Origin of the sequence: Enterococcus sp. DIV0561 (genome assembly GCF_050539875.1) — a bacterium.
In the GTDB taxonomy this organism is placed as follows: domain Bacteria; phylum Bacillota; class Bacilli; order Lactobacillales; family Enterococcaceae; genus Enterococcus; species Enterococcus faecalis.
The window spans coordinates 962,501-1,193,186 of sequence record NZ_CP172927.1; the positions used below are offsets into that span (position 1 = coordinate 962,501).

The 230,686-nt window shown below is 37.1% G+C and carries 217 protein-coding genes, 2 other RNA genes, 4 pseudogenes, 2 riboswitches and 1 other annotated feature (1 of these 226 only partly in view); of the genes and pseudogenes, 171 read left to right on the plus strand and 52 right to left on the minus strand.

Annotation, left to right across the window (positions count from 1 at the left end; genetic code table 11):
- The 3 genes from IGM13_RS04720 to IGM13_RS04730 form a co-directional block, all read right to left on the minus strand.
- A protein-coding gene (locus IGM13_RS04720; protein WP_002382058.1) for a hypothetical protein crosses the window boundary here: on the minus strand, positions 1–135 show its 5' portion. It extends 126 nt beyond the left edge of the window; only the first 135 of its 261 coding nucleotides appear in the window; it begins with the start codon at positions 133–135; its stop codon lies off the left edge, out of view.
- A 64-nt stretch (positions 136–199) separates the two neighbouring features.
- Positions 200–367: riboswitch (M-box (ykoK) riboswitch) on the minus strand.
- Between the two features lie 62 nt (positions 368–429).
- Positions 430–1,209, minus strand: a complete 780-nt coding sequence (locus IGM13_RS04725; RefSeq protein WP_002360638.1) for an ABC transporter ATP-binding protein — start codon at positions 1,207–1,209, stop codon at positions 430–432.
- Positions 1,210–1,297: 88 nt separating this feature from the next.
- Positions 1,298–3,070 carry an ABC transporter permease subunit gene (locus tag IGM13_RS04730; protein ID WP_002384764.1) on the minus strand — a complete coding sequence of 591 codons (1,773 nt, stop codon included), beginning with the start codon at positions 3,068–3,070 and terminating at the stop codon, positions 1,298–1,300.
- Positions 3,071–3,114: 44 nt separating this feature from the next.
- Positions 3,115–3,282: riboswitch (M-box (ykoK) riboswitch) on the minus strand.
- 314 nt (positions 3,283–3,596) lie between these two features.
- Between IGM13_RS04730 and IGM13_RS04735 the strand changes: the two genes are divergently transcribed.
- The 3 genes from IGM13_RS04735 (at position 3,597) to IGM13_RS04745 (ending at position 6,404) form a co-directional block, all read left to right on the plus strand.
- Positions 3,597–4,112, plus strand: coding sequence for an AAA family ATPase (locus IGM13_RS04735; protein WP_002382060.1), 516 nt, complete (start codon positions 3,597–3,599; stop codon positions 4,110–4,112).
- A 268-nt stretch (positions 4,113–4,380) separates the two neighbouring features.
- Positions 4,381–5,979, plus strand: a complete 1,599-nt coding sequence (locus IGM13_RS04740) for an Nramp family divalent metal transporter (RefSeq protein WP_002420064.1) — start codon at positions 4,381–4,383, stop codon at positions 5,977–5,979.
- Positions 5,979–6,404 (plus strand): universal stress protein, encoded by a 426-nt coding sequence (locus IGM13_RS04745; RefSeq protein WP_002358161.1) that lies wholly within the window; start codon positions 5,979–5,981, stop codon positions 6,402–6,404. The genes IGM13_RS04740 and IGM13_RS04745 overlap by 1 nt, the downstream gene beginning before the upstream one ends.
- Positions 6,405–6,458: 54 nt before the next feature.
- On the opposite strand, the gene IGM13_RS04750 is transcribed toward IGM13_RS04745, so the two are convergent.
- Positions 6,459–8,129 (minus strand): PucR family transcriptional regulator, encoded by a 1,671-nt coding sequence (locus IGM13_RS04750; RefSeq protein WP_002358159.1) that lies wholly within the window; start codon positions 8,127–8,129, stop codon positions 6,459–6,461.
- 380 nt (positions 8,130–8,509) lie between these two features.
- On the opposite strand from IGM13_RS04750, the gene IGM13_RS04755 reads away from it, so the two are divergent.
- The 5 genes from IGM13_RS04755 to IGM13_RS04775 all read left to right on the plus strand — a co-directional run bounded on the left by IGM13_RS04755 (position 8,510) and on the right by IGM13_RS04775 (position 13,848).
- Positions 8,510–10,171, plus strand: coding sequence for a peptide ABC transporter substrate-binding protein (locus tag IGM13_RS04755; protein ID WP_002363656.1), 1,662 nt, complete (start codon positions 8,510–8,512; stop codon positions 10,169–10,171).
- A complete protein-coding gene (locus tag IGM13_RS04760; protein ID WP_002420065.1) occupies positions 10,172–11,422 on the plus strand; it encodes an amidohydrolase family protein in 1,251 nt (416 codons plus the stop codon).
- Positions 11,419–12,636: an amidohydrolase gene (locus IGM13_RS04765; RefSeq protein WP_002420066.1), complete on the plus strand. Its 1,218-nt coding sequence runs from the start codon at positions 11,419–11,421 to the stop codon at positions 12,634–12,636. The genes IGM13_RS04760 and IGM13_RS04765 overlap by 4 nt, the downstream gene beginning before the upstream one ends.
- 234 nt (positions 12,637–12,870) lie before the next feature.
- Complete coding sequence (locus tag IGM13_RS04770) at positions 12,871–13,350, plus strand: GAF domain-containing protein (RefSeq protein ID WP_002360627.1); 480 nt, start codon at positions 12,871–12,873, stop codon at positions 13,348–13,350.
- A 66-nt stretch (positions 13,351–13,416) separates the two neighbouring features.
- A complete protein-coding gene (locus IGM13_RS04775; RefSeq protein ID WP_002382065.1) occupies positions 13,417–13,848 on the plus strand; it encodes a VOC family protein in 432 nt (143 codons plus the stop codon).
- Between the two features lie 45 nt (positions 13,849–13,893).
- On the opposite strand, the gene IGM13_RS04780 is transcribed toward IGM13_RS04775, so the two are convergent.
- From IGM13_RS04780 to galM, 3 genes are all read right to left on the minus strand, one after another.
- Complete coding sequence (locus IGM13_RS04780) at positions 13,894–14,532, minus strand: sugar O-acetyltransferase (RefSeq protein ID WP_002379300.1); 639 nt, start codon at positions 14,530–14,532, stop codon at positions 13,894–13,896.
- Positions 14,533–14,653: 121 nt separating this feature from the next.
- The gene (locus IGM13_RS04785) at positions 14,654–14,800 is read right to left on the minus strand and encodes a hypothetical protein (protein WP_002384758.1); all 147 of its coding nucleotides are present in this window, start codon (positions 14,798–14,800) and stop codon (positions 14,654–14,656) included.
- Positions 14,801–14,930: 130 nt separating this feature from the next.
- Positions 14,931–15,989, minus strand: a complete 1,059-nt coding sequence (gene galM, locus IGM13_RS04790; RefSeq protein ID WP_002420067.1) for a galactose-1-epimerase — start codon at positions 15,987–15,989, stop codon at positions 14,931–14,933.
- Between the two features lie 198 nt (positions 15,990–16,187).
- Here galM and IGM13_RS04795 point away from each other — a divergent pair, with 198 nt between their 5' ends.
- From IGM13_RS04795 to IGM13_RS04885, 19 genes and pseudogenes are all read left to right on the plus strand, one after another.
- Complete coding sequence (locus IGM13_RS04795; RefSeq protein ID WP_002420068.1) at positions 16,188–17,351, plus strand: galactokinase; 1,164 nt, start codon at positions 16,188–16,190, stop codon at positions 17,349–17,351.
- Between the two features lie 15 nt (positions 17,352–17,366).
- A complete protein-coding gene (galE, locus tag IGM13_RS04800) occupies positions 17,367–18,356 on the plus strand; it encodes a UDP-glucose 4-epimerase GalE (RefSeq protein WP_086269726.1) in 990 nt (329 codons plus the stop codon).
- 14 nt (positions 18,357–18,370) lie between these two features.
- Entirely contained in the window at positions 18,371–19,861 is a 1,491-nt protein-coding gene (gene galT / locus IGM13_RS04805; RefSeq protein ID WP_002419834.1) for a UDP-glucose--hexose-1-phosphate uridylyltransferase, read from the plus strand.
- 6 nt (positions 19,862–19,867) lie between these two features.
- Positions 19,868–20,872, plus strand: coding sequence for a LacI family DNA-binding transcriptional regulator (locus IGM13_RS04810; protein ID WP_002419835.1), 1,005 nt, complete (start codon positions 19,868–19,870; stop codon positions 20,870–20,872).
- Positions 20,873–20,881: 9 nt separating this feature from the next.
- Positions 20,882–21,107 (plus strand): annotated as a pseudogene (locus IGM13_RS04815) (AAA family ATPase); the annotation flags it as partial.
- Positions 21,108–21,267: 160 nt separating this feature from the next.
- Positions 21,268–21,585 (plus strand): annotated as a pseudogene (locus IGM13_RS04820) (hypothetical protein); the annotation flags it as partial.
- Between the two features lie 27 nt (positions 21,586–21,612).
- Positions 21,613–21,921, plus strand: a complete 309-nt coding sequence (locus IGM13_RS04825) for a hypothetical protein (protein WP_002382077.1) — start codon at positions 21,613–21,615, stop codon at positions 21,919–21,921.
- A 56-nt stretch (positions 21,922–21,977) separates the two neighbouring features.
- Positions 21,978–22,490, plus strand: coding sequence for a GNAT family N-acetyltransferase (locus tag IGM13_RS04830; RefSeq protein WP_179188572.1), 513 nt, complete (start codon positions 21,978–21,980; stop codon positions 22,488–22,490).
- Positions 22,491–22,538: 48 nt separating this feature from the next.
- A complete protein-coding gene (locus tag IGM13_RS04835; RefSeq protein ID WP_010715093.1) occupies positions 22,539–22,979 on the plus strand; it encodes a GNAT family N-acetyltransferase in 441 nt (146 codons plus the stop codon).
- A gap of 192 nt (positions 22,980–23,171) precedes the next feature.
- A complete protein-coding gene (gene emeA / locus IGM13_RS04840) occupies positions 23,172–24,326 on the plus strand; it encodes a multidrug efflux MFS transporter EmeA (RefSeq protein WP_010715094.1) in 1,155 nt (384 codons plus the stop codon).
- A 764-nt stretch (positions 24,327–25,090) separates the two neighbouring features.
- Positions 25,091–26,413: a Y-family DNA polymerase gene (locus IGM13_RS04845; protein ID WP_002382081.1), complete on the plus strand. Its 1,323-nt coding sequence runs from the start codon at positions 25,091–25,093 to the stop codon at positions 26,411–26,413.
- Positions 26,414–26,417: 4 nt separating this feature from the next.
- Positions 26,418–26,807, plus strand: a complete 390-nt coding sequence (locus tag IGM13_RS04850; protein WP_002382082.1) for a hypothetical protein — start codon at positions 26,418–26,420, stop codon at positions 26,805–26,807.
- Between the two features lie 71 nt (positions 26,808–26,878).
- The gene (locus IGM13_RS04855) at positions 26,879–27,076 is read left to right on the plus strand and encodes a hypothetical protein (protein ID WP_002360617.1); all 198 of its coding nucleotides are present in this window, start codon (positions 26,879–26,881) and stop codon (positions 27,074–27,076) included.
- A 17-nt stretch (positions 27,077–27,093) separates the two neighbouring features.
- The gene (locus tag IGM13_RS04860; protein ID WP_002375233.1) at positions 27,094–27,399 is read left to right on the plus strand and encodes a hypothetical protein; all 306 of its coding nucleotides are present in this window, start codon (positions 27,094–27,096) and stop codon (positions 27,397–27,399) included.
- 52 nt (positions 27,400–27,451) lie between these two features.
- Positions 27,452–27,883 (plus strand): universal stress protein, encoded by a 432-nt coding sequence (locus IGM13_RS04865; RefSeq protein ID WP_010715095.1) that lies wholly within the window; start codon positions 27,452–27,454, stop codon positions 27,881–27,883.
- A 70-nt stretch (positions 27,884–27,953) separates the two neighbouring features.
- A complete protein-coding gene (locus IGM13_RS04870) occupies positions 27,954–28,196 on the plus strand; it encodes a hypothetical protein (RefSeq protein ID WP_002358134.1) in 243 nt (80 codons plus the stop codon).
- 369 nt (positions 28,197–28,565) lie between these two features.
- The gene (locus tag IGM13_RS04875; RefSeq protein ID WP_002419838.1) at positions 28,566–29,012 is read left to right on the plus strand and encodes a GNAT family N-acetyltransferase; all 447 of its coding nucleotides are present in this window, start codon (positions 28,566–28,568) and stop codon (positions 29,010–29,012) included.
- Positions 29,013–29,151: 139 nt separating this feature from the next.
- Positions 29,152–29,865: a DsbA family oxidoreductase gene (locus tag IGM13_RS04880; RefSeq protein WP_002369662.1), complete on the plus strand. Its 714-nt coding sequence runs from the start codon at positions 29,152–29,154 to the stop codon at positions 29,863–29,865.
- Positions 29,866–29,935: 70 nt separating this feature from the next.
- The gene (locus IGM13_RS04885) at positions 29,936–30,331 is read left to right on the plus strand and encodes a DUF805 domain-containing protein (RefSeq protein ID WP_002358131.1); all 396 of its coding nucleotides are present in this window, start codon (positions 29,936–29,938) and stop codon (positions 30,329–30,331) included.
- Between the two features lie 185 nt (positions 30,332–30,516).
- On the opposite strand, the gene IGM13_RS04890 is transcribed toward IGM13_RS04885, so the two are convergent.
- The gene (locus IGM13_RS04890) at positions 30,517–31,938 is read right to left on the minus strand and encodes a helix-turn-helix domain-containing protein (protein ID WP_002382000.1); all 1,422 of its coding nucleotides are present in this window, start codon (positions 31,936–31,938) and stop codon (positions 30,517–30,519) included.
- A 174-nt stretch (positions 31,939–32,112) separates the two neighbouring features.
- Between IGM13_RS04890 and ebpA the strand changes: the two genes are divergently transcribed.
- From ebpA to srtC, 4 genes are all read left to right on the plus strand, one after another.
- The gene (gene ebpA, locus IGM13_RS04895; protein ID WP_152680634.1) at positions 32,113–35,577 is read left to right on the plus strand and encodes an endocarditis and biofilm-associated pilus tip protein EbpA; all 3,465 of its coding nucleotides are present in this window, start codon (positions 32,113–32,115) and stop codon (positions 35,575–35,577) included.
- A 3-nt stretch (positions 35,578–35,580) separates the two neighbouring features.
- On the plus strand, positions 35,581–37,011 hold the full coding sequence (ebpB, locus tag IGM13_RS04900) for an endocarditis and biofilm-associated pilus minor subunit EbpB (RefSeq protein ID WP_002382089.1): 1,431 nt from the start codon (positions 35,581–35,583) through the stop codon (positions 37,009–37,011).
- Positions 37,008–38,891, plus strand: coding sequence for an endocarditis and biofilm-associated pilus major subunit EbpC (gene ebpC, locus IGM13_RS04905; protein ID WP_002419841.1), 1,884 nt, complete (start codon positions 37,008–37,010; stop codon positions 38,889–38,891). Before ebpB ends, ebpC begins: the two co-directional genes overlap by 4 nt.
- Positions 38,892–39,125: 234 nt before the next feature.
- The gene (gene srtC, locus IGM13_RS04910; RefSeq protein ID WP_002419842.1) at positions 39,126–39,983 is read left to right on the plus strand and encodes an Ebp pilus assembly class C sortase; all 858 of its coding nucleotides are present in this window, start codon (positions 39,126–39,128) and stop codon (positions 39,981–39,983) included.
- Positions 39,984–40,004: 21 nt separating this feature from the next.
- Here srtC and IGM13_RS04915 read toward each other — a convergent pair whose 3' ends face one another.
- Positions 40,005–40,283, minus strand: coding sequence for a hypothetical protein (locus IGM13_RS04915; RefSeq protein WP_002363681.1), 279 nt, complete (start codon positions 40,281–40,283; stop codon positions 40,005–40,007).
- Positions 40,284–40,783: 500 nt separating this feature from the next.
- Between IGM13_RS04915 and IGM13_RS04920 the strand changes: the two genes are divergently transcribed.
- From IGM13_RS04920 to IGM13_RS04935, 4 genes are all read left to right on the plus strand, one after another.
- Positions 40,784–40,987, plus strand: a complete 204-nt coding sequence (locus IGM13_RS04920; protein WP_002381996.1) for a DUF378 domain-containing protein — start codon at positions 40,784–40,786, stop codon at positions 40,985–40,987.
- A 358-nt stretch (positions 40,988–41,345) separates the two neighbouring features.
- Positions 41,346–41,858, plus strand: coding sequence for an enterococcin EntV (gene entV, locus IGM13_RS04925; protein ID WP_002382093.1), 513 nt, complete (start codon positions 41,346–41,348; stop codon positions 41,856–41,858).
- Positions 41,843–42,028, plus strand: a complete 186-nt coding sequence (locus IGM13_RS04930) for a hypothetical protein (RefSeq protein WP_002382094.1) — start codon at positions 41,843–41,845, stop codon at positions 42,026–42,028. The genes entV and IGM13_RS04930 overlap by 16 nt, the downstream gene beginning before the upstream one ends.
- A gap of 262 nt (positions 42,029–42,290) precedes the next feature.
- The gene (locus tag IGM13_RS04935; RefSeq protein WP_002419845.1) at positions 42,291–43,202 is read left to right on the plus strand and encodes a CatB-related O-acetyltransferase; all 912 of its coding nucleotides are present in this window, start codon (positions 42,291–42,293) and stop codon (positions 43,200–43,202) included.
- Positions 43,203–43,383: 181 nt separating this feature from the next.
- Here the strand turns inward: IGM13_RS04935 and IGM13_RS04940 are convergent, their stop codons facing one another.
- The 3 genes from IGM13_RS04940 to IGM13_RS04950 form a co-directional block, all read right to left on the minus strand.
- On the minus strand, positions 43,384–43,674 hold the full coding sequence (locus IGM13_RS04940; RefSeq protein ID WP_002396421.1) for a hypothetical protein: 291 nt from the start codon (positions 43,672–43,674) through the stop codon (positions 43,384–43,386).
- A 180-nt stretch (positions 43,675–43,854) separates the two neighbouring features.
- Positions 43,855–44,221, minus strand: a transfer-messenger RNA (tmRNA) gene (gene ssrA / locus IGM13_RS04945).
- Positions 44,222–44,360: 139 nt separating this feature from the next.
- Complete coding sequence (locus IGM13_RS04950) at positions 44,361–44,666, minus strand: DUF898 family protein (protein ID WP_002360604.1); 306 nt, start codon at positions 44,664–44,666, stop codon at positions 44,361–44,363.
- A 334-nt stretch (positions 44,667–45,000) separates the two neighbouring features.
- Here IGM13_RS04950 and IGM13_RS04955 point away from each other — a divergent pair, with 334 nt between their 5' ends.
- The 3 genes from IGM13_RS04955 to IGM13_RS04965 all read left to right on the plus strand — a co-directional run bounded on the left by IGM13_RS04955 (position 45,001) and on the right by IGM13_RS04965 (position 49,408).
- A complete protein-coding gene (locus IGM13_RS04955) occupies positions 45,001–46,884 on the plus strand; it encodes a collagen binding domain-containing protein (protein ID WP_126264347.1) in 1,884 nt (627 codons plus the stop codon).
- Positions 46,885–47,008: 124 nt separating this feature from the next.
- Positions 47,009–48,604 (plus strand): ATP-binding cassette domain-containing protein, encoded by a 1,596-nt coding sequence (locus tag IGM13_RS04960; RefSeq protein WP_002382097.1) that lies wholly within the window; start codon positions 47,009–47,011, stop codon positions 48,602–48,604.
- 69 nt (positions 48,605–48,673) lie between these two features.
- Positions 48,674–49,408, plus strand: a complete 735-nt coding sequence (locus IGM13_RS04965) for a class I SAM-dependent methyltransferase (protein WP_002419847.1) — start codon at positions 48,674–48,676, stop codon at positions 49,406–49,408.
- Here IGM13_RS04965 and IGM13_RS04970 read toward each other — a convergent pair.
- The 4 genes from IGM13_RS04970 to IGM13_RS04985 all read right to left on the minus strand — a co-directional run bounded on the left by IGM13_RS04970 (position 49,405) and on the right by IGM13_RS04985 (position 52,092).
- On the minus strand, positions 49,405–49,806 hold the full coding sequence (locus IGM13_RS04970; RefSeq protein WP_002358048.1) for a YxeA family protein: 402 nt from the start codon (positions 49,804–49,806) through the stop codon (positions 49,405–49,407). The genes IGM13_RS04965 and IGM13_RS04970 overlap by 4 nt on opposite strands.
- Before the next feature lie 109 nt (positions 49,807–49,915).
- Entirely contained in the window at positions 49,916–51,268 is a 1,353-nt protein-coding gene (locus IGM13_RS04975) for an amino acid permease (RefSeq protein WP_002419848.1), read from the minus strand.
- 170 nt (positions 51,269–51,438) lie between these two features.
- The gene (locus tag IGM13_RS04980; RefSeq protein ID WP_002358046.1) at positions 51,439–51,624 is read right to left on the minus strand and encodes a hypothetical protein; all 186 of its coding nucleotides are present in this window, start codon (positions 51,622–51,624) and stop codon (positions 51,439–51,441) included.
- Between the two features lie 180 nt (positions 51,625–51,804).
- Positions 51,805–52,092 carry a hypothetical protein gene (locus IGM13_RS04985; RefSeq protein WP_002416112.1) on the minus strand — a complete coding sequence of 96 codons (288 nt, stop codon included), beginning with the start codon at positions 52,090–52,092 and terminating at the stop codon, positions 51,805–51,807.
- Between the two features lie 369 nt (positions 52,093–52,461).
- Here IGM13_RS04985 and IGM13_RS04990 point away from each other — a divergent pair, with 369 nt between their 5' ends.
- The 9 genes from IGM13_RS04990 (at position 52,462) to pheT (ending at position 67,887) form a co-directional block, all read left to right on the plus strand.
- Positions 52,462–53,223 carry a (Fe-S)-binding protein gene (locus IGM13_RS04990; RefSeq protein WP_002360596.1) on the plus strand — a complete coding sequence of 254 codons (762 nt, stop codon included), beginning with the start codon at positions 52,462–52,464 and terminating at the stop codon, positions 53,221–53,223.
- A 12-nt stretch (positions 53,224–53,235) separates the two neighbouring features.
- Complete coding sequence (locus IGM13_RS04995) at positions 53,236–54,708, plus strand: LutB/LldF family L-lactate oxidation iron-sulfur protein (RefSeq protein ID WP_002419849.1); 1,473 nt, start codon at positions 53,236–53,238, stop codon at positions 54,706–54,708.
- Positions 54,701–55,420, plus strand: a complete 720-nt coding sequence (locus IGM13_RS05000; protein ID WP_002361597.1) for a LutC/YkgG family protein — start codon at positions 54,701–54,703, stop codon at positions 55,418–55,420. The genes IGM13_RS04995 and IGM13_RS05000 overlap by 8 nt, the downstream gene beginning before the upstream one ends.
- A gap of 220 nt (positions 55,421–55,640) precedes the next feature.
- Positions 55,641–56,189 carry a signal peptidase I gene (gene lepB / locus IGM13_RS05005; RefSeq protein ID WP_002358039.1) on the plus strand — a complete coding sequence of 183 codons (549 nt, stop codon included), beginning with the start codon at positions 55,641–55,643 and terminating at the stop codon, positions 56,187–56,189.
- 110 nt (positions 56,190–56,299) lie between these two features.
- A complete protein-coding gene (locus IGM13_RS05010) occupies positions 56,300–59,890 on the plus strand; it encodes a PD-(D/E)XK nuclease family protein (RefSeq protein ID WP_002419850.1) in 3,591 nt (1,196 codons plus the stop codon).
- Positions 59,883–63,677, plus strand: coding sequence for a helicase-exonuclease AddAB subunit AddA (gene addA / locus IGM13_RS05015; RefSeq protein WP_002419851.1), 3,795 nt, complete (start codon positions 59,883–59,885; stop codon positions 63,675–63,677). The genes IGM13_RS05010 and addA overlap by 8 nt, the downstream gene beginning before the upstream one ends.
- A gap of 69 nt (positions 63,678–63,746) precedes the next feature.
- Positions 63,747–64,091 (plus strand): winged helix-turn-helix transcriptional regulator, encoded by a 345-nt coding sequence (locus IGM13_RS05020; protein ID WP_002358035.1) that lies wholly within the window; start codon positions 63,747–63,749, stop codon positions 64,089–64,091.
- Between the two features lie 43 nt (positions 64,092–64,134).
- Positions 64,135–64,353 (plus strand) — a binding site (T-box leader).
- A 56-nt stretch (positions 64,354–64,409) separates the two neighbouring features.
- Complete coding sequence (pheS, locus tag IGM13_RS05025; RefSeq protein ID WP_002358034.1) at positions 64,410–65,456, plus strand: phenylalanine--tRNA ligase subunit alpha; 1,047 nt, start codon at positions 64,410–64,412, stop codon at positions 65,454–65,456.
- A 7-nt stretch (positions 65,457–65,463) separates the two neighbouring features.
- The gene (pheT, locus tag IGM13_RS05030; RefSeq protein WP_002366454.1) at positions 65,464–67,887 is read left to right on the plus strand and encodes a phenylalanine--tRNA ligase subunit beta; all 2,424 of its coding nucleotides are present in this window, start codon (positions 65,464–65,466) and stop codon (positions 67,885–67,887) included.
- Positions 67,888–67,939: 52 nt separating this feature from the next.
- Here the strand turns inward: pheT and IGM13_RS05035 are convergent, their stop codons facing one another.
- The 4 genes from IGM13_RS05035 to IGM13_RS05050 are packed head-to-tail and all read right to left on the minus strand — an operon-like array spanning position 67,940 to position 70,969.
- Positions 67,940–68,605, minus strand: coding sequence for an amino acid ABC transporter permease (locus IGM13_RS05035; protein WP_002384721.1), 666 nt, complete (start codon positions 68,603–68,605; stop codon positions 67,940–67,942).
- Positions 68,606–68,616: 11 nt separating this feature from the next.
- Positions 68,617–69,330 carry an amino acid ABC transporter permease gene (locus IGM13_RS05040; protein ID WP_002366455.1) on the minus strand — a complete coding sequence of 238 codons (714 nt, stop codon included), beginning with the start codon at positions 69,328–69,330 and terminating at the stop codon, positions 68,617–68,619.
- Positions 69,331–69,375: 45 nt separating this feature from the next.
- On the minus strand, positions 69,376–70,203 hold the full coding sequence (locus tag IGM13_RS05045) for a transporter substrate-binding domain-containing protein (protein WP_002360586.1): 828 nt from the start codon (positions 70,201–70,203) through the stop codon (positions 69,376–69,378).
- Positions 70,204–70,237: 34 nt separating this feature from the next.
- Positions 70,238–70,969, minus strand: coding sequence for an amino acid ABC transporter ATP-binding protein (locus IGM13_RS05050; protein WP_002377841.1), 732 nt, complete (start codon positions 70,967–70,969; stop codon positions 70,238–70,240).
- 264 nt (positions 70,970–71,233) lie between these two features.
- Between IGM13_RS05050 and racE the strand changes: the two genes are divergently transcribed.
- The 3 genes from racE to IGM13_RS05065 are packed head-to-tail and all read left to right on the plus strand — an operon-like array spanning position 71,234 to position 73,934.
- The gene (racE, locus tag IGM13_RS05055; protein ID WP_002358027.1) at positions 71,234–72,061 is read left to right on the plus strand and encodes a glutamate racemase; all 828 of its coding nucleotides are present in this window, start codon (positions 71,234–71,236) and stop codon (positions 72,059–72,061) included.
- A complete protein-coding gene (rph, locus tag IGM13_RS05060; protein ID WP_086269723.1) occupies positions 72,054–73,409 on the plus strand; it encodes a ribonuclease PH in 1,356 nt (451 codons plus the stop codon). The genes racE and rph overlap by 8 nt, the downstream gene beginning before the upstream one ends.
- Before the next feature lie 12 nt (positions 73,410–73,421).
- Positions 73,422–73,934, plus strand: a complete 513-nt coding sequence (locus tag IGM13_RS05065; RefSeq protein WP_002381991.1) for a metallophosphoesterase — start codon at positions 73,422–73,424, stop codon at positions 73,932–73,934.
- A 94-nt stretch (positions 73,935–74,028) separates the two neighbouring features.
- Here IGM13_RS05065 and IGM13_RS05070 read toward each other — a convergent pair whose 3' ends face one another.
- Positions 74,029–74,793, minus strand: a complete 765-nt coding sequence (locus IGM13_RS05070; RefSeq protein ID WP_002382117.1) for a DeoR/GlpR family DNA-binding transcription regulator — start codon at positions 74,791–74,793, stop codon at positions 74,029–74,031.
- A 193-nt stretch (positions 74,794–74,986) separates the two neighbouring features.
- Between IGM13_RS05070 and ulaG the strand changes: the two genes are divergently transcribed.
- The 10 genes from ulaG (at position 74,987) to IGM13_RS05120 (ending at position 83,295) form a co-directional block, all read left to right on the plus strand.
- On the plus strand, positions 74,987–76,054 hold the full coding sequence (gene ulaG, locus IGM13_RS05075; RefSeq protein ID WP_002419853.1) for an L-ascorbate 6-phosphate lactonase: 1,068 nt from the start codon (positions 74,987–74,989) through the stop codon (positions 76,052–76,054).
- A gap of 17 nt (positions 76,055–76,071) precedes the next feature.
- Positions 76,072–76,530 (plus strand): PTS sugar transporter subunit IIA, encoded by a 459-nt coding sequence (locus IGM13_RS05080; RefSeq protein WP_002419854.1) that lies wholly within the window; start codon positions 76,072–76,074, stop codon positions 76,528–76,530.
- A gap of 12 nt (positions 76,531–76,542) precedes the next feature.
- Positions 76,543–78,030, plus strand: a complete 1,488-nt coding sequence (locus IGM13_RS05085) for a PTS ascorbate transporter subunit IIC (RefSeq protein WP_002366460.1) — start codon at positions 76,543–76,545, stop codon at positions 78,028–78,030.
- A 14-nt stretch (positions 78,031–78,044) separates the two neighbouring features.
- Positions 78,045–78,344, plus strand: coding sequence for a PTS sugar transporter subunit IIB (locus IGM13_RS05090; RefSeq protein ID WP_002419855.1), 300 nt, complete (start codon positions 78,045–78,047; stop codon positions 78,342–78,344).
- 13 nt (positions 78,345–78,357) lie between these two features.
- Complete coding sequence (locus tag IGM13_RS05095) at positions 78,358–78,996, plus strand: 3-keto-L-gulonate-6-phosphate decarboxylase UlaD (RefSeq protein ID WP_002381985.1); 639 nt, start codon at positions 78,358–78,360, stop codon at positions 78,994–78,996.
- A gap of 4 nt (positions 78,997–79,000) precedes the next feature.
- On the plus strand, positions 79,001–79,861 hold the full coding sequence (locus IGM13_RS05100; RefSeq protein WP_002382124.1) for an L-ribulose-5-phosphate 3-epimerase: 861 nt from the start codon (positions 79,001–79,003) through the stop codon (positions 79,859–79,861).
- Positions 79,851–80,561, plus strand: a complete 711-nt coding sequence (locus tag IGM13_RS05105) for an L-ribulose-5-phosphate 4-epimerase (protein ID WP_002382125.1) — start codon at positions 79,851–79,853, stop codon at positions 80,559–80,561. The genes IGM13_RS05100 and IGM13_RS05105 overlap by 11 nt, the downstream gene beginning before the upstream one ends.
- Before the next feature lie 257 nt (positions 80,562–80,818).
- Positions 80,819–81,307, plus strand: a complete 489-nt coding sequence (gene cbpB / locus IGM13_RS05110; RefSeq protein WP_002382126.1) for a cyclic-di-AMP-binding protein CbpB — start codon at positions 80,819–80,821, stop codon at positions 81,305–81,307.
- An 80-nt stretch (positions 81,308–81,387) separates the two neighbouring features.
- Positions 81,388–82,089 (plus strand): 2,3,4,5-tetrahydropyridine-2,6-dicarboxylate N-acetyltransferase, encoded by a 702-nt coding sequence (dapD, locus tag IGM13_RS05115; RefSeq protein WP_002358012.1) that lies wholly within the window; start codon positions 81,388–81,390, stop codon positions 82,087–82,089.
- Between the two features lie 36 nt (positions 82,090–82,125).
- Positions 82,126–83,295, plus strand: a complete 1,170-nt coding sequence (locus tag IGM13_RS05120) for an N-acetyldiaminopimelate deacetylase (protein WP_002419856.1) — start codon at positions 82,126–82,128, stop codon at positions 83,293–83,295.
- A 44-nt stretch (positions 83,296–83,339) separates the two neighbouring features.
- On the opposite strand, the gene IGM13_RS05125 is transcribed toward IGM13_RS05120, so the two are convergent.
- Positions 83,340–84,260: a mechanosensitive ion channel family protein gene (locus IGM13_RS05125; RefSeq protein WP_002382128.1), complete on the minus strand. Its 921-nt coding sequence runs from the start codon at positions 84,258–84,260 to the stop codon at positions 83,340–83,342.
- 169 nt (positions 84,261–84,429) lie between these two features.
- Between IGM13_RS05125 and IGM13_RS05130 the strand changes: the two genes are divergently transcribed.
- Both IGM13_RS05130 and IGM13_RS05135 read left to right on the plus strand, forming a co-directional pair.
- Entirely contained in the window at positions 84,430–84,792 is a 363-nt protein-coding gene (locus IGM13_RS05130; protein WP_002358008.1) for a hypothetical protein, read from the plus strand.
- A gap of 28 nt (positions 84,793–84,820) precedes the next feature.
- The gene (locus IGM13_RS05135) at positions 84,821–85,693 is read left to right on the plus strand and encodes an aldo/keto reductase (protein ID WP_002393437.1); all 873 of its coding nucleotides are present in this window, start codon (positions 84,821–84,823) and stop codon (positions 85,691–85,693) included.
- A gap of 50 nt (positions 85,694–85,743) precedes the next feature.
- On the opposite strand, the gene IGM13_RS05140 is transcribed toward IGM13_RS05135, so the two are convergent.
- Both IGM13_RS05140 and gloA read right to left on the minus strand, forming a co-directional pair.
- Complete coding sequence (locus IGM13_RS05140; RefSeq protein WP_002358005.1) at positions 85,744–86,466, minus strand: gamma-glutamyl-gamma-aminobutyrate hydrolase family protein; 723 nt, start codon at positions 86,464–86,466, stop codon at positions 85,744–85,746.
- 142 nt (positions 86,467–86,608) lie between these two features.
- The gene (gene gloA / locus IGM13_RS05145) at positions 86,609–86,983 is read right to left on the minus strand and encodes a lactoylglutathione lyase (RefSeq protein ID WP_002358003.1); all 375 of its coding nucleotides are present in this window, start codon (positions 86,981–86,983) and stop codon (positions 86,609–86,611) included.
- A gap of 148 nt (positions 86,984–87,131) precedes the next feature.
- Here gloA and IGM13_RS05150 point away from each other — a divergent pair, with 148 nt between their 5' ends.
- Positions 87,132–87,578, plus strand: coding sequence for an NUDIX hydrolase (locus IGM13_RS05150; RefSeq protein ID WP_002363716.1), 447 nt, complete (start codon positions 87,132–87,134; stop codon positions 87,576–87,578).
- A gap of 63 nt (positions 87,579–87,641) precedes the next feature.
- Here the strand turns inward: IGM13_RS05150 and yidA are convergent, their stop codons facing one another.
- Genes yidA through IGM13_RS05165 form a run of 3 tightly spaced genes read right to left on the minus strand, consistent with a single transcriptional unit; the run spans position 87,642 to position 90,655 of the window.
- Entirely contained in the window at positions 87,642–88,454 is an 813-nt protein-coding gene (yidA, locus tag IGM13_RS05155) for a sugar-phosphatase (RefSeq protein WP_048945300.1), read from the minus strand.
- An 18-nt stretch (positions 88,455–88,472) separates the two neighbouring features.
- Positions 88,473–89,843, minus strand: a complete 1,371-nt coding sequence (locus IGM13_RS05160; protein ID WP_002419857.1) for a dNTPase — start codon at positions 89,841–89,843, stop codon at positions 88,473–88,475.
- Positions 89,840–90,655 carry a lipoate--protein ligase family protein gene (locus tag IGM13_RS05165; protein ID WP_002390086.1) on the minus strand — a complete coding sequence of 272 codons (816 nt, stop codon included), beginning with the start codon at positions 90,653–90,655 and terminating at the stop codon, positions 89,840–89,842. The genes IGM13_RS05160 and IGM13_RS05165 overlap by 4 nt, the downstream gene beginning before the upstream one ends.
- A gap of 331 nt (positions 90,656–90,986) precedes the next feature.
- On the opposite strand from IGM13_RS05165, the gene IGM13_RS05170 reads away from it, so the two are divergent.
- The 3 genes from IGM13_RS05170 to IGM13_RS05180 all read left to right on the plus strand — a co-directional run bounded on the left by IGM13_RS05170 (position 90,987) and on the right by IGM13_RS05180 (position 94,036).
- Positions 90,987–91,424, plus strand: a complete 438-nt coding sequence (locus IGM13_RS05170) for a DUF1934 domain-containing protein (protein ID WP_002382132.1) — start codon at positions 90,987–90,989, stop codon at positions 91,422–91,424.
- 76 nt (positions 91,425–91,500) lie between these two features.
- Positions 91,501–92,118, plus strand: a complete 618-nt coding sequence (gene rpoE / locus IGM13_RS05175; protein WP_002357996.1) for a DNA-directed RNA polymerase subunit delta — start codon at positions 91,501–91,503, stop codon at positions 92,116–92,118.
- 307 nt (positions 92,119–92,425) lie between these two features.
- Positions 92,426–94,036: a CTP synthase gene (locus IGM13_RS05180; protein ID WP_002357995.1), complete on the plus strand. Its 1,611-nt coding sequence runs from the start codon at positions 92,426–92,428 to the stop codon at positions 94,034–94,036.
- 83 nt (positions 94,037–94,119) lie between these two features.
- Here the strand turns inward: IGM13_RS05180 and IGM13_RS05185 are convergent, their stop codons facing one another.
- Both IGM13_RS05185 and recU read right to left on the minus strand, forming a co-directional pair.
- The gene (locus IGM13_RS05185) at positions 94,120–96,456 is read right to left on the minus strand and encodes a PBP1A family penicillin-binding protein (protein WP_002419858.1); all 2,337 of its coding nucleotides are present in this window, start codon (positions 96,454–96,456) and stop codon (positions 94,120–94,122) included.
- Between the two features lie 41 nt (positions 96,457–96,497).
- Positions 96,498–97,115, minus strand: coding sequence for a Holliday junction resolvase RecU (gene recU, locus IGM13_RS05190; RefSeq protein WP_010816424.1), 618 nt, complete (start codon positions 97,113–97,115; stop codon positions 96,498–96,500).
- A gap of 62 nt (positions 97,116–97,177) precedes the next feature.
- Here recU and IGM13_RS05195 point away from each other — a divergent pair, with 62 nt between their 5' ends.
- The 16 genes from IGM13_RS05195 to IGM13_RS05270 all read left to right on the plus strand — a co-directional run bounded on the left by IGM13_RS05195 (position 97,178) and on the right by IGM13_RS05270 (position 112,809).
- Complete coding sequence (locus IGM13_RS05195) at positions 97,178–97,720, plus strand: DUF1273 domain-containing protein (protein ID WP_002360568.1); 543 nt, start codon at positions 97,178–97,180, stop codon at positions 97,718–97,720.
- Positions 97,721–97,813: 93 nt separating this feature from the next.
- On the plus strand, positions 97,814–98,224 hold the full coding sequence (gene gpsB / locus IGM13_RS05200; protein WP_002357990.1) for a cell division regulator GpsB: 411 nt from the start codon (positions 97,814–97,816) through the stop codon (positions 98,222–98,224).
- A 107-nt stretch (positions 98,225–98,331) separates the two neighbouring features.
- An RNA gene (gene rnpB, locus IGM13_RS05205) (RNase P RNA component class B) lies at positions 98,332–98,700 on the plus strand.
- 237 nt (positions 98,701–98,937) lie between these two features.
- A complete protein-coding gene (locus IGM13_RS05210) occupies positions 98,938–100,101 on the plus strand; it encodes a THUMP domain-containing class I SAM-dependent RNA methyltransferase (protein WP_002419860.1) in 1,164 nt (387 codons plus the stop codon).
- Between the two features lie 17 nt (positions 100,102–100,118).
- Entirely contained in the window at positions 100,119–101,615 is a 1,497-nt protein-coding gene (locus IGM13_RS05215; RefSeq protein WP_002419861.1) for a carboxypeptidase M32, read from the plus strand.
- 32 nt (positions 101,616–101,647) lie between these two features.
- Entirely contained in the window at positions 101,648–102,364 is a 717-nt protein-coding gene (locus IGM13_RS05220; protein WP_002382137.1) for a DnaD domain protein, read from the plus strand.
- 14 nt (positions 102,365–102,378) lie between these two features.
- Positions 102,379–103,026, plus strand: coding sequence for an endonuclease III (nth, locus tag IGM13_RS05225; protein WP_002384704.1), 648 nt, complete (start codon positions 102,379–102,381; stop codon positions 103,024–103,026).
- 173 nt (positions 103,027–103,199) lie between these two features.
- Positions 103,200–103,964, plus strand: a complete 765-nt coding sequence (locus IGM13_RS05230) for a GntR family transcriptional regulator, LSA1692 subfamily (protein WP_002357984.1) — start codon at positions 103,200–103,202, stop codon at positions 103,962–103,964.
- A complete protein-coding gene (locus IGM13_RS05235) occupies positions 103,961–105,259 on the plus strand; it encodes a Sapep family Mn(2+)-dependent dipeptidase (RefSeq protein ID WP_002419191.1) in 1,299 nt (432 codons plus the stop codon). The genes IGM13_RS05230 and IGM13_RS05235 overlap by 4 nt, the downstream gene beginning before the upstream one ends.
- A gap of 169 nt (positions 105,260–105,428) precedes the next feature.
- Complete coding sequence (locus tag IGM13_RS05240; RefSeq protein ID WP_002380170.1) at positions 105,429–106,382, plus strand: N(4)-(beta-N-acetylglucosaminyl)-L-asparaginase; 954 nt, start codon at positions 105,429–105,431, stop codon at positions 106,380–106,382.
- A gap of 19 nt (positions 106,383–106,401) precedes the next feature.
- On the plus strand, positions 106,402–106,731 hold the full coding sequence (locus IGM13_RS05245; protein ID WP_002357981.1) for a PTS sugar transporter subunit IIB: 330 nt from the start codon (positions 106,402–106,404) through the stop codon (positions 106,729–106,731).
- Between the two features lie 18 nt (positions 106,732–106,749).
- Entirely contained in the window at positions 106,750–108,105 is a 1,356-nt protein-coding gene (gene celB / locus IGM13_RS05250; RefSeq protein WP_002419190.1) for a PTS cellobiose transporter subunit IIC, read from the plus strand.
- Positions 108,106–108,122: 17 nt separating this feature from the next.
- Positions 108,123–108,641 (plus strand): GrdB-related putative oxidoreductase, encoded by a 519-nt coding sequence (locus tag IGM13_RS05255; RefSeq protein ID WP_002361637.1) that lies wholly within the window; start codon positions 108,123–108,125, stop codon positions 108,639–108,641.
- 36 nt (positions 108,642–108,677) lie between these two features.
- Positions 108,678–111,140: an ATP-dependent DNA helicase gene (locus IGM13_RS05260; RefSeq protein WP_002419189.1), complete on the plus strand. Its 2,463-nt coding sequence runs from the start codon at positions 108,678–108,680 to the stop codon at positions 111,138–111,140.
- The gene (locus IGM13_RS05265) at positions 111,137–112,102 is read left to right on the plus strand and encodes an asparaginase (protein ID WP_002419187.1); all 966 of its coding nucleotides are present in this window, start codon (positions 111,137–111,139) and stop codon (positions 112,100–112,102) included. The genes IGM13_RS05260 and IGM13_RS05265 overlap by 4 nt, the downstream gene beginning before the upstream one ends.
- A gap of 23 nt (positions 112,103–112,125) precedes the next feature.
- Complete coding sequence (locus IGM13_RS05270; RefSeq protein ID WP_002419186.1) at positions 112,126–112,809, plus strand: HD domain-containing protein; 684 nt, start codon at positions 112,126–112,128, stop codon at positions 112,807–112,809.
- A gap of 16 nt (positions 112,810–112,825) precedes the next feature.
- Here the strand turns inward: IGM13_RS05270 and IGM13_RS05275 are convergent, their stop codons facing one another.
- Entirely contained in the window at positions 112,826–113,320 is a 495-nt protein-coding gene (locus IGM13_RS05275; protein ID WP_002357974.1) for a YajQ family cyclic di-GMP-binding protein, read from the minus strand.
- Between the two features lie 232 nt (positions 113,321–113,552).
- Between IGM13_RS05275 and IGM13_RS05280 the strand changes: the two genes are divergently transcribed.
- The 13 genes and pseudogenes from IGM13_RS05280 to IGM13_RS05340 all read left to right on the plus strand — a co-directional run bounded on the left by IGM13_RS05280 (position 113,553) and on the right by IGM13_RS05340 (position 124,778).
- Entirely contained in the window at positions 113,553–114,509 is a 957-nt protein-coding gene (locus tag IGM13_RS05280; protein ID WP_002381974.1) for a YitT family protein, read from the plus strand.
- Positions 114,510–114,711: 202 nt separating this feature from the next.
- Positions 114,712–115,581, plus strand: a complete 870-nt coding sequence (locus IGM13_RS05285; RefSeq protein WP_002357972.1) for a class II fructose-bisphosphate aldolase — start codon at positions 114,712–114,714, stop codon at positions 115,579–115,581.
- 173 nt (positions 115,582–115,754) lie between these two features.
- Complete coding sequence (locus IGM13_RS05290) at positions 115,755–117,047, plus strand: UDP-N-acetylglucosamine 1-carboxyvinyltransferase (RefSeq protein ID WP_002357969.1); 1,293 nt, start codon at positions 115,755–115,757, stop codon at positions 117,045–117,047.
- The gene (gene rho, locus IGM13_RS05295; protein ID WP_002357968.1) at positions 117,044–118,336 is read left to right on the plus strand and encodes a transcription termination factor Rho; all 1,293 of its coding nucleotides are present in this window, start codon (positions 117,044–117,046) and stop codon (positions 118,334–118,336) included. Before IGM13_RS05290 ends, rho begins: the two co-directional genes overlap by 4 nt.
- A gap of 99 nt (positions 118,337–118,435) precedes the next feature.
- Positions 118,436–118,705, plus strand: a complete 270-nt coding sequence (locus IGM13_RS05300) for a type B 50S ribosomal protein L31 (protein WP_002357967.1) — start codon at positions 118,436–118,438, stop codon at positions 118,703–118,705.
- Between the two features lie 315 nt (positions 118,706–119,020).
- A pseudogene (tagB, locus tag IGM13_RS05305) lies at positions 119,021–120,134 on the plus strand (teichoic acid biosynthesis protein TagB).
- On the plus strand, positions 120,124–120,870 hold the full coding sequence (locus tag IGM13_RS05310) for a WecB/TagA/CpsF family glycosyltransferase (RefSeq protein ID WP_002382151.1): 747 nt from the start codon (positions 120,124–120,126) through the stop codon (positions 120,868–120,870). The pseudogene tagB and the gene IGM13_RS05310 overlap by 11 nt, the downstream one beginning before the upstream one ends.
- The gene (locus IGM13_RS05315; protein ID WP_002419184.1) at positions 120,871–121,464 is read left to right on the plus strand and encodes a hypothetical protein; all 594 of its coding nucleotides are present in this window, start codon (positions 120,871–120,873) and stop codon (positions 121,462–121,464) included.
- A gap of 52 nt (positions 121,465–121,516) precedes the next feature.
- Entirely contained in the window at positions 121,517–121,927 is a 411-nt protein-coding gene (gene tagD / locus IGM13_RS05320; RefSeq protein ID WP_002382153.1) for a glycerol-3-phosphate cytidylyltransferase, read from the plus strand.
- A gap of 140 nt (positions 121,928–122,067) precedes the next feature.
- A complete protein-coding gene (locus tag IGM13_RS05325; protein WP_002419183.1) occupies positions 122,068–123,129 on the plus strand; it encodes a DUF916 and DUF3324 domain-containing protein in 1,062 nt (353 codons plus the stop codon).
- Positions 123,122–123,334, plus strand: coding sequence for a hypothetical protein (locus tag IGM13_RS05330; protein ID WP_002382156.1), 213 nt, complete (start codon positions 123,122–123,124; stop codon positions 123,332–123,334). The genes IGM13_RS05325 and IGM13_RS05330 overlap by 8 nt, the downstream gene beginning before the upstream one ends.
- Positions 123,335–123,560: 226 nt before the next feature.
- A complete protein-coding gene (gene scrK, locus IGM13_RS05335; RefSeq protein ID WP_002361643.1) occupies positions 123,561–124,439 on the plus strand; it encodes a fructokinase ScrK in 879 nt (292 codons plus the stop codon).
- A 90-nt stretch (positions 124,440–124,529) separates the two neighbouring features.
- A complete protein-coding gene (locus tag IGM13_RS05340; RefSeq protein ID WP_002357962.1) occupies positions 124,530–124,778 on the plus strand; it encodes a YtxH domain-containing protein in 249 nt (82 codons plus the stop codon).
- 57 nt (positions 124,779–124,835) lie between these two features.
- On the opposite strand, the gene nfsA is transcribed toward IGM13_RS05340, so the two are convergent.
- Both nfsA and IGM13_RS05350 read right to left on the minus strand, forming a co-directional pair.
- On the minus strand, positions 124,836–125,570 hold the full coding sequence (nfsA, locus tag IGM13_RS05345; RefSeq protein ID WP_002419182.1) for an oxygen-insensitive NADPH nitroreductase: 735 nt from the start codon (positions 125,568–125,570) through the stop codon (positions 124,836–124,838).
- Between the two features lie 83 nt (positions 125,571–125,653).
- On the minus strand, positions 125,654–126,112 hold the full coding sequence (locus tag IGM13_RS05350) for an S-ribosylhomocysteine lyase (RefSeq protein WP_002357960.1): 459 nt from the start codon (positions 126,110–126,112) through the stop codon (positions 125,654–125,656).
- A 206-nt stretch (positions 126,113–126,318) separates the two neighbouring features.
- Here IGM13_RS05350 and IGM13_RS05355 point away from each other — a divergent pair, with 206 nt between their 5' ends.
- From IGM13_RS05355 to IGM13_RS05435, 17 genes are all read left to right on the plus strand, one after another.
- Positions 126,319–127,386: an aspartate-semialdehyde dehydrogenase gene (locus IGM13_RS05355; RefSeq protein ID WP_002382160.1), complete on the plus strand. Its 1,068-nt coding sequence runs from the start codon at positions 126,319–126,321 to the stop codon at positions 127,384–127,386.
- Positions 127,387–127,419: 33 nt separating this feature from the next.
- The gene (gene dapA / locus IGM13_RS05360) at positions 127,420–128,292 is read left to right on the plus strand and encodes a 4-hydroxy-tetrahydrodipicolinate synthase (RefSeq protein ID WP_048945302.1); all 873 of its coding nucleotides are present in this window, start codon (positions 127,420–127,422) and stop codon (positions 128,290–128,292) included.
- Positions 128,293–128,322: 30 nt separating this feature from the next.
- On the plus strand, positions 128,323–130,011 hold the full coding sequence (locus tag IGM13_RS05365; protein ID WP_002375145.1) for a ribonuclease J: 1,689 nt from the start codon (positions 128,323–128,325) through the stop codon (positions 130,009–130,011).
- 124 nt (positions 130,012–130,135) lie between these two features.
- Entirely contained in the window at positions 130,136–131,518 is a 1,383-nt protein-coding gene (locus IGM13_RS05370) for a bifunctional metallophosphatase/5'-nucleotidase (RefSeq protein WP_002382165.1), read from the plus strand.
- 34 nt (positions 131,519–131,552) lie between these two features.
- Positions 131,553–132,182: a YutD family protein gene (locus IGM13_RS05375; protein ID WP_002357954.1), complete on the plus strand. Its 630-nt coding sequence runs from the start codon at positions 131,553–131,555 to the stop codon at positions 132,180–132,182.
- A 5-nt stretch (positions 132,183–132,187) separates the two neighbouring features.
- A complete protein-coding gene (locus tag IGM13_RS05380; RefSeq protein WP_002366490.1) occupies positions 132,188–132,958 on the plus strand; it encodes a TIGR01457 family HAD-type hydrolase in 771 nt (256 codons plus the stop codon).
- Entirely contained in the window at positions 132,946–133,599 is a 654-nt protein-coding gene (locus IGM13_RS05385; protein WP_002382167.1) for a TIGR01906 family membrane protein, read from the plus strand. Before IGM13_RS05380 ends, IGM13_RS05385 begins: the two co-directional genes overlap by 13 nt.
- 126 nt (positions 133,600–133,725) lie before the next feature.
- Complete coding sequence (locus IGM13_RS05390) at positions 133,726–134,295, plus strand: DUF1836 domain-containing protein (RefSeq protein ID WP_002366491.1); 570 nt, start codon at positions 133,726–133,728, stop codon at positions 134,293–134,295.
- Positions 134,288–135,148 (plus strand): DegV family protein, encoded by an 861-nt coding sequence (locus IGM13_RS05395; RefSeq protein WP_002357950.1) that lies wholly within the window; start codon positions 134,288–134,290, stop codon positions 135,146–135,148. The genes IGM13_RS05390 and IGM13_RS05395 overlap by 8 nt, the downstream gene beginning before the upstream one ends.
- Positions 135,149–135,265: 117 nt before the next feature.
- Positions 135,266–135,967 carry an MIP/aquaporin family protein gene (locus IGM13_RS05400; protein ID WP_002382168.1) on the plus strand — a complete coding sequence of 234 codons (702 nt, stop codon included), beginning with the start codon at positions 135,266–135,268 and terminating at the stop codon, positions 135,965–135,967.
- A 173-nt stretch (positions 135,968–136,140) separates the two neighbouring features.
- A complete protein-coding gene (gene yycF / locus IGM13_RS05405) occupies positions 136,141–136,845 on the plus strand; it encodes a response regulator YycF (protein WP_002357947.1) in 705 nt (234 codons plus the stop codon).
- A 6-nt stretch (positions 136,846–136,851) separates the two neighbouring features.
- On the plus strand, positions 136,852–138,681 hold the full coding sequence (gene walK, locus IGM13_RS05410) for a cell wall metabolism sensor histidine kinase WalK (RefSeq protein ID WP_002419179.1): 1,830 nt from the start codon (positions 136,852–136,854) through the stop codon (positions 138,679–138,681).
- On the plus strand, positions 138,678–139,988 hold the full coding sequence (locus IGM13_RS05415) for a YycH family regulatory protein (protein ID WP_002382169.1): 1,311 nt from the start codon (positions 138,678–138,680) through the stop codon (positions 139,986–139,988). Before walK ends, IGM13_RS05415 begins: the two co-directional genes overlap by 4 nt.
- Positions 139,988–140,842: a two-component system regulatory protein YycI gene (locus tag IGM13_RS05420; protein WP_002365516.1), complete on the plus strand. Its 855-nt coding sequence runs from the start codon at positions 139,988–139,990 to the stop codon at positions 140,840–140,842. The genes IGM13_RS05415 and IGM13_RS05420 overlap by 1 nt, the downstream gene beginning before the upstream one ends.
- Positions 140,843–140,898: 56 nt before the next feature.
- Positions 140,899–141,705 carry an MBL fold metallo-hydrolase gene (locus IGM13_RS05425; protein WP_002357943.1) on the plus strand — a complete coding sequence of 269 codons (807 nt, stop codon included), beginning with the start codon at positions 140,899–140,901 and terminating at the stop codon, positions 141,703–141,705.
- Positions 141,706–141,915: 210 nt separating this feature from the next.
- The gene (locus IGM13_RS05430) at positions 141,916–142,830 is read left to right on the plus strand and encodes a permease (RefSeq protein WP_002357942.1); all 915 of its coding nucleotides are present in this window, start codon (positions 141,916–141,918) and stop codon (positions 142,828–142,830) included.
- A gap of 18 nt (positions 142,831–142,848) precedes the next feature.
- The gene (locus tag IGM13_RS05435; protein WP_002419178.1) at positions 142,849–143,715 is read left to right on the plus strand and encodes a TIGR03943 family putative permease subunit; all 867 of its coding nucleotides are present in this window, start codon (positions 142,849–142,851) and stop codon (positions 143,713–143,715) included.
- Positions 143,716–143,766: 51 nt separating this feature from the next.
- Here the strand turns inward: IGM13_RS05435 and IGM13_RS05440 are convergent, their stop codons facing one another.
- Complete coding sequence (locus IGM13_RS05440) at positions 143,767–144,258, minus strand: threonine/serine exporter family protein (protein ID WP_002363747.1); 492 nt, start codon at positions 144,256–144,258, stop codon at positions 143,767–143,769.
- A 14-nt stretch (positions 144,259–144,272) separates the two neighbouring features.
- The gene (locus IGM13_RS05445; RefSeq protein ID WP_002357938.1) at positions 144,273–145,025 is read right to left on the minus strand and encodes a threonine/serine exporter family protein; all 753 of its coding nucleotides are present in this window, start codon (positions 145,023–145,025) and stop codon (positions 144,273–144,275) included.
- 435 nt (positions 145,026–145,460) lie between these two features.
- On the opposite strand from IGM13_RS05445, the gene ireB reads away from it, so the two are divergent.
- From ireB to IGM13_RS05465, 4 genes are all read left to right on the plus strand, one after another.
- On the plus strand, positions 145,461–145,730 hold the full coding sequence (ireB, locus tag IGM13_RS05450) for a regulatory phosphoprotein IreB (RefSeq protein WP_002357937.1): 270 nt from the start codon (positions 145,461–145,463) through the stop codon (positions 145,728–145,730).
- Positions 145,727–146,149: a Holliday junction resolvase RuvX gene (gene ruvX, locus IGM13_RS05455; RefSeq protein ID WP_002357936.1), complete on the plus strand. Its 423-nt coding sequence runs from the start codon at positions 145,727–145,729 to the stop codon at positions 146,147–146,149. Before ireB ends, ruvX begins: the two co-directional genes overlap by 4 nt.
- Before the next feature lie 37 nt (positions 146,150–146,186).
- Entirely contained in the window at positions 146,187–146,492 is a 306-nt protein-coding gene (locus IGM13_RS05460) for a DUF1292 domain-containing protein (RefSeq protein WP_002419177.1), read from the plus strand.
- A gap of 500 nt (positions 146,493–146,992) precedes the next feature.
- Positions 146,993–147,841 carry a helix-turn-helix domain-containing protein gene (locus tag IGM13_RS05465; protein WP_002382173.1) on the plus strand — a complete coding sequence of 283 codons (849 nt, stop codon included), beginning with the start codon at positions 146,993–146,995 and terminating at the stop codon, positions 147,839–147,841.
- A 73-nt stretch (positions 147,842–147,914) separates the two neighbouring features.
- Here IGM13_RS05465 and IGM13_RS05470 read toward each other — a convergent pair whose 3' ends face one another.
- Positions 147,915–149,084 carry an NAD(P)-dependent malic enzyme gene (locus tag IGM13_RS05470; protein WP_002419176.1) on the minus strand — a complete coding sequence of 390 codons (1,170 nt, stop codon included), beginning with the start codon at positions 149,082–149,084 and terminating at the stop codon, positions 147,915–147,917.
- A gap of 31 nt (positions 149,085–149,115) precedes the next feature.
- Entirely contained in the window at positions 149,116–150,441 is a 1,326-nt protein-coding gene (locus IGM13_RS05475; protein WP_002419175.1) for a 2-hydroxycarboxylate transporter family protein, read from the minus strand.
- A gap of 147 nt (positions 150,442–150,588) precedes the next feature.
- Here IGM13_RS05475 and IGM13_RS05480 point away from each other — a divergent pair, with 147 nt between their 5' ends.
- The 10 genes and pseudogenes from IGM13_RS05480 to IGM13_RS05525 all read left to right on the plus strand — a co-directional run bounded on the left by IGM13_RS05480 (position 150,589) and on the right by IGM13_RS05525 (position 162,211).
- Entirely contained in the window at positions 150,589–152,139 is a 1,551-nt protein-coding gene (locus tag IGM13_RS05480; protein WP_002419174.1) for a Spo0B domain-containing protein, read from the plus strand.
- Entirely contained in the window at positions 152,120–152,812 is a 693-nt protein-coding gene (locus tag IGM13_RS05485) for a response regulator (RefSeq protein WP_002419173.1), read from the plus strand. Before IGM13_RS05480 ends, IGM13_RS05485 begins: the two co-directional genes overlap by 20 nt.
- Before the next feature lie 184 nt (positions 152,813–152,996).
- Positions 152,997–154,340: an NADH peroxidase gene (locus IGM13_RS05490; RefSeq protein WP_002357926.1), complete on the plus strand. Its 1,344-nt coding sequence runs from the start codon at positions 152,997–152,999 to the stop codon at positions 154,338–154,340.
- Between the two features lie 184 nt (positions 154,341–154,524).
- Positions 154,525–155,190 carry a WxL domain-containing protein gene (locus tag IGM13_RS05495; protein WP_002419172.1) on the plus strand — a complete coding sequence of 222 codons (666 nt, stop codon included), beginning with the start codon at positions 154,525–154,527 and terminating at the stop codon, positions 155,188–155,190.
- Entirely contained in the window at positions 155,177–156,205 is a 1,029-nt protein-coding gene (locus IGM13_RS05500) for a DUF916 and DUF3324 domain-containing protein (RefSeq protein WP_002419171.1), read from the plus strand. The genes IGM13_RS05495 and IGM13_RS05500 overlap by 14 nt, the downstream gene beginning before the upstream one ends.
- 16 nt (positions 156,206–156,221) lie before the next feature.
- On the plus strand, positions 156,222–156,566 hold the full coding sequence (locus tag IGM13_RS05505; RefSeq protein WP_002366500.1) for an LPXTG cell wall anchor domain-containing protein: 345 nt from the start codon (positions 156,222–156,224) through the stop codon (positions 156,564–156,566).
- Entirely contained in the window at positions 156,559–158,670 is a 2,112-nt protein-coding gene (locus tag IGM13_RS05510) for a MucBP domain-containing protein (RefSeq protein ID WP_002419170.1), read from the plus strand. The genes IGM13_RS05505 and IGM13_RS05510 overlap by 8 nt, the downstream gene beginning before the upstream one ends.
- Before the next feature lie 187 nt (positions 158,671–158,857).
- Positions 158,858–160,321, plus strand: a pseudogene (locus IGM13_RS05515) (helix-turn-helix domain-containing protein).
- A gap of 351 nt (positions 160,322–160,672) precedes the next feature.
- Entirely contained in the window at positions 160,673–161,506 is an 834-nt protein-coding gene (locus tag IGM13_RS05520) for an ABC transporter ATP-binding protein (protein WP_002419167.1), read from the plus strand.
- Positions 161,507–161,509: 3 nt separating this feature from the next.
- Positions 161,510–162,211, plus strand: a complete 702-nt coding sequence (locus IGM13_RS05525) for a hypothetical protein (RefSeq protein ID WP_002419166.1) — start codon at positions 161,510–161,512, stop codon at positions 162,209–162,211.
- Between the two features lie 72 nt (positions 162,212–162,283).
- Here the strand turns inward: IGM13_RS05525 and IGM13_RS05530 are convergent, their stop codons facing one another.
- Positions 162,284–163,192: an LCP family protein gene (locus IGM13_RS05530; protein WP_002382185.1), complete on the minus strand. Its 909-nt coding sequence runs from the start codon at positions 163,190–163,192 to the stop codon at positions 162,284–162,286.
- Between the two features lie 277 nt (positions 163,193–163,469).
- Between IGM13_RS05530 and alsS the strand changes: the two genes are divergently transcribed.
- The 3 genes from alsS to IGM13_RS05545 all read left to right on the plus strand — a co-directional run bounded on the left by alsS (position 163,470) and on the right by IGM13_RS05545 (position 167,078).
- Positions 163,470–165,122, plus strand: a complete 1,653-nt coding sequence (gene alsS, locus IGM13_RS05535) for an acetolactate synthase AlsS (RefSeq protein ID WP_002357923.1) — start codon at positions 163,470–163,472, stop codon at positions 165,120–165,122.
- A gap of 11 nt (positions 165,123–165,133) precedes the next feature.
- Positions 165,134–165,838, plus strand: a complete 705-nt coding sequence (gene budA, locus IGM13_RS05540; RefSeq protein ID WP_002366507.1) for an acetolactate decarboxylase — start codon at positions 165,134–165,136, stop codon at positions 165,836–165,838.
- Positions 165,839–165,995: 157 nt separating this feature from the next.
- Entirely contained in the window at positions 165,996–167,078 is a 1,083-nt protein-coding gene (locus IGM13_RS05545; protein WP_002419165.1) for a PA2928 family protein, read from the plus strand.
- Between the two features lie 113 nt (positions 167,079–167,191).
- Here the strand turns inward: IGM13_RS05545 and IGM13_RS05550 are convergent, their stop codons facing one another.
- Entirely contained in the window at positions 167,192–167,953 is a 762-nt protein-coding gene (locus tag IGM13_RS05550) for a WxL domain-containing protein (RefSeq protein ID WP_025187497.1), read from the minus strand.
- 230 nt (positions 167,954–168,183) lie between these two features.
- On the opposite strand from IGM13_RS05550, the gene IGM13_RS05555 reads away from it, so the two are divergent.
- From IGM13_RS05555 to IGM13_RS05665, 23 genes are all read left to right on the plus strand, one after another.
- Positions 168,184–168,564: a hypothetical protein gene (locus IGM13_RS05555; protein WP_002382188.1), complete on the plus strand. Its 381-nt coding sequence runs from the start codon at positions 168,184–168,186 to the stop codon at positions 168,562–168,564.
- 207 nt (positions 168,565–168,771) lie between these two features.
- Positions 168,772–169,608, plus strand: a complete 837-nt coding sequence (locus tag IGM13_RS05560) for an ABC transporter permease (protein ID WP_002382189.1) — start codon at positions 168,772–168,774, stop codon at positions 169,606–169,608.
- On the plus strand, positions 169,601–170,380 hold the full coding sequence (locus IGM13_RS05565) for an ABC transporter permease (protein WP_002357916.1): 780 nt from the start codon (positions 169,601–169,603) through the stop codon (positions 170,378–170,380). The genes IGM13_RS05560 and IGM13_RS05565 overlap by 8 nt, the downstream gene beginning before the upstream one ends.
- Before the next feature lie 38 nt (positions 170,381–170,418).
- Positions 170,419–171,459 (plus strand): ABC transporter ATP-binding protein, encoded by a 1,041-nt coding sequence (locus IGM13_RS05570; RefSeq protein ID WP_002419164.1) that lies wholly within the window; start codon positions 170,419–170,421, stop codon positions 171,457–171,459.
- A gap of 26 nt (positions 171,460–171,485) precedes the next feature.
- Positions 171,486–172,550, plus strand: coding sequence for an ABC transporter substrate-binding protein (locus IGM13_RS05575; RefSeq protein WP_002357914.1), 1,065 nt, complete (start codon positions 171,486–171,488; stop codon positions 172,548–172,550).
- On the plus strand, positions 172,526–174,310 hold the full coding sequence (locus tag IGM13_RS05580) for an adenine deaminase (RefSeq protein ID WP_002419163.1): 1,785 nt from the start codon (positions 172,526–172,528) through the stop codon (positions 174,308–174,310). The genes IGM13_RS05575 and IGM13_RS05580 overlap by 25 nt, the downstream gene beginning before the upstream one ends.
- Positions 174,294–175,622 (plus strand): amidohydrolase, encoded by a 1,329-nt coding sequence (locus IGM13_RS05585; RefSeq protein WP_002419162.1) that lies wholly within the window; start codon positions 174,294–174,296, stop codon positions 175,620–175,622. The genes IGM13_RS05580 and IGM13_RS05585 overlap by 17 nt, the downstream gene beginning before the upstream one ends.
- Positions 175,623–175,806: 184 nt before the next feature.
- Complete coding sequence (locus IGM13_RS05590; protein WP_002399965.1) at positions 175,807–176,697, plus strand: helix-turn-helix domain-containing protein; 891 nt, start codon at positions 175,807–175,809, stop codon at positions 176,695–176,697.
- A gap of 219 nt (positions 176,698–176,916) precedes the next feature.
- Complete coding sequence (locus IGM13_RS05595) at positions 176,917–177,852, plus strand: FAD:protein FMN transferase (protein WP_033591563.1); 936 nt, start codon at positions 176,917–176,919, stop codon at positions 177,850–177,852.
- Between the two features lie 26 nt (positions 177,853–177,878).
- Positions 177,879–178,487, plus strand: coding sequence for an NADPH-dependent FMN reductase (locus IGM13_RS05600; protein ID WP_002357907.1), 609 nt, complete (start codon positions 177,879–177,881; stop codon positions 178,485–178,487).
- Positions 178,488–178,505: 18 nt separating this feature from the next.
- Positions 178,506–179,762 carry an NADPH-dependent oxidoreductase gene (locus IGM13_RS05605; protein ID WP_002360528.1) on the plus strand — a complete coding sequence of 419 codons (1,257 nt, stop codon included), beginning with the start codon at positions 178,506–178,508 and terminating at the stop codon, positions 179,760–179,762.
- 411 nt (positions 179,763–180,173) lie between these two features.
- Complete coding sequence (locus IGM13_RS05610) at positions 180,174–181,664, plus strand: helix-turn-helix domain-containing protein (RefSeq protein ID WP_002419160.1); 1,491 nt, start codon at positions 180,174–180,176, stop codon at positions 181,662–181,664.
- Positions 181,615–182,289 (plus strand): AP2 domain-containing protein, encoded by a 675-nt coding sequence (locus IGM13_RS05615; protein WP_002419159.1) that lies wholly within the window; start codon positions 181,615–181,617, stop codon positions 182,287–182,289. The genes IGM13_RS05610 and IGM13_RS05615 overlap by 50 nt, the downstream gene beginning before the upstream one ends.
- A gap of 257 nt (positions 182,290–182,546) precedes the next feature.
- Positions 182,547–183,437 (plus strand): metallophosphoesterase, encoded by an 891-nt coding sequence (locus tag IGM13_RS05620; RefSeq protein WP_002382198.1) that lies wholly within the window; start codon positions 182,547–182,549, stop codon positions 183,435–183,437.
- A gap of 290 nt (positions 183,438–183,727) precedes the next feature.
- Positions 183,728–184,639 carry an ABC transporter permease gene (locus IGM13_RS05625; protein ID WP_002382199.1) on the plus strand — a complete coding sequence of 304 codons (912 nt, stop codon included), beginning with the start codon at positions 183,728–183,730 and terminating at the stop codon, positions 184,637–184,639.
- Between the two features lie 14 nt (positions 184,640–184,653).
- Positions 184,654–185,535: a carbohydrate ABC transporter permease gene (locus IGM13_RS05630; RefSeq protein WP_002357901.1), complete on the plus strand. Its 882-nt coding sequence runs from the start codon at positions 184,654–184,656 to the stop codon at positions 185,533–185,535.
- A gap of 17 nt (positions 185,536–185,552) precedes the next feature.
- On the plus strand, positions 185,553–187,151 hold the full coding sequence (locus tag IGM13_RS05635) for an ABC transporter substrate-binding protein (RefSeq protein ID WP_002357899.1): 1,599 nt from the start codon (positions 185,553–185,555) through the stop codon (positions 187,149–187,151).
- A 56-nt stretch (positions 187,152–187,207) separates the two neighbouring features.
- Positions 187,208–187,801 (plus strand): DUF624 domain-containing protein, encoded by a 594-nt coding sequence (locus IGM13_RS05640; RefSeq protein WP_002371283.1) that lies wholly within the window; start codon positions 187,208–187,210, stop codon positions 187,799–187,801.
- Positions 187,794–188,711, plus strand: coding sequence for an acetylxylan esterase (locus IGM13_RS05645; protein WP_002419158.1), 918 nt, complete (start codon positions 187,794–187,796; stop codon positions 188,709–188,711). The genes IGM13_RS05640 and IGM13_RS05645 overlap by 8 nt, the downstream gene beginning before the upstream one ends.
- Positions 188,692–189,456: an endonuclease/exonuclease/phosphatase family protein gene (locus IGM13_RS05650; RefSeq protein ID WP_002365532.1), complete on the plus strand. Its 765-nt coding sequence runs from the start codon at positions 188,692–188,694 to the stop codon at positions 189,454–189,456. The genes IGM13_RS05645 and IGM13_RS05650 overlap by 20 nt, the downstream gene beginning before the upstream one ends.
- 4 nt (positions 189,457–189,460) lie before the next feature.
- Positions 189,461–191,611, plus strand: coding sequence for a glycoside hydrolase family 3 N-terminal domain-containing protein (locus tag IGM13_RS05655; RefSeq protein WP_010715114.1), 2,151 nt, complete (start codon positions 189,461–189,463; stop codon positions 191,609–191,611).
- 17 nt (positions 191,612–191,628) lie between these two features.
- Positions 191,629–194,904 carry a GH36-type glycosyl hydrolase domain-containing protein gene (locus tag IGM13_RS05660; RefSeq protein WP_002419157.1) on the plus strand — a complete coding sequence of 1,092 codons (3,276 nt, stop codon included), beginning with the start codon at positions 191,629–191,631 and terminating at the stop codon, positions 194,902–194,904.
- Between the two features lie 15 nt (positions 194,905–194,919).
- Positions 194,920–195,885 (plus strand): LacI family DNA-binding transcriptional regulator, encoded by a 966-nt coding sequence (locus IGM13_RS05665; RefSeq protein WP_002419156.1) that lies wholly within the window; start codon positions 194,920–194,922, stop codon positions 195,883–195,885.
- A 32-nt stretch (positions 195,886–195,917) separates the two neighbouring features.
- On the opposite strand, the gene IGM13_RS05670 is transcribed toward IGM13_RS05665, so the two are convergent.
- Positions 195,918–196,448 (minus strand): DUF5067 domain-containing protein, encoded by a 531-nt coding sequence (locus IGM13_RS05670; protein ID WP_002419155.1) that lies wholly within the window; start codon positions 196,446–196,448, stop codon positions 195,918–195,920.
- Between the two features lie 270 nt (positions 196,449–196,718).
- Entirely contained in the window at positions 196,719–197,432 is a 714-nt protein-coding gene (locus IGM13_RS05675) for a GntR family transcriptional regulator (protein ID WP_002366529.1), read from the minus strand.
- 242 nt (positions 197,433–197,674) lie between these two features.
- Between IGM13_RS05675 and IGM13_RS05680 the strand changes: the two genes are divergently transcribed.
- The 3 genes from IGM13_RS05680 (at position 197,675) to IGM13_RS05690 (ending at position 201,114) form a co-directional block, all read left to right on the plus strand.
- Positions 197,675–199,108: a glycoside hydrolase family 1 protein gene (locus IGM13_RS05680; protein ID WP_025188629.1), complete on the plus strand. Its 1,434-nt coding sequence runs from the start codon at positions 197,675–197,677 to the stop codon at positions 199,106–199,108.
- Positions 199,109–199,132: 24 nt separating this feature from the next.
- Positions 199,133–200,182: an oxidoreductase gene (locus tag IGM13_RS05685; protein WP_002419153.1), complete on the plus strand. Its 1,050-nt coding sequence runs from the start codon at positions 199,133–199,135 to the stop codon at positions 200,180–200,182.
- Between the two features lie 473 nt (positions 200,183–200,655).
- A complete protein-coding gene (locus IGM13_RS05690) occupies positions 200,656–201,114 on the plus strand; it encodes a DUF441 domain-containing protein (protein ID WP_002357887.1) in 459 nt (152 codons plus the stop codon).
- Between the two features lie 38 nt (positions 201,115–201,152).
- On the opposite strand, the gene IGM13_RS05695 is transcribed toward IGM13_RS05690, so the two are convergent.
- The 3 genes from IGM13_RS05695 to efbA all read right to left on the minus strand — a co-directional run bounded on the left by IGM13_RS05695 (position 201,153) and on the right by efbA (position 203,699).
- Positions 201,153–201,494 (minus strand): iron-sulfur cluster biosynthesis family protein, encoded by a 342-nt coding sequence (locus tag IGM13_RS05695; protein ID WP_002391631.1) that lies wholly within the window; start codon positions 201,492–201,494, stop codon positions 201,153–201,155.
- A 73-nt stretch (positions 201,495–201,567) separates the two neighbouring features.
- Positions 201,568–201,831 (minus strand): hypothetical protein, encoded by a 264-nt coding sequence (locus tag IGM13_RS05700; protein ID WP_002382208.1) that lies wholly within the window; start codon positions 201,829–201,831, stop codon positions 201,568–201,570.
- Between the two features lie 155 nt (positions 201,832–201,986).
- The gene (gene efbA, locus IGM13_RS05705; RefSeq protein ID WP_002416118.1) at positions 201,987–203,699 is read right to left on the minus strand and encodes a fibronectin-binding protein EfbA; all 1,713 of its coding nucleotides are present in this window, start codon (positions 203,697–203,699) and stop codon (positions 201,987–201,989) included.
- 219 nt (positions 203,700–203,918) lie between these two features.
- Here efbA and IGM13_RS05710 point away from each other — a divergent pair, with 219 nt between their 5' ends.
- The 4 genes from IGM13_RS05710 (at position 203,919) to IGM13_RS05725 (ending at position 208,323) form a co-directional block, all read left to right on the plus strand.
- On the plus strand, positions 203,919–204,578 hold the full coding sequence (locus tag IGM13_RS05710) for a hypothetical protein (RefSeq protein WP_002419831.1): 660 nt from the start codon (positions 203,919–203,921) through the stop codon (positions 204,576–204,578).
- A 1,079-nt stretch (positions 204,579–205,657) separates the two neighbouring features.
- Positions 205,658–206,647: a tryptophan ABC transporter substrate-binding protein gene (gene trpX, locus IGM13_RS05715; RefSeq protein ID WP_010715117.1), complete on the plus strand. Its 990-nt coding sequence runs from the start codon at positions 205,658–205,660 to the stop codon at positions 206,645–206,647.
- Between the two features lie 24 nt (positions 206,648–206,671).
- Positions 206,672–207,559, plus strand: a complete 888-nt coding sequence (locus IGM13_RS05720; protein ID WP_002419830.1) for an ABC transporter permease — start codon at positions 206,672–206,674, stop codon at positions 207,557–207,559.
- Positions 207,556–208,323: an ABC transporter ATP-binding protein gene (locus tag IGM13_RS05725; protein WP_002357878.1), complete on the plus strand. Its 768-nt coding sequence runs from the start codon at positions 207,556–207,558 to the stop codon at positions 208,321–208,323. The genes IGM13_RS05720 and IGM13_RS05725 overlap by 4 nt, the downstream gene beginning before the upstream one ends.
- A 32-nt stretch (positions 208,324–208,355) precedes the next feature.
- Here IGM13_RS05725 and IGM13_RS05730 read toward each other — a convergent pair whose 3' ends face one another.
- Both IGM13_RS05730 and IGM13_RS05735 read right to left on the minus strand, forming a co-directional pair.
- Entirely contained in the window at positions 208,356–208,817 is a 462-nt protein-coding gene (locus IGM13_RS05730) for a threonine/serine exporter family protein (RefSeq protein WP_002357877.1), read from the minus strand.
- An 11-nt stretch (positions 208,818–208,828) separates the two neighbouring features.
- Complete coding sequence (locus IGM13_RS05735) at positions 208,829–209,605, minus strand: threonine/serine exporter family protein (protein WP_002378231.1); 777 nt, start codon at positions 209,603–209,605, stop codon at positions 208,829–208,831.
- 230 nt (positions 209,606–209,835) lie between these two features.
- Here IGM13_RS05735 and IGM13_RS05740 point away from each other — a divergent pair, with 230 nt between their 5' ends.
- Positions 209,836–210,042 (plus strand): hypothetical protein, encoded by a 207-nt coding sequence (locus tag IGM13_RS05740; protein WP_002357875.1) that lies wholly within the window; start codon positions 209,836–209,838, stop codon positions 210,040–210,042.
- 17 nt (positions 210,043–210,059) lie between these two features.
- Here the strand turns inward: IGM13_RS05740 and IGM13_RS05745 are convergent, their stop codons facing one another.
- Positions 210,060–210,839, minus strand: a complete 780-nt coding sequence (locus tag IGM13_RS05745) for a Cof-type HAD-IIB family hydrolase (protein ID WP_002363786.1) — start codon at positions 210,837–210,839, stop codon at positions 210,060–210,062.
- Positions 210,840–211,053: 214 nt separating this feature from the next.
- On the opposite strand from IGM13_RS05745, the gene IGM13_RS05750 reads away from it, so the two are divergent.
- Together IGM13_RS05750 and IGM13_RS05755 are read left to right on the plus strand one after the other, a co-directional pair.
- Positions 211,054–211,773, plus strand: a complete 720-nt coding sequence (locus IGM13_RS05750; RefSeq protein WP_002381953.1) for a response regulator transcription factor — start codon at positions 211,054–211,056, stop codon at positions 211,771–211,773.
- Positions 211,773–213,230 (plus strand): sensor histidine kinase, encoded by a 1,458-nt coding sequence (locus IGM13_RS05755; RefSeq protein WP_002407008.1) that lies wholly within the window; start codon positions 211,773–211,775, stop codon positions 213,228–213,230. Before IGM13_RS05750 ends, IGM13_RS05755 begins: the two co-directional genes overlap by 1 nt.
- Positions 213,231–213,267: 37 nt before the next feature.
- On the opposite strand, the gene IGM13_RS05760 is transcribed toward IGM13_RS05755, so the two are convergent.
- From IGM13_RS05760 to IGM13_RS05770, 3 genes are all read right to left on the minus strand, one after another.
- Positions 213,268–213,819 carry a hypothetical protein gene (locus tag IGM13_RS05760; RefSeq protein WP_002360506.1) on the minus strand — a complete coding sequence of 184 codons (552 nt, stop codon included), beginning with the start codon at positions 213,817–213,819 and terminating at the stop codon, positions 213,268–213,270.
- A 14-nt stretch (positions 213,820–213,833) separates the two neighbouring features.
- The gene (locus IGM13_RS05765; protein ID WP_002357870.1) at positions 213,834–214,535 is read right to left on the minus strand and encodes a hypothetical protein; all 702 of its coding nucleotides are present in this window, start codon (positions 214,533–214,535) and stop codon (positions 213,834–213,836) included.
- Between the two features lie 105 nt (positions 214,536–214,640).
- Positions 214,641–216,749, minus strand: coding sequence for an LTA synthase family protein (locus IGM13_RS05770; protein ID WP_002357869.1), 2,109 nt, complete (start codon positions 216,747–216,749; stop codon positions 214,641–214,643).
- A gap of 257 nt (positions 216,750–217,006) precedes the next feature.
- Between IGM13_RS05770 and IGM13_RS05775 the strand changes: the two genes are divergently transcribed.
- Positions 217,007–218,179: a class I SAM-dependent rRNA methyltransferase gene (locus tag IGM13_RS05775; protein ID WP_002419828.1), complete on the plus strand. Its 1,173-nt coding sequence runs from the start codon at positions 217,007–217,009 to the stop codon at positions 218,177–218,179.
- 66 nt (positions 218,180–218,245) lie between these two features.
- On the opposite strand, the gene rnhC is transcribed toward IGM13_RS05775, so the two are convergent.
- A complete protein-coding gene (gene rnhC / locus IGM13_RS05780) occupies positions 218,246–219,163 on the minus strand; it encodes a ribonuclease HIII (RefSeq protein ID WP_002419827.1) in 918 nt (305 codons plus the stop codon).
- A 218-nt stretch (positions 219,164–219,381) separates the two neighbouring features.
- Between rnhC and IGM13_RS05785 the strand changes: the two genes are divergently transcribed.
- From IGM13_RS05785 to rbfA, 8 genes are all read left to right on the plus strand, one after another.
- Positions 219,382–221,802 carry a cation-translocating P-type ATPase gene (locus IGM13_RS05785; RefSeq protein ID WP_002419826.1) on the plus strand — a complete coding sequence of 807 codons (2,421 nt, stop codon included), beginning with the start codon at positions 219,382–219,384 and terminating at the stop codon, positions 221,800–221,802.
- 141 nt (positions 221,803–221,943) lie between these two features.
- Positions 221,944–223,830 (plus strand): Ig-like domain-containing protein, encoded by a 1,887-nt coding sequence (locus IGM13_RS05790; protein ID WP_002419825.1) that lies wholly within the window; start codon positions 221,944–221,946, stop codon positions 223,828–223,830.
- A gap of 205 nt (positions 223,831–224,035) precedes the next feature.
- On the plus strand, positions 224,036–224,509 hold the full coding sequence (rimP, locus tag IGM13_RS05795) for a ribosome maturation factor RimP (protein ID WP_002357863.1): 474 nt from the start codon (positions 224,036–224,038) through the stop codon (positions 224,507–224,509).
- A gap of 143 nt (positions 224,510–224,652) precedes the next feature.
- Entirely contained in the window at positions 224,653–225,852 is a 1,200-nt protein-coding gene (nusA, locus tag IGM13_RS05800; RefSeq protein WP_002360499.1) for a transcription termination factor NusA, read from the plus strand.
- A gap of 20 nt (positions 225,853–225,872) precedes the next feature.
- Entirely contained in the window at positions 225,873–226,172 is a 300-nt protein-coding gene (gene rnpM, locus IGM13_RS05805; RefSeq protein WP_002363794.1) for an RNase P modulator RnpM, read from the plus strand.
- Positions 226,162–226,467 carry a YlxQ-related RNA-binding protein gene (locus IGM13_RS05810; protein WP_002357860.1) on the plus strand — a complete coding sequence of 102 codons (306 nt, stop codon included), beginning with the start codon at positions 226,162–226,164 and terminating at the stop codon, positions 226,465–226,467. The genes rnpM and IGM13_RS05810 overlap by 11 nt, the downstream gene beginning before the upstream one ends.
- Before the next feature lie 12 nt (positions 226,468–226,479).
- A complete protein-coding gene (gene infB / locus IGM13_RS05815; RefSeq protein WP_002419823.1) occupies positions 226,480–228,876 on the plus strand; it encodes a translation initiation factor IF-2 in 2,397 nt (798 codons plus the stop codon).
- A 24-nt stretch (positions 228,877–228,900) separates the two neighbouring features.
- A complete protein-coding gene (gene rbfA, locus IGM13_RS05820; protein ID WP_002360497.1) occupies positions 228,901–229,251 on the plus strand; it encodes a 30S ribosome-binding factor RbfA in 351 nt (116 codons plus the stop codon).
- A 372-nt stretch (positions 229,252–229,623) separates the two neighbouring features.
- On the opposite strand, the gene IGM13_RS05825 is transcribed toward rbfA, so the two are convergent.
- Both IGM13_RS05825 and IGM13_RS05830 read right to left on the minus strand, forming a co-directional pair.
- Complete coding sequence (locus IGM13_RS05825; RefSeq protein WP_002382232.1) at positions 229,624–230,109, minus strand: toxin; 486 nt, start codon at positions 230,107–230,109, stop codon at positions 229,624–229,626.
- Positions 230,110–230,143: 34 nt separating this feature from the next.
- Positions 230,144–230,626 (minus strand): helix-turn-helix domain-containing protein, encoded by a 483-nt coding sequence (locus IGM13_RS05830; protein ID WP_002371257.1) that lies wholly within the window; start codon positions 230,624–230,626, stop codon positions 230,144–230,146.
- Positions 230,627–230,686: the final 60 nt, after the last annotated feature.

A 230,686-nucleotide genomic window follows, 5' to 3' on the forward strand; every position in this document is an offset into this window, starting at 1 on the left:
AGAAGAATGTGGGGGTTCTGCATCATCGTCATTAAATGTTCCTGCAGTGGGAATATGAATTTCTGTCATATTATATTCAATAACTTGAACTGTGATGATTACAACAGTTCCAATGATTGCTAACATAGTAGTCATACTTTCACTCCTCTCTTAATTTTAAATAAAAGTACTTAACTGATTGACTAGAGACTAAAAATATACATCAACATGAACGTTGAGCTTTAGCACTATACAACGTAAAGATCACTCTTAGCTATTTTGAGAAAAGCCTTCTCCTCGACCAGTCTTGTTCTACTCATTGGTGTCTCTCGACATTTCTGAGCAATAGCCTATGTTTGTATAGGAGCCTCACCTAACTTATTACAAAGAAATAATAGTCTTTTAAGTAACTCTTTGTCAAGACATAAGCAGAAGTCAAAACAGTTCTATTTACAAATGAATGCGACGAACCATTTCTTCTGTTATTTGTTCTACAATATCAATGGTTGTTTTTGGCGAACGTTGATTTCTGGGGATATCGATTGAGTAAATTTTGGCAATACGACCAGGATTTGCATCCATTAATACAACCCGATCAGAAAGTTGGACTGCTTGTTGAACGTCATGCGTGATCATTACAATTGATTTAGTCGCAATTTGATTGTTTAGCCAAATTTCTAATAAATCGTTAGATAATTGGCTGGCTGTAATGATATCTAAAGCTGAAAAAGGTTCGTCTAAGAGCAATAAGCTAGGTTCGATGGCTAAAGCACGAGCAAAGCCTACACGCTGTTTCATTCCACCAGATAACTCTCTGGGATAAGCTTTTTCAAAACCAGTTAAACCAATCATTTCAATGAGATTACTGACTCTTTTATTTATTTGTTCACGGGAAATTTCTTTACGGTTTTCTAAGCCAAAGCTGATATTTTTTTCAACTGTCAACCAAGGAAAAAGGGCAAAATGTTGAAAAACCATGCCGATATTGGCATCAGGCTCATTAATGATTTTATCTTCAAAAGTAATTTCACCTCTAGTTGTACGAAGAAGTCCAGCAATACTTCTGAGCAACGTTGATTTTCCTGTTCCTGATTGTCCGATAATACTTAAAAATTCATTCGTTTTAACTGTTAAATCAATATTTTCAAGGACTTTTAAATGTTCTGAATGTCCTTCAATTTCAAATTCTTTATATACTGATTTTATGCTTAATAATTCTTTATTTTCCATCGTCTTATTAGATAGGTAAAGGGAAATCACCTATCGTTCTCCTCTCTAGTTTATCTTAAAAATTTAGTCGAGTTGAGTCGTCCAGCTATTAATAGTGAAATTTTTGTTTTGCTGCTCGATATAAAGGTTGCCAAACAAAGGCAATACATAAACCAACAACGAAACACATCGCTAAGGTTCCTAAGGCAGATTTATCTTTTACGCCATCGTTTGCCGCAATATATTGTCCTAGGCCAGTAACATCTATTGATTTTTTGCCCCATTGAATGCTTTCTGCTGCGATATCAGCGTTCCAAGCAGCACCAGCAGCGTTAATAATTGCTGTAATGAGGTAAGGTAAAATAGAAGGGATCAAAAATTTTGTCCACCATTGCCATTTAGATAATTTAAAAAGTTTGGTTACGTCACGAATATCATCAGGGATGGCTAAGTAGCCAGCAATTACATTAAAGAAAAAATACCATTGGCAACCAACCATGATGAGTGGTAAAATCCACCATTCTAATTTGTTGAAGCCCATACTAATAATCAACACAATGAATGGAGTATAAACATTTGACGGAATGGAGCCTAAAATTTGTCCAATCGGTTGAACGATACTTAAGCGCCGATTATCATTCGCAACCCAGATTGCTAAGGGAGTAAAGATAATGCCAGCAACGACCATAGCCAAGGTAACCCGTAGTGTAGTATAAAGGGTTAATCTAGGAATCATGCTGAAATCTTGATGGGGCAAGAAATGATAGAGCTTAATAGAACAATAAACCCCAATAATGGTTAAGCTGACATACCATAATGTTTTGAAAAAATGGCGTAATTTTGCTAGTAATCGATAGAGATAGTCTAGCTTGAAAAAGTACCAAACTTTTGGTAAATCGTAAATCCAAAAGTGACTGAATTTCACAAAAGCTTTTGAAAAGTATTTCGTTAAAGTTGCTTTTTTTAATAAATGATAAATGATGGATTTAGGTGGCGTCGTACTTTCGACATCTGTTTCATATTTAAAATAATAAGTGGCTCGAACTAAAGGTTGAAAAACTAAAAAGTTTAAAATCACCACATTGATTAATAAGGCAAAAACAGCCCATAAACAGGATTTAAAGTCGGCTCGATTTAATGCTACTTGGATATAAGAACCAATTCCTGGTAAATAAAGGTTGGTTTCTTTAGGAAAGGCAACAGAAGCTTGCTCGCTGGCCACCAAGGCAAACCAAGCCGCAGTTTGAGAAATAATAACGTTCCAAAGTAAGCCAGGAATTGAGTAAACAAATTCAAGACGCCAAAATTTTTCCCAAGCATTGTACTTGAACTGATCGGTCACATTGACTAGATCTGAAGGAATAACTTCCATTATTTGATAAAGAGTCAACATGATGTTCCAAGCTTGACCTGTGAAGATGGCAAAAATAGCAACCGCTTCTGCGCCCATCACATTTCCTGGAAATAAACCAAGTAACCAAGCAGTTGTAAAGGTCAAAAAACCTAGCAATGGAACAGATTCAAGGAAATTAACTAATGGTAAAATGACTCTTCGTGCCGTTTTATATTTTACGGCTAAAATACCAAAAACAAAGGAAAACAGGAAGGACCAAGCCATCCCCACAATCATTCGAAACATGGTTCGAATTGAAAAGTAAAAAAGATTTGATGGAGATAAGAAATCATCTGTTTTACTTGGTGTTGCGAGGAATTCTTCTGAGGGAAGGGTGTGGAGAGGGCGATTCATTTTTAGCCAAGAGAAGACGATGATAAAAATGAAAATGCCTAAAATGATGAGCAAGGTAAGATTCCCGATACTTTTAGCAAGTAGGGTATTTTTCTTAGATGATGCAGTGACAGCTTTCAATTTAAAAACCTCCAATTAATCATATTAAAGAGGTCGCCGAATAAAAGAAGAAGATTATAGGGTAATCACAATAATTGAGCTTTGGCTTTCTGAGACGTAAGAAAAAAATTCTAGTTATCTTAGGAAAGCCTTAATTCGACAATCCCTGCTTTACTCGTTACTGTCTCTCGACATTTCCGAGCGATAACCTGTGTTCTTCAGAGTAACCTCACCTAATATGATTCTATTTGATTTACATGCTTATCATACTCGTGACTAAAAATAAAACAATTTCTAGCTAGTTATACCTGAATTACTGTTTGTTGTTATTCTATTCAATGATTCTTAAAAAGATTGCCCACATTCTGTTTTTTTAGGGAGAAATTATCAGATGAGTATGTTATGTAACGCAAGGTGAATAGCATAGGATGTTGTATTTTTAGTTTGTTTCGTTTACTGTTAAAGATGTAAGTAGTAACTATACGTGAATGGATAAAAAAATTAAAAGTAATCTAGCACCTAAATTAAACAACAAAGAAATTTGTTCAGAAGAAAGGAAATTATGATGATTATTTGGTTAAACGGTGCGTTTGGAGCCGGAAAAACGACCATTGCACATGAGTTACAACAAAAACTTCCCAATGCAATCATTTATGATCCAGAAATTATTGGTAGTGCATTGATGGAGCTAGTTCCCGAAGAAATGAAAGAAAATGATTTTCAAGAGTATCAGGAATGGCGTTGCTGGAATGCTCATTTATTAAAACGAATGTCCAAAGAGTCTGGACGGCCGATTATTGTTCCAATGACCCTTTATAAAAAAGAATATGAAGAAGAGCTGATTGGATATTTGAGACGAGCAGGCATTGACGTTTATCATTTTTTGTTAGCGGTCGAGAAAGAAGAAATTTTACAAAGATTATTGAAAAGAAATGATGGAACTTTTGAATGGGGGAAAAATAAGTTGCCCGAAGTACTTGAAGGTTTTCGTCAGATTCAGTTTACCGAGATTTTTAGAAATCATTCAGCTGACACGACAGAAATTGTAGCATCCATTCTTAATAGAATAACCGAATAAAAATAAAATAAGGGACCTAAGCCGAAATGACTTAGGTCCCTTATTTTCTACTTCTTAAGATAATCAACTACCAGCTACCCTAATTTCTTCAAACTTTAAGACCGCACATTTACGACAATCTATTTTTACACTGTCAAAATTTTCTTTCAAGTCTTGCATTTTGTTATTTTTAGCAGTATATTTTAGGTGTACCTAAAATATATTAGAGGTTAACCTTCTGACGGGAAGGGCCTTTTAAAATTATTGCAAAACGAAAGAAGGAATTGAATTGAAAAATTCAGAAGAACATGAACCAAAGCAAAGACATCATTTGATTGAATATGCAAATGGTCCTTCGCTTGAAGAAATTAATGGCACCATTGACGTGCCTAAAAATATGAGTTTTTGGAAAACGTTATTTGCTTACTCAGGTCCAGGAGCATTGGTAGCAGTGGGGTATATGGATCCAGGAAACTGGTCTACTTCAATTACTGGGGGACAAAATTTTCAATATTTATTGATGTCGATTATTTTAATTTCCAGTTTGATTGCAATGTTGCTCCAATATATGGCGGCTAAATTAGGCATTGTTTCACAGATGGATTTAGCACAAGCGATTCGTGCTAGAACTAGTAAGACGTTAGGTATTATATTATGGATTTTAACAGAGTTAGCAATTATGGCTACAGATATCGCTGAAGTTATCGGGGGCGCAATTGCCTTATATTTATTATTTCATATTCCTTTAGGTCTGGCTGTCTTCATTACGGTATTTGATGTTTTACTTTTGTTGTTATTGACAAAAATTGGTTTTAGAAAAATTGAAGCTATTGTTGTTGCTTTAATTGTTGTTATTTTTGTGATTTTTGCTTATCAAGTGGCATTGTCAAATCCAGTATGGGGAGATGTAATTAAAGGGCTGGTTCCTAGCGCAGAAGCTTTTTCTACATCACATGCGGTGAATGGGCAAACGCCACTGACAGGTGCATTGGGGATTATTGGTGCAACAGTGATGCCTCATAATTTGTATTTGCATTCTTCTGTTGTACAAAGTCGTAAAATTGATCGTAAAGATAAAGCCGATATTCAACGCGCTTTACGCTTTTCAACTTGGGATTCTAATATTCAATTAACGATGGCATTTTTTGTTAACTCTTTGTTATTGATTATGGGTGTGGCCGTTTTTAAATCCGGCAGTGTCAAAGATCCTTCATTCTTTGGTTTGTTTGATGCTTTATCAAATCCAGCGGTTATGAGTAATTCTATTTTAGCGCATATTGCAGGTTCTGGAATTTTATCGATTTTATTTGCGGTAGCCTTGTTGGCATCAGGACAAAATTCAACAATTACAGGAACGTTAACTGGTCAAATCATTATGGAAGGCTTTATTCATATGCGCGTGCCAATTTGGTTACGTCGGATGGTCACACGTTTGTTATCTGTTATTCCTGTCTTAATCTGTGTTTTAATGACCAGCGGGAAAAGTACAGTGGAAGAGCATATCGCGATTAATAATTTAATGAACAATTCACAAGTTTTTCTAGCATTTGCTTTGCCATTTTCGATGTTGCCTTTACTGATGTTTACAGATAGCCGTGTTGAAATGGGTAAACATTTTAAAAACTCGTGGTTAATTAAATTGTTAGGCTGGGTTTCTGTCATTGGCTTAATTTACCTCAATATGAAAGGCTTACCTGATCAAATTGAAGGATTTTTCGGTGATAATCCGACAGCGAGTCAAATTACGTTAGCCGATAATATTGCTTATGTCATCATAGCACTCGTCATCCTCTTGTTAGTTTGGACGGTTGTGGAATTATATAAAGGCGATAAACGATACGCACAGCAGCTTGCAGCTATGGAGCAACAAGTAGAGGAGGTTAAATAATGAAATTTTCAAAAATTATGGTTGGTGTTGAAGAGTCGCCAGATGCGTTAAAAGCATTTCATTATGCTATCCAAAAAGCAAAAGAAGAACAAGCTGAATTGGTTATTGTTTCGATTTTAGAAGAGAAGGAGATTAATGTTTACCAATCGTTAGATAAAAATTATTGGCAAGAACAGTTGGCGAAATTAGAGAAACAAACGGAAAAATATCAACAAGAAGCGTTAGCGAATGGCATCGATAAAGTAAGTGTAATTGTCAATGAAGGAAACCCAGGGGAATTAATTATTAATAAGCTTATTCCTTTGAATAAACCAGATTTGTTAATTATTGGCTCCAAGTCAACTAGCAAATTAAAAAGCTTTTTTGGTAGCCAAGCAGCTTATATGGCTCGATATGCCCCAATTTCTGTAATGATTATTCGCTAACAAAATTGAAACAGTTAAAAAAGCCGCCACGATTTACTATTCGTGGCGGCTTTTTTATAGTAATTTTTGTTTATATAAATACACAGCCAAACTTAGTTGTAGCGAACTATCAGGAAATTCTAGAGTTAAGTGAAGAATCTCTTCTATTTTTTTTAAGCGGTAAATAATTGTATTACGATGTACATACATATTTGTGGCAGTCAACGAAATATTTTTATTCGATTGAAAGTAGGTGTTGATGGTTTCTAGTAGGGAACTTTCATGTTTTTGATCTTCTTTTTCTAATGGTTCAATCAATCGTTGATATATTTTTTGTTTGGCTTGTTTGGTCAGGGTTTCGATCATTAAACGATAAAAAAAGAGGTCGTCATAATTCAAAATAGTTCGTTGTTGTAATTCTTGACTTGCTTGTGCTAAGTGGAATGTTTCTTGTGCTAATTTATAAGAATCACACAGATTGGTGATTTTTTTGACAGTTGGACCAATCGCTAATTTAAATGATAATTTTGGATTCAGTTTCATTAGTTGCTCTAGTAAATTCTTGGCAAGATGAGTGGTTTGTGCAAGATAGGTGGCTTCCTCTTGTGCTGGATTTTCTAGTAATAAAATAAAGCCAGTTTGTGTAGGAAAGGCAGTAATTTTTTGTCGATATCCTTCTAAAATATGATTCAATTGATGGCCAATGCTATTCATTTGAATAGTCGGATTAAACAGTTGTTCCAATTGTTCAATGGCTACAAGCAAGAGACTAAATGTATCTTTTTCATTTAATTGCAGATAATTACTAAATTCTTGCCAAGCTTGAGGATTGGTATTTTTTTCTTGGATAAGGTCTTGAAACAGCGCCCCGATCTTTTGCCTCGTTGTTAAATTTTCCGAAGATTCTAATTGAAGTTGTGGTAAAAGGTAGTGAGCACAGACCTCCACAGATAATAAATCAATCGTCTGTAATTTTTTGGTAGTTTGCCAAATCACTAAGTAAGATAAGCTGAGATTTTTCTTTTTGATGGGTAAAATTCGCAAAGATAACTGATGGTTCGCTAAGGAAAATTCAACAGTCAATGGTTCTTTATAAAATAATAGGAGCTCATTGTTCTGGGCTTTTAAAGCTGTCTCAAACTGTTTTTTGAGAGTCGCGTTGTTTAAAATACTGGTTATTCTTGTTGGCGCATCAGGTAAATCAAAATGATTCATAATCTGAAAACGCTCGTCTAAAAGCATTACAGGCGCTTGAATCGCGGCACTTAATACTTCTAGTAATTGGGTACTTTTTCCGCCAGCTTTGATAATTGTATAAAATTTATTATGCATATGAACAGAATGTTGGCTAATCGTTTCGTCAGGTTGATTGACTCGGCGATTGACCAATGAAATAATTTGAGAAAAGTTGTAATTATAAGGGATTGAGAGAATTGGTAATCCGACGTCATTTGCTAATTGGATCATCTCTTGTGGAACTTCATTGAAATAGCGTTGGACTTTAAAGCCTAGGGCAGCGCAGTTCATATTTGCTAGTTCTTGAATAAGACGTTTTTGCAAGCAAGGCTGATCTTTGAAAATATATCCGGTAGTTAATAAAATTTCTCCTGGCGTTAACCAGTCAAAAGCATCAGGATTTTCTAAAATATTTGCTTGTAGAATTGGCGCATCTAAATTGGTCTCGTGTGTCAATAAGGTTAAACCAGGTAGTTCTTCTGCATGGAGTAGATCATTGACCGTCATCATTAGCAAGGCCTCCTTTTGTATGAATTATCTAAAAATTAAGTGTATTTATTGTAAGATGTTACAAAACTATTTTAGGGAAAATAAGGTATCCTTATACTAATAGAAAAAAGTTCCAAGTCATCACGTGATTGGTAGTCACAAGTGACCAAATAAGAACAATCAGCGCTTACAACCTATAGAAACGCATCGTTTAAAGATATAGCAATAGTATACTTAATTTTTAATGCTTTTACTATTGTTTCAGCTACTTTAAATGTCTCAAGTATTTCTATAATCTGTAAGTTTTTTGAGACTCTTATCAGATATGCTTCTTTTTCTATATTTTATCAGAAAATTCTGGTAACTTTGAAGGTTATAGTTTGTAAAATGGAGGGATCGGTATGAAGAAATTAAAAATGTTAGGATGCGTCGGTTTGCTTTTAGCTTTAACGGCTTGTCAGGCGGGAACGGGAAACTCGGCTGATAGTAATAAAGCAGCGGAACAAAAAATTGCAATTAGTTCTGAAGCGGCTATTTCGACAATGGAACCACACACAGCGGGGGATACGACCTCGACTTTAGTCATGAATCAAGTTTATGAGGGACTCTATGTTTTAGGTAAAGAAGATGAATTAGAGTTGGGGGTCGCTGCCGAAGAACCAGCGATTTCTGAAGATGAAACCGTTTATACATTTAAGATTAGAGAAGATGCCAAATGGTCGAATGATGATCCAGTAACAGCAAACGACTTTGTTTATGCATGGCAACAAGTTGCTTCCCCTAAATCAGGGTCGATTCATCAAGCGTTATTTTTTGATGTCATTAAAAATGCTAAGGAAATTGCTTTAGAAGGCGCAGATGTGAATACTCTTGGGGTTAAGGCGCTAGATGATAAAACGTTAGAAATAACTTTAGAGCGGCCCACCCCTTATTTGAAATCTTTGCTTTCGTTTCCTGTTTTGTTTCCACAAAATGAAAAATATATCAAAGAACAAGGGGATAAATATGCCACTGATGCAGAACATTTGATTTATAATGGTCCTTTTAAATTGAAAGAATGGGATAATGCCTCTTCCGATGACTGGACCTACGAAAAAAATGATACGTATTGGGATGCTGAAAAAGTTAAATTAACAGAAGCAAAAGTTTCAGTAATTAAGAGCCCAACGACAGCGGTGAATTTGTTTGACTCGAATGAATTGGATGTAGTGAATAAGCTAAGTGGTGAATTTATTCCTGGTTATGTTGATAATCCAGCCTTTCTTTCAATTCCTCAATTCGTCACATACTTTTTAAAAATGAACAGTGTTCGTGATGGAAAAGAAAATCCGGCTTTAGCGAACAACAATATTCGTAAAGCGTTGGCACAAGCTTTTGATAAAGAAAGTTTTGTAAAAGAAGTCTTGCAAGATCAATCAACGGCTACAGATCAAGTAATTCCACCGGGACAAACGATTGCGCCAGATGGAACAGATTTCACAAAACTAGCTGCTAAGAAAAATAACTACTTAACCTACGATACAGCGAAAGCAAAAGAATTCTGGGAAAAAGGGAAAAAAGAAATTGGGCTGGATAAAATCAAATTAGAATTTTTAACAGATGATACAGACAGCGCCAAAAAAGCTGCTGAGTTTTTCCAATTTCAATTGGAAGAAAATCTAGACGGATTAGAAGTGAATGTTACTCAAGTTCCTTTTACTATTCGTGTTGATCGTGATCAAACGAGAGACTATGATTTAGAATTATCTGGTTGGGGAACCGATTATCGTGATCCATTAACAGTTATGCGCATCTTTACTTCGGATAGTACCTTGGGCGGCGTAACGTTCAAGAGTGATACGTATGATCAATTAATCCAAGAGACTAGAACAACACATGCGGCTGATCAAGAGGCTCGTTTAAATGACTTTGCTCAAGCACAAGATATTTTGGTGAATCAGGAAACGGTTTTAGCACCAATCTACAATCGAAGCATTTCTGTATTAGCTAATCAAAAAATCAAGGATCTGTATTGGCATTCATTTGGACCTACGTACAGTTTAAAATGGGCCTATGTTAACTAATTGAATGAAGGTAGGAAGGGGTTTGTCATGCTTTTAAAAAACTGTAAATTAGAAACAGGATTCTCTACTGTGAATCAGCGAATTGTTGCGACAGAAACAGCTAGCTATGATATTCGAATTGAAAACGAGGTCTGTACTGCGGTCGCACCGCAGTTAAGGCCTTTAGAGAGCGAAACAGTTATCGATGTGAATCAGCAACTCGTTTTACCTGCTCTAAGAGAAATGCATATTCATATTGATAAAACGTATTTTGGGGGACCTTGGAAGGCCTGTCGTCCACTAACGAAAGGAATTTTAACACGTATTGAAGAAGAAACTTGGCTGTTACCTGAACAATTACCAACTAGTTTAGAACGTGCTTGCCAAGTTATTGAGCAGTATATTCAACAAGGCCATTATCATATTCGCAGTCATTGTAATGTAGATCCATCTATTGGAACGAAACATATTGAAATCACTAAAGAAGCATTTAGTCGATATGAACAATACATTACTCATGAAATTGTGGCTTTTCCTCAACACGGATTACTCCGCTCACAAGTCGAATCTTTGATGCGCGAAGCCTTACGCATGGGGGCAACTCATGTCGGTGGCGTTGATCCAGCCCTTGTGGATCGTCATGTGGATCATTCAATTGCAAAAATATTTGAATTAGCTACCACATTTAATAAAAAAATTGATGTTCATTTACACGCCCGTGATACTTTGGGACTTTATGAATTTAATAAATTTGTTGATTATACAGAACAAGCAAAAATGTTTGGCGAAGTCACTTTAAGTCATGCTTTAGCCTTAGGGGGCTTAGAAGAAGCAGCAATTAGAGACATTGCGCAAAAATTCATCGAAACAGGGATTGATTTGACTTCGACTGTACCGATTGGAATGCCCACCATGCCGATTCCAACCTTGGTTGAACAAGGTGTTAAGATCTCCGTGGCTCATGACAGTTTGACGGATCATTGGTCGCCTTTTGGCAGTGGCAATACAATAGAAAAATTAAATACAGCCGCTCAAAGATTTAAAATTAGCGATGAGTATCGCTTGAATCGTTTATGGGGCTTAGCGAGTAATTTTGTAACGCCTCTTGATCCTAACGGGCAGCGAGTTTGGCCTAACGTCGGCGATTCTGCAGATTTCCTACTATTTAATGCTGAGAGCACTGCTCACGTGATTGCACGCCAACAGCCAATCCAACAACTGATACTAAAAGGACAACTGGTTGAAGCCGTTCAAAAGGGGGAAAGAGAATGACAGCATCCATTGTTTATTTGAATAATGTTCGTTTAGAAACTGGTTTTGCTAAAGACCACCACGAATTAACGTATACTAAAACCGCACGCTATACTTTAGCGATTCAAGAAGGGAAAATCCAAGCGATTATTCCGCAAAATCAAGTCACTGAAAAACAACAAGGCACTGATTTAAACGGACAACTGGCTATTCCCGCTTTTCAAGAGAGCCATAATCACTTAGATAAAACCTACCTTTCATTAGGCTGGCGTGCTAGCCAACCTGTTAAGAATTTAAAAGAGCGTTTAGCAGACGAAGCCAGTGAACTTAAATTGTTAGCGCCGTCAACAGAACAACGAGCAACGGCCATGATTGAAAAATTGATTGGGTATGGAGCCTCTTATATTCGGACACATGTCAACATCGATCCTTACGTAGAACTAGAAAACTTCTGGGGCGTCAAAAGAGCCTTAGAAAAATATGCGCATGTGATTGATTATGATATTGTTGTCTTTCCACAGCATGGATTATTAAAAAATCCCCACACGGTTTTACTCATGAGAGAAGCCCTAAAAAATGGTGGAACAATGGTTGGCGGTTTAGATCCTGCAGGCATTGATTATGCAATTGAAGAATCTTTAGAAACCATTTTTGATCTGGCAGAAGAATTTCAAGTAGGAATCGATATCCACTTGCATGATACGGGGGAAGTTGGCGTTTATACAATTGATAAATTTTTAGACATTTTAGAAGAACGAAAATTTACTCAGCGAACCGCTATCAGTCACGCCTTTGCGCTACTAGATGTACGACCAGCAGAAAAAGAAAAACTATACCAACGCTTGGCAACGCATCAAACGGCGATTATGTCTACAATTCCCTATGATCCTCGTTATTTATTGCCACCAATTGATGTGTTACGCCAAGCTGGTGTATCGGTTCATTTAGGTAGTGATGGCTTTTTTGACTCTTGGAGTTCTAATGTTTCAGGTGATTTATTTGAAAAATTACGTAATTTTTGTGAAATGACAGGAAAGATTACAGAAGAGCAAATTACTCAAGCTTACGTCCATGGCTGTGGCAAAGAAGCACCTTTTTCATTTGAAGAAGAACGTCTTTGGTTTACAGAAGGCGACGAAGCAAACTTTATCTTTACAGAAGCAGCTTCTACAGCAGAAGTGATTGCTAGAAAACCGCAGAAACGCAAGATTATGTTGAAAGGACAATGGGTTTAACTTGCTTTAAAATTAGGTAGAAATAGAATGCTAAAAAGCCAAACAGAGGAAACAAGGTTCAGCTCTGAGCAACGCATAGTGTCAGTCTAGCGGTTACTCGTCACAGTTTAATCCTTATAAAGTGCTTCTGCTCACAACGTGTATCAGCGTTTCAAGTTTGTTTGACTCACTTTAACATAGCACTTTTGCGTATCTTCCTTTATAATAAGACAAAATGAAGGAGATGAACCAAGCATGACTGAACAAACGAGAGAAAACAAAAAAGCAGCCTACGAATTGTGCTTACAACAATTGAGCGGTTTGTTAGAAATAGAAACGGATGCTATTGCAAATTTAGCAAACTCGTCCGCGTTACTTGCACAAACATTACCAGATACCGTTTTTGCTGGGTATTATTTATATAAAGATGAAGAATTAGTTTTGGGTCCTTTTCAAGGGAAAGTCTCTTGTACCAGAATTAAAATGGGCAAAGGTGTCTGTGGTGAGTCCGCGGAAAAACAAGCTACATTGATTGTTGATAACGTGAAGACACACGCCAATTATATTTCTTGTGACTCAGCTGCGATGTCTGAAATCGTTGTACCGATGGTAAAAAATCATCAATTGGTCGGTGTTTTAGATATTGATAGTGGTGTAACAAATAGCTATGATGCGGTTGACCAACTGTATTTGGAAAAATTTGTTACCTTGTTACTAGAAAAATCAGATTTTTAAGCAGACTATTTTTGCTTTCTGACAAATCATGAGAAAATAAAGTATAAAATTTAATCATGAAAGAAGGTGAGTCATTTGTTAGAGCTATATATAAATTTTAAAGGTGAAGCAAAAGAAGCAATCGCATTCTATGAAGATGTTTTTGATACAAAATGTCAAAATTTAATGACTTTTGGCGAAGCACCTGAGGATCCTGAGCATCCTATAAACGACGAGATAAAGGATTTAGTGATGAACGCAAGTATCATTATTGAAGGAACCTATGTAATGATTTCAGATGTTCCTGATATGTTTGGTTTTGAAGTTACGGAAGGAAATAACCTTTCGCTCGTGGTTAGCACAGATGATGATGAAAAAATTGATCGCTTATTTAAACGATTATCTGAAGGCGGCACTGTTACAATGCCATTATCTGAAACTTTTTGGTCTAAAAAGTATGGTTCCCTAAAAGATCAGTTTGGCATCCATTGGATGTTTAATTATTATGAAGAAGATTAAAATAAAAAAGCCCCAATCCGTTATTTTCATTGGATTGGGGCTTTTTTATTCATGAAAGAATTGCTTCTTAGCGATTTGATACTGCCGTTGCTTTTCTGTCCAAAATTGCTGATCGTTTTCATCAATTTTGCGAATGACTTTTGCTGGATTACCCCCAACAATCGTGTTGGCAGGAACGTCTTTTGTAACCACAGCACCAGCAGCGACAATAGCATTTTTTCCAATTGTAACGCCAGGTAAAATGGTGGCACTGCCGCCAATCCACACGTTATCTTCAACAATAATTGGCGTACCGAATTCTAATTCTGCAGTTCGAATCGTTGGATCAATTGGATGACCGGCAGTATAAAAACTAGCACGAGGGCCAACCATGACGTTATCACCGAAGATGATTTTGTTTACATCTAAAAAAATGCAATCCATATTTGCATAAAAATTTTCTCCTACCTCAATATGGCGACCGTAATCTACATGGAGGGGTGGGGTGATATATAACTCATTGCCAGTTTTTCCTAATAATTCTTTTTCTAGGGCCACAATTTCTTTCACATTATCGATAGGAAGTTGATTGATTTTTTGAGCTAACACCTTGCCTTTTGTTGATTTATTTTCGGGTAAAATGGTGGGGGCGTAATATAATTCACCTTTTAACATTTGCATATAATCAAAGTCATTTTGTTTCATGTAAGCGCTCCTTTAGGCTTTTTCTCTATTGTATCAAATCAATACAATAAGTCGAGGAATATGTAAAATAAAAAAAGGACAGATAGCAAAATAGCCTTGCTTATCTATCCTTTACCTAAGGTTATCCAATTTTTTTAACTCTCCCGCCAATTTTATCTGCTAATTTTTGTGCTTCTTTTTCAGAGTGGTAAACTAAACAACCTGATTTATCTCGCGTACGTTTACCATCTGCAGTTAAATAGCCATGAAAAAATTTGATTGCATACATAGACATCACCGCCTTTCTAATTGAAAATAGTGTAAATGGAGCGATTAAAGATGTCAAATAATAGAAGTGCTCTTAACCATTCTTATCTTTTTTAGTTCGAAGATAAGCTTGGTTAAGAGCATCATTTCACTTAATAAATTAGTTTGAAACGGGTCGTTGAGTGAAATTCCTGTTCAGGTGAGAGGGTGATAGAACCGAACAAGGGAAATCTTTCAGCACCAGGACAGACTTGGGTTTCAAATGTGAGCGCTCCGTGATTGATTAATTTTTGCCCTTGAATATCGGGACCGTTATCAGCAAAATTTGCTGAAAAAATAACAACTGAAGGTTGATCAGTGAACATTTCTAAGGTGATATCTTTAGTAGGACTTTTTAAGATAACATCTGGGTTAATTAAATCATGATTGGTTAAGATGAAAGGGTGATCGAAGCCGTTCATCTTTTGGATTTGTTCATCGTTACTTGAAAAAACCTCAGCTAATTTTTTAGGTTTTTGTAAATCAAAAGCTGTCTGGTCGACGGAAGCTAATTCTCCAAGCGGTAAAACTCTTTCATCAAGCGGGACATACTTTTGGGCATTTATTTGCAACTCATGCGCATCAATGGGGATTGCGGGATTTCCAGTTAAATTAAAGTAGACATGATTGGTTGGATTAAAAAGTGTTTGTTCATCTGTAGTTGCCTGATACTCAATTTGCCATTCATTTTCTTCAGTCAATGTATACGTGACTGAAACAGTGAGATTTCCAGGAAAACCATTTTCACCAGCAGGACTCTCTAGCCAAAATTTCACAGAAGGATTCACTTGTGCCTCTTGGATTTCGCTGTGCCATTTTTTACTTTCAAACCCAGGTGTGCCGCCGTGAAGTGTTGTTTGAGTAGGAGTATTAATCATCGTTTGATACGTTTTACCCGCTAGTTCAAAGGAGCCATCGGCAATTCGACCAGCTGTTCGACCAATTGTTGCACCAAAATATAAGTCTTTAGACAAATATTCATCTGCTGAGGGAAAGCCTAGCACGAGTGATCGGGATTCATTTTTTGTAAGAGGAACGTCAAGCGCAACAATTCGCGCACCAAAATCTGTTGCTTTTAAAGTCACACCATTTTTATTCGTCAGTGTGTAAAGAAGCATTCCTTGTCCAAATGATTCAGTTGAAATAGTCAAAATAATCAATCCTTCCTTCAAGTAAATATTTAGTAAATTTAACTTTGTTGTTTAGATTATTTAAATAGTCAAAAAGAAACGCTAAGAAAATAAATCTTTATTTAATTGTATTGTACACGTTTTCAATCAATATGACAATTAAGAAAATGTTAAGTAAATATTTGCAAAAGTTTAGTAAATATTATACAATTTGTTTACTAGTGAAAGGAGCGATTAGTGATGGAAGAACTGTCAATGAATCGATTTGTAGAAATATTTGGTGAGAAAGGGACAGCCTGTTATTTTGCCCCTGGAAGAATTAATTTGATTGGTGAACATACAGATTACAATGGCGGTCATGTTTTCCCAGCGGCTATTACTTTAGGGACATTTGGTGTGGCAAGAAAAAGAGACGACCAAAAAATTCGAATGTTTTCTGATAATTTTAAAGAGGTTGGTCTCATCGAATTTTCATTAGAAGATTTAACCTATTCAGATTCAGATGATTGGGCAAATTATCCTAAAGGCGTTTTAAATTACTTGATTGAAAGCGGACACAATATTGATTCTGGCTTAGATGTGCTCTTCTACGGTACGATTCCTAATGGTGCTGGCTTGTCTTCTTCTGCTTCTATTGAACTTTTAATGGGAACGATCTGTAATGATTTATATGCTTTACACTGTCCAATGCTTGAATTGGTGCAAATCGGTAAAAAAGTGGAGAATGAATTTATTGGCGTTAATTCAGGAATTATGGACCAATTTGCCGTAGGGATGGGAGAAAAAGATCAAGCTATTCTACTAGATACCAATAATATGCACTATGAAATGGTTCCCGCCAAATTAGGTGAGTATACGATTGTCATTATGAATACCAACAAACGTCGTGAATTAGCAGATTCAAAATATAATGAACGTCGTGCAGAATGCGAAGAAGCCGTTCGTTTGCTTCAAAAAGAGTTATCTATTGAATTTTTAGGTGAATTAGACAGCGAGACATTTGAACAATATCAAGCATTGATTGGAGATCCAACGTTGATTAAACGAGCGCGTCATGCCGTCACAGAAAATGAACGAACTTTATTGGCAAAACAAGCGCTAACTGAAGGGGATTTGGAAGAATTTGGCTTATTATTAAATGCTTCACATCGTTCGCTAAAAGAAGACTACGAAGTAACTGGCATTGAGTTAGATACCTTAGTGGCTTGTGCACAAGAACAACCAGGCGTTTTGGGCGCACGGATGACTGGTGCAGGGTTTGGCGGTTGTAGTATTGCTTTGGTACCAAAGCAAAATATAGATGCATTTATTGAAGCTGTTGGCCAGAGTTATCAAGATAAAATTGGCTATGCTGCTGATTTTTATCCTGCATCAATTGATGATGGTGCCAGAAAGTTATTTTAGAAAGGAAGGCTTTAAATGTCTATTTTAGTATTAGGTGGCGCAGGCTACATCGGCTCACATGCCGTCGATCAATTAATTTCAAAAGGATATGCCGTTGTGGTTGTTGATAATTTATTAACGGGGCATCGTTCAGCCGTTCATGAACAAGCGACTTTCTATGAAGGCGATATTCGTGATAAAGCTTTTTTACGTAGTGTCTTTGAAAAGGAATCAATTGAAGGGGTGTTGCACTTTGCGGCCAATTCTTTAGTAGGAGAATCCGTGGAGAAACCGTTAATGTATTTCAATAACAATGTTCACGGCACTCAAATTGCCTTGGAAGTCATGCAAGAATTTGGAGTGAAACATATTGTTTTTTCTTCCACAGCGGCCACTTATGGCGAACCAAAAGCAATGCCTATTACAGAAGAAACCCCAACGAATCCTAAAAATCCGTATGGGGAAAGTAAATTAATGATGGAAAAAATCATGAAATGGTGCGACAACGCTTATGGAATGAAATATGTTGCTTTGCGTTATTTTAATGTTGCAGGAGCAAAAAAAGATGCCTCAATTGGTGAGGATCACACGCCAGAAACGCATATTGTGCCAATTATTTTACAAGTAGCATTAGGCCAACGAGCAGAGCTAAGTATTTTTGGGGATGATTATGATACACCAGATGGCACGTGCATTCGAGATTATGTTTATATTGAAGACTTGATTGCAGCACATATTTTGGCTTTAGAATACTTGAAAAATGGCGGCGAAAGTGACGTCTTTAACCTGGGTAGCAACAACGGCTATTCTGTTAAAGAAATGTTAGATGCTGCTCGCGAAGTGACAGGCAAAGAAATTCCTGCGACAATCGCCCCACGCCGAGCAGGGGATCCTAGTACGTTAATTGCTTCTAGTGAAAAAGCCAAACGAGTTTTAGGCTGGCAACCAGAAGTAACTGAGGTCAAGGATATTATCGCCACCGCTTGGCAATGGCATGTGAAACATCCTCAAGGCTATAATGAATAGGAGAACATCAGATGATGAAAGAAAGTAGTAAATGGATTGCTGCATTTGTAGAGATAATCATAGAAAATGGCGATTGGACGGAAACAGACCGCTATTATTTGACGAATCGGATTGCCAAACTAGTTGGCTGTGATTTTTTTGAACAACCAGAAGCGGTTGCTTGTGAGCAGGAACCGTTGCGTGTGGTGGAACAGCTTTTAAACATTGCACAAGCCAATCACCAAATCGATGACTCAATTACGGAAGCAGAACAACTAGAAGCAGAGTTAATGGATTTTATTACGCCGACCCCAACCATCATTAATCGGAAGTTTATGGATTATTATCAAGAGTCTCCACGAAAAGCAACGGATTATTTTTATCAGTTATGTAAAACAAATAACTACATTAAAACGAAAGCAATCGCCAAAAATATTATTTTCCCAATGGACTCACCCTATGGTAAACTAGAAATTACCATTAACTTATCGAAGCCAGAAAAGGATGCTCGAAAAATTTTGGCTGAAAAGAAAATGAGTCAAAAAAAATATCCAGCGTGTATGTTATGTATGGAGAATGAAGGCTATTATGGCCGTGTGAATTATCCAGCACGGACAAACCATCGGATTATCCGACTAAATTTAGAGGACGAAGCTTGGGGCTTTCAATATTCGCCATATGCTTACTATAATGAGCATGCGATTTTCTTGGACCAACAACATCGAGAAATGAAAATCGAGAAAAAAACGTTCCAGCGGCTCCTTAAAATTACGGAGTTATTCCCTGAATATTTTGTGGGCTCTAATGCAGATTTGCCAATTGTTGGTGGTTCTATTTTATCTCATGATCATTACCAAGCAGGACGTCATACATTTCCAATGGATTTAGCACCAATGGAAACAAGATTTTCTTTGAAAAAATATCCTGAGATAACTGCTGGTATTTTAAAATGGCCGATGTCTGTGATTCGTCTTCAAAGTGATCATCAAGAGGAACTAGTTGAGGCAGCCGAATTAATTTTGACCAAATGGCGCAATTATTCTGATGAACGTGTCTCGGTTCGGGCCTATTCAGAAGATGGTACACCGCATCATACGATTACGCCAATTGCTCGACGCAAAGGGTCATTATTTGAATTGGATTTAGTTTTACGAGATAATAATGTTTCGGAGGAATTTCCAGATGGCATTTTTCATCCACATCCAGAAGTACAACATATTAAGCAAGAAAATATTGGCTTAATTGAAGTAATGGGACTAGCTATTTTGCCACCAAGGCTGGCACAAGAATTAAGAGAAGTCGAAAAGTATTTATTAAAGCAACCCAATCAAATTGCTGAAAGTCATCGAGCTTGGGCGGATGAACTCAGTCAGCAAACCATCACTGAAGCCAATGTCAAAGAAGTGATCCAACAAGGAATTGGGACAATTTTTGTTCAAATTTTAACAGATGCCGGCGTCTTTAAACGTGACGAAGAAGGTCGTCGTGCTTTTGAACGATTTATTCAATGTATAGAAAATGATTAGTTTGAGGTGAGGAACATCGTAACCATTAAAGATATAGCAGAGCAAGTCGGTGTTTCTTCAGCGACAGTTTCGAGAGTTTTGAACTATGATGAAACATTATCAGTTAGTGATGAAACGAAGAAGAAAATATTTGAAACAGCAGAAACGTTAAATTATAAAAAGCGAGCCAGAAAAAAACAAGCAGGCAAAAAGAAAATTCGGTTTGTCCAATGGTTCAGTGATCCAGAAGAACTGGATGATATTTACTATTTATCGATTCGTTTAGGTGTTGAAAAGCGGGCAGAGGAATTGGGTTTTCTTTTAGTCAAAGAATCTCTGACAAACCTGTCTCAAAAAAGATTTGATGGGACAATTGCCCTAGGAAAATTTGATGAAAAGCAAGTGGCGGCCTTAGCCGCCTTAGGCGCACCTCTTCTATTTGTAGACTTTGATGCAATGGCTTTTGGCCAAAACTCCATTGTTGTTGATTTTACTGGAAGTGTTAAAACAATTGTGCAAGAATTTTTGGCGCAAGGGCATCAGAAAATCGGTATGCTTTCTGGGCAAGAATATACGAAAGAGTCCCACGTGGCATTGGTTGATCCACGTTTTGTCGCTTTTAAAGAAACCTTAAAAGATCTGGACCTTTATCATCAAGAATGGGTTGTCGAAGCAGCTTTTTCTGTTGAAGAAGGCTATCAAGCGATGAAAGACTTTATTGAAAAAGCGGACACTCGTCCAACCGCTTTTTTCGCTGCAAGTGATACGTTGGCAATTGGTGCGATGCGGGCGTTACAAGAAGCAGCCATTCGTGTGCCAGAAGATATTTCTATCATTGGTTTTAATGATATTAGTGTCGCAAAATATGTTTCACCAACATTAACAACAGTTAAAGTTCATACTGAATGGATGGGTGAGCTAGCCGTTGAGACAATGAAAGAGTTATGCTTGAATACCCCACCAGTTCCTAGAAAAATTATTGTCGGAACGGAATTCATTCAGCGAGATTCAACGAAACATTCATCAAAATAACAGCAAAACTTGGAGAGTTTTTTCCAAGTTTTTTGCTCTTTTCTGCTGGTTTTCAACAATCAAGAAAATGGAGGGAAACAGATGCAACCAAAATTAATTATTTTACGTGGTAATTCTGGTAGTGGTAAAACAACGATAGCTAACGCGCTTCATCAGTGTCTTAAAGAACAATCGTTATTGATTTCTCAAGATGTGGTGCGCAGAGAAATGCTTCGTGTTAAAGATGAAACAGTCTTTTGGACGTAAGTCGAAACGACTTACCTTCTTAGACTTGAATCTTAAGATAAACGGCGGGAGAGGAGCAGCTTCTTCGGAAATAAGCTGAAATTCCTCGAAAGACGAAAAGCATCTTTCGGAAATTCCTTCTTATTTCTTGAAGCTAAAAACTCCTGTCCCGACCTCTGGCTTTTGGGTATCAAGAATGCCAGTATGTGATTGTTGAAGGGATTTTTCAAAAAGCCATTTATCATTCCTTTTTTCAGGAAATACTTCCTCTCTTTGAAGGAAATGTTCAGGTTTATTATTTTGATATTTCTTTTGAAGAAACGCTGAAAAGACATAGCCAGAGAAACAAGAATCAAGAATTTGGTGTCGTGGAAATGAAACGTTGGTGGCTACCAGAAGATTATTTAGAGCTTGCGGGAGAACAGCGGTTATCTGAACAACTGTCTGAAAAGCAGATTATCAGGCAAATTTTAGCAGATATTCAGTAGTAAGTGCTGCGCTTTTTAGAGAAATGGATGTTGTGGTATGATAAAAAAGAAGGAGTGGTTTCAATGGATTACCAAGAACGATTAAAAAATTTACCACCTGAAGTCATGACAGCTTTTTCAGAATCATTTATTTTTTTAATCAGTAACGATAAAGTTCAACATTTTCCTGCACGAGACTTAACGCAAGCTGAAATGATTCAACGAGTGAAAGAGAAATTAGGTGAAGCGGTGACGTGGTCCTTATGGCAAGGGTTCGTTATTGCTGTTAATTCAGAAAAAACATGTGTTGCTGTTTTGCCCAAATATCATCAACTCGATGGTTTTGAAAATGAATAAGGGAGCGAAGAATTATTCGCTTCGTTGTATAAAATGAAAACGTTTTTTGGGAGGAAATGCTGATGTCTGAGCTAGTGGTTATTAGAGAAATGCAAGAGAAAGATATCTTAGCGCTGGATACTCAATTTGTCCAACAAGGTTGGCCAAGTCGCCAAGAGATTTTAATGAACTATTTAGAAGAACAATTAGTCAAGCAACGAACGGTTTTTGTAGCGGAGAAAAAGGCAACGCTGTTAGGTTATGTGACGTTACTGCCATTAGCTAAGGAAGGACCTTTTAAAAATTTATATCCTGAAATAGCTGATTTCAATGTATTCTTACCATTTCAAAAACAAGGAGTGGGGCGGTTATTATTAAGTCGTGCAGAAAATGTTGCCAAAAGTTATGCAGATACTGTTTCCTTGGGAGTAGGCCTGCATCCTGGTTATGGTGCAGCGCAAAGATTATATATCAAACAAGGATATGTGCCAGATGGTTCAGGAGTTTGCTTTCAAAATAAGCAGCTGAAACCAAACGATCGGTGTGTTAATGATGATGAGTTAGTTCTTTATTTATCGAAAAAACTATAGAGTAGCCAAAGTAATACTCTATAAATATCATTTAGGAGGTTGTTACCCTTGATTAGAAAAATGAAGCCAACAGATGCAGCGGTGTTAACTATCATTAATAAAGAACAATTGGGCTATGAAGTTCCCGTTGACGTGACCTGTAAACAGATTGAGAAATTACTACTAGCCAGTGACAGAGAGTTTTTATATGTTTATGAAGAAACGAAGACAGGCAAGATTTTAGGCTATGTGCATGCGCAACTGTATGAAACAATTTATTCCCAAACGTTATTGAACGTTCTGGGGTTAGCAGTGGCAAAAGAAGCAGAAGGCCGTGGAATTGGCAAACAATTAATGACGAAACTAGAAACGGAAGCTAAAAAGTATAACTTGTCTGCGATTCGCTTAAATTCAGGGGAACAGCGTACAGCAGCACATCAATTTTATGAACACATTGGCTATGTTTCTGATAAAAAACAAAAGCGATTCATTAAATACTTGGATACTTAAGTTATGTCTTTAAAAAATAACAATTTCCTTTAAAAAAATAAGTAAAAACTAGTGAAATTTTCAGCGAGTTAGTGTAAAATGTATCTCAATGACTCAACGAGTGTTTTAGCCGAAACACTGTCAAAGAAAGTACATACAAAGAAACAGAAATAGCCATTTTTGATGGCTGTTTTTTTATGGAGGAGGCAAATTATGACGAAAAAAAATAGTATGATGTACTTAGCAATTTCTAACTTGTTTCTTGTTTTTCTAGGCGTAGGCCTAGTCATTCCCGTAATTCCCCAATTAAAAGAAGAAATGCATTTTTCTGGTACTACAATGGGAATGATGATTTCTATTTTTGCGATTGCCCAATTAATCACATCGCCAATCGCAGGTGTCCTTTCGGATAAAATTGGTCGGAAAAAAATGATTGCGACGGGTATGTTGGTGTTTTCAATTTCTGAGTTATTATTTGGCTTAGCCCAAGCGAAAAGCGGTTTTTATATTTCTCGTGGTTTAGGTGGGATTGCCGCCGCTTTATTAATGCCGTCAGTGACAGCTTTTGTGGCAGATATGACCACGATTTCTGAACGTCCGAAAGCGATGGGGCTTGTGTCAGCCGCAATTAGTGGTGGTTTTATTATCGGACCAGGAGTTGGTGGTTTTATTGCTTATTTAGGCATTCGCGCCCCGTTTTTTGCGGCCGCATTTTTAGCGTTTATTGGTTTTATTTTGACATTAACTGTTTTGAAGGAGCCAGAGAAACGAATTTTAGCCGCTGTTGAAGCGAAAAAAGGTTCATTTATGGATATTTTAAGAAATCCAATGTTTACCTCATTATTTGTGATTATCTTAATTTCCTCTTTTGGCCTGCAAGCGTTCGAATCTATTTATAGTATTATGGCGACCATTAATTTTGGCTTTACCACAAGTGAAATAGCAATCGTGATTACGGTTAGTGGTATTTTAGCGTTGATTTGTCAGTTGTTTTTCTTTGATGCAATCGTCCAAAAAATAGGTGAAATGGGTTTAATCCAATTAACCTTTTTTGCAAGTGCCATTTTTATTGCCGTGATTGCCTTTACAAAAAATAATTTAGTTGTTGTATTTTCAACGTTTATTGTCTTTTTATCGTTTGACTTGTTTAGACCAGCAGTAACTACTTATTTATCCAAACATGCTGGAGATCAACAAGGAACCATCAACGGACTAAATTCGACATTTACAAGTTTTGGTAATATTTTAGGACCAATGGCAGCAGGAGCTTTATTTGATATCAATCACTTTTTCCCTTATTATGTTTCAGCAGTAATTCTGTTAGGAACGGGCTTTTTATCATTATTTTTAAATCGAAATAAGATGTAAAAAGTGATAATAGGGTGTTACGGCGTCAAAAAGTTAGATGAATATTCTAACTTTTGATGCCGTTATTTATTTTTTATAGGTAGAATATGCTATAAAAAAGTATGATATAGATATGTTATTAGTAGTTTTGATAGCGGTTTCTAGAATTGTGTGTTATGCTTTTCCTGATTACTTTGATGTTAGAGCAACGCACACACAAACTTGGAAAGGCTAAGCTTAGTAATTTAATAGAAAGTAGGTCTGGTTATGAATCTCCTTAAATATATTAGTAGCTTTATTTGGATGCTTTGCTCTTTGGGGATTATATATGCTATTCTTCGAATGATAACTAGTGTGAGCAAGACGGATTTTTCAGGAAATGGAACAAAAATCTATCTTATTTTGATAGTACTGTACACACTAGGAACGATAGGATTAGGTATGCTAGTTTCTAAAAAATGGTTCTATTTTTTGATTATTTTTATTTCTCTATGTGTATTATCACCTATAATATTGATTTTGATATTAAACTACACCAATCTATTAAAATAATCATGTTTTACATAGTATTTATTCAAGTTTATCCTCTATGTATTAATCTGAATACACTATTATTTTATTTGAGAGTTCTTTTTCAATATATGTAAATTGTCTAACAACAGGGTTCTGTTTGTTGTTGGACTATTTTTTTGATCGCCAACCGTTCTTGAAAAAAACAAAAAAATAAACAGTGTTCGCTTGATTAATCGAACGTTTGTTCGTATAATGATTTTGCAAGTGAGGTGATGTTTGTGAAATTTGATTATGAAAAAGAACCTAGTCGCGATATTCTTTGTATTGATTGCAAAAGTTTTTACGCTAGTGTAGAATGCGCAGAACGTGGGTTAGATCCGTTGAAAACGATGTTGGTAGTGATGAGTAATGCCGAAAATGCGGGGGGATTAGTTTTATCAGCATCGCCAATGGCAAAAAAAGTTTTAGGTGTTTCAAATGTTACGCGTAAAAATCAAGTGCCCGCTCATCCTGATTTATATGTGGTTCCGCCACGAATGAATTTGTACATGAAAAAAAATCAAGAAATCAATAATTTATATAAAAAGTTTGTCGCAGATGAAGATCACTCTGTGTTTAGTGTAGATGAATCATTTCTTGATGTAACGGCTTCTTTAAGTTATTTTCATTGTGAAACCGCCTATAAGATGGCTCGGATTATCCAAAGAGTCGTTTATAATCATGTGGGTATTTATGTGACCGTTGGGATAGGGGACAATCCGTTACTGGCTAAATTGGCGTTGGACAATGGCGCCAAACATTCGCCAGATTTTATTGCAGAATGGCGGTATGATCGTGTACCAGATACTGTCTGGCAGTTGCCTTCTTTGACAGATTTTTGTGGGATTGGTCGCAGAATGGCTAAACGACTGAATCGTTTAGGAATTGATTCTGTATATGAGTTAGCGCAAGCGAATCCGCATCTTTTACAAGAAACATTTGGCGTGATGGGGCTTCAATTGTATGCTCATTCATGGGGGATTGATCGTACCTTTTTAGGGAAAAAAGCGCAACATAAAGCTGAAAAATCATTTGGAAATAGTCAGATTTTACCGAGAGATTATGCGCGAAGAGATCAGATTGAACTAGTCTTAAAGGAACTGACAGAACAAGTGGCTGCTCGTTTAAGAAAAGCGCATTGTCAAACGGAATGTATCACAGTCTACGTTGGTTATTCCAAAGGACAAATTGACCGTGAAGGACGAACTGGTTGGCGAAAACAACAAACGATTCCTGCAACAAACAATACAAAAGTTTTGATTACCTATGTATTAGCCCTTTTTAGAGAACATTATCTAGCGGGAACCGATGTCCGGCAATTAGGGCTTTCATATGGAAAATTAGTTTGGAATGAATCTTTACAATTAGATTTATTTTCGGAACCAGAAGAGCAAATTAGTGAAATGGAGTTAAACTATCTGATTGATAAAATCCGACAAAAATTTGGCTTTCAAGCTTTAATCCACGCCTCTTCTTTGTTGGAAGGCGCGACGGCAATTCATCGTTCAGGATTAGTCGGTGGACATGCTGGAGGAAATGTCGGTTTAGGAGGATAACATCATGAAACGAACAAAAAAAGAATTTACACCTTATAATGAGTACCATGATCGGCCCTTTGAACTGAAATGGGCGACCGCTTTTGCATTGGGGGAGTTACAAGAAGGAATCGAAGCTTCTGACGAATATTCTAAGAGAGCGTTTGAACGCTTACCGCAACAGACAACAGAAGAAATTGAAGAATACTTAGAGCAGTCTTTAAAAAATAACCAGGTTTTAGAAATCCAATTGAATACATTGGATGATTATGGCCGTGTTCAACCGCCAATTGTTGGTGTTTTTGAAGGGATGAGTTCAATGGAGTATGCAAAAGTTGGAAATACACATATTTTATTTGAAGATATTCGTCATATTAAAAGTCATGAGTTTACCAAGTGGTCGAGCCTTGATTAAAAAACTATTGTTATACGTGCGTTTTGTGAAAACATATGAGATAATGTTCATAGGTAATAGAAATAAAAATTATGGAGGTGGCTAGGATGGGACATCATTTAAAAGGACACCATGGCAAAAAAACAAATGCAAATGGCGGCTTTTTAACAAAGTTATTGGCTGGTGGTGCCTTAGTGGGCGTAGGAAAAAAGTTATACGACAATCGTGAAAAAATTAAAGAGCTGTTAAGTGACGACAAAGAAAAAAGCAACGATACTGAAAACAAATAAAGGACTGGATTGACGGAATGGTAAAAGATGCAGCGTATATTATTGAAGAGATTACCACGATTTTAGAAGGAACCTATTTTGTGATAACCAAGAAAGCGAATAAGCGCCGCATGTGTTTACATGTTTCAGATACCGCGAAAGAATTTTTACGTTGTCGACGGGAGTATGAAACATTCTTAGAGCAACAGTTTGATTATGCCACAATGTTTTTAGAAACATGTACGGAAGATGTTTCTGTTGAAATTCAAACGGGACTACTTGAAGAAACAAATTATCAAGCATTAACCGTGGAAAAATTACAACAGATAGCCACTAAAATGTAACACAGCTGTTGTGTTAGTTTTGATTCTTAATTTGGTTAAGGAGGCGGATAAAATGTCAGTATATCAACATATTTTGGTTGCTCTTGATGGCTCAGATCAATCTGAAAAAGCTTTTCATGAAGCTGTCAGGATTGCCAAAGAGGAACAAGCCACTCTTTATTTAGCTACAATTATTAATGATGCTGAATTTACGACGAGTCCATTTTCTTTTGAAGAATTGTATGATTTAGAAAAACACAAGTCAGAAGAGATGCTCACTGAAAAGGCAAAACAAGCGAGTGAAATTGGTGTAAAAACAGTCAAAAAAATTGTTGAGCTTGGGAGCCCAAAACGTTATCTTGCCAACACGATTTCTGAAAATTATGCCATAGATTTAATTGTGATAGGTGCCACGGGAAGAGGTGCTATTCAACGAACCTTGATTGGTTCTACTACAGATTATGTGGTTAACCATGCTTTGTGCAATGTCTTAGTTGTTCGCTAATTGTGAGTAAATAATCAAGGGAACAATGTTTTATCGGGGCGTTTTTTTAAATTAAACGAGAGGTGAGTTTATGAAAACAAAAATCGGAAAAACAGTTATCTTGTCAGCGTTTTTATTCACAAGTTTCCTTTTACTGAGTGGTTGTACCTCGGCTGGCGAAGAGATGGAAAAAACAATTGATCGACAGAAAGAAAAAGTCGATAAAACGGTCGATAAGCAGAAACATAAAAATGAAAATTCTATGGAAAGTTACGACGAAAAAGTTGACCGTTCTTTAGATAGTCAAGAAGACAAAATCGATACTACTGAGTAACGGGAAAGCTTTCAACTATCGGCTAGTAATTAAATAATATACAAAAGGGAGCATCCACTGCAGTTATTTCTCACAGCGGATCCTCTCTTTTGTGGTTAAAAAGAAAAAGTTAACTGCTCCCCAACAGTTAACTTTTAATCATGTTGCACATAGTTAAAACACTCTATATATCATTTATATCATTTGAAACAGGTGGTGTAAAAAGAAATCTCTTGAAAAGAGTCTCCAGTTATAGGGAAGATTTCCCATAAAAAAGAGAAACGTATAATCACAGAGAGTTAGAGAAAGCAAAGGGAAATAAGTATGTTAAAATAAGAAGCAAGAAAGAAGACAAGTATGCAGAAAATAACAACTAATTAGGTGAAAACAATGAAAATACATTTTGAAAAAGTAACAAGCAATAATCGTAAAGCAGTGGAAAACTTACAAGTTTTCGCTGAACAACAAACCTTCATTGAATCAATGGCAGAAAATCTAAAAGAATCAGACCAATTTCCAGAATGGGAATCGGCAGGTATTTATGACGGCAATAAATTAATCGGCTATGCCATGTATGGACGTTGGCAAGATGGGCGCGTTTGGCTAGACCGCTTTTTAATTGATCAACGGTTCCAAGGACAAGGTTATGGGAAAGCAGCCTGTCGACTTTTAATGTTAATGCTAATAGAAAAATACCAAACAAACAAGCTATACTTGAGTGTTTATGATACGAACAGCTCAGCAATTCGGTTGTATCAACAACTTGGTTTTGTATTTAATGGTGAATTAGATACGAATGGTGAGCGGGTAATGGAATGGACACATCAGAATAAGTAGATAGAACAGGTGAGACAAAAGCCATAGCGCATTTTGTTTCACCTTTTTCTTTTAATTGGCTCCATTTGTTTACTTTTAGTAAGTAAAATGGTAAATTTAGTTCAATCTGTTTTGAAAAAAGAGTTACTGGAGGGTAAGGATGAAAATAGAATTTTTCCATGATGTTATTTGTAGTTTTTGTTTTCCAATGTCTGACCGCATGCATGAGATTCAACAAGAATTTCCTGAAATTGAATTGATTCATCGGTCGTTTGCGTTGGGATGGTCAGCAAACGATTTTGAAACAATGTTTGGCTCACGAGCAGCAGTAAAAGAAGAAGTTTTGACGCATTGGGTGCATGCCAATCAAAACGATTCAAAGCATCGTTTTAATATTGAAGGGATGAGGAAGCAACGATTTGATTTTCCAACATCAAAGAATGCATTATTAGCAGCAAAAGCAGCTGGATACATTGGCAACCAAGACACTTATTGGTTACTGTTTGATAAGTTACAAGAAGGTTTATTTATGAGAAGTTTAAATATTGAAGAGCCAGAAGTAATTGAGGAGCTAGTAAAAGAGACAACGATTGATTTTGCTTTATGGAAAGAAGCTGTTGCTTCCGAGGCTGTTTGGACGGCGGTTCAAGAAGATTTCGCGCTAGCTTCTGCTTATGGTTTACAAGGAGTTCCCGCACTAATCATTAATCAAAAATATTTAATTAATGGTGCAGTACCGAAACAGCAAATCAGCCAAACTATTCAAAAAATTCTCGCAGAAGAAAAACAACAGCAACCGTTAGTTTCATTAACTCCTTCTTCTGAAGAGTCCGCTTCGTGTGAGTTTAAGGAAGGCACATGGACGTGTCATTAAGCAGCATAAAATAACGTTATTCTTTGACAAAACGAAAGACTTCTGTAATAGTTAATGCGGGGGTGATAATATGTTTAACGCATATAGAGAATACTGGAATAATATTACAACAATGAATGCGTCAGCAACACGAGCACAATATTGGTGGCCACAATTAATTAATTATTTGGTGTTAGGGATTTATTCAGCAATTACGGGCGTTTACAGATATATTGAAGTAACACCCAATGATGGAACAATCATTAAAGAATGGAATACTGTGACCATTATCTTTTTCTTGCTGACTGCTTTAATTTGGTTGGCAAACTTTACTGTTCGAGCAAGAAGATTGCATGATCGCGACCACAGTAACTGGTGGATTTTATTCTATTTACTTCCTTTTATCGGTACTTTAGTGATCTTCATTACATTAATTTTGCCAAGTAAAAGTCACACAAGATGGCCAGTGAATCAATCAGAAATTTAATTTGCTGGTTTCGTTTAGCTGATTATCTTAAGAGTGAAAATAGGACATAAGTCATTTCGACTTATGTCCTATTTTCTTTTTTATTTCAGAAAAATAAAAATATCTTCTGTATGATGGCACCTCACATTACGCGGTTCTTGATAAAAGGGCTATCTTTTTGGTAGATAGGGAAAACCATTAAGACGTTAAAAGTTTAATAAATCGAGCAATTCTCTTTTGTTAGAAAATAAGATAGCATCATTAATTAAAATACTTGGAACACTGGTTTCAATAATTGGTTGATTGGTAATAATCAAGTCAAATTCTTCGAGTCGATGGTCACCTAATTGTTCTTCCGTAATTGCTAACGTATTTGAACGAATCCGATGCAAAGCTAAAATATCGTGGACATAGTTTCCAATATATTGACTATGATTCAGGCCCATGTCGCTAATAATCAAAATCTTTTTTGAGTCGAAACTCTGGTTAATTTCTGGAAAAGTATTAAGCAACCAAAAAATATAAGAAGATGAATAGTTTAATAGATTTGTTTCTAAAAGAGCGGAAAAGAAATGCAATTCTGCTTTTAATCGTGCATATAAGTGAAGCTGAGTAAAATGAATTTGTCGAGTGAAAAAGGTGGCCCTTTGTGTCAATTCGGAGGTGTCAAAAGGCACTAATTGAGAAAACAAATAAAGACAGGTTAACAAGTGAACAGCGAAGTCGACGACTTCTTCTGTTAATTGTTCAATCTGTGAAAAAGCATTAAATTTTAAATTTTCACGTATTCTTTGACTGATGACTTCTTGGTCTTCGGAGTAGTATTGCTGAAAAGCGCCTCTTTGAAAATACCGGAGAACTTCTCGATAGGTCTCACGGCTGAGTCCAGTGAAATGACGACTGAGTAAAAGATAATCTTCCATTTTGATTGGACTCTTTTTATCTGTTTTTTTCTGGAAACGTTGTTGAAATCCTTGATGCTCTCTTAATAAATCAACAATAAAATACATAATAAAGAAATCGTGTTCATAACTGTTATCCATACTAATAATATTTAATTGGCATTGATTACGACGCATTAATTGTTTGATTTCCTGCTTATCTAATTGATAAGGCAATTCATAATGACCATAATACATTAAAAAGAAAAAGGTTGTAAAAATACGTAAAGGCAATTCTTCTGTTTGGCTAGTTAATTGATAGCCTTGATCAACGATAACGCGAAGAGAGTAAGTTTCCAAGACCTGATTACACTGCTTCAATTTTCGAGCAAAAGAAGAGCGACTAATATTGATGGTATCGCAATAATATTCGATGGTTTTGCCAGGATTTTGGATAAACTCATGGAGCAATTGGGTGGTCGTTGACGTTTTTGCCATATCCGTCAGCACGTTTAAATATAAGGACACATTAAAGTTTTCTAAACGATAGCCTAATTTATGCGATGTTTTAATGGTTAAACTTTCGCCCCAACGCTGTTTAATCTCCTCAATATAACGAATAAAAGTAGACTCAGAACTACCAATATATTTTGCAAGTTCTTTTTTAGTCATCCATTTATCAGAAATGGATAAGACACGAATGATTTCTTCCATTTTCCGATAATTTTTTTCTAAAAACCTAATCATATTGTTTCCTCCCAAGTCCTTTACTTTAATGAAACAATCATCGAAACAATAACGCAATTTCAGAAATGAAACCGCTTGGTATGAAAGCTGGTGTGATTTAATGAGCTCCTTCTCTGTATAATAATTATCAGATTAGAATAATGAAATTTTACGTGCTAGGCAATTCTAATTTAACTGTTAATTCATAAAAGAAAGGAGAGAACAGACATTAAATTACTAAAGAAATTTGGGGTTTTCGGCGTAGTCTTTTTACTTGTCTCATCCTATTTCATACCGCTCATTGGCTATGCAGAAACAGCCAAAGAAGTTGAAATTACATCCGCTCAAATGATAACAGATGAGAATGATAAAACGAATATTAATATCGAGTTAAATCTTCTCAACCAAACAGAGCAGCCATTACAACGAGAAATTCAATTGAAAAATGCACAGTTCATGGATACTGCTGTAATTGAAAAAGACGGATATTCTTACCAAGTGACTAATGGTACGCTTTATCTGACTTTGGACGCACAAGTAAAAAAGCCGGTACAGCTTTCGTTAGCTGTTGAGCAAAGTTCGCTTCAAACAGCTCAGCCACCTAAGTTATTGTATGAAAACAACGAATATGATGTTTCAGTTACTTCTGAAAAAATAACAGTAGAGGATTCTGCTAAAGAATCAACTGAACCAGAAAAAATAACTGTACCAGAAAATACGAAAGAAACTAACAAAAATGATTCGGCTCCAGAAAAAACAGAACAGCCGACCGCAACAGAAGAGGTAACCAATCCATTTGCAGAAGCAAGAATGGCGCCAGCCACTTTGAGAGCGAATCTGGCACTACCTTTAATTGCACCACAATACACGACGGATAATTCTGGTACTTATCCGACAGCTAATTGGCAGCCCACAGGCAATCAAAATGTGTTAAACCATCAAGGGAATAAAGACGGTGGTACACAATGGGACGGCCAAACGAGTTGGAATGGGGACCCTACTAATCGCACAAATTCTTATATTGAGTATGGCGGTACAGGAGACCAAGCCGATTATGCCATCCGAAAATATGCTAGAGAAACAACAACACCAGGGCTTTTTGATGTATATCTTAATGTGCGTGGGAATGTTCAGAAAGAAATCACGCCATTGGATTTGGTCTTAGTCGTTGACTGGTCCGGTAGTATGAATGAAAACAATCGGATTGGTGAAGTACAAAAAGGAGTGAACCGTTTTGTTGATACATTGGCAGATAGCGGTATTACCAATAACATCAACATGGGCTATGTTGGCTACTCAAGTGACGGTTATAATAACAACGCCATTCAAATGGGACCGTTTGATACAGTCAAAAATCCAATTAAAAATATTACGCCAAGTAGCACTAGAGGAGGAACTTTCACTCAAAAAGCATTAAGAGATGCTGGTGATATGTTAGCAACGCCAAATGGACATAAGAAAGTTATTGTACTTTTAACGGATGGCGTCCCAACCTTCTCTTATAAAGTGAGTCGAGTTCAAACAGAGGCGGATGGTCGCTTTTACGGGACACAATTTACGAATCGACAAGACCAACCAGGTAGCACTTCTTATATCTCTGGTAGCTATAATGCGCCAGATCAAAACAATATCAATAAACGAATTAACAGTACGTTTATCGCCACGATAGGTGAGGCAATGGCCTTAAAACAACGTGGGATTGAAATACATGGATTGGGCATTCAATTGCAAAGCGATCCACGAGCTAATTTATCTAAACAACAAGTTGAAGATAAAATGCGTGAGATGGTGTCAGCCGATGAAAATGGAGACCTTTATTATGAATCCGCGGATTATGCACCAGACATTTCTGATTATTTAGCGAAAAAAGCCGTTCAGATTTCAGGAACGGTTGTAAACGGAAAAGTAGTTGATCCAATTGCTGAACCTTTTAAATACGAGCCAAATACATTATCAATGAAAAGTGTGGGTCCTGTTCAGGTTCAAACATTACCAGAAGTGTCGCTAACAGGCGCTACAATTAATAGTAATGAGATTTATTTGGGTAAAGGGCAAGAAATTCAAATTCATTATCAAGTACGTATTCAAACAGAGTCAGAAAACTTCAAACCTGATTTTTGGTATCAAATGAATGGTCGGACAACGTTTCAGCCATTAGCCACGGCCCCTGAAAAAGTTGATTTTGGGGTTCCTTCTGGAAAAGCACCTGGCGTGAAGTTAGACGTGAAAAAAATCTGGGAAGAGTATGATCAAGACCCAACAAGTCGGCCAGATAATGTGATTTATGAAATTAGTAGAAAGCAAGTAACTGACACAGCCAACTGGCAAACTGGGTATATTAAATTATCAAAACCAGAAAATGATACCAGCAATAGTTGGGAGCGCAAAAATGTAACCCAACTTTCCAAAACCGCGGATGAAAGCTATCAAGAAGTTCTTGGGCTTCCCCAATACAATAATCAAGGACAAGCTTTCAATTATCAAACAACCCGTGAATTAGCAGTTCCTGGTTACAGTCAAGAAAAAATCGACGATACTACTTGGAAAAACACGAAGCAGTTCAAGCCATTAGATTTAAAAGTAATCAAAAATTCTTCCTCAGGTGAGAAAAACTTAGTGGGAGCCGTCTTTGAATTGAGTGGTAAAAATGTTCAGACAACATTAGTGGACAATAAAGATGGTAGCTATTCCTTGCCAAAAGATGTGCGCCTACAAAAAGGGGAACGCTATACATTAACTGAAGTAAAAGCACCTGCAGGACATGAGTTAGGCAAGAAAACGACTTGGCAAATTGAGGTGAGTGAGCAAGGCAAAGTAAGCATCGATGGACAAGAAGTGACCACCACAAATCAAGTTATTCCATTGGAAATTGAAAATAAATTTTCTTCTTTGCCAATCAGAATTAGAAAATACACCATGCAAAATGGCAAACAAGTGAACTTAGCAGAGGCGACTTTTGCGTTGCAAAGAAAAAATGCTCAAGGAAGTTATCAAACTGTGGCAACTCAAAAAACAGATACTGCAGGATTGAGCTATTTTAAAATTAGTGAACCTGGTGAGTATCGAATGGTGGAACAAGCAGGACCATTAGGCTACGACACTCTTGCTGGAAATTATGAATTTACTGTTGATAAATATGGGAAAATTCACTATGCAGGCAAAAATATTGAAGAAAATGCGCCAGAATGGACACTGACACATCAAAATCATTTGAAACCTTTTGACTTAACGGTTCATAAAAAAGCCGATAATCAGACGCCACTTAAAGGAGCGAAATTCCGTTTAACAGGACCAGATACGGATATTGAATTACCAAAAGATGGCAAAGAAACGGATACTTTTGTTTTTGAAAACTTAAAACCAGGGAAATATGTTCTAACAGAAACCTTTACGCCAGAAGGATATCAGGGGTTAAAAGAACCAATCGAATTAATAATTCGTGAAGATGGTTCAGTCACGATAGATGGGGAAAAAGTAGCAGATGTTTTAATTTCTGGAGAGAAGAATAATCAAATTACTTTAGATGTTACGAACCAAGCAAAGGTTCCTTTACCTGAAACTGGTGGCATAGGACGCTTGTGGTTTTACTTGATAGCGATTAGTACATTCGTGATAGCGGGTGTTTATCTCTTTATTAGACGACCAGAAGGGAGTGTGTAATCAATGAAAAACGCACGTTGGTTAAGTATTTGCGTCATGCTACTCGCTCTTTTCGGGTTTTCACAGCAAGCATTAGCAGAGGCATCGCAAGCAAGCGTTCAAGTTACGTTGCACAAATTATTGTTCCCTGATGGTCAATTACCAGAACAGCAGCAAAACACAGGGGAAGAGGGAACGCTGCTTCAAAATTATCGGGGCTTAAATGACGTCACTTATCAAGTCTATGATGTGACGGATCCGTTTTATCAGCTTCGTTCTGAAGGAAAAACGGTCCAAGAGGCACAGCGTCAATTAGCAGAAACCGGTGCAACAAATAGAAAACCGATTGCAGAAGATAAAACACAGACAATAAATGGAGAAGATGGAGTGGTTTCTTTTTCATTAGCTAGCAAAGATTCGCAGCAACGAGATAAAGCCTATTTATTTGTTGAAGCGGAAGCACCGGAAGTGGTAAAGGAAAAAGCTAGCAACCTAGTAGTGATTTTGCCTGTTCAAGATCCACAAGGGCAATCGTTAACGCATATTCATTTATATCCAAAAAATGAAGAAAATGCCTATGACTTACCACCACTTGAAAAAACGGTACTCGATAAGCAGCAAGGCTTTAATCAAGGAGAGCACATTAACTATCAGTTAACGACTCAGATTCCAGCGAATATTTTAGGATATCAGGAATTCCGTTTGTCAGATAAGGCGGATACAACGTTGACACTTTTACCAGAATCAATTGAGGTAAAAGTGGCTGGAAAAACAGTTACTACAGGTTACACACTGACGACGCAAAAGCATGGATTTACGCTTGATTTTTCAATTAAAGACTTACAAAACTTTGCAAATCAAACAATGACTGTGTCGTATCAAATGCGTTTAGAAAAGACCGCTGAACCTGACACTGCGATTAACAACGAAGGACAATTAGTCACGGACAAACATACCTTGACTAAAAGAGCCACAGTTCGTACAGGTGGCAAGTCTTTTGTCAAAGTTGATAGTGAAAATGCGAAAATCACCTTGCCAGAGGCTGTTTTTATCGTCAAAAATCAAGCGGGGGAATACCTCAATGAAACAGCAAACGGGTATCGTTGGCAGAAAGAAAAAGCATTAGCTAAAAAGATCACATCTAATCAAGCCGGCGAATTTTCAGTTAAAGGCTTAAAAGATGGCCAGTACTTCTTGGAAGAAATCTCTGCACCAAAAGGTTATCTTCTGAATCAAACAGAAATTCCTTTTACGGTGGAAAAAAATTCTTATGCAACGAACGGACAACGAACAGCACCGTTACATGTAATCAATAAAAAAGTAAAAGAGTCAGGCTTCTTACCAAAAACAAATGAAGAACGTTCTATTTGGTTGACGATTGCAGGCCTGCTAATCATTGGGCTGGTAGCCATTTGGCTATTTTATCAAAAACAAAAAAGAGGAGAGAGAAAATGAAGCAATTAAAAAAAGTTTGGTACACCGTTAGTACCTTGTTACTAATTTTGCCACTTTTCACGAGTGTATTAGGGACACCAACTGCATTTGCAGAAGAAAATGGGGAGAGCGCACAGCTCGTGATTCACAAAAAGAAAATGACGGATTTACCAGATCCGCTTATTCAAAATAGCGGGAAAGAAATGAGCGAGTTTGATAAATATCAAGGACTGGCAGATGTGACGTTTAGTATTTATAACGTGACGAGCGAATTTTACGAGCAACGAGCGGCAGGCGCAAGCGTCGATGCAGCTAAACAAGCTGTCCAAAGTTTAACTCCTGGGAAACCTGTTGCTCAAGGAACCACCGATGCAAATGGGAATGTCACTGTTCAGTTACCTAAAAAACAAAATGGTAAAGATGCAGTGTATACCATTAAAGAAGAACCAAAAGAGGGTGTAGTTGCTGCTACGAATATGGTGGTGGCGTTCCCAGTTTACGAAATGATCAAGCAAGCAGATGGTTCCTATAAATATGGAACAGAAGAATTAGCGGTTGTTCATATTTATCCTAAAAATGTGGTAGCCAATGATGGTAGTTTACATGTGAAAAAAGTAGGAACTGCTGAAAATGAAGGATTAAATGGCGCAGAATTTGTTATTTCCAAAAGCGAAGGCTCACCAGGCACAGTAAAATATATCCAAGGAGTCAAAGATGGATTATATACATGGACAACGGATAAAGAACAAGCAAAACGCTTTATTACTGGGAAAAGTTATGAAATTGGCGAAAATGATTTCACAGAAGCAGAGAATGGAACGGGAGAATTAACAGTTAAAAATCTTGAGGTTGGTTCGTATATTTTAGAAGAAGTAAAAGCGCCAAATAATGCAGAATTAATTGAAAATCAAACAAAAACACCATTTACAATTGAAGCAAACAATCAAATACCTGTTGAAAAAACAGTCAAAAATGATACCTCTAAAGTTGATAAAACAACACCAAACTTAGATGGTAAAGATGTGGCAATTGGCGAAAAAATTAAATATCAAATTTCTGTAAATATTCCATTGGGGATTGCAGACAAAGAAGGCGACGCTAATAAATACGTCAAATTCAATTTAGTTGATAAACATGATGCAGCCTTAACTTTTGATAACGTGACTTCTGGAGAGTATGCCTATGCGTTATATGATGGGGATACAGTGATTGCTCCTGAAAATTATCAAGTGACTGAACAAGCAAATGGCTTCACTGTCGCCGTTAATCCAGAATATATTCCTACGTTAACGCCAGGCGGCACACTAAAATTCGTTTACTTTATGCATTTAAATGAAAAAGCAGATCCTACGAAAGGCTTTAAAAATGAGGCGAATGTTGATAACGGTCATACCGACGACCAAACACCACCAACTGTTGAAGTTGTGACAGGTGGGAAACGTTTCATTAAAGTCGATGGCGATGTGACAGCGACACAAGCCTTGGCGGGAGCTTCCTTTGTCGTTCGTGATCAAAACAGTGACACAGCAAATTACTTGAAAATCGATGAAACAACGAAAGCAGCAACTTGGGTGAAAACAAAAGCTGAAGCAACTACTTTTACAACAACGGCTGATGGATTAGTGGATATCACAGGGCTTAAATACGGTACCTATTATTTAGAAGAAACTGTAGCTCCTGATGATTATGTCTTGTTAACAAATCGGATTAAATTTGTGGTCAATGAACAATCATATGGCACAACAGAAAACCTAGTTTCACCAGAAAAAGTACCAAACAAACACAAAGGTACCTTACCTTCAACAGGTGGCAAAGGAATCTACGTTTACTTAGGAAGTGGCGCAGTCTTGCTACTTATTGCAGGAGTCTACTTTGCTAGACGTAGAAAAGAAAATGCTTAATTTCTAGCATCACCGAAGAAATTTTTAGAAAAACAAAGAGGTCGGAACAGAAGTGTTTAGCTCCGAGAACTCTCAAGGACAAAACTGCGACGAGTCTTTGACGAGAAAACACCTTAGAAGTTGTTGAGATCGGAGCAACGCGTAGCGTTGATTCTGTTTCCGCCGTTTATCAGTTTTTAAGCCTGGGCCAATCACTGTCCCAGGCTTTCATGCTTTATTTTTAAGGAGGAAGCAATGAAGTTAAAAAAGAAACGTCGTATCATTGATGGTTTTATGATTCTTTTACTGATTATTGGAATAGGTGCATTTGCGTATCCTTTTGTTAGCGATGCATTAAATAACTATCTGGATCAACAAATTATCGCTCATTATCAAGCAAAAGCAAGCCAAGAAAACACCAAAGAAATGGCTGAACTTCAAGAAAAAATGGAAAAGAAAAACCAAGAATTAGCGAAAAAAGGCAGCAATCCTGGATTAGATCCTTTTTCTGAAACGCAAAAAACAACGAAAAAACCAGACAAATCCTATTTTGAAAGTCATACGATTGGTGTTTTAACCATTCCAAAAATAAATGTCCGTTTACCAATTTTTGATAAAACAAATGCATTGCTATTGGAAAAAGGAAGCTCCTTGTTAGAAGGAACCTCCTATCCTACAGGTGGTGCGAATACACATGCGGTCATTTCAGGACATCGTGGTCTCCCTCAAGCCAAATTATTTACAGATTTGCCAGAATTAAAAAAAGGCGATGAATTTTATATCGAAGTCAATGGGAAGACGCTCGCTTATCAAGTGGATCAAATAAAAACCGTTGAACCAACTGATACAAAAGATTTACACATTGAGTCTGGCCAAGATCTCGTCACTTTATTAACTTGCACACCGTATATGATAAACAGTCATCGGTTATTAGTTCGAGGGCATCGTATCCCATATCAACCAGAAAAAGCAGCAGCAGGAATGAAAAAAGTGGCACAACAACAAAATTTACTATTATGGACATTACTTTTAATTGCCTGTGCGTTAATTATTAGCGGCTTCATTATCTGGTACAAGCGACGGAAAAAGACGACCAGAAAGCATGGAAATTAACGATTCGTATAATAAAAGTGACTATGTTTTTATTTTTTTAAACCCTTTACGTAGTAAATCAATGACCAAACCTAAGCAAAAATAAGTACAAAAATGAAGTCCAGAAGAAATCAACATTCTGGTTGTTAAAGGCTGCTGGGAATAATAAGTATCCAGCACAGGCGTTTGGTGAATAATAGAAAAACCTAGAAAATCTGTAAGGGCCAATAGAAATCCCTTACTATCATATCCAGAAAACCAAAGTAGTATGACGAAAAGGCTAAACATACTAAAAAAAAGAGTAAAAAAATAGCTTTTCAATTTTTAATCCTCCTTATCGTGCATAATTGAACCAGAGAAACAGAAGTATTAACGAAATAACTAAAAGAGCAAGCCCTGAATAAAAAGCGACAAAGGGCCAATCAATCGACTGTTTAAATTCCTGCCAAGTTTGGATTTTTCTGTTTTTTTCGCGCTATCTTCAAGCGTGAGTAAATAATTCAATAGTAAGAGGAGCAGCAACACCGTGAAATCATTTGTGGTAAAAAACACATGTAAAAATATAATGACAAAGACAACACGTGATAACACTCGATTCCGCAAAATTAAAAATAACTTAGCACGCATAATAAACCATCATTTCTTATCAGAGATAATGAATCTGTTTTTGTCTACTCTTTAGTTATATCATAAAATTATTAATAATGAAAAAATGATTCGAGAAAATAATTGAAAAAAGTTTTTTTCCTGAATCATTATTTTCGTAAATAAAGAATAAACGTGTTACTCTTGACTTATCAAATTTGGAAGGAGTGTTAAAAATGAAATATCTGGATATTATTGCTTTAATTTTATTGATTGTCGGAGGTTTAAACTGGTTATTAGTTGGTGCATTTAATTTTGATTTAGTTGCAACAATTAGTGGTGGTGCAACCACACCATTAGCAAAAATTATCTATATTATTGTCGGAATTTGTGCGATTTATTCTATTAAGTTTTTAGCTCCTTTGTTCCGCGAACCATAGGATTGATTTAAAAGATTTAGATAACGTGAAGTTATTTTGACTTAGCAATTGAGAGTTTCCTTGAGAAAGGGGACTCTTTTTTTATTTTCTATATTCGTTTCAGAAGGTTTAGACAAGCTCAAAAAATATTTCAAGAGAGCAGCGTTGTTTTCAAAATAGAACCTAGCATTACCTCGAACGTACCTCAAATAACCTGTGTCTTTTTTTGAATCATTAGTTCAAATTGATGTGATCACTAGTGAGAAAAATCAGCTCTAGGATATATAGGAAAATATAAGCATCAAATAGGGATTTTGATGATAAATTATCTTTTTCCTTGTTATGATTATAACAAGGAAAAGAAAGTAGGGATTTATTTATGGAATTACAGGTGACAAAAAAGGCTAAATTTTTTTGTTTGGCGATGGCATTACTAATGACATTAGGTATTTTTATCAGCGCTGGTACAAGTGTTTATGCATCTGACCAGCTAGAGGATTCAGAAGTTGAGGCTGTAGCAAAAGGACTGGAAGAAATGTATGCGAATGGAGTGACGGAAGATAACTTTAAAAACTATGTCAAAAATAATTTTGCTCAGCAAGAGATTTCTTCAGTTGAAGAAGAGTTAAATGTAAATATTTCTGATGCTTCAACAGTAGTTCAAGCACGTTTTAATTGGAATGCATTAGGAAGTTGCGTTGCTAACAAAATCAAAGATGAGTTTTTTGCAATGATTAGTATCAGTGCAATTGTAAAAGCTGCACAAAAGAAAGCCTGGAAAGAATTAGCAGTGACTGTATTACGCTTCGCTAAAGCCAATGGTTTAAAGACGAATGCTATTATTGTAGCTGGACAACTAACTTTATGGGCAGTTCAATGTGGGCTAAGCTAATGAATTTAAAAGATCATGTTACGGAAATAGTAATTACTTTTATCATCGCTTTTGTGTATACTTGGATAGATTCAGGAAAAATTGAAATCTTAAAAACTCTTTTGATAACAATAATATTTTTAGCCATGTTCTATGCAATACCCAAAATCACCAATAGAAAAAGAAAATGAAGTGGTTTTAGAAAGATAATGTGATAGGAAGTGTAAGGGGAGGTAACGAGCCTTCTCTTTATTTTTTTATTTTATTATGCTCTGAAATAGAATAAATCCAGGATTGTTCACAAAAAATAGGCAAAATCGTTATGGCGAGTCGATTTTTTAATAATTGACCGAAGTTAACTAATCTTTTTAATGAATATAATACCTAACCTTGACTCTCATTGATTATATCTATACTATTATTATTGACTATAATATTAAAAGGAGTTGCAGTATGGATACAAAAATAGATTTAGAAAATGCCACATATGATTCATATTACTGGAAAAAAATTAATGATAATGAATATATGAGAACTGAGAATGTTTTGGAGTCTACGCGTGATAAATGGATAAGATTTCCTATAAAAGGAATTTCGAATGAAAAGGTGGATTTAGTTGTTATTTTAAAAGTTAGTAAAAGTACAGAAGCCTATCCTTTTTTTGCTAAAACTAACACAAATAAAGTATTAAAAGCCTTTCCTTTTACTTATTTTAAGGCTAATCAGCTTACATACTGCATGGGTAGATATTCAGAATTTAAAGTTCCTAAAGATAGTATTATTGGATTAACTGCTAATCATTTTCCTGATCCTGGAACGATTGTTAAAATTGATTCGTTGCGTATTCGAAAAACGACTTTTCAATATGGTGAGGGGACTTATGGACGATTGGTGCATGTATCAGGTACAGACTGGGAAAATGATGTAACAAGGTTAATTGTTGGTAAATACTGTAGCATTGCTGTAAATGCAACTTTAATTAGAGGCCAACATAATTATCAAGCTGTGTCTACTTATCCATTTCTTGAAGAAGATGAAGCAAATCCAAGAAATTCCATCTATCCAAGCGAACCAACAATTATCGGTAATGATGTATGGATTGGAACAAATACTACAATCATGCCAGGGATAACTATAGGAGATGGTGCTATAATTGCTTCAGGAGCAGTGGTAACAAAAGATGTCCCACCGTACGCAATTGTAGGTGGAGTGCCAGCAAAAGTTATTAAGTACAGGTTCCCAGATGACATTATAAAAGATTTGTTAGAAATCCAATGGTGGAATTGGGGTTCAAAAATCATAAATGATAGAAAACTAGACATTGTATCCGAAAATATTGAAGAATTCATAGCTAAATATAAATAGATAATAGTGTGTTTAGTCTATCAAATAAACTAAAAGCCTACTTCTCATTTTCGAGAGGTAGGCTTATTTTTTGTGTTCGGACGTTTAATATCTTCATAAAGGATCAAAGTATAATTATATTCTAAAAAGTTTTCAAAAATATCGCTTTTTTTTACAATAGGAAAAAGAGCAACTTCGTAGTCTAAAGCATATTTTTTACTCTGGAAACTGCTTCAAGTTCTGGCAATTCATTGAATCTCTTCAACTCAGTTAAATTACTCGTATCAAATGTAATATATTTTGATGAATCATTGTTTAATTCATCAAAGTATTTCACCAAAGCTTCAGCTTTTCCAAGTCCAATATTTTCAATAGCTGTTTTTCCACTTCTGATTTTGTCAATGTATTGCGTACTGATTCCAGTTTCTTTTGCAATACGATAGCTCGTTAAATCCAAGTGTATTAATTTTTCGATTTTTTCAGTGTAAGTCATTTAATCAACTACTTTCTTTTGCTTAATATGCCTACAATAGTTTTTAGTGAATAAAATGCAAAATCAATGCAAAAAGTTTTGCATTAGTACCCATTTCTTACCTTTTCTTATAGAAAAAAAGAGCTAAAACCTTTATTTTATAAGGTTTTAGCTCTTTTTTGTTTTTCTCTACTTTTCTAAAAATGGAGACGGCGGGAGTCGAACCCGCGTCCAAACATATTGCCACTTAAATCTCTACGTTCATAGACACTCATTTAAAGGTTCGCTTTACAGCGTGCCGAGTGACAGGCATTCTGTATTGCTAGTCTGGTAAGCTCTTCTAAATTTTACAGACGGAAAAATTTAGCGTATCCCACTTCGATTAGGACCCTGACCCGAGCACATGGGCGATGCCGGGAGGATCTTCGCTAGCTGGTTTTTAGGCAGCTAAAGCGAAAGAATTGTTTTCGTTTTTAGCAGTTATATTTAACTGTAACGTTTTAACGTAGCCGTAACCTACGAAACGCAATTCAAGCTCAACTATGCCTGTCGAATCCGTAACGCCCCCGAAATAACATAAGTATCCCTTGATACTTATCAAAGTATAGCATAAATTCCTTGTTTTTTCAAAGAGTAGGATAACACTCTGTCAGATATTCATAAAAAGAGGAAGGATGGACCGCAACTCAGTTCATCCTTCCTCCTTTTTATGAAAGTGTGTGGGTATGTTTTGTAATCCATTGTTGCAAACGGATATTCAACCAAAAACCATAAATGCCTAAAGTAATTATAGTTAATAAAAGCCATTTAATCCAATGTCCGAATAATTGCATAGCTGTACCGTCAAAATAAAGACGTTTACCATCAATAACGGTATGCTTGATTTTCCAGTTGTACATCATACAAATTCCCCAAGGTGCGCAAATGCCTAATGTAAAGACAGTAATCAAGGTTGCTAAAATTGAAGTCCCGATATACGTTGCTAAACCACCATCAAAATATGAATTTTTCATTCTTTTCCTCCTTATCTTATAAATTTTATTATAACAAGAATAAATGTCCTTGGAAACAAAATGTGGACGAATTAAGTATTTTTATTCATTATTGATCCGAAATATGTTATTTATACAACTCAATATTGGAAGCACTAGATATTTTGTAACAAATGTTATCTAATGTAACTACCATAATAAAACGTTTTCCTTAGGAAGTGAATTAGAAATTTAAAAAAAAGGCTACTTAAATGAGCATTAATATTGTACGAGACATATCTTTTTGCTATTGTCAACTTCTGAAAAAGACCACTAAGTGGAAAAAATAAGAGAAAAGAAGGGTGAATAATTTTTTATGACAAAAAGTGTAAAATTTTTAGTGTTACTGTTGGTAATGATTCTACCAATTGCGGGGGCGTTATTGATAGGTCCAATTTCGTTTGGCGCCGAATTGAGCAAAAGTCCAATCGTTGACAAAGTAGAATTAGATCACACTACTTTATATCAAGGGGAGATGACCTCCATTAAAGTATCTTTTAGTGACAAAGAAAATCAGAAAATAAAACCCGGAGATACAATTACTTTAACTTTACCAGACGCACTAGTTGGAATGACCGAGAACGATGGTTCACCACGAAAAATCAATTTAAATGGTTTAGGGGAAGTCTTCATCTATAAAGATCATGTTGTAGCAATATTTAACGAAAAAGTTGAATCTTTACATAATGTGAACGGGCATTTTTCTTTCGGGATTAAAACGCTTATCACCAATAGTTCGCAACCGAACGTGATAGAAACGGATTTCGGAACTGCAACGGCGACTCAACGTTTGACAATTGAAGGAATGACTAGCACAGAGAATGGCCAAATTGAGCGAGACTATCCGTTTTTTTATAAAGTAGGCGATTTGGCTGGAGAGTCAAATCAAGTACGTTGGTTTTTAAATGTGAACCTCAATAAATCCGATGTCACAGAAGATATTTCAATTGCGGATCGACAAGGAAGTGGTCAACAATTAAACAAAGAGAGTTTTACATTTGATATTGTGAATGACAAAGAAACTAAATATATTTCACTTGCCGAGTTTGAGCAACAAGGTTATGGCAAAATTGACTTCGTGACGGATAATGACTTTAATTTACGTTTTTATCGAGATAAAGCACGCTTTACTTCCTTTATCGTCCGTTACACTTCGACAATCACGAAAGCGGGGCAACATCAAGCGACATTTGAAAATAGTTATGACATCAATTATCGACTAAACAATCAAGAAGCAACGAATGAAAAAAATACATCACAGGTTAAAAATGTTTTTGTAGACGGTGAGGCAAGCGGCAATCAAAATGTGGAAATGCCAACAGAAGAAAGTCTAGACATTCCTTTAGAGACAATAGAAGAATGGGAACCAAAGATACCTACTTCGGAACAGGCAACAGAAACAACTGAAGAGAATGGCGCAACAGAAACCGCAGAAAGCAGCCAACCAGAAGTTCATGTCTCACCAACAGAAGAAGAAAATCCAGATGAAAGTGAAACGTTAGGTACAATTGCACCAATCATACCTGAAAAACCAAGTGTGACAACTGAAGAGAATGGCACGACAGAAACTGCAGAAAGCAGCCAACCAGAAGTTCATGTCTCACCAACAGAAGAAGAAAATCCAGATGAAAGTGAAGCACTAGGCACGATTGAGCCAATCATACCTGAAAAACCAAGTGTGACAACTGAAGAGAATGGCGCAACAGAAACTGCAGAAAGCAGTCAACCAGAAGTTCATGTGTCGCCAACGGAAGAAGAAAATCCAGATGAAAGTGAAACACTAGGCACGATTGCACCAATCATACCTGAAAAACCAAGCGTAACAACTGAAGAGAATGGCGCAACGGAAACGGCAGAAAGCAGTCAACCAGAAGTTCATGTCTCGCCAACAAAAGAAATTACTACAACTGAGAAAAAACAGCCATCCACAGAAACAACTGTGGAGACAAATAAAACTATTACATCAAAAAATCAACCACAAATACTAAATGCTCCATTAAACACATTGAAAAATGAAGGAAGCCCACAGTTGGCTCCCCAACTGCTTAGTGAACCAATTCAAAAATTAAATGAAGAAAACGGGAAACGAGAACTTCCCAAAACAGGCACAACAAAAACACCGTTTATGCTAATAGCAGGAACACTGGCAAGTACATTTGCCGTTTTAGGTGTAAGTTATCTACAAATCAGAAAGAATTAACAATAGAAAAGCCATCCAGCTTTCGCTGGGGGGTTTTTCTATTATCTGGAGATAAATTGCTGATAGGCGCCAATCAAAAACTATGCTACAGTAAGGTATGTACTGTTCGAAAAGGAGGGAGTAAATGACTAAAAAAATATGGTCGCACTTTCAGAAAAGCTTCACTTGGTACATTTTGATTGGTGTGATTGTTTCATTATGTAGTGCTTTAGCAATTTATTTTTTTCAACAGTTGTTAGATCATTATCAAAAAAGTTTCCAACTAGGGTTGTTAGTAGCGTATGGAACGACAATTATTTTAATTCCGCTATTGTCTTACTGTGAACAGAAACCGAAAGCTTACTTAACTAATGGCATCTATTTCTATTTGAAGAAATTAAGTTTAATAAAAATGAGCAAGATTTCCTATGAAGAATATCTAAAACTGGGAGCGGGAGCTTTACTACAAAAAGTAGAAGTTGGTGCAGCAGCTGGGAGAAATATCCACTTGAATTTTTATGGACGCTTATTTCGAGAGCTAATTCCAGAGACGTTATTTAATTTATTTTTTATAGCGTTGATTGATAAAAAATTACTGCCAGCAATTCTAATTGGTTATGTGATTGTATTTATTTTAACCAAAATACTTTTGAAAACGCTACAAAAAATGAAAGAAAAAACACTTATTTCTGAAGAAGCAATGAATGCTACTTTGATACGAGGGATGACCGAACTAGTAACTTTTAGAATTAATCGAAAATATAAAAAAGAGATTGAAAATTACGCGTTAATGGCAGAGGAAAATAGTCAAAATATAACAAAAATGACTATGATCCATGAATTTTTCTTTGGCTTTTTTGCCTTGTTAGTCGCACTTATCAAAGTAAGTATTGTCGTACTTAGTTTTACTAACGTCGTGACGTTAAGTTTAGGTGGACTTGTAGCGATAGTGATGTATATTGATCGAATTTATACGCCGATAGCCATATTTAATGTTTTATTTGTTCAATATAATTTGGATAAAGTAGCCTATCAGCGCTTGGAAGATTTTTATAAAAAAGAAGATGATCCTGACTTAGCGGTTTCAGGCAAAGCGTTACCTGAAATTCAAACAATTTCATTAAAAGATGTGTGTTTTAGCGTAGATAGTCAAACGATTATGTCCCAACAAAATCGACAATTTTCAATGAATAAAACTTATGGCTTGATTGGAAAAAGTGGGACAGGCAAATCTACCCTGATTAAATTGATTTTAGGATTATTGAAGCCGACAGAGGGGAAAGTTTATGTGAATCAATTTCCTCTAACACAATTCAATTTGGAAGATTATTATGAAAAAGTTTTTTATTTATCGCAAGATGTGCCAATATTTCAAGGAACGTTGAAAGAAAATATTGTATTTAATCAAGAAATTTCTGATGAACAAGTAATTGAAGCCATGTATCGTTTTCAGTTGGGGGAACTTTATGAACGGTTGCCGGAAGGTTTAAATACTATTGTGAGTGAAAAAGGAATGAATTTTTCTGGTGGCGAGAAACAACGGATTGCTTTTACACGCTTAGCATTTACACAAGCAGAGATTCTTATTTTAGATGAGGCGACTTCCGCATTGGACGAAAAGACCGAAGAAAAAGTGTTACAAGAAGTACAAAAATTTACCCACAATAAGTTGACTATTTTGGTTACTCATCGACCTAAAACCCTGCGATTTGTAGATGAAATTATTGATTTAAATGAGTGAACTTGTTAGCTGTTTGGCACATCTTTTGCTACACTTTTTATAAGAATTGAGAGAAAGGGGCAACTGTTGATGAATAATAATGAGCAAGAATTAGCGGAATTTTGGGATGAATTTGCAGAAGAATATGAAGAAATTCAACAAGAATCGCCATTTCCAATTGCCCGAGAATTACGTGATTTCTTGGTCCAAGAAGGTCTTTTTCCGTGTCATACATTTCTGGATATCGCAGGTGGGACAGGACGATACTTACCTTTTTTTCAAGAGCAAGTCACGGAGTATACGCTAGCCGATATTTCTCAGAGAATGTTGGAGATTGCGGAAGCAAAAGCACAAAGCAACGTTGTTTTTCTTCACCAAAGCCAAGAAAGACTGATTGAGACTGGGAAAAAATTTCAAGTCGTTTTTTCAGCCATGAATCCTGCTTTGGATACGCCGGAAAAAGTTAATGCATTGTGCCAATTAAGTGAGGAATGGTGTCTTATATTTCGGCTAGTGGAAGAGCAAGATTCGTTGTTTTCTCCTTTTGAGCAAGAGAGCAACCCGCAGTTAAATTGGATGGCACAATACAAAGCATTTCTAAAAAAAGAACAGCGACCTTTTTTCACAAAAAAATTTTTCTTTGAAGCATCAGAAGCTATTTCAAAAGACTTTTTCCGCAGCTATTTTGAAGAACAATGGTCAGTTCCAATTTTAGAACAACGCGTACAAGAAATTTTTGGTTCTCATGAAATTAAGCAAAATCAGCGTACCATTATTTATGAATTAATTGTTATTCCATGTAAAAAAACAATCAGCGATTACTAATTATCGCTGGTTGTTTTTCGGTTATTTAATTGTGCGAAAGCTTTTTCTGGAATCTCTTTTTTATCAATTTTGACAGGAGATTGGATGATTCTTTTTTTACTAATGGTTGCTTCTATGTAAGCATTCGGTTCCAAAGGTTGAGGATTTTTGTCTGTCCGTTCGTAATCCATGACTTGCGTTTTTCCATTACTTTTAACAAAAGTTAGTCGATAGTGTAAAGAATATTGGCCATCTATGCTTTTTTGATTGTCATCTACTGTTTGTTTTCGTTCAGGAATTTCTAGAGGAACTTGTGCATAGGCTTTTTCACCCTTATATGTATCTGCATAATAACGATAGCCTGTATAACCACCAACAATGAATAAGCCAATAAATAAAATAGCGCCGATTTTTTTCATTTTTTCTCCTCCTAACAATTTACAAAAATAGCATAGCAAAAGAAGAAGGAGATGGAACATCGAAAAAACGAACAGTTGTCTTACAAAACTGTTCGTTTTTTTTGTCTATTTAGCTTTCATCAGAGAGTAGAAAGGAATCATTTTTCTTACGATAACTAAAGAAAATAACAAAGTACAATAGGCCTGTTAAAAGAGTGACGCCTAACGAATTCGTAAATAAGATGCCAATAAAGATGAGGCCTAAAATGATTAAAGCAAGGAGATTAATACTTTTTTCAAAGAGAGACCCTCGTTTTAAAGACAGAACAAACGCCGCAGCGCTAATTAAAATCCAAATTAGCAAGACAGTGTAAGAGAGAGAACCGGCTAAGTAACCAAATAATTCATCGCCAACAAAATAAGAAAGAATAACGCCCAGATATAAAACACTAGCGCAGAAGAAAACTGAACGTTGAGGTACTTGGTGCTTGTTTAAAACCGCAAGTTTACTCATAGGTCCTTTTTTATCTTTTAAGCGAAAATATAAAAGGCGAGAAGAGGCGTATACCCCAGAATTAATAGAAGAAAACAAGGCTAAAATAATCACAAAATTTACGATGTCAGCAGCAAAAGGAATATTCATTTTTTCAAAAACCATAACAAATGGACTCACCGTTGTGCCTGCTAATGTATTCCAAGGGAAAATAATCAAAAGTAAGAATAATGGAATGATATAGAAGGAAATAATCCGTCCCATCACACCACGAATCGCTTTAGGAATGGCTTTTTTAGGATCATCTGCTTCACTGACAGTAATCGCGATTAATTCTGAACCGCCATAAGAATAAATAACTACTAATAAAGAATTAACAATACCTTTCATGCCATGTGGGGCGAAGCCACCATGATCGGTGATGCTTTGTAAAGTAGGGAAGACACCACTGCCTAGCATTTGTTGTCCCACCAGATAAACACCAAAAATAATTAACAAAATGATGACACTAATTTTAGCAAACGCCAACCAATATTCTGTTTCTGCAAATAAACGAACCGAGTAAAGATTAATGAGCGTCGTTAAAATAGCTAAAATAAAAACAAAAAACCAAGCAGGAATATTAGGAAACCAAAGTTGTAAAAAGGAAGCTGCGGCAACCGCTTCTGCGATAATATTAATTGTCCACATGGAATAATAAACCCAATCAATAAAATCAGCAGAATGTGTACCTAAAAATGGTCGAACTAAGCCAGACAAACCATGATGTGTGTCTCCGCCATCTAAAACAAGTTTTCCTAAACCACTCATGACGATGAAGAGAACAGCACCGCCAATTAGAAAGGCGATTAAAACAGAAGGACCAGCAATACCAATTGCTTCGCCACTTCCTTTAAAAAGACCTGCGCCAATCGCTCCCCCTAAAGCTAACATCGTAATGTGGCGCGAGCTTAATTGTTTTTTTAAGGTTGTTTGTTGTGTTTCACTCATAGGATTCTCCTTTAATTGAAAAAAATAATATGAAAATAACTTTCTTTATTATATACAATTTTCTGACAATTACAACTATTCTGTCAATGAAAATGAAAAAATAAGTGAAAAATATTATGAAAATAAAAAAATCGAGCAATTTAAGTGATTAAAATCGCTCAATTTTTTTATTAATTTTTATTTTTTAACAGAGTCATAATTGTTAATGGAACAGTAATGACTACATAGCCGATGATACTAGCCACTACTAAATAAGCTATAGGACTCGAGAAATTAAATAAGTCCGTTAAAAGTATTGCGACAATCATTGAAATAGCATAACAAATGAATAATTGAATAAACCGCTTTGCAGACAAAAAATCACCTCTTCCTAATTAGTTAAAGTCTCTTTTCAATCATTTAGTATACACCTGAAAAGAAGAATAAACTATCATTAATTAAAAGAAAAAGTGAAATAACTAGCGGATTTTTTGTTCAGCTGATTATCTTAAGAATTAGAAAATGGGACATAAGTCATCTCGACTTATGTCCCATTTTCATTTATGACGTTGGCTTCGTGTAAATTGAGAAGTCTCGTCTTCTCTAGTGGTTGGTTGCTGTGTACGTTGCACGGCTTGCTTTTCCGGCTCGCTCTTTTTTGCAACATCAGTCACAACATTTGGCTTCTGAGATGGGGGAACAGCTGTTTTTTTGTTTAAAGTTGGCGTAGTTCTTTTTACTTCTTTCTTTTGTTTCTTTTTATTATTTTTATCATTTCCAGTGACTGTCAAATAGATAATCAGAAAAATCATTAGGATCGTTGCAACAATTAATAGAATAAACATGTTAAATGAAATGAACATGCATGGCCCTCGTTTCTCGTTTTTTCTTAGTTTACCAAAATTTCAAAATTTCGTCACTCTTTTCTTCAGAAAAAACGAATTTCAAAGGGGTTAAAAGAAACTTTTATAAAAAAGCCTCCTTTTTTGTGTGAAAATGCACAAAATTTCTGGAATCGTTTGCTGTTAAAACCAGATACTGGTAAAATAATTATTGTATAAGAATCATTTTAAAAAACGATTTTTGTTACAAATAACGTATTTGTTGAAAAGGCACTGTGAAGTAGTTAGAGACGACAGCCAAGTGACTTTTAATGACAGCCGCCCAATTAATTTCATGGAGCCTTTTCGTAGAAAACGAGGAGGTTATTTTGCGTGAAAGTGAGTATATTTTCGACATGCGTGGTGGATCTACTTTTTCCAAATGTAGGGCAAGCAATGGTAGAGGTTTTGGAACGTTATGGCTGTGAAACGGTTTTACCAACAAGCCAAACGTGTTGTGGTCAGCCAACGTACAATAGTGGTTATGTGACAGAGAGCACGACAACGCTTAAGAATCAAATTGATAGTTTTGACGGTGCCGATTATGTGGTGGGACCTGCGGGGTCTTGTGTCGGCATGATGAAAGAATACCACAAATTTTTAGCAGATGATCCTATTTATGGGCCAAAAGCACAACGTTTAGCTGAGCGAACTTACGAGTTTAGTCAGTTTCTTTATCGTGTCTTAGGGGTCAAAGATGTTGGCGCAACGTTATATGGGAAAGCCACTTATCATCGTTCTTGTCATATGACGCGAATTTTAAATGAACGAGAATCACCCTTTGTTTTGTTGGATCATGTGAAAGGATTAGAAATGATTCCTTTAGGACATCTTGAAAATTGTTGCGGATTTGGCGGAACGTTTTCAGTGAAAATGCCAGCTATTTCTGAACAAATGGTGACGGAAAAAATGAACGATGTGATTGATACGGGCGCAGAAATTTTAATTAGTGCGGATATGGGTTGCCTGATGAATATCGGGGGTAAATTCAATCGTGATGGGAAAAAGATTAAGATTATGCACATTGCAGAAGTCCTTAATCACGAAGTGGATGAAGCACGCATGGACCAACCACAAATCATATCGGTAGGGTAAGGGGGAAGAACTGTGGGATTATCAACGAGCAATAAGCCGTTAAGTGAACGAATTGAAGAAAGTAAAAAAGATGTGTTTATGCAAAAGGCTGTCGCCAAAGCACAAGATGCCCAATGGGAGAAACGAGAAGGTGCGCGGGAAGCTTTAGGCAATTGGCCACAATGGCGTGAACTGGGAGAACAAATTCGCCAACATACAATTAAGTATCTGCCTGACTATTTAGAAGAGTTCAGTGATAACGTTACCAAACGAGGTGGCAAAGTCTTTTTTGCTCAAACCGCCGAAGAGGCCAATGAATATGTGAAACAAGTGGTTCTAGAAAAAAAGGCGAAAAAAATTGTGAAATCTAAATCAATGGTGACGACCGAAGTCGATATAGATCCAATGTTATTGGGATTAGACGATGTTAGTGTGATGGAAACAGACTTGGCGGAATTCATTTTACAAATGGATGACTGGGATGAACCGTCACATATTGTTTTCCCAAGTATTCATAAAAATCGCGAACAGATTCGTCAGGTTTTTGCGAAAAAATTAGGATATCAAGGGGATAATGACCCTGTAAATTTGGCACGCTGTGCACGAGAAGTGATGCGCAAATTCTTTTTGGAAGCGGAGATTGGCATTACAGGTTGTAATTTCGCTATTGCGGATAGCGGCTTAATTAACTTAAATACAAATGAAGGAAATGCTGATCTGACCATCAGTATTCCTAAGACACAAATCGTGTTAATGGGAATGGAAAGAATCGTACCAACAATGCGTGAAGCAGAGGTTTTAGATAACCTTTTAGCCAGAAGTGCCGTTGGTCAAAATTTAACAACGTATGTGACGTTTGCCGGGCAAAAAAATGCGGATGAATCCGATGGTCCAGAAGAATTTCACGTGGTCATTTTGGATAACGGGCGTTCAAAAGCGTTAGGAACAGCCTTTCAGCCAGTCTTACAGTGTATTCGTTGTGGGTCTTGTCTGAACGTTTGTCCGGTCTATCGCCATATTGGTGGGCACGGTTATGGCTCTATTTATCCAGGCCCAATTGGTGCTGTGCTTTCTCCAATTTTGGGTGGATATAAACAGTTTGGGGAATTGCCTTATGCGTCTAGTCTTTGTGGGGCATGTACGGAAACGTGTCCTGTGAAAATTCCATTGCACGAATTATTAATTGAACATCGTAAAGTGATGACCGATGATCTGAAAATGAAACATGGATTTGAAGATTTCCAAATGCGTATGGTAGGCAAAGCCACTGGTTCACCAGCAATGTTTAAAGCAGCCATGAAAGTCGATCATGCTGCAGCGGGCATTTTAAGTAAACAAAAAGAAATTACTGTTGAAAACATGTACAATCATGGGGGCTACCTTGATAAAGGACCAGGGTTAGTAAAAGGTTGGACCGATGTTCGTGATTTGCCAAGACCACCAAAATCTTCAGAAAACTTCAGAAGTTGGTTCAAAAAACATCAAGAAGGTGAAAAAAATGACTAATGAAGCGATTCAAAATCGAGAACCTTTTTTACAAAATCTACGAGAAAAATTAGGCGTAGAAAAACAGCCTGTTTCGGCTCATCCATTTGAGCCAGTTAATCATTTACCAGAAGAACAGTTGGCAGATAAAACACCAGCAGAGCTATTAACGATTGTGAAAGAACGTGTGGAAACGATTCACACGAACTTAGTGGAAACTACACAAGAAAATTTACTGACGACGATTCAGCAAATTGTTGCTGAGTTCGGTGGAGGCAATCTTTTATTGCCAACAGATGCACGTTTTGAAGCTTATGGATTAGCTGATTTAGCTAAGTCATTAGAGGCTGTTTCTGTTAAGCAATGGCAACCTGGAAGTGAGCAACGAGAAGCGAATATTCAAACAGCTGCTCAGGCAAATATCGCGATTGCCTTTGCTGAGTTTTTACTAGCTGAATCAGGAACGATTGTGGTGGAGTCCAATGCGGGGCAAGGCAGAGCTTTACACTTTTTACCGAAGCATTACATTTCAATTATACCGTTTAGCAAACTCGTTCCACGTTCGACTCAGCCAGCAGCTTTTTATACAGAAAAAATAGAAAAAGGCGAAAAAATCGGCTCAGCGATTCACTTTATTTCAGGGCCTTCTAATTCAGGAGATATTGAAATGCAACTGGTTGTCGGGTTGCATGGTCCTTTAGAAGTTTGTTACGTGGTTGTGATGGATCGCTAAAATGCTAGAAGCATAATCAATTCAGCCCTTTTTAGAATTGATTATGCTTTTTTTATGAGCAGAATCAAAAAAGTAAGAATCAAATTTGAAAGAAATACGTTTTTTTTCTGATCATTTTGTAAAAAAACGTACATAAAAATTAATTGAGTGTTAAGCACTATAGGATTGATTTACTTTGTGGTAGAATATGAGACATAAGTATAATAAGGTTTTTGGAGGAATGAGTTTGAAATCAAAAGAATTAATTAAAACAGTAGTCTTTTTTGCCTGTTTAGCTTTGGGTCTATTTTTACTGAGACAATTTGTATTTACGCCTGTCGTAGTGAGAGGTCATTCAATGGATCCAACGTTAGCAGATGGTGAACGGGTAATTACATTAAAAAACACAGAAATTAATCGTTTCGATATTATTACTTTCCCAGCGCCAGATGAACCAGATAAAAATTATATTAAACGTGTGATTGGTTTACCTGGAGATACAATTGCGTACAAGGATGATACGTTGTACATCAATGGAAAAGAAGTTGACGAACCCTATTTAGATGAATTTAAAAAAGCCTTAACCGATGGTCAACCTTTGACAGGCGATTTTTCATTAAAAGAAAAAGTACCAGCAGATAGCTACTTTGTTTTAGGTGATAATCGACGGAATTCAAAAGACGGTCGTGTCATTGGTTTTATTCATAAAAAAGATATTTTGGGTGAAGTGAAATTTGTGATGTGGCCCTTCTCACGGTTTGGTCCAATACCAGAAGTGTCAAAACAATAAAAGAGACAATGAGTAAAAGAGAAGGACGGAAATGTGTAAAAACAAACACATGTTTCCGTCCTTCTTTTGTGGTAAAATAAAGGCAGTGCAAAGGAAAAGGATGTGAAACCATGAGTGTGCAGTTTATTAGAGGAACCGCTGTGGCAGATTTAGAAGCGCCACTTATACAGGCGACAAAACAATGGCTAGAGGAAGACGCACAGCATGAAGTATTCTATTTAGTCCCGAACCATATTAAGTTTGAGCAAGAAATTCAAGTCTTGCAAAAGTTACGTCAATTACAGACAACTACGTCTGATTCAATAACCAGTACCCGTCTGCAGGTTTTTAGTTTTTATCGTTTGGCTTGGTACTATTTACAACATACACCTTTTTACTCGGCAGATGTTTTATCTGACGCAGGTGCTGCGATGATTTTTCGCAAAATTTTAGTAGAAGCAGAAGAAGAGTTACAAATTTTTAGAGGTGAAATTAACAAGCCTGGCTTTATTCAGCAACTATTTCAGCTTTATCAAGAAATGCGCGAAGGCAATATTGAGATTGCGGAGCTTTATCCATTTTTAGAAAAACAAACGGAGAACCCTGAAGGACAAGATTTACAACTTAAGTTTCAAGATTTAACGTTAATTTTTACGCGATTCCAATTACAAATGAGTCAGTATGGCTATGAATCAGCGGAGATTATTCAACATTTAAGCGAGTATTTACAAACGGTTGATTTGTCGAATGTTCAATTCGTTATTTCAGGCTATCAGCAGTTTACTGCCAGAGAATTAAAGTTGATTGAAGTGCTAATGACGCAAGCAGGTTCTGTGAAAGTAGCCCTTTTATTGGACAAACAATATCCGCATGACTTACCTGATCCGCGGTCGTTATTTTATGAAGCGGGACAAACCTATCATCAGCTTTATCAACTAGCAAGGCAGAAGCAAATCCCGATTCTTTCAGATTATGTGGAAAAGAAAGAGGTATTAATTACAAATCCAGACTTGCAAGGATTAAACGATTATTGGATTCAATCACAAGAACACCTGCCTCTATTAAGCACATCTGACTGGAGGGGCGATGGCTTATTTCTGTGGCGTGCAGAAAACGTTAAAGAAGAATTAACACATGTTGCAACCGAAATTCGCCGTTTAGTAGTGGAAGAAGGGTATCGGTACAAAGAAATTCAGGTGTTGACTCGTGATTTAGATTGTTATGAAAATTTATTAGAACCGATTTTTGCGGAACACGAGATTCCTGTTTATGTCGACCGAGATATGGCTATGGATCGGCATCCTTTAGTCGAATGGATTGAATCTTTATTTGCTATTCATTCGTACAATTATCGTTATCGTGATGTGCTCCGTTTTTTGAGAACGGAATTATTTATGCCAATGAATCAACTCGCTACTTCTGAAGAAAGCTTGACTGATTGGTTAAACCAACGGAACGCTTGGCGCAGAAAAGTTGATATTACCGAAAATGTGGTCCTGGCATACGGCTATGAAGGTTATTATTGGTCGCAAGAAAAAGATTGGGAATTTATTCGGTATGATTTTGAAGCGGAAGAGCAAGAAGATGTCGCTACGATGGAAGAAGAGTCAAATGCGATTCGTCAATCGCTTCAACGGCTGCTACCTAGTTACTTTCAAGCAATGATAAGTGCCAAAACTGGTTTGGAAGCAGCGACCGTCTTCTATCACTTTTTACTGCAAAGTGGTGTGGCAACACAATTAAAAATGTGGCGCTTACAAGCTATCGAAGCCGGTCAATTAGAAACAGCTCGTAACCATGAACAGACTTGGGATGCATTGATGTCGTTACTAGATGAATACGTCACTGTTTACGGAGAAAGTTCGTTTGATTTTACAACGTTTCAAGAAATATTTGTTAGTGGCTTGGAAGGTTTGCACTATAGTAAAGTGCCGACAGCGATTGACCAAGTACAAGTTCGCGCAATGGATTTAACTCGACCTGGCGCTGCCAAGGTTACTTTTGCTATTGGGATGACGGAAGAAATTTTTCCACAAAAGATTGAAAATAAAACACTATTGTCTGATGAAGAACGGCAGACAATCAATGATACGTTAACGGAAAACCAATATTTACGTGGGACAACCGGACGCAAAATTGCGCAAGAACCGTTTGTTGCGTATCTCGTCTTTTCTTCAGCGCGAGAACGGTTATATTTAACCTATCCAAGTGTTAAAGACACCGCTCAAGAAGTCAAACCGTCTCCTTATTTTAAAAATATCCAAAAAGATTTAAACTTGCCCGTTTTTGAAAAAAATGAAACAACCATTTTCGATGATGAAACGACCAGTTTAGCCCATATTAGTACGTATCGGACGTTAATCGGTGAATTAACGCGTTTGAAAAGACAACGGAAAGAAACACAAGAAGGATTGTTGCCTTTCTGGTTAAATATGGAAAAAGCGCTAATGAACCAATCAATTGCGCCGCTAGCCAAGCAAGTTTTCGAAAGTTTAACGCATCAAAATATTCCTGAAAAGATTGATGAGGTCTTAGCAGAACCTTTATATGGTAAAGATATTTATACATCCGTTTCTCGGATGGAGAGTTTTTATCGGTGTCAATATCAATACTTTTCTCGCTATGGCTTACGGTTGAAAGAAAGAGATGTCTTTGGGCTTTCGCCAGCAGCTACAGGGGAATTTTTCCATGAAGCATTGGATCAGTTCTTTAAATTATTGATTATGAATCAACGGAACTTATCTGAATTAACCGATCAGGAAGTCAATTTATTGGCGGAGGAAGTACTAAATAGTATTTTAGGGGATGCACGTTTTTCTGTATTAACGACCTCTAGTCGCATGAACTATATTCGCTATCAATTGAGTCAAACAATTAAAAAAGTCAGTTGGGCGCTGAAACGCCAAAGCCAACGAAGTGGCATGACGACTGTTCAAACGGAAGTGTTATTTGGCCAAATTGCCGCTAAAAAAGGAATTTCTGGTTTGGAATTACCATTAAAAAATCAAGGGAAGATTCATGTTCGGGGAAAAATCGACCGGATTGATCAATTGGTTACACCCGAATCAACCTATTTAGGTGTGATTGATTATAAATCGAGTCACCGTAAATTTAATATGACAGAAGCGTATTACGGCTTAGCCATGCAAATGCTGACGTACTTGGATGTGGCTTTAATGGATGCTGTGCAATTAGTTGGTCAAGAAGCTAAACCTGCTGGCTCACTTTATCTGCATGTACACAATCCTACGTTATCTTATGAAGGCAAAGACGACATTGAACAACAAATGCTTAAAAAATATCAGTTCGACGGCCTTTTGATGAAAGACCCAGATTTATTGGATCATTTAGATACGAGTCTGCAAGCCAAACAAAGTTCGTTGCTGTTTCCAATTGAAGAATCCGCCAAAGAACAAATTAAACCTGGTCGTCGCCAAGAAGATAAATTTGTGACAGAACCAGAATTAGGCGCGTTGCTTTCCCATAACCGAAATAAATTTATTGAAGCGGGGAATCAAATTATTGGCGGCGAAGTTCAACTTAACCCCGCTTATCAAGGCAAGGAACGGATTGCTTGTCGCTATTGTCCGTTTCGAAGTGTCTGTGATTTTGATGTGATGTTAAAAGAAAATAATTATCATCGTATTGAGAATTTATCCAAAGAGGAAATTATGGCGCGCTTGTTAAACAAAGATGAGGAAGGAGCAACCGAAGATGAGTAAAACAATTCCACTACGTCCAGCCAATGAGCAATTCACCGACAGTCAATGGCAAGCGGTGTTTGATGGCGATGAAAATATCTTAGTTTCTGCTTCGGCTGGCTCAGGAAAAACCACCGTTTTAGTCCGCCGTGTCATTGAAAAAGTCAAAAGCGGCGTCGATATCGATCGTCTCTTGATTGTGACGTACACTGAAGCCGCCGCCCGTGAGATGAAAGAACGGATCCAAGTGGCTTTACAAAAGGCAATGAATGAAGAACAAGATCCAGAAAGAAGACGGCATTTTTCTCGTCAAATTGCTCTTTTGCCAACAGCCGATATTAGCACGTTACATGCCTTTTGTTTAACTGTTATTCGTCGTTTTTATTATTTAATTGACATAGATCCGGTTTTTCGGATGTTAACAGATGAAACAGAAACATTGTTATTAAAAGAAGATGTTTGGGATGCATTACGTGAACAATTTTATGCGGAAAATCAAGAAGAATTTTACCAATTAACAGCGAATTTTTCCAATGACCGTAGTGATGACGGACTCACTAACTTAATTTTTTCTTTTTATGAATTTGCCAAAGCCAATCCTGATCCAGAGGCGTGGATTAATGGCTTAACACAAGCCTACGAAGTAGGGAATCAGCTAGGCGAATCAACGTTATTTCAGACGTATTTAAAACCGCTAGCCGTTGAGACGTTACAACGAACTCTTCAGCGTTACGAAGAAATGGTGACCTTAACAGAGGGCGAAGAGAAACTTCAAAAGATTTGGTATTTAGCTCAAAATGAAAAGGAACAAACAAAACAATTTTTACAATTTTTAGAGAGAAATGATTTAGAAAGCGCCTATAATTTGACTGAATTGTTAAGCTTTGACCGCTATCCAACAGTTCGTGCCGAAGAGTTGAAACCAACCGCGGAACAAGCCAAACAGTTACGAGAACAAAATAAAAAAGCGTTAAATGATTTGAAAAAGCAACTGTTTACACTTTCTCCAGATGCCATGAAACAAGTCTTGAAAGAGGCCACGCCCATTGTTCAAGAAATGGCTCACGTGGGGAAACAATTTATGGAGGCCTATGGCGCAGAAAAACGGCTTAAAAATTTAGTGGATTTTAACGATTTAGAACATTATACGTTAGCTATTTTAGCGAAAAATCAGGCAGATGGCTGGCAAGCATCAGAAGCCTCGGTTTACTATCGCGAAAAATTTGATGAAGTGTTAGTCGATGAATACCAAGATATCAATCAATTACAAGAATCTATTTTGTATTGGTTGCGCCGTCCGCTTAGCACAGAAGGAAACCTTTTTATGGTAGGAGATGTGAAACAGTCTATTTATTCTTTCCGCTTGGCAGATCCTACATTGTTTATTGAAAAATACAATCAGTATGGGCAAGGCAAAGAGGGTAAACGAATTATTCTAGCTGAAAATTTTCGTTCCCGCAAAGACGTTTTAGACTTTACGAATTTAGTATTTAGTCAATTAATGGATGAGCGAGTGGGCCAAATTGCTTACGATGAGTCAGCCGCTTTGGTTCATGGCTTTGATCAATTTTCGGAGGCGGCTGATTATTCAACTGAATTGCTAATTTATGAAAAAAAAGCAACAGAGTCAGTTGAAATTCCAGAATTACAATCCCCTGAGTTGTTGATTGAAGATAAGACAGAAGGGGAACTTTACGTTACTGCTTTGAAAATTCGTGAATTAATTGACCAAAATTTCTTAATTTATGATAAAAAGCTGAAAACGGATCGACCGATTACTTATCAAGATATTGTCTTATTAACGCCTACAAAGAAAAATAATTTAACTATTTTAGATGTTTTTAAATCATTAGAAATTCCAGTTCAAGTCAATGATGCTCAAAATTATTTCCAAGCAACGGAAATTCGTACAATGATTGCCTTGCTTCAATTGATTGATAATCCCTATCAAGACATTCCTTTGGCAGCTGTGTTACGTTCACCAATTGTTGGATTAAAAGAAAACGAATTAGTGCTTATTCGTTTGGCTAATAAGGAAACCAGTTACTACGAAGCATTTTTAACGTTTAATCAAAAGATGGAACCAACCATGGAGGAAGCAGTTGTTCAGGAAAAAACTATACGTTTTGCTGAATCATTAGAAAAATGGCGGGAACAGGCTCGACGCAACCAGATTAGCACCTTGCTGTGGACGATTTATCGGGAAACGGCCTACCTTGATTATGTTGGCGGGTTGCCTGTTGGCAAACAACGCCAAGCCAATTTATATGCGTTGGTGGATCGGGCCGCGGCGTATGAAAAAACAACCTTCCGCGGATTATTTCAATTTGTTCGCTTCATCAAAAAAATGCAAGAAAAAGACAAAGATTTAGCGGAACCAGTCGTTTTAAGTGAAGAGAATGCCGTACGCGTCATGACGATTCACGCTAGTAAAGGGTTAGAATTTCCGGTGGTATTCGTTTTAGATATGACCAAAGAATTTAATGTCAGTGATTTGAATGAACGCTATATCTTTGAAGAAAATTTAGGGGTAGGCATTCGTTATTTACAACCTGAAGAACGAGTTATGTACGATACTTTACCATTTTTGGCGATTAAACAAGTACGATTGAGAAAATTACTATCCGAAGAAATGCGGAAGTTATATGTGGCGTTGACACGTGCAGAACAGAAACTTTTTCTGGTGGGCTCCTATAAAGACCAAGCGGCGATGTGGAAAGAGTGGCTGAAAGTTGGCGATGTAGAAACACTAGTGCTACCAGCTGAAAATCGCTTGCAAAGTAAAAGTAGTTTAATGAATTGGGTTGGGATGACATTGGTACGCCATCAAAAAGCCGCTGAATATCAGCAAGAAGTAGTAGTAAGTAACGTTCCGCAAGTTAAAAAGCACCCAGCTAACTTTCATATTCAGTGGTTCAACGAAGAACAACTACGAGCAGCCATTCAGCAATTACAATTGCCAGAAAGACAAGCAGAGGATTTAGCCGAAAAAGCGCAATTATCTGCTGACAAAATCAATCGTGGCCTTGCACGGTTAAGTTTCAACTATCCGTTTGAAGTGGCTACTCGGACCACCAGTTATCAGTCTGTTTCTGAAATCAAGCGAGTATTTGATGACCCCGATAACAAAGAAATTGGTAAAATTGAGGTTCGGGAAGACAATACTATTCAAGCGCAACCGTTGATTGTCAATCGAATGATTGAAGGAGATTTAAGTAAGCCTAAATTTTTAGATACGGTTCAAGCGCCCTCAGCAGCTGAAATTGGGACAGCAACTCATTATTTATTACAACTAATTGATTTAAGTACACAACCTTCTTATGAAGAAGTGCGAGCTGTTCAAGAACGTTTAGTGGAAAATAAATTGATTTTACCAGCAATTGCTGAAAAAATGAATCTGGAACAAATCGTGGCCTTCTTTGACACCGCCTTAGGAAAACAATTGATTCAACACCATCAAACCGTTAGAAGGGAACAACCTTTTTCTATGCTGATTGAAGCAGAAAAGCTTATTCAAAATTATCCAGAAACGACACAAGATGATTTATTAATTCATGGGATTATTGATGGTTATATCGAATTAGACAATCAATGCATTTTGTATGACTATAAAACCGATCATGTAAAAGGCACCTCTCCCCAAGCGATTTCTGAAATTGTCGAACGGTATCGCGGACAGATGAATCTTTATCGTAGAGCGCTACAAGAGGCAACGCATAAAGAGGTGTCGCACGTCTATTTAATTTTATTAAATGGAGGAGTAATTATTGACATGCAGACAGGAAATGTTGTAGATTTTATAAAGTAGAAAAAATTAGAAGCAGAAACACTTACATTTTGTAAGGGATGTGCTATACTCATTGAAGAGGTGAGGAAGATGGAAAAAGTAAAAACAGAATCGTTTGTACTTTGTCCCAAATTTGAAAAATCATTTTCAATACTTGGTAAAAAATGGAATGGTTTAATTATTGATGTTTTATTAGAACGAGGTCCTCAACGTTTTGGCGAATTAAAAGAAAAAATTCCAATGTTAAGTGATCGTGTCTTAGTAGAGCGATTGAAGGAACTAGAAGCTGAAGGAATTATCACCAAAGCTGTTCGTTGCGGTGAAGGAAATCGCTTAGAATATTTCCTGACCGAAAAAGGCGAAGACTTGCAATTAGCAATGGAACAAATTCAACATTGGGCAGAAAAATGGGTAAAAGACGAAGAATGCAGTTGACCGCAAGCAAAACTTCTTGTAAACTAAACGTAATTAAATAACTAAAAAAACAGTGATGGAAACAAGTAGTTTGAATTGACGTGTTTTAGGGAGAGTCAGCCAGAGACTGGAAGCTGATTTACACAGTCACCAAGCGAAATTCACTTCCTGAGTTTGTTTGTTTTCAAGAAGAAAGCAAACCGGTAATTGCCGTTAAATGAAATGAGTGCATGACAACAATTTGTTATGAATTAGGATGGTAACACGATAGCTCGTTCCTTTGAAAGGAATGGGTTATCGTTTTTTTTAGTTTAAATAAAAGATAGAGGGGAACGCATAATGACATTACAAGCGCAATTAGAAGCTCTTAGAGACAATACGCTCAAAGAAATCGCACAAGTTGCTACTTTAAAAGAATTAAACCAAATTCGCGTAGAAACATTAGGGAAAAAAGGGCCAATCACCGAAGTACTAAGAGGCATGAAAAACCTTTCACCAGAAGAACGACCAGTGGTGGGGGGCTTTGCAAATGAAATTCGTGATTTATTAACCGAAGCAATTGAAGCGCGCAAAGTTGTTTTAGAAAACGAAGCGTTAAATGCGGCACTAAAAGAAGAAAGTTTAGATGTAACTTTACCTGGAAAACAAATGCCTCAAGGTACACGTCATATTTTGACACAAGTTATGGAAGAGATTGAAGATATTTTCTTAGGCATGGGTTATCAAGTAGTGGAAGGATACGAAGTAGAATCGGATCACTATAATTTCGAACGCATGAATCTACCAAAAGATCATCCAGCACGCGACATGCAAGATACGTTTTATATTTCAGATGAGATGTTAATTCGTACGCATACTTCACCAGTTCAAGCTCGAACAATGGAAAAACACGATTTTTCAAAAGGTGCATTACGAATGATTTCTCCTGGGAAAGTATTCCGTCGTGATACAGATGATGCGACACATAGTCACCAATTCCATCAGATTGAAGGCCTTGTTGTCGATAAAAATGTCACAATGGGTGATTTAAAAGGGACGTTAGAAGTCATGATGAAAAAAATGTTTGGTGAAGATCGTAAAATTCGTTTACGTCCTAGCTATTTCCCTTTTACAGAACCTTCAGTCGAAGTAGATGTTAGCTGTTTTAAATGTGGCGGCGCAGGTTGTAACGTCTGCAAACATACAGGTTGGATTGAAATTTTAGGTGCGGGGATGGTTCATCCAGATGTGTTACAAATGTCAGGGATTGATCCAACAGAGTACTCAGGCTTTGCCTTTGGCTTAGGACCAGATCGCGTTGCTATGTTACGTTATGGTGTAAATGATATCCGTAATTTTTATCAAAATGATTTACGTTTCTTAAATCAATTCAAGGTAAAGGAGTAGTTGAAAAATGTTAGTTTCTTATAAATGGTTAAATGAATATGTTAATCTTTCAAACGTTACTCCGCAAGAATTAGCGGACAAAATGTCTGTGACAGGTATCGAAGTTGAGGGCGTTGCTGTACCTGAAGAAGGCTTAAAGAAAATTGTTGTCGGTGAAGTAAAAGAATGTGTTCCTCACCCAAACTCTGACCACTTATCAATTTGCCAAGTAGACATCGGTGAAGAAGAATTGTCACAAATTGTTTGTGGAGCGCCAAATGTAAAAGCAGGAATTAAAGTCATCGTAGCGTTACCTGGTTCAAGAATTGCAGGAAATCAAAAAATTAAAAAAGGTAAAATGCGTGGCGAAGTTTCTAACGGAATGATTTGTTCGTTAGAAGAGCTAGGATATTCAGATAATGTCGTACCAAAAGCCTACGCTGAAGGAATTTATTATTTACCTCAAGAAGCAGTGAATGGGACACCTGTTTTCCCTTATTTAGACATGGATGATGCGATTATTGAATTATCAATTACACCAAACCGTGCAGATGCACTAAGTATGAGAGGGGTAGCCTATGAAGTTGGCGCAATTTATCGTCAAACGCCTCAGTTTAATGATCCCGAACTCAAAGAAGATGCTTCAGATAACGTGGAAAATTACGTAACAGTAACTGTTGAAGATTCACAAGATGCGCCAGCGTATCAAATTCGTGTTATTAAAGATGTGACGATTGCAGAAAGTCCTCAGTGGTTGCAAAATCGATTGATGAATGAAGGAATCCGTCCGATTAACAATGTGGTGGACGTGACAAATTATATTTTATTATTATTTGGTCAACCATTGCATGCATTTGATTACCAAAAATTAGATAGTAAAGAAATCTTGGTTCGTCGAGCAACAGCAGCAGAAGAACTAATTACATTAGATGGTGAAACACGTCAATTAACAGAAGAAAATATCGTCATTACGAATGGAAAAACGCCTGTCGGCTTAGCCGGTGTAATGGGTGGGGCTAATTCTGAAATCAGTCAAGAAACAACAACTGTGGCTTTAGAAGCGGCATTGTTCAATCCATTGTCTATTCGCAAAACGTCTAAACAATTCAATTTACGGAGTGAATCTTCAAGTAGATTTGAAAAAGGCATCAACCAAGCGACAGTTGGGCTAGCTTGTGATGTGGCAGCCGCGATGATTGCAGAGTTAGCCAACGGAACAGTGGTCTCAGGCACTGCAGTTGGTTCTGAAGTGGCCGTTAAAGAAGCACAGGTAGCTGTGACTTTAGAACGAATCAACCAATATTTAGGCACTGCATTAGATGAAGCAACGGTGAATGAAATTTTTGAAGCACTCGGTTTTGCTTATGAAGTAAATCAAGGCGCCTATGAAATTACGATTCCACCAAGACGTTGGGATATTGCGATTGAAGCAGATATTATTGAAGAAGTGGCGCGCATTTATGGATATGATCATTTACCTTCAACATTGCCAAGTGGAGAAACAGTTGCTGGAAGTCTAACCAAAGCACAACATGTTACGCGCCAATTAAAGAGTTTACTGGAAGGTCATGGTACGAGTGAAGCCATCAGCTATGCGTTGACAACAGAAGAAAAATCCCGTCAATTTATGATGAAAGAAAGTCAAACAACACGTTTGCAATGGCCAATGAGTGAAGAGCGTTCTGTGTTACGTATGAACTTAATTTCTGGTTTATTAGATGATGTCGCATACAATGTGGCACGTAAAAATAATAATATCGCCTTCTACGAAGTAGGACGCGTTTTCTACCAAACAGAAGATCCAACAAAAAATTTACCTACAGAAGAAAATCACTTAGCACTTGCTTTAACTGGTAATACAATGGTTAAAGATTGGCAAACAAAAGCAACAGCCGTTGATTTTTATACAGTAAAAGGCTTAGTGGAAAGTATTGTAGCTGTTTTAGGATTAACAGAAAAAATCAGCTACCAAGCGACAACGGCGATTCCAGAAATGCATCCAGGCCGGACAGCATGGATTTATTTAGAAGATGAAGTGGTTGGTTTTGTCGGACAAGTTCACCCAACGACAGCAAAAGCGTACGATATTCCTGAAACATATGTTGCTGAATTAAACTTGCAACAATTAGTAGCCACAGAAGCAGGCGGGGTTACTTATGAAGCAGTGTCTAAATTCCCAGCAGTTTCTCGAGATATTGCTTTATTAGTCGATGAAACAGTTACCAATCAAGAACTAGTTAAAACTATTTCAGATAACGCAGGTAAATATTTGAAAGAGATTCATTTATTTGATGTATATCAAGGTGAAAAACTAGGTGCTGGCAAAAAATCAATGGCGTATAGTTTAACTTTCGTTAATGCAGAAGCGACATTAGTGGATGAAGAAATTAACCGTTCAATGGAAAAAGTTGAAAAAGCGCTAATTGAAAAACATCAAGTAGAAGTAAGATAAAATAAAAACAGCGACAACTAAAAATGTTTAGTTGTCGCTGTTTTTAACTACATTAATAACTTTTCGCCCAATTTCGTGAAAGCCAACGTGAAAATTGTGAGATACTAAAGTTAATAATGAAATAAATAAGGGCGACGATTCCGTAAATAGTGAATACTTGTCCTGTTTGTGCGTAGCGCCCCATTAAGATATAAGATTTGCCAAAGAGTTCTTGTAAAGCAATTACGGAATACAAGAAACTTGTATCCTTGATGACAGTAACAAACTGAGAAACGATCGCTGGTAAAACATTGCGAATGGCTTGAGGCAAAACAATATGATAAAGAATTTGCCAATTTGAAAACCCTTGAGAACGTGCCGCTTCAATTTGCCCTTTATCGACCCCATTTAAACCACCACGAATAATTTCCGCTAAAGCAGCGGTGGTAAACACAGTAAAACTCACAATTCCAGCAGGTGTGGATTTGATTTTGAAAATCAAAAAAATAACATAAATCCACAATAAGTTTGGAATATTACGCACTACTTCTACATAAATACTGGCAAGTAACTTCAGTGGTCCATTGGTTTGATTTCGCAAAACGGCTAGAATGGTGCCAAAAATCGTACTCAAAATAATTGAGACGAAGGAAATATAGAGCGTCAATTTTAAGCCGTTAAATAGAAATTGAAAATTATTTGCTGTCAGTAATTGACGCATTTCTTCTGAAAAAGGCATCTGTTTTCCTCCTATCTACTATATGCTTTCTTATTTTTTTCTTCCATTTTTCTAGCCAAATTCGCTAATGGGAAGCAAAGAATGAAATATAAGAAACCAGCGAGCGCAAAGGCGGGAATGTAGTTCAAGTTGACAGACGACCAACTATTGGCAGCAAACATTACGTCAGCGCCAGAAATAATGGCAACTGTTGACGTATTTTTAATTAGGTTCACGACTTGATTGGTTAAAGGCGGTAACATAATCCGCCATGCTTGTGGTAAAATCACATACCGCATCGTTTGACCATACGTTAATCCTTGGGAGTAAGCCGCTTCAAATTGCCCTCTTGGAACAGCTCCGATTCCTGAGCGAACCACTTCAGAAATGTAGGCGCCATGATAGAAGCCTACACACAGAATGGCAATCGTAGTAATAGAAAATGAAAGCAGCGGGCTTAGCAGAGGAAAGCCATAATAGACTACGATAAATTGAATCAACAAAGGTGTGTTTTGAAAAAATTCTACATAGACACGACTAATTGCGTGTAAAAGTTTACTTTTGGTCGCTGATAAACTGCCAAAGAAAATACCTAAAGCAAAGGCAACTAAGATCGCTCCTAAAGAAAGCAGAATAGTATAGAGAAAAGCCTGACCAAAAATTCGCCAATCTTGAAATAAAGCCTCCCAACGATATAAGGCAAATGGCCCTTCTTCAAGCCAGGAAATATTGGCTAACAAAAACATAAAAATCCCTCCTAAAATTTTTGATTCTTCAAGTCTTAGGAATGATTAATTTTTTAAGCCCCAGTCTTGATAAATTTTTTCTAGTGTGCCGTCTTTTTCCCATTTTTCAATTAAACCATTTAGATAATCATTTAATTCAGTATTTGCTTTCTTTGTGGTAATTCCATATTCTTGTGGCGAAAAACCATCTTTTAAAATTTCTGTCTTGCCATCCACATAGCCAGATAGGATTGATTTATCCACTGAAAATGCATCAATTCGTTTAGAAGTTAACGCTGTTTTTAATTCTGGATAGGAACCTAATTCTTGATAAGTAAATTTGATTCCTTCCTCTTGCGCTTTTTTCTCTAAGTTTTCTTTTGTCGTAGCAGATTGTGCAACGCCGATTGTTTTTCCGTCTAAATCTTTCATACTGGAGAAGTTATCCTCTTTGCGCACAAGGAAACCAATCTCATCTGTATAATAGGGAGTTGTAAAATTATAAGTCTTTTTACGTTCATCAGTAATTGTAAATGTAGCAATTACCATATCTAGTTCACCATTGTCTAAAAGGGGACCGCGCGTTTTCGCTGTCACGCCCACAAATTCCACATTCTCTTCGCTGCCGGTAATTTCTTTCGCAATCAAGCGTGCAATATCTGGTTCCATTCCTTCATTTTTATTTGTATCAGGATTCATATAGCCAAAATTAGGAATGTCTTCTTTGACACCTACTTTAATTTTCCCCGCTTTTTTTAATTGTTCTACTGTGACCGTTTTGTTTGATGAAGCACTTTTGGAAGTTGAGTCATTGTTGCCGCTACCACAGCCCACAATGATGCCTGCTAATACAAGTAAGGAGAGTCCAGCTAGCCATTTATTTTGTTTTTTCATTGTTCATTCCTCCAATTTTTTGTTTTTTTATTCATTACCCGTTATGAATAATTTTGCTTAGAAATTCTTTTGCACGAGGGTTTTCAGTGCTTGTAAAGAAATGTTCAGGTGTTCCTTGTTCAATAATCTCTCCTTGATCCATAAAGATTACACGGTCAGCCACTTGACGAGCAAAGCCCATCTCATGTGTGACACAAACCATGGTAATATTTTGTTTGGAAAGATCGACCATTACATCTAAAACTTCTTGAATCATTTCTGGATCAAGTGCCGAAGTCGGTTCATCAAAAAGGATAATCTCAGGATGCATATTTAAGGCACGAGCAATAGCGACCCGTTGTTGCTGCCCGCCAGAAAGCTGCGAAGGATAAGCAGAAGCTTTATCAGCTAAGCCGACCCGTTCTAAATACTCCATGCCAGTACGAACCGCTTCTTCTTTGGAAACGCCCATCACTTTAATCGGTGCTAACGTTAAATTATCAATAATCGTTTTGTGAGCATATAAGTTAAAATTTTGAAAGACCATGGCAACTTTCTGGCGAACCTTTTGAATGGGTGCCTTCGGTTTGGTGATGTCAATGTTATCAATTACGACGGAACCATCATTGACTTTTTCCAATTGGTTCATACACCGAATTAATGTACTTTTGCCAGAGCCAGAGGGTCCGATAATGACAATTTTTTCTCCTTGTTCTACATTTAAAGTAATATCTTTTAAAACGTGATGCTCCCCAAAATACTTATTTACATGTTCTAAAGAAATCATAGGCAGTCTCCTTTGCAATCATTTGGTAGAAAAGATAACAGAGGATTCGGTGAGAAACGTGTTATTTAAATTAAATTAACCAAATGTATTTCTAATTGTATTCTCAATGTTAGGAATTATAACATACAAAAAAATGAATTACTAGTTTTTTAATCGAAAAAGATTTCCTTCAAAAAAAGAAATAAATGAGAGCAAAACAGGAAAAATTGACAATAGTTCTTAAAAAGTAGAAAATAAAGGCAGTGAATAAAAGGCAAAGGTAGGATGAGAATGAGCAATCAAGAAGCCATTGGATTAATTGATTCTGGCGTTGGTGGATTAACTGTTTTAAAGGAAGCGCTAAAGCAATTACCAAATGAACGATTAATTTATTTAGGAGATACAGCCCGTTGCCCATATGGTCCACGACCAGCCGAACAAGTCGTTCAGTTTACTTGGGAAATGGCCGATTTTTTATTGAAAAAACGAATAAAAATGCTAGTAATCGCATGTAATACCGCGACGGCTGTCGCATTAGAAGAAATTAAAGCTGCCTTGCCAATTCCAGTTGTCGGTGTTATTTTACCTGGCGCACGAGCAGCCGTTAAAGTCACAAAAAATAACAAAATTGGTGTCATAGGTACGTTAGGGACAATCAAAAGTGCTTCCTATGAAATCGCCATTAAAAGTAAGGCGCCAGCAATTGAGGTGACTAGTTTAGCTTGCCCTAAATTTGTCCCCATTGTTGAAAGTAATCAATATCGTTCTTCCGTAGCAAAAAAAATTGTGGCAGAAACACTTCAAGCACTACAATTAAAAGGACTTGATACGTTGATTTTAGGTTGTACCCATTACCCGTTGTTACGTCCGGTGATTCAAAATGTGATGGGGAGTCATGTGACATTAATTGACTCAGGAGCCGAAACAGTTGGCGAAGTTAGCATGCTTCTCGATTATTTTGACATTGCCCATACGCCTGAAGCGCCTACACAGCCCCATGAATTTTATACAACTGGTTCTGCAAAAATGTTTGAAGAGATTGCAAGCAGTTGGCTTGGTATAGAGAACTTAAAAGCACAACAGATTCACTTAGGAGGAAACGAAAATGATTAGACATGATAGTCGTGCACCAAAAGAATTGCGAAAGATCACTATTGAAACCAATGTTTTTAAACATCCAGAAGGTTCGGTGGTTATTTCGTTTGGTGATACCAAAGTAATTTGCTCAGCCACTGTCGAAGAAAAGGTTCCCCCATTTTTACGAGGCGGGGGAACAGGTTGGGTAGCAGCTGAATATAGCATGCTCCCTCGCGCGACGAACACAAGAAATATTCGGGAAAGTGCGAAAGGAAAATTAACAGGGCGAACAATGGAGATTCAACGTTTGATTGGGCGGTCATTGCGAGCTGTTGTTGACTTAGAAAAGTTAGGGGAACGGAGCATTGTTGTCGATTGTGATGTGATTCAAGCAGATGGTGGAACCCGTACTGCTAGTATTACAGGCGCTTTTGTTGCTCTACGCTTAGCAGTCAATCATTTATTGATGACTGGTGCGCTAGCGGAAGACCCAATTAAAGAGCATTTAGCTGCTGTCAGCGTGGGTATTTTACCCGATGGTTATTGTGTGCTGGACTTAGATTACGCAGAGGACTCGAATGCTGCAGTGGATATGAACATCGTGATGACCGAGTCTGGTGAATTTGTGGAAATTCAAGGAACGGGTGAAGAAGCTACCTTCTCAGGAGATGAGTTAAATGCCATGCTCTTTTATGGAAAAACAGGGATTGAGGAATTAATTGCGTATCAGAAAGAAGCGCTTTATGCTTTAGCCTCTGAAGAAGTCCCTTCGCAAGATTCAGAAGAGAAAGTGATTGTCATTGCAACTAGAAATCCTGGTAAAGCGAAAGAGTTTAGTTCAATTTTTGGTGAAAAAGGATATACGGTTAAGACGTTATTAGATTATCCGAATTTGCCAGATGTAGAAGAAACTGGTCGAACATTTGAAGAAAATGCTCGTCTAAAAGCTGAAACAATTGCAGAAATTTTACAGAAACCAGTATTAGCAGATGATTCAGGATTAATTGTTGATGCGTTAGGGGGAATGCCAGGAATCTATTCTGCTCTTTTTGCTGGTGAACCAACTAACGATGCTTCAAATAATGCGAAACTATTGCATGAGTTAACGGGCGTGCCAAAAGAAAAAAGACAAGCGCGTTTCCATTGTACATTGGTTTTTGCTGAACCAAAGAAAGAAAGTCTGGTGGTCGAAGCTGAATGGCCCGGAGAAGTCGGCACGATTCCTCGTGGTGAAGGAGGCTTTGGGTACGATTCACTTTTCTATGTCCCAGAGCTTGGTAAGACGGCAGCTGAATTGTCTGGAGAAGAGAAAAATAAAGTTAGTCATCGTGGACAAGCAGTGGCAAAATTAAAAGAACAATGGGAAGAATGGCTAAAAAAATAGGAGTTGAAACGTATGAAAATCTTGGTAGTAAGCGATAATCATGGCGACCGTGACTGTTTAGTTGACTTAGTGAATCATTATGAAGGACAAGTCGATGCACTCTTTCACTGTGGTGATTCTGAATTAGAACCGACAGATGAGCTTTGGCAGAAATTAATTGTAGTTCAAGGAAATTGTGATTTTTATGATGAATTTCCCAAAACTGTGACTAAAAAAGTGGGGGATCAAGTTATTTATATGACACATGGTCATTTGGCCAATGTTAGAATGGGGCTCACGACACTTGCTTTACAAGCGGAAGAAGCAGGAGCGACAATTGCCTTATTTGGTCACACTCATGTACTCGGTGCAGAGCGACACAATAACATTCTCTTTGTTAATCCGGGAAGTATTCGTTTACCTCGTGGACCAGTTCAAGAGAAAACATATGCCATAATTGAAAGTACACCTGAACAATATCTCGTTCAGTACTATAACAAAGAGCACCAACCGTTGGAACGATTAAAGGCAACGTTTACGAAGTAAGTGAATGTTAAGAAATAAGTGCTCCTTTTTTATTTATCAAATTTTGAGCGTAGGACAAAAATCTCTTTTGGATTTTTGTCCTACGCTCTTTTTTTTAGTCGACTTGGATAACCTTTAAGCCGGTCTTACGAAGTTCTGTAATTAAAGTTGATGAGCAATGTTTGTCTGTAATCAAACAATCAAAAGCGGTAATATCAGCAATTTTAAATTTAGAAGTCAAGCCGATTTTTCGATGGTCCGCGACCAGAATTTTTACTTTTGTTGTTTGTTTTATCATAAGCTCATTAATTTTTGCTTCATTGAAAATTTTTGTAGTGACGCCATGTTCTAAACTGACCCCGCTACAGCCAATTACGCAAACATCGGCATGCGTTGCGGTGATTGTGTTAATGGCAATATCTCCTACCAGAACTTCTTTGGGAAAACGTAATTCGCCTCCGGTCAAAATATAATTGTATTGAGAAACATGAGGCTTGGTGGCAATTTTTAAATTATTCGTTACGATGGTCAGATGGTCGGCTTTTAAATAATGGAGAATATTCAAAGCAGTGGAACTTGAATTAATGAAAACGGTATCATAATCACTTAGATAGCTACAAGCAACACGAGCAATGGCTTGTTTTAATAACTCCGGTCCTGATTGATCAAAGTCTTTCTGATTTTGGTCGTTGTAAATACAATACCCATATTTTCGAATGATGTCATTCTTAGTTTCTAAGACATTTAAATCACGACGAATTGTGCTTAAGGAAACATTTAAAGCATCTGCTAATTTATAGGTAGTCATTTGTTTGTTTTTTTGCAGCAGCGCGAGAATGTTTTGTTGCCTTTTTTCAATGGTTTCTAATGAACTTTTCAAGTAATACAACCTCCTTTAGTTATTTTTTTGGACACGGTCCCCCATGAAATAGTATAACTCATAGGAAAACAAAACACGTAAAAGAATCATTAAAAGTGCAAACAATCATATAAAAGGGTTTTCATTGTGATTTTTTGCGGCTATGATTTTCTTATAAAGCATAACACAATCATTTGAGAAGAGGAGTGGTAGCATGAGCAAATCGATTCATGAAATTACAAAAGAAAGTTGGTTGAAGGCGACATTTCCAGAATGGGGCACTTATTTAAACGAAGAAATTAATCAGACAACTGTGCTTCAAGGAACGGTTGCCCTCTGGTGGCTTGGTTGTACAGGCATTTGGCTGAAAACGCATGAGAACACGAATATTTTATGTGATTTATGGTGTGGAACAGGAAAACAAACGCACGGGAACGGCTTAATGAAAAATGGCCATCAAATGATGCGCATGAGTGGTTGCCAAAAAATGCAACCTAATTTAAGAACACAACCTTTTGTGATTGATCCTTTTGAAATAAAAGAGGTAGATGCTTTAGTTGTCACACATATTCATTCAGACCATTTGGATATTCACACAGCTGCTGCTGTTCAGCAAAATTGTCCTAAGGCTCTATTTATTGGTCCAAAAGAAGTAGTGAAAACATGGCAGCGTTGGGGTGTTCCGGCAGAAAAAACACGGGTTATAGAGCCTGGTCAAGAAATAAAAGTGAATGATGTGAATGTAGTGGCCTTGGAAGCTTTTGATCGAACCGCGCTAATTACTTCTGATGATCCTGAAAATACATTTAAAGGTAAAATGCCTCAGGACATGAATGAACTAGCTGTCAATTATCTATTTGAAACCTCAGGTGGTACGGTATATCACGCCGGAGACTCTCATTATTCTAACTTGTTTGCGAAACATGGTAATCAATATGCAATTGATGTTTGCTTAGGAGCATATGGCGAAAATCCTCGCGGTATCACGGATAAAATTACTTCTGTTGATATGTTGAGAATGGCAGAATCTTTAAATGCGAAAGTAGTCATTCCCGTTCATTATGATATTTGGTCTAATTTTATGGCGGATCCAAAAGAAATCATGGAAATTTGGAAATTTAAAAAAGATCGTTTACATTATCAATTTAAACCATATATTTGGCAAGTGGGTGGCAAATTTGTTTATCCAGATGACAAAGACAACTTAGAATTTAACTTTGATCGTGGCTTTGATGATGTTTTTGTTAAAGAAAATGATACACCATTTCCTTCATTCTTGTAAGAAAGGCTGGATGTACAATGTTAACTTATTTTTGGGAGCAAGAGCTTATTCATTACCCTGATAAAGAACCGGTTAGTTGGCAAGAGGCGATTCAGGAAAGTTGTTTGATTTTACTCCAAAAACACATCATCGATCAGAGTTACGTCGATGAGATTATCCAGTGTGTCGAAACGTTTGGACCTTATATTATCATTGCTCCTGAAGTAGCCATGCCACATTCATCAGAGGAAAGCGCAGGCGTTTTTGGAACGGCCATTTCTTTTACAAAATTTAAGCAAGCAGTCACTTTTGCTGGCGATCAAGAAGCAAAAACAGCAACATTATTTTTTACATTGGCAGCCCAAAATCCCGCCGAACATCTGGAAAATATCCAGCAATTGATGGATTTATTGATGACGGATGACGTGATTGCTGACTTGTTAGAAACAAACACGCCAATGGATTTTAAAGAAGTTATGGAGAAATATCAATTATAGGGGGAAAAATCAATGGGGGAGTTCTTGTTAAATAGTTGGACTTATTTTGCTACGAACGTTTTAACACAGCCAGCATATTTGATTGGTTTCATCGTGTTATTAGGTTATCTCTTGTTACGGAGGCCCTTTTATGAATGTTTAGCAGGTTTTCTGAAAGCAACAGTTGGTTATTTTATTTTGAGTGTTGGTTCTGGTGGTTTGGTTAATAATTTTCGCCCTATTCTAGTAGGCTTGAAAGAGCGATTTAATTTACAGGCGATGGTTACCGATCCATATTTCGGGCAAAATGCAGTCGATGCAGGATTGATGAAAACCTTTGGACGAACCTTTGGTGATGTGATGATTTTGTTATTGATCGCATTTATTATGAATATTTTGTTGGTTCGTTTTCAAAAATATACAAAATTGAGAGCCGTTTTTACAACAGGGAATGTTCAGATTCAACAAGCAGCTACCGCTTTCTGGATTTTACTCTTTTGTTTTCCTAACTTAGGTAGGATCGAAGTACTAATTTTTATGGGCTTAATTCTTGGGTGTTATTGGGCAGTTGCTTCAAATTTAACGGTAGGGATTACGCAGGAATTAACAGAAGGTGCTGGTTTTGCGGTAGCCCATCAACAAATGTTTGGCATATTTATTTTTGCAAAATTAGCAGAATGGTTGAAAAAACGTGATCAAAAGAAACATCGTTCAGAGAAGGTCGATAAAAAATTGGAAGATATTGAATTACCAGGATTTCTATCCATTTTTAATGAAAATATGGTTGCTACGTCCATTTTGATGCTCTTTTTCTTTGGCATTATCTTGCTTGTTTTGGGACAAGATTATTTAATTCAAGCTAAATTTATGCAAGAAGGGCAGAGTTTCTTCTTTTATATCATGACCACTTCATTAAATTTTGCTGTCTATTTAGCTATCTTACAATTAGGCGTTAGAACCTTTGTCGACGAGTTGACGCAGTCATTCCAAGGGATTTCAAATACCATTTTACCAGGTGCTGTTCCTGGGATTGACGTAGCAGCGACTTTCGGGTTTGGCTCGCCCAATGCAGTAACAATTGGGTTTCTCTTTGGCGCATTAGGCCAGTTTTTAATGATTGGCTTACTGATTCTATTAAAGTCTCCGACAATCGTTATTGCGGGTTTTATCCCATTGTTTTTTGATAACGCTGTCATAGCTGTTTATGCAAATAATCGTGGCGGAGTAAAAGCTGCTTGTTTATTCCCCTTCCTTTCAGGTTTAATCCAAGTAGGTGGCTCAGCTTTATTTGCTACATGGATTGGATTATCTCAATATGGCGGTTATTTGGGCATGTTCGATTGGGCGACAGCTTGGCCGTTATTTACAATTATTATGAAAGTTCTAGGCTATGTTGGCGTAGCAGTGGTGGTGATTGGGTTACTAATAATTCCGCAACTTCAGTATCGGAAAAATCCAGAAGGTTACTTTATGATTGTCAATGATTATGAACAATATGCTAAAAAATTTCAAGAGAATTAAAGGAGGAATTTGAAATGAGAATACTTGTTTCCTGTGCCAATGGTTCTGGCACGAGTCTAATGATGATGCGGAGTGTTGAAAAAGCAATGAAAGAATTAGGTGTACCGATTACAAAAATTCATCATTGCGCCATTTCAGAAGGAAAAAGCTCTGCTAGCCAATACGACGTTGTTTTTACTCCAGTCAATTTTTTACAAATGTTTCAGCAAGCAGAAAAACGTGGAGTCACAGTGATTGGCATTAAAAATGTAATGTCTGCAAAAGAAATTCAAGAAAAATATATGGCTTCAGAGCGTTATCAAAAATCTGAATAAAAGGAGGAGAAAGATGAAAAGACCAAACTTACAAATCGCTTTAGATCATAATAGCTTAGAAGACGCTTTAGCAGATTGTATGAAAGTCGGAGAAATTGTCGATATTATCGAAGTTGGCACTATTTTGTGTTTACAAGAAGGCCAAAAAGCAATTCGTTGTTTAAAACGCATGTTTCCTAATAAAACGATTGTTGCTGATACAAAATGTGCTGATGCGGGCGGTACAGTTGCTCGTAATGTCGCACAAGCAGGCGCTGATTTCATGACGGTCATTTGTTGCGCCACCTTGCCAACGATGGCTGCAGCTCAAAAAGAAGTCCGAGAATTACAAGTAGAACTATATGGAAATTGGACAATGCAACAAGCTCGACAATGGCGAGAATTAGGGATTAATCAGGTGATTTATCATCAAAGTAGAGATGCTCTTTTAGCTGGCGGCAGTTGGGGAGAGAAAGATTTGAATAAAGTTCAAGAACTAATTGACTTAGGCTTTGAAGTGTCCGTCACAGGTGGTTTAACTGTCGAAACGCTTGAATTGTTTCAAACAATGGCAGTTGCAACATTTATTGCGGGCCGTGGGATTACTGAATCAAAAAATCCTGAACAAGCAGCCAAAGATTTTCAAAAAAAAATCGATCAGATTTGGAAGTGATAAAATGGCACGAATTGGACTGTATGAAAAAGCACTCCCGCAAAATTTAACTTGGGCAGAACGATTAACATGGGCCAAAAAGTTAGGGTTTGATTTTTTAGAAATGTCAATTGATGAATCCGATGAACGTTTAGCACGATTGGCTTGGACACCAAGCCAGTTACAAGAACTTTCTCAATTAATGGTGAAAGAAGATTTTTTTATCCATTCTTTGTGCTTAAGTGGTCATCGGCGGTTTCCTTTAGGCTCTTTAAATAAAGAAACACGTGAAAAAGGACGGGAAATTTTATCTCAAGCGATTCGTTTGGCTCATCAATTAAACATACGGGTGATTCAAATAGCTGGCTATGACGTCTTTTACGAAGAAAAAACTGCCGAAACAAGGGAATTTTTTCTTCAAGGTCTGAAAAAGGGCGTTGAGGAAGCTGCACAATACGGTGTCATTCTGGCTGTTGAGATTATGGATGACCCTTTTATGAATAGCATACAAAAATTTCTAGAAATTAAGGAACAAATTCCGTCTCCTTTTTTGCATGTTTATCCTGATTTAGGTAATTTGTCTGCTTGGCCGGAAAATAATCCGGCGGTTGAGCTTGAAAAGGGAATTGCTGAAATCGCTGCTATTCACTTAAAAGATACCTTCGCTGTAACAGACACATTTGAAGGCAAGTTTCGGGAAGTTACTTTTGGAGAAGGCTGTGTTGATTTTACAGGCTTATTGAAAACACTCAAGCGGTTAAACTATAGTGGTCCTTTTTTAATTGAAATGTGGAATGAAACGGATTTGAATTTTCAAGAAAAAATTCAAGCCGCGCAGCAGTATCTCTATCCTAAATTAGCAGAGGTGGGTTATTATGAACAATAAAGCGATCATCCAAGCAATGAAACAACGTGTTTATGAAGCGAATCTGGCTTTGCCAAAACTGGGCTTAGTCAAATTAACGTGGGGCAATGTTAGTGAAATCAATCGGTCATTAGGGATTATCGTAATTAAACCAAGCGGCGTCAAGTATCAAGAAATGACCAAGGAACAGATGGTAGTGACTGATTTAAACGGACAACTATTGGAAACCAATGCTTTAAAGCCGTCTTCTGATTTACCCACGCATCTTTATCTTTATCAAAAAATGCCAGAAATTGGAGCGATTGCGCACACGCACTCCCTGAATAGTGTTACGTGGGCTCAAGCAGGGCGAGCCTTACCTCCTTACGGTACCACCCATGCGGATACTTTTTATGGCGCTGTACCTTGCACAAGAGCGCTCTCTGAAAGTGAAATTAAAGAAAACTATGAAGAAGAGACTGGCAAAGTCATTGTTGAAACATTTCATGAACAAGAACTAGATCCTTTAGCAGTTCCAGGAGTGTTAGTTTATGGACATGGCCCATTTACTTGGGGAATGACTCCGGAAAAAGCAGTTGAAAACAGTTTGATTTTAGATGAAATCTGTTCAATGGCACGTTTGACGGAAACAATTAACCCAGATGTTGAACCAATTGATCATTTTTTATTGGATAAACATTATCTTAGAAAACATGGGATTTCCGCTTATTATGGTCAGTGATGGCTGTGATGAATCGTGTGAACAAGAACTATAATTGACTGATTAATTGGTCCTTTATAAAAACTTAGTTGTCTGTGATGGGACAACTAAGTTTTTATTTTTTTAAGAAAGCGTTCTCTTATTTTGGGGGAGAATAGAACAAAACGTTAATTTTCGTTTGTTAAGTTATGAAGAATTTGCGAATTCCAAGACTTTTTTCGCAGAATTAGGTACAATAAGTTACGTGTTAAAGAATTAGAAATGGAGGCAACCCAATCATGATAGGGACTGCTGTAAAAGAATTATTATTAGAAAAACAAGAAACGTTTTTAGTACCTGCCGAAAATGTCGCCAATGTAATGTGTTTAAATCCTTTAAGTCACGCGGCATTAGTCTTATCGAAAGTTCGCTATTCCAAGATTCCTGTGTTAGATAAGGGAGATCGCTTTGTTGGCTTAATCGGCTTGACAGACGTTGTAGATAAAATGTTTGATTTGACTTCAGTGGATTTTGAAAAATTGAATGAATTTACTGTGGCCGATGTAATGGAAGTCAATGTTCCTGTAATTGGTGAATCGTGGGATTTAGAAGAAGTGTTACATTTATTAGTAGATGCTTCTTTTTTACCAGTGGTTGATGATAATCAACGCTTTAAGGGCATCATTACACGCAAAGAAATTTTAAAAGCGGTCAACCATATGGCACATGAGTTAGAAAAACATCATCTTGTTCTGCCTAAATCAGAAGAAGAAATGAAAGTAATTTAAATAAAACGCAAGAAACTCTTTACTTTTTTCTCATAAATGCGTTATTCTGTATGATAACACGAAGTAAAGGAGTGCTGTGATTGGACGCATATGAGATTATTCAGTATATTGGCGATGCCAAAAAGCAAACGCCTGTTAAAGTAACACTGAAAGGGCAATTAAAAGAAGTCACTTTTCCGGAAACAATTAAGGTCTTTAATAATTGTAAAACTGGGACATTGTTTGGCGATTGGGCTGACGTAAAACCTTTTTTAGAAGCAAACAAAGAAAAAATTGAGGATTATGTTGTAGAAAACGATGCACGTAACTCAGCAATTCCTTTTCTTGATCTGAAAGACATTAATGCTCGGATTGAACCAGGTGCTTTGATTCGCGAAAAAGTTGAAATTGGCGATCAAGCGGTGATTATGATGGGGGCTATTCTAAATATTGGCGCCGTCGTTGGTGCAGGGACTATGATTGATATGGGCGCTGTTTTAGGCGGTCGTGCAACTGTAGGGAAGCATTGTCATATTGGCGCAGGAACGGTTTTAGCTGGTGTCATTGAACCACCAAGTGCCGCACCTGTGGTTATTGAAAACGAGGTTGTTATTGGAGCGAATGCGGTCGTACTAGAAGGGGTTCGTGTTGGTGAAGGTGCCGTTGTGGCTGCTGGGGCAGTAGTTGTGGAAGATGTTCCAGCGCATACCGTTGTCGCAGGCGTGCCAGCAAAAGTAATTAAACAAATTGATGATAAAACCAAGAGTAAAACAGAGATTTTAGAAGAATTACGTAAACTCTAAAAATAAATTAGTCAGTCGCGATGAAGAAACTTCTTCATGGCGGCTTTCGATTACCCCAAAAATGAAGGAGTGGCTTTTGTGGAGCAAGAAGAATTAATTGCGATTAGACGGCAACTACATCAAATACCTGAAATCGGTTTAGAAGAAAAGGAAACACAAGCCTTTTTACTTAATGAAATTGATAAAATGAAGCAACCTTATCTGCAAGTTCGAACATGGCAAACGGGGATTTTAGTCTTCATAGAAGGCAAAAATCCTCAGAAAACCATCGGCTGGCGTGCTGATATTGATGGTTTGCCTATTCAAGAGGAAGTGGTTTCTGCTTTTCAATCAAAACGACCAGGGTTTATGCATGCCTGTGGGCACGATTTTCACATGACAATCGGTTTAGGGGTTTTGAAAGAATTAAGTCAACAGCAACCAGACAATAACTTTTTATTTTTATTTCAACCTGCTGAAGAAAATGAAGCAGGGGGGATGCTGATGTATGAAGATCATGCGTTTGGTGAGTGGTTACCTGATGAATTTTATGCGCTTCATGTTAATCCTGATTTGCCAGTCGGAACTATTAGTACCAGAGTAGGCACATTGTTTGCTGCCACTTGTGAAGTGAACATTGCCTTAAAAGGAAAAGGTGGACATGCGGCTTTTCCACATCAAGCAAATGATATGGTCTTGGCGGCCACAAATTTAATTCAGCAAGCACAAACGATCGTTAGTCGAAATGTTGATCCTGTGGTTGGGGCAGTCGTTACTTTTGGGACTTTTCATGCAGGGACTGCCTGCAATGTGATTGCCGAAGAAGCAACTTTATCTGGTACAATTCGCACATTGACAGCAGAAACTAATGAACAAACGCAGCGAAGAATTCGCGAAATTAGTGAAGGTATTGCGCAATCTTTTCAATGTGAAGTAACTGTTCATCTTGATCAGAAAGGATATTTACCTGTAGTGAATGAGCCCGCATGTACCACGAATTTTATTGAATACATGAGCAAACAAGCAACAGTTCAATTTCAACAAGCGCCGGTTGCAATGACAGGTGAAGATTTTGGCTATCTATTGTCTAAAGTCCCAGGCACGATGTTTTGGTTAGGCGTGGCAAGTCCCTATAGCCTTCATTCTGCCAAGTTTGAACCGAACGAAGAGGCGTTATTGTTTGGAGTGGAGGCAGTTAGTGGCTTTTTAAAATCATTGGACAATTAGAAAAACAGCCACCAGATAACTAATAAATATCTGGTGGCTGTTTTTTATTTTGCAATAATAGGCGTATTGGGAATCGTAAAGCCGGCCTCTGTTAATGCTTTGATATATTGAGCTAGAAATTCTTCTTTGACCGCAAATTGTTTGCCGTTTAGTACATACATGGTCGTTCGCACCGCAAAGTTGCCATTGCCTAAATCGACCATGCCAAAAATATCTGGCCCAGTTTGAATACTTTCGATATACTTTTCTTTTAACGTTTCATTGACTTCTGTAATCACTTCACAAATTTTTTCATAACCTTCTTCAGGATTGATGCGGACATCAATTAATACTTGCATATTGGCACGAGACAGGTTACTGATTGTGGTGATGTTTCGGTTTGGAATAAAATGAACAGTTCCATCAACCGCTTTAATTTGAGTGGTTCGTAATCCGACAGAAGTAACAGTTCCTTCAATATTTAACGCCAATAAGCGAATATAATCGCCTACATCCATTTGTTGTTCTAAAATAATGAAAAATCCGGTAATTAAGTCATTCATGAATCCTTGAGCCCCTAAACCAATGGCAACACCGGCAATTCCCGCTCCGGCTAATAATGAGCCAACAGGCACACCGACAATGGTCAAAAGAGAATAGATGAAGAAAAAGAACAGCGTATATTGAAATGCATTAATAATTAAAGTGTGTAACGTTTTTAAACGGCTTTCACTAAAATGTTGCTTTTTACTATAATTTGCATAGGTGCGATCAATTAAATATTTCCCGATTCGCTGAATGATAAAAAATAGAAAAATCAAAAATAAAATTGATAAACTTTTTTCAATTAAGGTAGCGACAATGGCATCCCAATTAATATTGTTCCAAAAGCGTTGTAGCGCGCTCACTTTTTTTACGGTCGCTTCTGCTAAATCGGGAGCAGAAGAATCGACTGTTTCAGTACTGGCTAAACCAAGTATCAACATAAAAATCCAACTTTCTCTAAAATTTCTTCTTTTAGTATACTAAATCTCTCGGCGAAAGGGGAATAAAATAGAAAGTTTTTTTAAAGACTTAACATGTATTTTTAGGAATGTTATAATTTTGTAAATAAATAATATATTTTATAATTTTGTTAAAGGTTGTGAGTGCTGCGTGAAAGTTTCAATTGAATGGGCAAAAAATGATTTACTTTCTAAATTACCTGTAACAATTTTTATTGATGAACGATGTGCCACTCGCTTGACGGCTGACAAGCGACGAACATTCATCTTCCATAATCCAGTCGCTTTACGATTAGGGAGTCGTTTTTTTAGTAGTCAGATAATCGAAATTGCGGAATCATGTACATTGAAAGTTTCCTTTAATTGGTCCTGTGTTTATCTCTTTTGTATCTGGTTACTTGCAGTTAAACTGTGGATTGGAAGTGTTAGCGGTCGAACAATTGTAGTTGTGGCACTAATCGGAGTGCTGACTTATTGGCGTCGTTATTTATTAAAAATAAAGAAAATGACCTGACAAGTCGTGATTGTTTCGTGAAAGAAGAATGCGTAGTATACTAAAAGTAATGAAAATGAAGGGACTGAAGAAACACATGACTTTGGATAAAACAAAAAAATTAGCAAATGGCAATGAAATGCCACGCCTAGGTTTAGGCGTTTGGCGTGTAGAAGATGGCTCAGAAGCAACAAATTCAGTAAAATGGGCTTTAGAAGCGGGTTATCGCTTGATTGATACGGCAGCCGTTTATAAAAACGAAGTAGGGGTGGGCGAAGGCATTCGTCAATCGGGTATTCCCCGCGAAGAAATTTTCGTGACGACGAAATTATGGAATGAAGATCAAGGCTATGAAAATGCGATTAAAGCGTTTGATAAAAGCTTAGAAAAATTAGGGTTAGACTATGTTGATTTATATTTAATTCACTGGCCTGTTGCTGGTAAATATAAAGAATCATGGAAAGCATTAGAAGAAATTTACGCAAGTGGTCGTGCCAAAGCAATTGGCGTTTCCAATTTTCATCAACATCATTTGGAAGATTTATTAACAGAAGCAAATGTTGTGCCAATGGTGGATCAAATTGAATTACATCCTACGTTAACACAAGAACCGCTACGAAAATATTTAGCCGAAAATAAGATTGCCGTGGAGGCTTGGTCTCCTCTAGGACAAGGTAATTTATTGTCTGAGCCAGTACTAGTGAAAATTGGTGAAAAATATGGTAAATCAGCGGCCCAAGTGATTATTCGTTGGCACTTACAAAATGATATTATCGTGATTCCCAAATCTGTTCACGAAAAAAGAATTCAGGAAAATTTTGCTGTCTTTGATTTTGAATTAACACCAGAAGAAATAACCGCAATTAATCAGTTAAATAAGGATCATCGTTTTGGTGCAGATCCAGATAATTTTGATTTTTAAGTATGATAGCAAGCAAAAACGGAGGGGCAAAAGACGTCCCTCCGTTTTTACTATAATTTTTGAACAAAGTAGTTAAAGAGTGCTTGGGATTTGGCATCACGTGCGTACATTAGTTCAGGATGCCATTGAACAGCTAATAAAGGCTGCTGTTCATTTGTTGATTCCACTGCTTCTGCAAGGCCATCAGAGGACCAAGCAGTAACGCGTAAATCTTTTCCTAAAGTATGTAGTGCTTGGTGATGGTACGAGTTGACTTGACCAGTTGTACCATATATGTTTGATAATTGACTGTCTGGTTCAACATCAATACGATGCGTCGCAAAGATTGGTTGAGTGGGTTGTTGTCCGTGTTTAACTGACCATTGAGGATACATCGATAAATCTTGATATAATGTGCCACCTAAAGCAACATTGACTAATTGCATTCCACGGCAAACCGCAAAAATAGGTTTGTTTTGTTTTAAGGCTTCTTCAATTAGGGCTAACTCAAACTCGTCACGATCACGATTCGTTTCTTCTAATTTTATATGGGGTTCTTGTCCGTAAAATTCAGGGGCAACATCTTGACCGCCTGCTAAAAGTAGTTTATCAATTTGTTGTATATACGTAGCGGCTAATTCTTTGGGGCCAATTGGCAAAACGAGAGGAACGCCACCTGCGGCTTGAACAGCGCTAACAAAACCTTGTGGGGTGTAAGTCACTTGGTTACCGTGAAACACTTCAGCTGCCTGCAAAAGTTGATTGCCAGCGATTCCAATAATTTTTTTTGTCATAATAACATCACATCCTCAATAAATTCATACGTTCTATTGTAGCACTTTTTTTGAAAAAAGTGTTTGAGAAGAAGTCGAGACAAGTTTTGTCTCGGACAGCTCTCAAACACAAAAAACTCAGTAAGTGAACAAGTGAAACTTTTTAACGTTCACGAATGACTTCGATTTTATACCCATCTGGGTCGACAACAAAGTAATAAGATGGTGCAGTTCCAGGTAAGCCTTTTAAGTCAGTGACAGTTAAGCCAGCCGCTTGATGTTTTTCGTGTAATCCTTCTAAATCATCTGTACTGATGGCGATATGACCATAACCGTTTCCTAAATCGTATGCTTCATGATCATAATTATAAGTTAGTTCTAGTTCGTAGTCGTCTCCTGGTAAAGTTAAATAAACCAAAGTAAATTTATTTTCTGGAAAATCACGACGGCGACTTTCTTCAAAATTGAAGGCTTTTTGATAGAAATCTAATGATGCCTCTAAATCTTTTACACGCACACATGTATGAGCCATTTTCATAGTTAAAAACTCCCTTTCAAACTTAATTATATTTCCAACGTTAATAGTAGCATAGATAAACGTGAAATGTAGAGAAAAACGCTTGGTTTCTGACTTGTTCTAAAGGAATTTCTCAGGTAAAATAGATGAAAAGAGAAGAGGTGCGCCAATGAAAACGCCAACGTTTGGAAAAAGAGAAGAGACATTGACCTATCAAACAAGATATGCTGCATACATTATTGTTTCAAAGCCAGAAAATAACACAATGGTTCTGGTACAAGCGCCAAATGGAGCTTATTTTTTACCAGGAGGCGAAATTGAAGGCACCGAAACGAAAGAAGAAGCAATCCATCGAGAAGTGCTAGAAGAATTAGGAATTAGTGTAGAAATTGGCCGTTATTTAGGGGAAGCCGATGAATATTTTTATTCGAATCATCGCCAAACGGCCTATTATAATCCTGGATATTTTTATGTAGCGAATACTTGGCGGCAACTTAGCGAACCCTTAGAAAGGACCAATACTTTACACTGGGTTGCACCAGAAGAAGCAGTCCGTTTATTAAAAAGAGGAAGCCACCGCTGGGCCGTTGAAAAATGGCTAGCGGCAGCATCATAAAATAACGAATAACCCTCAATCTATGTTGATTAGATTGAGGGTTATTGTTATTGAAAAGAATGTTTAAATTAAAACCATTTTTTCAATAATTTGAGCGACACCATCTTCGTCATTACTAGTGGTATGCACATCGGCAATTGTTTTAACATTTTCTGTCGCATTGCCCATCGCAACACCAATCCCAACGTAATCAATCATGGATAAGTCATTTTCATTGTCACCAATGGCCATCACTTCGTCTTTATTTAAGCCTAAATGGTCTGCCAATTTTGCTAGAGCATTGCCTTTGCTAGCATTTTTATTCATGATTTCATAGTAAAAAGGCGTACTTTTAACAGTCGTATATTTTTCGGTAAAATGTAATGGTAATTTTGCAATGGCAGGATCTAAAACTTCCGGCTCATCAATCATCATCATTTTAATAATGTTCATCTCTGGTGTCATTTCATCCACCGTACGATATTTCAAAGGCATGTTCACTAAAGATGCTTCGTGAATCGTATATTTACCAATATTGCGATTGGCAGTGTAAATAGCGGAATCATCAATTGTATGCAAGTGAGCGCCGACTTTACGAGAATACATTTCAATTTCTAAAAAATCCTCATAACTCAAGGTATAGCGTGAAATAATCGTATTATCTTTGGTTGCTTGGACAAGCGAACCGTTGTAGGTAATCACGAAATCATTTTCACCATATAAGGCTAATTCATCCAATTGTTCTTTCACGCCTGGCAAAGGACGGCCTGTACATAAAACAATACGAACGCCTTGCTCATTTGCTTTTTGGAGCGCTTCTTTGACCCGTGGGGTAATCTTGTGTTGTGAATTTAGCAATGTTCCGTCGATATCAATAGCAACTAACTTAATTGACATAGAATCCTCCTAGAAAACCTATTTTTTTAAAACTAACGCACCATTATGAATGTAACTTGAAAACTCACGATACGTCTCATCAAATAAATCGTAATGTTTTTTATTTCCTTGGTCAAGCATTTCTTTAGGGAAATAGAAACGTTCATCTCCTTGACTCTGACCAGCAAGTGCTGCAACTAGGGGACTGACCGTTGCCAATTCCACTAATGAGCCATCTTTTTGCATCAATTCAATTTGTGTACGATGACGGTCTTTATTTGGACGATAAAAATCGTAAGGTAAATCATAGCTTGAATTAATGGCAGTATAATATTTAGGGTTGAAACCAACTTTTTCAATCAATTCCCTTAAATAAGCAATCGTTGCTGTGCTCTCTTTTTCGTTCGTAAAGGTGGCTGACTTCAGAGGCTTACGCATAAGGAAACGTTTGGCTAAATCACCTAGAATTGAATCAGGCACATCCATCCATTGTGTAAAGTACGTAGAGAGGACGCCATCATCCAATTTTAAATATTCTTGTAAGGTGAAGTCCCCTTTAAAGAATGGTACAAGCAGAGAGGCTTGTAAATCATAGTCAAATTCAGGGTTTTCAAATAATTCTTTCGCCCGATGCAATAAATGATCAAGAATCACTTCCATCCCACGAGAAACAGGGTGGAAATAGACTTGGACATACATTTGATAACGACTAACGATATAGTCTTCCACCGCATGCATCCCATTCATAGCAAAGGCAATGCCTCCTTTGTAGGGTCGAATCACACGTAAAATTCTAGTTAAATCGAAAGTTCCGTATTCCGTCCCTGTAAAGTAAGCATCACGTAACAGATAGTCCATACGATCGGCATCAATTTGACTAGAAATCATTTGCACCACTTGAGGATTTGGGTATTGTTTAGTAATAACGCTGGCGACTTTTTCAGGAAAATCTGCCGAAACACGATTTAAAATTTGATAAACTTCCGTTTCTGGTGAGGTGATGATTTGGACCGTGATTGCTTCATGGTTTGTATCAAAAATATGCTCGAATGTATGTGAATAAGGACCATGACCGACATCATGTAATAAAGCTGCGCAAAGCGTAATCAGGCGCTCGTCGTCATTCCAGCCGTTTTCACCTAATCGTTCCACAGAGTAGTTACGTTGGAAAATCTCACAAATCCGACGTGTAATTTCGTAAACACCCAAAGAATGGGAAAAACGACTATGTTCGGCACCGTGAAACGTAAAAGAAGAAGTGCCTAGTTGCTTAATGCGACGTAATCGTTGCACTTCGGCAGAATTAATAAGGTCTAAAATCACTTGATGTTGGACATGAATATAATTATGGACGGGATCACGAAAAACTTTTTCGATTGGTAATCGTTGCTCTTTATACGGAATCGTCATACGATCTCTCCTTTAATTAAGGCGTTTCGTTGCGCCATTTTTTCCAGCTGGACAGTTAAATTTGTTTGGAACCATTCTGAGGTTATAATTGGTTCGGTTAAGTTTGGATCAATAGATTTTTCAAATTGTTGAGGTAATGCTTCGATTAAACGGGTTTTTACGGCGTCTATTGTTAATGGAGTCTCAATCAGCGTTTCTAAATTTGCCATCACTGCTGGATCAACGGGTGGATAGCCATTTTCACCAAATTGTTCTTGTAAGCCAGCAAGGTAAAAGTCTCGAACCACTTCTCCACGAGCAAGTTGATTGCCGTTAACGCTGATGTAAATCATGACAGCAATACCGTCTTTGACGCGTCGTTGGGCAATCCCTGCAAACTTTTGACCGCCAATACTTAAATCATAAGTACCGGGACAATAGGATGTAGTAATTTCAAAGGCGTCAATCTCTTTCTCCGGAAAACTCTGACGGAGCCAAGCCCACATTAATTCATAAGCCGCATCGATACTTAATTTGTGTTCAGAATTATTTGGTAAAATAAGTGAAACATTTAAAATACCCGAATCGGCAATCACCCCTAAACCGCCGGCATTGCGAACGACTACAGAATAATCGTTTTCTTGCAGAGAAGCGATGCCTTCTTTTAGATGTGGTACACGGGTATCTTTCATGCCAAGAATCATTGCTTGATCCAATTGCCAGAAATGAATGATTGGTTGGTGCTGCATTCCTGAAAAAGTAGTTAAAACATCGGTCAAAGCAAAAGGTAAAAAATAGTCACTGTTTGTTAAACAACCTGAATCAAGGAGCATAAAGGATTCAGTGTGAAGGGGAAAAGTTGTGCTCATAAAAAACGTCCTGTCTATTTATAATTACGTCATTTAATACGTTTATTTTCTTACTCTCTCTTATATTATATACAAAAAACGCAAAAAAGCATGTTATATAAACGAATTCTGAAGGAATTCTCTAAAATAGTAAACGGTTTTCTTATTAAATAGATGAAACAAATGCTTGCAACCCGTGAAAAGAGCTTATACAATAAGAAAAGGTACATAAGCAAGGAAAAATTGACTTTAGTTGACAAATACATTGAAAAAGTCAACAATAAGAAAGTTATATTTTGGAAAAGGAGTGACCATTATGGATTTATCAACAGGCGTTCCTGTATCGATTCAACTAAAAACGATTGTCCAACAAGGCAACGAACAAAAAGATTTTTTCTTTGACTTAGAAGGTCAATTAGTAAAAATGGGTGATACATTATACATTCGTTACAAAGAAGAATTATTAGAGGATACAGAACCAACCCCCGTAACCATTAAAATTGAACCAGACGGGCATGTTCAGCTGATTCGTGCCGGCGAATTACGGATGCGTTTAAGATTTGGCTATCAGGAAAAATTAGATACAAGTTATCGAACCCCTTATGGCTTGCTGCAGATTAGTACGTTTACCCATAATTTGCGTGTTAGTTTAAAAGACCAACCAATGTCTGGTAAGATTTTAGTTGATTATGATTTATACTCTCAAACAGAGCGAATCGGAGAATATCATTTAGAATTAGAATTTACTGCATAAATATTGCAGAATAGAATTGATTTTTTTTCAATGTTTTTGTATGATAAGGAGTAGACTGTGAAAGGACGTGTACCTCTTGGAAATTAATGTATTTGAAGGGTTAAACAAAAAAGAATTATCCATGATTGAAGTAGCACACGCTATTTTAGAACAACATGCAGATGTAATGGATTTTTCTGATTTAGTTAACCAAATCCAAAATTATCTTGGCAAGTCTGATAGTGAAATTCGTGACCAATTAGCACAATTTTATACAGATTTAAACATCGACGGTAGCTTTATCTCATTGGGAGACAATCGTTGGGGCTTACGTTCATGGTATCCAATCGATTCAATCGATGAAGAAGTTACACATGGCTTGGAAGAAGACGAAGAAGATGCACCACGTCGTAGAAAACGTAAAAAAGTAAATGCCTTCATCACTAATCCAAACGATGAAGATGTAATTGACTATAACGATGACGATCCAGAAGATGCTGAATTAACAAATGATGATGAAGAAGACATCTTGTACGATGATGAAGAAGATGAAGATGAAGAAATCAAAGCATACAACTCTGACTTACAAGAGATTGGTGCAGATTCAGACGATGATGAAGAAGACATTCCACAAATCGAAGAAGATTTAACAATCATTGATGACGATGATGTTGAAGATGAAGACGATTTTGATGACGAATATTCTGAAGAGTAAGAAACCAAAAAGCTTGATTCCTAAGAAGGAGTCAAGCTTTTTAGTTGAATGTCCAAGAAAAATGAGAAAATAGAAAAAATTATTTTCTTGAATAGAAGTACTTGACCTGATGTCCGTTTGCTTGTATTATACTACTTGGGCACCTTTAAGAAGGTCAGAAGTTTGAACGAACTTACAAGCTCCCTATTCGTAATGGATAGGGAGCTTTTCTATTTTTGTTTCTTTTTTATTTGGAGAAACGTAAGAGTTTCAAAGTTGTTTTACTTCTCTCTACAAAATATTATCAAAGAAAGGGTTTTTAACTATTATGACAAAATACATCTTTGTTACAGGTGGCGTGGTTTCTTCTATCGGAAAAGGGATTGTCGCAGCATCTTTAGGACGATTATTAAAAAATCGTGGATTAAAAGTAACGATTCAAAAATTCGATCCATATATTAATGTGGATCCGGGGACAATGAGTCCTTACCAACATGGAGAGGTTTTTGTCACAGATGATGGTGCCGAAACAGACTTGGACTTAGGTCACTATGAACGTTTTATTGATATTAACTTAAATAAATACTCAAACGTAACCACTGGAAAAATTTATTCAGAAGTCTTACGTAAAGAACGTAAAGGGGAATACTTAGGTGCAACAGTGCAAGTTATTCCACACATTACCAATGAAATCAAAGAAAAAATCATGCGTGCAGCGAAAATGACGGATGCCGATGTGATTATCACAGAAGTAGGTGGTACTGTCGGCGACATCGAATCATTACCTTTCCTAGAAGCATTGCGTCAAATGAAAGCTGATATGGGTAGTGACAACGTAATGTACATCCATACAACCTTGATTCCTTACTTAAAAGCGGCTGGCGAAATGAAAACTAAACCAACACAACATAGTGTCAAAGAATTAAGAAGTTTAGGGATTCAACCAAATATTTTAGTGGTTCGTACGGAATTACCTGTTTCTCAAAACACTAAAAACAAATTAGCACAATTCTGTGATGTTAATCCAGAAGCGGTAATTGAATCTCGTGATGTTGAAACATTGTATTCCATTCCATTAGCACTTCAAGCACAAAACATGGATCAAATTGTTTGTGATCATTTAAAATTGGACGCACCGGCTGCAGACATGACTGAGTGGCGTGCATTAGAAGAAAAAGTTCTTAACTTGAAAAAGAAAACAAAAATTGCGCTGGTTGGTAAATATGTTGAATTACCAGATGCCTATATTTCTGTTGTAGAAGCATTAAAACATGCTGGGTTTGATTTTGATTCAGATATCGAAATTGATTGGGTTGATTCACAAGAATTAACTGCTGAAAATGTCGCTGAAAGAATTGGTTCAGCAGATGGTATTTTGGTTCCTGGTGGTTTTGGTGATCGTGGAATTGAAGGAAAAATTGAAGCGATTCGTTTTGCTCGCGAAAATGACGTACCATTCCTTGGCATTTGCTTAGGTATGCAAATGGCCTGTGTAGAATTTGGTCGTAACGTTGTGGGCTTAGAAGATGCTGGTTCTGCAGAAACTAATCCTGACGTGACAAATAACATTATTGATTTAATGGCAGATCAAGAAAACATCGAGAATTTAGGTGGTACACTACGTTTAGGTTTATATCCATGTAAATTGAAAAAAGGAACGAAAACTGCGGCAGCATACGGAAATGAAGATGTTGTCCAAGAACGTCACCGTCATCGTTATGAATTTAACAACAAATACCGTCAATTATTTGAAGAAAATGGCTTAGTCTTCTCTGGAGTTTCACCAGATAATCGTTTAGTTGAGATTGTTGAAATTCCTGAAAAACAATTCTTTGTGGCTTGTCAATTCCACCCAGAATTAATTTCTCGTCCAAATCGCCCACAACGCTTAATCAAAGGATTCGTTGGTGCAGCTTTGGCAAATAAAGAAAGTAAATAAGTAAAAATGGACGAAGTGATTCAGTTCACTTCGTCCATTTTTAATCTAAAAAAGTACGGGGCTCATCATGAGCCCCGTACTTTTTATGCTGCTTTATTTTCGTCTGGTTTAGAACTACTTTCAGGTGGTTGCGGTGGTTCTTGTGAACTAGAACTTGATGGTTCAGGTGGTTGTTCCGATGTTGCCGGTTGCTCTGCTGAGGAAGAGCTTGCCGGTTGTTCGGTTGATGGTGGCGCTTCAGAGGAAGAAGGCGCACTTTCTGAACTAGAACTTGATGAACTTTCCGTTTCTTTTGTGGAAGAGGATTCCACCGTACTGCTAGATTCCGGCTGTGGTGCTGAAGAGGTAGTACTTGGTAAAACTTGTACATTTGGTACCTCATAGGCATCTTTCACGTATAATTCATTACCTACCCGCACAACACTGTCTGGCTGCACCCAGTCATCGTTTGAAACATTTTGAGACAAGTAACTCATTATTTCACGATAAACATCCGAGGCAATTCCATAGTATTCTTGATAGATTGGTGTATTTCGATCATTGTATCCAGTCCAAACAGAAACGGCATAGTGTGTTGTATAACCAACAAAGGTACTATCCGGGGCAATTCCTTTTTCTGTTGTGCCCATTCGCGCTAAATCTTCATCAGTATAGTTAGAAGTCCCTGTTTTGGCCGCTTGGATTAAGCCTGGAATGGCACCGTTAAATCCTGTTCCGCCGTTTAAAACATCTTTTAACATATCCGTCATCATATAGGCGGTAGAGTCTTTCATCGCACGTTTGCCATCAGGTTGATAATCAACGCTAGTTCCATCATTGAAAACGACTTTGTTTACGTAATACGGTTTGTTGTAAATCCCGTTATTGGCGAAAGCCGCATATGCTGCTGCTAATTTCAATGAGGAAATCCCGTATTTATCGCCATCTACGTCGCTTGTGTTACTTGAAATGGCATTCGACGCTTCTAAGTTTTTATAGTCAATTCCTAGTCCTTTAATGAAAGGCATGATGTTTTCTTTACCAACTTCATCAAACGTCTGGACCGCGGTCGTGTTACGAGAACCCATAATCGCACGGCGCATAGTAATGACGCCTTGATATGTTAAATCAGAGTTGAAGACATCAATGTCGGTACCAGGATATTTCGTTGGCTTATCCACCATGAGGCGACCTGTCGAATAATTTAAATTCTCAATTGCGGGACCATAATCCATGATTGGTTTCACGGTTGAACCAACATCACGTTGGGTGTTAACAGCTAAATTGTTTCCTAATTGTACATCATCAGGAATGTGACGACCACCAATCTGTGCTCGGACTTGTCCAGAGGCAACATCAATAACGGTTGAAGCCACTTGCATTTTATCATCTGGAAACGCAACGTATTGATCACTGTTGACAATATCGTAAAGTTGTTTTTGGGCATTCATATCTAAGTTTGTGTAGATATCTAGTCCGTCTGTGTAAACATTTTTACCAGTTTTTGCTTTCACTTCATTGATTACTTCTTTGACGTAATTATCTACGACTTTTCGATTGTCATCACTGGCTTTTAATGGAACTAAGCCTTCATCGATTGGGGTAGCTTTGGCTTTTTCGTACTCTGCTTTCGAGATTTTTTTATTGTCGTACATTGTGTAGAGTACGACATCCCGGCGTTCTTTAGCAGTATCTGGTTTTGTATAGGGATCATATGAGTTTGGCGCTTGTGGCATTCCTGCCAGTAGGGCCGTTTGTGGTAAATCAAGTTCAGATAAATGTTTACCATAATAATTTTCAGCCGCTGTTTCCATTCCATAGAAACCATTCGCCATGTAGACTTTGTTAATGTAGTAAGTTAAAATTTCTTCTTTTGATTTTTCACGTTCTAAACGAACAGCCATCCATGCTTCTTGTGCTTTCCGTTTCAAGGTTTGGTCAGATTCTTTTGTAGAGAAGTAGGACAATTTAATTAATTGTTGGGTTAAGGTACTTCCGCCTTGTAATCCACCATTTTTGACATTTGAAAGGGCAGAACCGATAATCCGAATCGGATCCACACCAATGTGTTTATAGAAACGACGGTCTTCGACAGAAACAATGGCATCTTTTAATAATTGAGGCACATCATTTGGTTGAATTAATTCACGCTTTTCTGCGCCTAAATCCTCAAAAATTTCATTATTAATATCGTAAAGCTTCGATGAAACTGTCGCATTCAGTTTGTCATCTTCTAATTTTGGGGCTTGTCGTGCATAGAACCAAAAAAGACCAACGCCTACTAAAAAAGCGACCATCCCAGCGATAAGTAAGCCAAGAAAGATTTTTAAAACAAGCCGTTTTTTCTTTTTCGGCGGTTGTGTCTTTTTCTTGTAACTAGACTTCGATGAGGTGTTGGATGCATGTCTAGCAGCTCGCGAGCCTGAATTTGCGGTTGGCATAAATAGCAACTCCTTTGTTATACTTTCAAAACTTTATGAATCTAGTGTGTCTGAATATATTGTTCCACTGCGTCGAGATAAGGGATTCGCGGTGCGATTCCAAAAGATAATTCAATTCCTTCTTTCTCGATGAGTGCAAGCGGCATAGATTTTTTTCCAGTAACTGTTTGGTTTTTCCAATGCGTTATTAGATTTTCACCACTAAAAAAGAAGCAGCGTTTTAAGCTTGAAAACCATAATAGCACAAAACAAATCCCTTGTTGTGCTATACATTGTTCCATATGATCAATTTGATGTTGATGAAAATTTTTAAAGGGAAAGGACGTGGTATTTTTCGTTTCTTTCGCTTCAAAATCTATGTAACGGCCTTGATATACACCGTTATAATCAGTCGTTGAAGCTTGTCTAAAGTAGGCCTCCTTAATAACAGCCGCACTTCGTTTGGGATAATCTACTTTAACAATTTGAACAGGAGTGGGTTTCTTATGAACGACTGCTTGCTTATTCAATAGATAATATTGATTGCTTTGATTGATCGCTTCTTCGAAATCCATCCCGCGATTACCAAATTCAACGGGGCGTTTCTTTTTTACTTGTTTTTTTGGTGATTGTGCTTCATGATGATTATAAGGTATTCCGTTAGGATAATGGAACGTCACGTTTATCACACTCCTAGCCTGTATTATACCAAAAAAAAGACCTGAAAGAAAAGGGATGACTTATGGAAATGATAAAAACCCTCTATGTCACCGGTTATCGCAGCTTTGAATTGGGGATATTTCAAGGAAAAGACCCGAAAATCACAGTTATTAAAAATGTCTTAAAAAAAGAGTTAGCCAGTTATATTGAAGCGGGAGTAGAATGGATTTTGATTTCTGGCAATTTAGGTGTTGAACTTTGGACAGCTGAAGTAGTTGGGGAATTAAAAACGGAATATCCAGAAGTCCAGCTAGGTTTGCTTTATCCATTTAAAGACTTTGGCAATAATTGGAATGAACAAAATCGAGAACTGTTAACGAAAGCGGAAAGTTTGGCTGATTATATCAACTCAGTAAGTCACCAGCCCTATCAATCGCCAGCACAATTAAAAATGCATACAAAATTTCTTTTGGAACATTCTGGGGGCAGCTTACTTATTTATGACAAAGAGTACCCTGGCAAAACGGAGTATTTTTTAAAGGATGCACAACATTTTTCGGAACGAGAACCCTATGATATTCGCTTAATTACAATGGATGATTTACAAAACTCGGTGATTGATTAGAGAATCTGTTTGATTTTCTAGCTATTTTTCGTTACAATAGTATTTGTGGAACTATGAAATTTTCTATCGTAAATAAACAAATGAGGTGTAAACATGGCAAATTTAGTATATAGTCCTAAAGACATTTTACAAAAAGAATTTAAAACGAAAATGATGAACGGGTATGACCCAATTGAAGTAGACGAATTTTTAGACAATGTCATTAAAGACTACGAAGCTTATAATAAAGAATTATTAAGCTTGCAAGAAGAAAACAGCCGCTTAATGGCAAAATTAGACCAATTATCAAAAGCCCAACCAACGCCTCGTGTTGCTCAAGAAGTACCAAAAAGTGCAGCAGTGACCAACTTTGATATTTTAAAACGTTTATCAAACTTAGAGCGTGAAGTTTTTGGTAAAAAGTTAGATGAAACACCTTCAACACCTGTAACGCCTTCTGCACCGTCAATGACTGCAGAACCAGCGAACCATGATGTTGATAATGCACAAACACGTCAATTTTAACAAGACAATTTAAGTCAAGTTTTCACGAGGAACAGAAAGCATTTGTTAGAATAGCGGACACTTGTTGTAGTGTGTAAATTTTTGCTGTTCGTCTAAACAGATTTGTAATTTTCGGGTGATCGCGGTTTGCTTTTGCAAGCTGAGGAAAGTCCATGCTCGCACAAGCTGAGATGCTTGTAGTGTTCGTGCTTAGCGAAATCATAAGCTAAGGTACTCTTTTAGAGTAACGGCAGGAAAAATGACTAAGGTTTCGACTATGTCAAAGTATCCTTGAAAGTGCCACAGTGACGAAGCGATGTGGGAAACTCCATCGGTGGAACGCGGTAAACCCCTCGAGCGAGCAACCCAAACAATGGTAGGGGCGCTCTTCTAAAGGAAATGAACGAGTAGAAGAGGCAGAGTTTACTCTGCAGATAGATGATGACCGTCACCAATTTTTCCTGAAGAATTGGTGATACAGAACATGGCTTATAGAAAATTACAAGTAATTCAGGAAGACCTTCCAACGTAGTTGTGAAGGCTTTTTTTACGAAAAGAATAAAAAAATGTTAAAATAAAGAAACTGAGATAAAAGTAGTAAGCTGTCTGTTCTAAAGAGGCCGGGACAGGACCGTTTAGTTCAGAGAAAGCGGACAATTACAAAAAACAAGCGGAGCAGTAGTCGGCAGGACTGTTAGCTTCAGACAATAAAAAAGAGTCAAGAAGGAGTTTTTATGACGAAAGAAAAAACATTCAAACTTGTTGCAACAGCTGCTAGTGGCTTAGAAGCATTAGTTGGAAAAGAATTGCGTGATTTAGGGATTCCCTGTGAATTAGAAAATGGCCGGGCCGTCTTTGAAGGCACTGTTGAAACAATTGCTACTGCCAATTTATGGCTACGGACAGCAGATCGGATTAAAATCGTCGTTGGCGAATTTAACGCCTATAGTTTTGATGAATTATTTGAAAAAGTTAAAGCACTTCCTTGGGAAGATTATTTGCCTTTAGATGCAGAATTTCCAGTTGCAGGTAAATCAATTAAGTCAAAATTGTATAGTGTTCCTGATTGCCAAGCCATCACCAAAAAAGCCATTGTTAACCGTTTAAGAGAAGTTTACCATCGTCCAGCGACGGTGCCTTTAACCGAAACAGGAGCTTTGTTTAAATTAGAAGTGGCTCTTCTAAAAGATAAAGTGACGTTGACGTTGGACACGACTGGACCAAGTTTATTTAAACGAGGCTATCGCATTGAAAAGGGGGGCGCACCTCTTAAGGAAAACATGGCAGCTGCTTTAGTGATGTTGACCAATTGGCGCAAAGATCGTCCTTTTTATGATCCAGTTTGTGGTTCTGGAACGATTTGTATTGAAGCAGCATTAATTGGCCATAACATTGCCCCTGGCTTTAATCGTAGTTTTACTTGTGAAACATGGGATTGGGTTGATCCAGCAATTTTTGAAAAAGTACGTAACGAAGCCGAGGCAAAGGCAGACTACGATGTTGAATTAGATATCTGTGGTTCAGATGTTGATGGGCGAATGATTGAAGTCGCACGAGCGAATGCTGAGGAAGTTGGTTTAGGTGATTCAATTACCTTTAAACAATTGGCCTTAAAAGATTTTACAACCGAGAAGGAATATGGTGTAATGGTAGCTAACCCGCCTTATGGTGAGCGTTTAGGAGAAGAGGAAAGTGTTCGCCGTTTGTATAAAGAAATGGGCCATGTTTTCCGTCCGTTAACTACTTGGAGCAAGTATATACTGACGAGTGATCTTGCTTTTGAAGAATATTATGGTGCCAAAGCTACTAAAAAACGGAAGCTTTACAACGGAGCCTTACGAACAGATTTATTCCAATACTGGGGAACACGTCCACCAAGAAAACCACGGGAAGACTAAGAAAGCTGGTGTAAAAAATGAAGGAAGCTGTATTTTTACAAGAAGTGAAAGAAATTCAATTACTAAAAAATGCCTTGACATTATTAGACTGGGATTCATCAACTGGGATGCCAGAAAAAAGTAGTCCTTTTCGAGGAGAAGTAGAAGGGTATTTAACCGGATTATATTTTGAACGAAGTATTGGCCCAGTTATTCAAGAAGCATTGGCCTATTTTGAGACACGCCCTGAAGAATTATCTGAATTAGGGAAACTGGTTTTTGAAAAAGTAAAAGAAGAATATGCTTTGAATAAAAATGTTCCAGCTGAACGTATGCAAGAATATGTTAAAGTATTAAACCAAGCACATACAGATTGGCTAAAAGCACGCGCTGCACAAGATTTCGGCTTGTTAGAAGAAACCTTAACGAAGGTCGTTGCGTTCCAAAAAGAGTTCATTCCTTATTGGCAAAAAGAAGAAAAAACACCGTACGATGTGTTATTAAATCAATTTGAACCGGGGATGACGGTTGAGAAGCTAGACCAAGTATTCGACCAAGTAAAACAAGGGATTCAAGAAATTCGGACCGTTTTAGCGGAAAAAGGTACGCCGCCTAGAACTGACTTTTTATCTAGAAAAATGACCAAAGAACAACAACGCCGTTTTGTGATTGGTGTGGTTGAACAATTAGGCTATGATTTTTCAAAAGGCCGATTAGATGATACAGTTCATCCATTTATGACAGCTCTAAATCGAAATGATGCGCGGATTACTACGCGCTGGGAAGAAAATAATTTCTCAATGGCAACATTTGGTGTGATTCATGAAGCGGGTCATGGGATGTACGAACAAAATTTTGATCCTAAATTTGACTTTACGCCACTAAGCGAAGGTGCCTCTATGGGGATTCACGAATCACAATCGCTCTTTAATGAAATTATCATTGGTAGCAACCGGGCTTTTTGGCAAAAACAATACCCGTTTTTCCAAGAATGCGCAGAAGGCACTTTTGATGATATTACTTTTGAAGATTTTTATGCTTCTTTAAAAGAAACGAAAGCAAGTTTGATTCGGATTGATTCCGATAGTCTCACCTATCCTTTGCATATCATTATTCGTTATGAAATTGAAAAAATGTTATTTAATGGTTCTTTGGAAGTCGCTGATTTGCCAAAAGTGTGGAACGAAAAATACCAAGAGTACTTAGGCGTCTCACCTGGAAATGATTTAGAAGGTGTCCTTCAAGATGTTCATTGGTCTGGAGGTAGCTTTGGTTATTTCCCATCTTATGCCTTGGGTTATATGTACGCCGCGCAACTATTTCACGCAATGAAACAAGAATTATCTGTTGATGAAATTTTAGCTTCGGAGGATTATTCTGATATCCGTAAATGGTTAACACAACATATTCATCAGTACGGCGCTTCACGTAAACCAAATCAATTAATTTATGATGCAACGGGGGAAGAATTGAATCCTAGTTATTTAATTGATTATATGAAAGCTATTTATTTTGATGTTTATCATGTGCAATAAGTGAAACAAGCAAGGGGAAGTGGACAACAACAATGTTATCAATTCGTGAATATTTAGAAGCTGGTGAAACAACGATCTCAAACTTACTATTTGATCATTACCAAAAAATTGGTTTGAAAGATGATGAATTTCTCTTTTTACTGCAACTTTTTCGTTCGCAAAATGCAGGCGATTTATTTCCAGACTTAATGGCGATTGCAGAGACGATGGGTAAAACGCCAGATACGATTTATAAGTTATTAAATCAATTGGTTTCTCGCGGTTTTATTCGAATTGAAACACAACAAAACCAAAAAGGTCAAATGATGGATACGTATGATTTACTGCCTGTTTTTCAAAAGATTCAATTATTTTTACAAACGAGCAAAGAAAAACAAGTTGTCGCAAACCACGAAGATGAAATTAAACAGCTTTACCAAGGCTTTGAAAAAGAATTCGGACGTCCACTTTCACCAATTGAATTAGAAATGATTGGTCAGTGGTTGAACACAGACCATTATTCCCCTGAATTAATCCGGTTAGCGTTGCGAGAAGCCGTTTTAAATCAGGCGTATAGTTTGAAATATATTGATCGTATTTTACTTGCGTGGGAGCGTAAAAATATTACCACCAAAGAACAAGTGGCTGCTGATCAGAAAAAACGAAAAGATTCTATGATTCAAAATGAGATTGAACAACAAGGTCAGGCACAAGAATCGTTACCAAAGGTTACATTACACAATTGGTTAAATCCAGAAGACAGTGAATAAAAAGGAGGTGGGCCATGCTATCACAAGAGAAAACAATGGAAGCTATTGAAATTATGTATGAGATGTTTCCAAATGCAGAATGTGAATTAAAACATAAGAATCCTTTTGAATTATTAATTGCTGTGATTTTAAGTGCGCAAGCAACCGATGTATCGGTAAATAAAGCGACTCCTGGTTTATTCGCAGCTTTTCCAACACCAGAAGCTTTAGCAGCTGCACCGGTGGAGGAGATTATTGCTAAAATAAAAACCATTGGCTTATATCGCAATAAAGCAAAAAATATTAAAGCGTGCGCACAACAACTTTTAGAACGTTTCAATGGAGAAGTTCCGCAAACCAGAGATGAACTGGTCAGTTTACCTGGCGTGGGGAGAAAAACAGCCAATGTAGTAATGGGAGATGCTTTTGGTGAACCGGCTTTTGCAGTAGATACACACGTGGAACGAGTGTCCAAGCGCCTTAGAATTTGTAAGCTAAATGCGAATGTTACTGAAGTTGAGCAAACCTTAATGCGTAAAGTTCCGAAAGAACTCTGGGTGAAAACGCACCATACCATGATTTTCTTTGGGCGTTATCACTGCCTAGCAAGAGCGCCTAAATGTGAAGCCTGTCCGCTACTCTATATGTGTCAAGAAGGCAAAGAACGGATGAAAGGGAAATAACATATTTTTTTCCTAAAAAAGCGAGCCACAAGTCCAACCGACTTGTGGCTCGCTTTCTTTTTTGATTTTTAAGAAACGCAACAAATGATTGCGGTTTCTTAAAAATTGATTTAGTATAGACAGTGTGGTATATACTAGGAAATTTATTTTTTTGAAGAAAGATAGGCGATGAAATGACAGAAAATGCACCCAAATTTAAGCAAATTTCTGCAGAAATTGAAAAGAAGATTCGAGACGGTCTGTATGTAAGTGCACAAAAATTACCTTCAGAATATGATTTAGCTAAAGAATATAACTGCAGTCGCTTGACCATCCGTAAAGCGATTGATGATTTGATTCGCAAAAATATTTTGGTAAAACGACATGGTAAAGGTAGTTATGTGATGTCGCAAGCGAAAATTCAAAGTGGCCGCGCTGGCTTACAAGGTTTTACTGAGGCAGCCAAAGCTTACGGGAAAAAAAGCCAGACAGAAGTCATTTCCTTTGAAGAAGTAGTACATCCCGCTGAGAAAATTCGGGAGGCACTCCAAGTGGGCAAAAATGAGGCGATTTATGAACTGATTCGCCGCCGAATGTTAGACGGCGAGCCAATGACAGTTGAAAAAATTTATTTGCCACAGGCATACGTACAAGGCCATACGAAGCAAGACTTCGAGGGCTCTCTTTTCTGCTTAATCGAGAAAAACGTCGAGATTGCTTATTCGCATCAAGAAATTGAAGCAATTTTAGTTGAAGCGGAAATTTCAGAATTATTGAATGTTCCTGTGGGCCAACCACTTTTACAAGTCCACTCTATCACCTATGCGCTTGATGCAACCCCCATTTTATATGATGTCTCTTTATATCGAGCAGATCGGTACACGTTTAAAAACACACTGACCCGCTATAGCCCGTCTGAAAACAACCAAGTGGAGCTAGGAGGTTCTTGGAACGAATGAAGATCAAAGAAGAAATAGCCGCTCAAAAAGATTTATTTTATGAAGACTTAAACAAAATTATCGCGATTCGAAGTGTGAAAGGGTCGCCTAAAAAAGAGGCACCTTTTGGCGAAGGACCGAAAAGAGCCTTGGAAGAAACGCTGAAACTTGCAGAGCGTTATGGCTTTCAAACTGAGATTGTCAATGACGCAGTTGGCTATGCGCAATGGGGAACAGCGGAAGAATATCTGGGGATTATTGGTCATTTAGACGTAGTACCAGAAGGTTCTGGCTGGTCAGTGCCACCCTTTCAATTAACGAAAAAAAATCAACGTTTGTATGGTAGAGGAATTCTAGATAATAAAGGTCCTATCTTGGCTTGCCTGTATGGAATGAAATTACTGAAAGAACTTGGTTACCAACCAAAGAAAACCATTCGCTTAATGTTTGGCACGGATGAAGAAAGTGGGAGTGGAGATATCCCCTTATATTTAGAGAAGGAAAACGCACCCGTTTTTGGATTTACTCCAGATTGTAAATATCCAGTAGTTTATGGGGAGCGAGGGATTGTTAATTATGAAATCACAACGACCATCCCAGATGATTCAAGTGAACAAATTGGTCAGATTATGGGTGATCAAGCAAAAGACCATGTGCCTGATCAATTAAGTGTGGTGATTGCGGGAAAAACAACGGCAATCACGGGAAAACGTGCTCCTTCCAATGCGCCAGAACTAGGCAAGAACGCGATTACTTTATTGGCACAGAAAATTAGCGAGGAACAGTTAGTCAAAGGAAATTTATTACAGTATTTCGACTGGTTAACCGCTAGTTTTCACGAAAAGCACTATGGCGAAGGAGTAGCTCTGGACTTTAAGGATCAGGATAGCGGGCAATTGATTTTAACGCCCTATGCGTTGGAAAAACGAGGACAGCAATTGGTGTTATCATTGGCCGTGCGTTATCCTGTTTCTATTACAGAAAACGAAGTAACCACGCAGCTAACGAAGGCACTATTTCCAGAAAGTGAAGTGACCGTCATCCGCCGCCTCCCTAGTACGCTGTTTCCAAAAGATGAGCGCAATGTTCAAAAACTAACCAAGGTTTATGAACAAATTACTGGCTTAGATGGGACGCCAGTTACAACTACCGGTGCTACGTATGCTCGCTTTATGCCGAATATCGTTGCTTTTGGTCCATCATTTCCTGGTCAAAAAGGCATTGCGCATAACCAAGATGAATATATGGATGAAAAAGATTTACTGCTTAATCTGGAAATCTATATGCAAGCGATGATTGCATTAACAGAAGCGTAAAACCAATAGAAGATACACGTATGAGAAGAAGCCAATGTGTTTCGTAGAGGTCGCATACGTGTATCTTCTATTTTTCTGTATAAAATTTCGTTTTCAGTATATACAAAACAGTATATACTAGTTTATAATGGTGGAGAAATGTAAGCGTTAACGAAAGGGCGGATGGAAAATGACTTGGGGTGCAATTGCGACATGGCGGATGGCACATGATGGGTTACTAAAAGCTACAGAAGAATTACAACAAGGAGGTGCTGCAGGCACGGCTGTGGAACAATTAATTAAAGAAGTAGAAGACTATCCTTTTTATAAGTCAGTGGGCTACGGCGGTTTACCTAATGAGGAAGGGATTTTAGAAATGGATGCTGCCTATATGGATGGAGACACATTTGCAATTGGTGCTGTGGCAGGAATTACAGATGTTAAAAATCCGATTTCAGTGGCTAAAGCATTAAGTAAAGAGAAGTTTAATAGTTTTCGTGTTGGCGCAGGTGCAACGAAATATTCAATGTTGCACGGTTTTGAAAGAAAGAATATGTTGACAGAACGCGCTAATCAATGGTGGCAAAAGCGTTTAAAAGAAATTCAGGAAAATCAGTTGAACCCCTATGATGGGCATGATACCGTTGGCGCTATTACGTTAGACCAAACAGGATCAATGGCAGCTGGCACTTCCAGTTCGGGACTCTTCATGAAAAAAGCAGGACGTGTTGGTGATTCACCACTGTCAGGTTCTGGTTTTTATGTTGATAGCGAAATTGGTGGTGCTGCGGCTACAGGATTAGGTGAAGATTTAATGAAAGGCTGTCTTTCTTATGAAATCGTCCGTTTAATGGGGGAAGGGTGCTCGCCACAACAAGCATGTGATCAAGCCGTCTATGCTTTTCACGAAAAATTGACCCAACGTTATGGGAAAGCAGGAGCTTTTTCACTAGTGGCCATGAACAAACAGGGAGACTGGGGCGTAGCTACGAATGTGGAATTTACTTTTACGGTTGGTACTGATATGCAGCAACCAGAAATTTATATTGCAAATCCAGGCAAGAATCATACCACAGAGATTCAGCCGATTTCACAAGAATGGTTAGCTGCCTATGAAAAAAGAATCAAAGCACCAATTGAATAAATGAGGAGAGTGAAGGAACATGAGTAAAAAACAAATTTATCTTTTTTGTGATGCAGGAATGTCTACAAGTATTATGGTGAATAAAATGATGGAAGTGGTTGAAAAACATCAAATGCCTTTAATGATTACTGCTTTTCCTATTGCAAGAGCACAAGAAGTGGTTGAAGCAGAGAAGCCTGTTGCTATTTTATTAGGACCACAAGTCCGTTTTTTATTAGAAAAAACAAAAGAACAATTTGCTCCTCAAGGGATTCCTGTCGCTGCAATTGCGCCAGAAATTTATGGCATGATGGATGGCGAAAAAGCATTGAAAGAAGCGCTGCGGTTAATTAAGCAAAATAAAAAATAATAGATAGGAGTGACGACCGTGCAAAAATTTTTGGATTGGTTAGAGCGCGTATTGACCCCTTTGGCAAAAGTGATAGGAGAAAATAAGTATTTAGTAGCGATTCGTGATGGCTTCCTTTTATCAACGCCCTTGTTGATTGTTGGTTCGGTCTTCTTATTAATTGCTAATTTTCCTTTGCCACAATGGGATACTTGGATGTCTCATTTGCTTGGTAAAGACTGGTCGACAATGATGTCTGTTCCAGCTAGTGCTAGTTTTGATGTAATGACCATTCTGGCCGTTGTCGGTATTGCCTATAGTTTAGGGAAACAATTCAATGTGGATGCAATGCAAGCAGGAATTATCGCATTGGTTTCATTTTTTATTGTAACGCCTTATCAAACATTATTTACACCGGAAAATAGTTCAAAGGTTTATGAAGTTACTAGTTTACCTTTAAAATGGATGGGTTCCAGTGGCTTGTTTTTAGGAATGATTGTCGCATTAATTGCGACTCGTTTATTTGTGGCCATTGTTCGTAAAGGGTGGACAATAAAAATGCCAGAAGGAGTGCCACCAACAGTGGTTAAGTCTTTTGAGGCCCTGATCCCGAGCTTTTTAGTTGTTACTCTCATGTTTTTAGTCAATTGGCTGGCTGCTTTAACTCCTTATGGTAATTTACAAGATGTTATTTTTGAATTTCTACAAACGCCCTTATTGAGTCTTGGTAATACCTTAGGTGCAATGAGCATTGCTTATTTATTTTTACACTTCTTTTGGTTCTTTGGCATTAACGGAGGTAGTGTGGTTGGCGCAGTCTTTAATCCTGTTTTGCGGGCATTGTCTGTTGAAAATTTACAAGCATTCAAAGACGGCCATGAAATTCCCAACATCATCACTGGACAATTTCAAGATATGTTTGCAACATTTGGTGGCGCCGGTTCCACACTCTCATTAATCATTGTGATGGTCTTATTCTGTAAAAGTCAACGAATTAAAAAGCTTTCGCAACTTTCACTAATTCCTGGTGTTTTTGGGATTAACGAACCAATCATTTTTGGGTTGCCAATTGTTTTAAATCCAATCCTTTTAATTCCATTTGTCTTAGTACCCGCAATTAATATTATTATTGCCTATTTTGCTATGGATTGGGGCTTAGTTCCATTGACGAATGGTATTCAATTGCCGTGGACGACCCCACCAATTATCTCAGGATTTTTAGTCAGCGGTTGGCAAGGATCAATTCTGCAAGCTCTCTTATTGGTACTAGGAATGTTCATTTACTATCCTTTTATTCGAGTTATGGATGACCAATATTTACGTGAAGAATGGAAAGCACAAGAAGAAGAGAGTGAAGAAATTGATTTTGATTCCTTTGACTTCGATGATTTATAAATAAGGAGGAAATAGGCGTGAAAAAAATCCTTTTAGTCTTAAACCACAGTTTAGCAGGATTTGGCAGTGATGAACAAGCTCAGCTGAAACCAAGTGGTAAAAAAGCTCCCTTAGGTCCAGGGGTAACATTGCTACCATTTTTACAGAAGCAAGGAGCGGAAATTGTTGCGACACTTTATTGTGGTGACCAATATTATTTGGAAAACGAGGAAGAGGTAGCAAAGAAATTTATTGGCTTTGCAAAAAAGTTTCATGCCGATGCGGTTCTTTGCGGACCTGCCATGCATTATCCTAATTTTGGAGAAATGGCTGCTCGTCTAGCTTGTAAGTTTAATGCTGCGGGCATTCCTGCAATTGCAGCGATGGCAGAAGAAAATCCAGCAGTCAGTCACTATTATCAGCAAGTGCCAATTGTGAAGATGCCCAAAAAGGGTGGCATTGGTTTAAATAATTCGTTTAAACAAATGGCGCAATTGGTCGTGGCAAAAGCAAATGGAAAAGAAACCAAACAGTTAGAAGAAACGAGTTGTTTTTAATTGTTGATAATCTAAAGAGAAATCCAGAATGAACGCATGATTGTGTTCGTTTTGGATTTTTTGCTTTTGTTTAGCGAATGTATGTTCTATAATAGGGAGGCAGATAGGTGGGATTACGTGAAATCAACGAGAAAAATTGCGGTTCGTCAAGTGGTCGAATTTATTTTAAGGCGGGGAAGTATTGATTCTCGCCATGTGAGTGAACATACACCACAAGAAGGTAGTCGCCTTCATCGAATGTTGCAAAAGGAAGCGGGGAGCCTTTATCAAAAGGAAGTATCTTTAAAAATTGAGGTGCCTTTAAATGGCCATAATTATTGTGTAGAAGGTCGTGCAGACGGCATTTTTGTGAAAGAAACTGGGCAAGTGGTCATTGATGAAATTAAAACATCCGAACCAGCGTTTGAAGAATTGCCGCCAGAAAAGGTCGAATTGTTTTGGTATCAAGTGATGTGTTATGGTCACATGTATTGCCAACAAGAACAACTTTCTGAAATAACGCTTCAACTCACTTATTATCAGACCACCACAAAACAAATCACACGACAAGAACGCCATTTTACAGAAGCTGCATTAGCGGAGTTTTTTACTGATTTGATGAAGCGCTATGAACAGTGGGTAATTTTTAAAGAAGAGTGGCGTATTTTGAGAAATAAATCATTAAAAAATCTTAGTTTTCCTTACGGGGAGTATCGCAAAGGGCAACGAGAATTGGCGGTAGCCGTTTATAAAACAATTCTTAGTAAACAGCGGCTCTTCGTGGAAGCACCAACTGGAACAGGCAAGACAATGTCCACTCTTTTTCCAGCAATGAAAGCAATTGGTGAAGAAGAAGGTGAACGGATTTTTTATTTAACAGCTAAGACCATCACGCGGCAAGTGGCTGAAGATGCCGTCAAAGCGCTGTCCGAAAAACAAGCGCAAACTAAGAGTATTACGTTGACAGCAAAAGATAAAATTTGTTTTTTAACTGAACGAAATTGTACGCCAGAACATTGCCCGTTTGCTGACGGCTATTATGATCGTTTAAATGAGGGACTGTGGGATTTATTACAACATGAAAATCATTTAACGAGAGAGGTTATTGAACGGTATGCACAAAAGCACCAATTGTGTCCATTCGAGTTGTCGCTAGATGCAAGTCTTTGGTGTGATTTAATTATTGGCGATTACAATTATCTATTTGATCCAACGGTTTATTTACGGCGCTTCTTTGAAGAACCCCACAGTGCAGAAGAGAATATTTTTTTAGTGGATGAAACCCATAATTTGGTTAATCGTTCACGGGAGATGTATTCGGCCGCTATTTCTAGGAATGCGGTTTTGCAAATTCAAAAAAGATTGCAAAAAGAATCTGTTCAATTAAAAAGAGCTTGTCAAAAAGTCTTAACTACGTTTGATGATATTGAAGCAATCTGCGAAGAAAAAGACACGGATTTTTTTGCCCAACGCGCGCCAATTGATTCATTAGTTAAACAGATACATCGATTAACAGAAGTAATTGCAGAATGGTTGCCAGAAAATCAACACATTGAGGAATTGGCGTCGATTCTCAGTTTTTATTTTGATTGTTTAAGTTATCTTCGAATCAGCGAGTATTATGACAACGGCTTTTATACGTCTATTTCTTTGCGAAACTATGACTGCGTTGTGAAACAATTTTGTGTCGATCCGGCTTATTTATTGTCACAACGATTAGATAAAGGGAAAGCGAGTATCTTATTTTCGGCAAGTTTAACACCTCTGAATTATTATCAAGAAGTGCTTGGTGGAGGTGAAGAAAGCCTACGTTATCGGATTCCGTATCCTTTTCCAGAAGAAAATCAATTGTTGATGATTGGTAGTCATCTTCAAACAACCTATAAAAACCGTGAAAAAAGTTATCCACAGATTAGTGAACTTTTAGGGAAGTTAAGTGAAACAAAAACAGGTAATTATTTAATTTTCTTCCCTTCTTATGCCTATATGGATGATGTCTATCAAGTATTTAGCCAACGCTACCCGCAAGTAAAAACTCAAATTCAGGGAACGGACTTAAACGAAAAAGAGCGAGAAGCATTTTTAGCTGAATTTAAAGAGAATCCTCAAGAAACTTTCATCGGTTTTTGTGTTTTAGGTGGTATATTTTCAGAAGGAATTGACTTGAAAGGTACCCGATTGATTGGTACGATAATTGTTAGTGTCGGGCTACCACAAATGAATCCGGAGCAAGAACTGATTCGCACTTTTTATCAAGAAGAGCGAGGGCAAGGGTTTCAATTTGCGTATCAAATTCCTGGTATGAATAAAGTCTTGCAAGCGGCTGGACGTGTCATTCGAGATGCGCGAGATAAAGGCTTTGTGTTGTTATTAGACGAACGATTTGAATTACCAAGTGTCCAGCGTTTCTTTCCGCCGCATTGGTTGGCGCATCGAAAGGCAAACACCAATGAACAACTCATTCAACAAGTGAAACAATTTTGGTTAAAAAATAAAGAAAACAAAGGAGGAAACAAATGAAGACCATTTTAGTCCTTCATACAGGTGGGACCATTTCCATGTCGAGAGTAGCAGGAGGAAGTGTTGCCCCGAATGAAAAAAATCCGTTGATGGAACAAGAAGCATTATTTTCTGGCAAGGTTCATTTAGTTGTCGAAGATATTTTTAATATTCCCTCACCACACATGACCTTAGAACGGATGTTTCAATTAAAAGAACGGATTCAAAAAGCTTATTCTGAACCAATTGATGGCGTGGTTATTACGCATGGAACAGATACATTAGAAGAAACAGCTTATTTTTTAGATATAACCTTAGAGAAAAAAATCCCCATTGTTTTAACAGGAGCAATGCGGTCAAGTAACGAAATCGGTAGTGATGGCTTGTATAATTTCATCAGTGCTATTTGGACTGCTTGTTCAGACGAATCGTACGATAAAGGTGTTTTAGTCGTGATGAATGATGAAATTCATACGGCGCGTTATGTGACAAAAACACATACAACGAACGTAGCAACGTTTCGGACGCCAACTTTTGGACCAATTGGAACCATTGCGAAAGAACGTGCTTTTTTTGCGAAAGAGGTCTTACCGCAAGAAGTCTGCGATGTTTCTTCTGTGAAAGGAAATGTCCACGTAGTGAAGGCCTATGCGGGGATGGGTGAACGGATGTTTGAATTATTAAACACCCCAGAAACGGATGGGTTAGTAATTGAAGCGCTAGGCGCGGGTAATTTACCGCCAGAAACGCTCCCAGCATTACAAAAAATGCTAGACAACGGGATTCCAGTCGTTTTAGTTTCTCGTTGTTCCAATGGCATTGCTGAAGATATCTATGATTATGCTGGTGGTGGCGTTGGCTTGAAAAAAATGGGGGTCGTTTTTGCCCGTGGTTTAAACGGACCGAAAGCGCGGATTCGTTTAATTGTTGGTTTAAACAGCGAAAAAAATCCTACAGAGTTAAAAGAATTTTTGGAACAGTAACTAATTTTAAGGAGAAAAAATAAATGAAGCTATATGAACGCATTTATCAAGATATTGAAATTCGACAAATTTATGATGCAATTGGTCAAATGGAAGATGAGGAAGCTGGGTGGGCATACCATAATTGGTTTCATGTAACCAATGTCGTAGCCATGACGGAAATGATTTTGAAACAACTTGCTGTTTCAGAGGAGTATTTAGAGGCGGCAAAAATTGCGGCACTGCTCCATGATGTGGGTGCGCTACAAGGAAAAGCAGGACATGCACTTCGGGGGAAACAATTTGCAGAAGCATATTTTCGTAAGCAAAAGATTTGTTTGCCTTATCAAGAAGAAATTTTATCTTCTATAGAAAATCATAGTAATGGCTTTGATTCGGAAGAGTTAATGACGCTAGCGCTAATCATTAGTGATAAATTAGATATTACAACCTCTCGTGTTGCAAAGGCTGGTTATTTCGTACCGGGAATGCGGCAACTTCAATTTTTAAAGAAAATTGAAATTATGCTTTCAGAACAAGAGGTTTGTGTCTCGTTTACGGCAGAAGAAGAACTGGATTTAGAAGAATTAAATGCGTTTTATTTTATGCCAAAGGTCTTCAAAGCAATTGTCGCTTTTTCAGAAAAAATTCAACGCCGACCAATCGTTTTATTGAATAATCAAGAATGGCCGGTACCAAAACCAAAAAATTCTTCAACTGTTCATTAACAGTTGAAGGATTTTTTTAGCGATAATTATTAAACTCAAGAGCCATGGGTAAATCTAATTCTCGTAAAAGAGCCATGACTTTTTGTAAATCATCCCGACTTTTTCCAGTTACCCGAATTTTGTCTTCTTGGATTTGTGACTTAACTTTAATCCCAGAGTTTTTGATAGCTGTGTTGATTTTTTTTGCATTTTCTTTATCAATACCACTGATTAAATCACCATATTGGCGAGCAGTACCGCCTAAGGCTTTTTCACTTTCTGAGAAATGAATATTTTTAATCGGAACATTGCGTTTGACTAATTTTCCAAATAAAATATCCTTCACTTGCTCGACTTTATAATCATCTTCAGCTACGACTACTAGTTTATCGTTTTCCAATTTAATATCAGCAATTGACCCTTTAAAGTCAAAGCGATTTTTCAATTCTTTCAAGGCAATTTGAATTGCGTTTTTGACTTCCTCCATATTGACCTCTGAAACTACATCAAAACTTGCTTCTTTTGCAGCCATGTAAAAACCTCCTAAAATATTCTTTGCTTCATCATATCATGAAATAGTAAAAAAGGTTAGGCTAGAATCATTTTGAATAGAGAAATAAGAAGATCAATTTTTAGGGATATCTTCCCGCATTCTTTCATGGAAACGTTGCAAAAAAAATTTTCAATGTTCGCTTTTAGCCCCTTTTCTTTTAGGATAGAACCTGTTATTCTAAGTCAGAAGAATAGCGAAGGAGCGAAGAAAAATGAGTCGATTGGTTAGTACTTACCAAAGAAATGAATCGATAAAAAAAATAGCAGTGATGGCGATAACCGCTTTGACTTCTGCGGTCGGTTTGAATTTCTTTTTGATTCCGGCAAAAGTTTTTTCGGCAGGGATGAACGGAATTGCGCAAATCATTGCTACATTATTATATACAAATTTAGGAATCCATATTAATACAGGGATCTTCATTTTATTTTTAAACATTCCCGTCTTCATTCTAGGGTTTGTAAAATTAGGGAAACAATCAACGATTCTTAGTTTCATCAATGTTATTGGCATTTCCGTTGTCACTATGTTTGTGCCAATCGTAACAGTCACAACGAATCCTTTGATGAACGCAATTATGGGTGGTGTCTTAGTCGGCGTTGGCGCAGGGCTTTCATTGAAAATGGGCTTTAACACTGGCGGCATGGACATTATTTCACTGATTCTTTCAAAAACAACAGGGAAAACAGTTGGTAATTTTATGTTCTTATTAAATGGTATTATTGTGCTGTTGGCTGGTTTTGTATTTAACTGGGAAAGTGCGTTGTATACTATTATTTCTATTTACTGTTTGAGTCAGGTGGTCGACATGATTCATACCAGTCACCAAAAAGTCACAGCAATGATTGTCACTACGAGACCAGAAGCCGTTGCCTTAGAAGTTTCTCAACAAATCGCTCGTGGCATGACCTTGTTGCCTTCAATCGGTGGCTATTCAGGTGCAGAAGGTCGAATGATTATGATGGTCATTACTCGCTATGAACTCTATGATTTAGAACAGGCAGTTTACAGTATCGATGAGAATGCCTTTGTAAATATTTTACCAACACAATCTGTTTTAGGGCGTTTTGCCAATGAAGATGAACAACGGATTTTTCATAGTACTGGAACATTTCCTGAGCTTCAATCCTACAAGGTGAAACGTTATCCGCCAAAGAAAAAATTAAAATAGCAAGTCGGCCTTCAGATCCCAAAGTGATAACGGGAAAACTGGAGGTTTTTTTATAAAAATGAAGGTTATGTGAAAGAATAGACAAAAATTTTCTGAAAAAGGGAATTTTACTAGAAAAGTGTCAGGAATTCTGCTAAAATAGAACCGTTGGTTAGGGAACACCTAACAAATAAAGTTTTTAAAAACTTAGGAGGAATTTTTTATGCCAGTAGTATCAGGAGCAGAATTCTTAAAAGCAGCACGTAAAGGCGGCTATGCAGTAGGTGGCTATAACACAAATAACTTAGAATGGACACAAGCGATTTTAGAAGCAGCAGAAGCTAAAAAAGCACCAGTTCTAATCCAAACATCAATGGGCGCTGCTAAATACATGGGCGGCTACAAAGTAGCTAAAGACATGATTACTAATTTAGTAGACTCAATGAATATCACAGTTCCAGTAGCAATTCACTTAGACCACGGTGACTATGAAGCTGCTTTAGAATGTATCGAAGTTGGCTATACTTCAATCATGTTTGATGGTTCTCACTTACCATTCGAAGAAAACTTAAAATTAGCGAAAGATGTAGTTGAAAAAGCTCACGCTAAAGGTATTTCTGTCGAATGTGAAGTTGGTTCAATCGGTGGTGAAGAAGACGGAATCATCGGTACTGGCGAATTAGCTGATATCGAAGAATGTAAACAAATGGTTGCTACAGGTATTGACTACTTAGCATGTGGTATCGGTAACATCCATGGTCAATATCCAGAAAACTGGAAAGGTTTAGCATTTGATCACTTACAAGCAATTGCTGAAGCTGTCGGTTCTGATGTACCTCTAGTATTACACGGAGGTTCTGGTATTCCTCAAGAACAAATTGAAAAAGCAATTTCAATGGGTATCTCAAAAGTTAACGTAAATACAGAATTCCAATTATCATTCGCTAAAGCAACGCGCGAATATATTGAAGCTGGTAAAGATTTAGAAGGTAAAGGATTTGACCCTCGTAAATTATTAGCACCAGGTAAAGCTGCAATCATCAAAGATGCAGAAGAACACATTGATTGGTTCGGTTCAGCTAACAAAGCTTAATCAACTAGTTACGTTAAAGACAGCCACAGCACGTGGCTGTCTTTTTTATTTTTTGTTATTTTTTCATTCTATTAAAATACCTGAGAAGTTTTCTTTTTTCTTAAGCTTGATTATGATAGAATGATTGGGTAGTTTATTTAGAAAACGTATATTACAGATAGGTGAGAATATAAATGAAAAAAATCGTAATCAATGGGAATCGTCCATTAAAGGGCGAAGTAACCATTAGCGGCGCCAAAAATAGTGTGGTCGCTTTAATTCCAGCTGCTATTTTAGCAGATTCGCCCGTGACTTTAGATGGCGTTCCTGACATTCAGGATGTTCACTCATTAATTGAAATTTTAGAAATTATGGGTGCTAAAATTACTTTTGAAAATAATACATTAATTATTGACCCAACAGAAGTTGTTTCTGTGCCAATGCCAAAAGGAAAAATCAATAGCTTACGTGCGTCCTATTATTTTATGGGCTCACTTCTTGGTCGATTTGGGGAAGGCGTTGTCGGCTTACCTGGCGGTTGTTACTTAGGACCTCGTCCAATTGATTTACATATCAAAGGATTTGAAGCATTAGGCGCTCATGTAACCAACGAACATGGGGCGATGTACTTGAGAACAGACGAAGCTGGCTTACAAGGAACACGAATTTTTATGGATATGGTATCTATTGGTGCTACAATCAATGTCATGTTAGCCGCAGTTAAAGCCAAAGGCAAAACGATTATTGAAAATGCTGCGCGTGAGCCAGAAATTATTGATATTGCTACATTATTAAATAACATGGGTGCAAAAGTCCGAGGAGCTGGAACGGACGTTATTCGGATTGAAGGTGTCGAAGAATTACATGGTTGTCGTCACTCGATTATTCCAGATCGAATTGAAGCTGGGACTTATTTAGCTATGGCAGCAGCTATGGGTGAAGGAATCAAAGTTCGAAATGTTATTTATGAGCATTTAGAAAGCTTCATTGCGAAATTGCAAGAAATGGGCGTTAAGATGACAATTGAAGAAGACATGATTGAAGTTCATCCGTCACATGATCTGAAAATGACAACGGTGAAAACCTATCCATATCCTGGTTTTGCCACAGACTTGCAACAACCGTTAACGCCATTACTTTTAAAAGCGCAAGGAACTGGTGAAATTATTGATACGATTTATGCTCAACGAAATAAGCATATCCCTGAGTTAGTGCGGATGGGGGCTGATGCTTCGGTTGAAGGCAATATGATTATTTTAAATGGTCCAAATCAATTGCACGGTGCAGAAGTAGTCGCCTCTGATTTACGGGCAGGCGCTTGCTTAGTCACTGCCGGCTTGATGGCTGAAGGTACGACCACAATTTATAATGTAGAATATATTTTACGTGGGTACGACCACATTATCGAAAAGTTAACTGCTTTGGGCGCTGATATTCAAATGCTAGAAACCGAAGAACAAGAAGGTCCGTTTGAGGTGGATCAATGAGCGACTATTTAACAATGGCTGAATTGGAAAATAGTACGTTAAAAGATATTTATGCGTACGCGAAAGAGTTTAAAATTCCTTATTATAGCCAAATGAACAAAAAAGAATTGTCTTTAGCTGTGATTCGTGCACAAGCTGAGAAGCAAGGGTTTTTCTTCATGGAAGGAATTTTAGATATTGTTTCTCAGGATGGTTATGGCTTTTTGCGGCCAATTAATTATGGACCAAGTGCAGAAGACATTTATATTTCTTCTTCTCAAATTCGTCGTTTCGGATTGAGAAATGGGGACAAAGTAGCTGGCAAGGCGCGTCCGCCAAAGGAATCAGAACGTTACTATGGACTCATGCATGTTGAAAGTGTCAATGGGAAAGATCCTGAAGAAGCGAAAGAGCGGCCACATTTTCCAGCGCTAACACCGTTGTATCCTGAAAAACAATTAACGTTAGAAACCACGGCTGGCAGATTATCAACACGAATGATTGATGTATTTGCACCAATTGGTTTTGGGCAACGTGGTTTAATTGTAGCGCCGCCAAAAGCCGGGAAAACAAGTGTTTTAAAGGAAATTGCTAATGGGATTACAGAAAATCATCCTGATGTGGAATTGATTCTGTTGTTAATTGACGAGCGTCCTGAAGAAGTGACTGATTTAGAGCGAAGCGTTAAAGGCGATGTGGTTTCTTCAACTTTTGATCAACAACCACAAAATCATACGCGAGTTGCTGAATTGGTTCTGGATCGAGCAATGCGCTTAGTTGAAGACAAACGGGACGTAGTTATTTTAATGGACAGCATCACTCGTTTAGCAAGGGCCTATAATTTAGTGGTCCCGCCTAGTGGTCGAACCTTAAGTGGCGGAATAGATCCAGCTGCGTTTTTCAAACCTAAACGATTTTTTGGTGCTGCCAGAAATATCGAAGAAGGGGGCAGTCTGACTATTTTAGCCACGGCATTGGTGGATACAGGTAGCCGAATGGATGATGTCATCTATGAAGAATTCAAAGGCACAGGCAACATGGAGCTCCATTTATCTCGTGAATTAGCAGAGCGCCGTATTTTCCCAGCAATTGATATTAAAAAATCAAGTACGCGAAAAGAAGAATTGCTAATGACACCAGAACAACTAGAAGAAACGTGGAAATTGAGAAATAATATGTCAGGAGACTCGCTGGAATATACGGATCAATTCATAAAAATGTTAAAACGGACCCAAAATAATCAACAATTATTTGAAGTTTTCCATGATGTTTCGTTTGGTAAACAAATTAAAAGAAATCCAAAAAGATAATTGCATACCAACTGAAAACATGGTAAGATAGCATTGTTGTATACCGACAAAATAACTCTGATACAGCAAATGGATCAGGGCAAAGGAGCGAAAAAACGTATGAAACAAGATATCCATCCAAATTACCAACCAGTAGTATTCATGGATTCAACAACAGGTTTCAAATTCCTTTCAGGTTCAACTAAAGGATCTTCAGAAACTGTTGAATGGGAAGATGGCAACACTTATCCATTATTACGTGTTGAGGTTACTTCAGACTCACACCCATTCTACACTGGTCGTCAAAAATTCACACAAGCCGACGGACGTGTGGACCGTTTCAACAAAAAATACGGTCTCAAAGACGAAAACGCAAATCCAGACGCATAGTCTTTCAAAACATTGTTATGACAAGGTTTATAGAGGTTTTCCACTGTGGTGGGAAACCTCTTTTTTTGTTGGATATGCATTTTTCAACTCAGAGAATTAATTAAATATTATTTTATTTAATTAAAAGTACAGCTAGCCCGTATACCGTATAATTTAAATTATTTGGATAGTATACATATTGTAAAGTGCAATTGTCTTTTTAGAATCTTTAAGGTATAATTTGTTTTAATGAGTTTATATGTAAGCTTTTTCTTTTTAAAGACTTTGATCATATCTTTTTTATAAGAAAACTATTGGTTGTGAAAGGATATAAAAGTGCTAAAACAATTGTACTTAACAGTATTAAGACGGAGACCATACAAACATAAAAAAGTAAAAATTGTGTACATAATGAGTTTCCCAAGAAATGATGGACATTTAATTGAACAATTAGAACAACACTATCACGGAATGATAATAGTACTTTATACAAAAAATTGTCAATCATATGCAGCATCCTTAAATCAAAAAGGCATAAAGACGATACTTTTTGATAAGAAGACTTTGCTGATTACAACGGCGATTTCATACTTGAAGTCAGCGCCGCTAATTTTTGTAGATAATTATTTTCCAGAATTGGCAATTTTAAAAAACGAGCAAGTAGTTATCCAGTTATGGCATGCAAATGGGGCTTTAAAACAGTTTGGCTGGGGCGCGTATCATACGAATCAAAGAAGTCGCAAAGATCAAATCAGGTTTCAAAAAGTTTACGATAAAATGAATTATTTTATCGTTAATTCACTAAAAATGGAAGCAATTTTTAGAAACAATTATCGTCTCGAGAATGCTCAATTTTGTCATTTTGGTTCGCCACGTCTTGCTTATCTTGAAAAATTAGAGATAGGAGAAACAAATCAGAATAACAAAATTTTATATGCACCAACTTATCGAGAGGGATCGAACGAAATGATGCTTGTGATAAATCAAGCAATAAAGGCTTTTTCTGCTATGCCAAAGTTTCATTTTTATATGAAATTACATCCATCAATCCAGTTAGATGCCATTGAACTACCGAGAAATGTTTCTATTTGGGAAAAGCATATTTTTGAAAGCTTTAGTGAAATAGACTACTTGATTACTGATTATTCGAGTGTGGTCTTTGAATACATGCATGTTAAAGAGCAACCGAACATTTTATTTTTTTGTCCAGATTTAGAAAAATATGCATTAAATCCTGGAATTGAGCCTGATTTTTTTGAATATTTACCAGGACCGTTAGTTGAAAATGAAAAACAGTTGATTGTGGCATTGTCAAATTTTTCAATAAATAGTTATAAAGATAATATTGCTAGAATTAACGAAGAATGGAATCAATATCAGTCAAAAGAGACCATTAATAAAATAGTAGAGTTGGTAGAGAGAATCTTGGGGGGGATTTTGTGAAAAGTAAGGTACGCACTGAATATATTGGGGGATTACCAGTTGACGTATTAACACATCAAGAAATTATGGATGACTTAGAAAGTTATCTCAAAGCTAAAGAGAAAATGATTGTAACTAGCGTTAATCCGCAGATTTCATTGTTAGCATTTGAATATCCAGAAGTTAAGTTATATTTGAAAAGAGCAACTCATCGGATTGCAGATGGGATAGGTGTGGTCAAGGCATCGAAGCTAACGGGTGGGTCTATTCGTGAAAGAGTTACAGGAATTGATGTCATGGATAATTTTTTAGAGTATGCAAATCAACATAAGGAACGAATCTTCTTGTATGGTGCAAAGCAAGAAGTAGTTGAAGCAGCAGCTAAAAATATTCAACAACAATATCCAGGGATTGTTATTAGCGGTATTTTACATGGCTATACAAAGAAAAAACAGCAAGAAATTGTGGAACAAATTAATAAAGCTGAACCAAGGTTTGTCTTTGTAGCATTAGGTTCACCGAAACAAGAGATTTTTTTGGAACAAACAATTGATCACCTGACAGCTAATGTATTTTTAGACGTAGGCGGTACTTTTGACGTATTAGCTGGATCAGTAAAAAGAGCGCCAGAATTTTATATAAATCACAATTTGGAATGGTTATATCGTTGTTTGACAATGAAGAGATACGATCGGTTAATGCAAATTCCTAAATATATTTATTTGACTATTAAGTATCGGAACAACAAGTCTAGGGGGCAGTAAATGATTATTTTGTTTATTTGGGAAAATGACGTAGACACAACTTTTTATATCGTAAAAATAGGGAAAGATGAGAAGTTCATTTTACGAGTACCACCTATTCACAAACTAAGTGAATTTGTTCAAAATAATCAATGGAATAGTTTGATAGAAGAATTAAGAAGATTGTCTTCATACGAAGTAAATGAGTACATAATTATAAAAAAAGCAATGCTTTTTTCGTATCTTTTTGAAGACGATAAAGAAATTGTTATTTCAAATCAAAGCGAGCGGCATCTAATAGATCAAAATGGCAAAGAATGGTTTTTACCAAAAGGAAAAGTTGCTGTAAATCAAGAGGTGGTTGCAGAATATCTTCGTTTTAGTCATTCAGATGCTGAACGTTCATTTGAGCATCAGGAACACATTTTTCGTTTAACGAAAATTAAATTATTAAAAGATAAAAATCCGTTGAAATTGCAAAAGCAGTTAAAACAATTAAAAAAAGTTACAACAACGTCTTTCTCTATAAAATCTCTGAGTAAGTTATTACTAATCTATACTGCTACAGAAAATAAAAAATTTGATCGAAAAACCATCAAAGTCAATCAAAAGTAGCATTTTTCTATTCACAAAAATTGATAATTAACGAAGAAATATCAAAGTACAAATGGAGGTTTTTATGAAAAAAATACTTACTTACGGCACATTTGACCTCCTGCACTATGGTCATATTAATTTGTTGAAAAAAGCGAAACAACAAGGGGATTACCTGATTGTTGGACTTTCAACAGATGCTTTTAATTTAGAAAAAAAGAAACAAAGTTATTTTTCATATGAAAAACGTAAACAATTATTAGAGGCAATTCGTTATGTTGATTTAGTTATTCCTGAAACTAGTTGGAAGCAAAAAGTTTCCGATATTGCTGAATTTAAAATTGATACGTTAGTCATGGGCGACGATTGGCAAGGGGCTTTTGATTTTCTAGAAGTTGAAACAACTGCAAAGGTTCTTTATTTGCCACGAACGCCAGAAGTATCAACCACACAGATAAAAAAAGAATTATATTATAATGAATGATAAAAAAGTCTCCTTGGTATTTTTCAAGGAGACTTTTTTTCAAGATTATCCTTCCCAAAGGTCAAAGATTGATCATCATTGTTTCGCTGATTTGTTAGACTAGTAAGTACATTCAGCTTTATAAAGGAGATCTTGAAGAAATGAGTAGAAAAAAAGTCGGTGTTTTCTGTCTATTTCTGTTTTTTACATTTTTTATTATTGTTCCAAAAGTAGAAGCTACAGAAGAAATGAAGACTAAATTTACAGTAACGCCTGTTTTACCAGAAAATCAAGTGTCAGGAACATCTAGTTATTATGATTTAATTCTGGCACCAAAGCAATCTTCCACTATTGTCTTAGACATAAAAAATAAGACAGACGAAAAATTGTCCATCGTATTGACTCTAGCAAATGCATCAACAAATGATAATGGGTTGATTGTGTACAATGATTTTGATAAACCACTTGATTCATCGTTAAAGGTTCCGCTGACAGACTTAGTTACTTTAGAAAATGAGGAAGTGAGTGTGCCGCCTCATCAAACAGTATCAGCAAAGATGAAGGTGAAGGGACTTGATCAGCCTATCAAAGGAGTTGTTTTAGGCGGGGTTTACGCGCATCTCAAAGATGAAAAAGAGGAAGAGACCCAAACAACGGGCTTAACTAGTCACTACGGGTTTAATGTTGCGATTGCCATGAGGAGTGCTGAGAATGCTCCTTTAACAGAAGTGAACCAACTGAAATTAACGAAAGTAACACCTACAATTGCTTTAGGGGCCAAATCACTAAAGGCGGTCATTCAAAATCCGTATGCTGCTATTTTTCCAGAAGTTCGTTTAGAAGGTCAAGTGATAAAAAAAGGATCCTCTAAAAAAATTGCACAACGGACACTAAAAAATGTTCGTTTTGCCCCAAATAGTTCCATGAATTTTCATCTTGATTTGGGTAAACAACCGCTAGATGCTGGGACTTATATATTTACAGGACGTGCTATTTTACAACAAGATGAACAACAGTCTTGGCCTTTTCAACAAGAATTTACGATTAACACTCGTGAAGCAAAAAAATTGAATCAAGAAGCTATGGTCAAATGGGTCCTACCCACATGGTGGTTACCGACTTTCTACACATTGTTAGTAATCACAATCGGGGCAATTTGTAGTATCATTTGGCGCAATAATTATCAAAAAACAAGCGAAAAGGAGAGTGAGAATAATGGCTAGTTGGTTTTGGTTGTCTGGCGGTTTAGCGGTCATTTGTTTTATGTTTTTCCTCTTTTCTTTGCTGACTAGTATGAGTTTTATTCAGCATGCAAAAGAACCCAGAAGTATTCTAAAAGAAACGCTTTTAAGTTGGTTAATGCTTTTACTTAGTGGTGGCTGGATTGCAATCGGACTATTGTTATATTTTTCGCTAAAGAATCAATAAACAAAAAACGAGCATTCATTGTTAGATAACCGTGAATGCTCGTTTTTTTGTTTTAGGAAAATGCTCTTTAGCAACTTGCCAGATTTCATTGGGCAACCTGACTGAAATTGTTAAATTGTTCTGTCGAAACGACAAAAAAGTGGTAAACTAAACGTGTATGTTAGTTATTTAATCAAAAGTAATGTATCCGCTTACTTATAAAATGGAAACGAAGGAGCATATTGCAATGACAGAAAAACTTTTAGGAAGTATCGAAGCCGGTGGCACAAAATTTGTATGTGGCGTTGGGACAGATGATTTGACCATCGTAGAACGTGTCAGTTTTCCCACAACAACCCCAGAAGAAACAATGAAAAAAGTAATAGAATTTTTTCAACAATATCCTTTAAAAGCGATTGGGATTGGTTCGTTTGGTCCGATTGATATTCACGTTGATTCTCCTACGTATGGTTATATCACTTCTACACCAAAATTAGCTTGGCGTAACTTTGACTTGTTAGGAACTATGAAACAACATTTTGATGTGCCAATGGCTTGGACAACGGATGTGAATGCTGCGGCATATGGTGAGTATGTTGCTGGAAATGGGCAACATACATCTAGTTGTGTATATTATACAATTGGAACTGGTGTTGGCGCTGGAGCGATTCAAAACGGTGAGTTTATTGAAGGCTTTAGCCACCCAGAAATGGGGCATGCGTTAGTCCGTCGTCATCCTGAAGATACGTATGCAGGAAATTGTCCTTATCATGGAGATTGTTTAGAAGGGATTGCAGCAGGACCAGCAGTTGAAGGTCGTTCTGGTAAAAAAGGACATTTATTGGAAGAGGATCATAAAACTTGGGAACTAGAAGCTTATTATTTAGCGCAAGCGGCGTACAATACGACTTTATTATTAGCGCCAGAAGTGATCATTTTAGGCGGCGGCGTCATGAAACAACGTCATTTGATGCCGAAAGTTCGTGAAAAATTTGCTGAATTAGTCAATGGATATGTGGAAACACCGCCTTTAGAAAAATACTTGGTGACGCCTCTTTTAGAAGATAATCCAGGAACAATTGGTTGCTTTGCCTTGGCAAAAAAAGCTTTAATGGCTCAAAAATAACCATTTATTCGTAGTTCATGCATTATATTTGAAGGAAATGGCTAAGAATGATACTCTTATTATGTAATTAATTATTTAGGAGGGATTAGCATGGCAGATTTAAAAGGACGTTTTGACGATGCAAAAGATAAAGTAGAAGGTACTGCAAAAGAAGCGCAAGGCAAAGTTACGGATGATAAAGGCAAAGAACTTGAAGGAAAAGCTCAATCAACCTTTGCTGACGTAAAAGACAAAGCACGTGATGCCGGCGACGACCTTAAAGAAGGCGCTGAAAAATTAACTGATAAAGTTAAAGAAGGCTTTGAAGACTTAAAAGACAAATTTAGTAAAGATAAATAAAAATTAACAAAAGAGCGTGGGCTTACGTTGAAATAACGTAGGCCCACGCTCTTTTGTTTAGACATCAAATCCTTGCTTCTGTAAAAATGTTTTTACTTCTGGGCGACGATTATAAGAAAAATAGGATAAAGACTTCTGTGACCAATCCGCTGTTTGGGCGTTACTTGAGCGGCTGGCATAGTAATCTTTTAATAATTCATCGTACGCGTGCATATCTGTCAATTTGTCTGATTGGTAGTGATTTTCGCTTAAAATATTTTCAAAAGGCATCCGTGGTTTTACACCATTTAACGTTTCTGGTACACCAATCGTTAATCCAAAAAGTGGTACAGTTAACTCAGGCAAAGATAAGCGTTTGGCCACTGTGTCTAAGTCATTTCGAATGCCGCCAATATAACAAATCCCTAAATCCATAGATTCAGCTGCAATGGCCATGTTTTGCGCAGCAATCGTTGTATCAACGGCAGCTACTAATAATGATTCTGGTGTCTTTAAGGGTTCTAACGATTGCCCCTCTTTTGACAAAATCGTTGCATGACGATACAAATCAGCAACAAAAACATAGAACACACCAGTGTTAACAACATAGTCTTCACAATTCGCTAAACGTCCCAATTCTCTGCGTAGCTCAGGATCTTTGATTTCTATAATTGTATAAGCTTGTAAAAAATTGGAGCTTGATCCTGCTTGAGCTGCAGTAATTAACTGTTGTTTCTGCTTGTCCGTTAACGCTTGCTTTTTAAAATGACGAACGGAACAGTGACTTAGTAATTGTTCGATTGTTTGATTCATAAAAAACCTCCGTTTAAATTAAGAAAGAGAACAGAAAAACCCACAGCTTAATAGTGGGTTTCTCTGTCGTTAATTGCTAAAGATTACAGAATACGTTCAAATGGATCTAAACTAATTCCTTGGTCTAAGACGATTTTTGCGTATTCTTTCGCTGCAAATAAAGAATGATCTTTGTAGTTTCCGCACTCTTTTGCAGAGACTGCTGGAACAACTTCTGTATTGATTACTTTGTTTAAAACGTTGACTAATGCATCACGGATTTCTTGTGGTGAATGTTGATCCCACATAATCATATAAAAACCAGTGCGGCAACCCATTGGCGAAATGTCAATGATTCCTTTTAATTCATCACGCATGTTAACTGCTAATAAATGTTCCAACGTGTGTAATGCGCCTGTTGGTAGGGCATCTTTGTTTGGTTGTAAGAAACGTAAGTCATATTTTTCGACTAACGCATCACCATTTTGTTCTGTGCCAGCAAGGCGAACATATGGTGCTTTTACTGTGTTGTGATCTAATTCAAAACTTTCTACGCGTGCCATGAAATTTCGCTCCCTTTATAATTAAATTCGTTTTAACTATAACAAATTTAAGTCAAAAGTCAATGGATAGTCCTTTGATGGGTAATAGTTTTAAAATATCATGGGAAAATAAAAAAATCATTTTTTTGACTATGTAGGTTTTTTCAATACTATGGTAAAATAGGACAAGTAGCTTTTACAAGAAGGTAAGAGGGGAGTATGAAAATATGGGAAAAGAATATCATGTTGCCGTGGTAGGAGCAACAGGTGCTGTCGGGACAAGAATGATTGAATTGTTAGCAGAAACAAGTTTGCCAATTGCCAGTGTGAGGTTATTGGCGTCTAAGCGTTCTGCTGGACAAGAGATTCAGTTTAAAGGACAACCTCTTATCGTGGAAGAATTAGTCCCGGAATCATTTGAAGGAATCGATTTAGCATTATTTAGTGCTGGTGGGGGTATTTCCGAAAAGTTTGCACCAGAAGCAGTTAAGCGCGGAGCTGTCGTTGTTGACAACACTAGCCATTTTAGAATGGCAAAAGATGTTCCTTTAGTTGTTCCAGAAGTGAATCCGGAAGCCTTGAAAAATCATCAGGGAATTATCGCAAATCCCAATTGTTCTACGATTCAAATGATGGTGGCCTTGGAACCGATTCGGCAAGCGTTTGGCTTAGAACGAATCATCGTTTCAACGTATCAAGCTGTGAGTGGCGCAGGTATCCGTGCAATTAATGAGCTAAAAGAACAAGCCGAAGATTTTTTAGAGGGAAAACCTGTCAGCGAATGGTCAGCTGAAATTTTGCCAGCTAGCAGTGACAAAAAACATTATCCAATTGCTTTTAATGCGTTACCTCAAATCGATGTTTTTTCAGAAGCAGGGTATACCTACGAAGAATGGAAAATGATGAATGAAACAAAAAAAATCATGGGAGACAACAAGCTAAAAGTCGTTGCCACCTGTGTCCGTATTCCGGTAATTTCAGGACATTCTGAATCTGTTTATATAGAAGTGAAACAAGCAGATGCATCGGTTTCAGCCATCCAAGAATTAATGGCGCAAGCTCCAGGTGTAATTTTGCAAGATGAGCCAAGTGAACAACTATATCCACAAGCGCTAAATAGCGTCAACCAGAAAGAAACATTTGTCGGCCGTATTCGTCAAGACGTTGACGTGAAGAACGGTTTCCATTTATGGATTGTGTCAGACAACCTATTAAAAGGAGCTGCTTGGAACTCGGTCCAAATTGCTGAAACGCTACACGAAATGAATTTGCTTCGTGTACCTGAAAACGACTAGAAGGTTTGTATTGTATACTCGGGAGGGAATAGGATGGATTTAACGAATGCAACAATTATTACGGCAATGGTTACGCCGTTTCAAGAATCGGGAGAAATAGATTTTGATAAACTACCGCAATTGGTAGACTATTTATTGGCCAATCATACAGAAGGCGTTATTTTAGCAGGAACAACTGGTGAATCACCCACGTTGACTCATGAAGAAGAATTACAATTATTCCAGCGAATTATTGAACTGATCGACGGACGTATTCCGATTATTTGTGGTGTAGGTACGAATGATACACGTGACTCTGTCGCTTTTGTGAAAGAGTTAGCGACAATCGCTGGTATCGATGCTGTTTTGGCGGTTGTTCCTTATTATAATAAACCAAATCAAGAAGGTATGTACCAACATTTTAAAACCATCGCAGAAGCAAGTGAACTGCCAATTATTTTGTATAATGTTCCTGGTAGAACGGCTGCATGTCTAAAAGTGGAAACTACTTTGCGCTTAGCACAATTGGAAAAAATTGTGGCGATTAAAGAATGTGCAGGGTTAGATGCAATTACTGAGTTGATTGAAAGAGCGCCAAAAGACTTTCTAGTGTATACTGGAGAAGACGGGTTGGCTTTTGCCACCAAGGCACTTGGCGGACAAGGGGTTATTTCGGTAGCCAGTCATGTCTTCGGTTCGTCAATGTATGAGATGTATCAAGCGCTGGAGCAGGGGAACTTGCCGGAAGCGGCTAAAATTCAACGACAGTTATTACCAAAAATGAACGCATTGTTTTCAGTGCCTTCGCCGGCACCCGTGAAAGCGGCCTTAAATCATTTAGGTATTCCTGTTGGAAATTTACGGTTACCTCTAGTTGCTTGTACACCAGAAGAAGAGCAAAGAATTATTCGCACGTTAGAGATTTAAAGAACGTGTAATCATAGAGAGGTGAAAAGAGTGAGTACAATAAAAATCGTTCCATTAGGCGGCGTTCGTGAAAATGGAAAAAATATGTACGTTGCTGAAGTGGAAGATGAAATTTTTGTACTGGATTGTGGATTACAATATCCAGAGAACGAACTTTTAGGAATTGACGTCGTCATTCCGGATTTTACGTATTTAGAAGAAAATAGTGAACGAATTGCAGGGGTCTTTTTAACACATGGCCATGCAGATGCAATTGGGGCCTTACCGTATTTGCTTTCAAAAATTCAAGTGCCTGTTTTTGGGACAGAATTAACGATTGAACTAGCAAAACTAAGTGTCAACAGTCATGCGGAAACGAAGAAATTTAAAGATTTCCATGTGATTGACCCGCATACAGAAATTGATTTTGGTCAAGCAACGGTGAGCTTCTTTAAAACAACGCACACCATTCCAGATTCGATTGGCGTTAGTATCAAAACAAAAGAAGGTAACATTGTTTATACTGGTGATTTTAAATTTGATCAAAGTGCGATTGAGATGTATCAAACCGATTACGGCCGCTTAGCTGAAATTGGGAAAGAAGGCGTCTTGGCGCTACTTAGTGATTCATCAAATGCTGAAAACCCAGTCCAAGTTGCTTCCGAAGCCCAAATCGCTGATGAAGTGTTCGACACGATTCGCTATTGGGAAGGACGAATCATCGTGGCATGTGTGGCAAGTAATTTGCAACGGGTCCAACAAGTATTGAATGCAGCGGATCGTTCTGGTCGTAAAGTCGTTTTGACAGGCCAAGATTTTGAACGGATTATTCGGACGGCGATGAAATTGGAAAAATTACAATTGCCAAGCGAAGATCTATTAGTGAAACCAAAAGAAATGAAAAAATATGCACCCGAACAGTTATTAATTTTAGAAACAGGCCGAATGGGAGAACCGATTAAGTCACTTCAAAAAATGGCTAATAATACACATGGTGTCGTTCGAATTGAAGAAGGCGATTTAGTTTATATTACGACAACGCCGACAACGGCCATGGAAACAACGGTTGCTAAAACAGAGGATATTGTCTATCGGGCCGGTGCTACGGTGAAGCAAATTTCCGACAATTTACGTGTGTCTGGTCACGCTAATCCGAATGACTTGCAATTGATGTTGAACTTAATGAAACCCAAATATTTCATTCCTGTCCAAGGTGAATACCGCCAGTTAGCTGCGCATGCGGACTTAGCACACGAAATTGGCATGCCTTACAAAGATATCTTTATTACAGGTCGTGGGGACATTCTAGAGTATACAAAAGGTAGAATGTCGGTAGCTGGCAGCACAACGGCCGAAAATATTATGATTGACGGGATTGGTGTCGGCGATATTGGTAATATCGTTTTACGGGATCGTCGTATTCTTTCCGAAGATGGTATTTTTGTGGCTGTCGTGACAATTAATCGCCGAGAAAAACGAATTGTTTCACCAGCTAAAATTACTTCTAGAGGTTTTGTTTACGTTAAAACAAGTAAAGACCTAATGAAAGAAAGTAGCAATATTGTTACAGAAATTGTTGAAAAGCATTTAGAAAGTGACGATTTTGAATGGAGCAAACTGAAACAAGAAATCCGCGAAAATTTAAGTCGTTATTTATTTGAACAAACCAAACGTCGTCCTGTGATCTTACCAGTTATCATGGAAGCGACGCAACGCAAGCGTCCCAAAAATAACGCATAGTTCGTCCTGATAAAAGCAGGTGATTTTAGGAGAAATTCTTCTAAAGTCATCTGTTCTTTTTTGTAACTTTCTTCTATAAATATGGTACTATTAATCAGAGCGCTGAATAAAGGAGGCGATTTTAGTGGAAGAGATTGTGTTGTTCCATACCAATGATCTTCATTCTCACTTTGAAAATTGGCCCAAAATACGGCGTCTGGTTAAAGCCAAACGTTCGCTGTACCAAAAAGAGGGCAAAACAGTCGTAACCATTGATTTAGGTGACTTTTCAGATCGGTGTCATCCTTTGACCGAAGCAACAGATGGTCGAGCAAATGTAGCTATAATGAATACATTAGCGTATGACCTGGTTACAATTGGAAATAATGAAGGAATCGGCAATTCAAAGAAACAATTAGAGCATTTATATGATCAGGCAACATTTGAAGTGGTCTTAGCTAATTTAGAAGACCCAAAAACCCAAACGTTACCAGATTTTTGTCAAGCATATAAAATTATGACAACTAAAGAAGGCACAAAGTTAGGGTTTATTGGCTTAACCGCACCATTTCCTTTAACGTATAATCCTAATGGCTGGACAATCAAACAAGTGGAAACAGTCCTTCCTCAACTGATTACAGAAGTTGCGCCTCAATGTGATGTTCTCATTTTGCTTAGTCACTTGGGGATAGATACTGATTTTATGATTGCGGCGAATTATCCTGAAATTCAAGTGATCTTAGGTTCCCATACACATCATTTATTTAAAGATGGTGAAAAAATTAATCATGTACAACTAGCAGCTGCTGGCAAATATGGACAGTATATGGGTGAAGTGCATCTGTTTGTGGATGCCGACACGAAGCAAGTTACAAGTTATGCGAAAACCATTGAAACAGCAAGTTTAGAAGAGCAAGCAACTGATGCCAAGGAAATTGCGGGTTACTTAACGGAAGGTCATCGACTATTGCAAGCGCAGCAAATTGCACAAATCCCTGAAACCTTGTCAACGGACTTACGGCAACCGTATGCCTTTATAACTGTTGCCTTGAAGGCGTTAAAAGAAGCGGGACAGACCGAAGCGGCTGTGTTAAACAACGGGTTATTTTTAGCAGATTTACCAGAAGGAATAATCAATGCAGACCAATTACATGAGGCTTTGCCTCATCCAATGCACTTAATCAAGGTTACCTTGAAAGGGTCAGACATGAGCCGTTTGATTCGTGAAATGGAAAAAAGTCGTCAATTTCTGCGGAAATTTCCGATTCGCGGGATGGGCTTCCGCGGAAAAATTTTTGGCGAATTATGTTATGATGGGATTCGTTTTGAGCGAAATAGCCAGACCGTTTTTTGGCAAGGGAAACCTATTCAGCCAGAGCAGAAGTATACGTTGACAACAGTGGATCACTTTCAATTTGTTCCGTTTTTCCCAACGATTGAGTTAGTTGGAGAAGTCGAATTTTTATTTCCAGACGTTTTAAGAACTGTCGTGGCGAACTATCTGCATGCCCACTATCCAATCAAATAAAAACAAGGTATAATAAAAACTAGGTGGTGAAAAAATGACAGACAAAAAGACAACCGAAAAAAAAGAAACAGAAACTGCTGCAACCTTTACAGAAGAACTAACAGCAGTTCTTGAAGAAATAAAAGAAGAACCTGTAAAAGAAAAGAAAAAAGGGGAAATTGTCACCATTGTGAATGAAACAGATATTCAAATTGGTGAAAGAGAGTACCGAATTGTTAAAAATCATCGTGATGCCTTTGATCCTGAACGCTTAGGTGAACGGTTTAGTGAAGTATTAGCGCGTTATGATTATATCGTAGGAGACTGGGGCTATGAACAGTTACGCTTGCGTGGCTTTTTTGATACTTCTAATCGTCGGGCAGCGCCGGATCAACGCATTGATACACTAGAAGACTATTTGTATGAATATTGTAATTTTGGCTGTGCCTATTTTGTAATTGAACGAACAGGGGAACGTAAAGAAAAAACAACGCATCGTCGTCGTCGCCATAAAAAAAATAATCGTTCTAACGCGTTTGTCGAGGAAAAGAGTGCGCCCGCTAATAAAAATAGCAAGCCAGTGATTCGTACGCGAAAAGAAGAAAATAAAAAAACGACTACACCCAAACAGCCTAGTCCCAAAAAATCTGGCAAAGGCTTTACGATTCGTCAACGTGAGGAGTAAACAGAGTGAAAAAAGACTATCAAGGATATTTAATTGATTTAGATGGAACGATTTATTTAGGAAAAGAACCAATTCCAGCCGGAAAACGTTTTGTCGAGCAGTTACAGGAAAAAGATTTGCCTTTTTTATTTGTAACGAATAATACCACTAAATCTCCTGAAACAGTGGCACAACGTTTAGCAAATGAATTTGATATTCATGTCCCAGCATCCCTTGTTTATACAGCGACTTTAGCGACGATTGATTACATGAAAGAAGCCAATCGGGGCAAGAAAGTCTTTGTCATCGGCGAGGCTGGTTTAATTGACTTAATTTTAGAAGCAGGTTTTGAATGGGATGAAACAAATCCTGATTATGTTGTCGTGGGACTTGATACAGAATTATCTTACGAAAAAGTGGTTTTAGCTACCTTAGCCATTCAAAAAGGGGCGTTGTTTATTGGGACCAATCCAGATAAGAACATTCCGACAGAAAGAGGCTTATTACCTGGTGCAGGTTCAGTTGTGACGTTTGTGGAGACAGCTACTCAAACAAAACCAGTTTATATTGGCAAACCAAAAGCGATTATCATGGAACGAGCCATTGCGCATTTAGGCGTGGAAAAAGAGCAAGTGATTATGGTTGGAGATAATTATGAAACCGATATTCAATCAGGGATTCAAAATGGTATTGATAGCTTGTTAGTTACATCAGGTTTTACCCCTAAGTCAGCTGTTCCAACTTTGCCAACGCCACCAACCTATGTTGTTGATTCCTTAGATGAATGGACTTTTTGAGTATGATGAGGTCGAAATTGCGTTTAAGGGAAACACTTGGACTCATTTGTTTGTTTTTAACGATTGTGGCTTTAAGTATCACGATCACGATTAATTTTCGTCCATTGTATCTTTTTGATATCCAACACTTAAATATTTTAAAAGACGTAGAGGTTGATCGTGTGACCTTGATTAAAAATTACGATCATTTAATGATGTACTTAAACAATCCTTTTGAAAAAACATTAGTATTTCCTGACTTTCCAATGTCTGATAGCGCGGCTTTTCATTTTTATGAAGTGAAAAAATTGTTTTTATTGTGCTATGGCGTATTACTAGTTACGTTGTTGCCTAGTGTCCTTTATTTAAAATATTTGGTGAAAAATCAGCGTTTATGGACATTGATACGGCCATTTCAGTGGGGAATGTTTTTGCCTGTGCTTTTTGGCTTTTTCATGCTGATTGGCTTTGATCAATTTTTTATTGCGTTTCATGGATTATTTTTTAACAACGATGCTTGGTTATTTAATCCGCTGACTGATCCGATTATCAATGCCTTACCTGAAGCCTACTTTATGCATTGTTTTATCTTGTTTTTTGTTTTATTAGAAGGCCTGTTTTTGATAGGTATTTTAATCGGAAAACGTTCTTTAAAAAAATAAAGAGAGAAAAGTGAACAATTCCAAAATTGCTCGCTTTTCTTTTTTATTCAATCTAGTTTTAAAAACTAGATTGAATAATTGTCAAAAGTATGATATTCTTTTTTAGAAATGGTTAGGAGGGTTTTTATGGACGAGATAGAAAAATCACTACAAGATTGGGGCCAACAATTGGAAAATGTTCATTTGCCAAGATGGCATGAGTTACCAGATATTGAATTATATATGGATCAAGTGATTACTCTGATAGAAAAATACTTATCCCCATTGATTACACTGGAAAAACATACTTTGTTAACGTCCTCAATGGTTAATAATTATGTCAAACACGGGTTAATCCCGGCCCCGGTGAAAAAGCGCTACAATCAAAAGCATTTAGCGTTTTTAATTGCGATTACGTTGTTGAAACAAGTGTTAACATTACCAGAAATTAAGCAAGGCATTTTATTCCAAGGAGCTACGGTTGGTATTCGTGAAGCGTACAATTTATTTTGTCAAGAACAGGAACGAGCGATTTATGTGATTGCTGCTCAAGCGCAAGAAAAAGAAGTTCAGACCAAATCACAAGAACCTATGGGGATTGAATATTTGGCTGTAAAAGCAGCGACAATGTCTTTTGCTACTAAAATGTTTAGTGAAAAAGTGATTGAATTGGAACAAGAATACTTAAAAGAAATGGATGAGATGACACATGAATAAAGAAAAGATCGCACTACTGGTTGATTCTGGGACAGATGTTCCAGAGGCATTAGTCAAACAATACGGCATGTATGTCTTGCCTTTACAGATTATTTATCCTGAAAAAACCTATACAGATAAGGTAGATATTACACCAGAAGAAGTGTATCAACGTTTAGAGAAAGAAATCCCTAGTACTTCATTACCAGATGGCGCAACAATCCAAGCTATTTTTGACAAAATTAAAGAAGCGGGTTACGAAAAAGTCTTAGCGGTGACCATTTCTAGTGGTTTAAGTGGAACGTATAATGTGGTTCGCTTGCTTGGAGAACAAACCGAAGGACTAGATGTATTTGTTTTAGATACAAAGAACATTGGTATCGGGGCTGGCATTCAAGCGATTCGAGCAGCAGAATTAATTGAAACAGGATTAGGATGGCAAGAATTACAACAAAAATTGACAGAAGAAGTAGCCAACGCAAAAGTATTTTTTAATGTAGCCACTTTAGAATATCTACAAAAAGGTGGACGAATTGGTTTAGTCACTTCTATTTTAGGGAATGCGCTAAAATTAAACCCTATTATTTCTTGTAATGAAGAAGGCATTTATTATACGGTGGCTAAGTCTCGTGGCCGTAAAAAAAGTCTTGATAAAACGTTTGAGTTGGTGACGAACTTTATAGGTGAAGCGCCCCGTTTTCGTTTGGCAGTTGCTCACGGTGCGGCAGAGGAAGAAGCAAAAGCAATGATGGAACGCTTGAAAGCGGCTTTTCCACAAGCAGAAGAAATTTACTTTGGAACGATTAGTCCGGCATTAGTTGTTCATACAGGACCAGGACTTTTAGGTGTTGGCATACAGTTATTAAATGATTGATTAAATGAAAAATCCTCTCAAATTTTTTTGAGGGGATTTTTCATTTAAGATTTCTCTTTTTCATAGAAATATCATTTTACTGGAAAAACAACGAAAATTATATTGAAAATTTCACGAATGTGTTACAATTCATCTACAAAGGGGGAATTTTTTGTGAAAAAAGCAATAGCAGAATGTTTAGGAACATTTATTCTTGTCTTTTTTGGGACAGGAACAGCCGTTCTAGGAAATGGTATGGAAGGGATTGGAACAACGGGGATTGCCTTAGCATTTGGCTTAACAATCGTTGCTGCTGCCTATAGTATTGGCACAATTTCAGGTGCACATCTAAATCCAGCTGTTTCTCTAGGAATGTGGCTTAATAAACGAATAACAACAATGGAACTAATCTACTATGTAGTGGGACAAATTGTTGGTGGCTTGATTGCCTCATTTGCATTATTAAGCATTCTAAAAGGTGCTGGTAAAAGTATTGAGAACTTAGGTCAAAATGGCGTAGGGGAATTGAGCGTTGCTGGTGCATTGACAGTCGAAATTATTTTAACATTTATTTTTGTTTTAGTTGTCATGACAGTTACAAGTGCTAAGAAAGGCAATGCTTCATTAGCAGGAATCGTAATTGGGTTAACACTAACAATGATTCACTTAGTCGGCATTCCTTTGACAGGAACTTCTGTCAACCCAGCTCGTAGCATCGCGCCAGCCGTTTTTGCGGGTGGTTCAGCGTTATCTGAGTTGTGGATTTTTATCGTTGCGCCATTAATTGGTGGATTATTAGCCGCTCTTGTAGCAAAATTCGTCTTAGATACGGAAGAATAGATTAGCGGAAGAAGAATCTTTGATAACAAGCGTCAATTGTTGTCAGAGATTCTTTTTTTGTTATACTAGGAGAACCTGAAGGCGCATTTTTAGCTAAAGATGAAAACATCATCAAAATAAGGTATAATAGGAAAGTATCAAATAAGATTAGAAGGAAAAAGAGGTGTCTCTTTGTGAAGAAAATTTTAGTAGTTGATGACGAGAAGCCAATTTCAGAGATCGTTAAATATAATTTGGTTAAAGAAGGATATGAAGTATTTACTGCTTATGATGGAGAAGAAGCACTTGAAAAAGTGGAAGAAGTGGAACCAGACTTAATTATTTTAGACTTAATGCTCCCTAAAATGGATGGCTTAGAAGTCGCGCGAGAAGTGCGCAAAACACATGACATGCCAATCATTATGGTGACTGCCAAAGATTCTGAAATTGATAAGGTTTTAGGATTAGAATTAGGCGCTGATGACTATGTAACGAAACCATTTTCAAATCGTGAATTAGTTGCTCGTGTAAAAGCCAATTTACGGCGAGGTGCAACCAATGCGAAAGAAGCCGAGGTGACAACGCAATCTGAATTAACAATTGGTGATTTAACCATTCATCCTGATGCATACATGGTCTCAAAACGGGGTGAAAAAATTGAATTAACCCACCGTGAATTTGAGTTACTTTATTACTTAGCAAAACATATCGGACAAGTCATGACTCGTGAACATTTATTACAAACCGTTTGGGGTTATGATTATTTTGGGGATGTGCGGACAGTGGACGTAACCGTACGTCGTTTAAGAGAAAAAATTGAAGATAGTCCAAGTCATCCAACGTATTTAGTTACTCGTCGTGGGGTTGGTTATTATCTAAGAAATCCTGAACAGGAGTAATCAGGTATGAAGAAAAAAGTTCACTTTTTTCAATCTGTTAATTTTAAGATTGCTTTATCATTTATTCTGCTGTTACTGATTGCGATTCAAATCATTGGTGGCTATTTCATTCGTGAATTGGAAGCCACTACAATTTCCGATTTTAAGAAAAATATGGATTCTCAGGTTGTCCAATTGTCAAATACGTTAAGTACGCAGATGAGCAACAAAGATCTCGAACGTAGTGATGTTGATGCAAATTTAAAAAAAGCGTTATCGGATTTTTCAAATGCAGATATTTCTGAAGCGAGAATTGTCGATGATAAAGGGATTATTCGGGCAACCAATGATTTAAATCAACAAAATATTATTGGGAAAAAGAATGATTATCGTGATTTAAATGACTTTACGAGTAAAAAATATCAAGCTTTAGATAATGATAAACGCGTGTATGTGAATGTCCAGCCGATTCAATCGCCTACTGGAGAAACAGTGATTGGTGTCCTTTATGTGAAAAGTAATTTAGAAAATAAATACCAAGAAATTACCAACACAGCAAGTATCTTTTTCACTGCTTCTATTATTGCCGCAGCAATCTCGATTATTGTGACCTTACTGATTGCACGATCAATCACGAAGCCGATTGGGGAAATGCGCGAGCAAGCCCTTCGAATCGCTCGTGGTGATTACGCTGGAAAAGTAGAAGTCCATGGAAAAGATGAATTAGGCCAATTAGCAGAAACATTTAATCAATTATCAGAACGGATTGAAGAAGCACAAGAAACAATGGAAGCAGAAAGAAATCGTTTAGATAGTGTCTTAACGCATATGACAGATGGCGTCATTGCGACGGATCGCCGCGGAAAGGTGATTACGATTAATGAAATGGCCCTTTCATTATTAAATGTAAAAAATGAAAATGTGATTGGGACCTCGTTATTAGAGTTGTTAGATATTGAAGAAGACTACACATTACGGAAGCTGTTAGAAGAGCCAGATGAACTGCTGATTGATCGCTCAACGTCTGATCGTGAAGAAGACCAAATGATTATCCGGGTAGACTTTACGATGATTCGTCGGGAATCAGGATTTATTACTGGCTTAGTTTGCGTACTTCATGACGTCACAGAACAGGAAAAAAACGAACGGGAAAGACGGGAATTTGTTTCCAATGTCTCTCATGAGTTGCGAACGCCTTTGACAAGTATGCGTAGTTATATAGAGGCTTTAAGTGAAGGGGCTTGGGAAAACCCTGAGATTGCGCCGAATTTCTTAAAAGTCACGTTAGAAGAAACCGACCGGATGATTCGTATGATTAATGATTTGTTAAATTTATCTCGGATGGACTCTGGGAATACACATCTTCAATTAGAGTATGTGAATTTTAACGAATTGATTAATTTTGTCTTGGATCGCTTTGATATGATGATTGAAAATGAGCAAAAAAATTACAAAATTCGCCGTGAATTTACTAAACGCGATTTATGGGTAGAGTTAGATACAGACAAAGTAATTCAGGTTTTAGACAACATTTTGAACAATGCGATTAAGTATTCGCCAGATGGTGGCGTCATTACCTGCCGACTAGTTGAAACACATAATAATGTCGTCTTTAGTATCTCGGACCAAGGTTTGGGCATCCCTAAAAAAGATCTCGGGAAAGTCTTCGAGCGTTTTTATCGTGTGGATAAAGCACGTGCGCGAGCACAAGGTGGGACTGGTTTAGGTTTAGCAATTTCTAAAGAAGTAATTCGGGCCCATAACGGGAGTATTTGGGTGGAAAGTACAGAAGGTGAAGGATCGACTTTCTATATTTCACTACCATATGAACCTTATGAAGAGGATTGGTGGGAATGATGAAATTATCAGAATGGATTACAAGAATTGGCTTGATTTTGATGGTCATTTTAAGTATATATTTTTCAGTCAATATCTGGCTGAATTCTGCCAAAAAAATACCAGAAATGAAGTCGGGAAGCCAAGTCACAACAGCTGTCAATGAAAAAGCCATTGGCGATGTCTATTTACCTTTGCAATTGATTCGAATAACTGATGGAAAAGCGATGCAAAGTAATCGTGAAACATTAATTAGTAATGTTCAAAATGATATTAAAATGGCTACGTTTGGTAAATTGACACAAGTTGTGACAAAAAATGCAGAGCAACTTAAGCGCTACAATCAAATGGACCAAGGTATTGAACTTCTTTATCAAGGTCCCTTTTTAATCTCGGACTATGCTTCGATTTATAATCTATCCATTAATTTTACTAACTTTAATGAGTTGACGGACCAGTATTTTACGAAAATTCAATTGGATTTTAACGAAAATAAGATACGTTTTTTAGATTATGACCAAGCCAACGTCTATGAAGCGCCCATGACTGTCAATAAGGCGCGCTTACTGGGAATTATCAATAAAGAGGGATTGCAATATCAAGACGTTTCCGAAAATACGCTAACCAAACAAGGGCAATGTTATTTAACCAATGATATGAAGTTGAAAAAGTACAGTTATATTTTAGCTTCGCAACCAGTTACTCGTTTTAGGAATGCTTTTTTCAATGAAACGGAAGATATTCAAACCAATGAAGACAGTCAAGATTTAACCTACACGAGTAAAGAAGAACGATTGTTTGCAGAAGAAAAACTGGGAAAAATCGATTTTAAAGGGACCTTGCCAGAAGAGAATAAACGGGATTCAATCTATAATCAAAGCTTTTCTTATGTAAAACGTTTAGGAACCAATATGGGGAATTTACGTTACTTTGATCGAACGAAAGATAGTGTCAATTATCGGACTTTTGTGGAAGGTTTCCCAGTGTTCAGTAATGATTTAAAAGGCCAAGTGGATATTCGCATCACGAACAACGATGGTGCTGCGCCAAGCGTAACCATTAACACAAGTGTGAATACGATCCAAGTGCCGATCCCTTCAGAAGAAGAAGTGACGCTGGAAAGCACGGAAAAATTGATTAAGCGTTTAGAAACGGCTGGTGCTAAAAAGGAAAAAATCCAATCGGCTGTTATCGGTTATACGTGGCAGACAATTGAAGAAGTCAAACAAGTCGTTGATTTAAGTCCGGAATGGTATGTCCTTTATAACAACAATTGGTACACTGCAACGGACTTGGTAAAACAATTACCAAGCTTGGAGGTGGGCTAATGGATTTTAAACGAATTGAGTGGATTTTCTTCTTAGCATTTTTAGGATTAAATATCTTTTTATTTGGAATTTATCGGGAAGGTCAACAAGAGGAGAGCAACGTCTCTTCTTCCAGCCAAACAGAATCGATTGAAAGTCGGTTGGAAAAAGATAACATTTCGTATAAAGGGACACTTTCTTCAGAACGATTGGAAGGCTATTATTTAAGTGGCGAACAAACCAATTTTTCTGCTGCTTTAAAAATCCAACGTGAAAAGAATAAAAACTTTTTGAGAAATGGGCTGCAAATTGCGGATAATACTTTAACGAGTGTGCCTAGTAAAAACTATTTTATTGATCCTAAGAAAATTGATAAAGATTTAAGTACCTTTTTAAATGAAAAAAATGCTTTATTATTCGGAGACGAATATCAATACTTACCAGAATTTTCTCATTTAAAAGAGCCGACGGCAGAAATTGTGGCTGCACAATCATATAAAGGAATTCCCTTTAGAGACGACACGGCAAAATTAAGTATTTTAGCAGATACGTCAGGTGAATTATGGAAAATTAGTAAATATTCGCAAACGCACATTGAAAATATTGAAGAGTTACGAGACAAAACGGATTTATATTCCAATCGTGATGCGATAGACACGCTCTATATGAATAACCGCATTCCTAGTAATTCCAAAATAACATTCATTAAATTGGCCTATTCAAGAATTTATAAAATTCGTGAGAAAAATGTATACGTTCCAGTCTGGTTTGTAGGAATTTCTACTGGTGAAGATTCAGTTGAAATTGAACAGGTGAATGCCGTAAGTAATACCATCATCACAAATAATACTGTGCCAAAGGTGGAAAAACATTAAGGTCCGTTGTATAATGAAACACGTTAATGTTGTAATGTAGAAGGGAAGAGTTTTAAATGGATTCAGAGTTTGCTTTTAATATCAGTGTTCTTGCCAGTGGCAGTACAGGCAATTCCCTTTTTATTGAAACCAACCAAAAGAAAGTATTAGTAGATGCGGGTTTAAGTGGCAAAAAAATCACTTCACTGTTAGCAGAAGTCAATCGCAAACCAGAAGATTTAGATGCGATTTTAGTTACACATGAACATCGGGATCACATTCACGGCGTTGGCGTGTTAGCGCGAAAATATAAGTTAGATGTCTATGCTAATGAAAAAACGTGGCAAGCGATGGATCCCATGATTGGCAAAGTCGATGTCGCTCAAAAACATATTTTTGAAATGGGCAAAGTTTTGACCTTGGGAGATATGGACATTGAAAGTTTTGGTGTCTCACATGATGCGATTGCGCCTCAATTTTATCGTTTTCATCGCAATAATCGTTCCTTTGTTGTTCTAACGGATACAGGTTATTGTAGCGATCATATTCGTGGTACGATTGAAAATGCAGATGCTTATTTAGTCGAAAGCAATCATGAAATTGAAATTTTGCGAGCAGGACCTTATCCATGGAGTCTTAAACAGCGGATTTTAGGAGATAAAGGCCATTTATCCAATGATGATGGTGCTCTTGTAATGGCGGATGTGTTAGGTGATAAAACAAAACGCATTTATTTAGGTCATCTTAGCAAAGAAAATAATACGAAACTTCATGCGCGAATGGCAATGGAGTCTACTTTGAAGCAAAAGGATTTAGGCGTCGGTGAAGCATTTAAGGTATATGATACAGACCCCGATTCAGCCTCAGAGTTATTTCAAATTTAGAATAATGGTGGTTTATCAGTTTTTGAGCGTGGAGCAAAAATCCAAAGTGATTTTTGTCCCATGCTCATTTTTTGTTCTTTTATCTAGTTGGTTTGACAGAGACATCGGTGATAATACTTTTAAACTCTTAGTTAATTTTTTGACAAATACTTGTGTTTGTCTGGTGTTAGGAGTATAGTTAACTAGATTTTTACTAGTGGGAGGTCTATGATGTTTCAATTTTTACCAAACTCTGTTTTACAGATGAGCACTATTTTTCTTTCGATTATTATCGAAGCATTGCCTTTTGTCATGTTAGGTTGTTTGATTTCAGGCGCTTTACATGTTTTTTTAACACCAGAACGAGTAAAAAAAGTGTTACCTAAAAATAAATTTTTATCAATTTGTGTAGGGAGTTTCCTAGGGTTTTTCTTCCCTTCTTGTGAATGCGGGATCGTACCAATTGTGCATCAATTTGTTAAAAAAGATGTACCAACACATACTGCTTTTGCTTTTATGTTAACGGCACCAATCATTAATCCAATTGTGCTATTCTCAACATACGTAGCTTTTAGTGGCGCAACAAAATTTGTGATTTGGCGAGTTTTGGGCAGTATGATTGTCGCGTGGGTTATCGGCATTTGGTTAGCTTATTTTCGAAAAGAATCAATTTTAACAGAAAAAGAGTTGGCGCAGATTAAAGAAGAGCAGGTTGCTCATACGCATGAACACGTTGATGAAGCTCGTTCATTTTGGAAAAACGGCTGGTCAGCGTTAACCCATAGTATTGATGAATTTTTTGATACGGGTCGTTATTTAATTTTTGGTTCCTTGTTGGCAGCAATCATGCAAACCTATATTCCAACTGGTGCACTTATGCAACTGGGCCATTCAAAAATTTTAGCGATTCTAGTCATGCTAGTCATCGCTGCTACTTTATCACTTTGTTCAGAAGCAGATGCATTTATTGGTTCTTCTCTTTTGAGTTTGTTTGGCACAGGACCAATTGTCGCCTTCTTAGTTTTTGGTCCAATGGTAGATATTAAAAATTTATTGATGATGAAACGTTATTTTAAAATGTCATTCATTGTACAATTTGTTTTGATAGTGGCGCTTGTCGTAACTATTTATGCGGCAGTAGTTTAGAAAGGAGGCCTACAATCGATGATACGATTTATTATTTTAATTGGATATATGGGGTTGATGATGTATCTTCAAATTTCAGGTGAGCTGAACCAATATATCAATATTCATTATAATTACTTAGCTGTTTTATCAATGGTTTTAGCTTTTATTATGGCGATTGTTCAATTGATTTTGTGGAACCAAGCAGATCCATCAATGCCAAAAAAACATGAAGACATGCACCATCATGGGGGACATGAACATCATGGCCATCAGCATAATTTGGAAAAACCCAGCCAAAGAGGGCTTGCCTATTTACTACTTTCTTTACCGTTGATTGTTGGCTTATTATTTCCGACAGTTAGTTTAGACACAACAATTGTTGAAGCAAAAGGCTTTAACTTTCCGGTAAGTAAAGAATCAGTAGGGGATCCTGATATGCAAACGCAATATTTGAAACCTGATACAAGTATGTATTTCAATAAGACGGATTATGATAAGCAGATGGCAAAAGCCATGAAACAATATGATGGCCAATCTGTGATTTCAATTACGGATGAAAACTATTTGGAAATTATGGAACTAATCTATAATTATCCAAGTCAATTTGCAGGAAAAAGGATTTCTTATAAAGGCTTTGTCTATAATTCAAAACGAGAAGAAAGTGTTGACCAATTTGTTTTCCGTTTTGGGATTATTCATTGTGTCGCTGATTCTGGCGTTTTTGGCTTGTTGGTTCATTTTCCTGAACATACGCAATTTCAAAACAATGATTGGGTAACGATTACCGGCACGGTTGAGTTGTCCTATTATCCACCGTTTAAACGACAAATACCAACTGTGCAAGTGGAGAAAGTCAAAGCAGATCAAGCACCAAAAAATCAATATGTCTATCGTTCCTTTTAAAAAAAGTTGGTTGCTTCCTTATCAAATGGAAGCAACCAACTTTTTTGCTATCTATTTTTTAATTTTGTTGCGCTTACGACGAATAAAACCCAAAGATTCTCTTTTTTCCCGAAAGCTGCGGATATTCTGATTGAAAACCTCAGAAGCGACTAAGCCTAACGCAATTGCCCCAGCAATCATTACAGCTTGCACGGTAAAATAGGCGCCTTTTTCATAATTGCCAATTACGATATTCCGAACAGCTTGATAAGCTAAGCCACCAGGTACCAATGGAACAATACCAGGAATATTAAAAATCGTGACAGGCATTTTCAATATTTTTGAGAATAGGTAGCTTACTGCCGCAACACCGACAGCACCGATGAGGGAACCTAATGCCGCATTTCCACTAAAAACTTCAACGATTACCCAATAAAGCATCCAGCTTACACTACCAGTGAGACCACAAGCCACCAGTGATCGTCGAGGAACATTAATAATAATCGCAAACGCCGCAGAAGCTAAAAAACTAAAGATAAATTGTACCAAAACGATTCCTAGCATGTAAGTCACTCCTTTTAATAGAAAAGTTGAAAGACAAAAGCAATACCAAAACCAATCATTCCTGAAGTCATTAATGCTTCAGTCCCACGAGAAACACCCGATAAGTAGTGTCCGGCTAGCAAATCGCGAAGAGCATTGGTAATTTGCACACCAGGCACTAAAGGCATGACACAACCAATGATGATTAAATCTTGTGATTGTCCGAGTCCCAATTTGACTGAAAGGATAGCGGCTGCACCAATGAACAGCGAAGCTAAAAATTCAGATAAAAATTTAATCTTGAGAAACTTTAAACTAAAATAATAAAGACTATAGCCGCAACCACCAATCAGAAAAGTCAAGAATAAATCGGACCAGACGCCACCAAAAAGAATCATAATCGTAGCGCTGACAACGGCCGCACTAACAATGCGTGCGCTAATTGGAAAATGTCGGTGTTCACTATCAATCACTTTTAGTTTATTCAGTAACTCCTCTAAAGAAAAATCACCAGCCACATAAGCACGAGACAGCTGATTCACACGAGAGATTTTTTCTAAATCAATGCCACGTTTCATTACTTGAACCATACGAATCGTGGAGGTTCCATCTATGCCAACAAATAACCCAGTTTGTGTCACATAGCTAACCATTCGATAGTTGCCAGAAGCAAGCGCAATTCGGCTCATTGTATCTTCAACACGGTACATTTCTGCATCGCTTTCTATCATAATTTTACCAGCTAACAAACAGGTTTCTAAAAGTAAATCCAAATGAGCAGGAGTCATTGAGCAAGCCTCACTTTATGTATTTTCTTCTAGTGTACTACAAACGAACCAAAAAGAGGAAATAAATAACAGCTGCAATCGAAAATTTACATCGTAAACAGATTGTTAGCGAATTGTAACATTAAAAGGCTGATATTATTTAATCATAGATATTTAAAAGTTTTCAAAAGAAAAACGTCGATTTTTTCACAAAATGAATTGAAGGGAAAGGTGATATTCTGGCGATTTAGCAGAGCTTTATTCTTGTTTTATAAAGTTGTGTATTTGTTTTTATAATTTTAAAATTATCGATGGCTGTCATTTTTTTACGAAGCCTTTATTAATAAAAGACTAAGAAATAACAAAAAAGAGAGAAGGAGAAGAAATTTTGTTTGTAGTTTCGGTTCTTTTCTAGTAAAATGAAATTGTATAAAAGTAGAAGTGAGGTGTAGTAAAATGGGTTTTACAGACGAAACAGTACGCTTTGATTTTGATGATAATCGAAAAAAAGCAATCAGTGAAACGTTAGAAACCGTATATCGGGCATTAGAAGAAAAGGGATACAATCCTATTAACCAAATAGTAGGGTATTTACTTTCTGGGGACCCGGCTTACATTCCTCGTTATCAAGATGCTCGAAACTTAATTCGTCGTCATGAACGTGATGAAATCATGGAAGAATTAACCAAATATTACTTAGCGAACCACGGAATCGATATCAAATGAGGATCATGGGGCTAGATGTAGGTTCACGGACAGTCGGTGTGGCTGTTAGTGATTTATTAGGTTGGACAGCGCAAGGCATCGAAATTATTCGCATCAATGAAGAGGAAGAGAACTTCGGCTTTGAGCGATTAGGTGAATTGGTGAAAGAATACGAAGTCACGAAATTTGTCGTAGGTTTACCGAAAAACATGAATAATTCCATCGGTCCTAGAGCTGAAGCATCTATGGCATATGGTGATAAGATTCAAGAATTATTTCAATTACCTGTTGACTATCAAGATGAACGATTAACAACTGTCCAAGCAGAGCGTTTCTTGGTGGAGCAAGCAGATGCTTCAAGAGCCAAAAGAAAAAAAGTCATTGATAAACTAGCGGCAGTAATGATTCTACAAAATTATTTAGATGCACATAGCCGATAATTATCGAGCTTTGAATACATCAAGGGAGAGAAGAAGAATGACAGAACACAACCACGATCATAATCACGAAGGACATGAACACATTACTTTAGTAGACGAACAAGGAAATGAAACATTATACGAGATCTTACTAACTGTTGACGGTCAAGAAGAATTCGGTAAAAATTATGTTTTATTATATCCAGCAGGAATTCCTGAGGATGAAGATGTTGAATTGCAAGCTTACTCATATGTGGAAAACGCAGAAGGTACAGAAGGCGATTTACAGCAAATCGAAACAGACGCTGAATGGGATATGATTGAAGAAGTCTTCAATACATTCATGGCTGAAGAAGAAGAGTAAAACTGTAACGAGAGAAGCGCTACTTCTCCTATTGAGAAGTAGCTTTCTTAATAATAATTGTTATAATGTACATGTTGTTTCTATCATAAGATACTATCGCTATCATTGAGTGTGGTGGATAAAGAAGGACAGTAACATCTAGTTTTACAAGATGTTGTAAAAACGTAACATCCTTGTAATGACGTTAATTTGGTAACTATCTAGCATAATTTATAATTTGTGTTATACTAAGTGTGAGGTTTCAGAAATACTGTTAATTTTATAATATTAAATAAAAAAATGGCTCCACCTACTGGCATAGGTAGAGCCGTCAGAAATTCAGTTAAACAAACACGTAATTATTGGTGTGGTGCATTGCCACGAACTGAAATTCCAGTTAATAAAGCAAGTAAATCAAACATATATTTCACCTCCTTTATTATGATAGCTTCATTATAACATTATCTGTAAAATGATGGTATGTTTAATACAAAAAAAATAGAAAGATTGGAGTTTTGACTGTGAGAGTAGCGGGAGAAAAAATCAAAACAGCGCGTAAAAAGAAAAAATTATCGCAAGCTGAATTGGCAAAAGGAATTTGTACACAAGCAACAATTAGTAACATTGAAAACAAAAATGTGTGTGACAGTTTAGACATTTTCTCATCTGTATGTCTACGTTTAGACTTACAAGTGGAAGAATGTATCGAAGGTTCTAGTGAGAAAAAACTCGAAAGCTTATTAAATAAAGTAGAAGAATTATGCTTTTACTTTAAGCACGATGAAGCCTATGATTTGTTGAAAGACTATCCAGATGATATCGAAAGTTCAAACAGAATTTTAGAAACAAAATTTTTCTATTATAAAGGAATTACGAGTTTATTAGGTAAGAAAAATAATAGCGAAGCATTGTTCTATTTACATCGTGGTTCTGAAATTAGTCGTGATATTAATATTTATAATATTTTGAGCATGAATGCGATTGGTATTTTATATGAATTAGAAGATGATATTGAAAAAGCAAAAGTTTATTACGATAAATCTTTACAATTGCTAAGCGAATTCAAATTAGATTATCCATTAGAGCAATGCCGTATTTATTATAATACCGCAAAATTCTATTCATTAATTAAAGACTATGCAAAGAGTATTGAATTAAGTGATAAAGGAATCGAAATTAATCGGACGCACAGTTCTATTTACTCTTTAGATTGCTTATTATACGAAAAAGCGTTTAATAAACAAATGCTAGGACTAGATGCTGTTGAAGATTATCGTATTGCGTACTACTTTACACGTTTCTTTGAAAATAAAAAATTACTTGCTTATATTGAAAAAGATATGCAAGAGTTTAATATCAGTTTTAAATAATAGATTAGCGTTTCAGATTTTAAAAAGGAACAACTTAACTTCAGAGGAGTTAGGTTGTTCCTTTTTTCTCTTTTTAATTTGTTTCTTTGACAGCGTTACGGACGCTTTCGGCGACGACTTTTGCGACTCCTTCTTGGAATGGATCGGGAATAATATTGGTCGGCGTGAGTTCATTATCGGGAATCAATTTTGCAATACCTTTGGCAGCGGCAATTTGCATTTCAATCGTAATCTTTTTCGCCCGAGCATCTAAGGCACCGCGGAAGATACCAGGGAAGGCCAACACATTATTAATTTGATTCGGAAAGTCACTACGACCAGTTCCGACAATATAAGCGCCTGCCGCTAAAGCTTCATCAGGAAAAATTTCAGGAATTGGGTTAGCCATTGCAAAAATAACTGGCTGCTCATTCATCTGTTGAATCCACTGGGGTTTTAAAACACCTGGTGCTGAAACACCAACAAAGACATCAGCGCCTTCAAGAGCAGTAGCTAAATCACCAGTACGATGTTCCCGATTGGTTAGCTTCGCAATTTCTGCATGGTGTGGTGGCAGAGCTGTATCTGTTTCGCTCAGAATCCCTGTACGGTCAACAATGATAATATGTTTTACGCCAGCAGCTAAAAATTTTCTTGTAATTGAAAGACCAGCGGAGCCACCGCCGTTGATTACCACATGAATGTCCTCTATTTTCTTGTTGATTAATTTTAAGCTGTTGTACAAAGCCGCTAGAACAACAATCGCTGTCCCGTGTTGATCATCATGGAAAACGGGAATATCTAGTTCATCGATTAAACGCTGTTCAATTTCAAAACAACGAGGAGCGCTGATATCTTCCAAATTAATCCCCCCAAAGGTTGGAGCCAAAAATTTCACTGTTTTGATGATTTCTTCAGTATCTTGTGTATCTAAAACAAGGGGAATCGAATCCACACCAGCAAAGCGTTTAAACAATGCAGCTTTTCCTTCCATGACAGGCATCGCTGCTTCAGGACCAATGTTACCTAAACCTAAAACTGCTGAACCATCACTGATAACGGCGACGGTGTTTTTCTTTGTTGTTAATTCGTAGGCGCGTTCTTTTTTTTCATGTATGGCAGAAGAAACAGCTGCAACACCTGGTGTGTAGGCAATTCCTAAATCTGCTTTTGTTTCAATCGGAACTTTAGGACAGACTTCTAATTTTCCCCCAAATTTTTTTGCTTGCTCAATCGCTAATTCTTTTACATCTTTTGTTGACATATCATTTTCCTCCTAAATAATTCACTTATGGTTAAAAAAGCATTCTAAAAATAGCAGTCATTGTTATTACTGTAATGGCACCGCCTAAACGTGTCGCAACTTGTGCAAACGGCATTAAGTTCATTCGATTGGCTGTACTTAAAATAGCCACATCGCCAGTCCCACCCATACCACTCTGACAAGCGGAGACAATGGCAGCCTCGACGGGATTCATATTCATGAAGCGTGAAACGAAAAAGCCTGTAGCAATAACAGTGAAAACGACACTAATTACCACAACAAAATATTGCCAGCTAAGCATTCCTACGACATCTTTTAAAGGAATATATAACATACCTAAGCCGACCATTAACGGGAACGTAAAATTGCCAGAGATAAATTTATAAAGCTGTTTTGATCCGCGTTGGGTTTCTTTCGGTACTACGTTTAAGTATTTTAAAAAGGCTGCGACAACAATCATCAAAACAGGACCAGGAAAGCCTGTTAAGTGTTGCAATAAACCGCCTGTAATAAATAAGGTACATGCAATTAAAACACCAGCGCCCATTAATTTTACATCAATTGGTGCTTTGTCTTCTTCTAAAGCATCACTTAAATCATCTGAATTGGTAATTTTAATCAACTGACCTTGTCCAGAAAGTTCAGGGCGTTTTTCTCCTAAACGACTAAGTAAACCAGAACACATAATAGCAAAAAAATTACCAATAATGGTTGCGGGAATTAATTGCCCCACTAATTGTTCACTTGGCAATCCAGTAATGGCACTATAACCAAGGGATAAAGGAAGAATACCTTCACCGATTCCACCAGCTAAAACAGGAGTGACGATATAGAAAAGGCTATGTTTCCAACCGAGACCTAACAGCGTTCCAACAAGGGTCCCAACACCCATTGCTAAAATCATTCCTAATGCCATCGGGACAATCATGCGCATTAAACCTTGGACTAAAATTTTGCGGTTCATTCCAAGGATACTTCCACAGACCAAACATGCAATATAGAAATAGAGAAAGTTTGCTTGTTTCATTAAAATATCTGTTGAGTCTAAGACATTTTGGTTGAGTAAATTGAAAAAGACCATAATAGATGGTACTAATAAAGATAAAATTGCGGGACCGCCAAAATGTTTCAAAATAGGAATATTTCCACCAATTGTTCCAAGTAACCAACCCATTGTTAAAATTATGGCAAAACCACCTAACATATTGACTGGTAGTTGTTCTAATAGAGCCGTAACAAGAATAATGCTAGCTGTTACAAGATAAACAGGTAACGTAACCGAACCAATCCTCGTTTTGGTTAATTTGTTGCGCCAATCTGTTTCGTTAGCAGCTGTTGCGTGCAATTTCTTTTCCATGCTATTTCCTCCTATAACTTTAATCTATATTCATCATAATGTAAACGTTTTCTGTAGAGTAGATTATTTAATTAATTTAACTAAAGAAAAGTTTTTTAACCAAATCTTCCTATGCTATACTTTATTTGAAGAGAAAAGAGGGATGGAATGAAGCGTGGCGGGAAATTATGGTGCTTCTTATCAGTGATTTTTATTGCAACATTAATTATTATGATTACTTTCTTTTACGGAGTAACGACGGTCCAAACAATTAAAGAAGTTCGTAAAAACCAAGAGCAAGCACTTTTAGCCGTCGGGGAACAGTTGGCTATTGAACCGAATGTTATTGAAGCCTTAAAGAATGATCACTATTCAGATGAATTGGAAGCGTATACGGTTCGTTTAGGTGAAATCCATCAGTTGGATTTTATCGTGATTATGAATATGCAGGGGATTCGTTTAACACATCCTGATCGCCAAAAAATAGGTAAGCATTTTGAAGGTGGCGATGAAGTGCGAGCATTAAAAGGGGAGGAACATTTGTCTGTTAGTCAAGGGAGTTTAGGAGAATCATTACGAGGTTTTGTCCCAGTCTATGATCAAGGAAAACAAATTGGGGTTGTGGCAATGGGCATTAAAATGACCTCGCTTTCACAATTGATTGAACGAACAAAAAATGATTACACAGTGAGTGTCCTTTTAAGTGTTGGTTTTGGCTTTATATTAGCCATCGTGGTTTCTTATTATTTAAAAAAACAACTTCACGATTTAGAGCCAAGAGAAATTGCGCGTCTATTAGAAGAGCGAAACGCCATGCTTGAGGAAACGAAAGACGCAATCCTTGTGATTGATACCGATCAAAATATTTTATTAGCAAATATTGAGGCGACTAAAATGTATCATAATATAACAAATAGTGAAGAAAATTTACTAGGAAAGAAACTTTCAGCATTGGTTTTATCTCCTGAAAAATTAGTTGTACATTCAAAAACAGAGCAATTCTATCGTCAAAATGGCCAGGATTATTTCGTCTCAATCGCCCCGATTAATGTCCGTAAAAAAACAATTGGGCATGTTATCTTTCTGAAAAATGCGACGGAAACGTTTATTGTCGCAGAACAGCTTGTCAGCACAACGACATATGCTTCGGCATTACAAAGTCAATCACATGAATTTATGAATAAGATGCATGTTATTTATGGCTTAGTCGATTTAGAAGATTATGAGGCGCTAAAACATTATCTAGCCGATTTATTGAAACCAGAAAAGGAATTTGCACAGCGCTTAGCTATTTTGGTTAGGAATCCTATTTTAGCAGGTTTTTTAAGTGGGGAAAGAATCAAGTTTGCAGAAATTAAAACACAATTAGCTATTGAAATTTATCCAGAAATTCCACCAAATAAACGAGATGAAGATACACAAAATTTGATTGCTATCTACCGTTATATTCATCGTTTCCTGATGGAACAACCGTTACCAGAAGAGATCATTGAAACCATTGATTATCAGCCAGAAAGTTTGACGACGACTTATTCGTTTGCTTATCCAAAAGAACAACTGGAACGCTTTGAACAAGAGTTTTTCACTTCTTATTTGGCAAGATTATTAGAGAATGCGGAAGCGACATTGACTTGGGAAAACCAACAAAACAATTGGCTTGTCCTTCGCATAAATGTTCATTACGAAGGAGCAGAGGAAAATGAACCTATTGATTATTGAAGACGATCCTATGGTTGCATATATACATCAAAAATATCTTGAAAAATTAATTCACCAACCGACTATTTTTACGGTTGCAACAATTGCTGAAGGTCTACAACTAACGAAAGAAAAACAACCAGCACTTGTTTTATTAGATGTTCATTTAAAAGATGGCAATGGCTTGACCTATCTGGCAACAATTAGAGATGAAAAAATTGACACAGAAGTTATCCTGATTACGGCTGCCAACGAGTTGGAAAATGTTAAACGAAGCTTACATTTAGGCGTTTTAGACTATTTAGTTAAACCCTTCTCTTTTGAACGATTTCAACAAAGTATCGAAAACTATCAGAAAAAAGCTGCTCAATTCACGCTGGAAACGGAGGAGCTTTCGCAAACAAAAGTGGACCAATTGTTTCATTCTTCACAGACAAACGCACGTAAAAATGAACAAGATCTTCAAAACCTATCCTTAGAAAAAGGACTAACACAAGCAACATTACAACTATTGTTAAAAAAAATAGACGAATTTACCGACTATTTTACGATTCAAGAATTATCAGAAGCGAGTCAGCTTTCACATGTTTCTGTTCGCAAATATGTGTTGTTTCTAGAAAAAAATAACCTTTTAGAAAGTAAAAATAGCTATTTAAAAGTGGGGCGTCCCTATCAATCGTATCGGAGAATTTAGTATTTTTTATTTTTTAGTAAATAAAAAAGTAATTGAAAAGAGGCGAAATACAGCGGATACTCCTTTTTATTCTCATTTAAAGAACTTAATTGAGAATGGAAAAGAGGATATTACTTGTTATTTTTTGAGAATATATGATATTCTTTATTATGTAAGAAATAATATTATATGGGAGGAACGAGCGATGAAAGTTATTGTTTTAGGATCATCACATGGAGGTTATGAAGCGGTAGAGGAATTACTAAATCTTCATCCTGATGCAGAAATTCAATGGTATGAGAAAGGTGATTTTATCTCATTCTTGTCTTGTGGCATGCAGTTGTACCTAGAAGGAAAAGTGAAAGATGTTAATTCTGTTCGCTATATGACTGGCGAAAAAATGGAGAGTCGTGGTGTGAATGTCTTTTCTAATACTGAAATTACAGCGATTCAACCAAAAGAACACCAAGTGACAGTGAAAGATTTAGTGTCAGGTGAAGAACGTGTTGAAAATTATGATAAATTAATCATCAGTCCCGGAGCTGTCCCATTTGAATTAGATATTCCAGGTAAAGATTTGGATAATATTTACTTGATGCGTGGTCGTCAATGGGCCATTAAATTAAAACAAAAAACAGTAGATCCAGAAGTCAATAATGTGGTTGTGATTGGTAGTGGTTATATTGGGATTGAAGCTGCCGAAGCATTTGCAAAAGCCGGTAAAAAGGTTACTGTTATTGACATTTTAGATCGTCCATTAGGGGTATATCTAGATAAAGAATTTACAGATGTTTTAACAGAAGAGATGGAAGCTAATAATATTACCATTGCAACTGGTGAAACAGTTGAACGTTACGAAGGCGACGGTCGTGTGCAAAAAGTCGTTACAGATAAAAATGCGTACGATGCTGATTTGGTCGTTGTAGCAGTTGGCGTCCGTCCAAACACTGCTTGGTTAAAAGGTACCTTAGAATTACATCCGAATGGCCTAATCAAGACGGATGAATACATGCGGACAAGTGAGCCAGATGTATTTGCAGTAGGGGATGCTACGTTAATTAAATACAATCCTGCAGACACAGAAGTAAATATTGCCTTAGCAACGAATGCTCGTAAACAAGGTCGCTTTGCTGTGAAAAACCTAGAGGAACCAGTTAAACCTTTCCCTGGTGTTCAAGGATCTTCTGGCTTGGCCGTCTTTGATTATAAATTTGCTTCAACAGGGATTAACGAAGTCATGGCTCAAAAATTAGGAAAAGAAACAAAAGCGGTGACAGTAGTAGAAGACTACTTGATGGACTTTAATCCAGACAAACAAAAAGCTTGGTTTAAATTAGTGTATGATCCTGAAACAACACAAATTTTAGGCGCTCAATTAATGTCAAAAGCAGATTTAACTGCAAACATTAATGCTATTTCATTAGCGATTCAAGCCAAAATGACGATTGAAGACTTAGCCTATGCGGATTTCTTCTTCCAACCAGCGTTTGACAAACCTTGGAATATTATTAATACAGCGGCTTTAGAAGCGGTAAAACAAGAACGTTAATAAAACCAGACAAGAACGATGCTGAAAATAGTATCGTTCTTTTTGTATATTTTCAAAAAAATAACAACGCACTTTTACTTTTTTTCTAAAACAAAGAATTTTTTTACTCTTACTAAAATTTCAAAATGATGTAAAAATAAAAGCAGGTCGCAAGTGACCAAGAAATTTTAGGAGGAATTTTAGAATGAAAAAACAAATTATAGCAAGTGTTGCATTAAGTGCACTAGCAATAAGTATTGCGGGACAAGCAGTTTATGCAAATGAAGCAAACTTACAAGACACGCAAGCTGATGTAACTTTAAAAGCAGGTTCTGGGAAAGATGTCAAACCTGTCGTTGATCCAACAGGCGATACAGATGAAAATCCAGCTACGGGCGCAGAAGGCGCGTTATCAATCCCATACGCTTCAAGTATTAGCTTTGGTGAACAAGAAATCCAACAAGGGGATGCCACTTACTTTGCACAAAATGAAAAACCATTTGTCCAAGTTAATGATACTCGTGGAGGTGCAGAAGGCTGGGCACTATCCGCATCCATATCAGAATTTAAAGGTGTAACAAATCAAAACGTCTTAAAAGGTGCACAATTAACCTTGGCAAATGGTCAAGTAACTACAGAAAGTAACCAATCAGAAGCACCAACAATTGCATCAAATAGTTTAACACTAAATGATTCACTACAACCAGTAATGTCAGCTGAAAAAGGCAAAGGTGCAGGCGCCTGGGCTGCCTTATTCCAAGGGGAAAAAGGTAAAAATGAAAATGTAAAACTTTTTGTACCACGTGCAGGTGTTGAAGCACAAGCCTACACAGCAACGATTACATGGGGTTTATCTGATGCGCCAGCGTAAGACTTTAAAAAGATGGGGAACTTTTATTCCCATCTTTTTTCTTAGTTTAGTTAGCTGGTTGGTTTTGTGGTCTGCACCGGCTTCTGCTGAGGAAAATCAGATTAATTTTGAAGCAGAAGCTATTTTACCAGAAAACCAGCAATCTTCCGTCAGTTATTACGATTTGAAAGTCTCCCCTGGAAGCACACAAGAGTTTAAATTACGCTTGAAAAATGTAAGTGATCAACCGATTAAAGTGCGTGTCGATGCAAATAATGGGCTGACCAATAAAAATGGCGCTTTAGACTATTCGCAACATGGAAAAAAATTATTAGGTAGTCCTACATTTGAAGAATTGATTTCGCCGTCACAAACAGTCGAATTACAAGGAAAAGAAACAAAAGAAGTTTCATTTCAATTAAATGTCCCTAAAAATGGTTTTGAAGGAACGATTTTAGGTGGATTTTATTGTTATGAATTAACAGATGGAAAAGAGAAGGAAATAAAAGGATTTAGTTTAACGAATAAATTTGCTTACACAATCGGAGCAAAACTTGTTGTTGAAAATAAAAAAATGGAACCAGCATTTCAGTTAACAAAGGTGAAACCAGGTTTAGAAAATGGTTATTTAACATTGTTCGCGACAATTGAAAATCTAGAACCAGTTTTAATGAGCCAATTGAAAATGAACGCCTTTGTTACTAAAAAAGGAAAAAGCGAGAAAATTCGTGAGTTATCAAAACAAATTTCTGTGGCACCACGTAGTCAATTTGAACTTCCAATTAGTTGGAATGATGAAGCCTTAAAAAAAGGTTTATATGAGTTGACGATTCAGTTGGAAGATCAAAACAGTAAAAAGTGGACATTGAAAAAAGCGTTTGAAATTAAAGGTGAAGATGAAAAATTGAATGAGGAGGCAGTCAAAGTCACCCGACCTGCTTCGAATATTCTTCTGTATCTTGTGATAGGAAGCTGTATCTTAATTATTTTGGCGTTATTTATTTATATTTTAAAACTACGCCAAAATAAATCATAAATAGGGAGGCTTTAAAATGAAAAAAAGAAGTGGGTATCTTGTGTTCATGCTAGCACTCTTTTTTTTAGCAAGTGCTAATAGTGTACATGCGCAGCAAGTAGATTCAGAAGTAGGTATTACTTTTTATCAGAAAAATTATAAGGATCAGGTAGTGCCTTTTGAAAAAATAACCCCAGTTAATGAAGCCAAACAACCCAATCGAGAAACGATTAACTCTGATAAAGGATTAATCAATCAACTTTTACCCAATACGGGAGAAAAACAGCAATTGGAATTACTAACTATCGGTTTACTTCTTATAAGCATCATCCTGTTTGTAGTGGCTCGAAGACGAAAGAAAGGATGGAAAGCAGATGAATAAGATTGCTAAAACCTCATTCGTTTTTATAATCACGTTGATTGGGTTTGCTTTAGGACCGCAAATTGGTGAAGCAACTGAGTTAGTCAAGAAAATTTCAAATCACACAAAATTGTCTGATTATGGTTACTTTAAGGCCTTGCCAGGTGTCTATACGCCAGCTTCCCATACTTTTGTCATGCAATCTGGGGCAGAAACAGAAGTCATTCCACTTGAAGGCAATGTGAACAGTAGTCAATTAACAGTTGATGAAAATTCTCCTGCAGGGAGTGCCATGATTCGTAATGTGGGATGGTATCAAGGGAAAAAGGTCAGCATTAAAGTTTCACTGTTGAAAAATTTGTCAAATCGAGCGGGGGGAACAATCTTTTTTGAAAAAGAACGTTTCTTAACACTATCTCTCCTTGGAGATGTGAAAGTGACATATGAATTTTTTGACGAAGAAAATCAACCGATACAAGTAACAACAGCAGTAAATACTTATGACTTGAGTAAAAAATACTATTTTGGCGTACAATTTCCTCTTCAATCACTCTATTCATCTAATCCAACCAATATTTTTTCTAGAACATGGAATGATGAAAGTGGTGGTTATTGGGTAACTTATCATAACGAAACGGAAACCGATGCCATCAATAGTCAAAAGCAACAGCTACAAATTTTAACTCGACCAAAAGAAAAATTAACCTTTATTTATCGAAATTGGAATAACAATCAGCCATTAGAAATTCCTTATCGTACAGACTTTGTGGCAAAACCTGAGTTTGGCGGGGCCTTAGCAAATTCTTTAACGTTAGAGAAGCCGCAACCTGTTAGTGAATTAAAGGCCCAACAAATCATGCCGAATGTTGAAGAGGATCGTAAATTAAGTAATTTAGAAGTACGTTTTAACTTAACAAATCTCTTGCAATTACAGCAATACGAGCCAGGTAATATCAACATTCAAAACTTTAATGGTGAAGATGTAACGGCTTTGTTCTCACAAGAGATGCAAGGCGAAGAATTAGTATTGACTGCCTTACAACCACAAGATAGCCGGTTAACTGCCACGACTTTACTTTATACAGTCGCCGTGAAATGGCGTGAAGATGCCCCAGCAGTAGATAATCGTTTCATTGATACAGAAGGAAATCTGACATTACCTTATACAATCCAAACAAAGGCCACCAATAGAGATAAAGTGTTTAATCAAGCGACCGAAGGCATGTTGAAAGTGAATTATAACAGCAAAGTGAATCTTCTTTTTGTCGACGAAAATAATCAACCATTGAAAGAGCCAATGAGTCAGCCAGGTATTTTAACACAAGCATTTGATGTATCATCTGAGTATCCTGAAATCCCTGGATATTATCCAGTTAAAAATCCAGTGGAACAAGATCAAGGAACGTTTAAACAAGAAGAACAAACAATCGTTCATCGGTATCGTAAAAATTTGGAATTTCAATTGAAAAATTCAGGAGAGGCAATACCGGTTTCTCGCTTTACTAAAGAAGCTGAGGTGGCGTATTCTTTAAAACACGAAGCAGGAAAAACGATTCGCGTAATGGCACGTTTCGGTGGAGAGGAACAATTAGTAAAAGAGTATCCAACAGCACCAGAGACTGTTGACGATCAAGTGAAAATGAAGATACCAGATAATTGGCTTGACCAAGAAGTTGAATTTTACGCAATGAATGAAACTGGACAAGTTTCAAATAATGAAAAAAAGATAGTCAGTCTGGAAAAGGGGCCGCAATTAAAATTACCTGACGTTCTTTCTTTTGGACAACAAGAAATCCCTGTAAAAGATAGCTATGTCAAGTTGCCACAAGAAGCAGAACTGGCTATCACTGATGAAAGCCAGTTAGATAAAAGTCAATGGAAAGTCAAAGTTAAAATGCAACAAATGATGAAAAATCAAAATAATCAAACATTGTCAAAAGGTTTAAGCTTTATTAAAGAGGGCAAACGGACACCGATTAATGACGTCGAACAAACTATTGCTAGTGGCAGTGGAAGTCAAATGTTGAATTTAGCAAATACATTTGAATTAACTTTAGTTCCAAGCGATGTCGCGGGTAGCTATCAAGGTCAATTAGTTTGGAACTTAGAAGATGCCCCTATTTAAACCTAGATAAAATTTCCATTAAACATGACTTAACAATTGAATCAATTGAAATCAAGCACAGGTGCTAAGGAACTTCTTTAGCACCTGTTTTTTTGGGGGCAAAAATTTACCTCTTGCAAAAAGAAAGTCGTATAATTAATATGACTAAGTTATTTATAAAAATTTAGAAATACAGGAGGTTGATAAAGTGCATACATTTTTAACGAAATCTTCTCAAAAGAAAATTCGTCTATTTAACTATCTCTTAGAAAAAAACAAGTGGCGAACCATTGCAGATTTAAAAGACTTACTGAATGTTTCTTCAAAATCTATTCTATTGTATGTAGAAGAATTATCAGACATTTTTAAACAATTTAATGGGAAAATTGTACTGAAAAATGAAAATAATTAACGATTTTATATGTATAAAGATGCTAATTTTCCTATCTATAATGTTTACTTGCATTACTATCGTCAATCTTATAATTTCAATTTGATTGATTATATGTACAAATACCCAGACAGAAATTTAGAAGACTATGCAGATGCGCAATTTACAAGTGTTTCGACTGTTTTTCGGTATGCCAAATTATTAGTAAAATATTTTAAAAGATATCAAATGACCTTTCATACGTTCTCTTTAGAACTAGAGAATCAAGAAAGCATGAGTCGTTCTTTTTATTATTATTTTTATTGGCAATCTTCACGTACAGGTGACTGGCCATTTACGATTTCTGAAAAGTTGATTAAACAATATATTGAACAATTTGAAGAGGTATACGATATTGAATTGTTACGTTTGCCGAAACGAATTTTTTCTTATTGGCTAGCAATTGTATTAGAACGTGCACCACAAAAAAGAGTGGAACTTTTAGATGAAATTAAACAGGTAGCTGATTCTGATAAAGCTTTTCCTTTAGTAAAAATGTGGCTGAAGAAGTGTAACTTATCGCTGCCTGAAGAAGAGATCTATTTTATATATCGAATTATCTACTCGTTTGGAGTGATTGATGGTAATCCTCGCTATGAAGTTAGTCATGCATTAGCACATAAATTGCATCATACTACGTCTTACCAAGCTGTATTGCTATTAAATAACCTCACGCAAAAAGACTATCAATTTCAATTGGATTTGTCAGATTCTGAATTAATTTTTAACTTTGTGGCATTCCACGAGCGAAGTCAATTCTTTTTCGGTAATACTGATTTATTTTTCAATCAGTCTTATATTAATGAAATTAAAAGACAAAATACGGAAATAGCCCAACTGATGGAGAACTTTCATCGAGATTTGCAAGAGCAGGCAACAAAAGAGGTCAAAGAAATTTTAAAAAATTGGGAACAACTTTTCTTAAACTATTACTATGTTTTAGATTATTATGATTTATTGTTAAAGAAATTGACGCCCATTAAGATTTTAATTGCAGACGATTTACATCATACTCATCGATTATGGTTGATGAATAAAATAAAAAATTATTTTGGTAAAGCTTATCCCTTGGCTTTTTATGATTATGAAGTAGATGCATCTGAAGTCGATTTAGTGATTTCTAACTATTATTTTGATACAAAAGGAACGACTTTACTACTGATGAAAAATATACCAACAGAACGCAACTGGCGGAATTTAGAGAAAATTCTTTATAAAATAACCCATTGCAATGATAAATAAAGCTACTTTTTTGCGAGCTTTACATTTTAAATTAATAACATATCGACTACTATTAATTTTGTTTACTTACAAAAGCAACATTGGCTAACAGAAAATTTTAGTCAGTTTAGAAACAGCGCTGAAGGATAATTGCCGGCGCTGTTTCTTTTATTTTTTTTCCAAATAGCGGATTTTTTTACACTAAAAAATGATTATTTTTCTTGCTATGCTAGTAATTGAAAGTATAGAAAGGAGCGGGTAGTAATGGTTGCATTTGGCATGGTAGTAATTAGTGTTAAATTAATAGGGATTGGCTTGTTTTGCTATTACGAACTAAAGGCTGAAAAAAATTGTAGTTAAGGAGTGTTGCTAATGCAATTAGAAAATATTTCAAAAAACATTAATAAAAAAGAAATTCTAACAAATATTTCAATTACTGTAGAACCAGGTGAAATTGTCGGTTTAATTGGTCCAAATGGTGCAGGTAAAACGACTACAATGAAAATCATGGGTGGGTTAATGGTTAATTTTCAAGGTAAAGTCGTTGGACAAGAACGGATTGGTGTTTTAATTGATGGACCTAAATATTTTCCGAATAGAACAGCAAGAGAAAATCTTAATTATTTTCGTGCTCTTTCAAAAGAGAGTTATTCAGTTGATTATGTAGAATCACTATTTGATATGAAAAATTACGGGAAAAAGAAAGTCAAAGATTTTTCTTTAGGTATGAAGCAGCGTTTAGGAATGGCGTTAGCTTTAATTAACAAAAATAAGCTGCTTATTTTAGATGAACCAATGAACGGTTTAGATCCAGATGGCGTACAAGCGACCATTCAGACACTAAAGCACTTAGCAAAAGAGTTACATATAGGGATTGTCATTTCCAGTCATATTTTAGGGGATCTAGATAAGTTGTGCGATCGAGCGTATTTTATTAAAAATGGAGCAATTATTCAAACAGTCACTTTAGGAAAAGAAGTATCAGTCTATCAATTTACCTTTGATGAAGAAAACGAAGACAAAGTGAGTGAAATTAGTGCTCTTTTTGATGGCGTAGAACAAAGACATCCTCTTTGGTTAATTTCGGAAGCAGATTATCCGTTGTTCTTGAAAGAGTTGGTTTTAAACGACATCATTCCATTAGAAATGAAAAAACATGCACTAAATTTAGAAGATGTTTATTTTTCATTAGTAGAAGGGGAGTAAGAGATGAAAGTAAAAGCTGTGTTAAAACAAGATATTCAGCGCAGAATTTTTTGGTTTTCTGGAAACTACCTCATTATGTTTGCCATTTTAGGGTTAGTTCCACCATTTTTAAATTATTTTTTTGGCGATATGTTTGATGTAAATGATTATATCAGTGCGATGAATTTTATTAACAGCTTGCTATTACCGATTTTAGTAGTGTCCTTTGTTGTTGACGATCAAGGCTCACGAATTAGTGATTATTATTTTAAAACGAGGCAAGGTCGGCATCTTTATTTGTTCTCGCTATTGATTTGTGGACTATGTTTGGGCTTGTCAGCAGGATTTTTATTAATCGGTGTTTGTGCTCTTTTAAGCATGGTTCTTTCAGTAGCTGTTTCATGGAAAGTGTTGACTGTCCTATTAGCTTCTTATATATTGTTGCCGTTATTCTACTTAGTTTTAGGTATAACAATGTATTTATTCTTTCATATACAGGGAGTGACTTTAACGATCTTTAATTTAGTTTTTGTGATGATTGTTCCTATTTTAATAAATATTGGAGCATCAACCATCGGATTGGGCATTCTTTTGCAGTCCCCTTTTTACATCTTAACATTTTTAGGAATGGGTTCAGGAACGATGAATGAATTATTTTATTGTTTAGTAAGCATACTAGTGTTATACGGAATAAATCATTGGAAAATACAACGAATTGATTTTTGAGTAAGGATAGTTCGATTTAAGATTTTAAAAGCATGTATCAGACGTATTTTATTGTCTGATACATGCTTTTACTTAGTTATTCAATTGATTTTTCAACTCTTGTTGGACACGATTTAATTCTTGTTCATCCACACGTTGATAGGAAACACCATCTTGCATAAAACCAGTACCTTGAAGTTGGTCTTGTTTCACTTTACCAAAGGCACTGCGATAATCTAAGGCAATTTTTTTCATGTCATCAAAACTTAAATCTGTCTTCATATTATCAGAAACAGCTGTTAAAATTTCTTGATAGTTGCTTACGCTGTTAAGACTTAAGACTTTTTGGACGATGCCTTCAATCACTTTTCTTTGACGTTCTTGGCGGCCGTAGTCACCATTAGGGTCTTCGTAACGCATTCTTGAATAGGAGAGTGCTTGTTCACCATCCAATGAAATTTTACCAATCGTAAAATCATATCCGTTTTGAGAAAAAGTCAGATTATTGTTCACTTCGATTCCGCCAACCGCGTTGACTAATTCTTTTAAACCAGCCATATTAATTGAAACATAATGATTAATAGGTATATTTAAATAGTTTTCAACTGTATCCATTGCTAAAGATGCGCCACCAAAAGCATAGGCGTGATTCAATTTATCTTGTTTTCCTTGACCTGGAATATCAACATAGGTATCGCGAGCAAGACTGACTAAGGTTGTTTGCTTGTCACGAGGATTAACTGTTGCAACAATTGTTGTATCCGAACGACCTTGCTCGACACGCCCATCATCGCCTGTATCAATCCCTAATAATAAAACAGAAAAAGGCTCCTTATTGTTTAAATTGACCTGACTTTTTTTAGATCGTTCTACTGTTTCATAGGTTTTATCCATTGATTTAGAAACATCCCAATAAAGTTTTGCTCCCATTCCAACAACTGCAAGAAATAGAACCAAGATAATCCCAAAGATAATGGCAAAAATTTTCTTCCCTTTTGACATATTTTTCCTCCAATAATTTATCACAGGTTGTGATTTTTTTCTTATAGGTTAATCTTACTAATTTTTAGTGAAGAAGTATATAATAATTGTTGAAAGACTATAAAACTTTAAGGTATTTTGCATTATTTTTGCTTAATCTTTTGAAATATCTCAATTCTATTAAAATATGCGAATTAGTATATTACACGTTTTCAAGGTGTTTCATTGTTGATTAATTAGAATTTTAGTGGTATTTTTGTATTTGTAATTAGTACAGATTTTAATTGGAGGTATAACAGTGAGTAAAAAAGGATCAGATATCATAGTAGAAAGTTTAATCAATCACGAAGTGCCCTATATTTTTGGGATTCCCGGTGCAAAAATTGATGGGGTTTTTGATGCATTAGTTGACAAAGGCCCAGAATTAATTTTAGCTCGACATGAACAAAACGCTGCCTTTATGGCACAAGGGATTGGTCGTTTGACGGGAGAGCCTGGCTTAGTTATTGCAACTAGTGGACCTGGTGCCAGCAATTTAGCAACTGGGTTAGTAACTGCGACTGCAGAAGGGGACCCTGTTTTAGCATTGGCTGGACAGGTGAAACGGTCCGATTTGTCAAAATTAACTCACCAAAGCATGAATAATGCTGCATTATTTAGTCCAATAACAAAATTCAGTACAGAAATTCAAGATCCAGAAACATTATCTGAAAATATTGCCAATGCTTACCGTATCGCCAAAACAGCGAAAAAAGGCGCAACATTCTTATCGATCCCACAAGATGTCACAGATAGTCCGGTGACAGGCGAAGCAATTAAGCCTTTGTCGGCGCCGAAACTGGGCCATGCATCAGCAGAAACAATCGCAGCTTTAGCTGAACGAATCAAGCAAGCGAAATTACCTGTTTTACTTTTAGGAATGCGGGCCTCTGCACGAAAAGTTACCGCAGCCATTCGTGAATTGGTTGCTATAACTGGTTTGCCAGTCGTGGAAACGTTCCAAGGAGCAGGAATTATTTCAAAAGAATTAGAAGAACATTTCTTTGGGCGTGTTGGTTTATTTCGAAACCAACCTGGGGACCGTTTGTTAAAAAGAAGTGATTTAGTGATTGCGATTGGTTATGACCCCATTGAATATGAAGCACGTAATTGGAACGCAGAAAAAGATGCGCGCGTTATTGTTATTGATGAAGTTCAAATGGAAATTGATCAATATATGCAACCGGAAGAAGAGCTAATTGGTGATATGTCTAAAAATATTTTGAAATTATCAGAAGCATTTAGTGAACCAATATTAACAGAAGATGCGCAAGATTATTTAGAAACGCTTCAAGAAAAATTAACGATTAAAGAAGTAAAAACAAGTACAATTGAAAATCGATTACATCCATTAGAAATTGTTCAAACGCTTCAAGAAAAAACCACGAATGAAATGACAGTTACTGTTGACGTAGGGAGTCACTACATTTGGATGGCTCGCCACTTTAGAAGTTATGAACCGCGTCATTTATTATTTAGTAACGGTATGCAAACATTAGGTGTCGCTTTGCCTTGGGCAATCTCGGCTGCGCTGGTTCGTCCGAATACACAAATTATCTCTGTTTCTGGGGACGGCGGTTTCCTATTTTCGGCGCAAGAATTAGAAACAGCGGTTCGTTTAAAGCAAAATATCGTGCATATTATTTGGAATGATGGTAGTTATGATATGGTTAAATTCCAAGAAGAAATGAAATATAATCGATCCTCTGGCGTAGATTTTGGTCCAGTTGATTTTGTGAAGTATGCTGAAGCTTTTGGAGCCAAAGGGGTTCGAGTTCATTCACAAGCAGAATTTGCCGCAGCTTTAGAAGAAGGAATGCAAACAGAAGGCCCAGTGATTATTGATGTTCCTGTGGATTATTCAGATAATCAAGAATTAGGTAAAACATTGTTACCAGATCAACTTTATTAGGAGATGGAAAAATGAGCGAACAATATGTTTATCAACATGGTACGCTAGGCGGTTTAATGGAAAGTTTGATGGCAGGAACGGCAGAAATTGGTACGTTACTCACGCAAGGTGATTTTGGAATTGGGACATTAGAAGGCTCAAATGGCGAAATTATTTTATTGGACGGTATATTGTATCATGCGAATCAAACTGGCGAAATTACTATTTTAGAAGGCGAAGAATTAACGCCATATGCCGCAGTTACTCGTTTTCAAGAAGATGGCGCATTCCCTGTATCAACGGAAACCGATGAAAATATTAAAGCACAAATTTTAGAAAAAATTAGTCCTAATTTTTTTGCGGCAATTAAAATTAGCGGTCTTTTTGCGAAGATGCATGTCCGTGTGGCACCTAAACAAGAAAAACCATATCCACCATTTGTAGAAGCAGCACGCAATCAACCTGAATTTACAGCGGAGAATATTCAGGGAACAGTTGTAGGGTTCTTTACACCTAAATTATTTCATGGTGCTTCTGCTGCAGGATTTCATTTGCACTTTATCAGTGAGGATCACCAATTTGGTGGGCACATTCTTGATTTTGGCATTAAACAAGGGACTGTTTCTTGGATGGAAGCAGCAGAATTGCGGCAGCATTTTCCAGTTCATGATGCTGATTATCGGAATAAAGAAATTGATATTGCAAAAGCTTTGTCTGCAATTGAAGAAGCGGAATAACTGAATAACAAGGCACATTTCTCCACGCCCATTCAAGTTGACCTAGTTAGTCAACTTGAATGGGCTTATTGCTGTTCGTCGCTTTTTGTTGTTATTTTTCAAAAAAAAATAGTATCCTTTTTATAATAAGCAAATAACAATTGGAAAGGATGGCGTAATGGACACACTTTATAGAAGTTGGCAATTATCTGGTTGGCTCTATCATGATATTTTTGTCATCATTGTAGCAATTATTTTTATAGTAATTAGTGGTATTTTGGTTATTTCCTTAATAAGAAGGCGGAGTACAAGGAGACTGGTTCCCTATGCGTTAATTTTGTTGGTTTATTTTGCAGTGGTACATTTTGCTGGTTTAATCTTTTTCGGAATGTTTCGTTCAGTAACGATTGAAGAGAAAAGTGCGACGTTTTATTCTGAAAAAACGAAAGGCTTAACTTCAATTGAGCGAATGATTATCCCAAATGGACGAACGAATGGCATTAGCACCAGTAACTCATTGTTCCAAGTGATTTCTGTTAATAGTCAGACGGGCGAACGAATGTGGAGTAAACGTTTAGGCTGGCGTGATTATTTAATTGGTCAAACGGATCAATATGTGGTTTTGAATAATGCTGATAACGAGGCCATTTACTTACTCGATACAAAAACAGGGAAAAAACAGTTTTCCGAAGCGGATTTAGTGAAGAAATTCCCTGAATTAAAAGACTATTTAAGCTCTGATTTCGTTGATTATCGTTTTATGGATAATCGCTATCTCTATATTTATGGATTAAACAATCGATATTATCAATTAGATTTGAAAAATTGGCAGTTAAAACAAGACCCAACTTTCAAAGAAGTCTTTCAAACACAAGAAGCGCCTAAATGGACGGTAGATTCAAATGAGAGTCAAATTGGTCAAGAGCTGTCATCGGAAGAGCGAACAACAGTGCAAGGAAAACTAGAAGAGCAACTAATAGCACCAGTTTTACTAGGCAAGAAAGATGAAGCAAATTATTATGTTCTGTCATACAAGAAAAGACAAAGTATTCAAGCGATAGTTGGCTTATACAATTGGCAGAAAAAAACATACGAGTGGCAAACACCGTTGCTTTTAACTAAAGAAAATGTACCTATTGAAGCTTTTCAAGTAGAGGATGCGTTGTTCATTAAAGTCCCGCGTTATTTATACAAAATTAATTTGAATAATGGCAACCAAGAGTATCAGTTTGATTACCGCTGGGGCCAAGTGATTCGTTAAACGAAAAGCGGTAAAGTATGTTTAGACGAATAGAAGGAGCAAATAGTCCTTATGATATAAAGAAACGCTTAGAAGAGTAGTGATTTCGCTAGTTTTCTAAGCGTTTCTTTATTTTATGCAGGTCCAGAGATTAAATTCCAGATAATCGAACCTGTATATGCGCCAGGAAATAATTGTGAAACAGGGGTTTGAATTGCAAGAGAAATATCGGTCATGCGGCCACTCCACATGCCTTGTCCTTTTCTGTCACCAGCGTTACTCATTAAAGTCGCACCGTTACCGATAATAATTGGGTTGGTCGGGAAGTCGGGTGCAGCAGGATCTTCTGAAAAATCCAGTCCATACATTGTATTTGTCATAAAGAAACGCCTTAACGTTTTGTCATAGCGGGCATAGCCGCCTGTTAATTGAAACGTAATGATGCCTAGTAAAGAATGAGCTTCGTTTCGCATGTGTGGGATTTCAGCAGTGACATGCCAACCAGTTAAGGCTCCGCGAACATCCCCCATCCCGAAGTGTCTCATTGTATGAGTATTACCTTCAGAAGGTCGTATAGGAACTGCTGTTAAATCACCAGAAATCGCTTGGGTTTCAAAAGTAAATTCTTTCGGAATGAAGAGCAAGTCAAAACTAGTGTTAGGATTTTCTAAATCAGGATCAACGGTATCGTCAACCGATTCATCGCCAGGCAGCCCTCCAAGTTCTAGCTCAACTGAAACAGGCGTTTTTCCAGAACGAGTGGCAAAAGAAACCGATGGGTCAAAAGTAAAGAGACTGAATACTAGAAACAAGACTGTCATTGATTGATAAGTGAGTAGATTTTTTTTATTCAAGAAAGTTCCTCCTTTAGGTGCTGATAATATAAGTATACGCAAAAAGAGCTGTTTTTATTTATCAGTAATTTACAGGGAATTCGAAAATATTGAGACAAATAGTTTTTAATATTAGTTGAGAAAGGTGAGTCGACAATTTTTACTTGTTGATTCTGTCTTTTTTGAGCACCATTCGTTATATCAAGCATGCTAAAATATAAAAGAAATCATCAGGTATCACTAATGAAAAGGGAGAGGAGGAGAAAACTTTGAGTAAGTGTTTAGGGTTGTTGATGATTTTATTTGTATTATCTGGCTGTTCAGGAAGTAGGGATTCACAACAGGAAGTCGTTATAGAAAAGTCTGCTAATAATGACAAAGTAAGACAATTTGTCGATCAAAAAAACCCGCATTTAGGAACGCAATTAGAAGCAGAATCTTATACTAAACAGGAAGCGATTGAATTTTTACAAAATGGTTTAGGGATACCAACGAATGACTCGGCGTTTCATTATACGTTTAAGCAGTCAAATAAAGGAAGTTATGTTGTTCAAATTAGATCTGAAAAGAATAGTGTCTCGAAAGAGAATGAATTGTTCGGATATTATCAGGTGTATCAAGATGGTATTATAGTGAAAATGATGGAAAAGGATCAAACGTTCCAAGAAAATTAAGTGATAAATAAAAAAGTTGACAAAAAACACAAACAGTTTTGTTTGTGTTTTTTTGTTTAATGTTCGTGTTTTATTTTTTAATAACCTTTTCCGAAAAAATATACGAACGTTCGGGTTTAAAAACGAACAAAAAGATGAAAATGTGTTGAAATATACGTTTTCCTTGCGTATACTGATGAAGTGAAAAAACGAACGAGGAGTGTACGAATGAACAAGAAAGTTCCTTATTTAATTGTGGCACCGGGACTAGTACTATTATTATTTTTCTTAATGATTCCATTAATTACTAGCATTTTGCCAACCATTTTTACTGATCATGGCTTGACACTAAATCAGTATGTTACTTTTTTTAAAGATGACTATAATGTTTCAATTTTCTGGCGAACGATAAGAGTTTCGTTAATTGTGACGGGGATTTCAATCGTGTTGGGCATTCCAACGGCATACTTTATTGCTGGAGTTTCCAAAAAATGGCGTGGCTTTTTAATGGCTATGACCTTGTTTCCACTATTAACCAACTCAGTTATTCGAAGTTTTGCTTGGATTAACATTTTAGGAAAAAACGGTGTAGTGAATACGTTGTTATTAAAAACAGGCTTAATTGAGCAACCGCTGAATTTATTGTATACAGAATTTGCAATTATTATCGGTTCAGTGTATTTATTTTTACCGACAATGATTATGACCTTAGTTGGGGTTATGGAAAACATTGAAGGAGAAATGCTAGAAGCGGCTGAGACGCTAGGCGCCAATCCAATGACGGCTTTTCGGAAAATTGTTTTACCTTTATCAATTCCAGGCACCATCGTAGGAAGTATATTAGTGTTTACAGGAACTTTAACGGCTTATACGACGCCACAGCTGTTAGGTGGTAACCAAAAAATGATGATGTCGACCTTCTTATATCAAAAGGCTAATACTTTAGGTGATTGGCAATCGGCGAGTGTTCTTGCATTTATTATGATTTTAACAACATTAATTGTGATGAAAGGCCTAGACATGGTCGCTAAGAAAGTAGATCGGAGAGAAGCAAATCATGCGTAAGCAAAAAGGACTATCTGTTATTGCAATTCTAGTTTTTCTGTTTTTATTTTTACCATTATGTTTGATTGTGGTGACTTCTTTTGGAACAGCCGCAGCGATTCAATTTCCGATTAAAGGATTTACTTTAGATTGGTACGCCAAAGCATTACAATCGGAAACGTTTATGGACAGTTTTAAGTTAAGCTTGTTGATTGGGGTATTAGCGACTGTTTTAGCATTAATAGTAGGGATTCCGGCTTCCTATGCGCTGGCTCGTTATTCCGTTCGCGGGCGCAACTTTATTAAAAGCTTTTTCTTATCCCCAACTGTGATTCCAGGAATTGTGGTCGGGTATACGCTATTTCAATATATTGTTATTAAATTAGGTTTGCCTGTCTTTCAAGGATTATTAATGGGGCATTTTTTAATTAGTTTGCCTTATATTATTCGAGTGGTTGGGTCAAGTATGGAACAACTAGATTATTCAATGGAAGAAGTAGCTTGGACATTAGGTTGTACAAGATTGCGAGCTTTTATTCAAATTGTTTTACCCAATGTGTCTTCGGGAATTTTTGCAGCCTTTATGTTAGCATTTGTCAATTCGTTTAACAATGTTCCTGTATCGATGTTTTTATCAGGTCCCGGTGTGACGATGCTGCCTACTTCTTTATTAAGTTATATGGAATACAATTATGATCCAACTGTTTCAGCAATTTCTGTATTGTTGATGCTACTAACAATGGGCTTAATGTTTTTAATTGAAAAAACGTTGGGACTAGCTTCCATTGCCTAAAACATGGAAGAAGCACGAGATAGAAAGAGGAGAAAATTTTGACTTTTGTAGATTTAAAAGATATTCGCGTCAGCTATGACGGAAAACAAGATATTTTAAAAGATTTAAATATTTCAATGGAAAAAGGAGAGTTAGTTTCTTTATTAGGACCGAGTGGTTGTGGTAAAACGACTACGCTAAGAGTGATTGCTGGATTAATTAAGCCAAACGACGGACAGTTTTTCGTTGACCAAGAAGAACTAACAAAGGTTCCTGTCCATAAAAGAAACTTCGGGATGGTTTTTCAAAGCTATGCGTTATTTCCCCATTTAACGATTGCAGAAAATGTGGCTTTTGGGCTGAAATTACGCAAAGAAAATAAACAAACCATGAACCAAAAAGTCACAGAAATGCTAAAAGTATGTGGTTTAGAAAGCTTGGGCGACCGTTATCCAAAACAATTATCTGGTGGTCAAAGACAGCGGGTTGCGCTAGCACGTGCTCTGATTATTGAACCTAAACTATTACTACTAGATGAACCGTTGAGTAATTTAGATGCAAAATTGCGAGTGGCAATGCGGATTGAAATCAAACGGATTCAACAACAATTAGGCATTACGACAGTTTTTGTCACACATGACCAAGAAGAATGTTTTTCTATTTCAGATAAAGTGGCCATTATGAATAATGGCGTGATTGAACAATATGATTCACCAGAAACGATTTATCGTTTGCCTCGTACTAAGTTTGTCGCTGAATTTATCGGTTTTGAAAACTTTTTCTCTGTCGAAAAAATGGAAGCTGGTCATTATCGGACACAAACAAATCAAATAGTGAAAACGACTAATCCTGAACCAAATGTTACAACGACGGTGGCAACGATTCGTCCAGAGGACATTGAGATTGTTTCAGAAGCTGCTACTAATACTGTCGCAGGTACTGTCGCTGTCCGAACATTTTTAGGGAAAAGCTATCAATATGAGGTAGAAACAGCGTTAGGTACATTGCTGGTTAATGGAACAAGTGAACAGTTATATGAAACAAACGAAACTATTCACTTGGCTTTTCCAGCTGAGAAATTAGTTATTTTAGAAAAATAAAAACCATTTTGGAGGAAGATTTAAAAATGAAAAAACGCGTAATTTTAGGGACATTAGTCGCTGCAACGTTATTAATGACTGCTTGTGGAAACAGCGAAGCAACTACGAAAAGCGAGAGCAAAGGTGGAAGTAATGCTTTAGTCGTTTCAACTTTCGGATTAAGTGAAGATATTGTCAAAAAAGACATTATCGCTCCGTTTGAAAAAGAGAATGAAGCGAAAGTTACTTTAGAAGTAGGCAATAGCGCAGACCGCTTTACGAAATTAAAAAATAATCCCAATGCGGGAATTGATGTTATTGAATTAGCACAAGCAAATGCAGCACAAGGTGGAAAAGAAGGGTTATTTGAAAAAATTACAGAAAAAGAAGTACCTAATTTAAGTCAGTTAACACCAGGAGCAAAAGAGGTTTTTGAAAGTGGTGCTGGCGTACCAATCGCTGTAAACAGTATCGGGATTGTTTACAACAAAGAAAAATTAGGCAAAGAAATTAAGAACTGGGATGACTTATGGTCAGCTGATTTGAAAGGTAAAATTTCTGTTCCAGATGTTGCCACGACGGCAGGTCCTTTAATGTTATACGTTGCTAGTGAACATGCTGGTCAAGATATTACAAAAGATAACGGGAAGGCCGCTTTTGAAGCGATGAAAGAATTAAAACCAAACGTTGTTAAAACGTATTCAAAATCGTCAGACTTAGCTAATATGTTCCAATCTGGTGAAATTGAAGCAGCTGTGGTTGCTGATTTTGCGGTTGATATTATTCAAGGCGCAGCAGAAAACGTGACGTATGTCGTCCCAGAAAGCGGCACGTATGCCAACTATAATACAGTCAATATTCCTAAAAAAGCACAAAACAAAGAAACCGCCTTTAAATTTGTTAACGCACGGATTAGTGAAGAATCACAAAAGGCCAAAGCGATTTCATTAAATGAAGGACCTACAAATCAACAAGTAACGCTAAGCGAAAAAGAAGCGAAAAATAAAACATATGGTGCCATTGCCGAACGTGCCAAAACAGTCGATTTTAATTTTATTAATAGTCAACTAGCGGATTGGATTGATCAATGGAATCGGACGATGAATCAATAGTTTTAGAAAAGAGGGACAAAATGAACGTCGATGTATTACTAAAAAATGTGTGGCTGTATCAAACAGTCACTCAAACATTCGTTCAACGAAATGTTGCGATTAAAAATGATAAATTTTATTACATTTATGAAGAAGAGAACGTCAATTTGCAGCCCAAAAAAACAATTAATGCCGAGAATCAATGGATGATTCCCGGCTTAATTGATGCACACATGCATATTGAAAGTTCCATGACGACACCTACTATTTTTTCCAAAGCAGTAGTGCGTTACGGTGTGACAACGGTGATTGCCGATGCCCATGAAATGGCTAACGTATTTGGCTTAGAAGGCTTAAAAGCTTTTATGGCCGCTGAAACAGAACTAGATATCTTTCACGCAATTCCTTCCTCGGTTCCTTCGACTACTCCCGAATTAGAAACAACTGGTGGGATTATCGGCTTAGCAGAAGTAGCAGAATTACTCAAAGAGCCAAAAGTGATTTGTTTAGGGGAAGCCATGAACTTTAAAGGGATTTCCTATGAGCCAGATTCTTTAATTCGTCAAATTATCGATTTGTGCCAAAAACAACGACCAACCATGCCTTTAGAAGGCCACTGTCCTAAAATCGAAGATCAAGAGTTAGCAGATTTTCTATATAGTGGTATCACTTCAGATCATACCCATCAATTTCCTAAAACGTTAAAAGAAAAAATTGAAGCGGGCGTCTTTATTCAATTTCAAAATAAATCAATCACTCCTGAAAACATTCAGGTGATAGTAGACAATGACTTCTACAATTATGCAAGTATTATCACGGATGACGTGATGGCTGATGATTTGCTAAAAGGTCATCTAAATGAAAATGTCAAAAAAGCCGTTCATGCAGGATTGCCTATCGAAAAAGCCATTTATATGGCAACTTATACGCCGGCCAAACGAATGGGTCTCCATGATCGCGGCGAAATTGCACCTGGTAAAAAAGCTGACTTTTTGTTATTAAATGACTTAGAAAGTTTTGATATTAATACGGTTTATAAATCTGGAAAGGTCGTTTTTGAAAAAGGCGAGCCCTTCCATTATCCAGAAAAAATCGAAGAGTTTCCAGCCGCTTACCAACAAACCATCCAATGTAAAAAGTTAACAGAAGAAGATTTACTTTTAAAGGTGGCTACAACAAAAGAAACAGTTCGTTGTAATGTGATTCAAAAACAAGAGATTGGCACATTTACAGAGCGAATTACAAAAGAAATTCCTGTTGAAAATGGGTTGTTGCAATGGCAAAAAGCCAACTGTGCCTTATTAATTGTGATGGAACGTTACGGAAAAAATGGCAATATTTCTTTTTCTTTAATGGATCAACCCCTTTCCGAGAAAGGAGCCATTGCGACAACCTGGGCCCATGATCATCATAATTTAATGGTGATGGGTAATACGATTGAGGATATTCTGTTAGCGCAGAATGAATTATTAGCGATGCAAGGCGGCTATTTGGTTGCTTCGGATCAGCAAGTGATGGCAACTTGTCCTTTACCAATTGGTGGGATTTTATCGCAAGCACCGATTGAACAATTAGGCGCTGCATTGCAAAAAGTCCGACAAGCTATGCAAGCGTTAGGCTATCAAAATATGAATGAAATCATGTCCTTTTCCACACTATCATTGCCTGTCTCGCCAGCCATTAAAGTGACAGATTTTGGGATGATGGATACGAAGTCACAACGTTTCTATCCATTAGTTTTTCCAGAGGATGGAGTTCTTTTGCATGAAAACACTCATTAAAAATGTGCATATACTAACAATGGATGAGCAATTTTCAGAAATCAAAGCCGGCTATTTAGTGATTGAAGAAGACACAATTGTTGAATTAGCACCAATGACCACACTTGATGAAAAGCAAATTGCTGCAAATCAAGTAATCGATGGTCAAAATGGAATTTTAATGCCTGGGATGATTAACACCCATACCCATGTAGGCATGATTCCATTTCGTTCGTTAGGGGACGATGTGCCAGATCGACTCCGGCGTTTTCTTTTTCCATTAGAACAATTCATGACAAAAGAATTAGTAGGATGCAGTAGTGATTATGCAATTGCTGAAATGTTACTGAGTGGTATTACGAGCTTTTGTGATATGTATTATTTTGAAGATGAAATTGCTAAAAGTTGCGAAAAAATGAGTGTTCGCGCTTTGCTCGGAGAAACGATTATTGACATGCCCACTTGTGATAGTCCGGAACCTTCAGGCGGTCTTTTTTACGCGGAAACCTTTATTCGCAAGTGGCAAGGACATCCGTTGATTACGCCTATGCTTGCGCCGCATGCACCGAATACCAACTCACCAGAAGTGTTAGCAAAAATTATTGAACTTAGTCGGCGATACCAAGTTCCTGTAACCATGCACGTTGCTGAAATGACTTATGAAATGGCTGAGTTTGAAAAAGCCTATCAAAAAACACCAATTGCTTTCTTAGAAGAACTGGGTTATTTGAGTGAGCCGTTTATTTTAGCGCATTGTATTTTGGCAACCGATGAAGATCTTGCGAGTTTAGCTGCTACTAATGGAAAAGCGCGTGTCGCTCATTGTATCGGTGCGAATACTAAATCAGCCAAAGGCGTAGCTCCGATTAAGCAAATGCTTGATCAAGGGATTATTGTCGGTTTAGGCACGGATGGACCTAGTAGTGGGAATACATTAGATTTATTCACCCAAATGCGCATGGTTGCGAATTTTCATAAGACAGCACACCAAGATCGCTCCTTGTTTCCTGCGAAAGAAATTGTTTATCTGGCAACGATGGGGGGCGCTAAAACGTTAGGTTTGGCGGAGCAAGTCGGTTCATTGGAAGTGGGCAAAAAAGCGGATATAACATTAATTGAAACGCAATCAGTTAATATGTTTCCGATTTTTGATGCCTATTCAGCGTTGGTTTATTCAGCAAATGCTAGCAATGTTGAAGCCGTTTGGGTGAACGGTCAACAGTTAGTTGCCAATAAAGAATTACAACAAGCTAATCTCAAAGAAATCAAGGAAAAATTATATCAGGCCATGAATACGTTTGTGAAAGAAGCTAAAAAAAGAGCTGCTCTCTAAACAAAGCAAGTATGACGTATGGGATTGATTAAATAACGCTGGATTGACGTTTAGTGATTTAGGTTCTAATAGAGCGCAGACAAACTTTTAATGAAAGAGTTGTCTGTGTTCTTTTTTGTTATAAACATTTTTCTTTTTCTATATATATTTTTAAGGTAAGTTGTATTATAGTAAGTTTGAGAAGATGAGAATGAGAGGAAAAGCAATGAATATACAACGGTTTATAGAAAAACGCAAAGCACGTGGTTTGTCACAAAGTGAATTGGCTAAAGGGATTTGTACGCAAGTTACGGTTAGTCGCTTTGAAAAGAATGGTCAAGTCCCAACTTTAAAAATATTGATCCAACTATGTAATCGTTTAGAGCTACCTTTGGGAGAGCTCTTTCCGCGCGTAGGGATTAAACAACCTGAAATTCTTGAAAAAATGGAAGAAGCAGAATTCTTCTTGATTACTAGCGAACATGACCAATTGCAAACAATTTTAAAAAATATTCCTTTTGATGAAATCAAAGATTCCCAACTGTTATTAGAATATTATTATTTACAAGGCTTTGTCATGATTTTTCAAAATGCTTCGTTGATGGATTGCTTATTTACCTTTGAAAAACTTCTGTTTGAAGAGCAAAAATACACGAGCGATATTTACCGTTTGTTAGCTTTTACTGGAATTGGCATGGCCTATGCCAAAGAAGGCGAAATTGAGAAAGCAGAATTTTATTTCAATAAGGTCTTCAAGGAAATTTATCTTTATACTATTCAATCAATGGAAGATACTTGGCGAGTATTAAATGTTGTCTTTCACTGTGGTGTTTTTTATGCAGAAAAAGGCGATTTAGAAACAAGTGATGCTTTGTTAGAGTATGCGATTTCCATCTGTTCTGATAATCACGTCACGTATTACTTGGCAAGAGCAGCTTTCCAGCTTGCGAAAAATGCCTTAGCTGAAGAAAAGCCGCAAGAGCAAATTTTAGAACTACTACAAGATGCCCGCGCGTATGCAAAAATCAATAAAAATCGCATCTTGTTGGAAGCAATTCAAACATTGAAAGAAACAATTTTATCTAAGGGAAATTAGTTTATATAGAAAATTATATATTTATTTTCAAAATATAATAAAAAAAGCGTTTTTTAAAAGAGTTCAAGACACGTTACGACCTTAAATGAAAATTTTAAGGTCGTTATTTTATATAAAAAAATATATAAACGACTTGACTGGCATCAAATAAAGGCGTATGATTTATTTGTGAATAAATGTGAAATAAAACACAATCTTTCATGGAGAGGAAGTCTTGAGGTGCAACAAAGTCAAACTATTTATTTGATGGGCACAGTAATAGATGTATTTGTAGACCATGAAGAACCTGAAAAAATTCTAGAAGAAGTGCATCAACGATTGATCACTTATGAACAACGTTTTAGTGCAAATGATTCAACTTCGGAACTGATGGCTGTCAATCAACAAGCTGGACAAAAACCAGTCAGCGTTCATCCAGAGTTGTATCAATTAATTGCATTAGGGAAAAAACATAGTTGTGATCCAGCTAGTCATTTGAATATTACCATTGGCCCGTTAGTTCAAACGTGGCGAATCGGTTTTAAAGATGCCCGTGTCCCGTCAGAAGAGGAAATTAAAGCCTGTTTGAAAAAAATTAATCCAGAAAAGATTCACTTAAATCCCTTAAAACAAACGGTTTTTTTGGAAGAAGAAGGAATGAAATTAGATCTGGGGGCTTTGGCAAAAGGCTATATCGCTGATTTACTAATTGCCTATTTGAAAGAAGTCCATGTGACGTCTGCTTTGATTAATCTGGGCGGCAATATTGTGACGTTGGGGCCCTCTACGCATCAAAACAAAAAATGGCGAATTGGTATTCGCAATCCGCAAGAATCCAGAGAAACAATCAGCTTACTTGTCGAAGTGGCTAATCAATCGGTTGTGACGTCGGGCATTTATGAAAGAAGTTTAACTGAAGCTGGGCGAGTCTATCACCATTTGTTGGATCCGACAACCGGTTACCCATTGGAAACTGAAATGGCCAGCATCACAATTATCTCGGATGCTTCAGTGGATGGTGAGATTTGGACAACGCGTTTATTTGGTTATCCAATTCCAGAAGCGCTTGAAATCCTCAATCAACTAGATGGGATTGAAGGAGTCATCATTACACAAGACCAGCAAATTTTATATAGCAGTGGGTTAGCAGATACTCTTCACATTATCCATTCATAGAACCGAAAAAGAAAGGACAGCTCATTATGAAAAAAATTATCGGCTTAGTAGGAACGAACTCAGAGCAATCAACCAATCGTCAACTTTTGCAATTTATGCAACACTATTTTGCGCAGGAGGCTGACATTGAACTAGTTGAAATTGTTGACTTTCCTATGTTTAACAAGCCAGAAGACAAAGTTTTGCCAGAAATAGTTAAAACGGTTGCTGAAAAAATTGAAGCAGCAGATGGCGTCATTATCAGTACGCCTGAATATGACCATGCGGTGCCGGCTTCTTTGATGAATGCCCTAAGTTGGTTATCTTACGGGATTTTTCCGTTTGTTGATAAACCAGTTATGATTACTGGTGCATCCTATGGCACGTTAGGTTCCTCTAGAGCACAAGCGCATCTGCGTCAAATTTTAGATGCTCCTGAATTGAAAGCACGAATTATGCCAAGCTCTGAATTTCTATTAGCGCATTCCTTACAAGCTTTTGATGAAAACAATGCGTTAAAAGATTCAGAACAAATAGATAAACTAGCTGGTTTGTTTGCAGATTTTTGTGTATTTATTGAAATTACAGAACAGCTGAAACATGCGCATGCGCAAAACAAAAAAGAAGCAGAAAATTTCTCATGGGAAACGATTTAACGAAATGGAGTGAATAAAATGAAATTAATTGGGATCGTCGGATCAAACGCTGATTCTTCTTATAATCGGTTACTGCTGCAATATATTGGCAAAGAGTTTTATAAAATGTTCGACTTGGAAATTTTAGAAATTAAAGATATTCCAATGTTTAATCAAAGTAAGGATCAAACGAACAGTGTCTTGATTCAGAATATGAATCGCAAAATTTTACAAGCAGACGGCGTAATTATTGCGACTCCCGAACATAACCATACCATTCCTGCCGGTTTGAAAAGTGTGTTAGAATGGTTATCTTTCAAAATTCATCCGCTGGAAAATAAACCAGTAATGATTGTTGGTTGCTCTTATTATGATCAAGGAACCTCACGTGCGCAATTACATCTCCGTCAAATTCTTGATGCACCTGGTGTCAATGCGATCGTGATGCCTGGAAACGAGTTTTTATTAGGGAAAGCTAAAGAAGCATTTGATGAAAACGGCAACTTAATTGCGGAGGGAACACGTCAATTTTTAGAAAGCACATTACAAAAATTCGTGGAATTCATTGATGTGATTTCAAAATTAGAAGGGGCTAAGCCAAAAGACTTACCTGAAGATTTACATGCAAAAGGAACCATTGAAACAACGATCGAAGGGGTTGATATGGCAGCAGATGATTGGGTAGAACAAGCAGCAGAAGCGGTTCAGGCTGTGGAAGGCGACACATACGTAAAATTAGATCGAGGCATTTTAACCGTTGATCAGCTAAATTATTTCTTAAAATCAATGCCAATGGAATTGACTTACGCAGACAGTAACAATCAATTTTTATATTACAATAAAAAAATGGCTGCTGAAGAAATGTTTGCTAAACGGCAACCAGGACAAGTTGGTAATCCATTAGCGAATTGCCATCCACCAAAAGCATTGAAAAATGTAGAATGGGTGATTCAGCAATTACGGTCAGGAAAAACAGATGCTATTCGCGTTCATGTTCCAATGCACGGACCAGATACCTATGTAGTGCATAACTATCAAGCGATGTATGATGATAATGGAAATTACGCGGGAATTAATGAGTATATTTTAGACTTTAAACCAATTGTTGATTGGTATTTAAAACAAACTGGGCAAGAATTAGTCGGTGGAAAAAACGTCGATGCAGTCAGTGGTGCCTCCAAAAAAGAAGCGCCAGAAACGGCAGATAGTGTCTCAAGTGCATCAGTCCATGAAGAAGAGTCAGCGACCGAAAAGCCAACAGTTGACAGCGTTTCTAGCGCTTCAATTAAAGAGTAAAATAACAGTAAAAAATAGCGGCAACAAGTAGTCATACTGTATTCAGATTAGCAATGCCAAATGAGGACTTTTATTGACAGAAGCTGATACTTAAAAGAGTAAGAACTTTATAGGAAGATAGTATAGAAGACGAACCAAAAGTTTCAATCATTTTTGACGAATAGGCTAGAAAAGAAACAGAAAATTAGTCAAACAAATCAGCTTTTCTTTAAATTTAAAGTAAAAAAATAACAAAAAAAGCCTCCTTGGTGACGCAAGGGGGCTTTTTTTGGTTAAAATAATACTTTTCTATGAAGATTCCTAAATATTGAAAGAATCATTTTTAAATTTGTGGAAAAAATAAGCAAGATTGACACTCACGTCTTGTTAAAAAAATAGATACTTAAGGCGTGATAGTTTGGAGTTGAAAATGTGACTACTTTGTTAGATGAATTATTAGACCAAGAATTCCGAGATAAATTACTTATTTATCAAACTTTTATGAATAGTGAAGGTCCATTATTAAAAGAAGAATTTTATGGATATTTTGATTTATCCACTCAAAAGTTAGAATCGTTGTGCCGTCAAATAAATTATGAATGTACACAGATTTCTTCAAGGAGTCAAATTCTTTTTCCAGCTAAAGGACTGATTAGTGCGCAAAAATTATCGCAAATTGATTATCAAGCCTTAAGAAAATATTATTTTGATCAATCACTAATGGCCAAGTTGCTTCTTGATGTAGGCCTCTATCAAAAGCACACGATTCAAGAATTTTCTCAAATTCATTTTATGAGCAAAAGCAAAATTTATGCCTTCTCGTATAAACTAAATCTGATTTTAGCTAATTGGCGTATTAAATTAAAGTCAACAGGCTTGGTTGGAGAAGAGAAAAATATCCGAAGTTTTTGTTTTCAATGCTTGTATTATTTTTATGGAAGTAATCAAGAAAGGCTGCCTAACATTTTGCTGGAAAATAGTCCTGGCATTAAGCGATTTATAAACGATTTACAACTGATGTATCAAAGAACGTTTAGTCTTAATCAAAGTGCACAACTATTTATTCTTTTAACGATCCAACGTTTTCGTGTGTTTTCTGATCATGTAGTGGACTCTTTTACGGAAGTTCATGTGCCTAGCTGTTTACAGCATGCGTTTGAAAAAATCTATACAAGCGAAACCCCTCTTTTTAAAGAGGATTTTGGCAAAGAGACTTCATATATTTTTCTTTTTTTAAGTTTAAATGAATACATTGATAGTCCGATTGTTTTTCCAGATAAGTTAACCATGTTAGACGAATTTATTGATCATATGAATAGTGTTATTCCTTTCTTTGAAAAGCGAATTACGGTGGAAACAAAAGAAAAATTAAAGTTGATTTGTTATCGCTGGGACCGCCTATACTTTTCAGTGGCTGCATTTATTCCCGCCAAGCAGAGCGGTTTCTTTGAAGAGCGGTTTCCTCAAATTCATCGCGCCTTAGATGGTTTTATACAAAAGACAGAGTCGCTGCATCAAAAACGATTTTTAATGTATGAACGCGTGCATCTATATTATGATTTTATGTTTTGTTTGTTAAATGATCGGTCTTTTTGCGCAATTGAAAAAACGATTCATGTATTTGTTGATTTTTCTGGTGGGGAGGATTATAACCGCTTTATTGCAAAAATTATTGCTTCTTTCAATTATATGGATGTGATGATTGATCACAAATTAACCTTAGAAACCGATTTGTATTTGTCCGATTTTTATAGTTCGAAAGTACGGTGTCGTCAATTGACATGGCGTCATTTGCCGGAAACAAAAGATTGGCAAGTATTTGCTGAGGTGGTCAGAGAACTAAGAAAGGGAGAGACTCAGAAAAATGAGCACTATGGGAGAGAACCAATCGAGATGTGGCGAGAACAAGAATACGAAGGATAGTCAATTGAGACAAGCAGGTAACTATAAAGATTTAACTGGTCAAAAGTTTGGTGAGTTGACAGTAGTAGCACCAACGACAAAAAGAAAAGAAGGGCTAATTGTTTGGGCCTGTCGCTGTTCTTGTGGGAGCTATGCAGAAGCTTCAAGAAGACAACTAATTCGTGGGTATCGAACCAAATGTGCGCACCATCGCTATCAAACAATGTTAAAAAAAAACTATCATGAATTAGTCGTGGTACGGATCGAAAGTATTCAACAGACAATGAAAGCGTATTGTCTGTGTTCGTGCGGACAAGCTTGCTGGGTTCGCTGTGAAAATTTGTTGAATGGCCATACCAAAAGCTGCGGTCATCGTAAAAAGAAGGATTACCGACAAAGAGTTGCTGGTGTAATTCCAGGGAAGTTGCAAAGTAAACGCCCCAAAAATAATAGCAGCGGACACAAAGGAGTGAGCCAGACCGCTTCTGGGAAATGGCTGGCTTATATCTCTTTGAAAGGCAAGCGTCATAACTTAGGTATCTTTACGAAAAAAAGTGAAGCAATTTTAGCAAGAAAATTAGCAGAACGTCGTCTATTTCAACCAATTTTACAACAAGAAATAGTGACTACAAATAAGGAAGTTTAGCAACAGAGAGGATGCGAAAGATGTTAGCAGGCTTATTTTCAGTAACTGGAATGATTTTATTGGGGATTTTATTTTGCTTAATTGGTTATCAAACGTTTCGAAAACATCATCATTAAGAGAAGAATGTTCTAGCTAGATAATTTCATCGACAGATGAAATTATCTAGCTTTTTTTATAAAAAAGCTAAGAAAAGGATAAGAGATTGTGGAAATTCTTTAGGTTGTTTAACAAAGCCTTAATTTCCTTTGTTTTAGATTGTGGTTAAGAAGATTTTTCTCTATACTAAGTCTTCGGAAATCAAAGAAAAGAAAGGAGCGAGTGATGTGGTTAAAAAAATTGGTTTAAGTATAATGCTCTTATTTTTTTTCTTAATTATCGCACTCCCAATCTATGCGTGGAAGATTGAGCCGAATTTAGTTCACGTTAATCAGGTGACTTTGGGAAAGAAAAATCAACGAGAACCATTGAATGTTGTGCAACTTTCGGATATACAAGTTTCAGAATTTTATGAGACGAAGCGGTTAGATAAAGTCATAAAAAAAGTCAATCGTGAAAAACCAGATATTATCGTTTTTACAGGTGATTTATTTGACAATTATGCCAAAAATCCGCAACAAAAAGAACCGATGATTGAAAAATTAAAACAGTTGCAAGCGACAATTGGAAAATATGCAGTTTGGGGAAATCATGATTATGGTGGCGGTGCTTCTGGGGTGTATGATGAAGTCATGGAGGCCAGTGGCTTTACCGTTATGAAAAACCAAGGAGAAACAGTAACCCTAGCAGATGGACGCCGTCTTTTTATTGGTGGTTTAGATGACTCGTTATTAGGAAATCCTTCCGTTTCAGAAACATTATCCTATCGAGAAACGTATGACTATGCGTTATTAATGACCCATGAACCAGATGTCGCGGATGCATTTATTGGTACGGGTACACAGTTAGTTTTAGCAGGACATAGCCATGGCGGACAAATTTGGATTCCTTTTTATCCAATCACAAATGTTTTAGCAGAAAAGTATACCAGAGGATTGTATCAGTTGGACCAAGAAACGCAACTATATGTTAATACGGGCTTAGGAACGACCGCCATTCATGCCCGTTTTGGAGTGATCCCTGAAATTACACATTTTACTATCTATATTTAAAAAGTCTGGTCGGATGGACCAGACTTTTTTCTGTTATTTAACAGAATTATTTTTAAGAAAAAGATGTTCATATTTTGGTGAAACGTTTCTATAAAATGCTTTAAAATATCTAGAAAAGAGTATTTTTATGGAAAAAGAAGCAGGGAAAATAATTTCTTTATAAATGGTCTATAGCGCTTTTTAATGCTGTTATTTTTAAATAAAACCATAATGTAAGGGTTTACAACTGTTTGAAGTGAATGTATAATCTGTTTGTAGAAACGTTTCACTAAAAAGAGAGGAACCTGCTTATGAAAAAACTAAAAAAGTTTTATGATCAGCGGCAATTGCATTGGATGGTACTTCCGGGTGTAGCATTCATGATTGTCTTTAACTACATTCCAATTTATGGAATTATCATTGCTTTTAAAAATTATACGATTGTTGACACGGTTTCTTCTGCACCATGGGTTGGACTTGAAAATTTTCGAATCATTATGGAAGATAGTTTTTTTTGGGAAGCAGTTCGTAATACCTTAGCGATTAGTTTAATGAAACTTTTTTTAGGATTCGCTATTCCGATTATCTTAGCAGTAATGATTTTTGAAATGAGAGATGGACATTTAAAAAAAGTGATTCAGACGATTTCTTATATTCCGCACTTTTTTTCTTGGATCGTTTTAGGCGGGATGTTGATTTCGTGGCTTTCAACAAATGGCTTTATCAACCAAGTCATGATGTCGTTAGGCTTAATGAATCAGGGCGTCAATCATTTGTTAGATCCTGATAAGTATTGGTGGATTGCTGTTCTTTCTGATTTGTGGAAAGAAGTAGGTTGGGGCACGATTCTCTATCTTGCTGGCATGTCTCGCATTGATCCAACGTTTTATGAAGCGGCGAGAATTGATGGTGCTTCAAAATTAACACAAATCCGAACGATTACTTTGCCCTTATTAGCGCCGATTATTTCGTTGAACTTAATTCTAAATGTTAGCGGTTTATTGGGATCGAACTTAGATCAAACGTTGGTTTTAATGAATGCTCAAAACCAAAACAAATCAGAAGTAATTAATTCATTTGTTTATCGTATGGGGCTAACGCAAGGGGACTTTTCTTATGCGACGGCAGTTGGTTTAGGGATTTCTGTTATTTCAATTGTTTTATTAGTCATTACAGATCGCATTACTAGAAAAATGAACAATGGTCGGTCGGTTATTTTATAAAGGAGGCAACAGCTGTGATTAAAAGAAAATCAAAAGAAAACAAATGGTTTTACTTTTTCAATACGTTAATTCTTGTGTTGTTTTCTTTATTAATTATCGTACCAATTTGGAATATTTTAGTTTCCTCAGTTTCGTCAAGTTCGGGTTTAGCTGGTAAAGGCTTGGTTTTATGGCCGAAAGGATTTACGCTAGAAAATTATCGGAAAGTTTTTTCGGATAGTAGCATTCCGCGAGCGTTTTTGATTTCTGTTTTAAAAACAGTTATTGGTGCGTCGACGCATACACTGTTCTGTGCGATTGTCGCCTATGGACTTAGTAAATCTAGACTAGTCGGGCGTAATATTTATACAACGATGGGTGTCATTACAATGTACTTTGGTGGGGGCATGATTCCCACGTATCTTTTGATTAAGTCATTAGGACTCTTAGATACCTTCTGGGTATATATCATTCCAGCTTTATTTAGCTATTATGATGTAGTTATCTTAATGAACTTTTTCCGAGAAATTCCACCATCTTTAGAAGAATCCGCCAAAATAGACGGCGCCAGTGAGTTTCAAATTTTTTATAAAATCTTTTTACCTTTAACAAAACCGGCATTAGCCACCATTATTTTATTTAATGGGGTTGGTCAATGGAATGACTTTATGACCACGAAATTATATATTACCAAAGAATATCTGTATCCATTGCAGATGAAAATTTATGAAATTATTGTTCAATCAAACTTGAGTACCATGACAGAGAGCGGCAGTACAGATATGGTGGTGCAGGCAACGACACGTGGTGTTCAGCTGGCAACAATTGTCATTACAACGATACCAATTTTAATCATTTATCCATTACTACAAAAACACTTTATCGGCGGTATGATGGCCGGTGCAGTAAAAGAATAAAGAAAGTAGGGAACAATATGAAAAAAGTTTTAGGCGGTTTATTGGTGGCAACGGCGGTCGTTAGTTTAGCGGCATGTAGCGGTGGGGAAAAGAAAGCTAGCTCAGATGTCTCAATTAAGGATCGGTATGAATTAGATGAAAAGACGCCTGCTTGGAAGTTAGATAAGAAGAAAGAACCGACCAAGATTAAATGGTATATTAACTCAGATTGGACGGCATTGCCTTTTGGAAAAGATGTGACCACTGCGCAGATTAAAAAAGATTTAAATGTGGATATTGAATTTATTTCCGGCGATGATTCAAAATTAAATGCCATGATTTCAAGTGGAGATATGCCTGATATCGTGACATTAACTGAAAAAACTGGACAAGCAGCATTGAAAGCAGATTCTTGGGCCTATTCTTTAAACGATTTAGCTAAAAAATATGACCCCTATTTAATGAAAGTTGTTAACCAAGATACGTTTAAATGGTATGCCTTAGAGGATGGAAAAACATATGGTTACCCTAATTACTCTAATACAAAAGCGGATTATGAAAGTGGAAATATCCCAGTAAATGATAATTTTGTTATTCGTGAAGATGTCTATAATGCATTAGGCAAGCCAGACGTTTCAACACCAGAAAATTTTGAAAAAGTCATGCAACAGATTAAAGAAAAATATCCTGAGATGACCCCAATGGGCTTCACCACAGTGGGCGATGGTGCAGGACCATTTTTAGACAAATTACAAGACTTCTTAGGTGTTCCTTTAGAGGATAAAAATGGGAAATACTATGATCGAAATTTAGATAAAGAATACTTAGAATGGTTAAAAACATTTAATGATGTTTACCGAGCAGGCAATATTAGTGATGATAGCTTCACAGATGATGGAGCGACGTTTGATGAAAAAGTGAAACAAGGAAATTATGCAACCATGCTCGTTGCTGGAACCAGTGGTCAAGGTGGGAACTTTACAGAATTTATGAAAAAATCTGGCACACGTTATATAGCCATTGATGGACCAAGTAGCACTTCTGGCCGAAAACCAACATTAAATCAAACCGGCATTTCAGGTTGGTTAAGTAATTACATTACGAAAGATGCGAAAGATCCAGCGAAAGTCACTCAACTATTCACATATTTAATTGATGAACCAGGACAAATTTTAACAAAATATGGCGTTGAAGGAGTTACTTATGCGTACAATGATCAAGGGAAAATTGATTATTTACCAGAAGTGAAAAAATTAGAACAAACAGACAATGATGCCTATAACAAAAAATATGGCATTAGTCGTTTCCTATACTTTAACAACGACCGTGTCAATAAACTAAAAGTGCCAATGGAAAGTGCTTTAACGCAAATGCAAGAATGGGGCAAAGGAAAATTAGTCCCACATTTCGTAATTGAAAATATTAATCCAGATGCAGGAACGCCGGAAGCTCGGGCGAATGAAGCGATTGAAACCAAACTAAATACAACCGTTATTTCAATGATTCGTGCGAAAGATGATAAAGCCTTTGACAAATCTTTAGAAGACTACAAAGCATTCTTAAAATCAAATAAATGGGATGCAATTGAAAAAATAAAATCTGAGAAAATGGCAGAAAACAGAGACAAACTTAAGTAAGAGAGGAGGAGAGAAAAGCGGATAAAGCAACGAGAAATCCGCTTTTCTCTTTTAATATGAATAAGCTATTTGCATATGAAGGTTGGTATTATCGGATTTTTTCTTTTATTGCCAACTTGATCATTATTAATTTTCTCTTTTTAATTACCTGTATAACAGGCATCTTTAGCGGTGTCGGCTTAATTGCGTTGTATCGAACGATTTATCGTTTGTATCGTGAAAAAGATATTCCTGTTTTACGAACGTTTTGGACAGCGTTAAAAAATAATATCATGCGAGGTTTTATTTTAACAGGTGTCTTGTTCGTTGCTTTTTTACTAGGCGGTATTGCCGTAACAAGTTTATTTAAAATAGCCACCAGTTTAGGTTTCTTAGCTATTTTTCTATTAAGTTTTGTTGCATTATTTTTGACGAGTTTTCTTTTTCTCTTTTCCGTTTTTAATTGGTCCGTTAAAAAGACACTAGGTGAGACGGTTTATGTGGTCTTAAGTAATAGTGCCAATGCGATTATTTTGTTTATTTTACCTCTTTTAACGTTTGTTTTTTTCTATAAGCTTAATTTGTTTTTATATATTGCGTTAGGATTCGGGACAACGGCTTTTCTTCAAGTTGCGTTTTTTCAGAAAGTGTTAGGTGTGGAACATGAATGAGTATTTTGAGTTTTGGCAAAAGACCAAGGAAGAACTTCAAAAAATACCGCTAAATATCCATCGGCGGGTCATTGACTATCCATTGGAAAATGTTCAAGTGGAACAGGTCGACTTTTTAAGTTTCCTAGGTGAGCGCATCTTTGGCTATTTGTTACTTCCTAAAACGACGAGGAAACAGCCAATAGTGATTGATTGTTTAGGCTATATGAATCATATTCAAGAACCTTGGCAATTTGCTCATTGGACACAAATTGGTTGTGCTTGTTTTGTCATTGATAATCGAGGTCAAGGGGGATTAACCAAAGATCGTGTGCCATATCAAACAATTTGGCATGAAGCACCAATGGGACGAGGATTTCTAGACAAAGAAGATTGGTACCAACGCCGCTTGTTTGCCGACCATTTACGTAGCGTAGAAGTGGTGCGGACCTTTACTGAAATTAATCAGGACCAAATCATTCTTCGTGGTGGTTCCCAAGGGGGTGGCGTAGTGTTAATGGTGAACAGTTTAGTCGACTTCCCGATTTTAGCTACTTTTGCAGATGTTCCAAGTCATTCTTGTTTAGAAAATCGAGTAGCAGAAGGAACGGGGTCGTATCAAATTATTCATCAGTACTTACAAGAGCATCCTCAAGCGCATGAAAAAATTGCCGCGGTTCTTCCTTATTTTGATAGTCGTCACTTTGTTTCGCAAATTAAAAATCCAGTCTTTGCTTCTGTTGGGAGTCACGATCCGATATGTCCAATGAAAGATTTTTTCCCTTCTTATCATCAGATAAAGGCAAGAAAAGCAGTCAGAGTGTATTGGAAAAAAGGCCATGGTGGCGGTGAAACAACCCAGATCCGTCGTGAGATGCGTCAAATTCAACAACTATTGCAGGAGGTTAAAAATGAAAATAGCTACGTATAATGTCCGGGTAGATACAGAGTATGACCAAGATTGGCAATGGTCTTTTCGTAAAGAGGCTGTTTGTCAGTTAATCAATTTTCATGATTGGAGCCTTTGTTGTATTCAAGAAGTACGACCGAATCAAGTCAGGGATTTAAAGGCGTATACAACATTCACCTGTCTTTCTGCGGAAAGAGAAGGGGATGGTCAAGGAGAAGGACTAGCGATTCTCTATAACGAACAAAAAGTTCAGGCTATTGATACAGGGTATTTTTGGTTATCTGAAACACCTCAGCAGCCAAGTATCCATCCTGAAGCTGGCTGTCCAAGAATTGCTTTGTGGGGACTATTTAAGGAAACGACTCAAAATACGCCTTTTTTAGTCATCAATGTTCATTTGGATCATATTTCAGCTCATGCTCGTTTAGCAGGAATGACCGTTATCTTAGAGGAGTTACATGACAAAATTGCACAGTATCCAACTTTATTAATGGGCGATTTTAATGCAGAGTCGGGGGAAGAGGTTCATCAACTTGTTCAAAAAAAATTTCAAGATAGCAAAAATTTAGCTACTCATTATGGACCAAGAGGAACATTTCAAAATTTTACTTATACAAAACCTTGGGCGGAATTAGAAGAAATTGATTATATTTATGTAAAAGGTTGGCAAGTACAGCAAACCGCAAGTTTAACAGATAGTATCGATGGACGTTTTCCCTCCGACCATTTTCCTTTAGAAGCAGAAGTATGTATTGAAGAAAGGTGAGAGTATGAAAGAAAATCAACTGATTCAATTAGTCGAAGAAATGACAATTGATGAGAAAATTAATCAATTATTACAATTAGCAGCAGCGTTTTATTCAGATAAAGCAGAAGAAAAGACCGGCCCTATGTCAGAGCTAGGACTAAGTCAAGAAACGATTGATACGGCGGGGACAACATTGGGTGTTTCTGGTGCAAATGAAGCAAAACGTGTTCAAAAAGAATATATGCAAAATCATCGATTAAATATTCCAACACTTTTAATGGCGGATATTATTCATGGTTTCAGAACCATCTTTCCGATTCCTTTGGCTTTAGGAAGCACTTGGGATGAAGCAGCGGTTGAAAAAATGGCGGAGATTTCAGCAAAAGAAGCTGCTGTTTCAGGATTACATGTAACCTTTTCACCAATGGTTGATTTAGTGCGCGATCCACGTTGGGGACGTGTCATGGAGTCAACAGGTGAAGATCCATTACTCAACAGTCGCTTAGCTGCTGCAATGGTTAGAGGTTACCAAGGAGAAAATTTAAAAGAGGACAATTGGCGAGTAGCCGCGTGCGTGAAGCACTTTGCGGCATATGGTGGTGCCTTAGCTGGTCGGGATTATAATACGGTAGATATGTCTGAACGGCAGCTAAGAGAAATGTATTTACCTGGCTATAAAGCTGGATTAGATGCGGGTGCAAAACTTGTCATGACGTCCTTCAATACAGTGGATGGGATTCCTGCTACAGGCAACCAATGGCTGTTTAGAGACGTATTACGAAATGAATTTGGCTTTGAAGGAGTTGTGATTTCAGACTGGGGAGCGATTAAAGAATTAATTCCTCATGGTGTTGCCAAAGATGAAAAACAGGCAGCAGAATTGGCTATCAAAGCTGGTGTAGATATTGAAATGATGACCACGTGTTATCCAGATTATTTAAAAGAATTACTTGAAGAAGGCCGGATTGCTGAAACACTTATTGATGAAGCAGTTATGCGAATTTTAAAACTAAAAAATGAGCTAGGCTTATTTGAAAATCCCTATCGTGGTGCGGATGAACAAGCGGAAGCAGAAGTGATTTTAAGCAAAGAACATCGAGAAATAGCTAAAAAGATTGCTCAGAAATCAATGGTTCTTTTAAAAAATGAAAATATTTTGCCTTTTACACCGCAAGAAAAAATCGCGCTTGTCGGCCCAGGGGCCCAATCACAAGATATTTTAGGGGCTTGGTCATGGCAAGGAAAGAAAGAAGAAGCCATTTCCCTCATGGCTGGGGCCAAAAAATTAACCACAAATCTTCTAGTTGCCCAAGAACCCTTTGATTACTTTGAACCGACCGCGGCGGCCATTGAAGAGGCTCTAACGTTAGCTAGTCAAGCAGATAAAGTAGTAGTGGCACTAGGCGAAACAGATTGGATGAGTGGGGAAGCTGCCAGTCGCAGTGATATTCGTCTACCCGAAAAACAATTAGCAGTAGTGGCACAAATTATTGAGAAAAATCCCAATGTTGTTGTCACGGTCTACAGTGGCCGGCCCTTAGATTTACAAGGGATAGATGTTGCAAAAGGAATTGTGCAAGCTTGGCAACCTGGAACAGAAGGGGGCAATGCGCTAGCAGAAATTTTGTGGGGACAGTACAATCCAAGTGGTCGTTTAAGTATGTCGTTTCCAGAAACGGTTGGTCAAGTGCCAATTTTTTACAATGTCGACAATACGGGGCGTCCTTATGAGTCAGCACCAGAAGAAAAATATGTTTCTAAATATTTAGATGTCTCTAATTACGCTAAATATCCCTTTGGATTTGGCTTAAGTTATAGTCATTTCTCTTATCAACCAATTCAACTAAGTGCATTAACATTTACCAAAGAACAACCAATCACGGTCTCTGTTTTAGTAAGAAATGACAGTCCAATCGCTGGAGAGGAAACCGTGCAATTTTATGTACGTGATTTGGTGGGACAAGTGGTTCGCCCAATTAAAGAGTTAAAAGATTTCCAAAAAGTTTGGCTGGAACCAAAGGAAGAAAAAGAAGTTCAGTTTCTTCTTTCAGAGGATATGGTGCGCTATGTACATTCAGACAATCAGGTAACCAGTGATGCAGGTGAATTTATCGTAATGATTGGTGGAAATAGTCGCGATGTACAAACCGCAACAGTCACGTTAAATGAATAAGATGGGAAGGATAAGTTATGCAGATAAAGAAGCTTAAGCAAGCAGACACAGTCGCTACATTTCTAGAGACAGGTGATTTAAAAGAATTGAACAGCTGTGGCATGATGATTAATCAATTAGAAGGCAATCCTTTAGACGGCAGTATGAATCAACTCTATTTGCGGATAATTACAGGGGACACAATTAATTATCGACCAATGATTGGTTCCAACAGTCAAAGTGATTTTTATCTTTCAGATAACCAATTGACATGGCGGGGTGAATTTGAAGCGGTTCGTTACCAAGTTGACTTTCGTTTGGGGCCAAGCAATCAATGGTTCTGGCGGGTTAATGTCACTGGAACTGGCTTAGTAGATATTGTTTATGGTCAAGATATTGGCTTAGCGACAAAAGGAGCCGTTCAGTCAAATGAAGCGTATGTGTCGCAGTATCTTGATCATCACATTTGGCAAGAGGGCGAAGAGCTTGTTGTTTTATCAAGACAAAATCAACCGCAAAATGAGAAGTTTCCAGCCCTTATTCAAGGGAGTTTTCAAAAATTAGTAGGCTACTCAACGGACGGCTATCAATTTTTCGGACGTTCATTTAAACAAACAAACACACCAGAAGCATTGGGGAAAAGATATTTAGCAAATGAAGTCTATCAATATGAATTTGCTTACACCGCTTTACAAACGGAAGCCGTCCAATTAACGAATGAAAGTAAGGAATTTGTTTTTTATGGTGCGGTAACAGAAACACATCCGCAAGCATTAGCTGAACCTTTTTTATCGAAAGAAGACTTACAAGCTATTTATGAAACTGTGACATTCGATTCATTAGAAGAAACACAGGACTATCCTACGAAACTTTTAGGAGAACCTATCACAGGAAATCCATTAACAGAAGAAGAGCTGGCCGCACTTTATCCCATTCAGACACAAATTGAAAAAGTAGCAGGTCAGACGTATTCCTTTTTCACGGAAAATTACCATCACGTTGTTCTTCAAGAAAAAGAAATTGCCATGGAAAGAGCGCATGGCCACATTTTATTAAGTGGTAAAGGCTTAACGGTTGACGAACCTTTGCTTAGTACGACAGTGTATATGTATGGCATTTTCAATTCACAAGTAGTTTTAGGAAATACGACCATGAACAAATTAATGAGTAATAGCCGAAACGCTTTAAACGTTATGAAACGCTCTGGTCAACGAATCTACATTTTAGAGAATGGCTTATGGCGCTTACTAACAATGCCTTCTGCTTTTGAAATGGGGTTGAACTCTGCTACGTGGTATTATAAGTTGCCAAAGGATACAATTTGTGTACGCACTTTCACTTCGCCTGATTCAAGAGTGATTCAATTGGAAGTGACCAGTCAAAAGGATGCATATATGTGGGCTGTTTCTAACCATTTGTTATTAGGACCGGAAGAAGTCCCAACCTATCAATTAGAACAAGCTGGCAAAACACTTCGAGTGACGGGAAATCATTCTGCTACAGAAAATTATTACCCAGAACTAACCTATGCATTGACAGTTGATAAATCATTTCAAGTAACCGATAGCACATTATTTGGTGGAGCTGAAGCAGACTTATTAGTCTTGGCAATCGAAAAGACCCAAAAATTTTCACTACTTATTACGGGCAGTATAGAGGACCAAGTATTAGTCAATACACCATTAGATTTTGAAAAAGCAGAAAGTCAATATTTGGCATTCATTAATGGCTTGTTACATCATTTTGAGTTAACACACACAGACTCAAGTGTGCAGCAAATGAATCAATTAACTCGTTGGTATACTCATAATATGCTCGTTCATTATTTGTCGCCACATGGCTTAGAACAATATGGTGGAGCAGCTTGGGGCACACGAGATGTGTCGCAGGGACCGACAGAATTTTTCTTTGCGACGCAACAGCCTAAGATCGTGGCCTCCATTATTCAGCATCTATTTGAAAATCAATTTGAGGACGATGGCAACTGGCCGCAATGGTTTATGTTTGACCGATACGAAGAACAAAAAGCCAGTGAAAGCCATGGCGATATTATCGTCTGGCCATTGAAAGTAGTGACTGATTATTTGGAACAAACCGCAGATTATTCAATCTTAGCTACGGAAATCCCTTATACAAGTCGCAAAGATAATCACAAAACAAAAGAAACAGCATCTTTATTTGAACATTTGAAAAAAGAAATAAATTATATTGAACAACATTTTTTACCAGAAACTTTTCTATCCTGTTATGGTGACGGCGATTGGGATGACACGTTACAACCTTACGATAATCGTCTTAAAGAGCAAATGGCTAGTAGTTGGACCGTTGCCTTAACGTATCAAGTGTTGAAAAAATTTGCGGCTTTAATTACGGAAATCGATGCTACTTATAGTCAGCACTTAGCAATTTTAGTCGCAGGAATAAAGAACGATTTTCAAAAATATATGTTGGCGGATGAAACGATTCCAGGGTTTATTTATATGGAAACGCCAGAAACTTTTGAACAAATGATTCACCCAAATGACCAAAAAACAGGGATTCAATATCGATTATTGCCAATGACTCGTAGTATGTTAGCCGAATTATTAACACCGGAACAAGTAAGTCATCATTTAGAAATTATTGAAAAAGAATTAACGTTTCCTGATGGCGTGCGCTTAATGAACAAACCAGCGAACTATCGAGGCGGTGTGAGCACTAATTTTAAACGAGCAGAACAGGCGGCTAATTTTGGTCGCGAAATTGGCTTACAGTATGTTCATGCGCACATTCGCTATACAGAAGCGATGGCGAAAATTGGTCAGCGAGACAAAACCTGGCAAGCATTAATGCAAATCAATCCAGTTCAATTAAAAGAAGTGGTTCACAATGCAGAGTTACGTCAAGCCAATGCCTATTTTAGTAGTTCCGATGGCGATTTTAAAACAAGGTATGAATCACAAGAAAATTTTGGTAAACTAAAAGATGGAAGTATTGGGGTAAAAGGTGGCTGGCGAATTTATTCAAGCGGGCCGGGAATTTATTTAAATCAATTAATTACAGCTGTTTTAGGGATTCGGCAAAAGGCACAAAGCGTGGTTTTTGATCCCATGTTACCAGAAAAATTGTCTGGTTTAACACTAACTTACCAATTGTTTGATAAACCTGTCACATATAAATTTTATCCAAATCAGTCAGCGAAAATAGTTATCGATGGTCAAGAAGTTCCGTTTAAGTTTGAAGAAAACCCTTATCGAGAAGGGGGAATGGAAGTTCAAAAAGACGAGGTGCTTTCATTATTAAATGAAGCAAGTGTTATTGAAATTTACCATTAGAAAGGAGAGTAGTCCATGGTAGGAATTAAAGATATTGCAAAAAAAGCAGGCGTATCAATCTCGACCGTTTCTTACGCATTGAATGGTAGTTCAAAGGTAACTGAAGAAACACGAACGCGCATCCAAGCAATTGCTGAAGAGCTAAACTATGTTCCTAACATGGCCGCTCGCACATTAAAACGTCGTCAAACTAATATTATTGGTGTCTATTTGGCCGATTATGGCGGTAGTTTTTATGGTGAATTGTTGGAGGGAATTAAGAAAGGCTTAGCACTGTTTGATTATGAGATGATTGTCTGCAGCGGTAAAAAGTCACATCTTTTCATTCCTGAAAAAATGGTGGATGGGGCAATTATTTTAGATTGGACATTTCCAACAAAAGAAATTGAAAAGTTTGCTGAACGTGGCCATTCGATCGTTGTCCTTGATCGAACCACTGAGCATAGGAATATTCGGCAAGTTCTCTTGGATAATCGTGGCGGTGCCACGCAGGCAATTGAGCAATTTGTCAATGTGGGTTCAAAAAAGGTTCTTCTGCTTTCTGGACCAGAAAAAGGTTATGATAGCCAAGAAAGATTGGCTGTTAGTACACGAGAATTAACTCGTTTTGGGATACCTTATGAAATTATCCAAGGCGATTTTACCGAACCTTCTGGCTATGTGGCTGCTAAAAAAATTTTGAGTCAACCACAGACAGAACCAGTCGATGTTTTTGCTTTTAATGATGAAATGGCGATCGGTGTCTATAAATATGTTGCAGAAACAAATTACCAAATGGGGAAAGATATTCGGATGATTGGTTTTGATAATTCTGAACTAGGTGCGTTTGTGCAACCGCGATTAGCAACAATTGCCTATTCTAAACATCGATGGGGCATGGTGGCTGCAGAGAAAATTATTCATTTAATGCGGGGAGAAGCTGCTGAGAGCGAACACATTTACACACGTTTTATAGAAGGAGAATCTTTTCCGTCTGAATAATAAATAAAAAGTTTGGTCCAATGCTAGCTAAGCTAGCGGACCAAACTTTTTTCTGTAATGGTAATTTCTTCTGATGCAATGGGTTCATCCAGACTGAGAAGGCGATCTCTAAATTTAAAATGGACCGGCTTGTTCTCATTAATAAATTCATACGGGTAAGCGCCTTGGATTGTTTCACCAGGATTGATTTCATCTGCTAAACGATCTAATTTGTCTTGGAAAGGTGAATCTGTTAAGACTGCATATTGTAAATTTTGGGCTTTTCCGTGGACAGTTTGACTAACTTCCATAAAACTTTGAATCATTAGCTGAATATTTTGTGTTTTTTCGGTTGTATTGGTTAATTCAAACAGGACATAAAACATTGGTTTGCCTTGATAATCTTTTCCTTTATGCAAGGCAGTTAAGGTTAAACGCCCATCTGGAACCAACAATGTTCGATTTTCATACGTCCCAATACTTGTCGCCAACACTTCATCAGGTGCGGGCGCACTTTGACTTGCTGGGCTGCCACTTACAGTTGAACAAGCACTTAATAAGGTACTTAGAACGAGTAAGCTCATTAAAATGTAGGGTTTCCTCATATAAAGTCCTCGCTTTGGTTGATTGACTATGTAAAAAATAAATTGCTTGTATCTGTATTAAAAAGAGTGCTACAAGCAATATTTTAATCGTACTTCTAGTAAATAGCAATACTTTTATCAAAATTCATGTTTGGAAATATAATTTGAAAAATATTTTTAACTAGCAGAAAAACATTTCTAACAAAAAGTATTGGCTCAAAGTAAAGAGATCGTTTTGTTAGAAATGAGAAATGGCAACATAAAAGTTTCCTATTTTTCTGCAATTAAGACAGTTTCAAAAGTGAATTCACTAGGAATATGATTCGCAATTGAGTATTCAAAAATATGCCCGTTGCCTAGGTAAGCAATTTGTTCTGCACGCATCAGGAAATCATTATCGGTTAAGTTTAAATATTTTTTTTCCAACGCAGAAGGACGAATCCCAGAAATGCTGACCCGCGCACTTTGAATTTTTTGATGCAATTGTTCCGAAATATATTGATAAATGGAGACTTTCAATTCTTTCATTGTCAAGTTCGGAATTAGGGCAACGGGCATCCAAGTATATTCAATAATTGAGGGCACATCTTCGATAATCCGTAAACGAATAATTTTGTAGACTAACTCTTCTTCTGTAATACTTAATTTTTCAGTCACCCAAGGCTCAGGTACTTCTGTTGCAAAGCCTAAAACCACGGATTCAACTTTTCCATCGTAGGTTGAGTAAGTGCCGGTTAACGGAGAAAATTTAGTAATGGTTCGATTTTGAAAGTCTTGAACAAAGCTGCCCGAGCCACGTCGTCTGACAACATAACCTTCTTGCACAAGCAAATGTAAGGCTTTTGTAATGGTTAGTTCGCTGACCTGATATTTTTCTGCAAGAAGACGACCTTGGGGTAACTTTTGATTAATGGGATAAACACCTGCTTCAATATCCTGTTTTATAGCTGCATAAATTTCTTTATAACGTGTATTTGTCCGCATCAGAGTCCTCCTTTATCACCAGTATTTCTTTCATTATACCATGAATTTAACATGTTAAAACTATATATTTATTTTTAACGTAACCATTTAATAATCAAGTACTTAAATAAAAGTAGTTGACTTATTCTTTTTAAAACTATATAGTTTTAAAAGTAAACAGAAGAACTTATTGATCTGATTGGTACTTTTTGTGAAAACCTTTTACAATAAAAGGGCAGCACAGAAAAGAGGGAGGAATGACAATGGAACATCATCAACTAAAAGCATTTCCGCAAGATTTTTTATGGGGCTCTGCTTCGGCCGCTTATCAAGTAGAAGGTGCTTGGAATGAAGACGGCAAAGGCGCATCTGTTTGGGATGAATTTGTTCGGCTACCAGGAAAAACGTTCAAAGAGACAACTGGTGATTTAGCCGTCGATCATTATCATCGTTTCAAAGAAGATGTGGCTTTAATGAAACAACAAGGTTTAAAAGCATATCGTTTCTCGATAGCATGGACACGAATTTTACCTGAAGGACGTGGTCAAGTAAATCAAGCGGGACTGAAATTTTATTCAGATTTAATTGATGAGTTATTAGCGGCAGGAATTGAACCAATGGTAACTTTATATCATTGGGATTTGCCAGCTGTTTTGCAAAAAGAATATGGTGGCTGGGAATCAAGAAAAATTATTGCTGATTTTGTGGCCTATGCGAAAATTTTATTTGACGCTTTCCGTGGCAAAGTTCGCTATTGGATTAGTTTAAACGAACAAAATGTGTTTACTTCGTTAGGTTATCAATTAGCCGTGCATCCTCCCGGCGTAACAGACAATAAACGGATGTATGAGGCCAATCATATTGCTAATTTAGCCAATGCAGCAGTGATTAATGCGTTTCATGAATTAGAAATGCCTGGCAAAATTGGCCCTAGCTTTGCTTATACGCCTGTTTATGCCGTTGATGCGCATCCTGCCAATGTTTTAGCGGCAGAAAATGCAGAAGATTTGTTGTCGCATTTTTGGTTAGATGTCTATCTTTGGGGAGAATACCCGATTGCCGCATTAAATTACTTACAGGAGCAAGGTGTGGCCCCAACAATAAAAGAGGGCGATTTAGCGTTACTACGTTCAGCCAAACCTGATTTTCTAGGTATAAATTATTATCGGACGGATACGGTTGCTGCTAATCCATTAGATGGCGTCGGAATAGGGAAGATGAATACAACGGGTGAAAAGGGTTCTGAAACGGAATCTGGGGTACCGGGTTTATTTAAAAAAGTAAATAATCCATATGTTGAACGAACGAATTGGGATTGGGCCATTGACCCGCAAGGTTTGAGAATTGCCTTACGACGATTAGCTAGTCGCTATCAAGTGCCTATTTTAATTACTGAAAATGGGTTAGGCGAATATGATACCTTAACAGAAGATAAACAAATTCACGATACGTATCGCATTGATTATTTGCGAAGCCATATCCAAGCGATTCAAGAGGCGATTACGAATGGCGTTTCAGTTATTGGTTATTGTACATGGAGTTACACCGATTTACTGTCGTGGCTTAACGGCTATCAAAAGCGTTATGGTTTTGTCTATGTGGATCAAGATGAAACACAAAAAGGTTCCTTAGAAAGAATCCCGAAGGACAGTTATTATTGGTATCAAAAAGTCATTGAAACAAATGGACTTATCTAATTATAAGAAAAGAGTGTGGAAAATATGACAGTAAAAATGGGGTTTATTGGATTTGGTAAAAGTGCCAACCGTTACCATTTACCTTACGTAATGATTCGAGAAACACTAGAAGTGAAAACGATTTTCGATTTACATGTTAATGAAAAAGCAGCAGCGCCCTTTAAAGAAAAAGGCGTAAATTTTACCACTGACCTTAATGAATTATTGACGGATCCAGAAATTGAATTGATCACAATCTGTACGCCTGCGCATACACATTATGATTTAGCCAAACAAGCCATTTTAGCTGGTAAATCAGTGATTGTGGAAAAACCATTTTGTGATACGTTAGAACATGCAGAGGAATTATTTGCTTTAGGTCAAGAAAAAGGGGTAGTAGTGATGCCTTATCAAAATCGACGTTTCGACGGCGATTACCTAGCGATGAAGCAAGTAGTAGAGCAAGGCTTTTTAGGAGAAATCAATGAAGTGGAAACACATATTGATTATTATCGACCAGGAAGTATCACGGAACAAGGACCTAAAGAAAATGGTTCGTTTTACGGACTAGGCATTCATTTAATGGATCGCATGATTGCTCTTTTCGGGCGTCCAGATCAAGTCACTTATGATATTCGTAATAATGAAGTGAGTGAGGCAGTCGATAATTATTTTGACGTTGATTTACATTATGGTTCAAAATTAAAAGTAAAAGTTAAAACGAATCATTCTGTCGCTAGTCCGTATCCACGTTTTATTGTTCATGGTAGCAATGGCTCGTTCATCAAATATGGCGAAGATCAACAAGAAAATGATTTAAAAGCCGGAATCATGCCGGATGCACCAGGCTTTGGAGAAGATTCACCAATGTATTATGGAGAAGTGACCTACCGTAATGGCAATGGCGACTGGATTAAAAAACAAATTAAAACGCCTGTAGGTGATTACGGTCGTTATTATGATGCCGTCTATGAAACGTTGAAAAATGGTGCACCGCAACTAGTAACTGAAGAGCAAGCATTAACTAACATCGAAATTTTAGAAGCAGGTTTTCTTAACCCAAGTCCAAGTGTTTATCGTTTGAAAGAAAACTAAAGCGTGTTTAAATGACTTGAAAAGCGCCTGCCCCACAGTCCAGACAACTGTGGGGCAGGCGCTTTTATTTATAAAGAGTTGTGAATTTTAATATAAGAAACGTATGTTGTTAGTGAAAATAAAAAAAGGAAAGACATCTTAGTAGCACTACTTCCCCAAGAATTGCTACTAAAATGTCTTTTGTGATGCTCGCTCAATTGAAGAGCCTTAAATAGGATATCGAATATCCAGTATAAATGCAAGTAAACTACTTTATAGTTAATATTAGTATACTTCATAAAATAATTTTTCAAAGAGAAAAAGGCTTGTTATGAGAAAAAATTAATTTTTAACTCGTTTTTTCTAAGCAAGATTCGGGTGAAAAAGACAATAATTACTGAAGCTGAATGGTAATTAAAGAGGTTCTTTGCTAAAATAGGAAAGACAAGAAAGTTTGGTTAACTAAAGAACCAAATCAGAAAGGAGGACAACCAGTGGAAAGTTGGCTTTTTTTACTACTGATTGCCTTGATTGCGTTTGTTGCAAAAAATCAAAGTTTATTAATTGCGTCAGTTGTTGTGCTTGCTTTAAAGGCTTTACCAAATAGTGCGAAAATCATGTCGTGGTTGTCAGATAAAGGCATTAATTTAGGCGTCACAATTATTTCAATTACCATTTTAGTCCCGATTGCTACAGGACAAATTGGCTTAAAGGATTTAATCCAATCATTCAAAACACCGATGGGATGGCTGGGGATACTTTGTGGAATTCTGGTGGCTGTTTTATCCTCAAAAGGAGTAGGTTTAATTAATCAATCGCCTGAGATTACGGTGGCCTTAGTTTTTGGAACGATTCTTGGCGTCGTTTTTTTAAAAGGAATTGCAGCTGGTCCGATTATTGCATCGGGGATGATGTACGTAATCATTACTACCTTTCAAGCCTTTCAACACTAAAAAAGCAAACAAAACGCGTAAACGTTTTGTTTGCTTTTTTAGTGTTGATAAATGTCCACATTACTATCTAATATGCCACTTTCATTTTTTAAAGTAATGGTTCCCGCATTCGGATGAATCACTAGCTGTAAATGCCCTGTTAAAAACATTTGGTCATACGTCGAAGTATAGACGTGAAAAGAATCATTAGCAATTGTTTCGGTATAAGGCGCTTCTGCTTGATCAACAGGAACGATAATGAAACGATCGCCAATCATACAACAACCTTCTGCGGAAGAATAAGGATTAGAGCCGTCATTTGCTACCAACAAGAAGGTGTTCGTTTCAGTTAAGAAAGGGGCTAAACGTTGTTTTACTTCTTCAGAAATAGTCAGAGACATTTGCCTCACTCCTTTAAATAGTATGTAAAAGGAAGAGGGTAGCTTGTCGCTATGCCGCTCTTCAAAGGTTTTGTTATTTGCTTGTTTCTTTACTGCTTTTTTTGAAAAGAGCAACAGAAAAGGCGACAACTAAGACAACTGTTGCAGCTAAAACAAATGGATTTTTTGTTGCTGATGTGAACCCTAGGACTGTTGAACCAATCGCACCTACGTAAGATAAAATAATCGCTGCTTTCTTTGGTGTTGAAAGTTCTGTAAAGCTATCGCGGAAGGCGACACCTAAACCTAAAGCGCCAATAAAGGCAAACATCCCAAAAATAATGTGTAAAAAGACCATGAATTTCACCTCCAACAGTCAGTATAGAGAGAAATAGCTAGTTTGTAAACTAATTGAGCTTACTTGTGTTATTTATCACTTGATAAATGTTTTTGCCAATGCAAAAAAACAACGTACGATCAATCGGCAGTACGTTGTTTTTTAGTTTAATATAATTAGGAAGTAGAATCCTTATTTTGCTGGATTTTTTTGATCGATTCTTCTGTTGGCGTCACATATAACGTTCGTTGGTTTTCATAAATCACATAACCTGGTTTTGCTCCATTGGGTTTATGCACATGTTTTACTTGGACATAGTCAACAGGCACTTGTGAAGAAAGTCGATATTTTGAAAAATAAGCTGCTAGAAGTGCGGCTTCAGTAAGGGTTTCTTCGCTAGGATGTGCGTCACGAATAATTACATGAGATCCAGGAATATCTTTGGCATGGAGCCAATAATCAGTTTTTTTAGCGGTTCGTAAAGTTAATTGATCATTTTGCAAATTGTTTTTTCCAACGAGAATAGGTGTGCCATCTGTGGCATAAAAAAGATCGGGTTGGCTTTTTTTCGGCTGTTTTTGTTTTTTATTTTTTTTACGTTTTAAATAGCCTTGCTCAATCAGTTCTTCACGAATCACTTCAATGTCCATTGGTGTCGCAATTTCAAGTTGTGCCACAACTGACTCTAAATAAGAAATTTCTTGTTGCGTTTGCTGAATTTGTGTCTTAACAACTCGGACAGCATTTTTCAATTTTTGATATTTTTGAAAATATTTTTGTGCATTTTGATTAGGTGAAAGTGCAGGATTTAGTGAGATACGCAACGGTGCATTTTCTTCATAATAATTTGGTAATTCCACCTCGGTGGCTCCTTTTGGGACTTGTGCCATGAAGGTTGTTAATAGTTCTCCGTCGCGACGGTAATTTTCAGCGTTTTCTGTATCGGCTAAGGTTTGCTGTAATTTTTTAAGTTTCTTTTGATTTCTTTTTAGTTCATTTTCAATTTTGCGAATTAGTTCGCCGCCTTGTTGTTTGACACGGTCTTTCTCTGCTTTACCAGAATAAAAGGCATCTAGTAATTCACTGAGTGTCGGATACGTTGTTTGTTCACCAGCTAATGATTGATAAGGAATGGGCGTAAAATATTCCTTTTTTTCAGTGACGGTTAATGTCGGTACAACAGCTTCAGTGACTGAGGACCAAAATTCCGTCCAGATGGCCATTTTTTCATTTGGTTGTGCAAGTAAACGGGCACTTAATTCGTCTGCTGTATCTTTGCCTAGACCTTGGAAATGCTGTTGTAAATAGCGTCCGTTTAATTCAGGAGCTGTAGAAAGAAGCGCAAAGACTTCTTCTTTTGAAGCCGTGAGCGGATTAAGTCCCATTGGTTTTGGCGGTTCAATATAAGTTGCTCCAGGAAGCAACGAACGATAACTATTTTGGCTCATTCCAATGTGTTTTATCGCATCTAAGATTTTTCCAGAAGATTGGTTAACTAAAACGATTGTACTGTGACGTCCCATTAATTCAACAATCAAAACAATATTTTGTAAGTCACCTAGTTCATCTCTTTTTGAAAAGGTGAAGTGAATCACGCGATCATTTTCTATTTGTTGAATCGTTTCTAAAATGGCACCGTCCAGAAATTTTCGTAACATCATCACAAAATTAGGAGGTGTTTCTGGATTGCTATAGGTAATTGTAGATAGTTGTATGCGCGCATAACTAGGATGTGCTGATAATAATAATTTATGGTTTTTACCTTTCGCACGAATGACTAAAACGACTTCGTTTTCATAAGGTTGATGGATTTTTGAAATCCGGCCACTTACGAGTGTTTCTGTCAACTCATGAACCATGCTATGAGTAAATACGCCATCAAATGACATAATAAATCCCTCGTTTCTTTCCGACTAATAGCTTTATTATAGCGGAGTTTTTGAATTTAAGAAAGAAGCTTGTTAAAAAGGAGTTGGGTTTTCCTTAGAAAGCTGGGGAAGTTTGCTGGTTTTTTTAGTAATTAAAGCGCAAGGGTAGGCAAGAAAGAAAATGATTAGTATAATAGATAAGAACTAAAAGCGAGGAGCGATTAGAAGTTGAATAATTTTATGGAAGAACTAAAAGAGGCATTTTATGAATTAAGACAAAGAAAACTGTTAATGATTACCGCTATTGTAGCATTAGTATTAATAATTGGCTCAATCATTTTTATTCCAACGATGCAGAAAAATATTCGAGCTGCTCAAGTTGAATCGTTAGTCGCAGGACCCATCAAATCAGAGAAAGTCAGTGTCTTAGATTACAAAACAGCAGATAAGAAAATCCAAGAAACAGGAGCCATGTCAGTCATGTTTGCTAAACCATCTGGCAAGCAATACGATCAAATGGTGAAGCTGTTTAATTCAGATAAAATGAATGAATTTCATCGTTCGCTGTATATCTATCCGTTAATTTATAATGCTGGCAAAGCACAAGAGCAATACAATGTTAGCGGCGATGAGATTACGCTTGTTTTCTTTGAAAATGGCAAAGAAAAGACACGGACGGTTGTCGAAAAATCTATGGATTTAAAAACACAATTAATACCAGAATTAAATCGATTACCGATGGCTGGCGTTTTGAAAGACCAACAAAAGGCAGCCCAAGAAGCTGAAAAAGAAGCAGCAAAGAACGCTGAAACACAGACGACGACCAGCACGACTGGCGTTGCTCAATCTACTGAAACGACGACAGAAAGCACTGATACAGTACCAGAAACTGGTGAATAATAGCTAGCTATGTTAAACTTAGATTGTAGAAAGTTTTAAGGAATTAGAAAGAGGGGATTTTCGATGGCATTAGTAATTTCAATGACGATTTTAGTAAGTTTATGGCTGATTCAATCGCAAAAACAAGCAGTTAAAGTTCCCGTGAAAATTGAAAGAAACCGAAACAATTAAGTGGTAAATATGCTGAAATAAAGAAAAACGAGCCTCTCATAAGAGTGGCTCGTTTTTTAGAAGTAAAAGAAATGCAAGAAAATAAAAACTTTTTCTTGACGAACAAAATCAATATAGTGTAGACTACCTTTAACAACATAACTAGGAGGGGAAATACATGACACAATTATCTAACGTAAAAGAAATGCACCAATCATGGCAAAACTGGCGTAGATAGTTGTATGTATGATTCTTTCATAGATACAACTTTAGAAGACTTATTCTAAAAAGTGTATCTATGCTGGTTATATTCAAGAAGAAAAAACGACCACATAGAGGACCCATCTATGTGGTTTTTGTTTTGCATAAAAACAACGACCACTCCTAAACACTTAGGATAAGTCGTTGTTTTTTTGCTACGAATCACTACGATTGGCACGAAGTGACAGAGTAGATGCAGGCTGCGTATACTCGCCGCAGTTTGGCCTTTAAGAGTGATGAGTAGTACAAGGTGAACGAAGAGAACGTTGTCCCATTCGTAGAAAAGTGCTCCTGCGATTCTCACCAAAGTTGCGATCCTCGTCGCAGTTAAATCCTGACAAGCACTACGATTGGCACAAAGTGACAGAGTAGATGCAGGCTGCGCATACTCGCCGCAGTTTGGCCTTCAAGAGTGATGAGTAGCACAAGGTGAACGAAGAGAACGTTGTCCCATTCGTAAAAAAAGTGCTCCTGCGATTCTCACCAAAGTTGCAATCCTCGTCGCAGCTAAATCCTGACATTTGTAAAAAAGTGTTCCTTAGATTTTGACTAAGCAGAGGATTACGAATCTCAGTTTCACTTTCAACGGAAGAAATGCCCTATAGATAATGGTTTTATTATTAAAAAGAAAAAGTTGCCAAACAAAAGGGCAGTTAGGAGAATGCAAAATGAAAAATAAACGTTTAACGTTTGTCGTGTCTTTATTAGCTATTTATTTAATTGGTGCTTTTTTTGTGAATCAAAAAGTGACGAATTCAAAGAAAGAAACCGTTACTGTAGGGGTTTTGCAGTTTGTCAGTCACCCCGCATTGGACGAAATTTATAAAGGTGTCGAAGAAGGGTTAAAGGAAAATGGCTATGACAAAGGCAAAAACTTAGAAATTATTTTTCAAAATGGTCAAGCCGACCAGAGTAAGTTAGCAATCATGAGTCAACAATTAGTACAAAAAAAGGCAGACGTTTTAATTGGTATCGCCACGCCAGCTGCGCAAGCGTTAGCCAACACTACCCAAGAAATCCCAATCATTTTAGGCGCCATTACGGACCCTGTTAGTGCTGGATTGGTGAAAGACAATCAAAAGCCAGGCGGTAACATCACGGGTGTTAGTGATCAATCACCTTTGTCAGCCCAGATGGATTTACTAAAAGAATTGGTACCAGCTGCCAAAAAAATAGGTATTCTCTATGCTTCCTCAGAAGAAAACTCTCGATACCAAGTAGCTGAAGCGCAGAAAGCAGCTGAAGACAAAGGATTGACAGTGAAAACATATGCTGTGCCATCAAGTAATGAAATTGCACAAACGGTTCAAGTAATGACTAAGGAAACAGATGTGATTTATATACCAACTGATAATACGATTGCTAACGCCATGCAAACGGTAGTTGGAGAAGCAAATCGAACCAAGACGCCGATTATTCCTTCGGTGGATACAATGGTAGAACAAGGCGGTTTAGCAACTGTTGGGATTAATCAACATGCGTTGGGGGTACAAGCCGGCAAAATGGCAGCAGAGGTTCTGTCTGGGAAAAGTCAACCAGCAACTACACCCATTTATACCTTTAATACAGGAGACACAATTATCAATGAAAAACAAGCTCAAAAGTTAGGAATTACGATTCCCGCAGAGCTAGCAAAAAAATCGAAATTGATTAACTAATTATCAAAGAAAGTAGGAGAAGCGATGATTGTTTCAGCAATTGGACAAGGAATGTTATGGGCCTTGTTAGGACTAGGTATTTTTATGACTTATCGTATTTTAAATTTTCCAGATATGACCACAGAAGGTTCATTTCCGTTAGGGGGGGCGGTTTGTGTAACTGCCATTACAACAGGGGTTTCACCATTTGTAGCGACTCTTTTAGGGGTCGGAGCAGGAATGCTTGCCGGTTTAGTGACTGGTTTACTATTTACAAAAGGAAAAATTCCAATTATTTTAGCAGGAATTTTAGTGATGTCTGGTTTAAATTCCGTGATTTTATTTGTGATGAAGTCGCCAAATAAGTCTTTATTAAACCAACCGAAGATTCAAGATGTTTTTCAAAAAATGGCCTTACCCGATTATTATGATACTATTTTTTTAGGGATTAGTGTTTTGGCTGTGGTAATGATTTTACTGTTATTTTTCTTTAACACTAGTTTAGGACAAGCCTATATTGCGACAGGTGACAATGAAGAAATGGCTCGCTCGATTGGCATTCAAACGGATCGCATGAAAATTTTAGGATTGGTTTTATCGAATGGCTTGATTGGCTTATCTGGCGGTTTGATTGCCCAAAATGATGGATATGCGGATGTAAGTAAAGGAACCGGTGTCATTGTGATTGGCTTGGCTTCACTCATTATTGGTGAAGTACTGTTTGGAGAATTAACGTTTGGTGAACGGTTGATGGCGATTGTTGTAGGGAGTATTATTTATCAACTATTGATTTTATTAGTGATTAAATTAGGCTTTGATACGACGTATTTGAAAATCTTCTCAGCAGTGATTTTAGCAATCTGTTTAATGATCCCACAATTGAAAAAAGCATTACGACTACACGGCTTTTCTGATAAGGGGGAAACGAAATGAAACCAGTTGTTGAATTAAAAAATGCGACAAAAATCATTGATAATGGGATGAATGAAAAAAAAGTGATTTTGGATCATGTGAACTTAGCCATTTATCCTGGGGACTTCATTACTGTTTTAGGTGGAAATGGCGCAGGCAAGAGTACGCTATTCAATAGTTTAGCAGGAACTTTGACACTAACAGAAGGACAATTTTTAATTGAAGGAGTCAATCGCACCAATCTTTCTGAAGTCAAACGGGCCAAATCTCTAGCGCGTGTTTTTCAAGATCCTAAAATGGGGACAGCACCAAGAATGACTGTGGCAGAAAATTTATTGCTTGCCATGAAACGCGGACAAAAACGTCCCTTAACATTACGGAAGATAAATGAGCAACGCGCCTTGTTTACAAAAATCTGCCAAGAAGTTGGCAATGGCTTGGAAAATCATCTGGATACACCGACAGGTAACCTTTCTGGCGGTCAACGCCAAGCCTTAAGTTTATTAATGGCCACTATCACAAAACCAGAATTATTACTTTTAGATGAGCATACTGCTGCCTTAGATCCCAAAACATCCAAGCAGTTGATGCACTTAACGGAACAACGGATTGAAGAAGGGAACTTAACTTGTTTAATGATTACCCATCGAATGGAAGATGCTTTACGATATGGCAATCGTTTAATTGTTTTACAAAAAGGTAAAATTGTTCAAGATTTAAACGCTGCTGAAAAAGCACAATTAACGCTACAAGATTTGTTGCTGTTCTTTGAAGAAGTAGAATAAAAAACAAGCTCGTTTTCTGAGCTTGTTTTTTTTTATTTTTTGACCAATCGGAAGAGTCGCTTGGGGAAAAAACGTTTGACAATTCGTTCCAGTAACGATGTCACCATAAAGCCCGCTGCGATAGCTGCAGCAGTAAAGACAACTTTTAAAATCAACTGCAACCCGTCATCAATATTTCCTAACAAAATGCTCCGAACTGCTTGATAGGCAGGGCCTCCTGGCACTAAAGGAACCAAACTCGGAATATAAAAAATAATCATCGGCATTTTTTTGTAACGGGAAAAAAAGATACTAGCGATTCCTAACCCGACCGTTCCTAAAAAGTTTGCAAAGGTTTGACTAGCATCAAAAGTTTGCGTTAAGACATAATAAATCATCCAGCCTGTCATGCCAGTAATACCACAAGCCACCAGTGCTTTACGAGGAATGTTCGTAATAATACCAAACGTCACAGTCGCTAAAAAACTAAAGAGAAGATGAAAAATTAGTTCCATTTGAACACTCCTTACATAAATAATTTAAAAATCAAGGCAATTCCCAGGCCAACAGACCCAGCAATAAAAATAGCTTCTGTCCCTCGCGCCGTCCCGCTGATGAGGTGGCCGGCTAAAATGTCGCGAAAAGAGTTCGTAATCGCCACACCTGGAACTAATGGCATCACCGCACCAATAATAATATTATCGATGTTGACCGCTAAGTGAAAATGCACAGCCAAATAGGCCAACAAACCAATGACAAAAGCGGCTGCGAATGAATCAAGGTAAGGAACTTGGAATAACTTTTGGGTAAAAAGATAACTGGCATACCCAATCACGCCAACAAAAAAAGTTGCAATAAAATCTTGCCAAGTGCCACCAAAAATGTACATTAACGTACAACTAACAATCCCAGCTGCTAACAAGCGTAACGAAATTGAAAAAGTGGGGGTATCTGTTTCTAATAGAGTTAAGCGCTGATAAAGCTCTGGTAGAGTAATCTCTTTTTGTGCAAATTCTCTTGATAATTGATTGACAAGGCTAACTTTTTCCAAATTAATCGAGCGCTGGGGGATGTTTTCTAATTGCGTATAATTACTGGAACGAAAGCCCACGAAAATCCCTGTAGCCGTCGTGTAACAAACGCTCTCTGGCTCGCCAGCATTTGCTGCAATCCGAGTAATTGTATCTTCGGTTCTATATACTTCAGATCCGCTTTCCAGCATAATTTTTCCAGCTAAAATGCATGTATCAATAATTAATTGTTTTCTTTTTTCGCTATTAACCAAAGGAATGGCTCCTTTCATTTCGAGTTCACTTTTAGTGTATCATTTTTTTTAAGAACTGTACGCAATTTAAAACAGAGATAGAAAAAAGTGTGATTTTTTACAAAAATGAAACGAATCTTAAGAATAAATGAAAACAAATAAGGAATTAGTAAAAATTATGGGTTAGTTGTAAGAATCTGGGATCTTTCCTTGCATTTTAGTAGGAAACATCCTATCCTAAACATAGAAAAACAAAGGGGTCAATAAAAATGGACAACCAATGGTTACTCTACGGAATTAGCAGTGTCGTATTAATTATTTTAATCAGAAGAACAATCCTATCAGGAAACATCGTATTAAGTTGTTTGTTGGGAGCGATTTTGCTGATTCAAGTAGTGGGAGTAGCTCTCTGTGCACAGCAGAAAAAGAAAAATGAACATACAAAAGAACTACCTTCTTCTAAAGTACATCAATAGAAGAAGGTAGTTTTCTCTTATAGTAAATCAAATTTTTTCAAGCCATTAACAATGCCATTCTCAGTATTTTTAGTTGAAATAAAGGTGGCTTTTTCTTTTAGTTCTTCTCGCGCATTACCCATGGCAATTCCATAATCACAGGCCTCAAACAGCGCCAAATCATTGATGCCATCACCAAAGGCATAAGTGGGAATGCCGTTTAATCCCAAGGTGTTAAAAAGATTTTTGACACCAGAGCCTTTAGAGACCCCTTTACGAACAATATCTATTGAAAAAGGACCATTGCGATAAAAGGTTAATTCAGGAAATCGCTCATAGTAATATTCATCATCATCGCCATGTTGACTTAAGACCAACATCATGTTGACGGCATCATTCTCATAACCTGTGGGATCAATTTCTGGAACAGCTGAATGAATATAGTCATAGGCTTGTTTCACTGTGCCAGTATGCCCTGTACAAAAAATACGGCGCTCATTGTAAAAAGCCAATTCATGACCACGCTGTTTGACATGTTCATGCAGTGAAACACATTCCTCTGTTGTAAATTCATCTGAATAAATCGTTTTTCCTTCATAATGAATAAATTGCCCGTTCATTACAATCGCAGAATCAATGCCACTGGCTTTCATAATTGGCTGAATCTCACACAAGGTCCGTCCTGTCGCAATTAAAGGTAAAATTTGATTGTCTTTCAAGGCCGCCACTGCTGCGGTAATCTCAGGAGTAATTTGCGATGTTCCATCTAACAAAGTTCCATCTAAATCAAAAAAAGTAATAGCTTTCATTTTATCCATACCCTAACATCCTCTCTACGCTTGTTATTTTAACAAACTTTTCTGAAAAGACAATGGGTTCCTTTCGTTTTCTTTAAAAGAGCAGGAAAAAAAGTGATTTTTGATGGTTCTGTAAAGGATTTTTGAAGAAATATAGAATCGGTTGGTACAAATTCAATTTTAGAGTATACTACAATAGAGCAGTTTTATGAAAAGTGAATAAGGAGTGAATGAAATGAATATATTAATGATTGAAGACAATGAATCCGTCTCAGAAATGATGCAAATGTTTTTCTTAAATGAAGGGTGGGAAGCTACCTTTAAAGATGATGGCAAAGAAGGATTGGCGACTTTTCTTGCTTCGCCAGAAAAATGGGACATGATTACGTTAGACTTAAACTTACCTAGTATGGATGGGATGGCTGTTTGTCGTGAAATTCGCAAAGTTTCAGCCAATGTTCCCATTATTATGTTGACTGCTCGTGATTCTGAAAGTGACCAAGTAATTGGCCTTGAAATGGGTGCGGATGATTATGTGACAAAACCATTTAGTCCATTAACTTTGATTGCACGGATGAAAGCTCTACATCGTCGTGCCGAGGTGGCAGAGGCTGCGCATGATACGTCTGAGAATACAGATGAAACGTTTGATGTGATTACGGATCATTTTAAAATGAATACGAAAACACGAGAAACATATTTAGATAATCAATTAATTGAAGGCTTAACACCTAAAGAATTTGATTTGCTATACACTTTAGCAAAAAAACCACGCCAAGTCTTTTCACGCGAACAACTACTAGAATTGGTTTGGGACTATCAATACTTTGGCGATGAACGGACAGTTGATGCCCATATCAAAAAATTACGACAAAAAATTGAAAAAGTGGGTCCTCAAGTCATCCAAACGGTTTGGGGCGTAGGGTATAAATTCGACGATTCAGGTGTTGCTTAATGAAGTATTTGTATCAACAATTACTTGCTTTTATAGGTGTGATTGCTCTGATTATTCTCATTGTCGGAACGTCTTTCACACAATTGACCAAGCGCACAATGCAAGAAAATAACTATGAACAGCTGTATGGTTATGCAGAATCGGCTTTAGAAACACGTGACTTTTTTATTAATGTTGCAGGTGTTTCAGATCGAGATGTTTTATCCTATTCATTTCAGTTGACTGAGCGCGTACTCCAGAAGCAAGATGTGCAATTTGTGTTTATTAACAAGGACCGCGTAGTGCAGTACCCACCAGTTGATAGCACAAAAAAATTAGACTTTTCCTTAATCGATAAAAATTGGGATCAAATCATGAAAGGTAATCGTGTTTATGCAACAGAAAATATTGATATCTATGGGGAAAAGAATACTTCAGCTTATGTGATGCTGCCTGTGCGTGATAAAAATACTAATAATCTGCTTGGTGCAATAGTTATTACACAACCTGCCAAAAACGTTGACCGAAGTGTCCAGTCCGTGACACAAAACTTGATTAAAGGCTTTATTTTTTCTGGTGTGATTGCCTTGTTACTAAGTTATCTATTTGCGACTTTCCAAGTGAAACGAATTAATCGGATGCGTAAAGCCACCAAAGAAATTACTAGTGGAAATTTTGATATTCAATTACCGGTTCATGACAAAGATGAATTTGATGACCTAGCAGAAGATTTTAATAAAATGGCCGCGTCTTTAAAAGAATCACAAGAAGAAATCAATCGGCAAGAAGAGCGCCGTCGTCAATTTATGGCGGATGCTTCTCATGAAATGCGGACGCCTTTAACAACTATTAATGGCTTGTTAGAGGGATTGCAGTATAATGCTATTCCTGAAAATCAAAAAGAGAATGCGATTAAACTGATGCAAAATGAGACCGCTCGCTTGATTCGCTTAGTCAATGAAAATCTTGATTATGAAAAAATTCGGACCAACCAGATTCAAATTGTTGTGAAGAAGTTCAACGGAACAGAAGCTTTAGAAAATATTGTGACTCAACTAACGGCCAAAGCTGAAGCCGCCGGTAATCAATTGTATTTAGACACCACCGAACCAATTGATGTGTATGCCGATTATGATCGTTTCGTGCAAGTTGTTGTCAATATTGTTCAAAATGCCATCCAATTTACTGAAAATGGCGAAATTCATATTGCTTTAGAAAAAGGCTATTTAGAAACCATTGTCCGTATTTCTGATACAGGAATTGGCATGACGGAAGAACAAATTCTGAATATCTGGGATCGTTATTACAAAGTAGATCCATCCCGTAAAAATACGAAATATGGAGAATCAGGATTAGGCTTACCAATCGTTCAACAATTGGTCCGCTTGCATAAAGGAAAAATCAATGTTGAGAGTGAACTTGGTAAAGGCACCACGTTTATTATTTCATTTCCTGATGTTGAAATCACTGAAAACTAAAGAAAACGTCTGGTCACAATCAGTGCCAGACGTTTTTTTAGTTTAATAACGCATGTAGAGACAGGGGGTGCACATAGGGACTATCAATAATTTGTGGATCCTTTGTCAGAAATAGCAAGCGCTTGTTTCTTTTTTGAACTGCTATTTTTAATTGAGGTAAAATTTCTTGACGTTGTCCAATCGTTAATGAAGAAAAGATGTCATCAATCACTAACGTACTTGTTTTTGAAAGCAAAAGTTGTATTATGCGCATTTTAATTTTTTCAAAAGTCGTAAAAGAAGTAAAGGAACGACCAAGTAAGGCAGGTTCTAATTGGAACACCTGGAAAGCTTCGGCTAGAACTACTTTTCGATCCCGTTCTTTGATCGTACTAGCGATAAATAAATTTTCTTCTAATGGCAAGTAGGGCAGAAAGGTTTCACTAGAAGAAAGCCTAGTAATGGTTAGTTGATTTGTTTGGAAAAAATCGGCCAATGCGAGTTCTTGTTCTGGAGCAGAATAAATGATTCCATAAACTTCTCGCAAAGCTAACGCGTCGAATGAGGATTTTTTTTCGGTTGTTTTTTTGAATGATGGTGTGACATTCATAGAAAATCCCTCCCTTATTTCTGATGTGTGCGTAAATAAATCAATGTGAAAGGAGTCCCACAAACAAGAGGAATGCCAAGCAAGATTAAGCAGTTAACAAAACAATTACGGATTGTATAAAGCGACTGCATACTTTTAAAATCAAAAGAAAACGCTTGGATCGTTTGAATCCCTAAATGCTGGATATTTGTAATCGTGACATCCTGGTCGGTACTTTTAGCTAAAAATGCTGGAGTTTCCAAATGAGACCACTGTAAAATAGCATCACGGGCAGCCCAAAGAACAGTATTATACGTTTCTTGAAACATTAAAGTGAAAAGTAAAAAACTGAAAATTCCTAATAGAGCCGGTAAACACAACTCTAGTAAAAGCTGTTTGGTGACATACATATTTGAAAAGTGCATGTGATACCATGTATGTATTTCTTCCTTTTTTATGCGTAATGTCACATACATCAACAGAAGAAAAGTAACACCAAAGAAAATGACACTACCTAGATAGAGGTGCCAATAGTATTGAATCAGTTGGTAATGGTAACTAGTTTGTTTTTCAATATCGACAAAGTCTGGCATCGTTCGTAAAAACTCTTTTTCAAAATCAATTAAGTTAAACAGCCCAGTCAATAAGAAAGAGAACAGGAAGAAGAAGAGTGCAGTGATTAACGTGATTTTTTTATGATAAAAACTACTAGCTGTAGCGTAACGGACACTTCTCATCAACTTTCACCTCTCTAAACTATCTTTAGTATAGTGAAATAATATGAATTAATTATGAAAAAGTAGCAAAAAAGCTTGAGCAAATTGCTCAAGCTTTTTGAAGATTTATTTACCCGTTTTTTGATAGCCTTGATAACTGTCAGTGTGATATTCATCAACGGTTGATTTATTATTGTTTTTACTGTAAACACTCGTTGATTTTTCACCTTTTTCTTTTTCAATTGCTTCCAGTTGTTGCAATTGGTTCTTGTAATCATAGTCTTCTGGGTTAACTGGTTTTAAGCCGCTATTGGTATAGAAACGAAGCAAGTCACCGTTAGTAATTTGGTCAGACGTTTCTAATTGTTTCGTCGCTTTGGCTTTTAAATCAGCGACTTCTTTCTTAACTTCTTCGGTTGGCTCTGTAATTAAAGTGCCTGTTTTAGTATCGTAAATGCTAGAACCTAAAATAGTATATTTAGGTGTTACAACATTGCCGTTGCGGAAAGCAACGATTTGATTGTGTTGTTTAGAGAATAAATCTTGGCCTAACTGAATGTAGTTTTTCGTATCGACACCAAGCAAGTGTAGAAGGGTTGGTAAGGCATCAACTTGGCCGCCATACGTATGGTTCACACCGCCATTTTCTTGACCAGGAACGTGAATCATATAAGGAACACGTTGCATATTGGCGTTGTCAAAATCGTTCCAATCTGCTTTGGTTTTACCTACTAATTCTGCTAAGTTTTGGTTTCTTGAATTAGAAACCCCATAGTGATCGCCATAAAGAACAATGACTGAGTTTTCATAGAGACCTGAAGATTTCAAGTAGTTAAAGAATTCTTCGACCGCTTTATCTAAATAATTCGCTGTTGCGAAATAACCATTAATTGTTTCGTCAGAGGTTTTTGCAATTGGGAATCCTGCTTCATCATTTGTAAATTGAGAATAAGGATAATGATTGGATACAGCAATAAATTTAGAATAGAACGGTTGTTGTAAATGCTCTAAATATTGAACGGATTGATTAAAGAATGGTTTATCGTGTAACCCATATTGGAATGAGTTATCTGAATTAACATCATAATAACTAGCATCAAAGAAATAGTCATAGCCTAAACGTTTATAGGTTTCATTTCGATTCCAGAAGTTACCGGCATTTCCGTGGAAAGCAGCGCTAGTGTATCCTTGCGTTTGTTTTAAAATATCGGGTGCTGCTTCAAACGTATTTTTCCCACCAACTTGTGTAAAGAGTGAACCTTGGTCTAAACCAAATAGTGAATTTTCAAGTAACGTTTCGGCATCACTTGTTTTTCCTTGACCAACTTGGTGGAAGAAGTTATCAAAGCTAAAGGTACTTTTACTATTGTAAAGACTATTGATAAATGGTGTGACTTCGTGTTCTACGCCATTTTCATCTTTTAATTTGTAATTAACTAAAAATTGTTGGAAACTTTCTAAATGGATATAAATTACATTTTTGCCTTTTGCAATACCAAACTTACTATCATCGGGTGCCGCATATTGTTGTTTCACGTAATCTTCAACTTGTTTCATATCGTTAGCACTAGCTTCGGCACGGACTTGGTTTGTTTGGTAAGTTGTAATGCCATCGTATACGGTAAAGGCATTTAAGCCTAAGAATTTCACGATATAGTCACGAGAGAATTGACGTCCTAATAATTGGGGACGTTCTGTTTCAGCCATAAATAGATTGAATAAGAAAAAGACAACAGAAAGGAGTGTGACAGAGACTGCTACACGTGCGCGGACTGGACGCGCATCTGTTTTAATTTTTTTCGTTAACAATAATACGCCAATAATAATGAAGTCTAAGAAATAAATGACGTCATAAGGTCTAAAGAGACGTAAGGCACTTTCGCCAAGACCGCTAGCTACTTTGCCAGCACCAAGCATCGTATTAACTGTGATGAAGTCAGTAAATTCTCGATAATACACGACATTTGAGAAGAGCAGTAAACTCATCAAGAAGTAAATAATCATCATTGTAATATAAGAAGCTTTTTTACGGCGAACATACAAAGCGATGGCTAATAAAAAGACCGTTGTGGCAATTGGATTAATTAAGAGTATGAAATACTCGTTAATATTTTCCAAACGTAAATGGAAATCAACGGCGTACGCAAAGAGGTTTTTTAGCCACAGTAAGATGGCGATTAGCGAGAATAACCCCAGTCGCGTGTTCAAAATATTTGTTTTAAATAATTTTTTCAAAATAAACGTCCTTTCTAAACGATGATTCTATAAAAGTAAAATTAGGTAAATTTCGTATTTTACAATATCGCTTTAATTTTACTCTTTCACAAATTTTATGTCAATTCTTACCGAAGTGAGGAATGGTGATGTTAAAGAAAACTTACTATTTCCTTAAACTTTTTAGTTCGTTAAATGACGTGAAGCTTGAATCCTTTAAAGACAGATGGGCCTTTTTTTGCTATACTAGATAGGACTTTGAAAAGTAGGTGTACAGAATGAAACTTCAAGTAACTAAAAAAGCAGAACATAAATTTAAAAAAGGATATCCTTTAATTCAGAAAGAAGATTTGCAACAAGTGCCAGCGCCGTTACCAACAGATTGGCTTACTTTGATTGATAGTAAAGGCCAGCGTTTAGCTGAAGGATATTTAGGCGAACAAAATAAAGGAATTGGTTGGTTGCTGTCATGGCATGGACCAATTAATCAATCTTTTTTTCAACAACTCTTTGAAATAAGTCGTGAGAAGCGGACATCTTTTAAAAAGGATTCGCTGACAACCGCTTATAGATTATTTAATGGAGAAGGAGATGGCATTGGGGGTCTAATCATCGATCGCTATGCAGATTACGCCGTTTTTTCATGGTATAATGAAACCCTTTATCAGAAAAAAGCCGAACTTTTGACGGCGTTTCGCACAGTTTACCCTGACATTATTGGTGCCTACGAAAAGATTCGTTTTTCCACAAAAAATTTACCCGAATCACAGTTTTTGTATGGCGAACAAGCACCCGAGCCATTACTTGTCACTGAAAATGGCGTTCAATTTGCTACCTATTTAAACGAAGGATTAATGACAGGCATCTTTTTAGATCAAAAAGAAGTTCGTGGTCGATTAGTAGATGGTTTTGCAGTAGGTAAAACAGTCTTAAATATGTTTAGTTATACAGGTGCTTTTTCAGTAGCTGCCGCTATGGGGGGTGCCGTGGCCACCACTAGTGTGGATTTAGCTAAACGAAGCTTACCGAAAACGACTGAGCAATTTGAAGTCAATCATTTAAATCTTGCCGCGCAAAAGATTATTGTCATGGATGTTTTTGACTACTTTAAATATGCTTCACGTAAAGGCTTGAGTTATGACATGATTATTTTGGATCCGCCAAGTTTTGCTCGCAACAAAAAGAAAGTTTTTTCCGTTGCTAAAAATTATGGGGAGCTAGTGAAAGATTCTATTGATATTTTAACGGATAAGGGAACGCTTATTGCCTCAACCAATGCGGCAAATTTATCCTTGGCCAAATATCAAAAAATGGTGATTACTGCCTTGCAAGAGAAAAATGTTCGTTACAAGATTACGGACACGTATCAATTACCAGCAGACTTTCAAGTGAATCCTAATTTTCCAGAGGGGAACTACTTAAAAGTCCTGTTTATCGAAATTGAAAAATAATTTTTTACACCAAGCAAAAGTCCCAGCGCCGCTAATCGGCATTGGGACTTTTGCTTGGTGTTTATTTTATAGTAACTTTTGGGCTTTTTGGGTGTTTGCAAAATGCAGCTTCGCGTAATTCGCTAATAAGTCTAGGCCGCCTTTTTTCAAAATACGGGCGGCTACTTGGTCTGATTTGCTGCCAGCACCAGAGGGCACAGAGAAACCCAATTCTGCAGATTCTTTGTCTAACTCTTCTAAAAAAGCAGCGCGGCTAATAATAGAGGCGGCAGCAACGGCAACATGATACTGCTCTCCTTTAGTGACGAAGAACAATTTTTCAGTGACTTGATTTTTTTCATTACGAACATATTTCCGATAGTTATTTTCAGGGGTGAATTGGTCAATTAAAATCCCTTCTGGCTTTGTGGGAGCCAATTCTTGCAGCAACAGATAAATCGCTTGGTTATGCAAAGCGACTTTCATGTGTACAGCATTGTAGTTTGGTTGGATCTCATTGTATTTTTTTGGTTCAACGATTAATAACTTGTAAGGAATCAGTTCTTTAATGACATGTGACAATTGAATAATTTGTGGGTCGGTTAATTCTTTGGAATCACGAACACCCAATGCTTTTAGTTTGCTAATCATGCTTTTGTCAACATAGGCAGCACAGACAGTTACTGGACCAAAATAGCTACCATTACCGACTTCATCGGAACCTATCACAGACCAGTTGCCAAAATCAGCAGGCAGCGTTGTAGTCTGGGGGGACACTTTTTTCTTTGGTGTGGTACTCGTTCCTTCCCAACGAGCGGCCTCTTTTTCAGCTTGAGGTCCCTGAAACATGACTTTACCTGATTGATAAGCGGTGATAGTAGTGGTGCCAAGCTTGGCCACAAAGACAGTATAAGGGACCGTTTTATTTAAACGATTGGGTTGATAAACAGTGGTCATCTCTGCTAATGTTTTTTTACTAACTTTAATTACGTGATTCTGTGCCATCAATTGTTCCTCATTTCTTGATATTTCTTCTTTACTATAGTAAAGGAAAAACAAGTAAATGAAAAGGTTTTGCGTTAGCTTATTCCTGAAAATGACAATGTTTAGGAAATGTATAATTTTTTTCTATAGTTGGGCGCTAGTTGTTATCTAAATTTTTATTCAGTGCTATACTGTGGGAGAGAAGGAGACGATGAAAGAGTCGACTAGAACAAGGGGTGATGTGTTTGAGAAGAAAAAAAGAAATGCAAGAAAATGAACCAATAGCAGTGACTGCTAACGCGGAACGCTATTATCCAGAAGATAAACAAGGCTTGACGGCCGCACAAGTTGAAGAAAGAAAGCGAAAAGGCTTAGTCAATGCCGCCGTCGATACAGAGTTTATCACAACGAAACAGATTGTTATTAATAACGTATTTACGTATTTCAACTTAATTTTTGTGGTACTAGGCGTGTTATTAATGCTGGTACAATCTTATAAAAATATGACCTTTTTGCCAGTAGTAATCATTAATACGGTCATTGGAATTTACCAAGAAATTAAGTCGAAGAAAGTATTAGATAGCTTAAATATTCTAAACGCTACAAAAGTAACCGTTGTGAGGGATGGCCAAGAACAAGAAATTTCGCCAGATGAGCTGGTTTTGGATGATGTGGTGCTCTTTAAATCGGGTGAACAGATTTCTGGGGATGCAATTGTCTTATCTGGTGAAGTCCGTGTGAATGAATCCTTGTTAACTGGGGAATCTGATGAGATTACCAAAGTAGCAGATAGCCAACTTTTGTCAGGTAGCTTTATTGTGTCAGGTTCTTGTTATGCAAGAATTGATAAAATTGGCGCTGAGGCCTATGTTCATCAATTGACGCTTGAAGCGAAATCAATTAAAAAAGGGGAACAATCAGAGATGGTCGGTTCCATTAACCGTTTGGTGAAATGGGTAGGGATTATTATTATTCCAATCGGCTGTGTTCTATTTTTCCAAAGTTATTTCATCAACCATCAAGGGCTTCATGACAGCATTGTCTCCATGGAAGCTGCCTTGATTGGGATGATTCCAGAAGGGTTGTACCTTTTAACAACCGTTGCATTAGCTGCCAGCACAATGCGCTTAGCGAAGCGCGGCGTTTTATTGCACAACATGAAAAGTATCGAATCCTTAGCACGTGTCGATGTGTTATGTGTAGATAAAACAGGAACAATTACTGAAAACACGATGGAAGTCCAAGAGTTGGTTCCTGTGGTGAGTATCGAAAATGATGGTACAGACTTAACCAATGTCGAAAAATTAATTGGCGATTTTTGTCGAACAATGTCAGCTGACAACGATACGATGAAAGCTATGAAAGAATTTTTTGTTACTAATAATCAGAGGGAAGCCGTTAGCTATACCTCGTTTTCGTCTGTCGAAAAATTTAGTAGCGTGACTTTCCCGGAAGCGACGTATATTCTTGGGGCGCCAGAGATGATTTTGAGAGACAATTATGAAATGTATCAATCTGAAGTGGAACATTATACAAGTCAAGGCTATCGCTTATTGGTGTTTGGAAAGTATTTAGGAGAATTTCAGGAAACGTTGGCAGCAGAGGTTCAACCTCTAGGCTACATTCTTCTTTGGAATCCGATTCGTAAAGAAGCCAAAGCAACTTTTGAATATTTCGCTGAACAAAATGTGGCCATTAAGGTCATTTCTGGCGATAATCCTTTAACAGTATCCAATGTAGCACAAGCGGCAGGCATTATTGGTGCTGAAAATTATGTGGACGCGCGAACATTAACTACAATGGAAGCCCAGACAGAAGCTTTAGAAAAATACACCGTTTTTGGTCGTGTCACGCCAGAACAAAAGAAACAATTTGTACTATTGTTGAAAAAATTAGATCATACAGTGGCGATGACAGGGGATGGAGTCAATGATATTTTAGCCATGAAAGAAGCAGATTGTAGTATTGCCATGGCTTCAGGAAATCAAGCTACAGCACAAGCCTCGCAAGTTGTGTTGTTGGATTCTGATTTTTCAACGATGCCGGAGGTTGTCTTTGAAGGCCGCCAAGTAGTTAATAACATTGAACGCTCTTCAAGTTTATTCCTTGTAAAAAATATTTTCTCCTTGCTAATGTCTGTCTTTGCTATGATTTTTGCCGTGACATATCCTTTACAACCGACACAAGTCACATTGATTAGTTTATTTACAATTGGTATTCCTTCGACATTTCTAGCTTTGGAACCAAATCATCGTCGCATTGAAGGGAAATTTCTTTTCAATGTGTTATCAAAAGCAATTCCTGGTGGGTTAACGGATATGTTGGTAGTCGGTGCCTTACTAATTTGTGGTGATATTCTTGCACTTCAAAAAACGGACATTTCAACGACTGCAACATTGTTGCTAGTTTCAGTCGGCTTTATGGTTCTTTATAAAATTAGTTCACCAATGAATCGTTACCGCAAGCGCGTAATGATTGGCTGTTTAATCGGAATGGTTCTTACAAGTATTTCCATGAAAAACTTGTTCTCGTTAACTTCGGTATCGCCAACAGCCTTGTTACTTTTAGCCATTCTTTTCTTTGCAGCAGACTCAACTTTCCAACATTTATCAACCATTTCTGAAAAAGTTCAATTATGGTTTTATAAGAAAAGACATTAGGAGCAAAACACCGAGCCAAAATTATTTTGGTTCGGTGTTTTTTGTTTTTTATTGTTGGGAAAAATAAAAACACTTGTACCTAGTTAATCCTTGATAGTATAAACCTAACCAATTATTTTAGATAGGAAGGATTGAATAAAAATGAAAAAAAGAAGTTTTGTCTATTGGGGAATGTTTTTCATTCTTTTGTCGACGCTGATAACGCCTTTTCTGAAACTTGAAACAGGATATGCGCAAACGGAACCAACTAGTACCAGTGAAACCAATCAAATTTCTGCTACGCCAAACGTAGTACCGCGTAAGCAAGTGGGCAACATTGTGACAGCGATTCAGCTAACGGACAAAGAGGGAAACCCACTTGGGACCATTAATCAATATACAGACATCTACCTCCGAATTGAGTTCAACTTACCGGATAATACCGTTAATAGTGGGGATACGAGTGTGATTACTTTGCCCGAAGAGCTACGTCTCGAGAAAAATATGACCTTTAATGTAGTAGATGATACAGGTGCTGTGGTTGCAATCGCACAGACCGATGTAGCAAATAAAACGGTCACGTTAACGTATACAGATTACGTAGAAAACCATGCCAATATTAGTGGGTCTTTATATTTTACAAGTTTGATTGATTTCGAAAATGTCGAAAATGAATCCAAGATTCCTATTTACGTCACGGTTGAAGGGGAAAAAATATTTGCTGGCGAACTTGATTACCAAGGTGAAGGCGATGATGCTAACGAAAAATTTAGCAAGTATTCGTGGTTTATTGAAGACGATCCAACCGAAATTTACAATGTACTACGGATTAATCCAACAGGGCAAACGTATACTGATTTAGAAGTGGAAGATGTGCTAAAAACAGAAAGTTTAAGTTATATGAAAGACACTATGAAAATTGAACGAGGACAATGGACACTGGATGGAAATGCTATTTGGCAGTTCACGCCAGAGGAAGATATAACTGGTCAGTTGGCTGTCCAGTATGGTCCTGATGACCGTAATTTTTCGGTACATTTTGGCAATATTGGGACTAACGAATATCGTATCACCTATAAAACCAAAATCGATCATCTTCCCGAAAAAGGTGAAACCTTCACAAATTATGCAAAATTAACAGAAAATCAAACGGTGGTGGAAGAAGTCGAAGTGAGTCGTGTCTCACAAACGGGTGGTGGAGAAGCCAATGGTGAACAATATGTTGTTGAAATTCATAAAGAAGATGAAGCGGGCCAGCGTTTAGCAGGTGCAGAATTTGAACTCATTCGTAACTCAACCAATCAAACAGTGGCCAAAATCACAACAGATCAAAACGGAACAGCGATTGTTAAAGGCTTGTTAAAAGATAACTATACTTTAGTAGAAACCAAAGCACCTATTGGTTACCAACTTTCGCAAAACAAGATTCCAATAACACCTGAAGACTTTGGTAAAAACTTAGTTGCACTGAAAACTGTTGTGAATCATAAGATTTCATATCAACCAGTCGCTGCTTCATTTTTAGCTGAAAAAGTTCTTTTAGGAAAACCACTGAAGGATGCTGAATTTCAATTTGAATTGTTAGATGAGAAAGGCACAGTACTAGAAACGGTTAGTAACGATACTTTAGGGAAAATTCAATTTTCACCATTAACCTTTGAAACTCCCGGAAACTATCAATACACCATTCGGGAAGTAAACACGCAACAGACAGGTGTTTCCTACGATACGCATAATCTTCAAGTTCAAGTAACCGTCGAGGTACTTTTAGGAAATCTCGTGGCGACTATTCAGTATGATGGAGGTCAAGTATTTACTAATCACTATACGCCAGAAAAACCTATAGAAAGTACCACGCCACCAACGAGTGGGACAACAGATACTACCACGAATTCAACCACAGAAACTACTTCGATAACCATTGAAAAACAGGCGATTCGTAATAAAGAATTGCCAAAAACAGGAGAAACAAAAGAAAACGCGTTTCTTTTCTTAGGTAGCCTTCTTTTGATTCAAGGATTATTTATCTATTTTAAAACGAAAAAATAATCGCTTAGATAGTTTCAGTAATCGAGACAAAATGTGCAAATTTCGAGAGATTTAGCTTGTTCATTTGAGTTTGGAATGGTTCTGTGCTATACTATCTTTAGCGTAATGATACTAGTTGGGAGTGAGCGGATTTCTGCTCACTCTTTTTGATGGAAAAATCATCAGGACACGGTTCGTTACATCAATCTCGAAGGAGGCGAAAATTTTGAGTAGTGCTGTGGAAACTGTAACAAAGTTAGTCACACCAATCTTAGAAGAACAAAATTTTGAACTTGTGGAAGTAGAGTTTGTTAAGGAAGGAAAAAATTGGTTTTTACGAGTATTTATCGATAAAGAAGGTGGCATTGATATTGAGGAATGTGCCTTTGTCAGCGAAAAATTAAGTGAAAAACTAGATGCAATGGATCCAGATCCAATTCCGCAAGCGTACTTTCTGGAAGTTTCTTCTCCGGGAGCAGAACGTCCGTTAAAGAAAGAAAGCGATTATGAACAAGCGGTAGGCAAGTACATTCATATTTCTCTTTATCAAGCAGTTGATGGAGAAAAACAGATTGAGGGTACCTTAGTCCATCTTGATTCAGAACAATTAACATTAAGTGTAAAAATTAAAACCAGAGTGAAGGAAATGACTTTTGAACGTAAAAATATCGCAAAAGCTCGTTTAGCCATTCAATTTTAATCAACAGACTCGAATGTAAAAAAGGGTCCACTAAAAGTTTTACTTTTAGCCGGGCCTGTGACAAGTTTTAACGAGAAGTTTTTCCCTTGGAAGAAGAACCACTCGTTCAGCTTTAACGAATCCATAGGAGGAAAAGAAAAACAATGAGCAAAGAAATGTTAAATGCATTAGACGTATTAGAAGCTGAAAAAGGGATTCCTAAAGATACGGTGATTGAAGCGTTACAAGCAGCTTTAGTTTCTGCATATAAAAGACATTATGGACAAGCAAGCAACGTCGAAGTTGAATTTGAACCAAAAAAAGGCAATATTCACGTGTATGCTGTCAAAGAAGTAACAGAAGAAGTATTTGATTCACAATTGGAAGTTTCATTAAAAGATGCCGTTGCATTAAATGGTGCATATGAAATCGGCGACAAAATTCGTTTTGAAGTTACGCCAAAAGACTTTGGCCGCATTGCTGCCCAAACAGCAAAGCAAGTAATTTTACAACGTGTCCGTGAAGCAGAAAGAACAATTATTTATAATGAATTTAGCGAATACGAAAATGACATCATGCAAGGAATTGTTGAACGTCAAGATCGTCGTTATATTTATGTAAACTTGGGTAAAATCGAAGCAGTCTTATCAAAACAAGATCAAATGCCAAATGAATTTTACCAACCGCATGATCGGATTAAAGTTTACGTATCACGTGTTGAAAACACATCAAAAGGCCCACAAGTTTTTGTAAGCCGTAGTCATCCAGATTTACTAAAACGTCTTTTTGAACAAGAAATTCCAGAAGTTTATGATGGAATTGTTGAAATCGTAAGTGTCGCTCGTGAAGCTGGCGATCGTTCAAAAGTAGCTGTTCGTTCAACAGATCCTAATATTGATCCAGTGGGTACCTGTGTCGGTCCAAAAGGCCAACGTGTCCAAGCGATTGTGAATGAATTAAAAGGCGAAAATATGGATATTGTGGAATGGAACGAAGATCCAGCTATTTATATTAGTAATGCCTTGAATCCAGCTCAAGTATTAGATGTTATTTTTGATCCAGAAAATAGCAAAGCATGTACAGTTGTTGTACCTGATTATCAATTGTCATTAGCAATTGGTAAACGTGGTCAAAATGCGCGCTTAGCTGCTAAATTAACGGGCCATAAAATTGATATCAAATCAGAATCTGATATGGCTGAATTTTATGAACAACAAGCCAATCAAGAAGTTGCCGAAGTGGCAGAAGAAATGGATGAAGCAATTATCCATTCAGATATGACGGCAGATGATTACGAAAACTTGGCTACTGAAGAAGCAGTTGTTGAAGCAGAAATTACAGAAGAATTACCTGAACAAGAATAACGTTTTTGGAGGGTGAAAAAATGAAAAAGAGAAAAATTCCAATGCGTAAATCGGTTGTTTCAGGCGAAATGAAACCGAAAAAAGAATTAGTCAGAATTACTCGCTCCAAAGAAGGTGAAGTGGCCTTAGATCCAACTGGTAAATTACCTGGACGTGGCGCTTACGTTGATTTGGATCCTGCGGAAGTCCAAAAAGCTTGGGATAAAAAAATTCTTGATCGTGTCTTAGAAACAAAATTAAGTGATGAATTTTATCAAGAACTATTGGATTATGTAACACATCAAAAAGCCCGCAAAGAGTTGTTTGGCGATGGAAAATAAAACCAAAATTTTGAACCTTTTAGGTTTAGCAATGCGCGCCGGTAAATTAGTCACAGGTGAGGAATTAACCCTTAAAGATATTCGTGCAAACAAAGCGAAATTTGTGTTTGTTGCACAAGATGCCAGTGAGAATACTAGAAAGAAAATCAAGGACAAAAGTTCTTATTATAATGTTCCTGTTAGCGAACTGTTCAGTCAATTCGAGCTCAGCCAAGCGATTGGGCGACCACGAATGGTTATCGGAGTAACTGATGCAGGATTTGCCACCAAAATCAAGGAATTACTAAAAGGTTAGGAAGGTGATTGCATGGGAAAAAAAAGAATTTATGAACTAGCAAAAGAAATGAATAAAGCAAGCAAAGACGTTGTCGATAAAGCGCATCAATTAGGTATGGATGTTAAAAACCATATGGGCGCAATTAGTTCCGAGCAAGAAACAAAGCTTCGTCAAGCATTCGGAGGAGGAAGTACCGTAAATACTCAATCAAAAGCAACAAACAACCAAAAGCAACAAACAACACAAAATAAACCAGCCAATAAGAAACCAATGAACAATAAACCTGGTGAACAAAGAAATAACCAAAATCGTCCAAAAAACCAATCAACGAATGGACAACAAAGAAACAACAACAACCAAAATCGTCACGGCCAAAGCAACACACAAAACCGTAGCAATCAAACAAATACAAACAATCAAAACCGCAATACCCAAAACAATAACGGTTCTACAACGAATCAAAATCGGACAAGCCAAAATAACAATGGCGGGAACAACCAAAATCGTGGCGGCCAAAACCGTAACAACAATTTTGGTGGCGGTCAAAATCGTAATAACCGGAATAACTTTAATAACCAAAACCGCAATCGTTTCAACAAAAAAGGGAAAAAAGGCAAACATCAACAAGAATCAGCGAAGCCAGCAGTACCAGCACGTAAATTCCGTGAATTACCAGATGTTTTAGAATATACAGAAGGTATGAACGTGGCGGATATTGCGAAAAAAATCCACCGCGAACCAGCGGAAATCATCAAAAAATTATTTATGATGGGTGTCATGGTTAACCAAAACCAAGCCTTAGATAAAGATACAATTGAATTATTAGCTGTGGACTATGGCATGGAACCGCAAGAAAAAGTCCAAGTTGATATTGCGGACATTGATAAATTCTTCGAACCGGAAGCAGTTGTTGAAGAAAACTTAACTACACGTCCCCCTGTTGTCACAATCATGGGACACGTAGACCACGGGAAAACAACATTATTAGATACATTGCGCCATTCTCGTGTGACTTCAGGTGAAGCGGGCGGAATCACGCAGCATATTGGTGCCTATCAGTTAGATATTGATGGCAAACCAATTACGTTCTTAGATACACCAGGACATGCGGCCTTTACTAGTATGCGCGCGCGTGGTGCCAGCATCACTGATATTACCATCTTAGTTGTTGCAGCGGACGATGGAGTAATGCCACAAACAATCGAGGCGATTAACCATGCCAAAGCGGCAAAAGTGCCAATTATTGTAGCAGTTAACAAAATTGATAAGCCTGGTGCGAACCCTGATCATGTGAAACAAGAATTAAGTGAACATGAATTAATTCCTGAAGAGTGGGGCGGAGATACGATTTTCGTCAATATTTCAGCGAAATTCAATCAAAACATTGATGAACTATTGGAAAATATTTTACTGATTGCTGAAGTAGAAGACTTAAAAGCTGATCCAACGCAAAAAGCAATTGGAACAGTGATTGAAGCGCGCTTAGATAAAGGTAAAGGCCCGGTTGCGACATTACTCGTTCAACAAGGAACTTTACATGTTGGTGATCCAATCGTTGTTGGTAATACTTATGGACGTGTTCGTGTGATGACCAATGACATGGGCCGCCGTGATAAAGAAGCAGGACCAGCAACTCCTGTGGAAATTACCGGATTAAATGATGTTCCTCAAGCGGGTGATCGTTTTGTGGTCTTTGAAGATGAAAAAACAGCACGTCAAGCAGGGGAAGAACGGGCTAAACGTGCGTTGCTTGAACAACGTTCAGCAAGTAGCCGTGTGACATTGGATAACTTATTTGAAAGCCTAAAAGAAGGCGAATTAAAAGAAGTTAATATCATTGTCAAAGCAGACGTACAAGGATCTGCCGAAGCCGTTTCAGCAAGTTTACAAAAAATTGATGTAGAAGGCGTTCGTGTGAAAATTGTTCACGCGGCAGTTGGGGCCATCAATGAAAGCGACGTAACTTTAGCCGCAGCAAGTAATGCGATTATTATCGGCTTTAACGTTCGCCCAACACCACAAGCGAAACAACAAGCAGAACAAGAAGAAGTTGATATTCGTTTACACCGTATTATCTATAAAGCCCTAGAAGAAATCGAAACAGCGATGAAAGGGTTATTAGATCCAGAATTTGAAGAAAAAATTACGGGTCAAATGACGGTTCGTGAATTGTACAAAGTATCTAAAGTTGGCACAATCGCTGGCTGTTATGTTACAGAAGGCTTTATTCGCCGCGATAGTGGCGTTCGTGTCATTCGTGATGGTATTGTTATTTATGAAGGTAAATTAGCAAGCTTGAAACGCTTTAAAGATGACGTGAAAGAAGTCAAACTTGGTTTTGAATGTGGCGCTATGATTGAAAACTTCAATGATTTACGTGTAGATGATGCGATTGAAGGCTTCATTATGGAAGAAATCAAACAATAATTTTAGTAATTGGAGGAAGACACTATGGCAAATTATCGTGACCGTCGTGTAGGTCAAGAAATCATGCGTGAAGTGAATGATATCTTGAACAAACGCATCAGAGATCCACGCGTCCAAGGCATCACTATTACAGATGTTCGTGTGACCGGTGATTTACAACAAGCAACGATTTATTACAGCTTGTTATCTGATTTAGCTTCCGAACAACAAAAAGCTCAACAAGGCTTAGACAAAGCCAAAGGACTGATTCGTAAAGAATTAGGACAACGGTTAACCTTGTATAAAACACCAGAGTTGATTTTTGAAAGAGACGAATCTGTTCAATACGGAAATCACATTGATGAGTTGATTCGTAAGTTGAATCAAGGTGAATAATTAAAAAGAAAAAGCACACCAGACGAATGGTGTGCTTTTTCTTTTCATGATTTCTTGATAAAATAGTCATGGAGGTGCAAAGATGAAAAGAATTGTTGTTTTCTATAAAAATGGAGATCGTTATTTAAAAGAAATGGGTTCAGGCAAGAGTTCCCTGTACTTTTTTCTTTTCTTCTTTGTACTACATAGTATGCGGGAACATATTATTCAGTTCATCGGATTTTGGCCGTCATTTATATTCGTCCTCATACTTGTCCCAAATCTTATGCTTGGCGTCGGACATATTAACCATTGGTACAAAAACCGCTCTTGAATTTTCCAGAATACTTTTAAGCATGGAACAAAATCCTTATTGATTTTGTTCCATGCTTTTTAAGTTAACCCAGTATTTAATACCATCACAGAATAATCCCTAAATTCAAAAATCCGTCCTTTATAAAGATAAGTGGCGCCATACTTTTGTCGATAGTACGTAATCACATTTTTTAATGTTTCAACATCGATTTCCAAAAATTCAGCACAAGAATAATGGTTGCTTAAGCCAGCTTCAGAGCAACGAATTAAATCGTCTAATGTAACTAATTGCTCTAAGGCCACATTGCGGGCTTTCAACTCTTGCTTCCGATTTTCTGTACAATTTTGATTTAAAATAGTGCCAACGGATGTTTGATAATGCCCGTATTCCTCGGCTAAAATGTTCTTCTTTTGACGGGTACTCAATGTTTTTTCAATATAAATTTTGCCATTTCGATACAACCCATAACAACCTGTTTGATTGTATAAATCAATTTCTAAAACCGTCACATCCTTTTGAATGGAACTGACGAGTTTTTCATAATCATTCACTTTACCATTCACCTGCCATTACTTAATAAAAAGAGTAGATGGGAAGTTAATCCTCTTTTTTGTCAGAAGAAATCGATTGTTGATATTTGGCATCAATTTCATCCAAGTAATCGTGAATTTTCTCGATTTCTTCTTTTGAAAATATCTTTTCTGGATCCCCAGCGTGGGCAGCCAGTGTCATTTCGTCACGGCGAGGGAATGAGAGAATTTCTGCTTGCGTTTGTTGTTCGTGTAATTGTTGTTCGGCAAATTGATAAACGATGGCTTGTCGTTGGGGCTCTAATTTTTTATAAATGCGGTCGATAGTTGAGGCATTTTTTTCCATGGGAACTTCTTGCCCCATCAACCAGGCCTCATTAATGTCTAATGCATCTGCAATGCGATAAACTTTGTCTTGTTTTGCTTCGTAACGACCAGCTAGCCAATCGCTGATTGAAGATTTACCGATGCCAGTTTTTTTCGCTAAATCACTAGGTTTGATGTTCTTGGCTGTTAAAGCCTCTTTTAAACGGATAGCAAAAATGTTCATATTTCCGAACCTCCTATTGCCTCAAAGTATACTATACCTGTTTAGAGAAGGCAAGTAACA

Coding starts and splice junctions, on each gene's coding strand:
- IGM13_RS04725 (WP_002360638.1), bottom strand. CDS start 1,209: ATGGAAAATAAAGAATTATTAAGCATAAAATCAGTATATAAAGAATTT.
- IGM13_RS04735 (WP_002382060.1), top strand. CDS start 3,597: ATGATGATTATTTGGTTAAACGGTGCGTTTGGAGCCGGAAAAACGACC.
- IGM13_RS04745 (WP_002358161.1), top strand. CDS start 5,979: ATGAAATTTTCAAAAATTATGGTTGGTGTTGAAGAGTCGCCAGATGCG.
- IGM13_RS04750 (WP_002358159.1), bottom strand. CDS start 8,129: ATGATGACGGTCAATGATCTACTCCATGCAGAAGAACTACCTGGTTTA.
- IGM13_RS04755 (WP_002363656.1), top strand. CDS start 8,510: ATGAAGAAATTAAAAATGTTAGGATGCGTCGGTTTGCTTTTAGCTTTA.
- IGM13_RS04765 (WP_002420066.1), top strand. CDS start 11,419: ATGACAGCATCCATTGTTTATTTGAATAATGTTCGTTTAGAAACTGGT.
- IGM13_RS04770 (WP_002360627.1), top strand. CDS start 12,871: ATGACTGAACAAACGAGAGAAAACAAAAAAGCAGCCTACGAATTGTGC.
- IGM13_RS04780 (WP_002379300.1), bottom strand. CDS start 14,532: ATGAAACAAAATGACTTTGATTATATGCAAATGTTAAAAGGTGAATTA.
- IGM13_RS04785 (WP_002384758.1), bottom strand. CDS start 14,800: ATGTATGCAATCAAATTTTTTCATGGCTATTTAACTGCAGATGGTAAA.
- IGM13_RS04795 (WP_002420068.1), top strand. CDS start 16,188: ATGGAAGAACTGTCAATGAATCGATTTGTAGAAATATTTGGTGAGAAA.
- galE (WP_086269726.1), top strand. CDS start 17,367: ATGTCTATTTTAGTATTAGGTGGCGCAGGCTACATCGGCTCACATGCC.
- galT (WP_002419834.1), top strand. CDS start 18,371: ATGAAAGAAAGTAGTAAATGGATTGCTGCATTTGTAGAGATAATCATA.
- IGM13_RS04825 (WP_002382077.1), top strand. CDS start 21,613: ATGTTGTGGTATGATAAAAAAGAAGGAGTGGTTTCAATGGATTACCAA.
- IGM13_RS04830 (WP_179188572.1), top strand. CDS start 21,978: ATGCTGATGTCTGAGCTAGTGGTTATTAGAGAAATGCAAGAGAAAGAT.
- emeA (WP_010715094.1), top strand. CDS start 23,172: ATGACGAAAAAAAATAGTATGATGTACTTAGCAATTTCTAACTTGTTT.
- IGM13_RS04845 (WP_002382081.1), top strand. CDS start 25,091: ATGTTTGTGAAATTTGATTATGAAAAAGAACCTAGTCGCGATATTCTT.
- IGM13_RS04850 (WP_002382082.1), top strand. CDS start 26,418: ATGAAACGAACAAAAAAAGAATTTACACCTTATAATGAGTACCATGAT.
- IGM13_RS04855 (WP_002360617.1), top strand. CDS start 26,879: ATGGAGGTGGCTAGGATGGGACATCATTTAAAAGGACACCATGGCAAA.
- IGM13_RS04860 (WP_002375233.1), top strand. CDS start 27,094: ATGGTAAAAGATGCAGCGTATATTATTGAAGAGATTACCACGATTTTA.
- IGM13_RS04865 (WP_010715095.1), top strand. CDS start 27,452: ATGTCAGTATATCAACATATTTTGGTTGCTCTTGATGGCTCAGATCAA.
- IGM13_RS04870 (WP_002358134.1), top strand. CDS start 27,954: ATGAAAACAAAAATCGGAAAAACAGTTATCTTGTCAGCGTTTTTATTC.
- IGM13_RS04875 (WP_002419838.1), top strand. CDS start 28,566: ATGAAAATACATTTTGAAAAAGTAACAAGCAATAATCGTAAAGCAGTG.
- IGM13_RS04880 (WP_002369662.1), top strand. CDS start 29,152: ATGAAAATAGAATTTTTCCATGATGTTATTTGTAGTTTTTGTTTTCCA.
- IGM13_RS04885 (WP_002358131.1), top strand. CDS start 29,936: ATGTTTAACGCATATAGAGAATACTGGAATAATATTACAACAATGAAT.
- IGM13_RS04890 (WP_002382000.1), bottom strand. CDS start 31,938: ATGATTAGGTTTTTAGAAAAAAATTATCGGAAAATGGAAGAAATCATT.
- ebpB (WP_002382089.1), top strand. CDS start 35,581: ATGAAAAACGCACGTTGGTTAAGTATTTGCGTCATGCTACTCGCTCTT.
- ebpC (WP_002419841.1), top strand. CDS start 37,008: ATGAAGCAATTAAAAAAAGTTTGGTACACCGTTAGTACCTTGTTACTA.
- srtC (WP_002419842.1), top strand. CDS start 39,126: ATGAAGTTAAAAAAGAAACGTCGTATCATTGATGGTTTTATGATTCTT.
- IGM13_RS04920 (WP_002381996.1), top strand. CDS start 40,784: ATGAAATATCTGGATATTATTGCTTTAATTTTATTGATTGTCGGAGGT.
- entV (WP_002382093.1), top strand. CDS start 41,346: ATGGAATTACAGGTGACAAAAAAGGCTAAATTTTTTTGTTTGGCGATG.
- IGM13_RS04930 (WP_002382094.1), top strand. CDS start 41,843: ATGTGGGCTAAGCTAATGAATTTAAAAGATCATGTTACGGAAATAGTA.
- IGM13_RS04935 (WP_002419845.1), top strand. CDS start 42,291: ATGGATACAAAAATAGATTTAGAAAATGCCACATATGATTCATATTAC.
- IGM13_RS04940 (WP_002396421.1), bottom strand. CDS start 43,674: ATGACTTACACTGAAAAAATCGAAAAATTAATACACTTGGATTTAACG.
- IGM13_RS04950 (WP_002360604.1), bottom strand. CDS start 44,666: ATGAAAAATTCATATTTTGATGGTGGTTTAGCAACGTATATCGGGACT.
- IGM13_RS04955 (WP_126264347.1), top strand. CDS start 45,001: ATGACAAAAAGTGTAAAATTTTTAGTGTTACTGTTGGTAATGATTCTA.
- IGM13_RS04960 (WP_002382097.1), top strand. CDS start 47,009: ATGACTAAAAAAATATGGTCGCACTTTCAGAAAAGCTTCACTTGGTAC.
- IGM13_RS04965 (WP_002419847.1), top strand. CDS start 48,674: ATGAATAATAATGAGCAAGAATTAGCGGAATTTTGGGATGAATTTGCA.
- IGM13_RS04970 (WP_002358048.1), bottom strand. CDS start 49,806: ATGAAAAAAATCGGCGCTATTTTATTTATTGGCTTATTCATTGTTGGT.
- IGM13_RS04975 (WP_002419848.1), bottom strand. CDS start 51,268: ATGAGTGAAACACAACAAACAACCTTAAAAAAACAATTAAGCTCGCGC.
- IGM13_RS04985 (WP_002416112.1), bottom strand. CDS start 52,092: ATGTTTATTCTATTAATTGTTGCAACGATCCTAATGATTTTTCTGATT.
- IGM13_RS05000 (WP_002361597.1), top strand. CDS start 54,701: ATGACTAATGAAGCGATTCAAAATCGAGAACCTTTTTTACAAAATCTA.
- lepB (WP_002358039.1), top strand. CDS start 55,641: ATGAGTTTGAAATCAAAAGAATTAATTAAAACAGTAGTCTTTTTTGCC.
- IGM13_RS05010 (WP_002419850.1), top strand. CDS start 56,300: ATGAGTGTGCAGTTTATTAGAGGAACCGCTGTGGCAGATTTAGAAGCG.
- addA (WP_002419851.1), top strand. CDS start 59,883: ATGAGTAAAACAATTCCACTACGTCCAGCCAATGAGCAATTCACCGAC.
- IGM13_RS05020 (WP_002358035.1), top strand. CDS start 63,747: ATGGAAAAAGTAAAAACAGAATCGTTTGTACTTTGTCCCAAATTTGAA.
- pheS (WP_002358034.1), top strand. CDS start 64,410: ATGACATTACAAGCGCAATTAGAAGCTCTTAGAGACAATACGCTCAAA.
- pheT (WP_002366454.1), top strand. CDS start 65,464: ATGTTAGTTTCTTATAAATGGTTAAATGAATATGTTAATCTTTCAAAC.
- IGM13_RS05035 (WP_002384721.1), bottom strand. CDS start 68,605: ATGCCTTTTTCAGAAGAAATGCGTCAATTACTGACAGCAAATAATTTT.
- IGM13_RS05040 (WP_002366455.1), bottom strand. CDS start 69,330: ATGTTTTTGTTAGCCAATATTTCCTGGCTTGAAGAAGGGCCATTTGCC.
- IGM13_RS05045 (WP_002360586.1), bottom strand. CDS start 70,203: ATGAAAAAACAAAATAAATGGCTAGCTGGACTCTCCTTACTTGTATTA.
- IGM13_RS05050 (WP_002377841.1), bottom strand. CDS start 70,969: ATGATTTCTTTAGAACATGTAAATAAGTATTTTGGGGAGCATCACGTT.
- racE (WP_002358027.1), top strand. CDS start 71,234: ATGAGAATGAGCAATCAAGAAGCCATTGGATTAATTGATTCTGGCGTT.
- rph (WP_086269723.1), top strand. CDS start 72,054: ATGATTAGACATGATAGTCGTGCACCAAAAGAATTGCGAAAGATCACT.
- IGM13_RS05065 (WP_002381991.1), top strand. CDS start 73,422: ATGAAAATCTTGGTAGTAAGCGATAATCATGGCGACCGTGACTGTTTA.
- ulaG (WP_002419853.1), top strand. CDS start 74,987: ATGAGCAAATCGATTCATGAAATTACAAAAGAAAGTTGGTTGAAGGCG.
- IGM13_RS05080 (WP_002419854.1), top strand. CDS start 76,072: ATGTTAACTTATTTTTGGGAGCAAGAGCTTATTCATTACCCTGATAAA.
- IGM13_RS05085 (WP_002366460.1), top strand. CDS start 76,543: ATGGGGGAGTTCTTGTTAAATAGTTGGACTTATTTTGCTACGAACGTT.
- IGM13_RS05090 (WP_002419855.1), top strand. CDS start 78,045: ATGAGAATACTTGTTTCCTGTGCCAATGGTTCTGGCACGAGTCTAATG.
- IGM13_RS05095 (WP_002381985.1), top strand. CDS start 78,358: ATGAAAAGACCAAACTTACAAATCGCTTTAGATCATAATAGCTTAGAA.
- IGM13_RS05100 (WP_002382124.1), top strand. CDS start 79,001: ATGGCACGAATTGGACTGTATGAAAAAGCACTCCCGCAAAATTTAACT.
- IGM13_RS05105 (WP_002382125.1), top strand. CDS start 79,851: ATGAACAATAAAGCGATCATCCAAGCAATGAAACAACGTGTTTATGAA.
- cbpB (WP_002382126.1), top strand. CDS start 80,819: ATGATAGGGACTGCTGTAAAAGAATTATTATTAGAAAAACAAGAAACG.
- IGM13_RS05120 (WP_002419856.1), top strand. CDS start 82,126: ATGGCGGCTTTCGATTACCCCAAAAATGAAGGAGTGGCTTTTGTGGAG.
- IGM13_RS05125 (WP_002382128.1), bottom strand. CDS start 84,260: ATGTTGATACTTGGTTTAGCCAGTACTGAAACAGTCGATTCTTCTGCT.
- IGM13_RS05135 (WP_002393437.1), top strand. CDS start 84,821: ATGCGTAGTATACTAAAAGTAATGAAAATGAAGGGACTGAAGAAACAC.
- IGM13_RS05140 (WP_002358005.1), bottom strand. CDS start 86,466: ATGACAAAAAAAATTATTGGAATCGCTGGCAATCAACTTTTGCAGGCA.
- gloA (WP_002358003.1), bottom strand. CDS start 86,983: ATGAAAATGGCTCATACATGTGTGCGTGTAAAAGATTTAGAGGCATCA.
- IGM13_RS05150 (WP_002363716.1), top strand. CDS start 87,132: ATGAAAACGCCAACGTTTGGAAAAAGAGAAGAGACATTGACCTATCAA.
- yidA (WP_048945300.1), bottom strand. CDS start 88,454: ATGTCAATTAAGTTAGTTGCTATTGATATCGACGGAACATTGCTAAAT.
- IGM13_RS05160 (WP_002419857.1), bottom strand. CDS start 89,843: ATGACGATTCCGTATAAAGAGCAACGATTACCAATCGAAAAAGTTTTT.
- IGM13_RS05165 (WP_002390086.1), bottom strand. CDS start 90,655: ATGCTCCTTGATTCAGGTTGTTTAACAAACAGTGACTATTTTTTACCT.
- IGM13_RS05170 (WP_002382132.1), top strand. CDS start 90,987: ATGGATTTATCAACAGGCGTTCCTGTATCGATTCAACTAAAAACGATT.
- IGM13_RS05180 (WP_002357995.1), top strand. CDS start 92,426: ATGACAAAATACATCTTTGTTACAGGTGGCGTGGTTTCTTCTATCGGA.
- IGM13_RS05185 (WP_002419858.1), bottom strand. CDS start 96,456: ATGCCAACCGCAAATTCAGGCTCGCGAGCTGCTAGACATGCATCCAAC.
- IGM13_RS05195 (WP_002360568.1), top strand. CDS start 97,178: ATGGAAATGATAAAAACCCTCTATGTCACCGGTTATCGCAGCTTTGAA.
- gpsB (WP_002357990.1), top strand. CDS start 97,814: ATGGCAAATTTAGTATATAGTCCTAAAGACATTTTACAAAAAGAATTT.
- IGM13_RS05210 (WP_002419860.1), top strand. CDS start 98,938: ATGACGAAAGAAAAAACATTCAAACTTGTTGCAACAGCTGCTAGTGGC.
- IGM13_RS05215 (WP_002419861.1), top strand. CDS start 100,119: ATGAAGGAAGCTGTATTTTTACAAGAAGTGAAAGAAATTCAATTACTA.
- IGM13_RS05220 (WP_002382137.1), top strand. CDS start 101,648: ATGTTATCAATTCGTGAATATTTAGAAGCTGGTGAAACAACGATCTCA.
- nth (WP_002384704.1), top strand. CDS start 102,379: ATGCTATCACAAGAGAAAACAATGGAAGCTATTGAAATTATGTATGAG.
- IGM13_RS05230 (WP_002357984.1), top strand. CDS start 103,200: ATGACAGAAAATGCACCCAAATTTAAGCAAATTTCTGCAGAAATTGAA.
- IGM13_RS05235 (WP_002419191.1), top strand. CDS start 103,961: ATGAAGATCAAAGAAGAAATAGCCGCTCAAAAAGATTTATTTTATGAA.
- IGM13_RS05240 (WP_002380170.1), top strand. CDS start 105,429: ATGACTTGGGGTGCAATTGCGACATGGCGGATGGCACATGATGGGTTA.
- IGM13_RS05245 (WP_002357981.1), top strand. CDS start 106,402: ATGAGTAAAAAACAAATTTATCTTTTTTGTGATGCAGGAATGTCTACA.
- IGM13_RS05260 (WP_002419189.1), top strand. CDS start 108,678: ATGATTGTGTTCGTTTTGGATTTTTTGCTTTTGTTTAGCGAATGTATG.
- IGM13_RS05265 (WP_002419187.1), top strand. CDS start 111,137: ATGAAGACCATTTTAGTCCTTCATACAGGTGGGACCATTTCCATGTCG.
- IGM13_RS05270 (WP_002419186.1), top strand. CDS start 112,126: ATGAAGCTATATGAACGCATTTATCAAGATATTGAAATTCGACAAATT.
- IGM13_RS05275 (WP_002357974.1), bottom strand. CDS start 113,320: ATGGCTGCAAAAGAAGCAAGTTTTGATGTAGTTTCAGAGGTCAATATG.
- IGM13_RS05280 (WP_002381974.1), top strand. CDS start 113,553: ATGAGTCGATTGGTTAGTACTTACCAAAGAAATGAATCGATAAAAAAA.
- IGM13_RS05285 (WP_002357972.1), top strand. CDS start 114,712: ATGCCAGTAGTATCAGGAGCAGAATTCTTAAAAGCAGCACGTAAAGGC.
- IGM13_RS05290 (WP_002357969.1), top strand. CDS start 115,755: ATGAAAAAAATCGTAATCAATGGGAATCGTCCATTAAAGGGCGAAGTA.
- rho (WP_002357968.1), top strand. CDS start 117,044: ATGAGCGACTATTTAACAATGGCTGAATTGGAAAATAGTACGTTAAAA.
- IGM13_RS05300 (WP_002357967.1), top strand. CDS start 118,436: ATGAAACAAGATATCCATCCAAATTACCAACCAGTAGTATTCATGGAT.
- IGM13_RS05315 (WP_002419184.1), top strand. CDS start 120,871: ATGATTATTTTGTTTATTTGGGAAAATGACGTAGACACAACTTTTTAT.
- tagD (WP_002382153.1), top strand. CDS start 121,517: ATGGAGGTTTTTATGAAAAAAATACTTACTTACGGCACATTTGACCTC.
- IGM13_RS05325 (WP_002419183.1), top strand. CDS start 122,068: ATGAGTAGAAAAAAAGTCGGTGTTTTCTGTCTATTTCTGTTTTTTACA.
- IGM13_RS05330 (WP_002382156.1), top strand. CDS start 123,122: ATGGCTAGTTGGTTTTGGTTGTCTGGCGGTTTAGCGGTCATTTGTTTT.
- scrK (WP_002361643.1), top strand. CDS start 123,561: ATGACAGAAAAACTTTTAGGAAGTATCGAAGCCGGTGGCACAAAATTT.
- IGM13_RS05340 (WP_002357962.1), top strand. CDS start 124,530: ATGGCAGATTTAAAAGGACGTTTTGACGATGCAAAAGATAAAGTAGAA.
- nfsA (WP_002419182.1), bottom strand. CDS start 125,570: ATGAATCAAACAATCGAACAATTACTAAGTCACTGTTCCGTTCGTCAT.
- IGM13_RS05350 (WP_002357960.1), bottom strand. CDS start 126,112: ATGGCACGCGTAGAAAGTTTTGAATTAGATCACAACACAGTAAAAGCA.
- IGM13_RS05355 (WP_002382160.1), top strand. CDS start 126,319: ATGGGAAAAGAATATCATGTTGCCGTGGTAGGAGCAACAGGTGCTGTC.
- dapA (WP_048945302.1), top strand. CDS start 127,420: ATGGATTTAACGAATGCAACAATTATTACGGCAATGGTTACGCCGTTT.
- IGM13_RS05375 (WP_002357954.1), top strand. CDS start 131,553: ATGACAGACAAAAAGACAACCGAAAAAAAAGAAACAGAAACTGCTGCA.
- IGM13_RS05385 (WP_002382167.1), top strand. CDS start 132,946: ATGGACTTTTTGAGTATGATGAGGTCGAAATTGCGTTTAAGGGAAACA.
- IGM13_RS05390 (WP_002366491.1), top strand. CDS start 133,726: ATGGACGAGATAGAAAAATCACTACAAGATTGGGGCCAACAATTGGAA.
- IGM13_RS05395 (WP_002357950.1), top strand. CDS start 134,288: ATGAATAAAGAAAAGATCGCACTACTGGTTGATTCTGGGACAGATGTT.
- IGM13_RS05400 (WP_002382168.1), top strand. CDS start 135,266: ATGTGTTACAATTCATCTACAAAGGGGGAATTTTTTGTGAAAAAAGCA.
- walK (WP_002419179.1), top strand. CDS start 136,852: ATGAAGAAAAAAGTTCACTTTTTTCAATCTGTTAATTTTAAGATTGCT.
- IGM13_RS05415 (WP_002382169.1), top strand. CDS start 138,678: ATGATGAAATTATCAGAATGGATTACAAGAATTGGCTTGATTTTGATG.
- IGM13_RS05420 (WP_002365516.1), top strand. CDS start 139,988: ATGGATTTTAAACGAATTGAGTGGATTTTCTTCTTAGCATTTTTAGGA.
- IGM13_RS05425 (WP_002357943.1), top strand. CDS start 140,899: ATGGATTCAGAGTTTGCTTTTAATATCAGTGTTCTTGCCAGTGGCAGT.
- IGM13_RS05430 (WP_002357942.1), top strand. CDS start 141,916: ATGTTTCAATTTTTACCAAACTCTGTTTTACAGATGAGCACTATTTTT.
- IGM13_RS05435 (WP_002419178.1), top strand. CDS start 142,849: ATGATACGATTTATTATTTTAATTGGATATATGGGGTTGATGATGTAT.
- IGM13_RS05440 (WP_002363747.1), bottom strand. CDS start 144,258: ATGCTAGGAATCGTTTTGGTACAATTTATCTTTAGTTTTTTAGCTTCT.
- IGM13_RS05445 (WP_002357938.1), bottom strand. CDS start 145,025: ATGACTCCTGCTCATTTGGATTTACTTTTAGAAACCTGTTTGTTAGCT.
- ireB (WP_002357937.1), top strand. CDS start 145,461: ATGGGTTTTACAGACGAAACAGTACGCTTTGATTTTGATGATAATCGA.
- ruvX (WP_002357936.1), top strand. CDS start 145,727: ATGAGGATCATGGGGCTAGATGTAGGTTCACGGACAGTCGGTGTGGCT.
- IGM13_RS05460 (WP_002419177.1), top strand. CDS start 146,187: ATGACAGAACACAACCACGATCATAATCACGAAGGACATGAACACATT.
- IGM13_RS05470 (WP_002419176.1), bottom strand. CDS start 149,084: ATGTCAACAAAAGATGTAAAAGAATTAGCGATTGAGCAAGCAAAAAAA.
- IGM13_RS05475 (WP_002419175.1), bottom strand. CDS start 150,441: ATGGAAAAGAAATTGCACGCAACAGCTGCTAACGAAACAGATTGGCGC.
- IGM13_RS05480 (WP_002419174.1), top strand. CDS start 150,589: ATGAAGCGTGGCGGGAAATTATGGTGCTTCTTATCAGTGATTTTTATT.
- IGM13_RS05485 (WP_002419173.1), top strand. CDS start 152,120: ATGAACCTATTGATTATTGAAGACGATCCTATGGTTGCATATATACAT.
- IGM13_RS05490 (WP_002357926.1), top strand. CDS start 152,997: ATGAAAGTTATTGTTTTAGGATCATCACATGGAGGTTATGAAGCGGTA.
- IGM13_RS05495 (WP_002419172.1), top strand. CDS start 154,525: ATGAAAAAACAAATTATAGCAAGTGTTGCATTAAGTGCACTAGCAATA.
- IGM13_RS05500 (WP_002419171.1), top strand. CDS start 155,177: ATGCGCCAGCGTAAGACTTTAAAAAGATGGGGAACTTTTATTCCCATC.
- IGM13_RS05505 (WP_002366500.1), top strand. CDS start 156,222: ATGAAAAAAAGAAGTGGGTATCTTGTGTTCATGCTAGCACTCTTTTTT.
- IGM13_RS05510 (WP_002419170.1), top strand. CDS start 156,559: ATGAATAAGATTGCTAAAACCTCATTCGTTTTTATAATCACGTTGATT.
- IGM13_RS05520 (WP_002419167.1), top strand. CDS start 160,673: ATGCAATTAGAAAATATTTCAAAAAACATTAATAAAAAAGAAATTCTA.
- IGM13_RS05525 (WP_002419166.1), top strand. CDS start 161,510: ATGAAAGTAAAAGCTGTGTTAAAACAAGATATTCAGCGCAGAATTTTT.
- IGM13_RS05530 (WP_002382185.1), bottom strand. CDS start 163,192: ATGTCAAAAGGGAAGAAAATTTTTGCCATTATCTTTGGGATTATCTTG.
- budA (WP_002366507.1), top strand. CDS start 165,134: ATGAGCGAACAATATGTTTATCAACATGGTACGCTAGGCGGTTTAATG.
- IGM13_RS05545 (WP_002419165.1), top strand. CDS start 165,996: ATGGACACACTTTATAGAAGTTGGCAATTATCTGGTTGGCTCTATCAT.
- IGM13_RS05555 (WP_002382188.1), top strand. CDS start 168,184: ATGATTTTATTTGTATTATCTGGCTGTTCAGGAAGTAGGGATTCACAA.
- IGM13_RS05560 (WP_002382189.1), top strand. CDS start 168,772: ATGAACAAGAAAGTTCCTTATTTAATTGTGGCACCGGGACTAGTACTA.
- IGM13_RS05565 (WP_002357916.1), top strand. CDS start 169,601: ATGCGTAAGCAAAAAGGACTATCTGTTATTGCAATTCTAGTTTTTCTG.
- IGM13_RS05575 (WP_002357914.1), top strand. CDS start 171,486: ATGAAAAAACGCGTAATTTTAGGGACATTAGTCGCTGCAACGTTATTA.
- IGM13_RS05580 (WP_002419163.1), top strand. CDS start 172,526: ATGGAATCGGACGATGAATCAATAGTTTTAGAAAAGAGGGACAAAATG.
- IGM13_RS05585 (WP_002419162.1), top strand. CDS start 174,294: ATGAAAACACTCATTAAAAATGTGCATATACTAACAATGGATGAGCAA.
- IGM13_RS05590 (WP_002399965.1), top strand. CDS start 175,807: ATGAGAATGAGAGGAAAAGCAATGAATATACAACGGTTTATAGAAAAA.
- IGM13_RS05600 (WP_002357907.1), top strand. CDS start 177,879: ATGAAAAAAATTATCGGCTTAGTAGGAACGAACTCAGAGCAATCAACC.
- IGM13_RS05605 (WP_002360528.1), top strand. CDS start 178,506: ATGAAATTAATTGGGATCGTCGGATCAAACGCTGATTCTTCTTATAAT.
- IGM13_RS05615 (WP_002419159.1), top strand. CDS start 181,615: ATGGGAGAGAACCAATCGAGATGTGGCGAGAACAAGAATACGAAGGAT.
- IGM13_RS05625 (WP_002382199.1), top strand. CDS start 183,728: ATGAAAAAACTAAAAAAGTTTTATGATCAGCGGCAATTGCATTGGATG.
- IGM13_RS05635 (WP_002357899.1), top strand. CDS start 185,553: ATGAAAAAAGTTTTAGGCGGTTTATTGGTGGCAACGGCGGTCGTTAGT.
- IGM13_RS05640 (WP_002371283.1), top strand. CDS start 187,208: ATGAATAAGCTATTTGCATATGAAGGTTGGTATTATCGGATTTTTTCT.
- IGM13_RS05645 (WP_002419158.1), top strand. CDS start 187,794: ATGAATGAGTATTTTGAGTTTTGGCAAAAGACCAAGGAAGAACTTCAA.
- IGM13_RS05650 (WP_002365532.1), top strand. CDS start 188,692: ATGAAAATAGCTACGTATAATGTCCGGGTAGATACAGAGTATGACCAA.
- IGM13_RS05655 (WP_010715114.1), top strand. CDS start 189,461: ATGAAAGAAAATCAACTGATTCAATTAGTCGAAGAAATGACAATTGAT.
- IGM13_RS05660 (WP_002419157.1), top strand. CDS start 191,629: ATGCAGATAAAGAAGCTTAAGCAAGCAGACACAGTCGCTACATTTCTA.
- IGM13_RS05665 (WP_002419156.1), top strand. CDS start 194,920: ATGGTAGGAATTAAAGATATTGCAAAAAAAGCAGGCGTATCAATCTCG.
- IGM13_RS05670 (WP_002419155.1), bottom strand. CDS start 196,448: ATGAGCTTACTCGTTCTAAGTACCTTATTAAGTGCTTGTTCAACTGTA.
- IGM13_RS05675 (WP_002366529.1), bottom strand. CDS start 197,432: ATGCGGACAAATACACGTTATAAAGAAATTTATGCAGCTATAAAACAG.
- IGM13_RS05680 (WP_025188629.1), top strand. CDS start 197,675: ATGGAACATCATCAACTAAAAGCATTTCCGCAAGATTTTTTATGGGGC.
- IGM13_RS05685 (WP_002419153.1), top strand. CDS start 199,133: ATGACAGTAAAAATGGGGTTTATTGGATTTGGTAAAAGTGCCAACCGT.
- IGM13_RS05695 (WP_002391631.1), bottom strand. CDS start 201,494: ATGTCTCTGACTATTTCTGAAGAAGTAAAACAACGTTTAGCCCCTTTC.
- IGM13_RS05700 (WP_002382208.1), bottom strand. CDS start 201,831: ATGGTCTTTTTACACATTATTTTTGGGATGTTTGCCTTTATTGGCGCT.
- efbA (WP_002416118.1), bottom strand. CDS start 203,699: ATGTCATTTGATGGCGTATTTACTCATAGCATGGTTCATGAGTTGACA.
- IGM13_RS05710 (WP_002419831.1), top strand. CDS start 203,919: ATGGAAGAACTAAAAGAGGCATTTTATGAATTAAGACAAAGAAAACTG.
- trpX (WP_010715117.1), top strand. CDS start 205,658: ATGAAAAATAAACGTTTAACGTTTGTCGTGTCTTTATTAGCTATTTAT.
- IGM13_RS05720 (WP_002419830.1), top strand. CDS start 206,672: ATGATTGTTTCAGCAATTGGACAAGGAATGTTATGGGCCTTGTTAGGA.
- IGM13_RS05725 (WP_002357878.1), top strand. CDS start 207,556: ATGAAACCAGTTGTTGAATTAAAAAATGCGACAAAAATCATTGATAAT.
- IGM13_RS05730 (WP_002357877.1), bottom strand. CDS start 208,817: ATGGAACTAATTTTTCATCTTCTCTTTAGTTTTTTAGCGACTGTGACG.
- IGM13_RS05735 (WP_002378231.1), bottom strand. CDS start 209,605: ATGAAAGGAGCCATTCCTTTGGTTAATAGCGAAAAAAGAAAACAATTA.
- IGM13_RS05740 (WP_002357875.1), top strand. CDS start 209,836: ATGGACAACCAATGGTTACTCTACGGAATTAGCAGTGTCGTATTAATT.
- IGM13_RS05745 (WP_002363786.1), bottom strand. CDS start 210,839: ATGGATAAAATGAAAGCTATTACTTTTTTTGATTTAGATGGAACTTTG.
- IGM13_RS05750 (WP_002381953.1), top strand. CDS start 211,054: ATGAATATATTAATGATTGAAGACAATGAATCCGTCTCAGAAATGATG.
- IGM13_RS05755 (WP_002407008.1), top strand. CDS start 211,773: ATGAAGTATTTGTATCAACAATTACTTGCTTTTATAGGTGTGATTGCT.
- IGM13_RS05760 (WP_002360506.1), bottom strand. CDS start 213,819: ATGAATGTCACACCATCATTCAAAAAAACAACCGAAAAAAAATCCTCA.
- IGM13_RS05765 (WP_002357870.1), bottom strand. CDS start 214,535: ATGAGAAGTGTCCGTTACGCTACAGCTAGTAGTTTTTATCATAAAAAA.
- IGM13_RS05775 (WP_002419828.1), top strand. CDS start 217,007: ATGAAACTTCAAGTAACTAAAAAAGCAGAACATAAATTTAAAAAAGGA.
- rnhC (WP_002419827.1), bottom strand. CDS start 219,163: ATGGCACAGAATCACGTAATTAAAGTTAGTAAAAAAACATTAGCAGAG.
- IGM13_RS05785 (WP_002419826.1), top strand. CDS start 219,382: ATGTGTTTGAGAAGAAAAAAAGAAATGCAAGAAAATGAACCAATAGCA.
- IGM13_RS05790 (WP_002419825.1), top strand. CDS start 221,944: ATGAAAAAAAGAAGTTTTGTCTATTGGGGAATGTTTTTCATTCTTTTG.
- nusA (WP_002360499.1), top strand. CDS start 224,653: ATGAGCAAAGAAATGTTAAATGCATTAGACGTATTAGAAGCTGAAAAA.
- rnpM (WP_002363794.1), top strand. CDS start 225,873: ATGAAAAAGAGAAAAATTCCAATGCGTAAATCGGTTGTTTCAGGCGAA.
- IGM13_RS05810 (WP_002357860.1), top strand. CDS start 226,162: ATGGAAAATAAAACCAAAATTTTGAACCTTTTAGGTTTAGCAATGCGC.
- infB (WP_002419823.1), top strand. CDS start 226,480: ATGGGAAAAAAAAGAATTTATGAACTAGCAAAAGAAATGAATAAAGCA.
- rbfA (WP_002360497.1), top strand. CDS start 228,901: ATGGCAAATTATCGTGACCGTCGTGTAGGTCAAGAAATCATGCGTGAA.
- IGM13_RS05830 (WP_002371257.1), bottom strand. CDS start 230,626: ATGAACATTTTTGCTATCCGTTTAAAAGAGGCTTTAACAGCCAAGAAC.